This is a genomic window from Nocardia spumae, assembly GCF_020733635.1.
Taxonomy (GTDB): Bacteria; Actinomycetota; Actinomycetes; order Mycobacteriales; family Mycobacteriaceae; genus Nocardia; species Nocardia spumae.
In genome coordinates this window covers 5,053,460-5,284,145 of record NZ_JAJFZL010000001.1, presented here as the reverse complement: position 1 = coordinate 5,284,145, position 230,686 = coordinate 5,053,460, and the positions used below count along the sequence as shown (strand labels likewise).

205 protein-coding genes, 2 tRNA genes and 3 pseudogenes (2 of these 210 cut by a window edge) are annotated in these 230,686 nt (G+C 67.6%); 120 read left to right on the top strand and 90 right to left on the bottom strand.

What is annotated here, in order from left to right; translation table 11 throughout:
• Positions 1 to 589: pseudogene (locus LKD76_RS23660) on the bottom strand (NAD(P)H-dependent amine dehydrogenase family protein) (it extends 436 nt beyond the left edge of the window).
• An 80-nt stretch (positions 590 to 669) separates the two neighbouring features.
• Complete coding sequence (locus LKD76_RS23655; protein ID WP_227983604.1) at positions 670 to 1,497, bottom strand: SDR family oxidoreductase; 828 nt, start codon at positions 1,495 to 1,497, stop codon at positions 670 to 672.
• 103 nt (positions 1,498 to 1,600) lie between these two features.
• Here LKD76_RS23655 and LKD76_RS23650 point away from each other — a divergent pair, with 103 nt between their 5' ends.
• Entirely contained in the window at positions 1,601 to 2,185 is a 585-nt protein-coding gene (locus LKD76_RS23650; RefSeq protein ID WP_227983603.1) for a TetR/AcrR family transcriptional regulator, read from the top strand.
• Positions 2,186 to 2,296: 111 nt separating this feature from the next.
• A complete protein-coding gene (locus tag LKD76_RS23645; protein WP_227983602.1) occupies positions 2,297 to 2,998 on the top strand; it encodes a DsbA family protein in 702 nt (233 codons plus the stop codon).
• 108 nt (positions 2,999 to 3,106) lie between these two features.
• Here the strand turns inward: LKD76_RS23645 and LKD76_RS23640 are convergent, their stop codons facing one another.
• Positions 3,107 to 3,340: a hypothetical protein gene (locus LKD76_RS23640; RefSeq protein WP_227983601.1), complete on the bottom strand. Its 234-nt coding sequence runs from the start codon at positions 3,338 to 3,340 to the stop codon at positions 3,107 to 3,109.
• A 54-nt stretch (positions 3,341 to 3,394) separates the two neighbouring features.
• Positions 3,395 to 4,867, bottom strand: coding sequence for a DUF222 domain-containing protein (locus LKD76_RS23635; protein WP_227983600.1), 1,473 nt, complete (start codon positions 4,865 to 4,867; stop codon positions 3,395 to 3,397).
• Positions 4,868 to 5,017: 150 nt separating this feature from the next.
• On the opposite strand from LKD76_RS23635, the gene LKD76_RS23630 reads away from it, so the two are divergent.
• A tRNA-Ala gene (locus LKD76_RS23630) sits at positions 5,018 to 5,090 on the top strand.
• Between the two features lie 235 nt (positions 5,091 to 5,325).
• Here LKD76_RS23630 and LKD76_RS23625 read toward each other — a convergent pair.
• Together LKD76_RS23625 and LKD76_RS23620 are read right to left on the bottom strand one after the other, a co-directional pair.
• Positions 5,326 to 6,810: an alpha/beta fold hydrolase gene (locus LKD76_RS23625; protein WP_227983599.1), complete on the bottom strand. Its 1,485-nt coding sequence runs from the start codon at positions 6,808 to 6,810 to the stop codon at positions 5,326 to 5,328.
• A gap of 451 nt (positions 6,811 to 7,261) precedes the next feature.
• A complete protein-coding gene (locus LKD76_RS23620) occupies positions 7,262 to 8,083 on the bottom strand; it encodes an MBL fold metallo-hydrolase (protein ID WP_227983598.1) in 822 nt (273 codons plus the stop codon).
• A 112-nt stretch (positions 8,084 to 8,195) separates the two neighbouring features.
• Here LKD76_RS23620 and LKD76_RS23615 point away from each other — a divergent pair, with 112 nt between their 5' ends.
• The 7 genes from LKD76_RS23615 to xylB all read left to right on the top strand — a co-directional run bounded on the left by LKD76_RS23615 (position 8,196) and on the right by xylB (position 16,381).
• Positions 8,196 to 8,798 (top strand): helix-turn-helix domain-containing protein, encoded by a 603-nt coding sequence (locus LKD76_RS23615; RefSeq protein ID WP_227983597.1) that lies wholly within the window; start codon positions 8,196 to 8,198, stop codon positions 8,796 to 8,798.
• Between the two features lie 264 nt (positions 8,799 to 9,062).
• Positions 9,063 to 9,989, top strand: a complete 927-nt coding sequence (locus tag LKD76_RS23610) for a family 43 glycosylhydrolase (RefSeq protein ID WP_227983596.1) — start codon at positions 9,063 to 9,065, stop codon at positions 9,987 to 9,989.
• Between the two features lie 122 nt (positions 9,990 to 10,111).
• Positions 10,112 to 11,524, top strand: a complete 1,413-nt coding sequence (locus tag LKD76_RS23605) for an L-fucose/L-arabinose isomerase family protein (protein WP_227983595.1) — start codon at positions 10,112 to 10,114, stop codon at positions 11,522 to 11,524.
• 2 nt (positions 11,525 to 11,526) lie between these two features.
• Positions 11,527 to 13,005, top strand: coding sequence for an FGGY-family carbohydrate kinase (locus tag LKD76_RS23600; protein ID WP_255661988.1), 1,479 nt, complete (start codon positions 11,527 to 11,529; stop codon positions 13,003 to 13,005).
• Positions 12,998 to 14,005: a glycoside hydrolase family 172 protein gene (locus LKD76_RS23595; protein ID WP_227983593.1), complete on the top strand. Its 1,008-nt coding sequence runs from the start codon at positions 12,998 to 13,000 to the stop codon at positions 14,003 to 14,005. Before LKD76_RS23600 ends, LKD76_RS23595 begins: the two co-directional genes overlap by 8 nt.
• Entirely contained in the window at positions 14,006 to 14,986 is a 981-nt protein-coding gene (locus LKD76_RS23590) for a zinc-dependent alcohol dehydrogenase family protein (protein WP_227983592.1), read from the top strand.
• Entirely contained in the window at positions 14,987 to 16,381 is a 1,395-nt protein-coding gene (gene xylB, locus LKD76_RS23585) for a xylulokinase (RefSeq protein ID WP_227983591.1), read from the top strand.
• 131 nt (positions 16,382 to 16,512) lie between these two features.
• On the opposite strand, the gene LKD76_RS23580 is transcribed toward xylB, so the two are convergent.
• Together LKD76_RS23580 and LKD76_RS23575 are read right to left on the bottom strand one after the other, a co-directional pair.
• On the bottom strand, positions 16,513 to 17,199 hold the full coding sequence (locus tag LKD76_RS23580) for an MBL fold metallo-hydrolase (protein ID WP_227985373.1): 687 nt from the start codon (positions 17,197 to 17,199) through the stop codon (positions 16,513 to 16,515).
• A gap of 573 nt (positions 17,200 to 17,772) precedes the next feature.
• Entirely contained in the window at positions 17,773 to 18,357 is a 585-nt protein-coding gene (locus LKD76_RS23575) for a TetR/AcrR family transcriptional regulator (RefSeq protein WP_227983590.1), read from the bottom strand.
• 93 nt (positions 18,358 to 18,450) lie between these two features.
• Between LKD76_RS23575 and LKD76_RS23570 the strand changes: the two genes are divergently transcribed.
• Entirely contained in the window at positions 18,451 to 18,861 is a 411-nt protein-coding gene (locus tag LKD76_RS23570; RefSeq protein WP_227983589.1) for a nuclear transport factor 2 family protein, read from the top strand.
• A gap of 449 nt (positions 18,862 to 19,310) precedes the next feature.
• The gene (locus LKD76_RS23565) at positions 19,311 to 20,087 is read left to right on the top strand and encodes a hypothetical protein (protein ID WP_227983588.1); all 777 of its coding nucleotides are present in this window, start codon (positions 19,311 to 19,313) and stop codon (positions 20,085 to 20,087) included.
• A 210-nt stretch (positions 20,088 to 20,297) separates the two neighbouring features.
• On the opposite strand, the gene LKD76_RS23560 is transcribed toward LKD76_RS23565, so the two are convergent.
• The 5 genes from LKD76_RS23560 to LKD76_RS23540 all read right to left on the bottom strand — a co-directional run bounded on the left by LKD76_RS23560 (position 20,298) and on the right by LKD76_RS23540 (position 25,584).
• Positions 20,298 to 20,699, bottom strand: a complete 402-nt coding sequence (locus tag LKD76_RS23560) for a MarR family winged helix-turn-helix transcriptional regulator (protein ID WP_308188572.1) — start codon at positions 20,697 to 20,699, stop codon at positions 20,298 to 20,300.
• 464 nt (positions 20,700 to 21,163) lie between these two features.
• Positions 21,164 to 21,712 carry a hypothetical protein gene (locus LKD76_RS23555; RefSeq protein ID WP_227983586.1) on the bottom strand — a complete coding sequence of 183 codons (549 nt, stop codon included), beginning with the start codon at positions 21,710 to 21,712 and terminating at the stop codon, positions 21,164 to 21,166.
• A 502-nt stretch (positions 21,713 to 22,214) separates the two neighbouring features.
• On the bottom strand, positions 22,215 to 23,732 hold the full coding sequence (locus LKD76_RS23550) for a DHA2 family efflux MFS transporter permease subunit (RefSeq protein ID WP_227983585.1): 1,518 nt from the start codon (positions 23,730 to 23,732) through the stop codon (positions 22,215 to 22,217).
• A 367-nt stretch (positions 23,733 to 24,099) separates the two neighbouring features.
• Complete coding sequence (locus LKD76_RS23545) at positions 24,100 to 24,510, bottom strand: hypothetical protein (RefSeq protein ID WP_227983584.1); 411 nt, start codon at positions 24,508 to 24,510, stop codon at positions 24,100 to 24,102.
• Between the two features lie 186 nt (positions 24,511 to 24,696).
• On the bottom strand, positions 24,697 to 25,584 hold the full coding sequence (locus LKD76_RS23540; protein WP_227983583.1) for an alpha/beta fold hydrolase: 888 nt from the start codon (positions 25,582 to 25,584) through the stop codon (positions 24,697 to 24,699).
• Positions 25,585 to 25,813: 229 nt separating this feature from the next.
• Between LKD76_RS23540 and arfB the strand changes: the two genes are divergently transcribed.
• Complete coding sequence (arfB, locus tag LKD76_RS23535; RefSeq protein ID WP_227983582.1) at positions 25,814 to 26,242, top strand: alternative ribosome rescue aminoacyl-tRNA hydrolase ArfB; 429 nt, start codon at positions 25,814 to 25,816, stop codon at positions 26,240 to 26,242.
• 258 nt (positions 26,243 to 26,500) lie between these two features.
• On the opposite strand, the gene dhaL is transcribed toward arfB, so the two are convergent.
• Complete coding sequence (dhaL, locus tag LKD76_RS23530; RefSeq protein WP_227983581.1) at positions 26,501 to 27,172, bottom strand: dihydroxyacetone kinase subunit DhaL; 672 nt, start codon at positions 27,170 to 27,172, stop codon at positions 26,501 to 26,503.
• A complete protein-coding gene (locus LKD76_RS23525) occupies positions 27,169 to 28,173 on the bottom strand; it encodes a dihydroxyacetone kinase subunit DhaK (RefSeq protein ID WP_227983580.1) in 1,005 nt (334 codons plus the stop codon). The genes dhaL and LKD76_RS23525 overlap by 4 nt, the downstream gene beginning before the upstream one ends.
• A 110-nt stretch (positions 28,174 to 28,283) precedes the next feature.
• Here LKD76_RS23525 and LKD76_RS23520 point away from each other — a divergent pair, with 110 nt between their 5' ends.
• The gene (locus LKD76_RS23520; protein ID WP_227983579.1) at positions 28,284 to 29,048 is read left to right on the top strand and encodes a group II truncated hemoglobin; all 765 of its coding nucleotides are present in this window, start codon (positions 28,284 to 28,286) and stop codon (positions 29,046 to 29,048) included.
• Positions 29,049 to 29,127: 79 nt separating this feature from the next.
• On the opposite strand, the gene LKD76_RS23515 is transcribed toward LKD76_RS23520, so the two are convergent.
• From LKD76_RS23515 to LKD76_RS23490, 6 genes are all read right to left on the bottom strand, one after another.
• Positions 29,128 to 29,307, bottom strand: coding sequence for a hypothetical protein (locus LKD76_RS23515; protein WP_227983578.1), 180 nt, complete (start codon positions 29,305 to 29,307; stop codon positions 29,128 to 29,130).
• Positions 29,308 to 29,406: 99 nt separating this feature from the next.
• Positions 29,407 to 30,036, bottom strand: coding sequence for a hypothetical protein (locus tag LKD76_RS23510; RefSeq protein ID WP_227983577.1), 630 nt, complete (start codon positions 30,034 to 30,036; stop codon positions 29,407 to 29,409).
• Positions 30,037 to 30,204: 168 nt separating this feature from the next.
• Positions 30,205 to 30,447: a hypothetical protein gene (locus tag LKD76_RS23505; protein WP_227983576.1), complete on the bottom strand. Its 243-nt coding sequence runs from the start codon at positions 30,445 to 30,447 to the stop codon at positions 30,205 to 30,207.
• Positions 30,448 to 30,574: 127 nt separating this feature from the next.
• Positions 30,575 to 31,426 (bottom strand): carbohydrate ABC transporter permease, encoded by an 852-nt coding sequence (locus LKD76_RS23500; RefSeq protein ID WP_227983575.1) that lies wholly within the window; start codon positions 31,424 to 31,426, stop codon positions 30,575 to 30,577.
• Positions 31,427 to 32,335, bottom strand: coding sequence for a carbohydrate ABC transporter permease (locus LKD76_RS23495; RefSeq protein ID WP_227983574.1), 909 nt, complete (start codon positions 32,333 to 32,335; stop codon positions 31,427 to 31,429). It abuts the gene before it with no gap.
• 67 nt (positions 32,336 to 32,402) lie between these two features.
• Positions 32,403 to 33,725 carry an ABC transporter substrate-binding protein gene (locus LKD76_RS23490; protein WP_227983573.1) on the bottom strand — a complete coding sequence of 441 codons (1,323 nt, stop codon included), beginning with the start codon at positions 33,723 to 33,725 and terminating at the stop codon, positions 32,403 to 32,405.
• Positions 33,726 to 34,181: 456 nt separating this feature from the next.
• Here LKD76_RS23490 and LKD76_RS23485 point away from each other — a divergent pair, with 456 nt between their 5' ends.
• The 3 genes from LKD76_RS23485 to LKD76_RS23475 are packed head-to-tail and all read left to right on the top strand — an operon-like array spanning position 34,182 to position 62,317.
• Positions 34,182 to 35,588 carry a hypothetical protein gene (locus tag LKD76_RS23485; protein WP_227983572.1) on the top strand — a complete coding sequence of 469 codons (1,407 nt, stop codon included), beginning with the start codon at positions 34,182 to 34,184 and terminating at the stop codon, positions 35,586 to 35,588.
• A complete protein-coding gene (locus LKD76_RS23480) occupies positions 35,585 to 37,123 on the top strand; it encodes a hypothetical protein (protein WP_227983571.1) in 1,539 nt (512 codons plus the stop codon). Before LKD76_RS23485 ends, LKD76_RS23480 begins: the two co-directional genes overlap by 4 nt.
• Positions 37,124 to 37,132: 9 nt before the next feature.
• Positions 37,133 to 62,317: an alpha/beta hydrolase gene (locus LKD76_RS23475; protein ID WP_227983570.1), complete on the top strand. Its 25,185-nt coding sequence runs from the start codon at positions 37,133 to 37,135 to the stop codon at positions 62,315 to 62,317.
• A 40-nt stretch (positions 62,318 to 62,357) separates the two neighbouring features.
• Here the strand turns inward: LKD76_RS23475 and LKD76_RS23470 are convergent, their stop codons facing one another.
• Complete coding sequence (locus LKD76_RS23470; RefSeq protein ID WP_227983569.1) at positions 62,358 to 63,473, bottom strand: alpha/beta hydrolase family protein; 1,116 nt, start codon at positions 63,471 to 63,473, stop codon at positions 62,358 to 62,360.
• Between the two features lie 176 nt (positions 63,474 to 63,649).
• Complete coding sequence (locus LKD76_RS23465; RefSeq protein WP_227983568.1) at positions 63,650 to 63,904, bottom strand: hypothetical protein; 255 nt, start codon at positions 63,902 to 63,904, stop codon at positions 63,650 to 63,652.
• 586 nt (positions 63,905 to 64,490) lie between these two features.
• Here LKD76_RS23465 and LKD76_RS23460 point away from each other — a divergent pair.
• The 13 genes from LKD76_RS23460 (at position 64,491) to LKD76_RS23400 (ending at position 77,062) form a co-directional block, all read left to right on the top strand.
• Complete coding sequence (locus LKD76_RS23460) at positions 64,491 to 64,715, top strand: hypothetical protein (protein WP_227983567.1); 225 nt, start codon at positions 64,491 to 64,493, stop codon at positions 64,713 to 64,715.
• A 2-nt stretch (positions 64,716 to 64,717) separates the two neighbouring features.
• A complete protein-coding gene (locus LKD76_RS23455) occupies positions 64,718 to 64,906 on the top strand; it encodes a hypothetical protein (protein ID WP_227983566.1) in 189 nt (62 codons plus the stop codon).
• 407 nt (positions 64,907 to 65,313) lie between these two features.
• A complete protein-coding gene (locus tag LKD76_RS23450) occupies positions 65,314 to 66,075 on the top strand; it encodes an MlaE family ABC transporter permease (RefSeq protein ID WP_227985372.1) in 762 nt (253 codons plus the stop codon).
• Position 66,076: 1 nt separating this feature from the next.
• Positions 66,077 to 66,940 carry an ABC transporter permease gene (locus LKD76_RS23445; RefSeq protein WP_227983565.1) on the top strand — a complete coding sequence of 288 codons (864 nt, stop codon included), beginning with the start codon at positions 66,077 to 66,079 and terminating at the stop codon, positions 66,938 to 66,940.
• Positions 66,941 to 66,949: 9 nt separating this feature from the next.
• Positions 66,950 to 68,389 carry an MCE family protein gene (locus tag LKD76_RS23440; RefSeq protein WP_227983564.1) on the top strand — a complete coding sequence of 480 codons (1,440 nt, stop codon included), beginning with the start codon at positions 66,950 to 66,952 and terminating at the stop codon, positions 68,387 to 68,389.
• Positions 68,386 to 69,408 carry an MlaD family protein gene (locus tag LKD76_RS23435; protein WP_227983563.1) on the top strand — a complete coding sequence of 341 codons (1,023 nt, stop codon included), beginning with the start codon at positions 68,386 to 68,388 and terminating at the stop codon, positions 69,406 to 69,408. Before LKD76_RS23440 ends, LKD76_RS23435 begins: the two co-directional genes overlap by 4 nt.
• A complete protein-coding gene (locus tag LKD76_RS23430; protein WP_227983562.1) occupies positions 69,405 to 70,439 on the top strand; it encodes an MCE family protein in 1,035 nt (344 codons plus the stop codon). The genes LKD76_RS23435 and LKD76_RS23430 overlap by 4 nt, the downstream gene beginning before the upstream one ends.
• Positions 70,439 to 71,533 (top strand): MCE family protein, encoded by a 1,095-nt coding sequence (locus tag LKD76_RS23425; protein ID WP_227983561.1) that lies wholly within the window; start codon positions 70,439 to 70,441, stop codon positions 71,531 to 71,533. The genes LKD76_RS23430 and LKD76_RS23425 overlap by 1 nt, the downstream gene beginning before the upstream one ends.
• Positions 71,530 to 72,723, top strand: coding sequence for an MCE family protein (locus LKD76_RS23420; RefSeq protein ID WP_227983560.1), 1,194 nt, complete (start codon positions 71,530 to 71,532; stop codon positions 72,721 to 72,723). Before LKD76_RS23425 ends, LKD76_RS23420 begins: the two co-directional genes overlap by 4 nt.
• Positions 72,720 to 73,913: an MCE family protein gene (locus LKD76_RS23415; RefSeq protein WP_227983559.1), complete on the top strand. Its 1,194-nt coding sequence runs from the start codon at positions 72,720 to 72,722 to the stop codon at positions 73,911 to 73,913. Before LKD76_RS23420 ends, LKD76_RS23415 begins: the two co-directional genes overlap by 4 nt.
• 13 nt (positions 73,914 to 73,926) lie before the next feature.
• On the top strand, positions 73,927 to 74,619 hold the full coding sequence (locus LKD76_RS23410) for an Rv1363c family protein (RefSeq protein ID WP_227983558.1): 693 nt from the start codon (positions 73,927 to 73,929) through the stop codon (positions 74,617 to 74,619).
• A gap of 8 nt (positions 74,620 to 74,627) precedes the next feature.
• On the top strand, positions 74,628 to 75,884 hold the full coding sequence (locus tag LKD76_RS23405) for a TetR/AcrR family transcriptional regulator (protein WP_227983557.1): 1,257 nt from the start codon (positions 74,628 to 74,630) through the stop codon (positions 75,882 to 75,884).
• A gap of 173 nt (positions 75,885 to 76,057) precedes the next feature.
• Entirely contained in the window at positions 76,058 to 77,062 is a 1,005-nt protein-coding gene (locus LKD76_RS23400; protein WP_227983556.1) for an oxygenase MpaB family protein, read from the top strand.
• A 115-nt stretch (positions 77,063 to 77,177) separates the two neighbouring features.
• On the opposite strand, the gene LKD76_RS23395 is transcribed toward LKD76_RS23400, so the two are convergent.
• Together LKD76_RS23395 and LKD76_RS23390 are read right to left on the bottom strand one after the other, a co-directional pair.
• Entirely contained in the window at positions 77,178 to 77,609 is a 432-nt protein-coding gene (locus tag LKD76_RS23395) for a hypothetical protein (RefSeq protein ID WP_227983555.1), read from the bottom strand.
• Between the two features lie 98 nt (positions 77,610 to 77,707).
• Positions 77,708 to 78,847 (bottom strand): acyl-CoA dehydrogenase family protein, encoded by a 1,140-nt coding sequence (locus LKD76_RS23390; protein WP_227983554.1) that lies wholly within the window; start codon positions 78,845 to 78,847, stop codon positions 77,708 to 77,710.
• Positions 78,848 to 78,954: 107 nt separating this feature from the next.
• Here LKD76_RS23390 and LKD76_RS23385 point away from each other — a divergent pair, with 107 nt between their 5' ends.
• From LKD76_RS23385 to LKD76_RS23365, 5 genes are all read left to right on the top strand, one after another.
• Entirely contained in the window at positions 78,955 to 79,539 is a 585-nt protein-coding gene (locus LKD76_RS23385) for a TetR/AcrR family transcriptional regulator (RefSeq protein WP_227983553.1), read from the top strand.
• Between the two features lie 82 nt (positions 79,540 to 79,621).
• The gene (locus tag LKD76_RS23380) at positions 79,622 to 80,092 is read left to right on the top strand and encodes a MarR family winged helix-turn-helix transcriptional regulator (protein WP_227983552.1); all 471 of its coding nucleotides are present in this window, start codon (positions 79,622 to 79,624) and stop codon (positions 80,090 to 80,092) included.
• Positions 80,085 to 80,462 carry a DUF5313 family protein gene (locus LKD76_RS23375; RefSeq protein ID WP_227983551.1) on the top strand — a complete coding sequence of 126 codons (378 nt, stop codon included), beginning with the start codon at positions 80,085 to 80,087 and terminating at the stop codon, positions 80,460 to 80,462. Before LKD76_RS23380 ends, LKD76_RS23375 begins: the two co-directional genes overlap by 8 nt.
• A 108-nt stretch (positions 80,463 to 80,570) precedes the next feature.
• Positions 80,571 to 80,837, top strand: coding sequence for a hypothetical protein (locus tag LKD76_RS23370; protein WP_227983550.1), 267 nt, complete (start codon positions 80,571 to 80,573; stop codon positions 80,835 to 80,837).
• A gap of 315 nt (positions 80,838 to 81,152) precedes the next feature.
• Positions 81,153 to 82,559, top strand: a complete 1,407-nt coding sequence (locus LKD76_RS23365; protein WP_227983549.1) for a hypothetical protein — start codon at positions 81,153 to 81,155, stop codon at positions 82,557 to 82,559.
• On the opposite strand, the gene LKD76_RS23360 is transcribed toward LKD76_RS23365, so the two are convergent.
• Positions 82,545 to 83,627: a substrate-binding domain-containing protein gene (locus tag LKD76_RS23360; protein WP_227983548.1), complete on the bottom strand. Its 1,083-nt coding sequence runs from the start codon at positions 83,625 to 83,627 to the stop codon at positions 82,545 to 82,547. The genes LKD76_RS23365 and LKD76_RS23360 overlap by 15 nt on opposite strands.
• A 170-nt stretch (positions 83,628 to 83,797) precedes the next feature.
• Here LKD76_RS23360 and LKD76_RS23355 point away from each other — a divergent pair, with 170 nt between their 5' ends.
• On the top strand, positions 83,798 to 86,158 hold the full coding sequence (locus LKD76_RS23355) for a heavy metal translocating P-type ATPase (RefSeq protein ID WP_372465920.1): 2,361 nt from the start codon (positions 83,798 to 83,800) through the stop codon (positions 86,156 to 86,158).
• An 18-nt stretch (positions 86,159 to 86,176) separates the two neighbouring features.
• Here the strand turns inward: LKD76_RS23355 and LKD76_RS23350 are convergent, their stop codons facing one another.
• Positions 86,177 to 87,424 (bottom strand): serine hydrolase domain-containing protein, encoded by a 1,248-nt coding sequence (locus LKD76_RS23350; protein WP_227983546.1) that lies wholly within the window; start codon positions 87,422 to 87,424, stop codon positions 86,177 to 86,179.
• 112 nt (positions 87,425 to 87,536) lie between these two features.
• A complete protein-coding gene (locus LKD76_RS23345) occupies positions 87,537 to 88,247 on the bottom strand; it encodes an MgtC/SapB family protein (protein WP_227983545.1) in 711 nt (236 codons plus the stop codon).
• A gap of 335 nt (positions 88,248 to 88,582) precedes the next feature.
• On the opposite strand from LKD76_RS23345, the gene LKD76_RS23340 reads away from it, so the two are divergent.
• Positions 88,583 to 88,903: a hypothetical protein gene (locus LKD76_RS23340; protein WP_227983544.1), complete on the top strand. Its 321-nt coding sequence runs from the start codon at positions 88,583 to 88,585 to the stop codon at positions 88,901 to 88,903.
• A 31-nt stretch (positions 88,904 to 88,934) separates the two neighbouring features.
• A complete protein-coding gene (locus tag LKD76_RS23335; RefSeq protein ID WP_227983543.1) occupies positions 88,935 to 90,464 on the top strand; it encodes a catalase in 1,530 nt (509 codons plus the stop codon).
• Between the two features lie 84 nt (positions 90,465 to 90,548).
• On the opposite strand, the gene LKD76_RS23330 is transcribed toward LKD76_RS23335, so the two are convergent.
• Positions 90,549 to 91,316 carry an IclR family transcriptional regulator gene (locus LKD76_RS23330; RefSeq protein WP_227983542.1) on the bottom strand — a complete coding sequence of 256 codons (768 nt, stop codon included), beginning with the start codon at positions 91,314 to 91,316 and terminating at the stop codon, positions 90,549 to 90,551.
• Positions 91,317 to 91,434: 118 nt separating this feature from the next.
• Here LKD76_RS23330 and LKD76_RS23325 point away from each other — a divergent pair, with 118 nt between their 5' ends.
• From LKD76_RS23325 to dmpG, 3 genes are read left to right on the top strand one after another with little or no spacing between them, the layout of a single operon-like run.
• A complete protein-coding gene (locus LKD76_RS23325) occupies positions 91,435 to 92,259 on the top strand; it encodes a 2-keto-4-pentenoate hydratase (RefSeq protein ID WP_227983541.1) in 825 nt (274 codons plus the stop codon).
• Positions 92,256 to 93,227 (top strand): acetaldehyde dehydrogenase (acetylating), encoded by a 972-nt coding sequence (locus LKD76_RS23320; RefSeq protein WP_227983540.1) that lies wholly within the window; start codon positions 92,256 to 92,258, stop codon positions 93,225 to 93,227. The genes LKD76_RS23325 and LKD76_RS23320 overlap by 4 nt, the downstream gene beginning before the upstream one ends.
• The gene (gene dmpG / locus LKD76_RS23315) at positions 93,224 to 94,243 is read left to right on the top strand and encodes a 4-hydroxy-2-oxovalerate aldolase (RefSeq protein ID WP_227983539.1); all 1,020 of its coding nucleotides are present in this window, start codon (positions 93,224 to 93,226) and stop codon (positions 94,241 to 94,243) included. Before LKD76_RS23320 ends, dmpG begins: the two co-directional genes overlap by 4 nt.
• A gap of 5 nt (positions 94,244 to 94,248) precedes the next feature.
• On the opposite strand, the gene LKD76_RS23310 is transcribed toward dmpG, so the two are convergent.
• The 6 genes from LKD76_RS23310 to LKD76_RS23285 form a co-directional block, all read right to left on the bottom strand.
• Positions 94,249 to 95,949, bottom strand: coding sequence for an FAD-dependent oxidoreductase (locus tag LKD76_RS23310; protein ID WP_227983538.1), 1,701 nt, complete (start codon positions 95,947 to 95,949; stop codon positions 94,249 to 94,251).
• Positions 95,950 to 96,033: 84 nt separating this feature from the next.
• On the bottom strand, positions 96,034 to 97,089 hold the full coding sequence (locus LKD76_RS23305) for an AraC family transcriptional regulator (RefSeq protein ID WP_227983537.1): 1,056 nt from the start codon (positions 97,087 to 97,089) through the stop codon (positions 96,034 to 96,036).
• A gap of 70 nt (positions 97,090 to 97,159) precedes the next feature.
• Positions 97,160 to 97,972: an RNA polymerase sigma factor SigF gene (locus tag LKD76_RS23300; RefSeq protein ID WP_227983536.1), complete on the bottom strand. Its 813-nt coding sequence runs from the start codon at positions 97,970 to 97,972 to the stop codon at positions 97,160 to 97,162.
• A 147-nt stretch (positions 97,973 to 98,119) separates the two neighbouring features.
• A complete protein-coding gene (locus tag LKD76_RS23295; protein ID WP_227983535.1) occupies positions 98,120 to 98,953 on the bottom strand; it encodes an SDR family oxidoreductase in 834 nt (277 codons plus the stop codon).
• Positions 98,950 to 100,305, bottom strand: coding sequence for a lanosterol 14-alpha demethylase (cyp51, locus tag LKD76_RS23290; protein ID WP_227983534.1), 1,356 nt, complete (start codon positions 100,303 to 100,305; stop codon positions 98,950 to 98,952). Before cyp51 ends, LKD76_RS23295 begins: the two co-directional genes overlap by 4 nt.
• Before the next feature lie 187 nt (positions 100,306 to 100,492).
• A complete protein-coding gene (locus LKD76_RS23285) occupies positions 100,493 to 101,155 on the bottom strand; it encodes a TetR/AcrR family transcriptional regulator (protein WP_227983533.1) in 663 nt (220 codons plus the stop codon).
• Between the two features lie 118 nt (positions 101,156 to 101,273).
• On the opposite strand from LKD76_RS23285, the gene LKD76_RS23280 reads away from it, so the two are divergent.
• The 5 genes from LKD76_RS23280 to LKD76_RS23260 all read left to right on the top strand — a co-directional run bounded on the left by LKD76_RS23280 (position 101,274) and on the right by LKD76_RS23260 (position 106,415).
• Complete coding sequence (locus LKD76_RS23280; protein WP_227983532.1) at positions 101,274 to 102,149, top strand: metal-dependent hydrolase; 876 nt, start codon at positions 101,274 to 101,276, stop codon at positions 102,147 to 102,149.
• A complete protein-coding gene (locus LKD76_RS23275) occupies positions 102,146 to 103,192 on the top strand; it encodes a PDR/VanB family oxidoreductase (RefSeq protein WP_227983531.1) in 1,047 nt (348 codons plus the stop codon). The genes LKD76_RS23280 and LKD76_RS23275 overlap by 4 nt, the downstream gene beginning before the upstream one ends.
• A gap of 128 nt (positions 103,193 to 103,320) precedes the next feature.
• The gene (locus tag LKD76_RS23270) at positions 103,321 to 103,710 is read left to right on the top strand and encodes a hypothetical protein (RefSeq protein WP_227983530.1); all 390 of its coding nucleotides are present in this window, start codon (positions 103,321 to 103,323) and stop codon (positions 103,708 to 103,710) included.
• 256 nt (positions 103,711 to 103,966) lie between these two features.
• A complete protein-coding gene (locus LKD76_RS23265; RefSeq protein ID WP_227983528.1) occupies positions 103,967 to 105,166 on the top strand; it encodes an FUSC family protein in 1,200 nt (399 codons plus the stop codon).
• 205 nt (positions 105,167 to 105,371) lie between these two features.
• Entirely contained in the window at positions 105,372 to 106,415 is a 1,044-nt protein-coding gene (locus tag LKD76_RS23260) for an MCE family protein (RefSeq protein ID WP_227983527.1), read from the top strand.
• 42 nt (positions 106,416 to 106,457) lie between these two features.
• Here the strand turns inward: LKD76_RS23260 and LKD76_RS23255 are convergent, their stop codons facing one another.
• Complete coding sequence (locus LKD76_RS23255; RefSeq protein WP_227983526.1) at positions 106,458 to 106,721, bottom strand: GlsB/YeaQ/YmgE family stress response membrane protein; 264 nt, start codon at positions 106,719 to 106,721, stop codon at positions 106,458 to 106,460.
• A 205-nt stretch (positions 106,722 to 106,926) separates the two neighbouring features.
• Positions 106,927 to 107,517 carry an HdeD family acid-resistance protein gene (locus tag LKD76_RS23250; RefSeq protein WP_227983525.1) on the bottom strand — a complete coding sequence of 197 codons (591 nt, stop codon included), beginning with the start codon at positions 107,515 to 107,517 and terminating at the stop codon, positions 106,927 to 106,929.
• Positions 107,518 to 107,896: 379 nt separating this feature from the next.
• Here LKD76_RS23250 and LKD76_RS23245 point away from each other — a divergent pair, with 379 nt between their 5' ends.
• Positions 107,897 to 108,760 (top strand): LLM class F420-dependent oxidoreductase, encoded by an 864-nt coding sequence (locus tag LKD76_RS23245; protein ID WP_227983524.1) that lies wholly within the window; start codon positions 107,897 to 107,899, stop codon positions 108,758 to 108,760.
• Here the strand turns inward: LKD76_RS23245 and LKD76_RS23240 are convergent.
• Complete coding sequence (locus LKD76_RS23240; protein ID WP_227983522.1) at positions 108,752 to 109,384, bottom strand: TetR/AcrR family transcriptional regulator; 633 nt, start codon at positions 109,382 to 109,384, stop codon at positions 108,752 to 108,754. The genes LKD76_RS23245 and LKD76_RS23240 overlap by 9 nt on opposite strands.
• Before the next feature lie 205 nt (positions 109,385 to 109,589).
• On the opposite strand from LKD76_RS23240, the gene LKD76_RS23235 reads away from it, so the two are divergent.
• Positions 109,590 to 110,519, top strand: a complete 930-nt coding sequence (locus LKD76_RS23235; protein ID WP_227983521.1) for a quinone oxidoreductase family protein — start codon at positions 109,590 to 109,592, stop codon at positions 110,517 to 110,519.
• A gap of 12 nt (positions 110,520 to 110,531) precedes the next feature.
• Here the strand turns inward: LKD76_RS23235 and LKD76_RS23230 are convergent, their stop codons facing one another.
• The 12 genes from LKD76_RS23230 to LKD76_RS23175 form a co-directional block, all read right to left on the bottom strand.
• Positions 110,532 to 110,933 (bottom strand): PaaI family thioesterase, encoded by a 402-nt coding sequence (locus LKD76_RS23230; RefSeq protein ID WP_227983520.1) that lies wholly within the window; start codon positions 110,931 to 110,933, stop codon positions 110,532 to 110,534.
• Positions 110,930 to 113,077, bottom strand: coding sequence for an MMPL family transporter (locus LKD76_RS23225; RefSeq protein WP_227983519.1), 2,148 nt, complete (start codon positions 113,075 to 113,077; stop codon positions 110,930 to 110,932). The genes LKD76_RS23230 and LKD76_RS23225 overlap by 4 nt, the downstream gene beginning before the upstream one ends.
• Positions 113,074 to 114,267 (bottom strand): peptide synthetase, encoded by a 1,194-nt coding sequence (locus LKD76_RS23220; protein WP_227983518.1) that lies wholly within the window; start codon positions 114,265 to 114,267, stop codon positions 113,074 to 113,076. Before LKD76_RS23220 ends, LKD76_RS23225 begins: the two co-directional genes overlap by 4 nt.
• A 22-nt stretch (positions 114,268 to 114,289) precedes the next feature.
• A complete protein-coding gene (locus LKD76_RS23215; RefSeq protein WP_227983516.1) occupies positions 114,290 to 115,330 on the bottom strand; it encodes an NAD-dependent epimerase/dehydratase family protein in 1,041 nt (346 codons plus the stop codon).
• Positions 115,327 to 115,629 (bottom strand): hypothetical protein, encoded by a 303-nt coding sequence (locus LKD76_RS23210; protein ID WP_227983515.1) that lies wholly within the window; start codon positions 115,627 to 115,629, stop codon positions 115,327 to 115,329. The genes LKD76_RS23215 and LKD76_RS23210 overlap by 4 nt, the downstream gene beginning before the upstream one ends.
• Positions 115,626 to 117,296, bottom strand: a complete 1,671-nt coding sequence (locus LKD76_RS23205; protein WP_227983514.1) for a fatty acid CoA ligase family protein — start codon at positions 117,294 to 117,296, stop codon at positions 115,626 to 115,628. The genes LKD76_RS23210 and LKD76_RS23205 overlap by 4 nt, the downstream gene beginning before the upstream one ends.
• Positions 117,293 to 118,201, bottom strand: a complete 909-nt coding sequence (locus tag LKD76_RS23200) for a beta-ketoacyl-[acyl-carrier-protein] synthase family protein (protein ID WP_227983513.1) — start codon at positions 118,199 to 118,201, stop codon at positions 117,293 to 117,295. Before LKD76_RS23200 ends, LKD76_RS23205 begins: the two co-directional genes overlap by 4 nt.
• A 10-nt stretch (positions 118,202 to 118,211) precedes the next feature.
• Positions 118,212 to 119,261: a 3-oxoacyl-ACP synthase III family protein gene (locus tag LKD76_RS23195; protein WP_227983512.1), complete on the bottom strand. Its 1,050-nt coding sequence runs from the start codon at positions 119,259 to 119,261 to the stop codon at positions 118,212 to 118,214.
• Between the two features lie 361 nt (positions 119,262 to 119,622).
• Entirely contained in the window at positions 119,623 to 120,372 is a 750-nt protein-coding gene (locus LKD76_RS23190) for an SDR family oxidoreductase (protein WP_227983511.1), read from the bottom strand.
• Positions 120,373 to 120,404: 32 nt separating this feature from the next.
• Entirely contained in the window at positions 120,405 to 121,514 is a 1,110-nt protein-coding gene (gene galK, locus LKD76_RS23185; RefSeq protein WP_227983510.1) for a galactokinase, read from the bottom strand.
• Positions 121,511 to 122,572 carry a galactose-1-phosphate uridylyltransferase gene (gene galT, locus LKD76_RS23180; RefSeq protein WP_227985371.1) on the bottom strand — a complete coding sequence of 354 codons (1,062 nt, stop codon included), beginning with the start codon at positions 122,570 to 122,572 and terminating at the stop codon, positions 121,511 to 121,513. Before galT ends, galK begins: the two co-directional genes overlap by 4 nt.
• 141 nt (positions 122,573 to 122,713) lie before the next feature.
• Complete coding sequence (locus LKD76_RS23175; RefSeq protein ID WP_227983509.1) at positions 122,714 to 123,118, bottom strand: Rv1352/Rv1906c domain-containing protein; 405 nt, start codon at positions 123,116 to 123,118, stop codon at positions 122,714 to 122,716.
• Positions 123,119 to 123,833: 715 nt separating this feature from the next.
• Between LKD76_RS23175 and LKD76_RS23170 the strand changes: the two genes are divergently transcribed.
• On the top strand, positions 123,834 to 125,282 hold the full coding sequence (locus tag LKD76_RS23170) for an N-acetylmuramoyl-L-alanine amidase (RefSeq protein ID WP_372465919.1): 1,449 nt from the start codon (positions 123,834 to 123,836) through the stop codon (positions 125,280 to 125,282).
• Between the two features lie 74 nt (positions 125,283 to 125,356).
• Positions 125,357 to 126,406 carry a CobW family GTP-binding protein gene (locus LKD76_RS23165; protein WP_227983508.1) on the top strand — a complete coding sequence of 350 codons (1,050 nt, stop codon included), beginning with the start codon at positions 125,357 to 125,359 and terminating at the stop codon, positions 126,404 to 126,406.
• Here the strand turns inward: LKD76_RS23165 and LKD76_RS23160 are convergent.
• Positions 126,394 to 127,305 carry an LLM class F420-dependent oxidoreductase gene (locus LKD76_RS23160; RefSeq protein ID WP_227983507.1) on the bottom strand — a complete coding sequence of 304 codons (912 nt, stop codon included), beginning with the start codon at positions 127,303 to 127,305 and terminating at the stop codon, positions 126,394 to 126,396. The genes LKD76_RS23165 and LKD76_RS23160 overlap by 13 nt on opposite strands.
• 86 nt (positions 127,306 to 127,391) lie before the next feature.
• On the opposite strand from LKD76_RS23160, the gene LKD76_RS23155 reads away from it, so the two are divergent.
• On the top strand, positions 127,392 to 127,829 hold the full coding sequence (locus LKD76_RS23155; protein WP_227983506.1) for a MarR family winged helix-turn-helix transcriptional regulator: 438 nt from the start codon (positions 127,392 to 127,394) through the stop codon (positions 127,827 to 127,829).
• A gap of 15 nt (positions 127,830 to 127,844) precedes the next feature.
• Here the strand turns inward: LKD76_RS23155 and LKD76_RS23150 are convergent, their stop codons facing one another.
• The 3 genes from LKD76_RS23150 to LKD76_RS23140 are packed head-to-tail and all read right to left on the bottom strand — an operon-like array spanning position 127,845 to position 130,589.
• The gene (locus LKD76_RS23150; RefSeq protein WP_227983505.1) at positions 127,845 to 128,270 is read right to left on the bottom strand and encodes a molybdenum cofactor biosynthesis protein MoaE; all 426 of its coding nucleotides are present in this window, start codon (positions 128,268 to 128,270) and stop codon (positions 127,845 to 127,847) included.
• Positions 128,263 to 129,324: a bifunctional molybdenum cofactor biosynthesis protein MoaC/MoaB gene (gene moaCB / locus LKD76_RS23145; protein ID WP_372466007.1), complete on the bottom strand. Its 1,062-nt coding sequence runs from the start codon at positions 129,322 to 129,324 to the stop codon at positions 128,263 to 128,265. The genes LKD76_RS23150 and moaCB overlap by 8 nt, the downstream gene beginning before the upstream one ends.
• Before the next feature lie 59 nt (positions 129,325 to 129,383).
• Entirely contained in the window at positions 129,384 to 130,589 is a 1,206-nt protein-coding gene (locus LKD76_RS23140; protein WP_227983503.1) for a molybdopterin molybdotransferase MoeA, read from the bottom strand.
• Positions 130,590 to 130,943: 354 nt separating this feature from the next.
• On the opposite strand from LKD76_RS23140, the gene moaA reads away from it, so the two are divergent.
• Together moaA and LKD76_RS23130 are read left to right on the top strand one after the other, a co-directional pair.
• Positions 130,944 to 132,002 carry a GTP 3',8-cyclase MoaA gene (gene moaA, locus LKD76_RS23135; RefSeq protein WP_227983502.1) on the top strand — a complete coding sequence of 353 codons (1,059 nt, stop codon included), beginning with the start codon at positions 130,944 to 130,946 and terminating at the stop codon, positions 132,000 to 132,002.
• A complete protein-coding gene (locus tag LKD76_RS23130; protein ID WP_227983501.1) occupies positions 131,995 to 132,237 on the top strand; it encodes a MoaD/ThiS family protein in 243 nt (80 codons plus the stop codon). The genes moaA and LKD76_RS23130 overlap by 8 nt, the downstream gene beginning before the upstream one ends.
• 3 nt (positions 132,238 to 132,240) lie before the next feature.
• Here LKD76_RS23130 and nadE read toward each other — a convergent pair whose 3' ends face one another.
• Together nadE and LKD76_RS23120 are read right to left on the bottom strand one after the other, a co-directional pair.
• Entirely contained in the window at positions 132,241 to 133,086 is an 846-nt protein-coding gene (gene nadE, locus LKD76_RS23125; RefSeq protein WP_227983500.1) for an NAD(+) synthase, read from the bottom strand.
• A 9-nt stretch (positions 133,087 to 133,095) separates the two neighbouring features.
• Positions 133,096 to 133,713, bottom strand: coding sequence for a TetR/AcrR family transcriptional regulator (locus tag LKD76_RS23120; RefSeq protein ID WP_227985370.1), 618 nt, complete (start codon positions 133,711 to 133,713; stop codon positions 133,096 to 133,098).
• Between the two features lie 215 nt (positions 133,714 to 133,928).
• On the opposite strand from LKD76_RS23120, the gene LKD76_RS23115 reads away from it, so the two are divergent.
• The 8 genes from LKD76_RS23115 (at position 133,929) to nrdF (ending at position 142,680) form a co-directional block, all read left to right on the top strand.
• A complete protein-coding gene (locus LKD76_RS23115; RefSeq protein ID WP_227983499.1) occupies positions 133,929 to 134,495 on the top strand; it encodes an NAD(P)H-dependent oxidoreductase in 567 nt (188 codons plus the stop codon).
• 189 nt (positions 134,496 to 134,684) lie between these two features.
• On the top strand, positions 134,685 to 134,807 hold the full coding sequence (gene ykgO, locus LKD76_RS23110) for a type B 50S ribosomal protein L36 (RefSeq protein WP_227983498.1): 123 nt from the start codon (positions 134,685 to 134,687) through the stop codon (positions 134,805 to 134,807).
• 469 nt (positions 134,808 to 135,276) lie between these two features.
• Entirely contained in the window at positions 135,277 to 135,510 is a 234-nt protein-coding gene (locus tag LKD76_RS23105) for a redoxin NrdH (protein ID WP_025348248.1), read from the top strand.
• 48 nt (positions 135,511 to 135,558) lie between these two features.
• Complete coding sequence (gene nrdI, locus LKD76_RS23100; RefSeq protein ID WP_227983497.1) at positions 135,559 to 136,062, top strand: class Ib ribonucleoside-diphosphate reductase assembly flavoprotein NrdI; 504 nt, start codon at positions 135,559 to 135,561, stop codon at positions 136,060 to 136,062.
• A 59-nt stretch (positions 136,063 to 136,121) separates the two neighbouring features.
• Positions 136,122 to 138,203, top strand: coding sequence for a class 1b ribonucleoside-diphosphate reductase subunit alpha (nrdE, locus tag LKD76_RS23095; RefSeq protein WP_255661971.1), 2,082 nt, complete (start codon positions 136,122 to 136,124; stop codon positions 138,201 to 138,203).
• A gap of 361 nt (positions 138,204 to 138,564) precedes the next feature.
• Positions 138,565 to 140,112, top strand: coding sequence for a magnesium transporter (gene mgtE, locus LKD76_RS23090; protein WP_227983495.1), 1,548 nt, complete (start codon positions 138,565 to 138,567; stop codon positions 140,110 to 140,112).
• 343 nt (positions 140,113 to 140,455) lie between these two features.
• Positions 140,456 to 141,382: a quinone oxidoreductase family protein gene (locus LKD76_RS23085; RefSeq protein WP_227983494.1), complete on the top strand. Its 927-nt coding sequence runs from the start codon at positions 140,456 to 140,458 to the stop codon at positions 141,380 to 141,382.
• Positions 141,383 to 141,717: 335 nt separating this feature from the next.
• Entirely contained in the window at positions 141,718 to 142,680 is a 963-nt protein-coding gene (nrdF, locus tag LKD76_RS23080; protein ID WP_227983493.1) for a class 1b ribonucleoside-diphosphate reductase subunit beta, read from the top strand.
• Between the two features lie 169 nt (positions 142,681 to 142,849).
• Here nrdF and LKD76_RS23075 read toward each other — a convergent pair whose 3' ends face one another.
• Complete coding sequence (locus LKD76_RS23075; protein ID WP_227983492.1) at positions 142,850 to 143,383, bottom strand: P-loop nucleotide/nucleoside kinase family protein; 534 nt, start codon at positions 143,381 to 143,383, stop codon at positions 142,850 to 142,852.
• 111 nt (positions 143,384 to 143,494) lie between these two features.
• Between LKD76_RS23075 and LKD76_RS23070 the strand changes: the two genes are divergently transcribed.
• Complete coding sequence (locus LKD76_RS23070; RefSeq protein ID WP_227983491.1) at positions 143,495 to 143,944, top strand: hypothetical protein; 450 nt, start codon at positions 143,495 to 143,497, stop codon at positions 143,942 to 143,944.
• 6 nt (positions 143,945 to 143,950) lie between these two features.
• Here the strand turns inward: LKD76_RS23070 and LKD76_RS23065 are convergent, their stop codons facing one another.
• Positions 143,951 to 145,027 carry an ABC transporter substrate-binding protein gene (locus LKD76_RS23065; RefSeq protein WP_227983490.1) on the bottom strand — a complete coding sequence of 359 codons (1,077 nt, stop codon included), beginning with the start codon at positions 145,025 to 145,027 and terminating at the stop codon, positions 143,951 to 143,953.
• A gap of 223 nt (positions 145,028 to 145,250) precedes the next feature.
• Between LKD76_RS23065 and ctaD the strand changes: the two genes are divergently transcribed.
• The 8 genes from ctaD (at position 145,251) to LKD76_RS23025 (ending at position 154,323) form a co-directional block, all read left to right on the top strand.
• Positions 145,251 to 146,987 carry an aa3-type cytochrome oxidase subunit I gene (gene ctaD, locus LKD76_RS23060; protein ID WP_227983489.1) on the top strand — a complete coding sequence of 579 codons (1,737 nt, stop codon included), beginning with the start codon at positions 145,251 to 145,253 and terminating at the stop codon, positions 146,985 to 146,987.
• Positions 146,988 to 147,177: 190 nt separating this feature from the next.
• Positions 147,178 to 148,479 (top strand): phosphoserine phosphatase SerB, encoded by a 1,302-nt coding sequence (gene serB / locus LKD76_RS23055; protein ID WP_227983488.1) that lies wholly within the window; start codon positions 147,178 to 147,180, stop codon positions 148,477 to 148,479.
• Between the two features lie 2 nt (positions 148,480 to 148,481).
• Positions 148,482 to 149,348 carry an aminoacyl-tRNA hydrolase gene (locus LKD76_RS23050; protein ID WP_227983487.1) on the top strand — a complete coding sequence of 289 codons (867 nt, stop codon included), beginning with the start codon at positions 148,482 to 148,484 and terminating at the stop codon, positions 149,346 to 149,348.
• 173 nt (positions 149,349 to 149,521) lie between these two features.
• Positions 149,522 to 150,352, top strand: coding sequence for an ABC transporter ATP-binding protein (locus tag LKD76_RS23045; protein ID WP_227983486.1), 831 nt, complete (start codon positions 149,522 to 149,524; stop codon positions 150,350 to 150,352).
• 73 nt (positions 150,353 to 150,425) lie between these two features.
• Positions 150,426 to 151,259, top strand: a complete 834-nt coding sequence (locus LKD76_RS23040) for an NUDIX hydrolase (RefSeq protein WP_227983485.1) — start codon at positions 150,426 to 150,428, stop codon at positions 151,257 to 151,259.
• Between the two features lie 27 nt (positions 151,260 to 151,286).
• On the top strand, positions 151,287 to 152,051 hold the full coding sequence (locus tag LKD76_RS23035) for an enoyl-CoA hydratase-related protein (protein WP_227983484.1): 765 nt from the start codon (positions 151,287 to 151,289) through the stop codon (positions 152,049 to 152,051).
• A 36-nt stretch (positions 152,052 to 152,087) separates the two neighbouring features.
• Positions 152,088 to 153,065 (top strand): class I SAM-dependent methyltransferase, encoded by a 978-nt coding sequence (locus LKD76_RS23030; protein ID WP_227983483.1) that lies wholly within the window; start codon positions 152,088 to 152,090, stop codon positions 153,063 to 153,065.
• Positions 153,066 to 153,081: 16 nt separating this feature from the next.
• Positions 153,082 to 154,323: a THUMP-like domain-containing protein gene (locus tag LKD76_RS23025; protein ID WP_227983482.1), complete on the top strand. Its 1,242-nt coding sequence runs from the start codon at positions 153,082 to 153,084 to the stop codon at positions 154,321 to 154,323.
• 1 nt (position 154,324) lies between these two features.
• Here LKD76_RS23025 and LKD76_RS23020 read toward each other — a convergent pair whose 3' ends face one another.
• The gene (locus LKD76_RS23020) at positions 154,325 to 155,734 is read right to left on the bottom strand and encodes an outer membrane protein assembly factor BamB family protein (RefSeq protein ID WP_227983481.1); all 1,410 of its coding nucleotides are present in this window, start codon (positions 155,732 to 155,734) and stop codon (positions 154,325 to 154,327) included.
• Between the two features lie 232 nt (positions 155,735 to 155,966).
• Between LKD76_RS23020 and LKD76_RS23015 the strand changes: the two genes are divergently transcribed.
• Both LKD76_RS23015 and LKD76_RS23010 read left to right on the top strand, forming a co-directional pair.
• Positions 155,967 to 156,722: an acyltransferase gene (locus LKD76_RS23015; RefSeq protein WP_227983480.1), complete on the top strand. Its 756-nt coding sequence runs from the start codon at positions 155,967 to 155,969 to the stop codon at positions 156,720 to 156,722.
• Between the two features lie 66 nt (positions 156,723 to 156,788).
• Positions 156,789 to 157,328 carry a DUF1697 domain-containing protein gene (locus tag LKD76_RS23010; protein ID WP_227983479.1) on the top strand — a complete coding sequence of 180 codons (540 nt, stop codon included), beginning with the start codon at positions 156,789 to 156,791 and terminating at the stop codon, positions 157,326 to 157,328.
• A 268-nt stretch (positions 157,329 to 157,596) separates the two neighbouring features.
• On the opposite strand, the gene LKD76_RS23005 is transcribed toward LKD76_RS23010, so the two are convergent.
• Positions 157,597 to 158,274 (bottom strand): TetR/AcrR family transcriptional regulator, encoded by a 678-nt coding sequence (locus tag LKD76_RS23005; RefSeq protein WP_227983478.1) that lies wholly within the window; start codon positions 158,272 to 158,274, stop codon positions 157,597 to 157,599.
• 99 nt (positions 158,275 to 158,373) lie between these two features.
• Here LKD76_RS23005 and LKD76_RS23000 point away from each other — a divergent pair, with 99 nt between their 5' ends.
• On the top strand, positions 158,374 to 159,078 hold the full coding sequence (locus LKD76_RS23000) for an SDR family NAD(P)-dependent oxidoreductase (protein ID WP_227983477.1): 705 nt from the start codon (positions 158,374 to 158,376) through the stop codon (positions 159,076 to 159,078).
• A gap of 102 nt (positions 159,079 to 159,180) precedes the next feature.
• On the opposite strand, the gene LKD76_RS22995 is transcribed toward LKD76_RS23000, so the two are convergent.
• A complete protein-coding gene (locus LKD76_RS22995; protein ID WP_227983476.1) occupies positions 159,181 to 160,473 on the bottom strand; it encodes an NAD(P)/FAD-dependent oxidoreductase in 1,293 nt (430 codons plus the stop codon).
• Positions 160,474 to 160,585: 112 nt separating this feature from the next.
• Between LKD76_RS22995 and LKD76_RS22990 the strand changes: the two genes are divergently transcribed.
• Both LKD76_RS22990 and LKD76_RS22985 read left to right on the top strand, forming a co-directional pair.
• A complete protein-coding gene (locus tag LKD76_RS22990) occupies positions 160,586 to 161,443 on the top strand; it encodes a LysR family transcriptional regulator (RefSeq protein WP_227983475.1) in 858 nt (285 codons plus the stop codon).
• A gap of 181 nt (positions 161,444 to 161,624) precedes the next feature.
• Complete coding sequence (locus LKD76_RS22985; RefSeq protein ID WP_255661962.1) at positions 161,625 to 162,521, top strand: alpha/beta hydrolase; 897 nt, start codon at positions 161,625 to 161,627, stop codon at positions 162,519 to 162,521.
• A gap of 79 nt (positions 162,522 to 162,600) precedes the next feature.
• Here LKD76_RS22985 and LKD76_RS22980 read toward each other — a convergent pair whose 3' ends face one another.
• From LKD76_RS22980 to LKD76_RS22960, 5 genes are all read right to left on the bottom strand, one after another.
• Complete coding sequence (locus LKD76_RS22980) at positions 162,601 to 163,248, bottom strand: GTP-binding protein (protein ID WP_227983473.1); 648 nt, start codon at positions 163,246 to 163,248, stop codon at positions 162,601 to 162,603.
• On the bottom strand, positions 163,223 to 163,573 hold the full coding sequence (locus tag LKD76_RS22975; protein WP_227983472.1) for a DUF742 domain-containing protein: 351 nt from the start codon (positions 163,571 to 163,573) through the stop codon (positions 163,223 to 163,225). The genes LKD76_RS22980 and LKD76_RS22975 overlap by 26 nt, the downstream gene beginning before the upstream one ends.
• A complete protein-coding gene (locus tag LKD76_RS22970; RefSeq protein WP_227983471.1) occupies positions 163,570 to 163,998 on the bottom strand; it encodes a roadblock/LC7 domain-containing protein in 429 nt (142 codons plus the stop codon). The genes LKD76_RS22975 and LKD76_RS22970 overlap by 4 nt, the downstream gene beginning before the upstream one ends.
• Positions 163,998 to 165,512, bottom strand: a complete 1,515-nt coding sequence (locus LKD76_RS22965) for an ATP-binding protein (protein ID WP_308188571.1) — start codon at positions 165,510 to 165,512, stop codon at positions 163,998 to 164,000. The genes LKD76_RS22970 and LKD76_RS22965 overlap by 1 nt, the downstream gene beginning before the upstream one ends.
• A 281-nt stretch (positions 165,513 to 165,793) precedes the next feature.
• The gene (locus LKD76_RS22960; RefSeq protein ID WP_227983469.1) at positions 165,794 to 166,834 is read right to left on the bottom strand and encodes an aminoglycoside phosphotransferase family protein; all 1,041 of its coding nucleotides are present in this window, start codon (positions 166,832 to 166,834) and stop codon (positions 165,794 to 165,796) included.
• Positions 166,835 to 166,951: 117 nt separating this feature from the next.
• Between LKD76_RS22960 and LKD76_RS22955 the strand changes: the two genes are divergently transcribed.
• Positions 166,952 to 167,377: a DUF1707 domain-containing protein gene (locus LKD76_RS22955; protein WP_227983468.1), complete on the top strand. Its 426-nt coding sequence runs from the start codon at positions 166,952 to 166,954 to the stop codon at positions 167,375 to 167,377.
• A 74-nt stretch (positions 167,378 to 167,451) separates the two neighbouring features.
• Here the strand turns inward: LKD76_RS22955 and LKD76_RS22950 are convergent, their stop codons facing one another.
• Positions 167,452 to 168,411, bottom strand: a complete 960-nt coding sequence (locus LKD76_RS22950) for an electron transfer flavoprotein subunit alpha/FixB family protein (RefSeq protein WP_227983467.1) — start codon at positions 168,409 to 168,411, stop codon at positions 167,452 to 167,454.
• Positions 168,412 to 168,453: 42 nt separating this feature from the next.
• Positions 168,454 to 169,239 carry an electron transfer flavoprotein subunit beta/FixA family protein gene (locus tag LKD76_RS22945; RefSeq protein WP_227983466.1) on the bottom strand — a complete coding sequence of 262 codons (786 nt, stop codon included), beginning with the start codon at positions 169,237 to 169,239 and terminating at the stop codon, positions 168,454 to 168,456.
• Positions 169,240 to 169,466: 227 nt separating this feature from the next.
• Between LKD76_RS22945 and LKD76_RS22940 the strand changes: the two genes are divergently transcribed.
• The 6 genes from LKD76_RS22940 to LKD76_RS22915 all read left to right on the top strand — a co-directional run bounded on the left by LKD76_RS22940 (position 169,467) and on the right by LKD76_RS22915 (position 175,538).
• Positions 169,467 to 170,300, top strand: coding sequence for a class I SAM-dependent methyltransferase (locus LKD76_RS22940; protein WP_227983465.1), 834 nt, complete (start codon positions 169,467 to 169,469; stop codon positions 170,298 to 170,300).
• The gene (locus tag LKD76_RS22935; RefSeq protein WP_227983464.1) at positions 170,297 to 171,868 is read left to right on the top strand and encodes a 1,4-alpha-glucan branching protein domain-containing protein; all 1,572 of its coding nucleotides are present in this window, start codon (positions 170,297 to 170,299) and stop codon (positions 171,866 to 171,868) included. Before LKD76_RS22940 ends, LKD76_RS22935 begins: the two co-directional genes overlap by 4 nt.
• A complete protein-coding gene (locus LKD76_RS22930) occupies positions 171,865 to 173,127 on the top strand; it encodes a glycosyltransferase family 4 protein (RefSeq protein ID WP_227983463.1) in 1,263 nt (420 codons plus the stop codon). Before LKD76_RS22935 ends, LKD76_RS22930 begins: the two co-directional genes overlap by 4 nt.
• Positions 173,128 to 173,163: 36 nt before the next feature.
• Positions 173,164 to 173,511 (top strand): ABC transporter permease, encoded by a 348-nt coding sequence (locus LKD76_RS22925; RefSeq protein ID WP_227983462.1) that lies wholly within the window; start codon positions 173,164 to 173,166, stop codon positions 173,509 to 173,511.
• Positions 173,512 to 173,691: 180 nt separating this feature from the next.
• The gene (locus LKD76_RS22920; RefSeq protein WP_227983461.1) at positions 173,692 to 174,567 is read left to right on the top strand and encodes a GNAT family N-acetyltransferase; all 876 of its coding nucleotides are present in this window, start codon (positions 173,692 to 173,694) and stop codon (positions 174,565 to 174,567) included.
• Positions 174,564 to 175,538: a lysophospholipid acyltransferase family protein gene (locus LKD76_RS22915; RefSeq protein WP_227983460.1), complete on the top strand. Its 975-nt coding sequence runs from the start codon at positions 174,564 to 174,566 to the stop codon at positions 175,536 to 175,538. Before LKD76_RS22920 ends, LKD76_RS22915 begins: the two co-directional genes overlap by 4 nt.
• 27 nt (positions 175,539 to 175,565) lie before the next feature.
• On the opposite strand, the gene LKD76_RS22910 is transcribed toward LKD76_RS22915, so the two are convergent.
• Positions 175,566 to 176,249 carry a PAS and ANTAR domain-containing protein gene (locus LKD76_RS22910; RefSeq protein ID WP_227983459.1) on the bottom strand — a complete coding sequence of 228 codons (684 nt, stop codon included), beginning with the start codon at positions 176,247 to 176,249 and terminating at the stop codon, positions 175,566 to 175,568.
• 246 nt (positions 176,250 to 176,495) lie between these two features.
• Here LKD76_RS22910 and LKD76_RS22905 point away from each other — a divergent pair, with 246 nt between their 5' ends.
• From LKD76_RS22905 to LKD76_RS22890, 4 genes are all read left to right on the top strand, one after another.
• Positions 176,496 to 176,717: a hypothetical protein gene (locus LKD76_RS22905; RefSeq protein WP_227983458.1), complete on the top strand. Its 222-nt coding sequence runs from the start codon at positions 176,496 to 176,498 to the stop codon at positions 176,715 to 176,717.
• A 210-nt stretch (positions 176,718 to 176,927) separates the two neighbouring features.
• Positions 176,928 to 178,301, top strand: a complete 1,374-nt coding sequence (locus LKD76_RS22900; RefSeq protein WP_227983457.1) for a PP2C family protein-serine/threonine phosphatase — start codon at positions 176,928 to 176,930, stop codon at positions 178,299 to 178,301.
• Positions 178,298 to 179,908 (top strand): sensor histidine kinase, encoded by a 1,611-nt coding sequence (locus tag LKD76_RS22895; protein ID WP_227983456.1) that lies wholly within the window; start codon positions 178,298 to 178,300, stop codon positions 179,906 to 179,908. Before LKD76_RS22900 ends, LKD76_RS22895 begins: the two co-directional genes overlap by 4 nt.
• Positions 179,905 to 180,351, top strand: coding sequence for a response regulator (locus LKD76_RS22890; protein ID WP_227983455.1), 447 nt, complete (start codon positions 179,905 to 179,907; stop codon positions 180,349 to 180,351). The genes LKD76_RS22895 and LKD76_RS22890 overlap by 4 nt, the downstream gene beginning before the upstream one ends.
• A gap of 21 nt (positions 180,352 to 180,372) precedes the next feature.
• On the opposite strand, the gene LKD76_RS22885 is transcribed toward LKD76_RS22890, so the two are convergent.
• On the bottom strand, positions 180,373 to 180,735 hold the full coding sequence (locus LKD76_RS22885) for an STAS domain-containing protein (RefSeq protein WP_227983454.1): 363 nt from the start codon (positions 180,733 to 180,735) through the stop codon (positions 180,373 to 180,375).
• Between the two features lie 227 nt (positions 180,736 to 180,962).
• Between LKD76_RS22885 and LKD76_RS22880 the strand changes: the two genes are divergently transcribed.
• The 8 genes from LKD76_RS22880 to LKD76_RS22845 all read left to right on the top strand — a co-directional run bounded on the left by LKD76_RS22880 (position 180,963) and on the right by LKD76_RS22845 (position 187,396).
• Positions 180,963 to 181,397: an ATP-binding protein gene (locus tag LKD76_RS22880; RefSeq protein WP_227983453.1), complete on the top strand. Its 435-nt coding sequence runs from the start codon at positions 180,963 to 180,965 to the stop codon at positions 181,395 to 181,397.
• Positions 181,387 to 182,217, top strand: a complete 831-nt coding sequence (locus LKD76_RS22875) for an RNA polymerase sigma factor SigF (RefSeq protein WP_227983452.1) — start codon at positions 181,387 to 181,389, stop codon at positions 182,215 to 182,217. Before LKD76_RS22880 ends, LKD76_RS22875 begins: the two co-directional genes overlap by 11 nt.
• A gap of 86 nt (positions 182,218 to 182,303) precedes the next feature.
• Positions 182,304 to 182,813, top strand: a complete 510-nt coding sequence (locus LKD76_RS22870; protein ID WP_227983451.1) for an ATP-binding protein — start codon at positions 182,304 to 182,306, stop codon at positions 182,811 to 182,813.
• A 115-nt stretch (positions 182,814 to 182,928) separates the two neighbouring features.
• A complete protein-coding gene (gene msrA / locus LKD76_RS22865) occupies positions 182,929 to 183,444 on the top strand; it encodes a peptide-methionine (S)-S-oxide reductase MsrA (protein ID WP_227983450.1) in 516 nt (171 codons plus the stop codon).
• A 9-nt stretch (positions 183,445 to 183,453) separates the two neighbouring features.
• Positions 183,454 to 183,957: a nitroreductase family deazaflavin-dependent oxidoreductase gene (locus LKD76_RS22860; RefSeq protein ID WP_227983449.1), complete on the top strand. Its 504-nt coding sequence runs from the start codon at positions 183,454 to 183,456 to the stop codon at positions 183,955 to 183,957.
• 157 nt (positions 183,958 to 184,114) lie between these two features.
• Positions 184,115 to 185,368 carry a helix-turn-helix domain-containing protein gene (locus LKD76_RS22855; protein WP_227983448.1) on the top strand — a complete coding sequence of 418 codons (1,254 nt, stop codon included), beginning with the start codon at positions 184,115 to 184,117 and terminating at the stop codon, positions 185,366 to 185,368.
• A gap of 118 nt (positions 185,369 to 185,486) precedes the next feature.
• Positions 185,487 to 187,004 carry an aldehyde dehydrogenase gene (gene adh / locus LKD76_RS22850; protein ID WP_227983447.1) on the top strand — a complete coding sequence of 506 codons (1,518 nt, stop codon included), beginning with the start codon at positions 185,487 to 185,489 and terminating at the stop codon, positions 187,002 to 187,004.
• Positions 187,004 to 187,396 (top strand): DUF779 domain-containing protein, encoded by a 393-nt coding sequence (locus LKD76_RS22845; protein WP_227983446.1) that lies wholly within the window; start codon positions 187,004 to 187,006, stop codon positions 187,394 to 187,396. Before adh ends, LKD76_RS22845 begins: the two co-directional genes overlap by 1 nt.
• Positions 187,397 to 187,417: 21 nt before the next feature.
• On the opposite strand, the gene LKD76_RS22840 is transcribed toward LKD76_RS22845, so the two are convergent.
• The gene (locus tag LKD76_RS22840) at positions 187,418 to 188,638 is read right to left on the bottom strand and encodes a 3-oxoacyl-ACP synthase III family protein (protein WP_227983445.1); all 1,221 of its coding nucleotides are present in this window, start codon (positions 188,636 to 188,638) and stop codon (positions 187,418 to 187,420) included.
• A gap of 171 nt (positions 188,639 to 188,809) precedes the next feature.
• On the opposite strand from LKD76_RS22840, the gene LKD76_RS22835 reads away from it, so the two are divergent.
• Positions 188,810 to 189,472, top strand: coding sequence for a nucleoside/nucleotide kinase family protein (locus LKD76_RS22835; RefSeq protein WP_227983444.1), 663 nt, complete (start codon positions 188,810 to 188,812; stop codon positions 189,470 to 189,472).
• Here the strand turns inward: LKD76_RS22835 and LKD76_RS22830 are convergent.
• Positions 189,453 to 190,325: a PfkB family carbohydrate kinase gene (locus LKD76_RS22830; protein WP_227983443.1), complete on the bottom strand. Its 873-nt coding sequence runs from the start codon at positions 190,323 to 190,325 to the stop codon at positions 189,453 to 189,455. The genes LKD76_RS22835 and LKD76_RS22830 overlap by 20 nt on opposite strands.
• Position 190,326: 1 nt before the next feature.
• A complete protein-coding gene (locus tag LKD76_RS22825; protein WP_227983442.1) occupies positions 190,327 to 190,944 on the bottom strand; it encodes a TetR/AcrR family transcriptional regulator in 618 nt (205 codons plus the stop codon).
• Positions 190,945 to 191,152: 208 nt separating this feature from the next.
• On the opposite strand from LKD76_RS22825, the gene LKD76_RS22820 reads away from it, so the two are divergent.
• The 4 genes from LKD76_RS22820 (at position 191,153) to LKD76_RS22805 (ending at position 195,362) form a co-directional block, all read left to right on the top strand.
• A complete protein-coding gene (locus tag LKD76_RS22820) occupies positions 191,153 to 192,382 on the top strand; it encodes a cytochrome P450 (RefSeq protein WP_227983441.1) in 1,230 nt (409 codons plus the stop codon).
• Between the two features lie 72 nt (positions 192,383 to 192,454).
• On the top strand, positions 192,455 to 192,874 hold the full coding sequence (locus LKD76_RS22815; RefSeq protein ID WP_227983440.1) for a pyridoxamine 5'-phosphate oxidase family protein: 420 nt from the start codon (positions 192,455 to 192,457) through the stop codon (positions 192,872 to 192,874).
• Positions 192,875 to 192,927: 53 nt separating this feature from the next.
• Positions 192,928 to 194,196, top strand: a complete 1,269-nt coding sequence (locus LKD76_RS22810; protein ID WP_227983439.1) for a cation:proton antiporter — start codon at positions 192,928 to 192,930, stop codon at positions 194,194 to 194,196.
• 125 nt (positions 194,197 to 194,321) lie between these two features.
• Positions 194,322 to 195,362, top strand: coding sequence for an NAD(P)-dependent alcohol dehydrogenase (locus LKD76_RS22805; protein ID WP_227983438.1), 1,041 nt, complete (start codon positions 194,322 to 194,324; stop codon positions 195,360 to 195,362).
• A gap of 21 nt (positions 195,363 to 195,383) precedes the next feature.
• Here the strand turns inward: LKD76_RS22805 and LKD76_RS22800 are convergent, their stop codons facing one another.
• Together LKD76_RS22800 and LKD76_RS22795 are read right to left on the bottom strand one after the other, a co-directional pair.
• Positions 195,384 to 196,379 carry a transglycosylase SLT domain-containing protein gene (locus LKD76_RS22800; protein ID WP_227983437.1) on the bottom strand — a complete coding sequence of 332 codons (996 nt, stop codon included), beginning with the start codon at positions 196,377 to 196,379 and terminating at the stop codon, positions 195,384 to 195,386.
• Between the two features lie 112 nt (positions 196,380 to 196,491).
• Positions 196,492 to 197,517: a DUF4189 domain-containing protein gene (locus LKD76_RS22795; protein ID WP_227983436.1), complete on the bottom strand. Its 1,026-nt coding sequence runs from the start codon at positions 197,515 to 197,517 to the stop codon at positions 196,492 to 196,494.
• 183 nt (positions 197,518 to 197,700) lie between these two features.
• Here LKD76_RS22795 and LKD76_RS22790 point away from each other — a divergent pair.
• Positions 197,701 to 198,155: pseudogene (locus LKD76_RS22790) on the top strand (cytochrome P450); the annotation flags it as partial.
• Positions 198,156 to 198,167: 12 nt separating this feature from the next.
• Here the strand turns inward: LKD76_RS22790 and LKD76_RS22785 are convergent.
• Together LKD76_RS22785 and LKD76_RS22780 are read right to left on the bottom strand one after the other, a co-directional pair.
• Positions 198,168 to 198,917, bottom strand: a complete 750-nt coding sequence (locus tag LKD76_RS22785) for an SDR family oxidoreductase (protein WP_227983435.1) — start codon at positions 198,915 to 198,917, stop codon at positions 198,168 to 198,170.
• Between the two features lie 45 nt (positions 198,918 to 198,962).
• Positions 198,963 to 200,435: an aldehyde dehydrogenase gene (locus tag LKD76_RS22780; protein ID WP_227983434.1), complete on the bottom strand. Its 1,473-nt coding sequence runs from the start codon at positions 200,433 to 200,435 to the stop codon at positions 198,963 to 198,965.
• Between the two features lie 111 nt (positions 200,436 to 200,546).
• On the opposite strand from LKD76_RS22780, the gene LKD76_RS22775 reads away from it, so the two are divergent.
• From LKD76_RS22775 to LKD76_RS22750, 6 genes are all read left to right on the top strand, one after another.
• Positions 200,547 to 201,428 (top strand): SDR family NAD(P)-dependent oxidoreductase, encoded by an 882-nt coding sequence (locus tag LKD76_RS22775; RefSeq protein WP_227983433.1) that lies wholly within the window; start codon positions 200,547 to 200,549, stop codon positions 201,426 to 201,428.
• Positions 201,429 to 201,557: 129 nt separating this feature from the next.
• The gene (locus LKD76_RS22770) at positions 201,558 to 202,763 is read left to right on the top strand and encodes a cytochrome P450 (RefSeq protein WP_227983432.1); all 1,206 of its coding nucleotides are present in this window, start codon (positions 201,558 to 201,560) and stop codon (positions 202,761 to 202,763) included.
• Positions 202,763 to 203,566, top strand: a complete 804-nt coding sequence (locus tag LKD76_RS22765) for an SDR family oxidoreductase (RefSeq protein ID WP_227983431.1) — start codon at positions 202,763 to 202,765, stop codon at positions 203,564 to 203,566. The genes LKD76_RS22770 and LKD76_RS22765 overlap by 1 nt, the downstream gene beginning before the upstream one ends.
• Complete coding sequence (locus tag LKD76_RS22760) at positions 203,566 to 203,766, top strand: ferredoxin (RefSeq protein WP_227983430.1); 201 nt, start codon at positions 203,566 to 203,568, stop codon at positions 203,764 to 203,766. The genes LKD76_RS22765 and LKD76_RS22760 overlap by 1 nt, the downstream gene beginning before the upstream one ends.
• An 82-nt stretch (positions 203,767 to 203,848) precedes the next feature.
• Positions 203,849 to 204,931 carry an NAD(P)H-dependent amine dehydrogenase family protein gene (locus tag LKD76_RS22755; protein ID WP_227983429.1) on the top strand — a complete coding sequence of 361 codons (1,083 nt, stop codon included), beginning with the start codon at positions 203,849 to 203,851 and terminating at the stop codon, positions 204,929 to 204,931.
• 275 nt (positions 204,932 to 205,206) lie between these two features.
• A complete protein-coding gene (locus LKD76_RS22750) occupies positions 205,207 to 206,430 on the top strand; it encodes a cytochrome P450 (protein ID WP_227983428.1) in 1,224 nt (407 codons plus the stop codon).
• Between the two features lie 125 nt (positions 206,431 to 206,555).
• On the opposite strand, the gene LKD76_RS22745 is transcribed toward LKD76_RS22750, so the two are convergent.
• Entirely contained in the window at positions 206,556 to 207,143 is a 588-nt protein-coding gene (locus LKD76_RS22745) for a TetR/AcrR family transcriptional regulator (RefSeq protein ID WP_227983427.1), read from the bottom strand.
• Between the two features lie 129 nt (positions 207,144 to 207,272).
• On the opposite strand from LKD76_RS22745, the gene LKD76_RS22740 reads away from it, so the two are divergent.
• On the top strand, positions 207,273 to 208,148 hold the full coding sequence (locus tag LKD76_RS22740) for an NmrA/HSCARG family protein (protein WP_227983426.1): 876 nt from the start codon (positions 207,273 to 207,275) through the stop codon (positions 208,146 to 208,148).
• A 152-nt stretch (positions 208,149 to 208,300) separates the two neighbouring features.
• Here LKD76_RS22740 and LKD76_RS22735 read toward each other — a convergent pair whose 3' ends face one another.
• From LKD76_RS22735 to LKD76_RS22725, 3 genes are all read right to left on the bottom strand, one after another.
• Positions 208,301 to 208,921, bottom strand: a complete 621-nt coding sequence (locus LKD76_RS22735; protein WP_227983425.1) for an MBL fold metallo-hydrolase — start codon at positions 208,919 to 208,921, stop codon at positions 208,301 to 208,303.
• A complete protein-coding gene (locus LKD76_RS22730) occupies positions 208,918 to 210,000 on the bottom strand; it encodes an S-(hydroxymethyl)mycothiol dehydrogenase (RefSeq protein ID WP_227983424.1) in 1,083 nt (360 codons plus the stop codon). The genes LKD76_RS22735 and LKD76_RS22730 overlap by 4 nt, the downstream gene beginning before the upstream one ends.
• Before the next feature lie 82 nt (positions 210,001 to 210,082).
• Positions 210,083 to 210,394, bottom strand: a complete 312-nt coding sequence (locus LKD76_RS22725; RefSeq protein ID WP_227983423.1) for a hypothetical protein — start codon at positions 210,392 to 210,394, stop codon at positions 210,083 to 210,085.
• Between the two features lie 258 nt (positions 210,395 to 210,652).
• Here LKD76_RS22725 and LKD76_RS22720 point away from each other — a divergent pair, with 258 nt between their 5' ends.
• The 3 genes from LKD76_RS22720 to LKD76_RS22710 all read left to right on the top strand — a co-directional run bounded on the left by LKD76_RS22720 (position 210,653) and on the right by LKD76_RS22710 (position 212,067).
• Positions 210,653 to 210,874, top strand: coding sequence for a hypothetical protein (locus tag LKD76_RS22720; RefSeq protein WP_227983422.1), 222 nt, complete (start codon positions 210,653 to 210,655; stop codon positions 210,872 to 210,874).
• Positions 210,875 to 210,988: 114 nt separating this feature from the next.
• Entirely contained in the window at positions 210,989 to 211,867 is an 879-nt protein-coding gene (locus LKD76_RS22715; RefSeq protein ID WP_227983421.1) for a helix-turn-helix domain-containing protein, read from the top strand.
• Complete coding sequence (locus tag LKD76_RS22710; RefSeq protein ID WP_227983420.1) at positions 211,864 to 212,067, top strand: DUF397 domain-containing protein; 204 nt, start codon at positions 211,864 to 211,866, stop codon at positions 212,065 to 212,067. The genes LKD76_RS22715 and LKD76_RS22710 overlap by 4 nt, the downstream gene beginning before the upstream one ends.
• 244 nt (positions 212,068 to 212,311) lie before the next feature.
• On the opposite strand, the gene LKD76_RS22705 is transcribed toward LKD76_RS22710, so the two are convergent.
• Positions 212,312 to 213,529, bottom strand: a complete 1,218-nt coding sequence (locus LKD76_RS22705; protein WP_227983419.1) for a DUF4241 domain-containing protein — start codon at positions 213,527 to 213,529, stop codon at positions 212,312 to 212,314.
• A 19-nt stretch (positions 213,530 to 213,548) separates the two neighbouring features.
• Complete coding sequence (locus tag LKD76_RS22700) at positions 213,549 to 213,836, bottom strand: hypothetical protein (protein WP_308188726.1); 288 nt, start codon at positions 213,834 to 213,836, stop codon at positions 213,549 to 213,551.
• Between the two features lie 296 nt (positions 213,837 to 214,132).
• On the opposite strand from LKD76_RS22700, the gene car reads away from it, so the two are divergent.
• Together car and LKD76_RS22690 are read left to right on the top strand one after the other, a co-directional pair.
• Positions 214,133 to 217,609: a carboxylic acid reductase gene (car, locus tag LKD76_RS22695; RefSeq protein WP_255661951.1), complete on the top strand. Its 3,477-nt coding sequence runs from the start codon at positions 214,133 to 214,135 to the stop codon at positions 217,607 to 217,609.
• 120 nt (positions 217,610 to 217,729) lie between these two features.
• Positions 217,730 to 217,924, top strand: coding sequence for a hypothetical protein (locus LKD76_RS22690; RefSeq protein ID WP_227983416.1), 195 nt, complete (start codon positions 217,730 to 217,732; stop codon positions 217,922 to 217,924).
• A 37-nt stretch (positions 217,925 to 217,961) separates the two neighbouring features.
• Here LKD76_RS22690 and LKD76_RS22685 read toward each other — a convergent pair whose 3' ends face one another.
• Entirely contained in the window at positions 217,962 to 218,714 is a 753-nt protein-coding gene (locus tag LKD76_RS22685) for an SDR family oxidoreductase (protein WP_227983415.1), read from the bottom strand.
• Positions 218,715 to 218,765: 51 nt separating this feature from the next.
• Here LKD76_RS22685 and LKD76_RS22680 point away from each other — a divergent pair, with 51 nt between their 5' ends.
• The 5 genes from LKD76_RS22680 to LKD76_RS22660 all read left to right on the top strand — a co-directional run bounded on the left by LKD76_RS22680 (position 218,766) and on the right by LKD76_RS22660 (position 223,602).
• Entirely contained in the window at positions 218,766 to 219,086 is a 321-nt protein-coding gene (locus LKD76_RS22680) for a winged helix-turn-helix transcriptional regulator (protein WP_227983414.1), read from the top strand.
• Positions 219,087 to 219,206: 120 nt separating this feature from the next.
• On the top strand, positions 219,207 to 219,662 hold the full coding sequence (locus LKD76_RS22675) for a hypothetical protein (RefSeq protein ID WP_227983413.1): 456 nt from the start codon (positions 219,207 to 219,209) through the stop codon (positions 219,660 to 219,662).
• Between the two features lie 126 nt (positions 219,663 to 219,788).
• Positions 219,789 to 220,691 (top strand): metal-dependent hydrolase, encoded by a 903-nt coding sequence (locus tag LKD76_RS22670; RefSeq protein WP_227983412.1) that lies wholly within the window; start codon positions 219,789 to 219,791, stop codon positions 220,689 to 220,691.
• Complete coding sequence (locus tag LKD76_RS22665) at positions 220,688 to 221,797, top strand: PDR/VanB family oxidoreductase (protein WP_227983411.1); 1,110 nt, start codon at positions 220,688 to 220,690, stop codon at positions 221,795 to 221,797. Before LKD76_RS22670 ends, LKD76_RS22665 begins: the two co-directional genes overlap by 4 nt.
• A gap of 41 nt (positions 221,798 to 221,838) precedes the next feature.
• Positions 221,839 to 223,602: an SDR family oxidoreductase gene (locus LKD76_RS22660; RefSeq protein WP_227983410.1), complete on the top strand. Its 1,764-nt coding sequence runs from the start codon at positions 221,839 to 221,841 to the stop codon at positions 223,600 to 223,602.
• A gap of 7 nt (positions 223,603 to 223,609) precedes the next feature.
• Here LKD76_RS22660 and LKD76_RS22655 read toward each other — a convergent pair whose 3' ends face one another.
• The 3 genes from LKD76_RS22655 to LKD76_RS22645 form a co-directional block, all read right to left on the bottom strand.
• On the bottom strand, positions 223,610 to 224,509 hold the full coding sequence (locus LKD76_RS22655) for a slipin family protein (RefSeq protein WP_227985369.1): 900 nt from the start codon (positions 224,507 to 224,509) through the stop codon (positions 223,610 to 223,612).
• 392 nt (positions 224,510 to 224,901) lie between these two features.
• Positions 224,902 to 225,921 (bottom strand): TerC/Alx family metal homeostasis membrane protein, encoded by a 1,020-nt coding sequence (locus tag LKD76_RS22650; RefSeq protein WP_227983409.1) that lies wholly within the window; start codon positions 225,919 to 225,921, stop codon positions 224,902 to 224,904.
• A gap of 168 nt (positions 225,922 to 226,089) precedes the next feature.
• Positions 226,090 to 226,518: a nitroreductase family deazaflavin-dependent oxidoreductase gene (locus LKD76_RS22645; RefSeq protein ID WP_227983408.1), complete on the bottom strand. Its 429-nt coding sequence runs from the start codon at positions 226,516 to 226,518 to the stop codon at positions 226,090 to 226,092.
• Positions 226,519 to 226,768: 250 nt separating this feature from the next.
• On the opposite strand from LKD76_RS22645, the gene LKD76_RS22640 reads away from it, so the two are divergent.
• A tRNA-Ile gene (locus tag LKD76_RS22640) sits at positions 226,769 to 226,842 on the top strand.
• A gap of 394 nt (positions 226,843 to 227,236) precedes the next feature.
• On the opposite strand, the gene LKD76_RS22635 is transcribed toward LKD76_RS22640, so the two are convergent.
• A complete protein-coding gene (locus LKD76_RS22635) occupies positions 227,237 to 228,655 on the bottom strand; it encodes an MFS transporter (RefSeq protein WP_227983407.1) in 1,419 nt (472 codons plus the stop codon).
• Between the two features lie 119 nt (positions 228,656 to 228,774).
• Here LKD76_RS22635 and gvpK point away from each other — a divergent pair.
• Positions 228,775 to 228,933, top strand: a pseudogene (gene gvpK, locus LKD76_RS22630) (gas vesicle protein GvpK); the annotation flags it as partial.
• A gap of 41 nt (positions 228,934 to 228,974) precedes the next feature.
• Here gvpK and LKD76_RS22625 read toward each other — a convergent pair.
• The gene (locus LKD76_RS22625; protein WP_227983406.1) at positions 228,975 to 229,454 is read right to left on the bottom strand and encodes an iron chaperone; all 480 of its coding nucleotides are present in this window, start codon (positions 229,452 to 229,454) and stop codon (positions 228,975 to 228,977) included.
• A 111-nt stretch (positions 229,455 to 229,565) separates the two neighbouring features.
• Positions 229,566 to 230,039 (bottom strand): nuclear transport factor 2 family protein, encoded by a 474-nt coding sequence (locus LKD76_RS22620; protein WP_227983405.1) that lies wholly within the window; start codon positions 230,037 to 230,039, stop codon positions 229,566 to 229,568.
• A 143-nt stretch (positions 230,040 to 230,182) separates the two neighbouring features.
• On the opposite strand from LKD76_RS22620, the gene LKD76_RS22615 reads away from it, so the two are divergent.
• Positions 230,183 to 230,686 carry the 5' portion of a LysR family transcriptional regulator gene (locus LKD76_RS22615; RefSeq protein WP_227983404.1) on the top strand. 402 nt of this gene lie beyond the right edge of the window, so only the first 504 of its 906 coding nucleotides appear in the window; its start codon is at positions 230,183 to 230,185; its stop codon lies beyond the right edge, outside the window.

The following is a 230,686-nucleotide window of genomic DNA, read 5'->3' as shown; positions in this document are numbered from 1 at the left end:
GTCGCGATCATCGGCACCGTCGCGCCCCATGCCATGACCAGCAGATCGGGAATCTCGAGCATGGCCTGGTATTCCGGCGGCCGGCCGATCCCCATCTCGACCTCGTAATCGCCCTCGTAGTCGGCATAGTCGAGCAGTTCCGAGGCGCGCACCGATTCCACCTCACCACACAGCCCCAGCAGTGTCATCGGGAACAGGTCGTTGGCGAAGCCCGGATCGATCCCGGTGGTGAAGCAGGAGGCGCCTCCTTCGGCGCAGGCCGCGGTGACCGGATCCCGCCAGTTGTCCGGCGTCTGAGTCATATTCGGCCACACCCACGGTGTCATCGCCGTGGAACACACATCGATACCGGCGCGCAGGAACGACCCGATCACCCGGATGTTCTCGTCGGCGAACTGCGCCGTCGGGCCGTAATGGACCACCGCATCCGGCCGCAGGGCGATCAGTTCGTCCACCGAATCCGTTGCCCGGATGCCGGTTTCGCTCGCACCGCACAACTGCCCGGCGTCGCGGCCACCTTCTCCGGATTGCTGACGCCGACGCCCACCAGCTCGAATCGAGGGTGGCGGATGATCTCGGCGAGGACCATGGAGCCGACTACGCCGGTGCCCCACAGTACGATTCGCTTCTTCTCGTTGGACACCGGAACTCCTTGCAGCCGTGGTGATATCAGTTGTGGTACTCGCCACAGTCGACGGTGAGGATCTGCCCGGTCACCGCGGAGGCGAGGTCGGTGGCCAGGAACAGGGCGGCGCGCGCCACCTCCTCGGGTGATGCCAGGCGCTTGAGATCGGTGGGCTCGGCTTTGCGGCGATAGATCTCCTCATGGGTGACCCCGTCCTGGGAGGCCAGCCAATCGAAATACGCCTTGTTGACGTCCTCGTAGATGTAGGAGGGCGCCACGCTGTTGACCCGGATGCCGCGCGGGCCGAGCTCGGTGGCCAGTGACGAAGCCAGGTGCGCGAGTGTGCCTTTCGACAGTTTGTAACCGGAGTAGATCGGTTCGGAGTCGAAACTCACGCAGGAGTTGAGCATGATGATCGATCCGCGCGAGGCCGCGAGCGCATCGGCGAACAGCGTCGAAAGTCGCAGCGGTGCGTAGACGTTCGTCTCGTTGGCGGTCCGCAGCGCCTCCAGGTCGATACCGGTGATGGGTTCCATCGGCGGAATGGCGAAGGCATTGTTGATCAGGCAGTCGACCCGGCCGAATTCGTCGAGGGCCCGCTGCACCAGTGCGGCGCGCTGCTGCTCGTCGGTGATGTCGGTCGGCGCTACCAACGCTTTGCGGCCGTAGGACCGGACCACGTCGGCCATCTTCTCCAGTCGCCGCTCGGTACGGCTCACCAGCACCAGGTCGGCACCCATCCGGGCGGCCTCGGTGCCCAACGCCCGGCCCAGCCCCGGGCCCACCCCCGACAGCACGACCACCTTGCCCTCGAGCAGGGGGAGTGGCCGATAGGTATCGGTGGCGGCGAGTGGCTGGTCGGTAGTGGACACGACATCTCCTCGGAATCAACAGCATCAGCAGTTACACTGTGTAACGACTCAGATGTGACAGACTGTAACGACTGATGCTCGTGCTGACAAGGACGGTTGTTTCGTGAACGCTCGTCATCGACTCGGGCCGCATCGCGATCCGGAGGTGGATCGGGCGGTGCTGGAGGCGGCTCGGAGTCTGCTCACGGAACGCGGTTACGCGGCCGCCTCGATCGATGCGATCGCCACCCGCGCCGGGGTGAGCCGTCCGTCCATCTACCGGCGCTGGCCCTCGAAGGCGCATCTGATCGCCCGGGCGGTGTTTCCCGATGTCGGCAGTGACGAGCGGGCCGGAGATCTGGTCGCGGAGATCCGCAAGGTGATACGCGGGACGATTCAATTGTTCGGCGCACGAGCGGCCCGCGAGGCGATGCCCGGACTGATGACCGAGATGCGGGCCGATTCCGGTCTGTACCAGAAACTGTCCGCCCGCCTGGATGCGCCCACTCGCCGGGAACTGGCCGAGTACTTGGATTCCGGCGCCACCCGTGGCGAGGTCGATTCGGATACGGTGCTCGACGTGATCGCCGGCGCGGCTTTGTTCGCCATGTGCATCCGCGATATCGACGATGTGGACGGTTTCGCCCGGTCCCTGGAGGAACTGGTGCTGTACGGCCTGGTGGGAGTGCCCGCCGAGGAGGATCGCTGACGGCGGTGCCACCGGTGGCCGCGGAATGTGGCTGCCGGATTCCGGTGACGGCCGCGTTTTGGCAGAGTGGACGCCGTGAATTCCTCCGGATCGAAATACACACCGCGGCCGATGTCCAATCGCACCACTTACGCGCTGGGCGCGGTGGCGCTGGTGGTCGTCGCGGTGATCGTGGTGCTCGTCGTGCGCTGGAACAGCGACCATGGCCTGACCGTGCAGGAAGACGGGTACGGCGCGGCGCACGATCCGGCGGTGCAGGCCCTCTTGGATTCCGACGGCGCGATCGTGCTCGGCAAGACGTCCGCGCCGAAGACGATCGATATCTTCGAGGATCCGATGTGCCCGTCCTGCGGCTCACTCGAGCACTATTACGGACAGCAGATCGCCAAGCAGATCGATGCGGGAAAATTCGCCGTCCGCTACCGGTTCGTGAACTTCCTGGATCCCAAGTCGAGCAGTAAGGACTATTCGACGCGGGCGGTCGCGGCGAGTGAATGTGTGGCCGATGCCGGTGACGGCCCGGTGTTCTCGAAGTTCCACATGGCGTTGTTCACCACCAAGCAGCCCAGTGAGGACGGCGGCAATCTGACCAATGAGGAACTGGCCTCGATCGCCAAGGATGCCGGGGCCTCGGCGGAGGTACAGCAATGTATCTCGCGGGGTGACCGAGTGGATTCGGCACGCAACCATGCGCAGGCCTCGCTCACTGCGCTGAAGGATGCTGTCGGCCAGGTGCAGACGCCCACTGTGCTCGATGGCGGCAAGAATGTCGATGTGGAGAACTCGGATTGGGTCACCACGGTCGCTGGATGAGCGGAATTGCTGCTGGGTGACGAGGTGGCCCCATCCGCTGTCTCAGTTGGTGTTCCGGCCCGGGCGGTATCCCCAACCGCCCGGGCCGGAGCTGTATATGGCCAGCGCTCAGCAGGTCTCGTCGTCGCCGAGCAGGACTTCGTAGATGCGATTGCGGGCATCCGCGATCGCGTTCACGGTGTCGCGTAGCTGCCCGGCCATAGCGGCGTATCCACTGCCGGCGGCTGTCCGGTCGAGTTCGGATTCGAGCCGCAGGCGCAGCTGCTCCAGGGCGGCGATCCGTTGTCGTTCCACGCCGGCATCGATCACGGTCGGGGCGGGTGGACGATCCTGACAAGTCATGGTGTTCGCGGTGTCCTCCGATCACTCGTTGTGCTGGTGCCGATCGAATAGCTTTCAGTAGCGGTAACTTTCACCGATCACGGTGCAGTCCTCGGGCGTGCCTTCCGCGAGCCGGCGATGGACCAGGGCGTGGCCGCCGATCGGATACCCCGCATCGAGGGCGGAAACCGGCACTGTCACAACGGAGGTCGGTCCCGGTGTCGGATCGATGACCGGCATCTCGGTATCCCGCTGTGGAAATAGATATTTCGCATCCTCGTCGGTGGTGGTGTGGATATCGCCCGTCGGGCTGGTCCATTGCACGTGACCGGCATCCAGCCACCGCAGCTGCCAGCGCGTCTTCCGTTGTGCGGTGAGCGATGCCAGTAATCGGTGGTGCGGGCACAGTGCGAGGCGCCGCACGGCAGCGGATTCGGACGCGGGCCCTCGATCGGCCGTACCGCTCATCTCGCTCCCCGAAGCGGTGCCGGGCATTGTGCAGCCCGGAAACCGGCACGTCCGATCCAGCAAACCGATCGACGCGAGTGCGGCGGCGTGCGACGACCGACGGTGGGTTCCGGCGGAACCCTGGGCGCCGGAGCGACGTTCGGCTGGGGTGTCACCGGATGTCTGCTCGGACGGTCGCGCGCCGCGGTCGGCCGCCGCGACGATATCGGCCCGCTCGGCGATCCGCCGTACCAGCTCCGCGTCGATAGGCCCGTATCCCATCAGATAGCCGGGTTCCTCCGTGGCACCGCTCAATGTGCGCGACGTGGCACCGATCTGGATGAGCGGCCGCCGGGCGGCCGGTCGAGAGGCGTCGAGCGAACTCGAATCCGGATCTGTTGCGGTGCAGCGGTTTCCGCGACCACAGGCGCAGTGGAGCCGGTCCGTCCCATCGGCGAGCGCGACGAGTGCGTCGGCCCGGCGCTGCGGCATGGTTCGCGGGTCGTCGGCGCAGACTCCGTGTGCCATCTCCCGCAGCCGCATCGCCACGGTCTGAGCGCCGTCGGCGGGCAGTAGGCCAGCGACGACCGCCGCGCCGTCTTGTACCGCCGTCAGTCGGATATCCCGGCAGTCCTCCCGCTGCTCACGCCGGCGTTGCTCGCCGGGACCGTCCAACCGGCTCAACCAGCGCCGGGCCGTCTGCCGCAGCCGAGCGGGAGTGGTGCGCACCGCGGCCTCGACCAGCGGACCTTCCAGATCGGCGAGCAGATCGCGCGACAGCCCCCGGGCGTTGTCGACGATCACTTGGACCCGGGTCAGATCCAGCCGGCCCGACCCGAACGCCTCCCGCGTCCGCGGCAGTCCGTCCAGCGCCAGCCCGATATCGATCAGCGCAGCCGCGAGCTGCTCGGAGATCTGTACCGCCATCGAGACCTCCGCGGCCGCGAACTCCCCGGCGCGCACCCCACCGGGCCCGGGTGCGGCATTGCCGGCTCGGTGCCGCCGATACAACTCCCGCACCGCGCGCACCTCTGCCGCCTGTGCGAATGCCGCCGCCCCGTGTGCCCGCCGCAGCGCGTCGACCAGCTCCCCGTCACTCATAGTCTGAAGCTCTCCGCCGTCGAACATGTGTTCGAGTCTATCGTTCGAACGCGTGTTCCACCAGCCCTTTATGCAGGCGATTTGGTACGCCGAGTCGAGGTGGTGTAACTTCTTTCAAGCACGCGGGGAACACCTCCGAGTGCGAAACCTGGGGCTATGGCGCAGCTGGTAGCGCACCACACTGGCAGTGTGGGGGTCAGGGGTTCGAGTCCCCTTAGCTCCACTCAGAATGCAGGTCAGGATCGAGATAGTGTCGGTCCTGGCCTGTTTTGTTTGGCCCGGCCCGACGGAAACCTCACAGCGTGGGTGTTGTCGTCTGTGCGGTTCATGAGCGCTTCTCGGCGGATACGTACGCGGCTGTCGCATGCGCTTCTCGGTGGTGCTCGTCCACACCGATACCGGAGGCCTTCACCTATTCGTGGCTGGCACGCCGTTCACAACCTCCCCAAGAACTACAGCTAGGGCGTGGATTGATCCGCGTAGCAGGTGATGTCGGTATCCGGCATGGTTCCTACGCTGAAGTACGTGTTGATCGTATGGTTTACGCAGCCGCTGAGTTCGGGCCGAAATGTCATGTGGATACGGACATCCCGCAGCGTCACCATCCGCGACTCGGACATGTCCTGATGCAATCGGACGCCGTGGACATAGGGGGTGCGGGGATCTCCCGTCGCCTGCAGGATGAGCGCTGGCACAGAATTCCGGACGACAGTCGGTGGCTCGACCGGGCGAGGCCAGAAGGCGCACGGCTGGATGTCGTTCGCCAGCGCGCCGAAAACCGGCTGCGTGGCACGCGTCTCTTCGATGTTGCGCCAGTACCAGGTCGGATCGATCGGTGCCCCGACATCGCCGCAGGCGATCTCCGCAAGCACCGAGTTCTCATTGTCGCGCAGCCCCTCCACGATGGCACGAAGCCGGGGTGTTCGCGATGTAGTGGGCGGACCGCCCGCGGCATCGGCGATCTCCCGCACAGTGGCGGCCATCGCTTCGTTCAGCCGGAAGTTCATCAGCAATCCGTGCAGGATGAACGGAAGCCAGTGATCGTCGATGGCGAACCCATCGATGACAATCGGTTGACGTGCGGCGATACGAACGAGCTCCTCGATCTTCGCTCGCACCTGCTGCGGAGTCGCACCGAGCCGGAACTCGTCATCCCGACCGGAAACCCAGCCGGCCCAGTCGTCCAGCGCGATCTCGTCCGGCGCACCCCAATCCTGAACCAAGCCCTCCCAATACCGGTCCGGGTCGATCGCACTGTCGAGCACGACGCGGTCACTCCTCTCGGGGAACATCTGCGTGAACACGGCCCCGAGATAGGTGCCGTAGGACACGCCGTAGAAGTTGACCTTCTCCTCGCCCAGGACGCCTCGCACAATGTCCATGTCACGCGCGGTGTTGCGAGTGGTGAACTGCCTCAGCTTGTTCGGATCGCGAATCAGGCAGGTCGCGGCCATCCCCGCGGACTGAACGGTGTCGTGCGCGAATCCCAGCGGATCCAGACCCGCCGACCGAATCATCTCGCCTACCGGCCACCCGCACCGCGGACTCCGGCCGGACTCGCCGACCCCGCGCGGATCCATGCCGATCAGGTCGTAACTCGCCAAGACCTCCGGCGACAGCACATCACCGAGCAGATCCAGACTGTCCAGACCCTCCGAACCGGGACCGCCTGGATTGGACAACAGAATTCCCCGCCGCCGCGCCGGATCGCCGGCTTTCACCCGCGAAATCGCCACGGTCATCGTGCGATCGTCGGGATTCCCGTAGTCGAGCGGCACGAGTACATCCGCGCACTCGCCACCGGCCTTGTCGACATTCTCGACGCCGCAAGGCTTCCACTCGAGCCGCTGGTCATAGAACCGGTCCAACCCGATCGGGTGCGTGTCGTCCACCGGGTCCGCCCGGCTGTACACCGGCACGGCCATCAGCAGGGACAGCGCCATTACAGCCATCGAACGCCAGAACAGGTTCACCGACAACAGACCTCGCCTCTGGATATGAGGGATCACGCAGGTTGGTGCGACGTGAACCGTAGCCGATACCGGGGCTCGGTCGTGGTAACCCACACCCGCTCAGGGTGAGTCGAGCACTTCGGCGCCTGTCGAGTCTGTCCAGCACGCGGTCCAACCGTGAGGCCGCCACCGCCGTCATTTGTCGAATCGGGGAACGCGTGACCGGGCCCGGGTGTGTCCGAGAGGGTCGCGATATGAAGGTCGGTGTCACACTTCCGCAGACGGCTCCGGCACCCTCATCGATGTACCGGCAGCCGCACAGCGGGACCGACCGATCGACGAAACCGACTCGGCCGCAATGTGATTCAGTATCGATCGGGCCGGGCGTGTTCAGGACGGGCTTGCTGTCCTCGGCCCCGCGGTCGCCCGGAACCGACGGGCTTCAGCCGCCGATCGGCGGTGCGAGATATTCCAGCCCGTAACCGTCGCCGGAGGAGGTGACGCGGGCGATGCCGGGTGAATCGAGGTGGGCGCCGGCCACGAAATGGTGTGGACGGGTCAGTCGTTCGAGGAGAGTGGCTCGCGCGGCGCGGGCCTGTGCCTGGTTGCCATCGAGCTCCCAGGACACGTTCGGCTGATCGAATTGGAGTGCCGGAACGTGCACGGTGTCACCCCAGACCAGCAGGTGGCCGGTGCCGCTGCTGATGTCGAAGACGGTGTGACCGGGTGTGTGGCCCGGTGTCGGGATCGCGGTGATCCAGTCGTTGATCGCGACCGCCTCCGGTACGAGGACGACCCGGTCGCGGATCGGCTCGAGCCGCCCCGTGAACACCGAGGCGTCGCCCGCGCCGATCCACACGCGCTCGAGTTCGGCGAACGCCTCGGACCCGTCCGGCGCGATCAGGCCGCTCACGTGGTCTTCGTGCTGGTGGGTGATGGCGACATCGGTGATATGCGCGCGGTCGATTCCCGCCTCGTCGAGCGCTGCATAGATCAACCCCATGGTGGGGTCGTGCCAGACGTTGGACGCGCCGGTGTCGATGAGAACCGACCGGGTGCCGTCGGTGACGAAGAAGGCGTTGACCGACAGCCGCACGTTGCCGTCGACCAGCGGCACGGTGGACGGCAACTCGTCGAGCGTGCACCCGTGCTCGTCGCGGAGCCGTGTCGGCGGCATGTCGATGTACCCGTCTCGCAACGAGATCACCTGCACATCGCCGAATTCGAACGTGGCATGGTGCCGGCCACTCGAGATCAAACGCATGGAACTTCCTTCGCCTCGGGACACCTTTGTACATCTTCAATAGGAGATGACTGTCTTCTATAGAAGAAACATACACTGTGGGCGGCGAGATACCCATCGATCGAGGAGCACGGTGGTCGAGCAACACGCACACGAACCACAGCACGGTGACGAGCTGGCCGGCGCCTTCGGCGCCAACGTGCGGCGACGCCGCGAGGAGGCGGGCCTGACACTCGAGCAGCTGTCCACCCAGTCGTCGGTCAGCCGGGCGATGCTGTCCAAGGTCGAACGCGGTGAGAAGAGCCCGACGATCGGCGTCGCGTCCAGGATCGCCCACGCGCTCGACGCGTCACTGTCGGACCTGATCGGCGGTCCGGCCGCTGCCACATCCGGCGTGGCCGTCGTCCTGCGCAAGAGCGATCGCCCGGTTTTCCGCGACCCGGAAACCGGCTTCGAACGGCACATGGTGTCCGCGGCCCCGGGCGCGGGAGGGGGCGAGATGATCGTCCACTACCTGCCCGCACAGGTCTCCACCGGCCTGCTGCCCGCGTATCCGCCGGGCACCGAGAAACAACTGGTCGTGCTCGACGGCACCCTCACCGTCGCGATCGGCGGGATCAGCGAAACCCTGCACCCGGGCGATTCCGTGTTCTTCCAGGCCGACGCGGACCACGGCTTCGCCAACCGAACGAATGCCCCCTGCGAATACATCATGGTCATCTCGCGCAGAACCTGATCGGCCGTAGCCGGCGGCCCCGAACCGTCGTATTCGCAGCGCCTCCACGATTTCCCGCGATCGCCCCGGGGCTGTGTCGGCGATTCCGCGGTTCGTCGCTACCCGCGCGGAATCGCCGCTGATGCCGGGGGTGTGTGTGGTTACATTTCTGTCGGCTGTGGGGAGCGCGTGACGACTCCCGCCCGGCGCACGGCATCGCTGGTTTCCGTCCCGGCAGATCGCCACAGACTACGGCGAACGCGACTACGAGGAGAGCGGTGCCAGATGACCGAGCCCGAGATCGAGTTTCGAGAAGCGCCCCTCACCGGCCGTGATCGATCGGAAGGCCGCGAGGTGAGCGTCCGGGCCGGGCGCTTCCACACGGTCTACGACCCGAGCGTCGGCGAGCCGCAGCCGTGGTACATCAACGACCACACCGTCATTCGCGACGAGTCGGGCCGCTGGCACCTGTTCGGCATAACCCATGCCGAACCGGCGGACCCGTTCGACGAGATCGAATTCGCGCACGCCAGCGCCGACGACCTGCACGGCCCGTGGACCAAACACCCTTCGGCGCTCGTGGTCGACCGCGACTACGGCGAGACGCATCTGTGGGCGCCGTACGTGATCCGGGCCGACGGGCGCTACCACTTGTTCTACGCGGGCGGCGGCGATGACCGCACCCAGGCGGCGATCTGCGTGGCCACCTCCGACGACCTGTTCGAGTGGATCCGCGAGCCGAACGGACCGGTGTTTCGCGACGGGTACGACGCCCGCGATCCCATGGTCGCGTGGATCGACGACCGCTGGGTGATGTACTACGCCGCAACGAGTTCACCGACTGGCGGCAACTACGTGGTCGCGTATCGCACGAGCACCGATCTGCGCACCTGGGGCGAGCGGCGGATCGCGTTCACCGACCCCACCTCGGGCACCGAGGCCGGCAATACCGAATCCCCGTTCGTGTTGTGCCACAACGGTTCCTGGTATCTGTTCATCGGTCCGCGGCCCGATTACGTCGGCACCGACGTGTTCCGCAGCGACAACCCCTACCATTTCCGGATCGACGACCGGGTCGGCCACATCGCCGCGCATGCCGCCGAGGTGATCGCCGCCGGCGACCTGTGGATCACCAGCTGTGGCTGGGGGCAGGGCGGAGTCTCGCTGGCAGCCCTCGAGATCGGGAGAACTCCACCGGAAACCGTGCCCTGAGTGATATCTCTAGTGGTGCGAGCGCGGCCCGGAGGCGGCAGCCTGCGTTACCACGGAGCACCGTGCGGACACCGCCATCGGGTACAGCAAGTCCGACCGTTCGTCTCTTGGAGGGATCCGGCGTGGCACGTATCGGTGTAATCAGCATTTCCGACGGACGCGACTATGTGCACGACGGCATAGCCGAGTTCATCCGTACCAACGAAGACCGGCTCGTCGCCGAACTTGCTTCCGCCGGACACGAGGTGGTGCGCGGCTCCGCACCGGTCAGTACCAACACTCTCGCCGTCTCGGTGGCCCGCGAAGTCGCCGCGGCCGGAGTCGATCTCACGGTGCTGCACTACGCGGTGTGGGCGTTCCCGCACTTCACGATGCTCGTCCAGGGAGCCACGCCGGGAGCGTTGCTGCTGTTGTCGAACATCGACCCGGTGCAGCCCGGAATGGTCGGGATGCTGGCGGCCGGGGGAGCGCTGGATCAGATCGGCCGCACCCACACCCGGCTGTGGGGCGACCCGGCCGATCCGGACCTGATCGAGAAGATCGGTGTGCGGGCGGTGGCGGCGTCGGCGGTGTCGCGCTTGCGTGGCTCGACGTTCGGCCGGTTCGGCGGCCGGCCGATGGGGATGAACACCGCCGTCGCGAATACCGATCAGTGGCAACGCATTTTCGGCGTCGACGTCGAGGAGATCGACCAGTGGGAGATCGTGCGCCGCGCCGAACTGGCCGACGCCGCTGAGGTATCGAAGGCCCGGGTATGGCTGGAGGAGACCACCGCGGGCGTGCACTACGACGGCGACAAACTCACTCCGGAGTTGCTGGAGCGCCAGATCCGCTCCTACCTCGCGGTGCGCGAGTTGATCGACGAATGGAACATCGACTTCTCCGGTATCAAGGGGCAGCCCGAACTCACCCAGTACTTCGCCACGATGGACGTCACCGAGGCGTTCCTCAACGACCCGTACGACTGGAACGGCCCGAAGCCGACCCATGTGTGCGCGACCGAGGCGGACATGGACGGCGCGCTGACCATGCAACTGCTCAAACAGATCTCGGGGACACCGGTGTTGTTCGCCGACGTCCGCCACTACCACGCCGACCGCGACATCTGGGATCTGTGCAACTCCGGCCAGCACGCCACCTGGTTCGCCGCCCGCAGCGACGATCCGGCGGAGAACCTGTCCCGGGTGCATCTGTTCCCCGAGGTGTTCTTCTTTCCCGCCGGCGGGGCGTCGGTCCATCATCTCGCGGCACCGGGGCAGATGACACTGGCCCGGCTGACCCGCGACGACGGAAACTACCGAATGCAGTTGATGCTCGGCGACTTCGAAACCTACGACGAGGCCACCAACGACGAGTTGATGCGCCAGTCGACCCGGGAATGGCCGCACGCGTTCGCGCGGCTGGACGCCCGTGCCGAGGATTTCCTGTCGCGGTTCGGCGCCAACCACATCCACGCCGTGCCCGGTGACCATCGCGGCACCGTGCGGGCCGCGTGCGATCTGCTGGGTGTCACCCTGGACGAATTCACTCGGTGACCATGTTCATCGGAATCGACATCGGCACTTCCGGTTCCAAGGGCGTGCTGACCGACGCCGACGGCAAGGTCTTCGCGCGTGCGGAGCGTCCGCACGAGGTGTCGATGCCGCGACCGGGCTGGGTCGAGCACGACGCGGAGTCCGTGTGGTGGGCGGACTTCGTCGCCATCGCCCGCGAACTGGTCGATGCCGCGACCGGAGCCCGGCTGGAGGGGCTCGGGATCAGCGGTATCGGCCCGTGTCTGCTGCCCGCCGACGCACAGGGAAACCCGCTGCGCCCGGCCATCCTGTACGGCGTCGACACCCGGGCGACCGTCGAAATCGCCGAACTGGCAGATGAATTGGGCGAGACGGCGGTGCTCGAGCGGGCCGGGTCGCCGCAGACCAGTCAGGCTGTCGGGCCGAAGCTGCGGTGGCTGGCGCGGCACGAGCCCGACGTGTACGCGCGCACCCGCATGCTGCTGATGGCGAGTTCCTTTCTCGTGTACCGGTTGACCGGGCGCTACGTACTCGACCATCAGTCGGCTAGCCAGTGCGTGCCCATGTACGACCTGCGCAAGCGCGAATGGGCCGATTGGGCCGAGCACTGCGCACCGGGTGTGCCGTTGCCCGAACTCGCGTGGCCCACCGAGGTAGTGGGCCGGGTGAACGCGGAAGGCGCTGCCGCAACCGGCCTTCCGGAAGGGCTGCCCGTTACGACCGGCACCGTCGACGCGTGGGCCGAAGCCGCCAGCGTCGGCGTGCGCGCTCCCGGCGATGCGATGGTCATGTACGGCACCACCATGTTCCTGGTCCAGATCCTCACCCAACCGCGTCCGCATCCCGGCCTGTGGGGCACCTGCGGCGCGTGGCCGGAAACCTATTCGCTGGCAGCGGGAATGGCCACCTCGGGCGCGGTCACCGATTGGCTGCGCCGCCTGGTCGGCGGAGAATTCGGCGACCTGATCGCGGAGGCGGGCACGGTCCCGGCAGGCAGCCGGGGCCTGTTGATGCTGCCGTATTTCGCCGGTGAACGAACACCCTTGTTCGATCCCGACGCGCGCGGCATCGTCGCCGGTCTCACCACCAGCCACGGCCGCGGTGAGCTGTATCGCGCCGCGCTGGAGGCAACCGGATACGGAGTGCGGCACAACCTGGAGGCGATGTCCGACGCCGGTGGTCGCGCGCGACGCCTGATCGCGGTCGGCGGTGGCACCAAAGGCGGCCTGTGGACCCAGATCGTGTCCGATGTGACCGGTCTGCCGCAGGAACTCCCGGCGGAGACCGTCGGAGCCTGCCTCGGCGACGCCCTACTCGCCGCCGAGGCCGCGGGCGTCGACACCTCCGGCTGGAATCCGGTGACCTCGATCATCGAGCCGGACGCCGAACGGCGGGCGATCTACGACCAGTACTACCCGCGCTACCGCGAACTCTACGAATCGACCGCGAGGATCGCGCATTTCCTCGCAGCGGAACAACATCGGGCGGCGAACCATGGCTGAGCTCTGGCGTCTCGACAACGCGCGCACCCGTTCGATCAGCCCGGAAAACCCGACGGGCGCGGCGGGCGCGGGCGGACGGGCGGAGACCGGGACCGGCGCGGGCGCGGCTCGTGACCTCGGTGTGGGCTGGAAGGTGTCCCCGTCGATCGACCTGGCCGCCGGATCCACCGCGACACTGGCCGACGTGTCCGGACCGGGAGTGATCCGGCACTTCTGGCTGACCACGGACCGCACGGTGCTGCGCCGGTTGATACTGAACTTCACCTGGGACGACGACTCGCAGCCGTCGATCGAGGTGCCGCTGGGCGACTTCTTCTGTAACGGCTGGGACGAACTCGCGCTGGTGAGTTCGGAAATGGTGGTGGTCGCACCCGCTGGTGGACTGAACAGTTACTGGCCCATGCCGTTTCGAGAACGCGCCCGCGTCACCCTGCGCAACCCGACCGAACAATCGGTGCCGGTCTACTACCAGCTCACCTACGACGAGACCGAGGTAGGGGAGGACGCCGGCTACCTGCATTGTCGACGGCGACAGAGCAATCCGCTGGGCACACCGGCCGTGCACACCATCATCGATGATGTCCGGGGTCGCGGCCGCTACGTCGGCACCTATCTGGCGATCGCACCGAAAGCGCCGGGATGGTGGGGCGAGGGCGAGGTCAAGTTCCATCTCGACGGAGACGACGAGTTCCCGACGATCTGCGGCACCGGCACCGAGGACTACTTCGGCGGCGCCTGGAACTTCGACCTCGACGGCGCCTACCGCGACTATTCCAGCCCCTACCTCGGCCTGCACCAAGTACTTCCGCACGACGAGATCTACACGCCACAACAACGATTCGGCATGTACCGCTGGCACGTGCGCGACCCCATCCGCTTCCACCGGGAGCTACGTGTGACGCTGCAAGCGCTGGGCTGGCAGGACGGCGGACGGTATCTGCCGTTGGCCGACGCCGATATCGCCACCACCGCATGGTGGTACCAGGAAAGGGGAAGGTAGATGCGCGCGTTGGTGATCGAGAAACCCGGCGAATACTCGGTGCAGACGATTCCCGACCCGACGCCCGGCCCCGGCGAAGTGGTCGTCGAGGTAGCCGCGGTAGGCATCTGCGGCACCGACATCCACATCGTCGAAGGCGAATTCCCGCCCACGCCGTACCCGATCGTGCCCGGCCACGAATTCTGCGGCCAGATCGTCGACGGCCCGAGGTCCGGCGAGAAGGTGGCCGTGGACCCGTCGCTGTTCTGCGGCGCCTGCCACTACTGCCGCATCGGCCGCGGCAACCTCTGCGACCGCTGGGGCGCGATCGGCGACACGGTGAACGGCGCCATGGCCGAATACGTGGCGGTCCCGGAGGCGAACTGCTTCTCGATACCCGACTATCTGCCCGCCTCGCACGGCGCACTGGTGGAACCACTGTCATGCGCCGTGCACGGATTCGACGGCCTGCCAAGAATATTGGGCTCGCACTACCTGATCTACGGAGCCGGAACAATGGGCCTGATGATGCTGCAACTCGCGGTCGCCGCGGGCGCGGCCTCGGTCTCGGTGGTCGACCTCAACACCGACCGGTTGCAGGTAGCCCGCACACTCGGCGCGGACGCGGTCGCCACCAACGCCGACGAGTTCGACCGCCCACACGGATGGGAAGTCGTGATCGACTGCACCGGCGCGATCCCGGCGATCGAAGACGGCCTCCCTCGCGTCCGCCGCGGCGGTACCTACCAGCAGTTCGGCGTCGCACCCGGCGACGCGACGGCCGCCATCTCACCCTTCCGCGTCTACAACGACGAGATCACCATCGTGGGATCGATGGCGGTGGTGCACAGCTTCGGCCGCGCCGTCGACCTGGTACGCAAGGGCGCGATCGACGCGGACACCATGGTCACCCACACCTTCGGACTCGACCAGTTCTCCGAAGCGCTGCAAGCGTTCCGCGACGGCATCGGCCGCAAGATCCAGATCGCGCCGCGCGGATAGATGGCCACCGTCGCCGGAGTCGACAGCTCCACCCAATCCTGCAAGGTCGTGGTGTGCGACGCCGACACCGGTGAGGTCCTGGCACGCGGACACGCACCGCACCCCGACGGCACCGAGGTCGCGCCCGAGGCGTGGTGGACCGCGTTGCAGCAGGCAGGGGAGGGGTTGCTCGACAACGTCGATGCGGTGTCGATCGCCGGCCAGCAGCACGGCTTGGTGGCACTCGATCGCTCGCACCGACCGGTACGAGATGCTCTGCTGTGGAACGACGTCCGTTCCGCCGAGGCAGCCGACGACCTCGTCGCGGAACTGGGCGGCCCGCAAGCGTGGCTGGACGCGGTCGGCAGCGTACCGGTCGCCGCCTTCACTGTCGCGAAGCTGCGCTGGATGGCCGACCACGAGCCCGAGCTCGCGGACCGGGTGACCCGGGTGATGCTGCCGCACGACTATCTCACCTGGCGGTTGCGCGGTGGTGGTGATGCTGCGCCGACGACCGATCGGAGCGACGCCTCGGGCACCGGGTACTGGTCCCCGGTCGCGGGCCGGTATCGAGAAGACCTGTTGGCCAGTGCTTTCCGCGGCCGGACTCCGGAGCTTCCGACGGTGCTGGAACCGTTGGAGAGTGCCGGACGCACCGCATCGGGCGCGGTCATAGCTGCCGGCGCGGGGGACAATGCGGCGGCGGCGTTCGGACTCGGAATCGGTGACGGCGACGTGGTGATCTCGCTGGGCACCAGCGGCACGGCATTCGCACGCACCGCGCGGCTTGATACCGATCCGTTCGTCAACGGATTCGCCGACGCGACCGGCCGATTCCTGCCGTTGGTGTGCACGCTCAACGCCGCCCGGGTGCTCGAGGCGATGGCCACCCTCCTGGGAATCGGCATCGACGAACTCGATGCACTGGCCCGGCAGGCGCCGCCGGGCGCGGACGGTCTCGTGCTGCTGCCGTATCTGTCCGGTGAGCGCACCCCGAACCTGCCGCACGCGACCGGCAGCCTCCACGGATTGCGTGTGGCGACAATGCGACCCGCCCACCTGGCTCGCGCCGCGGTCGAAGGGATGCTGTGCAACATGGCCGACGCTCTCGACCGGCTCCGTGCGGCCGGCGCGACCCCCCGGCGAGTGCTGTTGATCGGCGGCGCTTCGCGTTCGGCGTTCGTCGCCGAGACGGCCGCCCAGATCTTCGGTGCGATGGTGACGGTGCCGGAGCCGGAGGAGTACGTCGCGCTGGGCGCGGCGCGGCAGGCCGCGTGGACTTTGCGAGGCGGTGCCGAACCACCGCAGTGGCCGGCAGCCTCGACCGTCGGGATTCCAGCGCCCGGCGACCGTGCCGTGGGCACGGAGATCCGCAGCGCCTTTGGACGGGCGCGAGAAATCCTGTACGGCAGCTGACTCCGTAGCGCCGATCACCGAGCCCGGATTCGAGGGGCGGTGCGATCGATTCGCTTGCGGTGCATCGGGAGTGTCGGTTTATCGGCTCTGGTGCACTTGCCGGGTGGCAACGGGCCGTGGCGTGTTCCCTGTCAGCGCGCCGGCCGCCGAGCCCGCCACGCGCTCAGGGCCTCTGTCGTGAGCACATCACCATGGCCAACGCAGACGATGTCGGCGTCCAGTTCGGTCAACCGGTGGGCAGCCGCATCGACCGCGGCGCTGTCGAGATTGAACACACCGGGCATTGTGACAGCGCGAACGTTGGCCAACGTGTCACCGGTGAACAGCACATGGTGGCGCGGCAGATACAACGCCAGGCTGCCTTCGGTGTGGCCCGGGACAGCGAGTACCTCGGCACCGCCGCCGAAGTCGAGCACCTCGCCGTCGCGCAGCTCGCGGTGGACCGGTGCCGGGCGCGGAGGTGGGCCCAGTTCCAGGGCCTCGGCGATCGGGAGCTCCCAATCGCGCAGCACCGGAGCCGGCTGTGGACGCTCGCCTCGCACGATATCGGCATCGGCGTGATGCGCCCAGATCTCGGCTCCCCACTCGGCGAGGTCGGCTGCCGAGCCGACATGATCGGCATGGGCATGGGTGAGGATCACTCGCCGTACCTGGCCGCAGTCGAAACCCAGTGAGCGAAGCCCCTTTTCTATCTCCTCGGCGGCCCCCGGCAGGCCGCTGTCGATCAGCGTCACCTCCGCGCCGTCGTTCCACACGTAGATATTGAGGTCGTTCACCTCGGAAAACCGGAGTGCGCTCAGCTGCGGCAACACGGACATGATCTCCACACCCGCGAAACTACCGAAGACGAGATGGTCATCCCATTCGATCTGCTCTGGGCAGAGATGACACGCCAACAGTGGACACCGAACTCACATCGCTGGTAATGACCAACCCGTTGCAGAACGAAGATCTGCGGCACATTCCGGTGCCCGCTCGAATTGCCGCGCGTTCGGGACAAGTCGGGCGGCGCGCCGCAGCTCGGTTCGCGTTCGGATGCACACGGCCCTGGTTGGATTCAGTCTTCTGCCATACCTGTCCGGCGAACGCACCCCGACCCTGCCACACGCGCCAGGCAACCCAGTGCGTTGCCGAGTTGTCGGCGCAGTCGCCGGAGTAGCCGATCTGCTAGTTCTGAGCCGCCCTGTGCGGAAACGTGGCGCACGAAACGACCGCACTGTGTGGTCGGACGTCCGGGGCCGACTGAGGGGAGCTGATCGGTCGAACGCGTCGAGGTGCACTCGGCCGACGGCATCAAGTGGGACGTTCAGGGGTGGGGGAGCATCGTGGCCGAGCGAGGCGGGCGTGTGTTTGGGGAATGCCGTGGGGGCATGCCCCATCTTCGAGCGCGTTCAGTCCGCGGCGTCGTCGATGTCGGCCTTGGTGATCGAGCGGACGGCGGGGCGCAGAATCTCCACTACCCTGTCCGGGTCGGCCGCGGCGAGGTGATCGAGCTTGACGAGATGGCGGCACAGGACGATGCCGATCAGCGCGGCGCTGACCACTTCTGCGCGCAGATCGGCTTCCTCATCGGGGATGGCGTCGCTGATCTGATCCTTGTAGATGCGCGAAGAGGTGCGGATTTCCTCCGCGGCTTCGGGGTGGGTGAGCATCGACCGCAGCATGGCCAGCGAGGTAACCGGTTCCTCGATCAGTGAGCCGCGCAGTCTGTTGAGCAGCTGCTCGGCGACATCCGCGGCACTGCCCCCGGCGAGCAGTGCCGTTCCGGACCCGATGGCGCTCAGGAACAGCTTCTGTTTGCTGCCGAAATAGTGGATGACGAGTCCAGGATCCACGCCGGCCGCCGTGGCGACGGCGCGGATGGTGGTGCGATCGTAGCCGGATTCGGCGAACAACGTGCGGGCATGGGTGAGAATCCGCGCCTCGGTGTTGCGTCGCTGCTCGGCCCGCGAAGTGGGCGCTGGGGGGTTGCTCACGCGGGTCATTCTACGGGCGTTGACCGGCGCAAGATTTCATTCTACGCTCGTTGAATCGTTGATACAACAAGCGTTGAATGAAAGGTGATTGCCATGAGTCGGTCCGGTGTCGAGAGCCCGCTCCAGGTCTTGGAAGAGCGAAACAAGGCGATACTCGCCAACGACATGCACGCGTTCGTGGACCTGTTCGCGGAGGACGGCGTGATCGAGATGCCGTTCACCGCAGGCGAATTGCCTGACCGGTTGGTAGGCAAGGAGGCGATTCGGGCATACGCGATCGACGTCGACCGCGGTGGGGCCCGTCTCGACGAGCTGCTTGTGCGCCAGACCCACCAAACCGCCGATCCGGAGGTCGTAATCGTCGAACTGACCTCCGTCGGACGCGTCACGTCGACCGGCCAGTCATTCGAAGTGCCGTGTATTCAGGTCTTCCGGATCCGCGAAGGGAAGATCGTGTTGTTCCGTGACTATGTCGGCCACGCCTTCCTCCCGGACCTGAGCTGAGCCTCGGTCGCCTTCGTCGAGAGCGAGGGGAAGCGGTAGCGCCGGATGACTGCCTCAACGGCCGGAAGGCCTGTGGTGGCGCGATTTTCGCGATCTCGTTCGGTCAGATGCCCGGCGCTACCGGTATCTCATCGCGCTCGCGAGCAGCGTGACGGGTCACCTGTCCATGCAGCAGCCCCCTCCACTCCCGCGTCGATTGCCTCGGTGACGTGTTACGCCGCGTCGTGCCGGTGACGCAAATGCGGCGGCTGCAGCCCGTTGGCGGTCGCGGTCCCGCTGGTCGCGCGACGTATCGCCGGATCCGAGCAGTCAGCAGCGCATTGTCCCGTCATGCGCCGGAGCCGATACCGGCGACCCGGCCACGATCGGTGCCGACGGTGGCTCATCTTACGGTCGCGGCCCGTGGTGAAGTGGCCGGCGGTTGCGCAATCGACGGTGTAGTCGGATGAGTGGATGTTGTCGGCGTCCCGGGTGTGGTGGACGCCGTTGCCGAGTCGAACTTCTTCTTCGGGGTGGTGGTCGTCGAAGTACTCGGGCGGGACGTGGTAATCGGCGCTGTCGTGGTGAGTGGCGATGTCGAGGTCGCGGGCACGGAGGTGCGGGTGAGGGTTGTCGGATCGGCCGGCGAGGTCGATTCGCTCGGGTCGGCTGTCACCGTGACGATCGGCGGATCCGCCGGGGCCGGGGGCGTTGTGGAGGGTGCGGCCGGGAAGAACAAGCCGAGGCCGGGCACGCCGAGCTGGACCGAAAGACTCGCTGTCGCTGAGAAACTCGCGCCGAGCGACGCGCCGGGGGGTGCCGGGGCCGGGGGAGCCGCTGTCGTGGCCGGGATCGGTTGCGTCGTTGTCACCGTTGTGGAGTCTGTCGTTGTGACGGAGCCGGGATCGGCGGCCGATTGGGTGGAGTCGGCTTCGACCGTCGTGCTGACGCTGGAGACGTTGCCCGCGACCGGGTCCGTGCTCACCGCCTCCGGCGCGATCCGCGCGGTACCACCGGCGACAATCCGCACGGCGGGTTCACCGGCGAGTGCTTCCGAATCGTTCCCGTGTGCCGGGATCGAATCGGTCCGAGCGATGATCGTCAGGCCGATCGCCGTGGTCGCCATCGCGGCCACCACCCCCGTACGGGTGAGTTGCCGACGCCATCGGCAGGCCGATGAGCCCGCGGTCCGCCGCAGCGCTCGCGTCGGAGAAGTCTCGGCGATGCTGTCCGGCACTGCCGGGTGATCCGAATTGTTGTCGACAGGTTGCATCCAACTACTGCTTTCTCTTACTCGAAGACACGTCGAGACCACGCAGTGAAATCGGCAATTTCGCCGAACATCCGCGCACGCATGACAAGATCGCCGTGCCGAGCCGGTGTACGAGGACACTCATCCGGTCTCGAATGGTGTCAACTTCCGGCGGACATCTCGAAGCACACCGGATCTGTTGTGATTACGACATTTTCGGGATTTCAGGTTGCGAGTAGGGCGCCCGGTCTCGAAGCCGTTGCCAGTGGGCACGCTGCAGTTCGCCTACGCGGGTGAGGAAGTCGGCGATTGTTTCGAGTTGCGCCGAGTCGTACCAACTCAGCAACAACTTGTAGGTCTCGACGATCATGGGGACAACGGTTTCTCGTACGCGACGGTCCGCGACTTCGGTGGCCATCACGATGACGCGCCGACGGTCGGTGGGGTGCAGGGAGCGGACGATGTAGCCTTGCTTCTCCAGCCGATTGAGCATGATGGTGACGCCTGCAGAGGTCAGACCGAGCCGTTCGGCCAGCATTCCCGGCGTCGCGGATTTCTCCTCCTCGAGGAGGACGATTTCCAGTGCGCGTCGGTCGGTTTCGTTCACGCCCAGCACTCTGACCAGCTCGCGGATCATGTTCTCGGCGGTTTCGTGAAAGAACTCCAGGGCCTCCGCGAGTTCGACCGAGATTCGCGCCGGTTCAGTTGTTCTCGGGCACACAGACTTTCCCCTCGATCACGTGAATCGCCGAAACCGCTCGGCGAAAGTCGCCGTCGGGCACGCGGAGCTGCGGTGAGCATCCCCGCCGGGCGTTCGAAGCGGGCATGCGGGCTCCTGACGATCGATGGCCGACAGCCCGAGCGCGGCTGAACGACATCACGAAACGGGCATCGCCACGGCTGGCGAAGCGACCGTGGCAGTGCCGGACATGCACTGTACGACACAACCATCGGTGGTGCTGCCCACTCGGTCCCTCTCGGTGAACCTGGGCCGGACTGCCGGCGGCCCGGCCCAGGCTGTTCAGCACCGCCCGCTCACGCGGGCCTCGGCCGTCACACCTGCCATCGGCCTCAGCTGACCGACGTGGTGGTGAGGGTCGGGGACGGGTTCGGGAAGCACGCGGTCGCGACGTTGCCGACCAAGTTCACATTGGTCGTCATGGTCATGCCTGGGGCGGTGTAGCTGGTACCGGCGTACTTACTCGTGATCGGAGTCCCGGCGGTGCCGGCGGTGACGTTGATGGTCACCGCCGGCGGTGTGAAGGTCGTACCGCCCGCGATCGGGCCCGGAACCGTCAGAACGACATTCCCGCCCGATGTGGAGACGGTGCCGGCCACGGTGCCTCCGGAGGCGGTAGCCGATACCAGTGTCGAATTCGCCGGAGTCGGGAAGGTCATCTTCAGGTTGCTGATGTTGTTCACGGTGAAGCCGGAAGCCGAGCTGGGGACTGACGAGGGACCCGGCGTGAGGGTAATCGCCACCGCGGAGCCCGACGCCGCCGAGCTCGGTGCGGAGCCGGTGACGGTCGTGGCCATACTGGAGGTCTGGCCGATACCGAGAATGGTGCCCTTGCAGCTCCAGTTCACGTCGACGGGTGCGGCATTCGCCGGTGCCGCCATGGAAAATATGGTGGCGACGGCCACTGGGGCGAGAACGCCGGCACGCAGGAAAGACGTCATGGATCGCATGATTATCTCCAGGGAATGTAGAGCAATGGGGGAGGATCTAAAATATAGCCCGTCCTCATCATTTCCGGGCGGAAATCACGAAAGCAAAATATGGCATTGGAATATCATTAACTGCTATTAATTATTTACCATGGAAAGTTAATTCCCGGTGCAATCATATTTGCTCGAGAATGCACCATCCGCGCATCGCTCCAGGTCGGGGGAGGAATGGAAAGGCTCGCCAATTCGTTCGATTGCGGGAGTTGGCGTGAAATTGCATTCGTCCTTGCGGCTGTCGGCTCACGCGGTGACCGCTCTGTCGCCCAGGCGCCGGTTGTCGTCCGTCAGCCGAATCGTGGGCGAATTGTTCGACAACTTCGCCAGGTCTTGCTGCCCACCGCGGGAACAGGAAGCAGAAAGAGGGTGGTCAGTTCAATTCGCGCTCGGGATTCGATCAGATATCCGGCGCGACCGGCGTCTCATTCCGCTCCCCCGCAGCGTGCCGCGGCAGGAACATGGCCGGGATGATGATCACCGCGGTGAGGGCGAAAGCCACCCAGAACGCGAAGCCGAAGGAGTCGGCGAGCAGTGGCCCGATGATCGGCATGAGTTGGGGCGGGACGGAGCTGATCTGGCCGGAACCACCGCTGCCGGAAGGCATTCCGTGCTCGGTCAGCAGTGCGGAGAGGTGCTGCGTCAGTGCCGTCACCAGCAGGGCGCTGCCGAGCGAGGCGCCGACCTGCTGAATGGCCGAGAGGGTCGGGGCCGCGCGGTTCACCGCGTCTCCGCCCAGTCCGGTGTAGGCAGCCGAAATGGTCGGCATCATCACCGCACCGAGGCCCATACCGCGCACGAACAAGGCCACGCAGAGCCAGACATAGGAGGTGTCGGTGCCCACGTGCGTGAACGGGAGGGTGCCGATCAGGCCGAGCACGACGCCGACCGGAACCACGTAGCCGGCGCCGATACGGTCGGTGAGCCGGCCGCCGATCACCACCGCCACTATCGCGCCCAAACCCTGGGGTGCGAGCAGCAGGCCGGCGTCGAGCGGGCCTTGTCCGCGCACGGTTTGGTAGTACAACGGGAGTAACAGCATGCCGCCGAACAGTCCGATGGCGACGAGGAATACCGCGATCGTTCCGCTGGCGAACAGGCGGTTGGTGAGCAGACGGACGTCGACGATCGAGTCGGCTCCCTTGTGCAGGCTGTGCCAGGTGTAGAGGGCCAGGCCCGCGCCGCCGCCGATGAGCCAGCCGAGTACGCCCCACCCGGCGAATCCGCCGTGTGAGCTGGCCTGCGACAGCCCGTAGAGCAGGCAGACGAGGCTGCCGGAGAGCAGGATCAGGCCCCACAGGTCGAGTCGGCCGTGCTCGGGCAGGGTGTCACCGTGCGGGAGCTTCCAGATCGCGAGCGCGAGGGCGAGGGCGCCGACGGGGACGTTGACGAGGAAGATCCAGTGCCAGCTCGTGTACTGGACCAGCAGGCCGCCGATCACCGGGCCGAATACCGGTCCCAGCAGCATGGGGACACCGAGGATGGCCATGGCCCTCCCGAGGCGTTGCGGGCCCGCGGCACGGGTGATGATCGCCTGCCCGGCGGGCAGCAACATGCCGCCGCCGAGTCCCTGCAGGATGCGGAAGGCGATCAGGCTGTCGATGGACCAGGCGGCCGCGCACAGAGCCGAGCCCGCGACGAACAGGGTCACCGCGGTGACCCAGACCGGTTTGGACCCGAACCGATCCATCGCCCATCCGGTGACCGGGATGACCAGGGCCACCGCGAGCAGGTAACCGGTCACCACCCACTGCGTCGTGGACAGAGTGGCGCCGAGTTCGGTACTCAGCGAGTCCAGGGCGACGTTCACGATCGTGGTGTCGAGGACCACCATGATCATTCCGGACACGATGACGAGTCCGGTGACGATCACACCGCGGTCGAGCTTGCCCGACTGCTGCGCGGTGGAGGATTCCATATCAGCTCCCTCATTGAAGGTGCCAGGGCTCGACCGGGCGACAACACCCTCGGACTACCCGTCGTGAGGTCGATCATCGCGGTGCTGTCAATGCACAGGTTGCCACGGCTTCGTCGGCTGGGGGAGCTCGGACGAGTCGGGGGCGGGTGACTCCTCCGTATGCGCATCCCGACGTCGGAATACGAGCGGACGGTCCGCTGCCGCCAATCGGTCCAGTGGGCGGAGTTGTCCGGTTGACGATGAGCCGCGAGTGATCGGGCCGTGGCAGTGAGGGTGGCTGTGTCCGATCCGGTTCGGCTCATGAAAACAATCGCCGTCGCGGGCGCGAACGTGGTCGGTTCGAGCGTTCGGTGCCCGAATCGCGGCGTCAGATGTGATCGTGGCCGGAGAGGCGTTCGTGGTCGATCTCGGCGTCGCGTTCGCGGTCGCGCTCATGGTCGCTCTTGGCGTTCACGTTCCACGAGATCGGGTGCGCGCCGGGACCGCAGTCCTGGCTCAACTTGATTGTCGATTCGGGGCGAATCCGTACCTCCTGGACCAGCGGGCGGAGGTCGCTGCACATGACGAACACTCCGGCCGTTGCCGGGCCCACATCGGTATTCGTGCATTCGATATCGACACGGCTGTCGATCGGAACCGACGAGCAGAACGCTTCACGGGGCCGCAACGCCTGAGCAGATCCCGCGCCGACGGTTGTCGATACCGTCACGGCCGCGAGACCGGATATCGCCACGCCCACGATCGACAGTCGTCGGGCACTTCGCTTGGGGGTGGACACCGAGTTTCTCACTTTCGCTGCGCTGCAGAGCAATTCCCGAATCGTATGCGTACCGGAGTCTATTTCCCAATGGAAGGAATCCCCGACGGTAGTCGTTGTCGCCGCTCGGCCGTACTCGAGAAGTCTGGTCCGGACATACTTCGGTGTTCTGGAATGGCGTCCAGTCGATGCCCGCTTCCCCCTGACTCAGGACATCTCCCCGCTGAGCGGGTGCGGGGCGAGCATGGCGGCAGCGACCTGGCCGGCGGCAGCGTGGCGCACAGCGGTGCCCATGCCATCGAGAACGAGCAGGCGCGCACCGGGTATCTCGGCGGCGAGAGCCTCACCGTTGCCGACCGGGAAGAACGGGTCGGCGCGACCGTGCACGACGAGCGTGGGCATGTCGAGTTCACCGAGTCGGTCCCGCCAGCGCGGCGCGCAATCGATCCGTGAGAACACCATCCCGAGCTGATTCGCCTGGTGCACCGCGCGGTTGTTCGACGGCGTCCGTTCCCAGATCCGGGCTGCCGTCGCGCGCACTTCCTCCCGATCGTTGCCCATCGACTCGGCCCCCGCGGCGGCGAAGGCCGCGACGGAGTCCTGGTCGGTCCAGTCCGGCTGCGGGCGGGAGAACAGTGGGCCCATGACCGCGAAGTCGTGGTCGGGCAGGTCCTCGTCGACCGGGCCCGGCGCCACCGGCCGGGTGCCGACGAGGGTCAGTGCGGAGAACCGGTCCGGGTGGTCCAGGGCGGCGACCTGAGCAACCATCCCGCCGACGCCGACTCCACCGAGGTGGGCGGTGCCGGCGCCGAGCGCCTCGACCGAGGCAGCCGCGTCGGCGGCGAGATCCCGCAGGTCGTAGGCCGGATTCTCGGGGTCGAGGGTGGTCGACGCGCCGGAGTCGCGCAGGTCGTAGCGGACCACCCACCGTCCACCGGCCGCGAGCCGCTCGCACAGCGCGTCAGGCCAGGACAACATCGTGGTGCCGCCGACCAGCAGGACCAGCGGATCGTCCGCGCGGCCGAAGCTCTCGATACCGAGTTCCACGCCGTTCGCCCGTATCGAGGTCGTGCCCACGGGAAACGGTCTCGTCATGCCTGACTCCTGTCCATCGGTATACCCGGAGGTATCGACGACACATTCACCAGAAAGTCATCGGTGCACTCCCGGCAACCGTCCGAATGCGGCATTACCCTGCGGTTCAGCCAGATGTGCTTGTTTACGCGTCGACGAGGTCGTCGCTATCGTGAACGACAAGTTCGCAGTTCAGTCGCAACCTGACCGACGTGGCTTGATCGTTTCGAGGATCGGAAGGCGCGGTCTGATGGCAGAGGACCTGACCGTGACTCGGGGACTGGTGATACCGGGGTCCGAGTTGCGCGAGCGATTCTCGCGGTCGTCCGGTCCGGGCGGGCAACACGTCAACACCACCGACAGCCGGGTGGAGCTGTCGTTCGACCTCGCCAACTCGCCCTCGGTGCCGGAGTGGCTGCGCCCCCGGATGCTCGACCGCCTGACCGCCCGTCTGGTCAACGGGGTGCTGACGATCGCGGCATCGGAGCAACGCGCGCAGCTGCAGAACCGCGCTGTCGCCCGTGAACGCCTGGCCTCGCTACTGCGTGACGCCGCCGCGGCCCCGCCACCTGTTCGCCGCGCCACCAAGCCGTCGCGCGGAGCCAAGGAACGCCGCATCGCCGCGAAGAAGCGGCGCGGCGTCACCAAGCGCAATCGCAGAATCTCCCCCGACGACTAGCGCCGTCCGGAACGGTTGATGCCCTAACTCGGGGCGAGTTGATCACCGCCGGAGGCCGTGCCGGGATGTGCTCGTCCGGTCCGGTCCGGTCCGGTCCGGTCCGGCCCGTGACGGTGAACCAATCGTGCACACCTCGGCACTCTCGCTCCGCTGTGCACGAAAAGTTCGGGAGGTGACGGTCTTTCGGTCACTGCGCCGACGCGGGTGGTGTTCACGCGCGCCGCCCGATAGCCTCCGCGACTCGAAAACGCTTGCGCCTCAATCATTGCTCGATGTCGAGCCGGATACCGCATCGAGCAGACGCACGCGCTCCTTCTTCGAATTCTCCGTGCCGGATACCGGCTCCGCGAGTACACACAGCAGCAGCGCCACGCCTACCGCCCCCGGGTCGGGGTGGCCGACGGCGCGCTCGCCGACATAACTCGCGCGACCGCGACGTGCCCGCAGGTCCGCGGTCGACAGCGCGCCGTCCACTGCGGCGCTCACCATCGCGGCGACCTCGTCGTCACCGCCATGCAGCGCCTCGGCAGCGGGAGCGAGCGCGTCGACCATGGTGCGGTCGCCGACTGCCGCCTCGCCGACGCGTTGGATGGCGGCCAGACCATCGCCGATACCGGACCTGAGGGCGTCGATGTAGGAATCCGACCGCGCGGCCCGGGCGCCGAGTGATTGGAACAGCAGCCCGAACAGCGGGCCGCTCGTGCCTCCGACCTCGTCGAGGAAGACCGCTCGCACCGTATCCCATGGGGCGGGAGAGTCCGGTGCGGCGAGGCGGTCGGCGACCTCGGAGAAACCCTCGCGCAGGTTGACGCCGAAATCTCCGTCGCCGGTGATCTCGTCCAGCGTTGTGAGTGTGGGCTCGGCCGCGGAGAACACCTCCCGCAGTCGGGCGACGGTGCTGTCGAGCGTCGTCGTTGCCTCGCTGGTCATCGCGCGGCGTCCTTCCAGGCGGGTGCGCCGGTCGGGGCATGCCAGAGATCGAGCCAGCCGTCGGCGAGTTGGGTGAGGGTGATCGAGAAGCCGCTCATGTCCAGTGCGGCAACGAATGTGCCGACCTGGACCGCCGAGATCTCGTGGCCTCGGGCGGTGAGTGCGCGCGCCGCGAGTTCGAGTACCGTGCAGAGCTCGAGTTCTGTCGTCGCGCCGAGTCCATTGATCAACAGTAACAACGGATTTCGATCGCCTCCGGGCAGCGAGGTGAGGATGTCGGTGAGCATCCGGTCGACAAGCTCCGCGAGTGGTGGCCTGGTGATCGAGGTCGAGGCGCGCTCGCCGTGAATTCCCACGCCGTATTCGAGCTGATCCGGTTCGAGTTCGAAGGCGCGCGCCCCGGTATTCGGTGACGTGAGTGCCTCGGTGGCCACCGCGATACTGCGGCTGTGCTCGGCGACCTCGCGGCCGAGGGCGGCCAGCGAGGTGAGGGTGTCACCACGGTCCGCGGCGGCGCCGAGGATCTTTTCGACGACGATCGTCGCGGCTGTCCCGCGCCGTCCCGTCGCCGTCTCGTCGGATTCGGTGGCGACGTCGTCGTCGACGAGTACCCGGTCGACCTCGATGCCATCGGCGGCGAGCCGTTCTGCGGCGATACCGAAATTGATCTTGTCTCCGGTGTAGTTCTTGACGATGTGCAGCACCCCGCCGCCACGAGCGACGGCCTTGCTCGCCTCGTAGACCTGGCGATTGTGCGGCGAGGCGAAGATCTTCCCCGGTACGGCAGCGTCGAGCATTCCCATGCCGACGAATCCGACGTGCATCGGCTCGTGGCCGGAACCGCCGCCGGAGACGAGGGCGACCCGCCGAGTCGGCGCACCCCGATCGTGATGTACGAACAGTGGGTCGGTAGTGACCCGGACCCACGGGTTTCGGCGCACGAAACCCCGCAGTGACACCTCGGGGCCCTGGCCTGATTCGAGTAAGAACAGTGCGGGCACAGATATCCTCCTCGTCGATCGACGGCGTGATGCCCAGTATCGCGGAGCCGGGGTGCCGCCCCGGCGGAGAGCGGAATCCGCCACGATACTCGCCGATTACAGTGTTGCCCATGACAATCGAATATCTCCGATACCGGATTGCCGAGCATGACGCGGCCGAATTCGAGGCCGCCTACGGTCGTGCCGCACGGTCGCTGGCGGCGGCGCCGCAGTGTGTCGACTACGAGTTGTCGCGATGCGTCGACGAACCCGAGTGCTACATCCTGCGCATCTCCTGGACCTCCGCGCAGGACCACATGAAGGGCTTCCGCGGCGGTGAACATTTCGCGGCCTTCTTCGCCGAGATCGAACCGTATGTGCGGCGCATCGAGGAGATGCGCCACTACGAACGCACCGCTGTCCGAGGTGCCGGATCCTCGGTGCCGAGCATGTACGACTGGCTCGGTGGCACCGAGGCGCTGGAGCGACTCACGACGGTCTTCTACACCCATGTGCTGGCCGACGACCTGATCGGGCCGTTGTTCGCCGGGATGGACCCGGGCCATCCGCGCTATGTGGCGATGTGGCTCGCCGAAGTGTTCGGTGGCCCCTCCCGCTACACCAGCGAGCGCGGCGGTTACGACCACATGCTGGCTCACCATCTGGGGAAAGCCATCTCCGAGCCCCAGCGCCGGCGCTGGGTCTCGCTGCTGCTGGATGCCGCCGATGAGGCCGGCCTGCCCGACGACCCGGAGTTCCGGGCCGCGTTCATCGGCTACATCGAATGGGGCACCCGCATCGCACTGACCAACTCGCAGCCAGACTCCGATCCGCCGCGGCATCTCCCGGTACCGCACTGGGGTTGGGGGGTCGCCCCGCCTTACACCCCTGCCTGATCGAGACTTCGGGATGGGGGCGCAGTGGCTCGCGAATCGGTCCCGGCCCCCACACCCTCGACCGCGAAGCCCCGATCGGTCAGTAGTTTCCGCCGGGCGGGTATTCGGAGAAGAACTGTTGTAGCAGGGGAGTGGCGACATCCAGCCCCCACCGGGCAACGCCGAGCGCGGCATTGCCCAGATTGATGACCACGAATCCGATGACATCGCGATTCTGTTCAGCGAGTTGCTGGAGTGGCTCGATGATATTCGTGAACATGATGTGTCCTTCGCATCCGAGCGGATGGATAGGTTCCAGACTGCCACAGTGGATAAGGGGTGACCAGGTCCCTCATCGCCGTCCGCTGCGCCGTCGGAGTCAGGCCGGGCCGCCGTGCAGACGCGGCCAACGGTGGATGCCCGGCTTGGAATATCGGCGGGCTGCGGCGGAATCGGCCGGGCCGGGCGCATCGGTCACCGGGCGATTTTCCACGTTCTCGGCCGCCCGCTGTCCGAATGCGAGATCGCGGGCAGTGCGCACCGACAGCCGACCCAGCGTTGTCGCGGCGAAGAAGAGGATCACCGCGCCGAGCCCCGAGAAGAAGGTGAGTTGCACGAGGGCTTGTTTCCACTCGGATCCCGGCAGCGGCGTACCGATATCGCCGAGGCCGATGGGGCCTGCCAGCGCGGGTCCGACCACGAACCACGCACCGGCTGCCGCGGCCAGCCACGCGCCCATGAACGCGGTGGCGCGGTTACCGCTCACCAGCATGAGCAGTCCGCCGATCGCCGTGGCCACCCCCGGCAGTACCTGCAGCCAGCCACGCGCAGCCGACCACACCCACGGCTCGTCCGGCGTGTAGGCGAAATCGAAATACGGCCCGATGAACGGGATGAGCGCGCCCCAGATCCCGAGCACCAGAACGATGAGCCCGCCCAGCGCGCCACGGCTGCGTGGAATACGCAGTCGGCCGCCACGTGCTGTAGTCCTCTCGTCGACGTCTTCCATGACGCCTCCCATCGTCGACACTGATGTCGTTCTCGCAGTACCCGCGATCAGCGGTCCTACGCGGCCGAACTCGGACTCGGCGTGCTGCCGGGTGGCGGCCGTTCGCGATGTGGACCCCGACGCGCGCGTCCGATCGGGTAGGTCTGGCCGCGGGGCTCCCAGCGCCGCTCAGCCGTCGGTATGCCTGGCGTAGGCGTCGTCGAACAGATCCCAGCCGTCACGGCGGCCGTTCGTGCGCGCGTCGGCCATCCAGCCCGCCTCGTCGACCGCGTCGATGAACGCGCGGACCACACCGGGCATATTCAGGTTCAGCCGACGATCACCGACCCGGATGTCACCGGCCGCGGATGGGTAGCCGTCGGGCACATAACGCCCCTCGCCGGGGCGGAAGACCAGTGTCAAGCCTGCCACTGATCCCGATTGCCGCAGTCGCAGAATTTCCTCACAGCCGTCTTCGTGCCGGTGGTAGGTCTTCCACAGGTATTGCCGCCCACCCACCGTAAGCACTCGGCGGCGGTCTTCCCTTCCCGTCACGATTTCACCGCCCACCCATTCCCGACATCGCGATCCCGCGCACGAACGACTTCTGCGCGAACGCGTAGATCACCAGCATCGGCGCCACCATCAGGATGGAGGTCGCCATGAGCACCGGCCAGTTGGTCTCGTACTGGCCCTGCAGGCGCACCAATCCCAGTGTCAGCGTGGAGATCTCGTCGCGCTGGATCATCACCAGCGGCCACAGGAAGTCGTTCCACACCGTCACCCAGGTGAGCACCGCGAGCACCATCACCGCCGGTCGGGCATGTGGTAGCAGCACCCGCCAGTACGTCTGCCATACCGTGCAGCCGTCGAGGATGGCCGCTTCCTCCAATTCGACCGGCAGGGTGATGAAGAACTGCCGCATCAGATAGGTGCCGAACGCGCTGCCGAACAGGCCGGGCACGATCATGGCCAGCGGGCTGTCCACCCAGCCGAAGGTGCGCATGAGGATGAACTGGGGAATGACCGTCACGGTCGCCGGCACCATCAGGGTGGCCAGATAGGCGATGAACACGACGTCGCGTCCCTTGAACGGCAGGCGGGCGAAGGCATATCCGGCCAGCGAACAGAAGAAGACCTGGCCCGCGGTGACGCAACCGGCGTAGAGCACGGTGTTGAAGAAGATTCGCCCGAACGGCATCAGGTCGAAGATATCGCGGTAGTTCGACCACGCCGGGTGGGTCGGCACGATGCTGGTGTCGGAGATGTTGCCCTGCTTTTTCAGCGAACTCGACAGTGCCCACAGCAGTGGGAACAGTGCGCACCATGCCATCGCGACGAGCGCCAGGTACAGCAGTGTCCCGCGCACGGTGCGGCGGAGAACGGCACGATTCGCGGTCGCTGTCGCCACCTAGGCCTCGCTTTCGTAGGCGCTGCGGCGGGTGAATCGCAATTGCGGCAGCGTCAGCACCAGCAGGATCGCGAAGATCACCCAGGCGAGTGCGCAGGCGTAGCCGATGTCGTCGAAGGAGAAGGCGTTCTGGTACAGCATGATTCCGAGGACGTACGTGCCGGTCTCGGGACCACCCCGGCCGCCGGTGAGGACGTAGGCCTGATCGAACACCTGGAACGAGTTGATGACCGTGATGACGAAGGTGAACGCCAGCGCGGGCCGGATCAGCGGCACGGTGATCGAGCGGAATCGGCGCACCGCTCCGGCGCCGTCGATCCGGGCCGCCTCATAGACGTCGGCCGGAATGCCCTGCATCGCGGCGAGCAGGACGACGGTGGCGAAGGGGACGCTCTTCCACACACTGACCAGGCAGAGCGAGGCCATCGCCCATGCGGGTTCGGTGAGCCAGGGGACGGGTCCGAAACCGATCCAGCCCAGCGCGGTGTTGAGCACGCCGTAGTCGGTGCTGAAGGTGAGTCGCCACACCACCGCCATCGCCACGGTCGAGGCGACCAGCGGCATGAACATGATGCTGCGAAAAATGCCGATGGCCTTGAGTTTTCGGTTCAGCGCCGCCGCGACGGCGAGACTGATCGCGATGGTCGGGAGCAGGGTGCCGACGGTGAAGATCACCGTATTGCGCAATGCCACCCAGAACAGCGGGTCGTGGGCGAAGAGGCGGCGGAAGTTGTCGACGCCGATGAACGTCGGCGGACTGAACAGATCCCATCGGTGCAGACTCAGATACAGCGTGAAGACCAACGGGAACGCCATGAACACCGCGACCGCGATCAGGTTGGGCGCGATGAACATTCGGCCCGCGGCGGCCTTGCGCCGGCGCAGCGCGGAGCGTCGTGGAGCCGTCATGCGGCCTCCGGTGATGTGCGGGACACCCGCGCCCGGTCGGCACAGCGAGCCGCTGCGCGATTGTCGCTCACTGTGCCTCCAGGAGGTCGTTGATCTGGCCGGCGAGGCCCTGCTTGAACCAGTCCGCTGAGGCGGCGCCGCGGAACACGTGGTCGTAGCCCTGTTGGATGACCGCGTCGACGCGTGGCCACGCGGGCGTGACCGGCAGGTTGTTGGCGTGATCGCCGCCGTGGAACACCTCGAGGTTGTGCACCCTCGTGTGAGCCTGCGCGAACCCGTCGGAGGTGAGCGCCGACTTCAACGCGGGGACGAACAGTCCCGACTTCGCGATGATCGCCTGACCGACGGGTCCGGTGGCGAACTTGACGAATTCCCAGGCCTGGTCCTTGCGCGGGCTGTCTGCGGCGATGGACAGGCCGGTGGTGCCGATATCCGAGCGGGCGGCGGTACCGCGCGGACCGACCGGCAGCACCGTGACATCGAAGTCGAGATCTTCCCGGCCGGTGTAGGCGCTGTACATCCAGTGCCCGGACAGCGCCATCGCGGCCTTGCCCTGGGCGAACATATCCGATGACGAGATCGATTGCTGGAACTCGATTCTCGGCATCACTTCGTGTCGGGTGGAAAGGTCGGTGTAGAACTGGACGCCCTCGATGAAGGCGTCGTCGTCGATATTGGTGCGGGTCGGATCGATGGAGGGGGTGAACCATTCGACGCCGTTGTTCATGCCGAAGCAACTGGCGGAGTAGTAGACGGTCCAGGGATCCACGAATCCCCATTGGGTGACCTCGCCGGAGCTGTCGCGTGTGGTGAGCGCCCGTGCGGCGGCGAGGAATTCGTCGAAACTCCAGGCGTCCTCCCAGCGCGCGGGTGGGGGCGGCAATTTGGCCTCGGCGAAGAGCTTCTTGTTGTAGTACAGGAAGATTCCGGCCCACTGCTCGGGCAGGGCGTACTGCGTGTTCCGGTAGCGGAACGTGTTGTACAGGGCCGGTGAGCTGTCCTGCTTCAGCTCGGCCGCGTACGCCGGGTCCTTGTTCAGGATCGTGTCCAGGTCGGCGAAGATGCCGCGTTCGGCGAGGAACGAATACGACAGGTCCCACGACATCAGTACATCCGGGCACTTGCCGCCCGCGCAGTAGGTCAGGATCTGGGTCTGCGGATCGGGGCCCGACATCTGGGTCCGGATCTTGATGTCCGGGTGCAGTTTGCGGAACTCGTCGATGATCTTCAGCCGAACCTTCGCCTCATCGGGTTTGGCCTGGAAGAAGAAGGTGAGTGCCTCGTCGTCGTTGTCGCCGCAGCCGGTCATCGAGGACACGGCCGCTGCCGCCCCGACCGCCGCCGCACCCCGCAGGAGTGTGCGCCGGTCGAACCTCCGAGTCGATGCCACCCGCGCTCCGTTCGACCACAACAAGCGAACTGTTGCGAAAAACGTAATACCGCGGTGGCGGATTCGTCTGGAAAACACAGGAGACCGGTCGACCATCGCGGAGATCGGCGGCACGCTCGGGCGACGGTATCCGTTTGTGGTGCAACCGGATCGATGTGGCGTTCGAGCGTGGTGGCGAGTACCGATCGGGTCGCCGCGCGCCGCTGACAGGCTCGCGCACCCTGGACCATCGCAACCGCTGTGGAATTCACCTCGCGAGAGCGGCCGCGGTCACTCGCCACTGGTGGGAACAGACACTTGCGCCGCGCGAGATACGAAGCGATCGTCAACGTGACGACGTGTGTGCTGATGACGACCGATCGAGGGTATCCGGGGGATTGCTGATGAACTCTGCGTGGAGCGGGGGCGGTGCCGGCGGTCCGGCGCGTCGGACATCCACGTCCGCGGGAGGGTGGCGTGGCCGGGGGCACTGACGTCGATCCCGCGCAGCCGATCGCGGAGATCGCGCGCGGGATGGCCGAATTCGCCCCGGCCGGCTGGCGTCGGCTCGAAGCCTGGTTCGCCATGACAGCCGTTTGTGAGTCGGCGCTGCTGCTGGCCGAGGACGGCACGCGGACGGTCCGTTGCAGGGTGTCCGACACGGTGTGGGATGCGGTGCGCCGGCATCGCGCGGAGTCGGCCCGGTCCGGCGACGGACCGTGGTGGCGACTGTGTGTGCGGACGGGGCCGGATGGTGTCGAGGTCCTCCGTGACGACGGTCAGGAGCCCTTTCCGGGTGAGCAGATGTTCGCCCCCGAAGCCTATCGTGCCGATCTGGAAAGCCATCCCCGCGAACGACTTCCGGTGTGGCTGGCCGCCTACGTCGGGCGCGCCGAGGTGCCGTCGAGACCGCCGCAGCAGGCCGCGGAGCAGGCGCGCGCGGACCGCGCCGCCGGTGTGCGGGCGGTGCCGGTGGACGACGAATTGCCGGACCTCCCGGTTCTGTGGGCCCGGTGGGCGGTGCTGGCGGCGGCCTTCACGACGGTCGGATCGCGGCGAGGTCCGCGGATCGGGCCGTCGATGGGTGTGTTCGAGAGCGCGGGACGCAGCGGTTCGACGCTGACCTTGCTTCCCGGCGATCGTGCGGTGCTGTCGGGCGGAGTCTGGAATGCGCCCATCCTGGACGCGGTCTACAACGACGGCGCGGTCGCGCCGGGATTCTTCTCGGGCGCCCCGAAATGGGTCACCGATCCGGTGCTCAACCCGCGTGCGATGACCGGGCTGTTGTCCTTCTGCTACTGGTGGGAAGCGGGCCGGTGGTATCGGGGCGAGTCCGCCCCGATGTCGGAGTGCGCACCGGCCGTGCCCGCCGTGTGGACGGCCGGCACCGTCGCCGGTGTCGTCGAGAAGTTGCTGACCGAAGCGTCGGGCACGGCGCCGAAGGGCGCGCAGGAGTTGGTGATCGCCGCCCAATCGGGCTCGGTGACGCGCGCGACGCTCGCGCACGTCCTCGGTCACGACGCCCGCGCCGATATCGACGGCGCCTTCTTCCAATTCCTGGCCGCCGGTCTGGCGGCGGACGAGACGGACGAGATCACCGAGGACGACGCCGTCGCCCTCGTCCGTGATCACATACTCCGCCGCGACTACGACACCACCGGATACCCGTTGTCGGCTTTGCGCGCCGAACGTCTCGGCACCGGCTGGAGGGTGAGTTCGCCGGCTCCCGCCGGGGAGATCGCGCTGGATCGCACGGTCTTCCATGTCGCCGACGACGGTGTGGTGGAGCGTTCGACGTCGGCGCAGCGGGCGGAGTTCGTGGCCGGATTCGAGCGGAGGTTCCGGCTTCGCCGGGACGGCCGTGGCGTACCGGAGGAGTCGTGAGCGACGAGATCCGGGTCGATCCCGACACGCTGCGGCAGGACGGCGCACGCCTGGCCGAACTCGGCGACCGGGTCGGCCACACCTACGCCGAGTTGCGGCGCGGCTTGACCGTCGCGAACGGGTGCTGGGGTGACGACGATCTGGGCGAGGCCTTCGCCAAGGACTTCACGCCGCACACCGATGAATTGCTGGCCGGTCTACGGGCAATGGAGGAGAGCCTGCGCGCGGCGGCTCTGCAGGTCGCCAACGCCGCGCACGAATTCGAGTCCCAAGATCTCGGCGGCGCCGATCGAATCGCCCGACCCGCCGACGACGCACCGGGTCCGGACCCGTACAACCGAACCGGGGCGCAGCCGTCCCCGGACCCCACATCATCGCCGACTCCGGAGGCGGGGAAACCCGCTGCCGCAACGGTTTCCGCGCCACAAGGCGACAGGCCCGCCGCGCAATCGCCGTCGGGCCCCGGCGCCGCCGCGCAATCGACGCCCGGCGCGGCGCCGGGGGCGCCCGGACCGTCGTCGTCGCGGAGCGATCCGCAGTCGTCGAATCCTTCGACGCGGGCACCCGATCGGCAGGAGGACGCGAAACCCGGCGCGGATCCGGACCGCCGGTCCCGTCCGGCAGGAGTGACGCCGCCGCCCACCGGACGTGATGTGCCCCGTACTCCGGGTGCCGACCGGTCTGGGACGTCCGGGCGAAATTCCGGGTCCACCGGTGCCGGACGCGGCACGCCGTGGACCGGACCGGCGTCGCCCACGACCCGCGGACCCGCGGCAGCCGAGCCGAATTCGTCGAGCCCGCGATCCGGCGCTCCGTCACGTCCTCGCAAGGGCGACGAGCAGCGCAAACGTGATCGACGGCGCGAGCCGGAACGAGCGGACAGCCGTCCCGGTGGCTCACCGTTTCTCGCCTGGCTGGCGCGGGCACTGGCCGATCGGCACGGCGTCGCGGTGACCGGGTTCGATCTGCCCGGCCTGCAGGAGCCGCCCGTCCGTCAGTTCGCGGCGGCGATCGATCGGGTGCTCACCGACTATCCGATGATCGGTCTCGATGTCGTGGCGGTGGCGGAACCGGATGACGACGTCGACGGCGTGCTGTGGCGTCGCGAACGGCGTGACTGCGCGACCGTCCGGTCGATCACCCTCGACCGGCGAATCGCTTGCCCACCCGAGGCAGAGGCCGAAACACCGGAATCCGGAACCGATTTCGAAGCATCTGTGGTGTACACCGCGACCGTCCGCGAACTCGGCGTGGCGTTGAGCGATGCCGGGGGCGATGTCGCGCGCAGGACCGCCCAGCACACCCTGATCGCGGAGTACATGCGCGCGGCGGCGGGGCGTTATACGACCCTCGCCGAACTGCTGCGCGGGTATCGGCAGTGGCGTGCCGGGTTGTCCGGTGACAGCGCACGCTTCGACACGCGTCGAGCGGTGGGCGCCGCGTTCGCCGACGTCGTGCTGCACCGCGAGCGGGCCGGCGCTGCCGCCAAGGCCTTGCACGCGGCACTGGTCGACGCGGCCCCGCCACCGGATTAGGCGGCGCCGATGGAGGAAGTGCCGTCGCTGAATCCGGTGGTGCAGGTGCGGGAGATCTTCGAGAGCCTCCCCGTCATCGTGCGGCGTCCGATCGAAATGGTGGTGTTCGGCGGCGATCTGCCCCGAGCCGATATCTCCCGGATGCGAGATCTCGCCACCGACCTGCGGGCGCGGGCCGGAGCGTTGAACGAGCACGCGCGGGACGCGGGAAACCTGCTGGCACAGCAGGATTCGATAGGCGCGTTCGGTGACGGATTGCGTGAGATGTTGCGTTCGCACCAGGCCGGCGCGGGCACCCTGCACCACCGGGCCGTGACCCTGGCCGATCAGGTGGACGGCGCGGCCAACGACGCGGAGAAGACGCTGTGCGTGATGTTCGCGTTCGGTGTCGAATTGGGCTGGCGGATAATGAGAATGCTGACCGCCGCCTCCGCCGCCGGTCCCGCCGGCGAACTGGCCGCCGTCCCGGCCGTCGAGGCGACCTTGGTCGAAGGGCGGGCCGAGGTCCAGCTCATGCGAGCGGGATTGAAGGAGGCCTACAGCCGGCTCGCGGCGAACACGATGGCCAAACTGTCGGCGTTGGGTTCGGTCAGGTTCGCGATGACGGTGGGCCGGGCGGCCCTGTTGCCGGTGGCCGTGGACGGGGGCGTGCAACTCCTGCAGGCCGCGCAGGGATACCGGAATCTGTCGCCGATCGGCGACGATCGCGAGAACCCGACCGGCATCGATCTGACGTCGATCCTCGTCGCGGGCGTGGCGGGCGCCGGCGGCGCCGTGGGCGGCACACTCGCTGCCCGATTCGCGCCGGCGGTGATCCCCCGGATGCAGACCAGCCGGACGCTGGCCGGACTGGTGCACGGGATCGCGGGCGGTGCGGCCGGTCTGAGCGCCGCGGCCATGATCACCGGCTGGCCGGACGACTTCGATCACGTGCTGGCGCCCATGCTCAACGGCGCCTTCGCCGGAACCGTGCACGCGCAACCCGGCGCCCACTCCGGATCCCGATTCGGCGCGGAGCCGACGGTCGACGGCAGCGGGATGTTCACCCGGCCCGATCTGCCCGCGGCCGGATCGCCGGTGAAGATCTCCGCGGAATCGAGGCAAGCGTGGGAGACCGCGCGTAAGGCATGGAACACCGCGCCCGACAAGGCGACTCCCGGTAGCGACGCGCCCCCGGCCGATGCGGCGGGCGGCAACGTGCCGATGGCGACTGACCGGGCGAGGCCGGGTTCGGTGCTCCCCGAGGGCTCGGGGGCGCCCGCCGCACCGCGGCAGCACGGGGCGACCCCGGTCCGCGCGGGCGAGACGCTATCGCCGACGGCCGGCGGGGAGAAGCCCGCGCGGACCGAGACCGCCGTGGACCCCGCCGGGCCGCGTTCCCCGGGCGGTGGCGAGCCCGGCCGTGGCGCACCCCAGACCCCGCCCCGGGTGACAGCCGGCGCGGAAACCGCTGCGCCGGCGAAGATTCCACCGGCATCCGGCGATCACCGATCCGGCACACTCGTCTCGGCCGCGCCGCATCCCGGCGCGGCCGAGGGTACGGCGGCGAACGACGGCGCGGCGGTGGGGCAGCCCCGCGGCGGCGAGGGGGACGGCTCCACGGCAGAGCGCGGCACGCAGGGGGAGCCCCATCCGGGCGGCGAGCAGGAAGGCGCTGTCGCGGACGACGGTGCGGCGGCGGAGCAGCCTCGGACCGGTGCCGACCGCGACGCCACGGGAGAGGACGGTACGCCGGACGCCGAGACCGGGGACCGTACCGCGGATTCCGGCCCGGAGGCATCGACGGACCGGAGTCCGGCCCCGGCGCCCGGCAACCAGGACGAGACGCCGACGCCGGCCCCTCGCGATCGAGCCGACGAGGTGCTGGCCGATTTCCACGAACGGTCGGGGAAGCAGGTCCCCGACGCGCTGAAATTGTCGAATCTGCCGGAGGAGGTGTTGCAGGCCGGACTGTTCCATCCCGACGCGAACGAATCGTTGATCGCCGGAATGGAAATCATCCGGAGGGAGACGGCCGAGGCGGCGCCGGGCGGGATGGTGCTGCGAGGGCCGCAGTTGGAAGGCGGGTTCGAGATGGCCCGGCGGCCGGTGCAGATGCTGCCGGGCCAGGGCAAGACGCTGATGTTCATGTCGTACTCGCTCCAGCAGGCGGTCCGCCACGGTTCGGTGCTGCTGGTGACGACCGCCGACGGCCTGGCATATCGGGAGTTCACCGAGTACAAGCGAGTGTTGAGCCGCTACGGGATCGACGTGTTGCGGGCCGATCAGCGAACCGGCTTCGGGACGGTGACGCGGGGGCGGCCGGCGATCGTGGTGGCCACCGGTGAGACGGTCGGGCACCTGTGCAACGCCGGTCACACGCCGCCCCGGCGAGCGGTGATCGACGAGATGGACGCGATCGTCGACCGCGGTGAGAAGACGTTCATCCGCTCCGAGATGGCGGCCGGCGCCGCGCCCGCGTCGACGGCGCGTGAGGTGTTCGCCGCTCACGACTTCCTCGCCGACGCCCTCGCGAAAGGCCGGCTGTCGCATGAGGATTTCGGCCTGAAGCAGCTCGCCGAAGAAGTCGACGTGCAACTGCCCGACGGAACCTTCGAGGTGGGGACGGAGTACTGGTACGACGGTCAGGCGGCGCTGACACCGGCGGGCCGGGCGAAGGTCGAGGCGCTGCCGGGCGGACAGCAATGGCTGGACCGGATGGGGTCCTCGCGGCTCGAGATGGCCGCGGCGGCGGAGTTCAGCACCCGCAACAAGACCCACTATGTGATGGATCAGGGCAAGATCGTCATCGTCGATCAGGGCGAGCACGGCCTGCAACGCAATCCGAAGACCTCGAGCGAATCCCGCTGGAGCGCCGAGCCGGGCAAAGCGAGTCTGGCCCAAGCAGTCGAAGCGAAGGAGATCCGGGCCGCCGAGGCCATCGGGATGAGCCGCGAGCAGCACGGGATCGTGGTGCGCGCGGACACCGACTCCGCCAGGAGCATCACCGCGGCCGAAATCTACGGCAGCGACCGTTTCTTCGATCACATCACCGGCGCCTCGGGCACGCTGACCGACCTGGGCCACGTGCTGAAGACGGTGTACGGGCTGGAGACGCCGCAGGCGATCGATCCGTTCAACGCGTCGCGGCTGATTGAGGGTCAGCCCGATGTGCACGAGAACACCAGGGCCAAGCTGAACGCGCTGGCCGGATACGCGCACCAGATGCGGGAGGGCGGCCAGGGGCGTTTCCAGGAAATCCTGTGCCACCGTAACGATCTGGTGGACAAGCAGGTCCGGGCGCTGCTGCGGGCGGGAGTGCCGCGGGAGGCGATCGAGGCGGTCGACGCCGATCGGATCGCCAAGTGGGGGGCGAACTGGGAAACCCAGCTGCAGAAGGTCTTCGACGCCGCCGGTGAACAGGGCAAGATCCTGGTCATCAACCGGCAGGGCCAGCGCGGTGTGGATATCGGGGTCTCGGATGCGGTGCTGGCCAAGGGGGGCATGCACGTCTGGATGACCGAGGTCCCCGAACAGTCCTACATCTACGAACAGGCCAAGAACCGCACCGCCCGCAACGGCAAACCCGGTACGGCACAAGCGTTGATGTCGCCGCAGGACGAACTGATTCGCAAGGCCATGCATCTGCGCGGGGTCCGCGAGGCGGTGGTCCAGTACGAGGACGCGGTCGCCGAGCATCGAGCCGATCCGACTCCCGCCACGCACGACAAACTCGTCGAGGCCGGCGACAATCTCGGGTCGCTGGTGCCCGCACTCCAGCAGCGTGCCCACCACCACGCGACATCCGGATTCATCCTGCGCTACGCACCCGTCACCGACCCGTCCGCTCTCATCACGGCGATGACACCCTGGCATCCAGGCGATCTCGGGCAGCCGGACCAGCCGGCGGACCGGTCCACGCGACTCGCCGACCTGCTGGGGATTCCCTCCCCGACCGCGACCGCCCTGGTGACAGCGCTCGACCGGGACGGCATGCTCGACCCGGACGAACCGCGCGGCGACAACGAGGCCGACCCCGTGGCCGGTGCGCTGCGGCGGGCCGGCCTTCCGTCTTCGGTCGTGGAGACGTTGCGTCAGCACCTCGACGCGACCGCGCCCGGAATGGCCGTGCAGTACGCGCTGCTCACCGACGAGCAGGCCCTCGACGACCTCACCCCGCGGCGCGACCGGCTGGCCGCGACGATCGGCTGGGATCTCGCGGATATCGAAGGCGCGGAAGGGCTGCGTCATGTCGGCGCCGCGGTGACCGCGGCCCAGCACGATCTGGCCCGCGCCCTGGGTGTTCCGGTCGCCGACGTCACCGCCGCCGCGGCCCGGGATGTGCTGGGCGAAGCCATGACTCGGGAGCTGACCGAGGACGACGCCCGGCCGCTCGGCACGGATGCCGCCCCGGTGGCTCGGCCGGACGCCGAATCGGCCGACGACGCCGCGACCCGAGATGCCGTGGCCGAGAACGTCGTCGCCGCGGCATCGCTGTACCTGGCCACCGCCGCCCTGCTCGATCTGGTGTCCGAGATACATCGGCGCAGTCCGAACAGCTGCGTCAACAACGGCGTGACGGCCATGCGCGTGCTGTGCCCGGAGAACGCGGATCGGTTCACCATGCCCTCCGGTGGAATACCGCTGCGGGGCCACAACTGGGACACCGTCAAATCATCCTTCCGGCACGGCTCACCCAGAGCATCGAGGTCGCTGGATCAGGCCGTCGAATCGCTGAAACGACAGCCGGGCGGGGTACAGGTCCTGGTCTACAAATGGAAGAACACCGAAGCACAGGGCAGCGGCGACGCCGACAATCACCTGGTGCTGTTGGTCAACGACAGCGAACCCGGTGATCCGCCGAACCTGGTCGTGGTCGATCTGTCCGCCTCCCGGGACGGCAGGCGCGACAACGACTTCGGCCCGAAAGATCTGACGGACCGCCGGGCACTGTTGAACAAGGCCGTCGCGTTCGACGCGTGGCAACGCGAACAGCAGCCGTTCATCGACCAACTGCCCGAGGCCGAGCGTGCTTTCTGGACCATCGATTTCGACAGGTCCGGGGACCTCGTCACCGCCCCGGCTCGCCGCGACGTACCTCCCGCCGAGATCATGGACCAGCCGGTCCCGGTGGACGAGGAGCTCGAGCGCGATGTCGATGAGGTGTTCTCGGACTGGCGGGGCGACGAGCATCGGACCCCCGAGCGGGCGTCGAGACCGGCAGCCGAACCCGTCAACACCGGCAGCCGCCCGCCGGGCGCCCCGGATCCCCGCGCTTCCGGCCGCGACAGCCCAAACATGTCGGGCCCAGGCTCGCCGATGCGAAAGGAGTTGCGCGAAGCCCTCGGCTATGTGGAGCCCGTCGACGGTGATCCCGCCGTGCTGCGCGACGCGCGTGCCTTCGTCATCGAGTGCTTTCTGGAGTACCAGCGGCGAGGACAGGGGGAATCGGCCGCGGCGGTCAATGCTCGCAGGCTCATCGTCAACATCCGGCGACGCGCCAAAGCGGATAAGGCCCTCCTTCCCGACCGTCTCGCCGACCTGTATCGGACGGGAGCGACCGCGGCGACGTGGAAAGAGGTCTGGACACGCACCCGGCGAGCCGCGCCTGCCGGTCCGGATCCCGTGCACGCCACCCGAGAAGAGCTCGCCCGCTGGGCAACTCGGCTGTCGGATCAGGATCTGCGCACTCGTCTCGCCGACGGACAAGCCGACATCTCGGCTCATCTCGCGGCCGTGCGCGCCGGACGGCCACCGGCGATCGCGGTGGCTGTCGCGACGGCACGGGAACAGACCGCACTGGCCGCCGAACAATGGCGCCGGATCGCCGGCATCGGGTCCGAGTCGCCGATCGCCACCGCGGAGGCCGCCGCCGGCGTATTCGAGATCATCGGAGCGCTGCGCGGCGCCGGGATGCGGCCCGCGCCCGAGGGCGACGATCTCGACGTATTGGCCCGATTCCCGGAGCGAGTGGTCGCCGCCACGGAAATCGGCACCGAACGGATCATCGATGCGGCCGAGTGGGCGAGACTCGCCGACGACCACCTGATCTCGGCCCGCGACGGCGACTGGGATCCGGAATTGATGCGATCGCTGCGCTCACTGCCGTCGCTCGCGGCCGAGTTCGCCGCGGCCCGCACTGCCTCGGACCGGGCCTTCGGCGCGGCGGCGCGGCGGTATATCCCGGATGCCTACCGGGCGGCGCTCTATTTCCTGACCCATACTCGCGATGCCGAGCGGGCGACACATCTGCTCCGCGATCTGGACCACGCGGTGGCGGCATCGGTCGACCGGCTCGGATCCGCCCCGCCGGTCACGACGGTGGGGCTGTCGCTGTTCCAGCTGCGCACGGACATTCACCAGGCGATCGCGGACGCCGGAGCTGCCACCGCCTCCGCGATGCGGGCCGGTACTCGGCAGGCTCTCGCGGACAATCCTGCCCTGCCGGGGATGATCGAGCGGATCGTGGGCGATCTCGATGCCCTGGCCCGGCACGGTGCCGAGGCGCCGCGACGGATGCGGCCGTCCTACACCGCTCACCGCAGCGCGTACGACGATCTGTTCGACGACGGCGGTGGCCGATACCCCACGGTCCGTGTGCGAGCCGTCGGTGTGAACGCCGGGAATTTCGTCGCGCCGAGCGGCTCCGCGTTGGAACCGCTGCGAACCGGAACGCACGGAATCTCCTTCGTGATGGATCGGTGGGGACGAATGCTCGCCGGGAACGACCACGAGGCCCTGCTCCACCTGATGTCGGCGATGGGGGACGAGCTGGCCGGTTGGGGCACGCTGGCCACCGACGACACCGGGCGTCCGGACGGGCAGGTACATCCGTACCGGGTGGACGAGATCTCCGATCCGATGGGCACCGCCCAATTGCGGGATGTGCTGGCGCGCGGCGGACTTCACCTGGACGACACCACCTTCGACAACGAGAGCCAAGGCCTGCTGTGGCAGGGCCATCCGCCGCCGGTGTCGAGTGTGTTCGGCATGGACGCGGTCGGCTTCCGCGACAGTGTCGAGGCGATATTCGCAGGTTATCTCGGGCAATTCTGGGTCAAGCCGGTTCGCGACGAGATCACGGTGCGCCCCGATGAGGTTCGGGTGCCGCTCACCCTCGCCCCGATCCGCCGCGCACCCGGACATGTCGAGGTGGTCGCGCGTCGCGAGGGCGATCGCACGATCGTCCGGTATCGCAACCCCGACCCCGGGGCCGAACCCGAGCAGGTCGCCCGCGTCTTCGCCGAACTGCATCGGCGGATGGACCGATGGGTGGCCGAATCGGACGGTGTCGACTGGCATCCGGACACCGCGGAGGTGGTCCGCGCATTCGAGCGGCATCTCGATGGATCGGAGCAGGCCCAGCCCGGCGGAAGCATCGGCAGCCGTCCATCGGATTCCGTTCCCGAGCCGGGTGATCCGGTCCGAGGGGCGGCGGCGGTTCCGGACCCGGCCGAGGTCGAGCCGTTCGGCCGATGGCTGCGAGCCGCTCGCACATCCCTGGGCATGTCGCGGGGAGACCTGGCCGCCCGCATGGGTGTGCCCGGTTCGGCCACCTATATCGGTTCGTTCGAGCGCGGTGTCACGCCCACCCGCGACATGATCGTTCGGATCCTCGAGGCTTTGGAGGTCGCCGACGATGTGGCCGAGGCGGTGCTGCGGGAGGCGGCGAACGCGGAGATCGACGCGCTGCCCGATCCGGCGGAGCCCAGATTCACCTCTCCCAACGCCTGGATCGTGGCCGCACGCCAGCGCAGGAAGATGCCGCAAAAGGATCTGGCCGCCCGCGTCGGCCTGAGCGTCTCCCAGTGGGCGCCGAGAGAACGTGCCACGAACCCTCGAACCAAGGCGTTTCAGATCACTCGGGAGCAGGCACAGCGCGCACTCGACGCGTTGGAGGCCACCGACGAGGTCGTCGGCAGGTTCATGGGGAAGTTCTATCCGGATGCCGCCACCGACACAGCCTCGCCGGACAGTCAACCCAATCCGTCCGGTCTCATCGGCAGTCGTCCATCGGACGGCGAATCTCCGTTGCCGGCTTGGCACGGTGTCGATCCGGTCCTGGTCGCCGCCGAATTGTCCGCCACCTGGCCGCGTTTGGAGCGGGTCGTCGGATTCGACCACCCGGGTGCCGATCCCGAAGCGCTGCGGGAGATCGCGCGCGCCATCGACGACCTCTACACCCGGTACCCGCACATCAACATCCGCGAGGTCCGGGTGGTCGATCCGAGCGAGTTGCCGAACGAGGAGGCCGGCGCGCACACCGATCCGACGACCTATCGGGACGGCGAGCCGGGCAGCATCATCAAGGTCAACCTTCGCCGGGTCGTCGACGCCCGCGGATACCGCGATATGCGCGAAGGATTCGTTTCCTCCGGTCTGCACCGCCGCGGTTCCGAGGTCAGACCGTTCTACCGCCTGATCCAGCACGAAGGCGGCCATGCCCTCCAGGAGGTCCGGCCGTACACCCACCTGATCATGGCCGACCTGCTCCGCACCTACCTCGACCACACCGACCGCCGGCTCCCTTTCGTCGTGTGGCTCGACACGGGCCCGGAGAAACTGACGGGATACAGCTACATCTCCAACGCCCGGGGGCGCCGGAATGTGCGCCCGTCCGAAGCCGGCCCGGAAGCGTTCTGGGCCGGCGAGGCCGAACCACTGCATCCGCACAGTCCGCTCGGGACCGTCTATCAGCTGGCCAGCGGCCGGAAACCGATCGACTACCGGCCGCTCGAGTTCGCGCGCAACATGACGCGGACCTACTGGCCGGCCCCCGAGCCCGGCGTCTCCGTCGAGGAGATGTTCGTCGACGTCGGTTCGAACCGATTCCGGGTGGTCGCGGAGCAGCTCACCCCGGGCGCCGGATGGCGCATCGCCTCGGCGAACGGCGTCTTCCCCGAACACGACGTGCTGGCGAACGCCTTCTCCCATCTGCGAGCCGGCTCCCCCGCGGAACTGAACGCCGAGATCGCCCGGGCGCTGAGCGGCGACCCCGCGGCACCGCGGGACGAGGACGGACCGCGCGATCGGCAGTCCGAGCAGTCCGACCATCCCTTTCGGGTCCTCGACGACCCCGGGATGTCCGGTGATCGTGAGGTCGAGCCCGGCTATTGGGGACATTACGGGGCGGCCGGCGTGCTGGTCCGGCACGTGAACTCCGACGGCGACGAGATGTTCCTGATCTGCAAGTCGAAAAGAGGTTTCTCCCAGGGGAATTGGCAGCTTCCCGGGGGAGCGCTGTGTGCCCGGGAAACCCCGGCCCAGGGTGCGGCCCGCGAGCTGAGCGAGGAACTCGGCGCCGACGCGGAGTACCTGGCCGGCCTGAGGCATCGGGGCACACAGGTGATCAGCGGGCCGCGCGGGTGGAAATACCACGTCCTCGTCGCAGACGCGCCGCGGCTGCTCGACCCGGTGGTGGACGACGAGGAAACCGGGGAAGCCCGGTGGGTGAGCCGCGAGGAGCTGGCCGGGATGGCCGGCCGCGGCGAGCTGCATTCGGCACTGACCAGGAATTTGCCTCGCGTACTGGGCCTGTTCGAGCCGGATGCGGCCGAACCGGTCGTGCCGCCGGTCTCCGGCTCGGCAGCGGTCGTGGCCGATCGGCCGGAGGGCTTCCGGCCGAAAGCGGCGTTCCGCACCCTGGATCCGACGATGTTCGACGAGTACACGGCGCTGTTCGAATTCGGGCAGGCCACTTTCGGTGATCCGACTCGCACGGCCGAGGTGGCGCGGCGCAACGAGGAATTCTTCGCCCGCTACCCGCAGGCTCGCGAGTCGGCCGTAGCAGGCCAGCTGCTGCAATACCGAGCCGTGGTCGGTGAGATCGAGAAGCTGGCGCACGCCCTCGGTACGCCCAGCGCCGAACTCCGCGCACAGCTGCAGCGCGAACTCGTCGGCCTGGTCGAGGGCAAGCCGCTGGCGGTCCGGATGAGACAGGAGGCCCTGTTCGGCCTGCTCGCCGACGGCCGGTTCAAAACACAGTTCGAGGGGACGCTGGGCGGTGGCCACCGCGGTGATGTGGCACGGCTGGAGGACCGGTGGTTCGGCAACGCCGAGAACATGGACCCGCGGCTGCGGCCGGTCTACGCCCATGTGCTCATCGGCGGTGAACGCCAGGCCGGGCTGTCGGATGCCACCGTCTCGGCGGGGTCGTCCGATATCAAGCGCACGCTGTACACCGAGAAACTGGCGATGTACGGCCGGATCGAGGTGGTACTGAAAGACGATGTCCGGCAACGGGCCACGGTCTGCGTCGGCGATTCGCTCGTCTACTCCGGCGCGGTGTTCGGCGGCAAGCAGGCACGGACCATCCCCTCACCGCTGCTCGACCCGCAGCCGGAATCCTTCGGCGTCGGCCCGGTGTCCGAGAAAGCCTCCGAGGAAGATCGCGCTCTGGGCGGGACGAACCGGGATTACCTCGGCCAGCGTTTCCGTCAGCACCAGTTCGTCGAATGCCATATCCACGGCGGTCTCACCCTCGCCGACATCGACCACGTCAACCTTCCGGAACCACCCGATCCCGAGCTGCGCGCCGCACTCGATCGCGCGGGCGTACCGTGGCGCGTCCTCGACAGTCACACCATTGCCCGCAGTGGTGACGCCGAAGCCGTTGCGCGAGAACGCCGGCGACTCGAAGAGGACCTCGCCGTGGTCGAGGCCAGGGTCGCCGAGATCCGCCGGGAACTCGAGATCATCGAGCGCGGCGACGCCCCGCGCCGGCGGGCGTGGTCCGAACGCAGCCGAGTCGAACTGCGCAACGCCGAAGCGATGCGCGACCGGATCCTGGAAATGCTCGCCCCGCTCGACACCGGACCGTCGGGGCGTATCGGCAGCAGGCCGTCGGACGGCACGGCCGACCGCGCTCGCCGCGCCGGGTACCCCGCGGGCATTCCGGACGGTCTGTCGCTCACATCCGCCGAGACCGAGATATTCACCCAGGCCCGGAATGGCGCGACGCACGACGACATCGCGACCGCGCTCGGGATCTCCGAACGTGATGTGCGGGCGAGACTGGCCGCTGTCCGCCGCAAGCTCGCCGATCAGCGAGCGAGACTGGTGACGGCGAGCCCTCTCGGCGGCCCGGCCACCACCTCCGAATCCGACCGTTTCCGAGCCGCCATGTACGCCGCCCTGGTAGGCGCCGGGCAGCCGGATCCACGGCAACTGATCGCGGAGGCCAGTACAGAGCAGCTGGAACGCACTGTGCGAGGTTCGGATCGTCGGCGCCTGCCGGGCCCTGCCCGCGGCGGAACGCGCGGACTCGTGATCCGCAACATGACGCTGCTCGCCGCCGCGCGATCGGTGAGCACGCTTGCGGCCGAACACAACCGGGCGCAAGCGATGCTGGCCACCGCGCTGGCCGAGGCGAGTCCGGCCGAGCTGCAGGCGGTACTGGACGAACTCGGCGCCGCCGAACGCCGGATTCTGGCCGACCGGTTCGGGCCGGCGCCGTCGGCTGCCACGTTCGAGCCTCCGGACTCCGTGCGCAGCATGCGCGCCGTCGATATCGTCCGGCACGTCGCCGCCGAGCTGGCGGCCCGCGCGGCAACGCCCGCCGCCGACGACCGCGACGACCTGCTCGCGGCGGTGGGGCACACGAATCAGCTTGCCGCCCAGACATATACCGCCAACGAATGCCTGGACGCGGTCATGGAGTGGCTGGACCGGCAGGAGCCGGCGCACGCGGATGCGACCACGCCGTCCGGTGGGCGCTCGCTGCCCGTGGACCACGGTTTCGACGACGAACAGCAGCGGGTGGCCGGCGAGGCGCTCCGCACGGGCGGCTTCGACAACGCGGATGCGTTGCAGCGCTGGGGAAATCGACTACGGGCGACCTCCGCACGACGCCGTGCGACGGAGAACGCCGAATGGTGGGACTCGCTGAGCGACCCCGCGGAACCCGGCGGGCTGAGCGCCACCCAGCGGGCCCTCATCCAGGTCCATCCGCACCGGATCGGTAACGCCGACGGCCTGCCTGCCGTCATCCGCGACCACGCCAACCGGCTGGCGATCCGCCGTGACCTGGACGAGTTCATCGCCCGGAAGCCGACCGGGGCGGGAATGCTCGACTGGGTCCGGACCGGACTCACCACCGCCGAGCGAAAGCAACTCAGCAACCTGGTCCACATCCGAAATCACCTGCGACAGCTGGACCGGCAGGCCGCCGGGATATCGGGCAACCCTCCGGTGCACCTGCTGTCCTTCGACTCGACCGCCTTCGACGGCAAGGGAAAGGTCGTCGCCGCGCTCGGCAACGTGGACACCGCACACACGGTGAATTGGCATGTGCCCGGCACGAATACGACGGCGGCATCGCTGGCCTACCAGTTCAAGCCACTGCGCAATCTGTACGAGGAGACGCGGCGGGTCGATCCGTCGCTCGAACTGGCCTCGATCATCTGGATCGGATACGACGCGCCGACCGGGCCCGTGAACACCGGTTTCGTGAAAGCCGCCTTCCGGCGCCGCGCCCGGGTCGGCGGCGACCGGTTGCTGTGTGACATCGCGGCCCTGCACGCCACCCGGCGTCGCGCCGGAACCGGCGACCCCGGTCGGCTCGTCAACCGGCTCTACGGCCACAGCTACGGTTCGGTCACCGTGTCGTACGCGGGCCGCGACGGCAGGCTCGGCGGTCTGATCAGCTCGGTCATCCTCGCGGGGTCGCCGGGAGCGGGTCCGCTCCGCGACGCCGCGGCGTTCGGCATCGGCGCGCACAACGTCTATGTTTTCGCGTCGTGGCGCGATCCGGTCACCATGTTCGGAGCCGACCGGCCCGGTGCCGGAAGCCGGGTCCATCACCGCGTCGGCCACGGCATCGATCCCGCCACCGAGGCATTCGGCGGACAACGAGTCGGCGCCGAGTATCCCGACTCACCGGATTTCGCCGGGGCCGAGGCCGTGCATCAGGGCTATCTACTCCGCGACGAGGAGACCGGGGAGCCCAACGAAGCGCTGGCCAACGCCGCGCAGATCACCGCCGGACGCGGCGACACCCTTGCTCGGGTGGAGCCTCGCCGAGCCGGTAACAGAGCGCTCGCGCGACCCGCCGATCCAGAACGCGGGCGCTACGCCGAGCGGGCCGGCGATACCGAGCCGGTCGCCGCGGAGTTCGGCGACGCCGCCCCGCCGGACGGGCTCATCGGCAACAGGCCCGACGACGATCGACGGAATCAGCGGCGAGCGCCGTGGAGTCAACGGCGGGCGGGAACCGATCCGAGTGTCCGGCTGGCGATCGCTCACGGCGCCGCCGAACGCCGCGCGCGGCTGCTCGCCGAATTGTCCGGCCTGCTCGCGCCGTACGGTGTCGATCCCGCGGAACTGCTGCGGACCGGTTCGCCCACCTGGGAGACGTGGTTCGCGCGATACCGGGAGGTGCGTCGCGACCTGGTCGGCATGCTCGAGATCGACCGCGGCGCGGCGGTGGATGACGAATGGATCCGCCATGTGCTCGCCGACTGGCACGAAAAAGGCTGTGCTACAGAGGAAATAAGCGCTCTCGGGCGCGAATTCGACGAAAAGCTACCTATCGCGAGGCTTGTCGACGACATCCAGCGTCTGGACGCGTGGGCGCGCACGGTCGAGGCGGTGGAAGCGGAACTGGCGCGTCGCGCGGCGGAGTTGCCGGGACTGATCGGCCGGGTACAGGGCCTGATCCGGGCGGCCGCCGACTTCCGGCCGCTCGGGGAATTCGTCCGGGTACCGAGCGCGGCACTCGAGACGGCGAACCGGCGGGCCGCGGCGCGGCAACTCCTGGAGGAACAGGCGCTCGATCTGTTCGCCCTGGGGACAACCGTCGCGGAGGACGCGCGGGCGTCGTTCGAGCCGTCGAATCAGCGGCTCCTCGCGGCGGCCCGGCGCTACCGCCTGTCGTCGCTGGATTCGCGGCACGGCATGGCATTGCTGAGCGCTCGGTTGCGATACCTCGTCGAGGCGGTCCAGGACCCCGAGAACGAGATGCCGGTGCCGGCCGATATCGAGGAACTGCGTCGGTTGGCGGTGGAGGCGAACGCGGCGGTCGAGCGCTACGACACGACCCACCTGCTGACTACCGACCTGGCCGTGACACTCGACCATCTGAATCGGACGCTCACCGGTGTACCCGCCGCGGCGAGCGGGACCTCGTGGCGGCTGTCCCAGGCCCCCGATTCGGCGCTGTTCCCCGAGCGCCTGGCCGCCGTGCGTGACGATGTCGCGAATCGGCGGAATCGCATGATCACTGCCCTGCTGGACGGTGCGACCGGCGAATTCGACTACGACATCGCGGCGCACGACGACGTCGACGCCGGCGTCTATTACCGGATGTGGCTGGCCGACCTGCTGTCGGAGGAGACCGACCCGCCGGAGTCCGGCGAACGCTCCGATCGGATCGACACCGCCATTCGGCTCATCGGCGAAACATCCCGGGCACGTGGTCGACTCGGTCGAATCGATACGGTGCTGGCCGCGCTCGACGAGGCCGGACATCGGATGACACTGGGCCGGCGGATGCTCGTCCGCCTGATGTCGGAGCACCTGCGGAAGTATCCGCTGGACCGGCGGATGGGCCGGGGAGAACTCGAGCCCGATCTGATGACGATCCTCTCGGCGGTCCGCCGCTGCGAGGCCGCACTGCCCGGTGACGGATGGGCGGAGTCGACCCCCGCGCAGGTGCGCGGGCGCGTGGACGAATGGCGGCGCGCCGGCGGTTCGCCGCACGTGGCGCACGAGGCCGAGCGCTACCTCGGGCTGCGGCAATTGGTCGAGGCATTCGACGCCGAAACCTTCTGGAGCGATTGGTATTACAGCCTGAGTGCGCACGGAGCCGCTCTCGAGCGCCTGATCCGCGGCCGGCACGCGGCCGAGCAGGCCGGTGACGAGACCGCCGGAATCGACAGATTCGACGCGGATCTGGACAACTGGCTGGATGCCGCGATGAACACCGTGGGGCGGGCGGGCGGACCGGAGATCGGACCCGAGGACCCGACCGGCTCCATCGGCGCCCGGCCCTCGGATGCCGTGACGGCGATCGCCGGCTTGCCGGAACGAGCCGGCGCCGGTGATCCCGACCTGGTGCTGGACTTCGCCCCGGAGGATCGCGACGGCGCGGAGGCGGCGGTGGCCGCGCTCGCCGATCTGCTGCGCGCACAGGGCTGGCGCGATCCGGCGCAGGCGGCCACGGCACCCGAACTGGTGCGCCGCGCGGTAGCGGAAGGGCGCAACTACCTGGCCGCCTATCGAGCGGATCTGTTGCGGCAGTTGGCCTCCGTTCCCGAGGACCGGCGTGAACAGGCTCTGCGCGGTCTCGGGATGCGGCTCACGGCCCGCCTGTCGACGGCCGCCGACGGCGCGCGGTCGCTGCGGGTATCCGTCGAATGCTCCCAGTACCGGCCGCCGTACCGGCCCTACGAGCCGCACGGAACGGAATGGCCGGCGCGGCTGCACAGCGCCCGCACCGTGGGACCGGCGGTGCGCGAGCTGTTGCCGGCGGCGACACGCGCCGGGATCGAGCAGTGGGGCGAGGTGTGGGCCGACTTCGACGAACCGCCCACCGGAGCACCCGCGACCCTGCCGCCCCCGCCCGCCACCGCCTACGAGGCGAAGGCGCGCATGGTGCGCGCGCTGTACGACGACCATCACGTGCGGTTCACCGGCTGGGAGGACGACGACGTACCACCGGAGGCGCTGGAATCCGTCATCCGGCACGCCCGCGCCCGGTTCGCCGAGTTCGGCAGGCTGCACCTGCGCGAGATCCGCATCGCGGACACCGACGAGGACACCGGCGCGACACTCGGTCGCGCTGCCGGGCATATCCGGTCACGCGGTTCCGGTGATCCGTTCGGCATGAACCATTACGTCACCCTCACGATCAACAGGGCGCGTGTCATCGACCCGGCTCGGCATCGGCAAGCCACGGCGCTCGACATCGCCGCGCACCACATGGCGCCGATGGCCGATGCGCTGGGCGGGGTATTCGATCACGAGTGGCGGCACGTGGTGGACTCTTTCACCGGATACCGGTTGTCGCGTATCTCGGAGCCGCTACTGGCATTCGTCCACTCGCACTATCTGCGGCGCGGTCTGCTCCCGCCCGCGCTGACGTTCCAGCAGTGGCGCAATCAGATTCCGAGCTACGGCTTCACGGAGGGCCCGGACGGCGGATACAGCTGGTACGCGCTCGAAGGGTTTGCCGAAGGCAGCCGCGCGGCCACGGCGGATTCGTCGCTGGGGCCGACACATCCTGCCCATGTACTGGACTGGTTGGCCCGCCGCTACCTCGACGGCACGCCGCCGGAGCACGTGCTGGCGGACTGGCTGGCCGATCACCCGGCGGTCGTTCCCGATTTCCCCGACACTCCACACAGTGACGCGCTCGGGCTGTACCGCAATTACCGCTTGGCCCGGGACGGGGGCGATAGCGCCCTGGCCGAGGCCTGGTGGAACAGAATCCTGCAGAGTATTCCGACGCCGGAAGGCCGAACCTATATCCAGCGGTGGATGGACAACGGCCGCGTGCTGTCGGAAGTCACGATGCGACGCGGCGGCCCGCTGCGGGCGGAGCTGGACCGGGCGCTGATCGAGGACCTGCGCCGGGCCTTCGACGGTGAGATCGTCGCCCACGTCACGGCGGACACGCTGTGGCACGTGCTGGCCGACGGCCGGTTCCCGAACGGATTCGAGCACACTCAGCGTCCGGGAGGTCCGCGCCTCTCGCTTGCCGAGCTGGCCCAGCTGGAGTACGCGCTGTTCGGCCACCCGACGAGCCTCGGGCCGGAGCGCCGTCCCACCTATTGCGAGATACGAACCGGCGCAGCCCATTCCGTGTCGCGATCGGACACGTCGTTCGGACCCGCCGACATCCAGGTCGTGCTGGGCGCGCACGTGGCCGCCCGGACCACCGCATGCGTCGGGGACGTGCGGCAGGCGCCGGTATTCCCCAGCCGGCTGAGCGACCCGCGGCCGGAGTCGTTCACGCCGGACCAGAATCTGGTCCAGGCGCAGGTCCACGGTGAGCTGACCCTGACCGACGTCGACCACCTGGTGTTCCTGCGTCGCGCTCCGGGCCGCGCGCTGCGAAACGCGCTGGCGCAAGCCGGAATACCGTGGCGAACGGCTGCGGGCATCCGGCCTTCCCGCAGTCGAGAGGGACTACCTCCGGCCGAACGGACGCTGCCCGCACCCGAACGGGCCCGAGCTCGAGCGCGATTCGACGCGGTGGCTGAACGCGACGCGTTGCTGCGCACCGTGGTCCCCGGAATCCGCGGGCCCGCGGCCGATCGGCCGGCGGCAACCGGCGGCGCCCCGACCGCCGGGCCGTCGGGCCTGGTGGGCGCCAGGCCGTCGGCGCGGGAAGTGGCCACGGCGATCGAACACGTGCCGCAACAACCCGGTGCGACCGATCCGGATCTGGCCTTGGAGTTCGTCCCCGGAGACGAGGAGCAGGTGGAGGCGGCCGCGAGCGCACTCGCCGACCTGTTGCGCGCGCACGGCTGGCGGGAACCGGCGCACGCGGCCGCGGTCTCCGACCTGGTGCGGCGAGCGGGCCACGAGGCGCTGGACTTCCTGGATCGGTCGTTCCGGACCTTGCGGCGCGAGCTGGGCATCCCTGATCAGCTCGAGATCAGCCCCGACCATGCGGCGCGGCTCACCGTACGACTGTCGACCGCACCCGATGGTGCTCGCTCGCTCCACGTTTCGGTCGAATGTGATCAGACCCGGCCGGTGTACGCGCCCTATCTGGACACCACGCCCTGGCCCTCCCCGCTGCACAACGACCGGGAGGTCGGTCCCGGGACTCGCACTGTCCTGTCCGCGGCGACCCGGTCCGGGGTCGAGCCGTGGGGCGAGGTGTGGGCGGATTTCACCGAGCCGCCGACCGATTCGCCACCGCGGGAACTGCCGCCACCCGCTACGCCGCGGGAAGCCAAGGCGCGGATCGTGCGCGCGTTGTACGAAGACCTGCACCTGCGATTCGGTGGCTGGGAGGATCCCGAGATCCCGCCCGAGGCCGTGGCGGTTCTCGCCGACCGCGCGCGTGTTCTGATCGGCGAGTTCGGTCGGCGGCGACTACGCGAGATCAGAATCGAGCACAACACATCGAACGGCGTGACCTTCAGCGAAGGTTCGGTCGACCCGGCCGGGCTGAACCACCACACGACGATCGTCCTGGACACGCGGTATCTGCTGCAGATGCTCATCCTCCACGAGATGCCGGTACTGCGCGCCCAGTTCGAAGAGCACGAAGCCAACGGCTTCTGGGGCCGGTCGGACGATCTGCTGGGCGGCACCCTCGATCACGAGTTCCGGCACATGCTGGACGCGGCCACCGGATTCCGCCTGTCCGCGCGGTCGGAGCCGTTACTCCGGCTGGTCCACGCCGATCTCGTCGCTCGGGGGCTGCTGCCCGGGGAATTCACCTTCCAGCGCTGGTTCGACCAGCTGCCCGGTTACGGGCGCACCGCCCGACCGGTGGACGGGGTTTCGATGCGCGCGGTGGAAAACTTCGCCGAGGGTGGCCGCGCCGCCTCCGCCGACCCGGCGCTGCACGCGACCCACCCGGCGCGCGTGCTGGACTGGCTGGCCCGCCGCTATCTCGATGACGCCGTGCCGGATTCGGCCGAGACGGCACTGCGCGATTGGCGGGCCGATCACCACGACCTCACCGCCTACGTGCCGGGCACGGATACCCCCCGTGACTCCGCACTCGAACATCCCTCCGTCCGCTTGGCCCGCGACGCCGTGCCGCCGGCCGAACCCGGATTGTCCCGACTCGTGCGGGGCACCCGCAACGCCGCCGAGCGGGTGCTCGAAATGCTCGGTGAGACAGGCGATCCGGACCGCCGTCGCGCGATCCGCGAGGCGCTGGAGGAGTTCGAGGCGGCGGTGGCCACCCTGCGGGAGGAACGGAGCCTGCGCGCCGAGGCCGCCGCCGAGTACGACCGGGCCGACGCGGGCAACGCTCTCACCGACGAACTGGCGACACGGCGGGACCACTACACAGCCCGGGTGGCCCGGCAGGAGTACCGGATGCAGTCCGCCGCGGCGGAACTGGCGGTGATCGTCGACTACCACGACTCCGGCGGTTCCGAGGAGATCCCCGGGACCGACGGCCCCGTGGGTTCCATCGGACACCGTCCTTCGGAACGCGCGGCCACATTGTCACCGGATATGTCCGCGGCGGACATTCGGGCGGCGGTGGCCGCAATGCTGCGCGGCGCCGAGGATCTACCGGCGGTACCTCCGTCGCAGCTGGCGGAGGCGGTCACGCTGGCGGCGAACCACGGTCTTCGCGCCGCCGGTGGAGACGGAGTCGGATTGTCGTCGAGGACGACCCGGACGGCCACCGGATACGCGATCCGCGGGACGGTCGCGGGGGTCGCGGTTCCGCATCCGAGGGGTGTGCTGGCGGACTCCTGGGGTGGTGAGGTGTTCGGCGAGTGGGAGTGGGCCGACCGGGGAGACGGTGCGGATCCGTCGTGGTCGGTGCGGTTGTGGGGTGGGCGCAAGACCTTCCGGCGACTGGCGGGCGAACTGCCTGCCCAGCTCGCCGAACTGGTATCGAACTTCGATGTGCGGCACGCGGATTCGCTGTTGACCGAGGCGGTGCAGGTCGCGGCGAGCCGTAAGGGCGTGGGACGCGGTGGGATGCTGGTCGTCGAAGGCGAAGACGGCCGGCTGCGTGTGCGGGTCCGGGAGGGCGTCATCCCCACCGTGGGTATGCCCGACAAGTACGCGCGGACACTGCCCCCGGCCGGTCGGCCCGATTCCATCGGCAGCAGGCCGCACGACGAGGGCACCGCACTCCGCATCGCGCCGTTCGACCCCACCCGGCCCGAGGGGCGTATCGGTTCCAGCCCGACCGGCGGGTACGGTGCGACACCGGATGTGGTGCGGATTCAGCCGATGACGGGACACCCCGGGGTCTGGCGCGAGCTGATCACCTACCGGGACGGGGTGCGCGTCATCCGGGAGACCTACGACCACGCCGAACGGGCCATCACGGAATGGACCAACACGCTGATCGGCCGGACCATCGGCGCACCGATTGGTGAGGTGCGGCTGGACGCGCCCGAATACCATGTCCTGTACCGGGATTACGAACCCGACAGATGGGGTAGCGGCGATCCCCGTGCGGCCGACATGCTGGGCATCTACGAAGCCGTCATCGGCAAGGAAAGTCCCTTCTCCGACGTTTTCGTCCGCACCGTCGGCGGTCGTCGGGTCTGGCGCGATCATCACGTCCGCCGGCGAGACATCGCGGACATCGGTGCTCAGGTCGATTACCTGGGGGACCTCCTGTCGCAGATAGCGTTTCCCGATTGGGCCGTGCTGACGATGTTCGACGCACGGAGTACGGCGATGCGCGCGCTGCGTGAGATGGCCCAGCACGCCGAGCATCCGCTGCGCGTGGCCGGGCTCGACGAGGAGACACAGGCCAAGACCCGGCTGGTCGAGGAATTCAAGCTCAGACACCCCTATATCGAGGTCGCCGGGTTCGAAAGTCCCTGCACCGCGAAAGCGGCGGTCGAGGAAATCCTCGGAAGGCTCGACGGTCTGCTCGACAAGTACCGATACACCCCCGGTTTCCGGAAACTCATGACCAACATCCGCGGGCTGCGGATCGATTTCCTGTTGTGGGCGCGTGCTGTGGCGAGCCCCAGGTACGACGAAGCCGCGGATGCCATCGTCGGTACGGACTTGACGTTCAACCTGCGCTTCGCGGCCGACCGGGACATGGCTGTCGCCGATAGCGGCCGGCGTGCCGCGCGCGGATCGCATCCGAGCTCCGGGCGGCCGCACGAGGACGACGCGTTACACGAGTTCGTGCACGCGATCGACCACGCCACCAAACGGGAACTGAGCTGGAATCTTCCCGCCGTGTTACGCGAGGCCCACGCGAAGCTGACGCGGCTCGGCCTCGTGGAGAACTACGAGGAGTGGCTTCGCCACCTGTCCTGGCACGCGTTCACCACTTCGGCGAAGGACGTACTCCAGCCCGCGGAAGCCCTGGCCGTCGGGTTCTGCGACGCGGAGATCAGCGGTCTCGTCGTCGGGACCCCGCAATGGGTGATCCACGAATACGTCACGAATCTGCGACCGCCGCGGATGGAGCCGGGCATCCGGATCGGCGCCCGGCTCACCGAGCCCACCGGATCCATCGGCGGCAGGCCCTCGGATCCGGCGCCGACCTCTCGGGCCCCTCGTGTCGGGGACGATACCGGTGGCGGGGCCGCCCGCCGGATGGCCGGGCCCGCGGACCCGTACGACGCGTCCGCCGACTCACAGGCGCCTCCGGGGGAGAGGTTCGCGGCGCTCATCGGCATCGGTCTCGTCGCCGGGGTGAGGCGCGTCGATCCGCTGCCGGGGCCGGCCGGAGTCCGGCTGGAACTGGTGACCTTCGACAACGGCTACCAGGCCGTCAGGGAGAGCTACGACGACATCGACAGCGCCATGGGGGAATGGCTGAACTCGATGATCGGTGCGGCCATGGGCGCCCCGGTGGCCGACACCTGTCCGCAGCCCGGCGATTACACGGTCCTGTATCGCGAACTGGTACCCGGCAAACCGGCGAACACGGTCCTGCCGCAGTCCACTGCCCGAGCCTATGACCTCGGACTGGTCGACGAGGACCTCAACCCGCAGCAATGGGAACTGGCCGCCGTATTCGGCCCCGTGGATCGGCGCCATCTCGACTCCGCCGCGGCCGATCTGCTCGGGCTGTTCGATGCCGCGACCGGCACGCGCCGCGGCACCGGGCAGTGGAACATCGACCCGGACGGCGCAGTGTGGGCCGGCCGGGGCGCCCGGGCCGGCGAGGACACCGGGCCGAGCCCCTTCGCCGCGAAGTTCGTGCGGCGGGTCGACGGAAGCACGGTGTGGCGAGACCACCCCCTGCCACGGCAGGACATCACCGCCCTCCGGGAGCAGGTGTCCTACGTCGGGGAACTGGTGGAGCACCGGCTGGCCGACCTTCCGAAGGCGCATCGAAAGACGTTGCACGCCGAGCACGGCCGGGTGCTGGCGGCGCTGGCCCGGGCGGAGCAGCACGCCGTCCACACTCCCGACGAGACCGCGCACGTCAGTGGGCTGAGTGTGGACGCGCAGGCCAAAGCCCGGCTGGTGGAGGAGTTCACCCTCGCCCATCCGTACTTCGCGATCGCCGGTTTCGACCATCCCCTGCTGCCGGTCGACGCCGCGCGGGAAATCCTCGAGACACTGGACGAACTGCTCACGAAATACCGCTACACGCCCGGGTTCCGCAGGCTCATGACCAATATTCGCGGGCTGCGGATCGACTTCCAGGATCATCCGGACGTCAACGCCGAGACCGTGTTCGACGGCGACTATAGGACCACCTGGATGACGTTCAACCTGCGACGGGCCGCCGATCGCGCCGCGGCCCTCGAGGCCGACCGCGAAGACGGCACGACCGGGTTTCATCCGTCCAGCGGACGCCCCTACCACGACGATGTCGTCCACGAATTCGGGCACGCGATCGACCACGCCAGTGGGAACAGACTCAGTGAGGCCATCGACACCGTGCTGCACGACGCGTGGGAAGCGCTGCGCCGGCACGGCCTGCTCGACGAACCGTACGACGAATGGCTTCGGCGCCTTCCGGAGGCGGCCTTCACCAGCATGGCGAAGGACACGCTCAACCCGGCCGAAACGGTGGCGGTCGGATTCATCGACGCGGAGATCAACGGCATCGTCGCCGGGACGCCACAGTGGGTCATCCATCATTACCTCACCACGTCGCGGCCACCGGATATCGCGCCGCCGACCGGACTGATCGGCAGCAGGCCGCCGGCTCCGGATGATGCCGGTCAACCGTCCCGATGGGAGATGAGCGCGGCCGAGCGGTCTCTGCGGAGTCGAGGGCCGGGTGTCGAAGAACGTATCCACGCCGGGGCGAACGAGAGCTTCGTGGTGAACTTCGGCGCGGCGGGGATCGGTGTGTATCGCCCCGGCTCCGGGGAGTACCACCGCATGATCGAAGACGGCTACGAGCAGATATTTCTCGTTCCGCCTTCGGGTTTGGCGGTCCGGATCGTCGCCACGGCGCGCCTCGACGAGAAGATGGCGGAGCTCGCGTCCGCGTTCGACCCGGAGCTCGGAGCGGGCCAGGTTCCGATCGCGACGCTGTGGTCGGGCAGCCGGGGGCCGGGCGCACTGATCATGGGCGCACCGGACCTCGAAACACCGCCGCCGTTCGCCGAATTGGACCAGGTCCGGCGCGATCTCGCCATCGTTCGCGGGTACATCCTGGGGGAGTGCGATCCGGAGGATGGACACTATGTCACCGCGGGCGCCGGAAACGCTGTTCTGATGGTCAAGGACGGCAATTGCCTGCCCGACGGCCCCCATTCCTTCTCGATGGCGGAACGCCTTCTTCCCGACGGGAGCTTCACGCTCTATCCGCAGAACGTTCCGGAGTTTCTCGGGCATGCCGTCGAGCGGGCCGACCCTCGGCTTCACCCCGTGGCCCTGGCTGTCGTCGAGGGATTGCGGCCGGAGTGGCTCGACGACGTGCTGACGACACTCGGCATCGAGCGGTCCGCGATCGACGCAGCGCTGGCACGTCTTCGCGAAATCGCGGACAACGGCCGGGTTCTCGGGGATCACTGGCCGTATTCGACGGAGTTGGTGAACGACTTCGAGATGCCTCCCGAATACCTGGTCCGGGATGCGTCGATCGACAGCGAGCTGCGGCGGGCCGAACGGTTGGTACCGACTCGGGATTCCTACGACATGGTGCCGTTGGACACGGATGCTCGTGACACGGTACACATCCCCCGGGGATCGGAGAGTTCGCTCCTGCTGAAGGTGGTGGACGGCAGATTCGTCGGCCCCGACGGCAAGCCGTACACCTCACCGTTTCTGGAGCAGGTCGGTGTCCGGGATGTCATCAGCCTGGTGATGGGACCGGAGATCGGTGACGCCTATCGCGCCGGTCGCAATCATCTGGATCTGTACGACAGATTCCCCCGGTCCGAACTGGGCGTACCGGGTTATGGGGTCTGCTCGTTCGTCGCCGGGCAACCGGAGGACATCGAACCCTTCGCCAATGCCTTCGGCCATTCCGCGGACGAACACGCGGGAGGCCGGCGCACGTTCGATACGCGGAAGATGATGCAGGCCGCGACACAGCTCAGATACGACTTCCGGACGCGCGGTGTCGATCTGTCCGGCGACCGCTTCCGGGACGAGATCCGAGGGACGCTGTGGCGCTCACCGACGACCGGCCCGACCGTCGGTGAGCTGATCGATCGAGGCGCCGAGGCCGCCCGGGAACTGCTCCCCGGATTCGGTGCCGACGACTTCTGGGTGGCGATCGAAAGACTCGAATCCGAACCCGATCGCTTGGTCACCACCTTGTCGCTGAATCCGGTCCTTTTCGAATCCGGCGAGGTCGATCTGGAGTGGCGTCGCGTCGAAGGGGAGACGACAGCGCGCGTCACCCGGGTGGACCTGGGACAGGATCCGGTGCGGGTCGCCGAGGCGCTGTGCGAACTGGACGCGATGGTGCGGCAGTGGCTGGCGCCCTCGGGTGTCCGGTTCATCGGGGGCGCCGCCGGTCCGGCCGAGCTGACGGTGCGTGAGCCGCACTCCGGCGGTCGCCCGATGTCCGCTGAACAGGTGGGTACCTGGACGGCCGAGCGCCTGCGGGCGTTCGGATGGCACGCCGACGGAATCGATGCCGTCGCCGGCGCCCTCTCGGAACTGGCCACCCGCGCGCCCGGTCTCGGTCACTTCCGCATCGAACTGCGGACCTTCGGGGAGCCCGGCAACCGGACCCTTCTCGCCCGGACGATCGAAATCGATGTCGCGCAACCGGATTCGACGGGTCCGTCCACCGCGTCGGCACTCCCGCGCGCGCTTGCCGGCATTCCGCACACCGTCGGTGTCTCCGAACTGGCAGCGGGCCGTTCGGTCTGGTTCACGGTGGAGGAGCGCGCCGGATCGGCCTCGACCCGCGCGGCTTCGCCCGGGGCGACCGCGATCGTCCCGGGTGAGGAGGATCAACGACACTCTCGCCGCGGCCGAACGCCCTGGAGCGCGGAGCGTACCGGCACCGATCCGCGGCCGGGGCACAGTGACACCGAGACCGGCGAAGGCACCTCGAATCCCGAGGGCCGCATCGGGAGCCGGCCGGAGGCGGGGTCGCGGCGGACAGCCACGCCGTGGTCGTCGGTGGCGCCCGCCGACGCCGCCGGCGGCGGCCCCCGGCAATGATCGCGGGCGGGTGTGTGGCCGGCGGTGGGCATCCGAGCGGTCATTCGCCCTGCTGCCACACCACTTCGGGATAGTCCGGTCGCGGCCGATCGTGCCCGAGCAGGTGCCGTTCGAGCCATCCGACGACCACCCCGCGGCTCACCACCGCCGCGCGCGCGGCGTTCATCGTGCCGCACAATCTCGGTCCGGCACCGAACGCGCACAGATCGGTGGCGGAATAGTGCGCCGCCGATCCGATCGCGGCCCGCGCGAAATGGGGGTCGTGGAACCGGGTCCACGACGGATGGGGCGGGGTATCGCCGGCCGCGAGCAGCAGTACCGGCCGGTCCAGCGCGGGCGCGTCGGCGACCCGGTTCCAGCCGGCCGAGCCGTCGAGCACCACCGCGGCCCGGACCCGCGGATCCGCGGCGGCCGTCTGCACCGCGGTCAGACCGCCGTAGGAATGTCCGAGCATCGCGATCCGGTCGAGGTCGATGAGTGGTCCGACGACGGGCAGCGTCGTCAGCCGGTCGAGCGTGAGCCGGCTGTCGTCGAGCCGGACAGCCAGCCGCGCGCGCATGTACCGGTAGTCGTCGGGGCGCACCGCGCCGCCGAAAACGATTCGCCCGCTGGGGAATTCCACGGCCGGAACCTCGCCGGTGTGATCCATCGCGACCACAGCGTAGCCGCGCGATGCGATCTCCTCGGCGAGTCCGGACAGGATCCAGCGCGGTGTGCCGAGCCCCGGGGAGACGACGACGACCGGAAGGCGGCCCAGCGTGCGGTCGACGGGCGCGGCTTGGGCGGCGGCGACGGTGGCTCCGACCATCGCGATCGCGGCCGCGGGCGTGTGCAGCCAGAACGCGGACGCGATCGCGATACTCGAGGCGGCGATCGGATCACCCGCCGGAACATAGGTGGCCGGGATGCCGGGGCGCGACGCCGGATACCAGACCGACGCCATGATCGTGCGTGAGCCGTCGGCGGCGGTGAGCGTGGTGTCGACACGGCCGACCGGATGGGCGCCGGCGGGACCGGTGACGGGGGAGGGGAGCCAGCCGACGGCCGGGCATCCCGATCCGCTGGAGCACAGCAGATCGTCGGCGTGAACCCAGCCGGTACCGGTGCACAGCAGGGTGACTGCGGCCACCGAGACGGCGAACTGGCGAGCTGTCATCCGAGCACCTCGTTCTGCGGTCGAGACAGGTCACGAGATAGTTCGAGTCGAACGCACACAGACCGCGGGGCGGCCTTCCTCAGCTTGGCCGACCGAGCGTGTTTCGCCGAACACCGTTGATCAGCGCGTCGCGGCGAGATGTCCGGAGCGCCTCCTGCGCGGTGTCACCCCCCGGCTCACGGCCACGGCATCGTGGGCATCGTCATGATGGTCGGCTCGACGGTTCCCGACCAGCCGCACGGCAGCGCGCACGTGGCGATCACCGCATCGGTGACGGCGCCGTCGCTGAACGCGGTCGTGCGCAGAACGGCAGTCGCCGGATATCCGCAGGCCCGGCATTTGCCGAAATAGTTGAGGATCTCGCGCGAACGACCGGTGGTCACGTTGCGGAGTCCGGATGCGCCGTCCGGTCGTGTGCTGTCGCTGTACACGCTGTCCTCCGTCGAGTGGACATCGCCGCCGCGCCGGTTGTCCGAGGTCCTGTGTGGGTCCGCCGAGGAGAGGCGCGGTGTGCGTGTGTGCCCGGCTATCGAACGGCGGGGTGGGTCACCGGCGGATTCGGTGCCGGGCCCGGCGATCCCCCTGCGGTACCGCCGGGCCCGGCAACGGTCGTGTCGAGACCTCGCGGTGTGGATGCGAGCGCGGTGGGTGGCATGTCCGCGCGCGCCTGCCCTGCGCGGCGGGGCCACTCCTCGCATCCGAAGGCCGATGACGGTCGTCGACACGTCGCCATCTTAGGCCTTCAGTCATCATTCGGTCGAGGAATTGCCCATAACTTGTGTGAGGTGCACTCGTGCGGCTCGTGTTGTGGTTCATCACTATGAGCACGGGACATTCAGAATTCGGCCGGTGTCGGAGTTCTACTTCACAAAACGTGAATTATGAGTAACATACGGGGCTGCGGGCGATCGGTGGATCGCCGGCGCCGTGATCAACAGGCAAGGGTGCCTGCGTCCGGTACGTGCGGGATCGGCGTGCGTGGATGCGCGGCTGATGGGTGAAAGGACTTGTGCCGCAGTGTTGAAGCGACTGGATCGGCTACTGAGCTACGAGATGAAGGTGTCCGAATTTCTGGGCACCCTGATCATCCTCGCCGTGCCCTACGGGACCGTCGGGGTGATCTGGACCCTGACGCATACTTCGCATCTGAACCGGATGCACGGCATCGACGTGATCATCTCGTTTCTGGGGTCGATCGTGTGCTGGCCGGTGCTCACCTTCTCCGACGTCTGCATGACCTAGTCATGATGGCGCTGGTATGGCTCATCGACGTCTTGGTGATCGGAGTCAAGATTCTCGGTGGGCGAATCGAGGTCAATCCGGTTCTCCGATATGGATTGTGGTTCGCGGTGCTGTGTGCGGTGGGGGCCGGTGTCGCGCTGGCCGGGGCGCTGCTGCTGTCGCTGCAGCATTATCTGGAAAATCTCCCCTGATTCCCGCGCTTCACCCTCGGTAGTAAGAATTTCCGACAACTTACCGAGTCGGCGCGGATACCGACCGTCCCGAGCCGCGCCTGGGAATCTTAGACGCACGAGAAGATCTCGCCGACGAGTGGCCGGGTGGAGGCTTCGCGGGCGAATCAGCTCATTTCGCAGATATAAGAACCAACAGTAACTTACTATCGTGTGTCGCACCCCCGGCCCGCCACGTCGCACGCTCGACGCCCGGTGGCGCGATTCGGCCGCCCGCCCGGCGGAGTGAGAAAGGAACGACCGCTGTGACGTCGACCCGAGCTTCCGAGCAGCCGCCGGGACCGCCCTGGCGCGCGACCGAGGAGGGTGAGCTCGCGCGCCTCGTCGATGCGGCGGGTGGCCTCTGGCGCCGGCATCCGCAGCGGTCGCTGGAAACTCTCGGCCGGCAGGTGGCCCTGGGGCGTGAGGCGTTGATCCAGCTGTTCGCGGCGATCTTCACCCGGAGATTTCCGTTCCAGGAGTTCATCAAGCAGTGCGCCTTCATGGCCAATGTGTCCGCGGCGCCCACCGTCTTCGTGGCCATCCCGATCGCGGTCGTGGTCTCCATCGAGGTCGGCGCGCTGGTGAACCAGGTCGGCGCTACGACGTTCATCGGTTCGGTTGCCGCACTGGGCATCATCCGCCAGGGCGCGCCGCTGGTCTCCGCGCTGATGATCGCCGGTGCGGTGGGATCGGCGATCTGCGCCGATCTCGGTTCCCGGACCATCCGGGAGGAAATCGACGCCATGATGGTGATGGGTGTCGATCCGGTGCGGCGGCTGGTGGCGCCGCGCCTGGCAGCGGCGGTGCTGGTGAGCGTATTGCTGTGCGGCTTCATCGTTTTCGTCGGCTTCGCGACCGCGTACATGTTCAACGTGTACGCGCAAGCCGGTACCCCGGGTTCCTTCATCGGATCCTTCGCCTCGTTCGCGGTAGCCGGTGATCTGGTGATCGCGTTGATGAAGGCCGCGATCTTCGGAGTGCTGACCGCGATCATCGCCTGCGATGTCGGCCTGCACACCAGCGGTGGTCCGGCGGGCGTGGCCAATTCGGTCAACTCCGCCGTGGTCAGCTCCGCACTGATGCTCTTCGCGACCAACATCATCCTGACCCAGCTGGCGAATACGCTGCTTCCCACGAAGGTCGTGTGAGATGGCGAGCACCTACACTCCGCCCGCGGCCCGGCCGCTGCGCGCCGCCGGCCATGCCGCCCTGATCCCCGTGCACGCCAATCAGCGGCTCGGGCATCAGACGATCACCTTCTTCCGAGCGCTGGCCGCCGTTCCGTTCGTGCTGAAGCACTACCGGAAGGAGGTCGCCCGGCTGGTGGCCGATGTGAGCTGGGGCAACGGCTCGCTGATCGTGGGCGGCGGCACCATCGGCGTGGTGTTCATCCTCTGTTCCTTCGGCGGCATCATCGTCGGGATGGAGTCGTTCACGGCGCTGAACCTGCTCACCATGAGCCCGCTGACCGGCGCCATCGCCGGCTTCGCGACCACTCGCGAACTGGCGCCCATCCTGGCGACGCTGGCCTTCGCGATCCAATCGGGCTGCCGTTTCACCGCACAGCTGGGCTCGATGCGGATCTCCGAGGAGATCGATGCCCTGGAATCGTGTGCCATCCGCCCACTGCCGTACTTGGTCAGCACCCGGATGATCGCGGCGACGGTGACGATCGTCCCGCTCTACAGTGTCGGCCTCGCCGCCGCGTATCTGACCACGAAACTGACGGTGCTTTTTCTCGGCGGCACCACGTCGGGCACCTACGACCACTACTTCTTCCAGTTCCTGATCGGCTCCGACGTCTTCTACTCACTGCTGAAGGTGGTGCTCTTCACGCTGCTGGCGACGTTCATTCAGTGCTATTACGGCTACGTCGCCAGCGGCGGACCCGAAGGCGTCGGGGTGGCGGCGGGGCGGGCGATCAAGATGGTGATCGTCGTGATGGTGTTCGCCAATCTCTTTCTCACACTGGCCATTTGGGGTATCGACCCCGGATTCCGGATCTCAGGATAGGTGTCGTTCGTGATTCTCGATCCCAGTGGCCGCGGCGCGACCGGACGTCAGCTCACGCTGGCCGGCCTCGCGATGCTGCTCGTGGTGGCCGCGCTGCTGTATCTGCTGGCCTTGCGCTACACCGGCCGTTTCACCGAGAAGGTTCCCATCGCGGCCGTCCTCACGAGTACCGGCGACGGCCTGCCCACACACGCCGACGTGAAGTTCCGCGGCTTGGTCGTGGGCGCGGTCGATTCGGTCGACGTGGTGGCCAAGGGTGAACAGCAGCGTGCCCGGATCGCGCTGAAACCGCGTATCGCGGAGACCATTCCGGCCAATGTCACCGCTCGCGTCATCCCGAACAACCTGTTCGGCGTGACCGCCATCGAGTTGGTCGACAACGGGCCCGATACCGCGACGTTGCACTCCGGCTCGACGATCGCCGAGGACGCCGGTGCGGCGACGATTCAACTGCAGACCACGTTGAATGTGCTGCGCAATGTGCTGAGCAATATCGCGCCGGAGAAGCTGGGCCGGGTGCTGGCGACGCTGTCGGCAGCGTTGGAACCCTCTGCCCGAGTGCCGGGCTCGACCGTGGAGCGCCTCGACAACTGGCTCACCCAGGTGCACGAGATCCCCGACATCGGTGATCTGCTGGGCAATCTGGGCCGCGCCGCGACCGCGCTGAGCCGGTCCGCGCCGGAATTGGTGGGGGTGCTGTCGGATTCGGTCACGACCGCCCGCACCCTGACCGAGCGCCGCTCGAATCTTGTTGCGCTGCTCACGAATGCGGGCGGCGCCGTCGACTCCGTGAACGGCCTGTTCGCGCGCAATCCCGATTCGGGCAAATTCCTCGTGACCGGTCTGGACGATCTGTTCGGCGGCCTGGCCAGGGATCCCGACGCGATCCCGTTCACCGCCGCCAATCTCAATACCGCGCTGCAGCGGTTGAAGACGACCTTCCATTGGGGGCCGAAGCAGCAGATGGTGTGGGCCATGGACGCCTCTCTCACCCCTTTTCAGCAGTACACGGCCGCGGATTGCCCGCACTACGGTGAGGAGTACGGTCCGCGCTGCGGCGGGGCGACGGTGCCGAACGAGGCTCCGCCCCAGGTGTATCCGCCGCCGCAGCTGCCGGGGTGGCTGCCCGCCGCGGGGCCCCGCCCTACCCCCATGCCCGTGGCGCCGGCGCAGCAGCCGCTGATTCCCGGTCTGCCCGCCCTTCCCGGACTTCCGGCCCTGCCGGGCCTGCCGGGCCTGCCCCGGATTCCCGGCATCACGGCGCCGGCCGACGGTGCGGCGCCGGCCGGTCCGGCCGCCGTCCACCCGGCGGCGCTGCGCGGTCCCGCCGCGGTGGCAGCGGTCGTGGGCGGCGTCCCGAATCTGGCGCAACTGCTACTGCTGGGTCCGGTGCTCGCGGGTGGCTATCTGACGGTTCGGTCCACGCCGGAAGGTGTTGTGGCACAATGAAATCGACGAAAGCGCTGATCGGATTCGGCTTCTTCGCCGTCGTCGCGATCGCGCTGACCTCCACGATCTACGGGACGCTGCAACGCTCGGTCCCCGGATCCGCCGATCGATATTCGGCGGTGTTCTCCGATGTGCTCGGACTGCGGGTCGGTGACGACGTGCGCATGGCCGGGGTCCGGGTCGGCCGCGTCGACAAGATCGACTTCGCCGACGAGTACAAGGCCGGAGTCGAGTTCAGCATTCGCAGCAATCAGCATCTGACAACGACCACCAAGGCAATGGTGCGGTACCAGAATCTGATCGGCCAGCGGTATATCGCGCTGGCCCCGGGGCCGGAGCCGGGACGGCCGCTGCCGGCCGGCGGGCGGATCCCACTCGAGCACACCGAGCCGTCGTTCGATGTCTCGGCATTGCTGTCCGGCTTCGAGCCGCTGTTCTCGGTCCTGCAGCCGGATCAGGTGAATTCGTTGTCCGAGACGCTCGTTCAAGCGCTGCAGGGCAACCAGGTCTCGCTGAGCACCCTGATCACCCAGGCCGCACAGCTGGCCGGAACCTTCGGGCAGCGAGACAAGATTCTCGGCGATGTGGTGTCGAATCTGAGCAGTGTGATGTCCGGCCTGGCCCATCGCAGCAATGAGCTGGAGACCCTGATCACCCAGACCCGATCGCTGATGGACGGTCTCTACGCACAGGGCGAGGCACTGAAGTCGTCGGTAGATCGGGTGGCCACCTCGACCGACTCGCTGGTCGGTTTGGTCGCCCAGGTCAAACCGGGCATCGCGGCGGCGCAGAGCAAGGCGACCACCGGTGTGGCGCTGCTGCTGCTCAACGGCGCGGCGCTGGACCGGGCGGCAGTGCAGTTGCCGAACGTGCTCAACCGGGTCGCCCAGTTCTCCGGTAACGGCGCGTACGGCAACGCGTACTTCTGTGGCCTCGATGTGTCGCTGTGGGGGGTACTGCTGCCCCCGGGCCTGTTCTCCCAGATCGGTGGTAACGCGCATTCGGAGGTGTGCCGATGAGGGCGAGAATTCCCCGGCCGCGGGTCCCGAAGATGTTCGGATTCCTGCGCAACCGGTACCTGCGCCTGGGCCTGATCGCCTCGGCGACCGTGCTCGTTCTGCTCCTCGGATCCAGTGCCCTCACCCAGGCGCGGCTGGGGGACAAGACGATTCACGCCGAATTCGCCCAGGCCGCCGGGTTGCGCCCCGGTGCGACCGTGGACGTCTCCGGGATCGAGGTCGGTGCGGTGCGGTCCGTGCGGCTCGACGGCGCCAAGGTGGTCGTGGATCTGAAGGTGCGCCGCGACCTGCGGCTGGGGCCCGACGCCCGTGCCGCGGTCAAGATGTCGACCATCCTGGGCCGGCTGCACATCGACCTGGTCCCGGGTAATGGGAAGGGTCTGCCGGACAACCGGATCCGGCTCGACCACACCAGCGTTCCCTACAACCTGAGCAAGGTGATCCAGGACCCGCAGTACAAGGCGTCGTTCGAAAGGATCGAGCGGATCGACCCGCGGAAGTTGCGGCAGGCGCTGGACACGATGGATCAGCAGATGGGTGATTCGCCGCAGCTGGCGGTGCAGGCGCTCGACAGCATCGGTTCGCTGGCCAAGGTCGTCAACGATCGTCGCGACGAAGTCGACGCCTTGCTGAAAGGGATGGACCAGGTCTCGCAGCTGGTAGCCGACAACCAGAACAGTGTCCTGATGTTGCTCACCCGCGGTGAGGCCATCGGCCAGGCCGTGCAGCGGCGTCAGCAACTGCTGAAGAATCTGCTCGACAACGTCGCCGCGCTGTCGAAGTTGTTGCAGGACATGGGGTTGGAGAACAACAACCAGTTCGGCCCGATGATCCGGGATCTGAACACCATGTCGGAGGGACTGGAGAAGAACAAGACCAACCTCGACCGGCTGTACGAGATCATGCCGGTCACCTTGCGACAGTTCAACAACGTCCTCGGCAACGGCCCCTACGGCGATGTGTACGTGCCGTGGGGTCTGTTCCCGGACAACTGGATCTGCTTCGCGCAGGTCGTACAGGGGTGTAAGTGATGAAACTGCGCGCACTGGCCGTGGCCTGCCTGGTCGCCGCCGCGGGCTCGGGGTGCTCGGTATTGCCGGGCTCGCTCGGCAGCGCCGCGAATCAGGTGCTCGGCGACAATATGCGCATCAGCGCCGATTTCGACAATGTGGCCGGACTCTATGCCGGAAACGAGGTCGATGTGCTGGGTGTCCCGGTCGGCACGGTCGAATCGGTGGCGGCCAAGGGCACCTATGTCCAGGTGGTCATGAAGGTCGACAAGGCGGTGAAGCTTCCCGCGAATGCCATGGCCGCCCTGGTGAATCCGCAGCTGATCACCAATCGCCACATCGAATTGGCGCCCGCCTACGACGGTTCCGGACCCACCATGGCCGACGGTGCCCATATTCCGCTGCCGCGCACCAGGACTCCGGTGGAGTTGGACCGGATCATGGAGACCTTCGACCAGATCGGAGCGACGCTGAAGGGCGACAGCGAAAACGGACCGATGGCCAGCCGGGTGCTGTTCCCGTTGCTCGACGGCAATGGCGACAAACTGCGGGAGACCCTGGACGCGTTGTCGGGGGCGTTCGAGACCACCTTCGCCAACAAGGACCAGATCTCCAACACCATCGTCGAACTCAACGACGTCACCCAGGTCATCGCTCAGAACGACCGCACCGTACGGGATTTCAGCGGGCGCATCACCGAGCTGATCACGTTGCTCGCCGATCAGGCGCCCGGTTTGCAGGCCGTACTCACCCAGCTCGACGATTTCGTCGCCAACACCGCGACGGTGGTGGGGCAGAACAAGGATCAGCTCGCCGGCGCGCTGACCCGTTTCGTCGCGATCAGTAACCAGATGCGCGCCAACGCTCGCAATCTCACCGAGATCGTCGACGTGGCACCGCTGATGTTCCAGAACCTGGCCAATGCCACCAGCTACGAACATCAGGCGTTGCGTCTGCACGGCCTGCTCGACAAATCCGTACTGGACGGAGAGGCATTGTCCACCTTCTGTGAGCGGGTGATGATGCGCCTGGACGGCTGCCGGACCGGCAGGATCGCCGATCTGGGGCCCGATTTCGGACTCACCGCCGCACTTCTGGGGATCAGCGGAAAATGACACAGTCCCATCGCAGAACAGCGCGCCGCGGTACCGCTCTCGCGGCCGTCGCGACCGTCACCGTGTTCGGTGTCGGCGGTTGCGGGATGACGCTGGAGAATGTCCCGATGCCCAAGCCGGGCATCGGAGGCCCCGGCTATACCGTGCACGCGGCATTCACCGATGTGCTCAATCTGCCCGACCACGCGCACGTGCGGATCGGCGGTACGGATATCGGCACCGTGACCGGGATCGAGACCACCGATTTCCTCGCCGATGTGCGGATGCAGATCCGGTCCGACATCACGCTGCCGCGCGGGACCACCGCGGAATTGCGCCAGGCGACGCCCCTGGGCGACATGTCGGTGGCGATGACACTGCCGTCCGCGCGGGAGGCGGGGCCACCACTGCGGGAGGGTGACACCATCGGCGTCGACCACACCGGCACCGCCGCCTCGGTGGAGCAGTTGATGATGTCGGTGGCCATGCTGGTCAACGGCGGCGGCATCAATCAGGCCGCGCAGATCACGACCCAGATGAATTCCATGTTCGCCGGGCGGGGGCCGCAATTGGCGCATCTGCTCGACGAGATGACGAGTGTGATCACCGCGCTCGATCAGCGCACCGGCGATATCGACGCCACCCTGCAGGGACTGAACACCCTGACCGGTGAATTGGCCCGGCGCAAAACGGAACTCGGTGCGGCGGCGGACACCTTCCCGGCGCTGCTGGGACTGGTCAACGAGAACAATCAGCGCATCGTGGATCTGACCACCAAGGTCTCGACCACCATGGCCGCGCTGGGCGACTTCACCGATACGACCGGCCCGCAGTTCCTGAGCCTGTTCGACAGCATCCAGAAACTCATGTCGGGATTCACCGAGATGGGCGGCAACCTCACCGAAGCGCTCAACGGGCTCAACGACATCTATCCGCCGCTGATGGCCAGCCTGCGTGGATCCGGCTTGGCCGTGATGCCGGTGGTGTCGTATCTGAGTATCGGCGCCCTGAGCGATCCACACGGCTCCCGGCTGCCCGAAATCGGTGATGTACCCGCCTTCATCGGCAGCCTGACACAGGTTTTCGAGAAGGTGTTCGGCCGGCTCGTCAGCCCGCCACGCCCGGTGCCGGGTGCGGCACCGCCGACCGTGGAGCAGCCCGGGTCTCCGGGTACGCCGACCGAACCCGCGCAGCAGGGCGGTGATCGATGAATACTCCCTTGTGGAATTGGGTGGTGCGCCGTCGGGTCGCCCTGGCCAACCTCAGCCTGATCGTCGTGCTGGTGATCGGCTCGGGCTATCTGGCTCGTTATGTGTTGCGGTTCAATCCGATTCCGCACACCTTCTCCGTCACCGTGCAGCTGGCCACCTCGGGCGGAATCCTGCCGGGTAACGACGTGACCTTCCGCGGGACCCGGGTGGGCCAGGTCGCCGACGTGCGCGTGTCCGGCGACGGCATCGACGCGATCGCCGAAATCGAGGACACCGCGCGGATTCCGGTCGGCGGTACGGTTCATATCGGCCGGCTGTCCGCGGCCGGCGAGCAATATCTCGACTTCCGCCCCGACGCCGACACCGGGCCCTACCTGTCCGACGGGGCCGTCGTCGAACGGGCGCGCACGAGTGTGCCGATTCCGGTCCAGAATCTGCTGACCGATCTGAGTGGCTTCGTCGGCGGGATGAATCCGGACCGGTTGACGGCGATCATCGACGAACTGGACAAGGCGCTGGCCGGTGGCCCGGACCGTTTGCGCAATATGGTCTCCGGGATCAGCCGGGCGATGGCGGGGCTGAACGATCTGCTGCCGCAGACGCGGCAGCTGATCGAGAACCTTCAGGTGATCGGGGAGACCACCTCGCATGCGCAACCCGACCTCGGCACCCTGACGACGGCCGGCAGCGCCCTGTTCCAGCAGGCCACCGCGGCCGATGCCGAGATCCGCAGATTCCTGGATCAGGGGCCCGGGCAGCTGGCGACGCTCGGTGCGGTGGTCGCGCGGAATCAGGATCCGCTGACCGATCTGGTCACTAATTTCGTCGCCATCACCAAGGCCGCGAAACTGCGTCAGCCGGCGATCGAGGCGCTGTTTCCCGCGCTGCGCCAGGGTATTCAGGCCCTCGGCGTACCCGCCCACGACGGCGCCTATCACACGCTGGCCGACTTCTGGCCACGCCCCACCTGTGACTACGACACGATCCCGGTCTCGCCTACCACGATCATGACCGACACCCGGGTGCGTCTCTACAACTACTGCCTGACCGCCGATCCGGCACTGCAGGTTCGTGGTTCGGCCAACGCGCCGCGTCCGAATGCCCCGGACAACGGGTCCGGCCCGCCGCCGGGGGTCTCCGGCAACGAACTGTCACGGCCCGTTCCGTCCGGCCCGATACCCGACAACTAGGAGGCGAAAACACATGAGCGATAAGGAAATCGACGATTCCGTGGATGGCGTCGCGGAGACCGGAGCGGGTGCGGAGGACGTCGCGCCGACCGAGCCCGATCCGGCGGCGACCTCCGGTGGCGAGTCGGAGGCGTCCTCCGAAAGCCCTGATGCGCCGAAGGTTTCGCTGATCGCGCGGTGGCGGCCGGCCTTCGGCGGACGTGGGAGCACCATCGCGCTGCGCGCGGCCGCGGCGGTGGTCCTCGGCGCCGCGGTCGGCACCAGCATCTTCTTCTATTTGCAGGACAAGGGCCACCGGGATGTCCTGGCCGCGCAGGAGCAGGCCCGCCAGGCCGCCTGCGCCTACGGGCCGGTGGTGTCCACCTATGATTCCGAACATCTCGACCGGTACGTGCGCGATGTGCTGGCGGGTGCCAGCGGAGACTGGAAGAAGCAGTTCGAATCGAACAGCAAGGACCTCAGCGATGTGCTCGCCAAGGGCGAGGTGGTCGCGAAGTCGACGGATGTGCAGTGCGCGATCCGCTCCGGGGACGAGAATTCGGCGGAGGCGATCGTCGTGATCGGCCAGACGATCACGAGTCTGGGCACCCAGGGCAAACCGGAGCCTGGGCAATTGTCGACGGTGATGCGGCTGCAGAAGCAGGGCGACCGCTGGCTGGTCGACAAGATCAGTACCCCGCTCGCGCCGCTGCCGCCGCGGTCGTAGCAACAACTGTGAGCCGCGCACAGGACGGTCGGGCGAAGGCCGCGGGGCCGTCGACGACACATGACGCGCAGCGCGTGATCCGTCGTCGGCCCAAGAACCGCCGTGCGCAGATCGCCTCCGAATCGGCCGCCGCCTTCGGATCGCTGGGCTATCACGGCGTGAGCATGGAGGAGATCGCGGCGCGGCTCGGCATCTCCTCGGCCGCGCTGTACCGGCACTATCCGAGTAAGTACGCGCTGTTCCGGGAGGAGTTGCTGCGGCTGGCGGCGGCCGCGGTGACCGCGGTGACGTTGCCCGCGCGCGCCGCCGAGCGCCCGGCCGAGGAGCAGCTGGGCATGGTCATCGACGCGATCGTCGCCGAGACGATCGGCAATCGCCCGACAGCGGCGTTGGCACGGTGGGAGGCCCGATATCTGAATCCGGACGACCGAGTGCTCTTCGACGAGCGGTTCAGCAGCGCCATCTCCACGTTGCGCGCCCTGATCGGCGGTGTCCGGCCGGAGCTGTCCCGGCGGGACCGGCTGGTGCGCGCCGTCGCCGTGTTCAGTGTGGTCAGCAGCATCGGTGATCATCATGCCCAGCTGCCGGCGAAAGCGCTGGCGGTGGTGCTGAGCGAGGCCGCGTGGTCGGTGGTGCGGGCGGATCTGCCGAGTGCCGATGTCGCCGTGCCGGAGCCGCCACCGGCGGCCGAGATTCCCCAACTGTTCAAACATCAGGTCCTGATCGACAAGGCCGTCGAGTTGTTCCATGAACGCGGCTATCCCAATGTGAGCGTGGAGGATATCGCGGCGGCAGCGGACCTGTCGGCGGCCTCGGCGGTGTATCGCTACTACCGGAGCAAGGACGCTCTGCTGGCGGCGGCGTTCCGGCGGGTCGCCGATCGGATGGCGGCCGTGATCGCACCGGCGGTGGAATCGTCGCCATCCTCGTCGGAGGCGTTGGACACGCTGATCGGTCTCTATGTCGACGGCTCGTTCGCCGAACGGGAACTGACCTTCGTGTACTACGCGGAGTTCGGCAATGTGAGCACCTACGAACGCACGGTGCTGCGCAATATCCAGCGGCTGGTCGTGGCCGAATGGGTGGAGCTACTGGTGGATTCCCGGCCGCGGTTGCCCCGGGCGCAGGCGCGCATCCTGGTGCACGCCGGATTCGGGCTGGTGGTCGGGCTGGGGCGACTGTTCGGCAACGATCAGCGGATCTGCCCGCGCGAGCACGTGGTCGGATTGATGGCGACGACGCTGTTCGGTCACCCCGCTCCGTAGCGGACTCCGCACTCAGTGGCGAGAATATCGAGAAACTTAAATGTCGAAGTGGTCAATTAATGCTCACCTATTGCCATTGATCGGATCAGAATTGTGAGTAACATAGTGGCTGTGGTTCCCGCAGCCGGAGGGGTGTGCGTCGGACCGGCGAAACGTACGGAGAGAGGACTGGCATGACAACGGCAACGCAGCCTTGGGAGCCGAATTACACCGACCCGCACAGTGATTCGTATGTCGTGGAGGAGTCGGTGCCGGTGTCGCGGGCGGCGGAAGCCGATCGCGTACCGGACTCTGCCGGCACGCGACTGCCGCCGTTGCCCCTGGCGCGGACCCGCATTCACATTCCGGACTTCTACCGGTCGCCGCGCAAGCGGCCGGCGCAGTTGCCCGACTCGCTCGACTTCTGGATGTTCGCCGGCGCCGCCGCCAATGTCGCGATGCAGTTCGCCCATCCCGCGGTGGCCGCCGGTGTCATGGAGAGCACCGTGGAATCCGGTGCGCTGATGGTGCATCCGTGGAAGCGGCTGCGAACCACGGCCTCCTATCTCGCGGTGGCCATTCTCGGCACGCCCGAGGAGAAGAAGGAATTCCGGGAGGCTGTCAACGTCGCGCACCGCCAGGTGCGTTCCAAGCCCGGATCCAAGGTCAAGTACAACGCCTTCGACCGGCATCTGCAGCTGTATGTGGCGGCGTGTATCTACATCGGCTTCGAGGATTCTCACCAACTCATCAACGGCAAGATGTCACCCGAGGAACTCGAGGCGTTCTATCAGGGGGCGGATACGTTCGGCACCACCTTGCAGGTACATCCCGATATGTGGCCGAAGACGCGGGCCGAATTCGACGAGTACTGGGTCGAGGCGTGCCGGCAGGTGATCGTCGACGACGCTTTCCGCGCGTATATCGGTGATCTGCTGCATCTTCGGATGATCCACTGGTACCTGCGGATCCTGTTCGGTGGTCTGCTGCGCTTTCTGACCGCTGGATTCCTGCCCCCGCATTTCCGCGAGCAGATGGGCGTGGAGTGGAGTGCGGCCGATCAACGCCGGTTCGAGCATCTGTTCCAGTTCGTCGGTTTCGTCAATCGCTTCATTCCCAAGTTCATCCGGTTCTCCGGAACCAAGATGATGATGCGGGACGTGCAACGCCGAATTCGCAAACAGACCGTGCTGGTATGAGCGTTCGGCGCGAGCGGAGCCGCTGACGGTGGTGTGCGGGGTGGATGCCGAGGGGTCCACCCCGCACACCCGGGTCCGGCCGGATGTCCGGCCGGAGGCTCGGTGCGCGAAGGGATCAGGCCTGTGGCTGGGCGCTACCCGACAGCCCGGTTCCGCGGCGGGTGAACGGATTGCGCAAGCGCGGCTTCGTTTTCGTGGCTGTCGGCCGCGCGGTCTCCGGAACCGCCGGGCGCTCCGCCGTCGTCTTCGCGAGATCCCTGCGCGTGGCGTTCATTTCACGGCGCGAGTGGCGCAGTTCGCGCCGGATCTCCGCGTGTCGGCGTGAAGCCGAGAACGCGCCGAGCAGGGCGATGCCCAGGCCGAGCATCCCGACTGCGCCGACCGCGGCGCCCGCGGTGAACAGTTCGTTCTGAGTGGGGGTGAAATGGGCTCCGAAAACGGTGAATTCAGTCGCGAGCACGTGGGTGTCGCCGGAATTGGCTATGGCGGCGGCCACTCCGACGACCAGTGCGGCGAAAAGAATGATCAACCCGATGAATACGATCATGGCTATTACCGATTCTCAACCTCGATGGACTCTTGTAGTCCCGATATAGCCGCCCTCGGGATCGTCAAACAGATCGGATCCGCACGCCCGGTGACGGCTCAGCCGGCCAGTGAGCGGGCGATCACCAGACGCTGAATCTGGTTGGTGCCCTCGAAGATCTGGGTGATCTTGGCCTCGCGCATATACCGTTCGACCCGGAAATCGCGGGTGTAGCCGTATCCGCCCAATACCTGGACGGCATCGGTGGTGACCTTCATGGCGGCGTCGGTGGCGACCAGTTTGGCGACCGAGGCATTGCGCGAGTACGGCTGTCCCGCATCGCGACGGCGAGCGGCGTCGAGGTAGGTGGCGCGGGCGGAATCCACCGCGGCCGCCATATCGGCGAGCAGGAATCCCAGTCCCTGATGGTCGATGATCTTGCGGCCGAACGCGGTTCGCTGCTGGGCGTAAGCGACCGCCTCGTCCAGCGCCGCCTGTGCCAGGCCGGTCGCGACCGCGGCGATGCCGAGCCGTCCCGAATCCAGTGCGCTGAAGGCGATCTGGAGCCCCTGGCCCTCCGCGCCGATCCGGCGCTCCGCCGCCACGAGGGCATTGTCGTAATGCGCCGAGGTGGTCGGAACCGCGGTCAGTCCCATCTTGTCCTCGGGCTTGCCGAAGCTGAGCCCTTCGGTGCCGGCGGGGATCAGGAAACAGGAGATGCCGCGCGATCCCTCACCGGTGCGGGCGAATACGTTGTAGAAGTCGGCGATGCCGCCGTGGGTGATCCACGCCTTGGTGCCGTTGACACGGTAGCCGTCGGTGGTCGCGGTGGCCTTGCAGGCGAGTGCGGCCGCATCGGATCCGGCCTGCGGTTCCGACAGGCTGTAGGCGCCGATCGTGCTGCCGCCCAGCATCTCCGGAAGCCAGCGCCGCTGCTGTTCCTCGGTGCCGAATGCGAACAACGGATGGCAGGCCAGCGAATGGACGCTCACGGCCACCGCGATCGCCGCCCAGCGGGCCGCGATCTCCTCCAGTACCTGCAGATACACCTCGTAGGGCTGACCGCCGCCACCCCATTCGACCGGATACGGCAGGCTCAGCAGCCCGGCCTCGCCCAGAGTCGCGAACACGCCCTCGGGATAGGTCTCGGACTTCTCGTGTTCGTCCACGATGGGCAGCAGTGTCTTGTCCGCGATATCGCGGGTGAGCCGGATCAGATCGTGCGCTTCGGTGGTGGGTAGCAGGCGGTCGACGGGCACGGCGACTCCTCTGGGATGCGAGACAGCGGCGAAAACAGTACTGAATTACTGGGCAGAGTACTGATTGTGAACAGTACTGCAAAGCCCCGCCCAGTACTATCGCGGGTATGGACCAGCTCACCCGGCCCGAGTTCGCCACCCGGCGGCGCAGTGAACTCTTCGATGCCCTGGTCGATTTGTTCCTCGCCGAGGGGTTCGCCCACCTGACTCTCGACGACATCGCCGCCCGGCTGCGGTGCTCGAAATCGACCCTGTACGCACTGGCGGGAAGTAAGGAGCAGTTGGTCCGGGTGGCCACCGTGCACTTCTTCCGGCGCGCCACCGATGCGGTGGAGTCCGAGGTGGCGCGACTGTCCGGTGCGGCCGACCGCATCACCGGCTACCTGTCCGCGGTGGGGGTCGCGCTCTCGGCGGCCTCCGAGCGCTTCATGAGCGACCTCGATGCCTTCGCGCCGGCCCGGGAGGTCTACGAGATCAACACCCGGATCGCCGCCGATCGGGTTCGCGAACTCGTCACCGAGGGGGTGGAGGCGGGCGAATTCCGCGATGTCCACGCGGCATTCGCGGCCGATCTCGCGGCGGCGATGATGGTGCGTATCCAGCAGGGCGGCGTGCGCGCGGCGACCGGACTCGACGACGCTATGGCCTACCGGGAGCTGGCCGGCTTGCTGACGGCCGGTATCAGCCGCTGAGCCGGGTGTGTGTTGGCGCACTAATAGTTTGTGTATTAACTATTAGTGCGATAGCTTTATGTCCGACCCGAGGAGGTGGGATATGAAGACCGAGGTCGAGGACCCGTTGCGGCTGGACCGGCAGGTGTGTTTCGCCCTGGCCGTCGCGAATCGATCGGTGCTGACGGTCTACCGCCCGCTGCTGGAACCGATGGGGCTCACCCATCCGCAGTATCTGGTGATGCTGGCACTGTGGGGCGAGGCGCCGATGTCGGTGAAGGCCATCGCCGAGGCGATCCAGCTCGATTCCGCGACGTTGTCCCCGCTGCTCAAGCGACTCGAGGCCGCCGATCTCATCACCCGCCGCCGCGACCGCCGCGACGAACGCGCGCTGCTGATCGATCTGACCGACGCCGGCCGCGCGCTGCGCGCCCGGGCCGAGCGCATACCACCGGCCGTCGTCGAGCGGTTGGGGGTGAGCCTCGCCGATCTCGAGGAATTGCGCGAGGTGCTGACCCGCGTCAACTCCGCCGCCCGGCGGGCCGCCGAAATTCAGGGAGCCGGCGATGAGTGAGCTCGAGCCCAATCCGATTCAGCGAGTGCGTTATATCTGCGGTGCGACACTGCCGCCGTCGATGCGCGAGTGGGTGCTGCGGGATCTGACCGGGCCCGGCGCCGCACGCCGCTACCTGGTGCGATTCCTGGTGCCGGTCATCCCGGTGCTGTGCCTGTTCCTACTGATCCCCGGCCCGCTGTGGATCGGTCTGTCGATGATGGCGCTGCTGTACATACCGCTGATCTACTTCACCGTCGCGCTGATGTACGTGTACCGGCGCCACCGGCTGCTGCGGCACGGACTCGACCCCGAACTCGCCGATATCGGCGAACGCCGCCGCGCGGCCGAGGAACGCGAGCGCTACGAACTACGGCACGGGCGCGGCTGAACACGCCCGCGGTCGCGTAAACCACCGCCGCCGAACCGATTCCGTGACGCGCCGTCGAGCCGGTTCGCGGCGGCCGCCGCTGATTCGGGGTGTACTGTCATTGTGTCGGTGATCGATCGAGTACCGCCGGGCGCCGAGGCGTACGGCCGATTCGTCGGCCGGACGAAAGCGTCGAAGGCGGGTCCGGGTCACCGTTCGCAGGAAAGGGCATCCGATATGAGCGAGCAGCCGAATCTATTCAGCCACGGTCCGGTACCGATCGAAACGCCGGCGCCGGCCGGTGGGGTAGCGCACCGGCCCCTGTTCCGCAGCGCCGGTTCGTCGGCCGCCGGACCCGACGGCACGGAGACGCCGGTCGACGACGGCGTCCGCTGATCCCGGTTCCCGATGCCGATCTGTTCGTCTGCTCGGACACGATTCGGCAACGGGCGTGTGCTCCCGAGGGGCGGTCGTTTTCGTCGCCACCTGCGGTGAGCCACAGTTGTTACCGAAAGTGATGCGAAAGCTATATCACTCGGGTCCGGACCGTTAGCAAACCCTCATCTGATGGTGGAAATAGCCGACTATCGGTTAATTCTTGGGGCCTGGCGGGTTTTCGTGCTCCGGTAGTGTCGATTCGGCAATCATTTGGCTATCGAATCGGCGGGGTTTTCACGTCCAGGTGTCACCTGCCCGGGAACGGAGCCCGGCGTGAGTGCTGTGACTTTCGGTCTCCCGGATATCCGGGAGTACGCACATCGGCTGTCGGCCGGCATCACCGATACGCCCTCGCTGCGGGTGGCCGCCGAGACCGCGGCGGCCTGCGTAGCCGCGGGGATGGCCGGACTGGCGATGATGCTGCCCATCAGCCGATCCTGGCTGTCACCCGGCTCGGCCCTGCAGGTCGACCTGCTGATCTTCAATATGCCGCTGGCCCTGACCGCCGGCGCGTTGATCGCGGTGATCGCGGTGTCGGTGTCGGCCGCGATCGGTAGCAGCCGCCTGGCCTGGTGCGCGGTGTTCTGTGCGACCGCGGCGATGCTCGTGAATCACGTGCTGCTCGTCCGGTTGGAGACCCGGACGTTGTCGACGCTGAACTACGTCGACTCGATGCTCGCCGGGGTCATCCTCGGCTGTCTGGCGGCGGCCGTCTGGGATCGGCGTGCCCCGGCCGGGGGTTATCTGTTCGGTGCGCTCGGCTCGATCCTGGTCGCCGATCTCACCCAGGCGCCCGATTTCGCGTCGACCGCGCCGGGGGACGACCTGCTGCGCGGTGCGCCGCCGGTCTGGCTGATCCTGGTTGCCATCGTGCTGATGCTGATCACGGCCGTGTTGTTCCGGCAGGGCCGCCGGTCCGAGCCCGAAACCCTGTCCGTCGTGCCGCTGAAACCGGTGGTCTCCGGTGTGGTGATCGTCTCCGCGATCCTGGCCACCTCGGTGTGGCTGGCACGCAGCGGCGCCGTGGTGACGATCGTGGCAGCCGGTGCGGTCCTGCTCCTCGCGACCGCGGCCGCGGCACTGCTGCTGCCGGAGCGAGACGGGATGCTGGTGGTGGTGATGGTCGCCTTCGCCTCGGCCGGATCCACCGTGCTGACCGTGCCCCGGCCCGGCTGGTCGACGATTCTGATCGTGCTGACGGCCGGCGCGGGCATGTACGTGGGGTGGCGGCGCCGCAAGCCGTTCGCGGCGGTGGCGGCGTCGGTGGTGCTGGCGGTGGCGGCCGCGGTGACCGCGGTGGTGGTCGACACGACGACCGCGGCGGTGACCGTCCCCGGCTCTCTCGTCCTCGCCGCGGTCGCCGGGTACGCGGTGGGCAGTGCCGTCGGCCCGCGCGCGACCAGCGCCGTCATCGGGATCACGATCCTGTTCGTCCCGTCGGCCGGCGTGGCCCTGCAGGGCCGGGATATCGGCCGGCTCGCCTACTCGCAGACGTGGTATCGCAGCGCGGATGCCGGGCATACGGCGCTGCCCGGGATCGCGGCGGCGGGCCTCGGAATCGGCTGTGCCGCGATAGTCCTGCTGATCGATCGGCTCCGGCCGGACCGCGGCGGGGCCCCGGAAGTCCCGGCGTCGCGCGAGGCCGCCATCTCGGGCGAATACGCCTCAGGCTCGGCGTAATTCGCTGACCACCTGAAAATCGACGCCGTCGGCCCCAGCGAGGAACACCGGCTGGGTGGTGTGGGCGCCGCGGACCTTCACCTCACCGCGCGGGCCGCCGTACCGGACCCGGCCCGCATGCCGTTCGATCTCGCGCACATCGAGGCTGCGCGCCGCTTCGGCCAGGGAGGCGAACAACAGCAGACCCTCGTAACAGGATTCGCCGATATTGTTCAGCGCGGGCGCGAAGGTGCCGTAGCGCGCGGTGTAGCGGCTGCCGAAGTCCATGGCCGCCGGCGATATGACGCTCTCGAAATAGCCTGAGGCGGTGAACAATCCGTGGGTGCTGTCGGGGCCGCCCGCGTACAGCACATCCTCGCCGATCATCATGCTCAATCGCAGCCGGTGCTCGTCGAGTCCCGCGTCGGCGAAGGCGCGATTGAACGCCGCGCAGTCGGCGCCGACCATGAACAGCAGGACGCCCTGTGCCGACGAGGTCCGGATGAGGTCGAGCGCGGGCCCGAACGCCCGGCCGCCCAGCGGCACGTACGCCTCGCCGACGATCTCGATATCGCACAGTGCCGCCGATTCGCGGGTGACCCGGGCCGTCTCGCGCGGCCAGACGTAGTCGTTGCCGATGATGCACCAGCGCCGGATGCCCTTCTCCGCCCGCAACCAGCGCAGGGCGGGAAACAGTTGGTGTTCCGGGGTCTCTCCGACCATGTACACCCCGTCGGAATTCTCCCCGCCCTCGTAGAAGGTGGTGTAGATGTAGGGCACCCGGCCGGCGGTGCGGGGTGTGAGCACCCGGCGGGCATTGGACAGATGCCAGCCGACCACCCCGTCGATGGCGCCGGTGCCGATCATCCGGTCGATGCGCTGAGCCAGCAGCGGCAACGGCGCGCCCGCGTCGACCGTGTGCAGTCGCACCGGTCGTCCCAGAATTCCACCCGCGCGGTTCACATCCTCGACCGCCAGCGCGGCACATGCCTCACACGACGGGCCGAACAGACCCGCCGGCCCGCTACCGGGCACCACCAGCGCGATATCGACGGTCTCGCGCCCGCCGCGGGAGTTCGACATCGTCATCGAAACCTCCGCCGCCGGAATCATCGTTGTTGTCGAATAGTCGCTCCCCGGGCTGCCCATGTTAACGACAGTCCACGGCGGCGCCGAGTCCGGACCTCTCCGCAGTGGTGGGAGGCCATCTCTTGCAAGATACCCCCATAGGGTATATGTTCGGGTGGTTGCCGGAGCCGATGAGAGGAGCCGTTGCCGTGGACGACACCGAATACGGAACCGTGGTGCTGGATGTGCGCGGGCTGGCATGGGCGAGCAGTCAGGACACCGCGGCTCGCGTACTGCGGCGCCGCCCCGGGGTGGTCGCGGCGGCGATCAACCCCGTGGCCCAGACCGCCACCGTCACCTTCGACCCGGCCCGCACCTCGGTGCGCGACCTGCGTGGCTGGCTGCGCGATTGCGGATTGCACTGCAGCGGGCAATCCGTGCCCCGGCATCTGTGCGATCCTCTGGCCGAACCGTCCCACGCCGACGGCGTGTCCCCGCACGCCGGACACGAGGCGGGATCCGACGGTGACCGCGACGCCGGGATGCACGGGACCCACGCCCACCACGACATGTCGATGGCGGATATGGCCGCCGATATGCGCAATCGGTTCCTGGTCGCGCTGGTGTTCTCGGTGCTGGTCATGCTCTGGTCGCCGATGGCGACGGATATGTTCGGCATCGACCTGCCGGTACCGTTCGGGCTGCGGCAGGACGTGTGGGCGCTGATCCTGAGCCTGCCGGTGATCGGGTACTCCTCGACGATCTTCTTCACCGGGGCACTGCGGGCACTGCGGGCTCGCACTCTCGACATGATGGTGCTGGTCGCGGTGGCGATCGGGGCCGGCTGGCTGTATTCGCTGGCGATCACGATCAGCGGCGGCGGCGAGGTCTTCTACGAGGCGTCGACCATGCTGGCCACCTTCGTCCTGCTCGGGCACTGGTTCGAGATGCGGGCGCGCGGCGGCGCCACCGATGCCATCCGCACCCTGCTGGATCTGGCCCCGCCGCGCGCGGTGGTGCTGCGCGACGGCCGGGAGGTCGAGATTCCGACCGCCGAGGTCGTCGTCGGAGATCTGCTGCTGGTGCGGCCCGGCGCGAAGATCCCGGTGGACGGCGTCGTGACCGAGGGCGACAGCGAGGTCGACGAGTCGATGGTCACCGGCGAGAGTCTGCCGGTGCACAAAGAGCCCGGATCCGCGGTGATCGGCGCGAGTATCAACGTGGACGGCACCCTGCGGGTGCGCGCGGACAAGGTCGGATCCGACACCGCGCTCGCGCAGATCGTGCAACTCGTGCAGCAGGCGCAGAATTCGAAGGCTCCCGGGCAGAAGCTGGCGGATCGGGCCGCGTTCTGGCTGGTCCTGGTGGCGCTGATCGGTGGTGCCGCGACCCTGCTGGGCTGGTTGCTCGCCGGGGCGACCTTCGCCACCGCGATGCTGTTCGCGATCACCGTCGTCGTCATCACCTGCCCGGACGCACTCGGGCTGGCGACGCCGACGGCGATCATGGTCGGCACCGGGCTGGGCGCCCGGCGCGGCGTGCTGTTCAAGAACGCGCTGGCACTGGAGACGTCGGCCCGCGTCGACGTGGTCGTGATGGACAAGACCGGCACCTTGACCAAGGGGGAACCCGAGGTCACCGAGTTCGTGACCAAGGAGACCGAGCCGTCGCCGGAACTACTCGCGGCGGTAGCGGCGGTGGAGCGGGAGTCCGAACATCCGCTCGCGCAGGCGATCGTGCGCTATGCCGACGCCCACGGCGCCGTCCGGCGGCGTGCCGAGGGTTTCGAGAACGTGGCCGGGCACGGCGCGATCGCTACCGTCGAGGGACATCGAGTGGTCGTCGGCAACCGGCGGCTGCTCGAACGCGAAGGGATCGAACTCGGCGACTGGGCCGGTCCCCGTGCCGATATCGCGGAAGGCGGACGCACCGCGGTCCTCGTGGCGATCGACGACAAGCCGGTCGCGGTCGTCGGGATCGCCGACGCGCCTCGCGACACCGCCGCGGACGCGGTCCGCGAACTGCACGGGCTGGGGGCCGAGGTCGTGATGCTCACCGGTGACAATCGGGCCACCGCCGACCGGATCGCCGGGGAACTGGGGATCGATACCGTGATCGCGGAGGTCCTGCCCGGCGACAAGGCCGCCACCATCGCCGAATTGCAGTCCGCAGGAAGAAAAGTCGCGATGGTCGGCGACGGCGTGAACGACGCCCCCGCACTGGCGCAGGCCGATCTCGGCATCGCGATCGGCGCCGGCACCGATGTGGCCATCGATACCGCGGACGTGGTGCTGATGCGTTCGGATCCGCTCGATGTGCCCACCGCGCTGCGGATCGGGCGGGGCACCCTGCGCAAGATGCGTCAGAACCTGGCGTGGGCGGTCGGATACAACACCGTCGCGTTGCCGATCGCCGCGGGGGTGTTCGAGCCGGCCTTCGGATTCACGCTGCGCCCCGAGATCGCCGCCCTGACCATGTCCGGATCCAGCATCATCGTCGCGCTGAACGCGGTGTCGCTCAAAGGGCTTCGGCTCCCGCAGCGCTCCGCCTGACCGCCGCGGCACACAAGATCAGTCGAGTGCCGACAGTCCGGGCGCCGCGGCATCGCGGGGGACCAGGGCCGAGATCTGTGCGCACAGCTGCCACGGGCGCTCGGTATCTGTGGTGGCCTTGCCGCTGGTCAGGATGGCTCCCGCAAGTCCGCGGCGGAGATCGGCCCAGCCGTACTGGGTGGTCAATCCGCTCCGGCCGAAGTGGGATTCGGTGTGCGGGCCGAATTTCGACCGCCTCCCGCCCAGTTCGAATCCGGCCCGGCTGACCCGCCCGGCGATACCGGGGATCCGCGGCGCTGGCCGGATCGCGTTCCGCAATATCTCGGGGGACAGAACGCGCACGCCGTCGAGTTCGCCTCCACGGCTGAGTATTTCGTAGAAGCGCGACAGTTCCGCGGCGGTCGTGACGAGATTGCCCGAGGGCAGTTCCGCGGTGAGGAAGTCGCGGATCGCCGACTCCGGCATGGACGAGCTCATACCACCGCCGAGGGCCTTCCCGGCCACCACCGACCACGCCCGTGACGGCCGCGGCCCGGTGCGCACACTCGGCACCACCCGGCCCACGTCCTCGGGCCGCACACCGAAGTTGGTCCAGCGGAAACCCAGCGGATCCAGCACCTGCTCGGCCAGATGGTCGCGCATCCGCTTCCCGGTCGCGCGCTGCACCAGCAGGCGCAGGATCAGTCCGCTGGTCAGCGCGTGGTAGACGCGGAAACGCCCGGGCGGCCAGCTGGGCCGCAGCTCGACGAGGGCCCGCACCGCGACCTCCTCGTCCACGACGGCGTCGAATCCCCGATAACCCGCCGGCATGAACGGCACCCCGGCCGCGTGGCCGAGCACATCGGCGATGGTGATTCGGCCCTTGCCGTGCGCCGCGAATTCCGGAATGTAGTCGCACACACGGTCTTCCGCGGCGAACACGCCCTGCTCCATCAGCATCGACATCACCGTCGCGGCCACGCCCTTGGCGGTGGAGAAGCCGCAGAACGGGGTGTCGACGGTGATCGGTTCGCGGTCGGCGTCCGGGCCGTCGGCGGGAGCGTTACCCCGGCCGTGACCGATCGCCCGGTTCAGCGCGATCGAGCCGCGGCGCCGCAGACAGATCTGGATGGCCGGAGTGGTGCCGAGCCGGTACCACGCGCGCACCGACTCCCAGATGGCCTCGACGTCGGCGCGGGTCAGCCCCGCCGCCGCGGGATCGTCCTCGGGGCCGACCGCGGTGACGGCGTCCAGGTCGGCGGGAATGCAAACCATCGGGGTGCTCACGGCGCCAGCATAGTGAGCCGGACGATCGGCGCAGGTCGAGCGCTCAGCGGTGCGTATCGCGGGCGCTCACGGCCTTGCCCGGCGCCCGCACCGCGTAGGCCGGCTCGCGACGCTACAGCGGCGGCCCGACCGGCTCGGCGGTATGCCATCCCACGCTGGTCACCGACGGCTCCAGGCTCAACCGGCTGACCGCCGATTCCATCTGCCGATCGTCGCGCTGATCGCCGACCAGATTCGCGCGCACCTGCACGCGGCCGGCGTCCGCGGCATTCGCGCTGGCGACGGCGACGAGCCGGAAATCGGTCCGAGACAACGCCTGTACCAGCAAGGCCCGTACATGCGCCTCGTGCGCGTCGTCGGTGACCGCGGTGAACGCGTAGTGCGCCGGCTGTTCGTCACCGGACTCCGGCTGGCGGTCCACCGCGCGGCCGGCCGCGCGTAACGCGATGTTGACGATGACGACCGCCACCGTTCCCGCCGCCGCCGTGCCGTACATCCCCGCCCCGGACAGCGCGCCGACCGCGGCGGCGCACCAGAGGGTGGCCGCGGTGTTGAGTCCGCGCACGTTCAGGCCGTCGCGGATGATCACACCCGCGCCGAGAAAACCGATACCGGAAACGATCTGAGCCGCGACCCGGGTGGGATCGGCCGCGCCCCCGTGGAATCCGTGGGCCGACAGCAGTACGAACAACGCCGCTCCGGCCGAGACCAGCGCGTTGGTCCGCAGCCCGGCCATCCGGGCCCGGTACTGGCGTTCGAACCCGATCACCGCGCCGAGGCCGACGCCGGTCGCGAGGCGCAGCAGCATTTCCCAAGTCGACATGTGAACACCCTTCGATGGAGGGCGAGGGACTCGCGCGCAGGCTACCGCGACGGATACGCGCGGCGCGGGACACGGGAGTGGCCGCCCGGTGAATTGTTGGCACAGTGACGTCTGTGACTGTCGTCCGGCATTGCGACCACCTCCTTTCCATGCGCGCCGGAAGGTAGTAAACACCGGTCACACCCCGTCGGCAACCCGTATTCCAGGGGTGGCGCGGTGCGTATCCGGCGGCGGGCGCCACCGCGTGATTCGAACGGCTCGGTCCGGGTAGTACGTCCCTGAGCAGGGGGCGACCGTGCCCTGTATGGCCGAAACCGGGAAACGGAGGTGCCATCATGACCGGACCACAACCGGCCCGCACCAGTACGTCGGAGCCCACTCGGGAACGACGACGGTGGAAGCCGACAACCCGTCGGCATGCCGGTGAGGGGATCGAGGACACCGGAAACATTCCGGGCATCGTGCTGTGTGCCCTGGGGGCCGTGGCGCTGGCCCTCGCCCTGACCGCGGCCGGATACGGATTCGCCGGCTGGGCGATCGTGGCCGGAGTCGTCTGCGCGATCTGCCTGATCGGCGGCATCACCTGGCTCGTGGTCGAGAGCCGGCGGACCAGTCGCCGTGACCAGTGGGAACCCATGCAGCGGCAGGGGCACTGAACCGAGATCACCGATAGCGAAGAGGAGAGCCATGGTCGACACGACTCGAGCCGGTGGCTTCACCACCGACGACGCCGGAATTCCGGTTGCCAGTGATGTGGACTCGCTGACCGTCGGTCCCGACGGTCCGATCCTGCTCAACGACGCGTATCTGATCGAGAAGATGGCCGCGTTCAATCGCGAACGGGTACCCGAGCGCCAGCCGCACGCCAAAGGCGGCGGCGCGTTCGGCATCTTCGAGGTGACGCAGGATATGAGTGCCTATACCTGCGCGAAGGTATTCCAGCCGCGGCAGAAGACACCGATGCTGGCCCGATTCTCCACGGTCGCCGGAGAACGCGGCAGCCCGGACACCTGGCGGGATCCGCGCGGATTCGCCCTGAAGTTCTATACCGAAGACGGCAACTTCGATCTGGTCGGCAACAACACGCCGATCTTCTTCATGCGTGATCCGATGAAGTTCCAGGACTTCATTCGCTCCCAGAAACGCCGCGCGGACAACAACTTACGCGATCACGATATGCAGTGGGATTTCTGGACGCTGTCACCGGAGTCCGCGCACCAGGTCACCTGGCTGATGGGGGATCGCGGGATTCCCCGCACCTGGCGCCATATGAACGGCTACTCCAGCCACACCTATCTGTGGGTCAACGCCGAGGGTGAGAAGTACTGGGTGAAATATCATTTCCTCACCGATCAGGGCGTCGAGTTCTTCACCCAGGACGAGGGCGACCAGATGGCGTCGATGGATACCGACTACCACACCCGGGATCTGTGGGAGGCGATCGACCGCGGCGATCATCCGAGCTGGACGCTGAAGATGCAGATCATGCCGTTCGAGGAGGCCAAGACCTATCGCTTCAACCCGTTCGATCTGACCAAGGTCTGGCCGCACGGAGACTATCCGCTGCACGAGGTCGGCCGGATGACGTTGAACCGTAACCCTTCCGACTATCACACCCAGATCGAACAGGCCGCGTTCGAGCCGAGCAACGCGGTGCCGGGCACCGGACCGAGTCCGGACAAGATGCTGCTCGGGCGCTGGTTCTCCTATCCGGACGCGCATCGTCACCGGATCGGCGCCAATTACAAGGAGCTACCGGTCAACGCGCCCACCTCGCCGCTGCACTCCTACAGCAAGGACGGGGCGATGCGACACCACAATCCCGGTGATCCGGTCTACGTCCCGAATTCGAAGGGCGGTCCGCACGCCGAGCCCGAGCGCGCCGGTCCCACTGCCGGCTGGTACGCCGACGGTGAGATGGTCCGGGCCGCCTATACCCGGCGCCGAGACGACGACGATTGGGGGCAGGCCGGCACCATGGTGCGCGACGTGCTCGACGACGCGGCCCGGGATCGGCTGGTGGACAATATCGTCGGCCATCTGCTCAACGGTGTCAGCGCCCCGGTGCTGACCCGCGCGTTCGAATACTGGCGCAATGTCGACAAGGACCTGGGCGACCGGGTGGAGGCCGGGGTGGCCGCGAAGCGGGACGAGAAGGATCCGAAAGCGGCCGGACAACACAATCCGGCCCGCTCCTCGGCGCAGCGCAAGGCCTGAGCCCGCGGAGCGCAGCGCCGGTAGCGGATCGGTTCCGCCCGGCGCTGCTTTCGAGTGACTCCGCTGCCCGGGTGGGAAGCGGCGCTACGGCGCCGCGCCGGCGCGGCGGGCCAGAATCGACGAGATGCCGGCCGCCGCGGCCCGCACCGAGGTGGCGTGCTGATCCGGCCGGAACTGGGCGACCGGGCCGGTGACCGAAATAGCCGCCAGCGGGCGATCGTCGGTCCCGAGCACCGGTGCCGCGACACACACGATGCCGCGGGCGGACTCCTCGTATTCGTAGGCCACGCCCTGTTCGACGATCTGATCCAGCTGGCGGCGCAGCAGCCCGGGCGCGATGATCGTGCGCGGGGTCCGGCGTGGGAGCGGACCCGCCAGGATCCGGTCGATGGTCGGGCGATCGCTGTGGGCGAGGAGCGCCTTGCCTATTCCGGTGCAGTACAGCGGCATTCGACCGCCGAGCCGAGACGGCGACCGGGCCTGGCGGTGTCCGCCGATCTTGCTGATGTAGACGACCTCATCACCTTCGAGTACGCCCAGATGGACCGTTTCGCGGGTCCGGCCGAACAGATCCTGCAGAAACGGCACCGCGATCTCGAGCAGGGTGCGCTCCGGTGCGGCTCGCATGCCCAGTTCGAACAATCCCCGGCCCAGGCGATAGCCGCTCGGTGTGGCGGACAGCAACCGGGCCGTCACGAGATCCTTCGCGATGCGGTGCACGGTGGGTTTCGGCAGCCCCGTGCGCCTGGCGAGCTCCGACAGCCCCACCGTCTGATCCTCGACTCCGAAGGCCTCGAGGATCAGCATCGTGCGACCCAGCACCGAGGTGTCCGGCAGCCCCGATTCCGCCATATCGCTCCTCGATGACAAGTTCACGGCCCGTTCGGTCCATTCAGTGGACCATTTTACTGTTCCAGGGCCAGCGCCTCGGGTGCACTGTGGGGTGTCCGACGAAAGGAAAGGAGCGGTTGTGTCCACTGCAACCGACCACGCGGGTGAGCGCGTCGACGAGGCGGTCGTCGTCTCGGCGGCGCGTCGACTCGCCGAAGCCGCCGCCACCCGGCGGCCGTGCGCACCCATCCGCGATCTGATCGGCCCCGACGACATCGCGACCGCCTACCGGGTGCAGGAGCATTTCAACGCCGCCCGCACCGGTGTGGTGGGCCGCAAGATCGGCGCGACCTCGAAGGCCGTGCAGGATCAGCTCGGCGTGGATCAGCCCGACTTCGGTGTGCTGTTCGCCGATATGGACTATCGCGACGGCGCCGAGATCCCGATGGGACGGTTGCTGCAGCCGCGGGCCGAGGCCGAGGTCGCCTTCGTCCTGGCGCGCGATCTGGCCGACGGTGAGCTGGATGTCGAGCAGTGCCGGGCCGCGGTGGACTATGCCGTCGCCGCACTCGAGATCGTCGACAGCCGGATCACCGACTGGGACATCTCCTTCGCCGACACCGTCGCCGACAACGCGTCCGCCGGTGTGTACGTTCTGGGCGAGCACCGTCGCGCGCTGCGCGAATTCGAGCCCGTCGACGTGACCATGACGATGCGGATCGACGGTGAACCGGTGTCGACCGGAACGGGCGCCGACTGTCTCGGCGACCCGCTGAACGCACTGTCGTGGCTGGCCCGCCGCGCCCGCGAGTTCGGTGACCCGCTGCGGGCCGGACAGGTGATCCTCTCCGGCGCTCTCGGCCCGATGCGCCCCCTGCATCCGGGGGCGACGGTCACCGCCACGGTCTCCGGACTCGGCAGTGTCACCGCGTCTTTCGGTGCGGATCGGGAGGCGGGCCGATGAGCGCGAGCAGCGGCCGCACCAAGGTCGCCATCATCGGCTCGGGCAATATCGGCACCGATCTGATGATCAAGGTCCTGCGACATTCGCAGTACCTGGACATGGCCGCGATGGTGGGTATCGATCCGGAATCCGACGGTCTCGCTCGCGCCGCCGGCATGAACGTGGCCACCACCCACGAGGGTGTCGAGGGTCTGGTGGCGCTGCCCGGCTTCGACGAGATCGAGATCGTGTTCGACGCGACCTCGGCCAAGGCGCACGAGGTCAACAACGCCCGGCTCGCACCGCTGGGCAAACGGCTGATCGATCTGACACCGGCCGCGATCGGTCCGTTCGTGGTGCCCGCGGTCAATGCCGACGAACATCTCGGCGCCCCCAACGTGAACATGGTGACCTGCGGCGGACAGGCGACCATTCCGATCGTCGCGGCCGTGTCGGCGGTCGTGCCGGTCGCCTACGCCGAGATCGTCGCCTCGATCGCCGCCAAATCGGCGGGGCCGGGAACCCGCGCCAATATCGACGAGTTCACCGAGACGACCTCGCATGCGATCGAGGCCGTCGGCGGGGCCGCGCGCGGTAAAGCGGTGATCATCCTGAATCCGGCCGAGCCGCCGCTGATCATGCGCGACACCGTTTTCTGCCTCGTCGACGCCCCGGAACCGGACACCCACGAGCTGATCCGCGCCTCGGTCGAGAAGATGGTCGGTGAGGTGTCGGCCTATGTGCCGGGCTATCGGCTCAAGCAGCAGGTGCAGATCGACGAAATCCCGGCCGACCAGCCGGTGCACACCCTGCTGGCCGACGGCAGCGTCGCGGCGCCGACCCACCGGGTGTCGGTGTTCCTCGAGGTCGAGGGCGCCGCACACTATCTGCCGGCCTACGCCGGAAATCTCGACATCATGACCTCTGCGGCGCTGCGGATCGCCGAGCGGATCGCGCAGAGCAGCCGGCCCGAGGAGGACCTCCGATGAGTCCGAACCTGTACGTCCAGGACGTCACGCTGCGCGACGGTATGCACGCGGTCCGGCATCGGATCAGCCCGCAGGATGTGGGCCGCATCGTCGCCGCACTCGACGCCGCCGGTGTGGACGCGATCGAGGTCGCCCACGGTGACGGGCTCGCGGGCGGCTCGGTCAACTACGGGCCGGGTTCGCACAGCGACTGGGCCTGGATCGAGTCGGCGGCGGCGAATCTGTCGCGGGCCCGGCTCACCACGTTGCTGCTGCCCGGTGTGGGCACGGCCGCGGATCTGCGGCGCGCCTACGATCTCGGGGTCCGTTCGGTCCGGGTGGCGACCCACTGCACCGAGGCCGATGTGTCCGCACAGCACATCGCGACCGCCCGCGAGATGGGTATGGATGTGGCGGGCTTCCTCATGATGAGCCATATGATCCCGGCCGCGCATCTGGCCGCGCAGGCCAAGCTGATGGAAAGTTATGGGGCGCACTGTGTCTACGTCACCGACTCCGGTGGCAGGCTGACCATGCACGGCGTGGGCGAGCGGATCCGCGCCTATCGCGACATCCTCGACGCCGGAACCGAGATCGGTATCCACGCCCACGAGAATCTGTCGCTGTCGGTCGCCAACTCGGTGACCGCGGTCGAGCACGGCGCTGTGCGCGTGGACGCCTCGCTGGCCGGTCACGGCGCGGGAGCGGGCAACACCCCGATCGAGGCGTTCATCGCGGTGGCCGATCTGCTGGAGTGGCGGCACGGCTGCGATGTGTTCGCGCTGCAGGACGCCGCCGACGACCTGGTCCGCCCGCTGCAGGATCGCCCGGTTCGGGTCGACCGGGAAACCCTGACACTGGGCTACGCGGGGGTCTACTCCAGCTTCCTGCGGCATGCCGAGGCCGCGAGCCGGCGCTACGGGATCGATGCCCGCACCCTGCTGATGGAGGCCGGCCGGCGCCGTCTCGTCGGCGGGCAGGAGGACATGATCATGGATATCGCGCTGACCCTGCTCGCCGAGCGGCAGCCGGTGTAGTCCGATCAGGTGATGTCGACGATCGGCAGCCGGAGTCCGGCTGGTGCACCGGCCGGGACCACCGGCATCAGGGGTGCGACCGGGGCGATCCTGCGGTAGGGCGCGCCGAGCGCCGGCCGCGGATCGGATTCGCCCTTGTTGGGCCACAGCGACAGGGCTCGTTCGGCTTGCGCGGTGATGGTCAGTGACGGATTGACACCGAGATTCGCCGAGATGGCCGAGCCGTCGACGATATGCAGTCCCGGATGCCCGTACATTCGCTGGTAGGGGTCCACGACACCGGTGTCCGGCGAATCCCCGATCACGCAGCCGCCGATGAAGTGACCGGTCATCGGAATGCCGAACAGGCTGCTGATACCGCCGGTGGGGATGCCGTCGATCTTGTCGGCCACCCGGTGCGCCACCTCGTGACCGGCCGGGATGGAGGTCGGATTCGGTTCGCCCTCACCCTGTCTGGTGGTCATCCGGCGTCCGAACAGGCCGCGTTCGGTGAAGGTGGTCAGGGAGTTGTCCACCGACTGCATCACCAGCAGGCCGATCATCCGCTCCGACCAGTGCCGGGGGTTGTGCACCCGGTGCAGATCGCGCCGGCGGCGCCAGTTCTCGCGCGCCCACAGCCGGCCGCGCCCGGTGCGGCCGTCCTCGTCGTACATGACGGTGGTCATCAGCGACAGCACATTGCTGCCCTTGCCGTATCGCACCGGTTCGATATGGGTGTCGGCGTCGGGATGGATGGAGGAGGTGATGGCGACACCCCTGGTGAAGTCGGTGTCCGCCCGCCGGCTCCGAATCGACAGCAGCTCTTCGGAATTGGTGCGCGACAGATAGCCGAGGCGCCCGGACACCGCCGGTAGCGATCCCCGGTCGCGCAACCGGTGCAGCAGTCGCTGGGTGCCCAGCGCCGCGGCGGCGAAGATCACCTGTTCGGCGGTGAAACCGCGGCGTGCCTTGCGTACCCAGCGCCCGGTACGGACGGTGTCGATCCGGTATCCGCCCGAGGCCAGCGGCACCACATCCACCACCGTGGTATTCGGATGCACTGTGGCCCCGGCTTTTTCGGCGAGATAAAGGTAGTTCTTCACCAGGGTGTTCTTGGCGTTGTGCCGGCAGCCGGTCATACATTCACCGCAATGGGTGCAGGTGCGACGGGCCGGGCCCACCCCGCCGAAGTACGGGTCGGGCACCTCCTGGCCGGGCCGGGTTCCCTTACCGCCGAACAGGACTCCCACCGGAGTGGACCGGAATGTCGAGCCCACGCCCAATTCCTCGGCCACCTCCCGCAGGATGCGGTCCGATGCCGTGGTCGCCGGATTCGTGGCTACCCCGAGCATGCGTTTGGCCTGGTCGTAATGCGGTGCGAGTTCGGCGCCCCAGTCGGTGATGTGTGCCCACTGCGAATCGTCGAAGAATGTGGCGGGCGGTTCGTAGAGGGTGTTGGCGTACACCAGTGAGCCGCCGCCGACGCCCGCGCCGCTCATGATGAAAGTGTCCTTCAGCAGGGTCAGGCGCTGGATGCCGAAGCAGCCCAGTCGCGGCGCCCACAGGAACTGCCGGGCGCGCCAGGAGTTCTTCGCGAATTCGTCGTCGGCGAAGCGCCGGCCGGCTTCGAGCACTCCGACCCGGTAGCCCTTCTCGGTCAGGCGCAGCGCGCTCACGCTGCCACCGAATCCCGACCCGATGACTACCACGTCGTAGTCGAATCCCATCGCCGGCGCCTTTCCTCGTCTCGATCGTCTCCTCGTACCGTAGGCGCGGAGCGGAGTCGTCCGAAGAGATCGGCGGCCAACTAATCAATAGTTCCGGTCACGCCGATAGGCGGCCGGGGTGGTGCCGGTCCAGCGTTTGAAGGCGTGGATGAACGGCGTGGCCTCGGCGTAGCCCAGCCGGATGGCGATGTCGTCGATGGTCAGCGGCGTGCCGGAGAGCATCTCCTGGGCGAGCGCCCGGCGTACCTCGTCGAGCAGTGCCCGATAGCTGGTTCCGGCATCGGTCAGGCGTCGCCGCAGCGTGCGCACGCTCATGTTGAGCTCACGGGCCACGGTCTCGATCGGCGGTGGTGTGGTGATACCGGTCGCGCCGCTGCCGGGCAGCAGCCGCTCGCGCACCTCGGCCGCGATACCCGTGCGCGCGCTGCGACGCTGCACCAGATCCCGGCACTGCGCGATGCACACCGCCCAGGTCTGCTGATTGGCCTGCGGTAGCGGCTGGGCCAGGATCTCCGGTGCGACGGTGAACATGGTGTGCGGCCGCCCGAATCGCGCCCGCGCTCCCAGCACCGCCTCGAGCCGGTCCGCGTGCGGCGGTTCGTCGTAGCCGAATTCGATACGGGCGAGGGCGAAGTCGTGGCCGAGGAGATCGCTCATCACCCGGTGCATCGCGACGATATCGCGCTCCACCAGGAACTGCTGCACATCGGGCGGGATGAGCTCGTGGTGGATCCAGGCGATCACATCGTCGCGCCGGTACTCGACAATCGGTGTGCAGAAGGCGAACCCGAGCCGGTAATATCGCATCGCCAGCGAAATCGCCTCGCGCAGTGTGGGACTGGTGACGCAGGCGAAGCCGAAGATGCCGAAGGTGCTCAACCGGTACCGTCGCCCGATCTCGACGCCCAGGGCCGGAACGTGCCCGAGCTCGGCGACCAGATTGCGTACCACCGTCAGTTCGGACTCGGCCGGAATCTGGACGCCGGGATCGGTGAGGGCGGCCGGGCCGATGCCCGATCCGGTGAGCAGCCGGTCGGCCGGCACGCCGTATGCGGCTGCGAATTCCGTCATCACCGCGACGCTGGCGATCCCGCGGGGGAAGTTCCAGGTGCGGACCTCGGGCGTCTCGACGGTGTGCATAGAACCATTATGGCCGGAACTATTGATCTCGGGCCGCGATCGGGCCCTGCCCGTGTCGAATCCCCGGGGATCAGGACGGGAGTGAGTCGCAGAGCGCCTGCCGCCGAATGCCGGCCAGGGTGCGAGTCAGGATCCGCGAGACGTGCATCTGCGAGATGTCCAGCTTCTTCGCGATCTGGCTCTGAGTCTTGGATTCGAAGAAGCGCATGACGAGGATGCGGCGTTCCCGGGTGGGCAGCGCATCGATCAGCGGCCGCACCGCCATCGCGTCCTCGGTCAGCCGGTAACACCGCTCCTCGGCGCCCAGTTTCTCCAGAATCGCGCCGTCGTCGGGGTCGACCACGGCGTCGATCGAATTGGGCTGATAGGCGTTACCGGCGATCATCGCCTGCACGATCTCGCGATCATCCACGCCCAGGGCCTCGGACAGTTCCCCGGCCGTCGGCATCCGACCGTGTTCGTGGGCGAATTGTTCGGTCATCGGACCGATGCGCAGCCACAATTCCTTCGTCGCCCGCGGCACCCGGGTGGACCAGGTGTAGTCGCGGAAATGGCGGCGCACCTCACCCATCACGGTGGGGACGGCGAAGGACAGGAAAGAATTTCCCCGCGCCGGGTCGAAACGATCGACGGCCAGGACCAGGCCGAGCCTCGCCACCTGATGCAGATCGTCGAACAATTCGCCGCGCCCGGAAAATCTGCGGGCGATATGTTCGGCCAGCGGCAGGCATAGTTCGATGATTTCCGCGCGCACCGATTCGCGGTGCGGATCAGCAGCGTCCAGGGCGGCCAACTTATCGAACCACGGCTCGATATCGTCGTAGCTGTTGGCGCCGTGGCGCGCGGCGGTCTCCGCATTCCGGGCGATCGGTTCATCTGTCATCCGAGATACCTCGCTTCCAACCGAAGCCGACCAGAATGGGGTACCCGTCAGCGCGATTCTCAAAAGGAGGGATGTGCGCGTGCGCCCCGGCGATCGCCTATTTCTGGGCGATGACCAGGGCGCACATGAATTCGAACCGATCCGCGATCACTCGTTGTCCGCGGTGCCCACCCGGCGGTTGTAGCCGGCGCGCGCGGCGTGGTCGACCTCATCGGTGAAAATGCGATGCACGCCCATCCGGCGCGCGGTGAATTCCCCGAATGCGCGCGGTGTGAGCTTGTTGAATGCCATCGCCACTCCGGCCAGCCGGGTGACCGTGATCCGCCGCCGCGGCCGCTCGATCAATCGCGCCACCGCCCGCGCCACATCCTCGGGTTCGGCGAGCAGTCCCATCGGGGCCTTCGTTCCGGCGATCAGCTCGGTGCGGGTGAAGGTCGGCAGGACCGTCGAGAAATGCACGCCGCTGCCGCGATATTCCAATCGCATCGCCTCGGTGAATCCGATGACCGCCTGTTTACTCGCGCAATAGGTCGCCATACCCGGCGTCGGATTCTCACCGGCGAGCGAGGCGATATTCACGATATGTCCGTGTTTACGTGAAAGCATCTGCGGCAATGCGGCCTTGGTGCCGTTCATCACGCCGAGCACATTGACCTCGAGGATCCGGCGGGTAATGGTGTCGGATTCGGCGGTGAACCGGCCGACCGGCATGATGCCGGCGTTGTTGATCAGTACGTCCACCGGACCGGCCTGTTCGGCGACCTCCGACAGGAAGGTGGTGAACGATCGCGGATCGGTGACATCGAGCGGGAGCGCGGCCGCGGCGCCGAGCCGGGAACCGGCCTCTCGCACCGCGGCGGCGTCGATGTCACCGAGGGCGACCCGGGCTCCGCCGCGCTGCAACTGCTCCGCGATCGAATAGCCGATGCCGCGGGCGCCGCCGGTGATGGCGACGACCGTGCCCGGCAGGCGCGCGCTCACGCCTGCTGCCGGCGCCGGTAGCGGACGGTGCACGGCTGCCGCAGCTGCACCACCATCTTGGAGTGGTCGTTGCGGTAGCTCTCCGACGGCTGGGTCATCTCGAACTCCCAGTCCCGCAGCAGAATCGAGAAGATGGCCTTGAGCTGCATGAGGGCGAAGGCCGCGCCCACGCAGCGGTGCCGCCCGGCGCCGAACGGGATCCAGGTCCAGCGATTGATCAGGTCGGCCTGGTTGGGATCGATGTAGCGGCTCGGGTCGAAACGATCGGGCTCCGGGAAGTCCTCGGGAATCCGGTTGGAGATGGCCGGGGTGGCCGCGACCATATCGCCCGGTTCGATCTTGTTACCGCACACCTCGAATTCATCGCGCGCGATCCGCATGAGGATGATCAGCGGCGGATGCAGCCGCAGCGTCTCCTTCAGCGTCGCCTCCAGCTGCGGAATCTGGCGCAGCGCGTGGAAACTCACGTCCTGGCCGTCGGCGTAGAGCTCGTCGAGCTCACCGACGACCCCGGCCAGCAGATCCGGATTGCGCAGCAGTTCGATGACCGTCCAGGCCGCGGTACCGGAGGTGGTGTGGTGCCCGGCGAACATCATCGAGATGAAGATGCCGGTGATCTCGCTCGCCGAGAACCGCAGCTCGCCCTGCTCGTCGCGAATCGAGACGAGGACGTCGAGCATGTCGCGATCCTCTTTGCCCTGCGGCGGATTCGCGATGCGGCCGTCCATGATGCCCTGCACCAGTTCGACCAGCTGTGCGCGCGCCTCGTCGCGGCGGCGGAAGCTCTCGATCGGTGCGTAGGGGTCGACGTAGCACAGCGCGTCGGTGCCCTGCTCGAGCTCGTGGTAGAGGTGTGCGAAGCGATCGTCGAGTTCCTCGCGGAACTTCTTGCCGATCAGGCAGGCCGATGAGGTGTAGATGGTCAGCTCGGCGAAGAACTCGAGCAGGTCCATCTCGCCTTCGTCGTCCCAGCGCTCGACGATTCGATAGACCTCGCGCGCGATGGTTTCCGCGTGCCCGCGCATGTGCTCACCACGCAGCGCCTGATTGTGCAGCATTTCCTTGCGCCGCTCGGGGCTGGCGTCGAAGACCACGCCGTCACCGAAGATCGGCTTCATGAACGGGTAGGCGGCGCCCTGGTCGAGGTCCTCGTCCGCGGCCCGGAAGAAGAATTCGTTCGCCTCGGATCCCGAGAGCAGGATGACATCCTTGTCGGCCAGCCGGAACGAACCGACGTCGCCGCACTCCGTGCGTACCCGCCGCATCAGCGCGATCGGATCGGTGCGGAACTCTTCGAGGTGGCCGTGCTCGTGTTCGCCCCCGGACACCTGCCGCGGCTTGACCAACGTCATGAGAAATCCTTCCGCAATCCCTGATCCACCCGTGATGGACACGTGTCTGGACGCTACTACGGAAGGGTGGGTGAGGCAAGGTCCGGCACCGGTTGCGCGCGGTGGGAACAGTGTGGATCGCGCGGATGAGCGGCATCGGTCCCGAGCGCGGGCGGCGCCGCTTCGGTGGACGGGAGTGAGTTCGGATTCAGCGCAGCACCGGCGCCGAGCGCACCGTGCTCAGCTGCCGGATGATGGCGGCGGCGTGGTTGTCGAACCGCTCGCGGTCGATCGCGATCTCGCCGATCAGGTAGGGGCGGTAGCAATAGGCGAGGGCGCCGAAGATCGCCATCGCGTTGAGGCTCGCATCGGTCTCGTCCGGGGTCGGGTTCTCGGTGTCGTCGGCGGCGATGACGGCCGCGATCGGCCCGGTGATCAACTCCACCAGTTCGTTACCGCGCCGGGTGAGCGCCGGAGTCGCCAGCGACTCCACGAACAGGATGCGTCCGCGCCGGGGATCCTCGAGCAGGAAATCGGTGAATGCCCGCACGACGTGACCGAACAGCAGATCCCGGTCCGAAGGCGCGTCGGCCAGCGCCTCGAGCAGGCGATCTCGGCACTGCTGCACGGTCTTCTCGAGGACGGTGGTCATCAGATCGTCGAGATTGGCGAAACTCTCGTAGAAATAACGTTCGGTGAGCCCGGCCTGTCGGCATACTCCGCGCATCGAGGTGTCGGCCGCGCCGGAGCCCGCCATGAGTTCGAAACAGGCCTCCATGAGCCGCTCCCGACGGGCGGCGATGCGATCGGCCGGCTCGCGTCCGCGCCACGGTCGGCTGCCCGTCTTCGGGGTGTGCGGCGAATCGACCATGGTCGTGATGCTACCGGGGCTCGCGTTTACCACGGGTTTCGACATCACGCGTTGTTGACATCTCGTGATGTCAACAATAGGGTCGGGGCACCGCTTCGAGCAGATGCAAGGACGCACCATGAAGACAGTGGTCTACGAGGACCAAGCCCACGCGATCAAGGCTCGCGATGTGCGATTCGATTTCGAGTCCGTCCCCATGCATTACATTCCCGGCGAGGTGATGGCGACCCACATCATCAACGTCATGCACCTGGTGCTCCCGGAGGGTGAGCGGGCGATGGCCGCCGCGCTGGCCGAGGCCCTGCCCTATATCGACGACGAGCGATTGCGCGAAGAGGTGCAGGGCTTCATCGGGCAGGAGAATCAGCACGCGAACTCGCACGCGCAGGCCCGCCGCCATCTGGAAACTCTCGGGCTCGACGTGGCGCCGATGGTCGAGACGGTCGGCTGGCTGGTCGACCGGGTGCTCGGCGATCACGGCCTGAGCGGTCGCGCGAAACGCGAGTGGCTGGCCGAACGGCTGGGATTGTTCGCCGGTATGGAGCACTACACCGCGGTGATCGGCGAGTGGCTGCTCACCAACAACGTCCTCGAGGCCAAGGACATGCATCCGGCGATGCTGGACCTGATCCGCTGGCACGGGGCCGAAGAGGTCGAACATCGCAGCGTCGTCTACGACGCCTACATGCACGTGGACGGTGGATATCTGCGCAAGGCCCGCACCGCCGTGGTCGCCAGTTCATCGCTGCTGGTGTTGTTCGTGATCGCCGGCGGATATCTGTTCGAGAAGGATCCCGAACCCGCCAAGGGCAAGTTCTGGCCGTGGCAACTGCTCAGCGCCTCGGCCCGCGGCGTGGTGCCGCGGATGTCGACATTCTTCACCGAGATTCCGCGCTACCTGCGGCCCGGCTTCCACCCCTCCCAGCTCGGGAGCATGGACAACGCCCTGCGCTACCTGGCTCAGTCGCCGGCGGCGCGGGCAGGGGAGCGGTGACGGGGTATCGGCCATCGCTGCCGCTGCGGGCTGTCGGGGCGGTCTTCGATCTGTATCGGCGCTCCACCACCGCCGGACTGCTGTCACGACCGAATCCGGTGCGCCACAGCGGTTTCGAACGGGAACTGATCGTCGCTCGGCGTGAGGTCCAGGCCGGCGACGTGGTCGTGCTGACCCTGATCGCGCCCTACCGGCGGCCGTTGCCGCGCTGGATTCCGGGTGCCCACATCGATCTGATCCTGCCGTCGGGACGGCAACGGCAGTACTCGCTCAACGGTGATCCCGCCGACCGGGAGAGCTATCGCATCGCCGTGCGGCACCTGCCCGACGGCGGGGGCGGCTCCGACGAGATCCATCGCACCGCGGCGGTGGGGGATCGGCTGTGGGTGCGCGGGCCGCGCAATGCCTTCCCCTATATCGACGCTCCCCGCTATGTCTTCCTCGCCGGGGGAATCGGAATCACCCCGCTGCTGCCGATGGTCGCCGACGCCGAACGCCGAAGGGCCGACTGGCGACTGGTCTATCTGGGCCGCAGCCGCGATACGATGCCGTTTCTGGACGAGCTGGCGGCCCGGCGGGGCGGCAGGCTCGAGATCCTGCCCGACGACGAGTGCGGGGTGGCCGATATCGACCGGGTCCTCACCGGCGTCCCGCGCGGGGCCGCCGTCTACGTCTGCGGGCCACCGCCGCTGATGGCCGCCGCCTTGGACGCGCCGGCCGCCCAGGATCCGACCGTCTCGGTGCACACCGAACGCTTCTCGCCGCCACCCGTCCGGCACGGACGTCCGTTCCGTATCGAGTTGCGTCGCAGCGGCCACAGTGTCGACGTCGCGGCCGACGAGTCGGCGCTCACCGCCATCGGCCGGGTGCTGCCCGATGTGGCCTATTCGTGTCGTCAGGGCTTCTGCGGTACCTGCGCGGTGACCGTGCGCGCCGGGGCCGTCGACCATCGGGATCGGCGGCTGAGCCCCGCCGAACGCGAGACGACGATGCTCCCCTGTGTGTCGCGCGCGGCGGGCGACACCGTCGAACTGGAGCTGTAGCCGGCAGTCGGCGGAGGTGGCGCCGCCCCGGTGCCGATCGCACCGGGTAGCGGGTGTCCTCGGATCGGATTCGAATCTGAGGAAAATCATAGGAACGACACAGATTGCCGTCAGGCCCGATAGGCACCATGGATCCCGAGGACGAACTCGGCGAGATGAGGTGTGCGATGGTCGATATCGAGATCACGGGTACGACGGTCACCGTTCATGTACGGGGCACCCACCGGCTGCTCTCGCTGTGTGAGCGAGTGCGCTTCGATCTGTCGGACATCGTCGCCGTCGCGCCCGCGGAGGTGGATCTGCGGCCGCCGTGGATGCGCGCACCGGGCACGTTCTTCCCCGGCGTCATCGCGGCCGGGATCTTCCGCGGCAAGGGCCGTAAGGAGTTCTGGGATACCCGTTTCGACGGGCGTGGAGTACGGATCGAGCTGCGGGGCACCGAATTCACCCGGGTGGTGGTCGATGTCGACGACCCCGACGATATTCGCCGCATGCTCACCGTCGCCGCGGCGGCCTGATCCGAGAGTCCGGATGTGTCCCGTCTCCGGCGAGGCGTGATCGGCCGGAATCGGCCGGAATCGGCCGAAATTCGCTGCCTCGCAGACCCATTGCGACACGCCGATACGGCGTGGCGCGGGCGACACGCCGAATAACTCTCGCATTGCTGCAAATCCATAGTTTCGCGGATGGCCGTTCATCGACTATGAATGGCATGTGCCGTTCCCACTTCGTGAACACTTGCCGGCCACCGTATCTGATCGGGCGGTGGTCTAGTTGACCGTCGAACACCCCGGGGAAGATGAGGTCAGGCAGCTCGCGCGACGGGTCGAGAAGGCCCGCGGGCGGCTTGCGTACCAATTCGATCCGGCGTTGACCGAGGCCCTCTCGGAGGGCGAGCTCCACGCCGAGCGCGAGCTCGCGGAGAAGATCCGTGAGCAGGAACGCGAACAGCGCTGGAAGAATGTACAGGCGGCGGCGTCGACGTCCGACCGCGCCAGGCAGACCTCCGAAGCGATCGCGAAGGCCGATATGCGAGATCTGTTGATGGCCCGCAAGGCAATTGCGGCGCAGCGACGGGAATCCAGCCCGCATGCCAAGCTGGCATCGCTGTATCGCCACCGGGCCTGGTCGATGCGCGCCCTCGCGGGCGTGGTCATCGCGGGCATGCTGTGGTCGGCGGTCAACGTGCAGCACAATATCGCGCCCGGCGGCGCGAGCGATCCGCTGTACTGGTTCAGCTACCTGCTCGAAGCCATGATCAGCGTGTGTCTGGTCATCATCATGATCGGCACCAACAAGGTCTCCGAATGGGGCATCCTGCACAGTCGCCGGCAGGTCGCGGTCGCCGAATTGGCCCTGCTGGCGCTGACGGTCGGCCTCAACACCTACCCCTACCTGCGCAGCGGTGACTGGTACAACGTCGGCGTCCACGCGGTCGCGCCGGTGATGATCGGTGTCGCCCTGCTGGTGCACGACGCGGCCAGTCAGCGGTACGGCCAGGCGATCACCCAGGCCACCGATACGGTGCGCGATCTGCCCGATCCGGCCGAGCAGATCCGCCGCAGCATGCCGACCTTCGTCAGCTTCATCCGGCAGTCGGCACCGGATACCCGGCCCACTCCCATGGCCGCGCTGCCCGGCGCTTCGGACGCCACGTCCACCGAATCGGATCACCGGGAAACGGCCCGCACCGTCGAAACCGTGGACCCGGTGGTCGAACCCGATATCTGGACGCCGAAGAAGTCGAGTGTTCGCTCCGATACCGCCGCGGCGGATTCGGTTGCCGACGGCAAGCCCGGCAAGTCGTCGAAGTCCGATGCGGCCGATGTCGACTCGGATCCGCTGAGTGCCTACGACACCGGCCAGTTCCGCATCGCGGACTCGCTCGAACAGGAGCTCGCCGATATCCGGGCCGAGCGCAAGCGCGCTCGTGCCGCCAAGCAGCGCGCAGCCAACGGGTCGATCGTGGACTGATCCGCCCCACACCTCTCGAATCGTCCGAAACGACAGCCCGGCGCCCCAAGCGCCGGGTTGTTGTCGTCTCCGACCGGCGTGGCACTGATCACAACCCGCGACGGCCGATTACAGTGCCTGCGGTCAACGCAATCATTGCCGGTGTTCGGGTTTCGGATGGAATTTCGAGGAGGCGTGGTTTGCTCGTTCGTGGTTTCGGGTGCCCATGAGCATCCGTAAGCAGGCGATCGGCTTCGGCGCGTTCGCCATCGTCTCGATCCTGGTCACGGTCGTGATCTGGAATACGCTGGCGCGCACGGTGAGTGGTCCGGTCAACGGCTATTCGGCGGTCTTCAGCGATGTGCTCGGGCTGCGGCCCAACGACGATGTGCGCATCGCGGGGGTGCGGGTCGGCAAGATCACCGCGATCGGACTCGAGTACGACCCCAAGACCAACAAGCCCTCGGCCAAGGTGAGTTTCGATGTGCAGCGCGATCAGCACCTGTACTCCGACACCAAGGCGATGGTGCGCTACCAGAACCTGATCGGCCAGCGGTATCTCGCACTGGCGCCCGGAACCGCGCCCGATTCACAGGTGCTCTCCGCCGGTGCCCGGATACCGCTCGAGCGCACCGAACCCTCCTTCGACATCTCGGCATTCCTCAACGGCTTTCAGCCGCTGTTCGAGAATCTGCTGCCCGAGCAGGTCAACGATCTGTCCACGACCTTGATCCAGGCCCTCCAGGGGGATGGGGTGTCGTTGTCCACCTTCATCGTCCAGGCCGCCGGGCTGGCGTCGGACTTCCAGCGTCGCGACGCGATTCTGGGTGACATCATCACCAATCTGTCGGGCGTCATGTCGGGGCTGGCCAAGCGCAGCAATGAACTGGAAACCCTCATCACACAGACGCGCGCGCTGATCGGCGGACTCTACGAGCAGGGCCAGTCGCTGCTGGCGTCGACGACCCAGATCGCCCATGCCACCGACAGTTTGGTCGCGATGGTCGGCCAGGTGCAGCCGAAGCTGGCTCCGGTGCAGAACTCCACCCGCGACGCGCTGACCCTGCTGTTGGACAACGGGGCGAAACTGGACCAGGCCGCGATCGATCTGCCGGGGATCCTGTCCGATGTGGGGAAGTTCTCCCAGGACGGCGCCTACGCCAACGCCTACGTGTGCTCGCTGGACATCTCGCTCTACGGCATCCTGTTTCCGCGCGGGATCTGGTCGCAGATCGGCGGTCATGCGCATTCGGCGGTGTGCCGCCCCTGACCCCGCCGCAGGCGCGGGCGGGGCCGGGGCGGGCCCGCGGGCTCAGGCCCGGCTGCGAATCGCCTTGTAGATGAACAGGATGATCACCGCGCCGACGATCGCGCCGAGGAAGGTGTGTTGCACCGGCGGATGCACGCTGAACTTGTGCGGTGCGAAGACCAGACTGCCCAGGGTGCCACCGACGTAGCCGCCGACGATTCCCAGGACGATCGTCAGGATCCAGCCGAAGTTCTCCTTGCCGGGGACCAGCAGGCGAGCGATGGCGCCGGCGATCAGGCCGATGATGATCATCGTGATGATACCCATGGTGAAATCTCCTTGCGGGCAACCGGTACTGGGGGATCCGACGGTAACAAGGGACGGCCCTGATTCGCAGGCGCATGTGCCGATGTTCACCGGACCGGCGCTATGTCGTGTGAATAGCGTTCTTGCGGGTATTACCGGAGGTCTGTGTGCGGATACGACTCCGCCCCGGGCGATTCGGGCCCGGGGCGGAGGAGCGGCCGGGGCGCTATATGTCGGCGGGGGTCTTCTTGGCGACGTGGCGGACCTCGAAGGCGTAGACGATCTCCATGGCCCCCATGAAGATCAGCCACCAGCCCACCACCAGCGCCAGCACCGTGATCGAGTGGATGGGCCAGACCACCAGGGCGATACCGCCGATCAGCAGCAGGATCCCGAAGAAGATCGACCAGCCGCGGCCCGGGACCCCGTGCGGCGCTTCGGCCCCGGCGACCATGGCCGCGATGCCGCGGAACAGCCAGCTGATGCCGATCCACAGTCCCAGCAGGACCAGGGAGTTGCCGATGCTGCGGAAGGCGAAGAAGGCCAGGATGAACGACAGGATGCCGCTGATCAGGCTCAGCACCCGATAGCCGGTTCCGACGTGCGGTCCGAATGCGGCGATCAGCTGCAGGATTCCGGAAATCAGCAGGTAGATGCCGAAGAGAATGCCGGCTACTGCGAGCGTCGGACCGGGCCAGACGAGCACAATGATGCCGACGATCACCGACAGCAGGCCGATGACCAGCAATGATTGCCATGCGCCGCGGGCCAGTTGGTGCAATGGCCCTACGTAAACTCCCTCTTTGCTGGTTGTCATGTGGGCAGGATAAGTCCAGCGGGTCAAGTAGCGGACGATTAACCAGTATCGAACCAGTCACGGTGTGCCGGGCGCGGCGCCGACCGCGGCCTCGAGGCGTGCTGACAATCGTTCGTTTCGGGCGCCGCGGTGCCGGAAATCCGCGTCCCGACCGCCCGAAACAGGGGATTTCCGCTCCGGCCGCCCGCCCGCTCGCCGAATTCGCCCACCGACCGCCCGCTGATCCGGTCCGCTCGCCGCGGGCGAGCCGGTGCGTGCCCGACTCGCCGCCCCCGCGGGCGCCGGCGCATCGGGCCGCTTTCGGCCGAGCCCGGTATCGGGGCGGGATAGGCTGAGCGCGGAGACCGCCCTGTCCGCCGCTGCGCAGAATCGAGGCGTCATGGATCTGAGCCTGCACTACTGGAACTTCTCCACTCCCGCCGATCCGGCGCGTACGGCCGGATCCATCGCGGAGAGCGCCCGCATCGCCGAGGAGGCGGGCTTCGCGGAGTTCACCGTGATGGACCACTACTTCCAGATGGAGCTTCGCGGGACGGCCGAGGAGCCGATGCTGGAGGCGTACACCACCCTCGGTTACGTGGCCGCGCTGACCGAGCGGATGCGGTTGTCGGTCCTGGTGACCGGGGTGATGTACCGGTATCCGGGCCTGCTGGCCAAGATCGTCACCACGCTCGACGTCCTGTCGGGCGGTCGCGCACAGCTCGGTATCGGCGCCTCCTGGTACGAGCGGGAGCAGCGGGGGCTGGGCGTGCCGCTGGTGCCGATGGGGGAGCGGTTCGAGCGGCTCGAGGAGACGCTGCAGATCTGCCTGCAGATGTGGAGTGACGACAACGGGCCCTATGCGGGCACGTACTACCAGCTGGCCGAAACGCTGTGCGTCCCCGCGCCGTTGACCCGCCCGCGCCCGCCGATTCTGATCGGTGGTGGCGGCGAGAAGAAGACGCTGCTGTTCGTCGCCCGCTATGCCGATGCCTGCAATCTGTTCGCCTCGACGACCGAGGATGTGACGCACAAGCTCGAGGTGCTGCGGGCGCACTGCGAGGCGGAGGGCCGCGACTACGACGCCATCCGCAAGACCGCCACCTATCTCGGCCCGGTCACCGACGATCCCGACGCTTTCGTCGCGGACGCGGAACGCTATGCGGCCCTGGGCATCACACAGCTCGATATCATGCCGGACGGGGATCCGGTGGCATATACCGAACGCGCGGCGGCGCTGGTGCCGCGGTTGCGTTCATTCTGATTCGCCGCGCACACCGTAGTCGCCGAGAGCGGGTTCCAGCAGATCGAAGATTCGCTCGGCCTCGGCGGTGACGGCGGTGGCGATGCGCCGGCGTGTGGCGCCGGACAGCTGTCGTTCCTGGATGCGCTCGAACAGCAGCCGGTAGGCGGCGGCGAACTGCGCGGCCGCCGCCCGGCGCAACAGGTCGTCGCCCGGCAGAACTGTTGCCAGCGCCTGTTCGCGCAGATCGTGTAGTTCGCGCAACCGGGCGGTGAGCGTCGGGCTCTCGGCGAGCATCCGGCTGAAATCGGGGCCCGAGAAGCCGACGTCCGCGGAATGCGCCTGTGCGGCGGCGCGGAATCGGCGCCGCAGGGCGGCGAGGGCCGATTCGCCGTCGTCGCGGGACTCGACGGTCTCGGCGAGGACGGCGACGAAGCGCTCGTGATGATCGAGCGCCAGATCCTCCTTGCGCGGGAAGTAGTTGGTGACGGTCTTCTTCGCGACCCGGGCTGCCTCGGCGATCTCCGCGATCGTGGTCGGTTCGAATCCGCGCTCGATGAACAGGCGGGTGGCGGTATCGGAGATCTCCTGGCGGGTCTGCTGTTTCTTCGTTTCCCGGAGCCCCGGCGCGGTGGCGGTGGTCACGGGCAAATGTTACCACCGTTGTAAAAATCGCCTTGACGTATTTCATCGGATGGACATAATCTTACGTCCGTCGTAAAAATGAGGAGGTTGCCATGTTGCCCCGTAACAGCTGCTGATCATCCGGTGTGGCCGGTGCTCGCCGGCCACACCGATTCCGCTCCGACAGTTCGCGGCCGTGTGCCGCTCGGTTCGAAAGGCACTGCCAATGCAAGCAATTCAGTTCTCGGCCCGAGCCGATCATCTCCCCGGGGCCCGGATCACCGAGGTGCCGCGACCGGAGCCGGGGCCGGGACAACTGCTGGTCCGCACCGAATTGACCGGTGTCGGTGTCGGGTTGGTGCGTATGCTGCGTGCCGATGCCGCGGCGAATCCCGGCGGTGAGATGGTCGGATCGGTCGTCGCGGTCGGTGCCGGTGTCGACGAGGGGTGGGTCGGCACCCGGGTCGGTGGCGTGGTGTTCGAATCGCTGTACGCCGAATATGTGTGCGCCACACCGGCGTTGGTCGCCGCGATTCCGGATGATGTGGCGGCGGACGCGGCGCTGGCGCTGGTGCGTGGCGGCCTCGTCGCCATGGGGGCCGTGCGCGCGGCCGGAGCGGTGACCGGGAAGTCGGTGCTGATCACCGGGGCCGCCAGCGGATGTGGCCACCTGGCACTGCAACTCGCCCGGGTGGCGGGCGCGTTCCGGGTGGTCGCCGCGGTCTCCTCGGCCGCCAAGTTCGAGTTCGTCGGCAGGTGCGGGGCCGACGCGGCGCTGACCTACGAGCAGCCGTGGCCGGACGGCATCGATATCGTCCTGGACGGCGTCGGCGGTGAACTCGTCCAGCGCGGTGTGGACATTCTCGCCCCCCACGGCACCGTGGTCGTCTTCAGTGCCGGCGGCGGCGCGGTCGATACCTCCACGCTGCTGGGTGGATTGAAAACCGTCACCGGATTCTCGATGGGGCTACCGGCCCGAACCCGGCCGCAGGTCATCGATGGCGACCGGGCGACGCTGTGGAAACTGCTGCGCGAGAACATGATCCGGCCACAGGTGGAGGTACGCGGCTGGGTGGAGATGGACGCGGTCGTGGACTCGATCGCCACCCGCCGCAACCTCGGCCGGGTGGCGCTCAGCGCGGAGGGCGCCCGGTGAGCGCGACCGCGCTCACAGCACCGCCTGCGTCTGGGTGACCTTGCCGACGAGCTTCCCGGCGTCGTCGTGGATTTCGGTCTCCACGACGATGAAGCTGCGGCCGGCGTGCAACGGAGTCGAGGTCGCCACCGCATGGCCGGACCGCACGGCCCGCAGGAAGTTCGTCTTCGATTCCACGGTCGTGGTGCCCTGTTTGCCTTCCGGCAGATTCAGGTAGGCGCAGACCGCGCCGGTGGCGTCGGCCAGCGACATCAGCACCCCGCCGTGCAGGGCGCCGCCCAGCGTGCACAGGCTCTCGTCCCAGGCGAGGCGGCTGCGCACGAGTTTCGGCCCGTGCTCGAGCACCTCGACCCCGAGTTTCTCGGTGAACGGCATCGTGCTGTGGAACAGCTGGGTTCCCTCGGTATCGATCATGAGGTCGAGCTTGCCCGTGCCGATGTGCGCAGTCCATTACCTACCGGGTAACCATCGCGGCGGCCGGGCCGCATGGGCCACCAGTTCGCCGGTCCCATGAGCGTCACCAGCGCCGGGACCAGCAGCATCCGGACCAGCGTGGCGTCGATGATCAGTGCCAGGATCATGCCCAGGCCGAGAAAGCGCATCGGAGTGAGCGGCGACAGTGTGAAGGCGCCGGTAATGATCACCAGAAGCGTTGCGGCGGCGGTGATCACGCGAGCGGTCCGGACGGTGCCGGTGCGAACGGCCGCGACGGTGCCGGCCCCGGAGTTTCGGGCCTCCACCATGCGGGACAGCAGAAACACCTCGTAGTCGGTCGACAACCCGAAGACGACGGCGATGATCAGCACCATCATGCCCGCCGACAGCGGGCCGACACTCACCCGCAGCGCCTCCGCGAGGTGGCCTCGGCAGAAGATCCAGGTCAGGATGCCGAAGGTCGCGGCCAGGCTGAGCGATGCGAGCAGCACCGCCTTCAGCGGCAGCACCGCCGATCGGAACGCCGCACCCAGCAGGACCAGCGTCGCGAGCACCATGACCGCGATCATCGCCGGCATCCGGGAGGTGATGGCCGCGACGCTGTCGACGGTGGCCGCCGTATCTCCGCCCACCCGCATATCGATATCGGCCGGAACGGCGAGATCCCGGATACGAGAGACGGTTTCGATCGCCGCGGGGGAGCGGTCGGGATCGTCGAGCGCGACGTGCACGACCACCGCGTCGTCGACCGTGGCCAATCGCTGGACGTCGTGGACACCGGGGACCGCGCCGATCCCCCGGATCGCGGCCGCGGTCGGGGCGGAATCGGGCGGTGCGCCCTCACCGCGCAGCAGTACCGTGGCGCCGCTGCCCGCGGCGGGGAACCGCGCGGCGAGTTCGTCCACCCCCGCGCGCACCGAATTACCCGCGGGCAGCGCCGTGTGGTCCACATCGCCCAGCCGTACGCCGAGTACCGGGGTCGCCAGCGCCAGCAGTAACCCGCCGACCGTGACCGCGACGATCCCCGGGCGGCGTACGACCACGTCGACCACCCGGCCCCACCAGCGCTCGGCCCGGCGCCGGCCGCGGTCGAAGGCGTCGCGCCGCCAGCTCCAGGCGCCGATTCGCGGTCCGAGCAGCGCCAAGGACGCGGGCAGTACGGTCAGCGACAGCCCGGCCGCCAGCAGGACCGCCGCGATGGCACCGAAGCCCAGCGAGCGCAACACGGCTTGCGGGAAGACGAACGTCCCGGCGAAGGCGCAGGCCAGCAGCAGGGCCGAGAATCCGACGGTGCGACCGGCGGTGGCCAGCGTGCGGGCGACCGCGGCGGGCGGGGGAGCCCCCGCGGCGAGCTCCTCGCGGAATCGGGTCACCACGAACAGTCCGTAGTCGATGGCCAGTCCGAGCCCCAGCAGCGAGGCCACGTTCACGGCGAACACACTCACCTCGGTGAGGTGTGCGATCAGGCCGACCGCACCGAGCGACCCCACGACCGCGAGAATGCCGACCAGCAGCGGCAGTCCCGCCGCGACCACGCCGCCGAAGACCAGGACCAGGATCGCGAGGGTGATCGGCAGCGACAGGGATTCGGCGAGTACGAGATCGTGCCGGGACTGGGTGTCGATCTCGTCGGCCAGGGCGCTGTAGCCGGTGAATCGGACCGCGACGCCGGGAATCCGCAGCGCCGCCGCGATGTCGTGATAAGCCGCGATGCGCTGATCGTCGTCGCCGGACGCGAACACGACGGCCAGCCCCTGTCGTCCGTCCGCCGACCGCAGCACGGCCTGCCGCGGCGGGCTGTTGTTCCAATAGGTCTGCACCGGCTGGGCCAGCAGGGCAGGATCGATGCGGCCGACGGCGTCGCGCACCCGCGGGGTGAGCGCGCCGAGATCCTGTCCGGCGGGTGCGGTGTAGATCGCGATCACGTCGGGATTCTGTCGGCCCAGATGCGCGGTGACCACCTGATCGACCAGGGCGGATTCACTACCGGGATCGGCGAATCCGGCCGCGCTCACCCGCTGCTGCACATCGGCGCCGAACAGTCCGAACAGCACCGCGATACCGATCGCGGCGCCGAGGATCAGTGTCGGGCGGGTGGTCACCAATCGTGCCCAGCGGCTCATGCCGGGGCCGAATCGGTTTGTGGCAGTTCGGCTTCCAGGGTCTCGGCGATGCGATCGAGCAGGGCTTCGAGCCGCTGTTCGATGCCACGGCCGTTGCGGGCCGATACCGACAGTTCGGTGCGCCCACCGCATTCCACCATCGCGAACAGCAGCGGCATCGCCACGCTGTGTTGCGGCAGTACGAACACCGTGGTGGGAGTCCAGCCGGGGACGGCGAGCTCGTCGAGATCGAAACGGCCCATATGCGATACCGTCGCCGAGGCCAGGTTGCGGCCGAAGCGGGCTCCGAGGGCATTGGTGGCGCGCAGGATGGCGCGACCGACCGCATGCGGCGCGTTGCCGATCGCACTCGACGCCATCTGATCGAGTTCGGTGCGGTCACGCAGGCCGGCACGCATCCGATCCCGGACCTGAGGCCACTGCTCGCCCGGGCGAATATCGAGGAACAGCGGCAGCGCCAGATTCGCCGTCGATCGCAGCCGCGGATCGTGGCGGCGCAGGTCGACCGGCACCATGATGCGGGCGGTGGCGCCCGCGTGGTCGGCCAGCAGCGCCGACACCCGCGCGACGGCGCCGGGTCCGGCGGCGGCGATGGTGCGGCGCCGCAACAGATGTCGCGCCGCCCCCGGATCCTGGCGCCCGTGGCCGACCGCCGCGCGGTACCGGGGGACCATCGCGGCGGGACGACCGGAGGTGCCGATACGGCGCACCAATTCCCGGTCGGCGATCGGATCGCCGAGCGGTTCGGGCCGTTCGCCGCGCAAGGCGGCCAGCACGGTGCGTGCCCACAGCACCATGCCCATACCGTCCATGACCCCGTGGAACACCCGGAAGATCATCGTGACCGGATCTCCGGTCAGCAGAAGTACCTCGCAGGTGGTCCCCGGTGTCGGGCCGATCGCGGAACCCAGCACGGAGTCCGCTTCCAGATGTTCGAGATCCAGTGTGTGACCGCTTATTTCACGTACCGCGGGCGGGACTCCGGTATCGACCCAGTAGCGACCTTCACGGCGCAGCCGGGCGCCGGGGCAGACCGCCGCGGCGGTGGCGACAGCACGCCGCACTCGCTCCGCGTCGAGGCCGCCCGTTCCGGAAATGGCCAATTGCATCAGGAACGGCGGCGCCATATCGCGCATGGGAAAGTACATGCGCTCGGTGGGCGAGATTCGCCGCCGGAAGACGGTGCTCATGATCATCGGCTCCTACTGTGCGTTACCGCAACTCGCGGGTGAGGTGCTCGATACCGCCTTGGGATCCGAGCCAGGACAGGAACTGCTCGAGCCCGCGGTCGCGGTCGACGATCGGCGCGTATCCGAAATCGCGTGCGGCCGCGCCGGTGTCGTAGGTGGCGGTTCGGGTCATCAACGCCACGACGTAGCGCGACAGCGGAGGTGACCAGCGCCGGGCGACCGCCGGTATGCGCCACAGGGTTTCGATCACCGCCACCGCGGCGGCGAGCACCCGGGGATCGGGCCGGCGGCTGGGTGGCGGGTAACCGAGCCGGGCGGCGACCTCCGCCAGAAATGCCCACACATCGGTCTTCTCGGCGTCGGCGACGAAATAGGCCCGGCCACCCACCCGGTCGGAGGCGGCGGCCCCCAGACAGGCGTGCACGATATTTTCCACATGGCACAGCGATGCCTGAACCGATCGACCGAAGGACAGATCGGGCAGCCGTCCCTGTGCCGTGCGCCCGAGCAGACGCACGATCGGGCCGGATCGGTCACCGGCGCCCCAGATCGCGCGCGGGCGCAGGGCACAGGTGGTGAAATCGGCAGTGTCGGCGGCCAATACGGCACGTTCGGCGGCGGCCTTGGTTTCGGCGTACGGATTCAGGTACCGGCTCGGATACGGCACCGATTCGTCGATATCGATCTGGTCGCCGCCGTCACGGTCCATCAACGCGCTGGGGCTGGAGATGAAGACGAAGCGGGTGGCACCGGCCGTCCGCGCGGCGCGGAGCAGATATTCGGTGCCGCGCACATTCTCGTTGTGGAACTGTTCGCGGGTGCCGCGCTCGTCGACCCGGGCGGCGCTGTGGAACACCACGTCGACACCGGTGCAGGCGCGCCGCAGTGAAGCCTCGTCGGTGAGATCGCCGTAGACGACGTGCACGCCGTCGAGATCGCGCAGTTCGCCCAGGTTGCTGGTGCGGCGCGCGAGCACCGTGACCTCGTGTCCGCCCTCGGCGGCCAGACGGCGCGCCAACGCGCCACCCAGGAATCCGGATGCCCCGGTGACCAATGCTCTCACCGCGTTCTCCGATCGAAAGTATCGGTGCCGCACGAGGTTCGCGCAGGGCGGGTACGCCACCAGGTGAGGCCGAAGATCTGGGTCATGACAGCGGTGTGCAGCCGCGACCGTCCGCTGTGCTCGGCGGCGCGCAGTGCGGCGGGAATCTGCGCGGCGTGCACCCCGACGCTGAGTACCGCGTCGATCCACCACAGCGTGCGCAGCCACCGGCGTCCGGAGGTGGCGATCACCGGACCGGCCAGCAGAAACAGCCAACCGGCGATCGGAACGAGCCGCAGCGCGACTACTCGCGTCGTCATCGCGGTCCCCTCATCGATTGCCCGCTCGCCCAGACCGCGAGCTGCTCGCGCCCGATCTTCGCGTTGTGCCGGATATCCACCGGGAACTCCGGATGGAACAAGAACTCCGAGATCTTCGCGGTGAGTTCGAATTCGGCGCCGCGGGCCCGCAGTGCGGCCTCGATCCCGGTGCGATCGGCGCCGGGCAGCGTTTGCACACACAGCACGGGCCGCTGGGCGCCCGCGGCGCCCACTCCGACCAGTGCCGTGCGAGCCACGCCCTCCACCGCGTTGAAGATCTGCTCGATCTGGACGGTGAACAGCGGTCCGTCGGCGGTGCGCACGCGCTGAGATTTACGTCCGCAGAACCAGATTCGCCGCTCGTCGTCGATCCAGGCCAGATCGCCGGTGCGGTGCCAGACCGTCTCGCCGTCGATGATCTTGCCCGTCACGTTGGCGTCCGGCGGCCAGTAGTAGCGAGTGCTCACATTCGGTCCCGCGACCACGAGTTCCCCGATGCCGCGGGTGCTGTCGAGTTCCGATGCCCGGTCCTGCGCGTGTGCCCAGGTGGGCAGCGGATCGTCGGTGATCGCGACGATCCGGGCCCGCACCCGGTCGGCGGTCCGGCCGATGCAGGTGCCCGCACCCGTACGCGCGCGGTCTGCCGGGCCCGCCAGCAGCTCCCGCGATTCGATCATCGACATCGGCAGTGCCTCGGTGGAGCCGTACCCGGCGTAGATGCGGACATCCTCGTCGAGGACCGCCCGCAGACCCGCGATACACCAGTCCGGGACCGGCGCTCCGCCGGAATACACGCTGCGCAGTGTCGGCAGCGCGGCGCCGCTGCGTTCGAGGTGACGCAGCAGCGGAATCAGCACCGCCGGGGAGGCGAAGAGGGTACGTACGCCGAACCGGTCGATCGCGGCGGCCACCTGCGCCGGATCGGTGGATCCCACTTTGCTGGGGATCAGCGGCGGCAGCACACACTGCGAGCCGAGCAGCAGGTCGAGGATCCCGACCAGCGGCAGAGTGATCAGCGAGCTTTCCGGCGGCACCCCGTCGCGCGCGGCGTGGACCTGCTCGACCATGGCCGAGAGATTGCCGTGGGTCATTTCCACGGCCTTGGCCGGCCCCGTGCTGCCGGTGGTGAACGCGATCAGCAGGAGATCGTCATCGGGGGCCGGGGTCCTGGCCGGCAGGGCACCGGTGGGCCGGCGTCCCCACGCCCGCAGTCGTGCCCCGCCCCAGAACCACCGTGGCCCGACCGTCACCGCGACGCGCACGCCGCGGAAGTAGCGGCGAAACACCACCCGCGCGGCGTGCGCCCGCGGTATTCCGATGAACGCCTGGGCCTCGGCCGCCCGCAGACAGCGCAGCATCCGGCGCAGCCCCATCCCGGGGTCGATGACGACCGGCACCGCGCCGATCTTCAACAGCCCCAGCATGATCGCGTACAGCTCGGGGCTGGGCAGGACCAGCACGATGGTGCGGGTGCCGCTGCCCACCCCGGCGGCGATGAGGCGTTCGGCGATGGTGTCCGACCACCGGTCGAGGTCGGCGTAGCTGAGCCGGCGATACTGCGGCATCCCCGCACCGCCGGGCTCCGCGGAGTAGACCGCCGCGCGGTCGGGTTGCGCCGCGACGACGGCGCGGAACCGATCGATCGCGCGCCAGTAGGTTCCGTTCACGCCGCCACACCGGTAGCGACGGGCAGCCGGTACACCGCGGCCGCCGCGGACGGTCCGGCACCGGCGGCCACGAACAGCACTGTCGTGAATCCCGACAGTGAACCCTGCTCCACCGCACGGTGATAGGCCAGAGGCAGGGCGGCGGTGTGCGGATCGCCGTCGGTGAGGTCGGGGATCCGCACCGCCCCGATGCCGAGCGTATCGGCCAGCAGCTGCGGGAACTTCGGGCTCGGAGTGGAGGCGATGAGGACGGTGGCGGCGGGATCGATCCCGTCCGGGTCGTCCAGCGCTCGCCGCCCGGCCTCGGCCGCGAGCTCGAGCAGCCGGTCTTCGAATCCGGGCTCGCGTTCCACGGTCATCAGTCCGCGTCCCGCCGTACCCATGGTGGTGACGTCCACATATGACTCGACGCCCGGCCCGCCGGCTCCCGAGACGGTGTGCACCCGGCCGAAACCCACTGCCTCGGTGGTGTGTTCGAGCAGCAGCGCCGCGCCCGCGGTCGCGTACGGGAACTCGTCGTCGGCCACCGATCGGGTGAGCGAGGGATGCGTGTCGCCGGAGACGATCAGCACATGTCCCGCGCCCGCGGTCTCCAGAATCGACTGGGCGACCTGCACCGCGTTGAGGACGCCGGTGGCGCCGTTCATCAGGTCGAAGGAGAACGAGCGCGGATCACCGAAGCGATAGTCCAATCCGATGCCCGCCTCCTTCTGGATCAGCGCGGAGATGGCGGGTTCCACGGTGTTGGAGTCGCGGAAGATGCCGGCATTGATGAGCACCCCGACCTGATCGGGAGCCACCCCGGCGCGTTCGAGACTGCGCCGCGCTGCCCGGCCGCTGTGTTCGACGATGCTGAAAGTGCCCTCGGCACGGCTGATTCCGGTGGATGTGATGCGAACGCCCATGACCAGTACCTCAGACCTTCAGTGACGAAATCGTGGTGGACAGGAAGCCGCCGACGACGCCGGAAGCGGCGGGCACCATCAGCAGCTTCGAGCCGGCCGGGATCTCGTTACGGCTCAACTGGTCGTGCAACACGATGAAATGTGAAGTGCTGGAGGTATTTCCGTATTCGCTGATGACGTTGAGGTCCGGTGGCATCGGCGCACCGAACTCCCGCTCGGCGATGGCGTTCATGAACGGAATCGCGGCCGCGCCGAACTGGTGGTGGATGATGAAGTCGAAGTTCTCCTCGGCGAAGGTGGTGCCGCGCTTGTCGTAGAACATCCGCTGCGAGTCGGTCCACAGCACGAACCGGTCCTCGTTGTGCATCTTGCGGTTGTCGGTGTAGAGCGCCACGCCCGGGGACTTGTCACTGGGCATGCCCAGGCACAGGTGCGAGAACTCCGAGGCGGTCACCAGTTCGATGTAGTCGATCCGGTCGGCCTCGTCGACGGACCGGTCGAGGACCACGGCCGCCGCGGAGTCCCCGACGGTCAGCGAAGCGAATTGTAGATCGTATTTGTCGGATATTTCCCGGACCGCGGTATCGGCGATAGGAGTAATGGCCTCACCGCTGACGACGATGCCGTTACGCACCATTCCGGAGCGAATCATGCGATCGAGAATGTAGGTTCCGCTCAACATTCCGGCACACGCGTTGGAAAGGTCGAAAGTAATCGCGTTCTCTGCCCCTATTCGCTGTGCCAGGGCAGAGGCGAATGACGGCTCCATATACATTCTTGTGGCGTTCTTGCTGCGGGTGATGGAGGTGGAGATGACCACCTCTATCTCCGAGCCCGCATACTGTGAACTGCTCAGACAGTCGTCCAGCGCCTTGCATGCCAGGGTGAAGGAGTCTTCGTAGGACTCCGGCCGGGTGTCGTGGACGCGGCGTTCGCGTACTCCTGTGATCTTTTCGAGATCGAAGGCGGGCGGCACTGCGAGCCGGGCGATCAATTCCTCCGTTGTCACCCGCTTTTCGGGTAGATATGCGCCGATGGATTCGAAACGAGAATGCGGCATGCCGCCTCCTGGAATGGCATGACAAAAGCTTACGGAATTCGTACGAGCGTTGATGCTACCCGAGAGTAACTAGCGCGCGGCGCGGCCGCATCTCGGCGCATCCGGCGTTCGATCGCCGGCGAAGAGTGTTTGTGACCCCCGGTATCAGAAATCAGTAATTGATCAGCAATCGATGGTGTCAGGCAACTACCACCGCACAGCTGACGAGGCTTCGCCTGTTTCGGAGTTCGGCTAACCCGCAGAGTGAGTGATTAGTGGTGAACCTTCACAGCGGACAGCGGTCCCGATTGTGAGTGACTTCACCGTTCGCGCGTGGACTCGACAACCGCGCGCGGTAGCGGGAAGCGATGTCGCGCGGCGCTCAGCCCAACCGTGCCATGACCGATCGCGGCAGCCGGGGCAGGACGAGGTTCAGTGCGCGCCAAGGCCATTGCGGCACACACGCGCGAACCGGTTCGGCCTCGATCGCGGCGACCATCGCGGCAACGCCTCGCTCGAGCGGAACGACCAGGCGAGCGTCGTCGGCGCGAGCCGACATCTCGGTCGCGATGAATCCGGGTTGCACCGTGGTCACCGCGATCGGACTGCGGCGCAGCTCGATGGCCAAACCCTCACCCAACGTGGACAATCCGGCTTTACTGGCGGAGTACGCGGCCTTCTTGCCGGGCAGGCCGCGCACCGCGCTCATTGACGAGATCAGGACCAGATGGCCGGCGTTCTGGCCGCGGAAGATCTCCAGCGCCGCCTCGGCCTGGGCGAGGGCACTCACGAAATTCGTTGTTGCCGTGGCGATATTCGCGCGCGCCCGGCCGGACCCCACGGGGGCTCCCTTGCCCAGGCCCGCATTGACGATCACCCGGTCCAGTCCGTCGAACTCCGTGCGGAATTCGCCGAAGACGCGTTCGACCGCGGCATGGTCGTCGACATCGAGCGCCCGTACCGAGATCCGGATATCGGGATGGGCCCCGGCCAGCTCATCGCGCAGGGCGTGCAGATTGTCCGTGCGGCGGGCGCACAGCGCCAGATCGCGTCCGCGGGCGGCGAACTGCCGGGCCATCTCGGCCCCCAGACCCGCACTCGCCCCGGTGATGAGAATTCTGCGCCTGGTCATGGCCCAACCCTAGTGTGGGCGCGGACGGGGGTTCAGGAAATCCGGCGAGCCCCCGCGGCGGGTACGGCGACGAAGAACCGCGGCGGTGTGAAACCGTCGTGCCGGAACCGCCGCCGGATGGCGGCGGCCACGGAGTCGGTGCGCTCGAGATCGGTGAGCGCGATGACGCTCCCGCCGAATCCGCCGCCGACCATCCGCGCACCGTGTGCGCCGGCCTCGACCGCGGTCTCGGCCGCCGCGTCCAATTGCGCGGTGGAAACCTCGAAATCGTCGCGCAGCGAGTGATGGCCACTGGTCAACAGCGGCCCGATCGCGCGCGGATCACGCCCGTCCCGCAACAGTTCCACCACCGTCAGCACGCGTGCGTTCTCGGTGACCACATGGCGAGCCCGGCGGCGCAGCACCGGATCCGCCAGTCGCCGGATCTCGCCGGGATCGGTGATCGCGCGGAGCGAATGGACACCGAGCTCGCGGGCCGCGGTCTCACATTCGCGGCGTCGCCGGCCGTAGTCGCCGTCGGCCAGCCGATGCGGGGTATCGGTGTCGGCGACCAGCAGCTGCAGTCCGGCGGAGGCGAGATCGAAGGGCACCTGTGCGGATTCGCCGGTGGCGAAGTCCAGGAACAGGGCGTGGCCCGCGGTGCACAGCAGCGCGGCGGACTGATCCAGCGTCCCGGTGGCGGCGCCGACGTAGGAATTCTCCGCTGCCTGCCCGATAGCGATCAGCTCCGCGAGCTCCACGTCGAGGGCGAACAGATCCCGGATCGCCAGGGCGACAGCACATTCCACGGCCGCCGATGACGACAGTCCCGCTCCGACCGGCACCGCGCCGTCGAGGCCCAGGACCACGCCGGGCAGGTCGTAGCCGCGGCGCTCGAATTCGTACACCACGCCCAGCGGGTAGCGCGCCCAGCCGGTGACCGCGGCATCGGCCAATCCGTCGATCGGTTCGACGACCGGCCGCCCGGGGTGCTGGACGGAGCTCACCCGCACGGTCGCGTCGGTGGTCGCCTCCGCGGTGCAGGTCACGACCTGGGGCAGCGCGATCGGCAGGGCGTAGCCGTCGTTGTAATCGGTGTGCTCGCCGATGATGTTGACGCGCCCGGGCGCGACCCAGACCCCGCGGCCGGGCTGTGGTGTCACCGCACCTCCCGCAGTTCCGCGGCGACCGTCTCGGGCGTGGTGTCACTGATGAAGACGTTCATACCCGATTCCGACCCGGCCAGATACTTGAGCTTGTGCGCGGTGCGCCGGATCGAGAACAGTTGCAGGTGCAGCCACCAGTCCTCGCGGGGTGCAACCGATCTCGGCGCTTGATTCCAGGCCGCGACGTAGGGCATCGGCGTCTCGAACAGGCGGGCGAAGCGTTGCAGCACATCCAGATACAGATGTGCGAACCCGTCGCGCTGGGCATCGTCGAGATCCGGGATATCGGCGACCCGGCGATGAGGGTACAGCTGAATCTCGTAGGGCCATCGCGCGAACGGCGGCACGAAGGCGGTCCATTCCTCGTTGCCGGCGACCACCCGCAGCCCGGCCGCGCGTTCGGCGCCGAGCAGATCACCGAACAGATTGCTCCCGTGCGCTCGTCGATGCCGCGCCACATTCGCCGCCATTGTCACCGCGCGCGGCGTGGGGAAGGGATAGGCATAGATCTGCCCGTGCGGATGGGACAGGGTGACACCGATCTCCTCCCCGTGATTCTCGAAGCAGTACACCTGTGCCACCCCGTCGATCGCGCCGAGTTCGGCGCTGCGCTGTGCCCACACGTCCACCACCAGCCGGGCTCGGTCCGGATCCAGGCGGGCGAACGAGCTGTCGTGGTCGCTGGTGAAACAGACCACCTCGCAGCGTCCGAAACCGTTGCGCAGCAGTGTCTCCGGCGATCCCTCGACATGATCGGGCAGATCGGCGCGTCCGGCCGACAGCGAGGGGAAGCGGTTCTCGAAGACGACCACTCCGTAATCGGATTCGGGTATCTCGGAGGGATGCCCTGGCCGGGACGGGCACAGCGGGCACAGATCCGCCGGCGGGAGGAAGGTCCGGGTCTGCCGATGGGAGGCGATCACGACCCATTCGCCGAGCAGTGGATCGAACCGGACCTGGGAATGGGTGTCGGTCGGTGGCAGATCGCGGGTGTCGGTGGCGGTACGAGCGACGGGATCGCTGTCGAAATAGATGATCTCGCGTCCGTCGGCCAGCGACCGGCGACTCAGGACCGGACTCGACCGCGCCATCACATCCCTCCGCTCGATCCCCGGATCTCAGCGGACAGTAACACCGCCCACGGCCGGATCCGGCGCGGCACACCAGGTCGGCGTGCCACGCCGGAGCGGCTGGGATCAGTACTCGCCGCCGAACGATCCGCCCGGCCCGTAGGAGCCGGTCGGCGGTGGCGCCGGCATCATCACCCAGCCGCCGCAGTTGCTCGCGTGGAATGCGACGTCGTTCGGTTTGATCAGCACCCGCACCGGATTGGTCCGGGTGTCGTCGCTGGCGACGATGTACTTGTTCGGGTCGGCGGTATCGCCGGGCGGGGCGATCTCCCACAACCGCTGCCAGGAGCAGGCGTGCGCGGGATCCGCCGGCCCTGCGGACTGATAGATCCCGGGTGCGATATCGACACCTACCCGGTAGAGCCCGTCACCGGGAATGCTCGTGGCCGGATCGGCGGCAGCGGCGCCCGATCCGAGCATTGTCACCGTGGACGCGACGGCCCCGGCGATCACAAACGTGCGTCCACGCACGGCGGTCCTCCTCGACATCGCACAACGACCGCTGATCGACTATCGCGGCCGGAGAAGATCCCCGCATCTTCCGGGGCCTTGGTTTATCAGAATTCGGGGGACCCCGGACCGGATCGGTGAAATATCTGGAGATTCGACAAATGGTCGCCGGATTTCGAAATGTCCCCGCGGGATCCCCTCGGGCCCACGGGGACGGCGCCTCACACGATGCATCCGTCCGAGGTGCGAGATGGGAAGGTACTGCAGCGTCGACGACACGTGCAACATGGCTTATGTTTCAGATTTCAATTAGTATTGCGAATGATCTACGGCGGGCATTCCGGCTGTTTTCGGCTACGTCGCTGGACAGCAATGCAATATGTCGATCTCACGGCTGTCAGCGACATTCGGGCAATGACGATCGCGCCGTCCGACTTTCGGAAGAATGTGCTCAGTGACACAAACCTTCCGGTTGTTCTGTCCATCTCGGCTCCGGCTGTGCCGGCGTGTCCGGTGAGATTGCTCTGAAATGGCCAGTTGACTCGATGGTGTCCGCAGTGTCGTGCGTCTATCGTCGTGTCCAGGTCGAATTGGCGGCGATCGCAGACAGACTGGGGGTAACGGTTCGGTAACTGGGGTTGCGTATGTGTACCACCGTTGCCACAGTGAACCACTGGGTTTGATGTTACTAGTGGGAAGGGAGGGGCGTGCCCATCTCCGGGTGCGCCGTCCGAACATGAACCATCCACGCATCATCAAGACCGGACTCGGGCTCGCCGTCGCCACGGTCACCACGGCCGGTCTGCTCGTGCCCACCGCTGCCTTCGCCGCACCGGCTGCGCCTGCGCCCGCAGATCCCGATATGTCGACCAGATTGGCCGGTAAGACGGTCTTCCTGGACCCGGGCCATCAGGGCGCCGGTGATCCGGGCGATCTCAACCGACAGGTGGACAACGGCCGCGGCGGTACCAAGGAATGCCAGACCACCGGCATGATCAGCCGCAACGGCGTCCCCGAACACACCATCAACTGGAATGTCGCCCAGCTGGTCCGGCAGTCGCTCGAGGCCTTGGGCGCGCAGGTCGTGCTGAGCCGTCAGGACGACACCGGCTGGGGCGGATGCGTCGACGAACGCGCGGCCGCGGCCAATCGCTCGGGCGCCGCCGTGGCGGTCAGTATTCACGCCGACGGGGCGCCCGAACAGGACCACGGCTTCCATCTGATCGTGCCCCAGCTGCCGATTCCCGACGCCGCGGCGAATCAGGCGCAGTCCGGCCCCGGACAGGTGGCCACCAAGGCCGTGCGTGACGCCTACGTTCAGGCGGGATTCACACCGGCGAACTATGCCGGTGCGGTCGACGGACTGCAGACCCGTTCCGATATCGCGGGCCCGGCGCTTACCCAGGTGCCCGACGTCTTCATCGAGATGGGCAACGGCGCCAATGTCGACGACGCGAAAATGCTGGAGTCGCCCGACGGGCAACTCGAGCATGCGATCGCCATCACGACCGGTCTGGTCAGCTATCTGATCGGAGCGGCGCCCGGTGCGCCGTCGCCGGCGCCGGTACCGTCCGACAGTCCCGCGAATGTGCCGCAGTCGGCTCCGGCCGAGCAGAGTCCCGCCGCACCGGGTGCGACCGCGCCGAATGCGACCTGGCCCGGCGCGACAGCACCGACCGCGGTGCCCGGGAATCCGGCGCCGCCGGGGGCCGCTCAGCAGAATTCGACAGCACCCCAACAGAATTCGGCCACCGACGCCTTGCGAGGTGCGCCGCGTGCGGTACCCGCCGAACCCGCTCCGGGCGCGACCCAGGCGGCTCCGGGCACCTCGGCCGCGCCCGGTGCGGCGCAACCGGGGATCGCGGGTTCGAATCCGGCGAGTTCGCCGCCCGGGACCTACCAGACCGCGCCGGGCACCTATTCGACCACCGATCCCGGCACTTCCGGTGCGGCACCGCAGCAACCGGCGAACCCCGGAACCAGTGCGCAGGCCCTGCCCGGGCAGGCCGGGACGCAGCAGAGCAAACCCGGGTCGGGCTCGGCCGCCAACGGTCTGACCGGCACGGCGATGCGGTTCCTGCTTCCGCTGGCGAAATCGCTCGGTATGGACGACAGCGCGCTCGATTCCGAATTGATCAATCTCGCCTACACCCTGGTCTCCACCCTCATGGGGTCGAGTAAGTAATTCGTCCCGCCGTGCCCGCCCCCCCGCACGAGGGGCGGGCACGGCTGTGTCCGGGACTGGGTAAGCTCGCCGGAATGGATCGGCGCATACCTGTTCTGGTGGTGGCGGGATTTCTGGGGGCCGGTAAGACCACATTGCTGAACCGGCTGCTGCGACGGCGTGAGGCCCGGATCGGTGTGGTGGTCAACGATTTCGGCGCGGTCAACATCGACGCCATGCTGGTCGCGGGACAGGTCGACGCGATGGTTTCGCTCGGCAACGGCTGCGTGTGCTGCGCGGTGGATGTGAGCGAGCTCGACGAGCTGTTCGCCCGCTTGGCCGAACCGCGGCAGCGTATCGACGTGATCGTGGTGGAGGCCAGCGGCTTGGCCGAACCCCGGAATCTGATCCGCATGGTGATCGGCAGCGACAATCCGCGTCTGCGCTACGGCGGACTGATCGAGGTGGTGGACGCCGAACACTTCGACGACAGCCGCGCCCGGCATCCCGAGCTCGCCGCCCACCTGCGGCTCGCGGATCTGATCGTGCTCAACAAGGCCGATCGGGTGCCGGCCGCGCGGAGGGAGGAGCTCCGGGCGCAGCTCGCGCGGATCGCCGGGCCGGTACCGGTCCATTCGACCGCACACGGACGTATCGATCCGGCGCTGCTGTTCGACGTGCCCGAGCGGGCGACGCCGCGAGTGGCGCAACAGCTGTCGTTCGACGAACTGCTCGACGACCACGATCACGACGATCCGGATCACCACCATCTGCACGACGGGTACGACAGCGTATCCTTCACCAGCGCCACCGATCTCGACCCGCGAGGTCTGGTCGGATTCCTGGAGGATCCGCCCGCCGGCCTGTTCCGGGCCAAGGGCGCCGCCGCGTTCGGGGTGCGTGGCGAGAATCGAAAGTTCCTGCTGCACATGGTCGGCCGTCATGTGGTGTTCGAACCGGCGCCGTGGTCGCGCGGTGAGAGTCGCGAGACCCGGCTGGTGCTCATCGGCTCCGGCCTCGACGCCGACGCCGCCGTCACCCGCCTGCACGCCACCACCCACACCGGCCCGGAACCGCTGGACGAAGAGGCATTACTGCCGGTCTGGCGGTACGTGCCGCGCGATATCGACGATCAGAGTGCGTGAATATCGGGCAGCAGCTCGATGATCCGATCGAGGCGGCGCGCCGTCCACGGCCCCCTCGGCCCGAGCAGGACGTGATCGATGCCGATGTCGGCCAGTCGCTTCAGGTGATCGAGGACGTCGGTTCGGCCCGCGTCGATATCGAGCGCGGTGGTGACGGTGGTCTCGATCTCGGTATGGTCACGTCCGATATCGCGGCAGTGCCGGCGCAGTACCTCGAGCTTGTGCGTCAGGTTGTCGGCGTAGCCGGTGCCGGGCAGGTCGAACAGGTTGCAGGCGTCGCCGTACCGGGCCACCAGGCGCAGCGTCTTGCGTTCACCGCTGCCCCCGATCAGGATCGGGGGATGTGGACGCTGGACGGAGTTCGGTGAATTGAGCGGCCGTGTCAGCTTGTAATGTGTTCCGTGATAGGGCGTTTCGTCCTCGCTCCACATGCGGTGTGCGATCTGCAGCAATTCCTCGAGCTGCTCGAACCGCCGGGCCAGCCGCGGGAACGGAATACCCAGGCCCTCGGCCTCGAATGAGGTGCGCGGGCCCATCGGCTCGGGATCGAACGGCGCGCCCGCGCCGACGCCGAAGATCAGCCGGCCGCCACTGAGGACATCGATGGTGGTCGCGGATTTGAGCAGCACTCCCGGATGGCGGTAGGGGGCCGCCGTGACCAGCGTGCCGAGCCGGATGCGGGTGGTGATTCCCGCGAGAAAGCCGAGCGCCGCGTAGGCCTCGAGCATGGGTGATTCCGGCGGATGTCCGGAGATGCCGATCTGGAAGAAGTGATCCATCACCCACAGGCTGTCGACTCCGGCGACGTCGGCTGTGCGTGCGACTTCCCCTACGGCAGTGCCGATGTCGCCCCCCGGGATGGGCCAGGAGAAGTCGGTGATGGCGATGCCGAGTTTCACGAGGTGTTCCCTTCGGATTTGTTAGCCGGGTAACGACCATAACGTGAGTCGGCTAATGAATACAAGGCATCTACGCTGAACCCACCATGACCGACGACGACTTCCAGACGGCCTTCTGGTCCACCAAACACGCGCTCGCCGCGGCGGCGGCCACTGCCTACGCCCGGCACGGCGTGTACGAGGGGCAGCAGTTCATTCTGCGGCAACTGTGGCAGGAGGATGGGCTCACGCCCGGTCAGGTGGCCAAACGGCTGGGACTGGCGACCCCGACCGTCACCCGCGCGACGACGCGCATGGAGGCGGCCGGACTGGTCCGGCGAGAACCGCACCCCACCGACCGCCGGCTGGTTCGCCTGCATCTGACCGAGCGCGGACGCGAACTGGAGCGTGAGATCGAGGCCGAAAGCGCCGGACTGACCGAACGGGCGCTGATCGGCTTCAGCGCGGCCGAACGTTCCGGGCTGGTGCGGACGCTACGACGGATCGAAGCGAATCTGACCGACGGCGGCGCGCAGCCGCGCTGATCGGTACGGCCGGCGTCAACCGCAGGCGTTGACCCACTCGGACATACCGTCGGCGAAGAGCTGGCGTTTCCAGATCGGCACCTCGTGTTTGATCCGGTCCACCAGCTCGGCGCAGGTCTCGAAGGCTTCCCGGCGATGCGGCGCCGCGACCGCGACCGTGATCGCCGCGTCGCCGATGGTGAGCGCGCCGACGCGGTGAGCGGCCGCGACCGGCAGGCCCGAGGCCGCCGACACCTGCGCGCACACCCGGGCCAGGAACTTCTCCGCCTCCGGGTGTGCCGAATACTCCAATGCCGAAACCGCCTGTCCGCCATCGTGATTGCGCACCTTACCGGTGAAGACGACCACCGCGCCGTGCTCCGGGCCGGTGACCGCTCGCTCGACCTCGTCGGGATTCAGCGGCTGATCACTGATCCGGGTGAGCGGCGTGTGCTCACTCATGGCGCCCTCCTCCGGCGACCTGGGCCAGCAGATGGTCCAGCAATGGTTCCAGAACCGCGATCCCGTCGCGGACCCCACCCGGCGAACCGGGCAGGTTCACGATCACCGTACTGCCGGACAGCCCGGCCACGCCACGACTCAACGCCGCCAAGGGAAAAGCGGCGGTCCCACGCTGACGGATCGACTCGGCCACCCCCGGCAATTCCCGGTCCAGGACGGCCGATGTCGCCTCCGGGGTGGCGTCGCTCGGCGCGGCGCCGGTGCCGCCGGTGGTGATCACCAGCCCGGGCGCACCGTCGAGCGCATCCCGCAGACCGGACGCGATCTCGGCATCGGCGACGATCAGTGGTCCACGCACCGAAAAGCCCAGTCCGGTCAGCCAATCCGCCAGCACCGGTCCGGTCCGGTCGACCCGGGTCCCGGCCGCGGCGCCGGTGGAGGCCACCACCACCACGGCGGAACGGGAACCCGCGTCCGAGTGCGGGAAGCCGGGCGCCGACGGTTCGTCGCCGCGATGCGGGCGCGCCGAGTGTTCGTGCTCGACGACCGGCGCTGCCCCGCGCGGCGCTCCGTCGCTCACCGCGGATTCCGGGATCTCTTGGGCCGCAACGGATTCGGCGGCGATATCGGAGCGCTTCCAATGGCCGCGCTTGCCGCCCTCCTTCGTCAGCAACCGAACCCCGTCGAGCACCGCCGCCGGATCCACCGCCTTGACCATGTCGTGCAGTGTGAGACCGGCGATCGCGACCGCCGTCAGGGCCTCCATCTCGACACCGGTGGGCCCCTTGGTCTTCGCCCGCGCCTCGATCGTGATGGCATCCTCGGTGAAACCGAACCGCACATCCACCGACGACAACGCCAGCTGATGGCACAGCGGAATCAGTTCGGAGGTCTTCTTCGCTCCCGCGATACCGGCGATCCGCGCCGTGGACAGCACATCGGCCTTCGGCATCTCGTCGGCGCGCACCAGGGCCACCACATGCGGCGTCGTGCGCAGCTCACCGGCCGCCACCGCTACTCGTGACGTCTCCGCCTTGGCGCTCACATCGACCATGCGGGCCCGGCCTTCGGCATCCACATGCGACAGGCCCTCGCCGCCGTGCGATATATCGCTCACAGTTCGCGCACCTTCACCAGCGAACCGGCCGCCACCGCGGTGACCTCGGCCGGAATATCGATCAGAACATCGGCCTGCGCCATCGCGGCCACCAGATGTGATCCGGGACCCGATACCGACCGCACGCCCGCACCCTCGCGGCGGCCCCGCAGGAACTGGCGCCGACCGGCTGGGGACCGTACCGAATCCAGCAGCGGCACTTCGCTGTTCGGCACTTCGGGCAAGCCGGTCAATCGCCGGAGGATCGGCCGGGCGAAGACTTCGAACGACACCATGGTGCTCACCGGATTTCCCGGGAAACTCAGAATCGGAACCCCGTCGACCACACTGACACCCTGCGGGCCGCCCGGCTGCACCGCCACCGCGCCGAACTCCCCGCCGACCTCGGTGAGCACATCCCTGACGACCTCGAAATCGCCCTGCGATACTCCGCCCGAGGTGAACACCACATCCGCCGCGCCCGTCGCGACCGCCAGCTTGCGGCGGAACTCGGCCGGATCGTCGCGACTGTGCGACACATCCACCACATCGATCCCGTTGGCGCCCAGCGCCGCCGCCAAGGCGATCCCGTTCGAGTTGTAGATCTGGCCCGGTCGCAACGCCATCCCCGCGGCCACCAGCTCGTCACCGGTGGTCAGCACCGCCGCCCGCACCGGCCGTGCCACCGGCACCGAACCGAAACCCACCGCCGCCAGCGCCGCGATCCGATGCGCCGACAGCAACGCCCCCGCCGCGACCAGCAACTCGCCGCGGCGAATATCGGTCCCCGCCTCACGCACGAAATCGCCCGCGCTGCGGCCACGTTCGATCAGTACCCGATCCGCCTCGGCCCGGGTGTCCTCCACCGGCACCACACAGTCGGCGCCGGGCGGAATCGGCGCACCCGTCATCACCTTCACCGCGGTCCCCACGGCCAGCCCGTCCGGACCGCCCTGCCCTGCCGCGACCACGCCCGCGACCGGCAACGTCACCGGCGTCACCGCGACCGACTCCGCCCGCACCGCGTACCCGTCCATACCGGAATTACGGAACACCGGAAGATCCAGCGGCGACCGCACATCCTCCGCGAGCATCCGCCCCCGCGCGGCGGACAGAGCCACCCGCTCGGCCTCGCGCCCCGCCAGCGGGCGCAACAGCTGTTCGATCCGCTCACGATGGTCCTCGACGGACCGAGCCGAAGTCGCGGCAGGCCGGGTACTCATAGAGGTGATTATCGGCCTCCGCCCCGCGGGCTGTGTCGTCGGCCTCCGCTTCGCCGGGGCGGGTCCGATGGTGGCGCTGCCGAGGGCCGGCGGGTTCGACGGCGGCCGGGGGCGTGTCGCCGTCCGACGCGCCCGGGCTCGATTTTCATTGTGCGCGGTGTTTCGCCGCGCCGGCGTCCCGCGGGCGGTGCGCCGGTTCCTCGCTCGGTTGCTGGTCTTTCACACCGAATCGGTTCCGGGGGTTCCGCGATCGCGGCGTAGGAGACGGCGGGGCGGCCTGTGATGTGGAATCGGTTGAGCTCACAGTCGGTGACTCCACGGACGTGAGGTGGGGGTGGCGGCCATAATGGGGGAGTGACCGTCGTTCTCATGGGGATTCCCGCCGTCCGGGGCGGGCGGCCCTCGCTGGACGGACGACCCGACACCGACCTGCTCATCGACAAATTCGGGCGCACCGCACGGGATCTGCGCGTATCGATCACCGAGAAATGTTCGCTGCGCTGTACCTACTGCATGCCGGAAGAGGGTCTGCCCGCCATTCCCGCCGACGAGTTGCTCTCGGCCGAGGAGATCGTGCGGCTGGTCGAGCTGTCGGTGCGGCGGCTGGGTGTGCGGGAGGTGCGATTCACCGGGGGTGAGCCGCTGATGCGGCGCGATCTCGAACGGATCGTCGCCGGTTGCCACGCGGCGGTGCCGGAAACGCCGCTGGCGATGACCACCAACGGCGTCGGACTGCAATACCGCGCCGCCGCGCTCGCCGCCGCGGGCCTGGGCCGGGTCAATGTCTCTCTCGATACCGTCGACCGCGCCGGATTCGCCCGGCTGACCCGGCGCGACCGGCTCGGCTCGGTGCTGTCGGGGATTCGCGCGGCCCACGCCGCCGGCCTGGCGCCGGTCAAGGTCAATGCCGTGCTGATGCGCGAAACCCTCTCCGGCGCAGCCGATCTGCTGCGATGGTGTCTGGACGAGGGCTGTGAGCTGCGGTTCATCGAGGAGATGCCGCTCGACGCCGATCACGAATGGGCGCGGGCGAATATGGTCACCGCGGACGAACTGCTCGACGTTCTCGGCGTCGGTTTCACCCTCACCGCGGCCGGGCGCACCGATCCGTCCGCGCCGGCCGAAACCTGGCTGGTCGACGGCGGGCCCGCCACGGTCGGCATCATCGCCTCGGTAACCCGGCGATTCTGTGGTGACTGCGATCGCACCCGCCTGACCGCGGACGGCATGATCCGCTCCTGCCTGTTCAGCGATCAGGAGTACGACCTGCGGTCACTGTTGCGGGCCGGCGCCACCGACGAGGAGCTCGCACAGCGCTGGCGTGGCGCGATGTGGAACAAGTGGGCAGGACACGGCATCGACGCCGCCGACTTCGTGCCCCCGGAACGCACGATGGGAGCCATCGGTGGTTGAGGTCCGATATTTCGCCGCGATCGCCGACGTCGTCGGCAAATCCAGCGAACAACTCGACCTGCCCGACGCGGCGACGATCGCCGACCTGCGCGCCGCGTTGCGCGCCGCCTACGGTGCGGATCTCGATCCGATGCTCAAGGTCTGCGCCTACCTGGTCGGCGAAGAACTCACCCGCGACGACACCGTCCACCTGACCGCGCGGGTCGACGTCCTGCCACCGTTCGCGGGTGGTTGAGCGTCAGCCCTCTTTCCACCAGGTGTCCAGCGGTGTCACGGGGACCGCACGCTTGTGGCGGGTGTTACGGAAGATCGTCTCCAGGCGCTCGGCGACCTCGGGTGTGACGTCCTTGCCCTCGAGGTAGTCGTCGATCTCGGCATACCTCAGGCCGAGTGCCACCTCGTCGGGTAGCGCCGGGCGGTCGTCCTCGAGGTCGGCGGTGGGCACCTTCTCCCAGATACTCGGCGGGGCGCCCAATTCCTGCAGCAACGCCGCGCCCTGCCGCTTGGTGAGACCGGTCAGCGGTGTGATGTCGACACCGCCGTCGCCGTACTTGGTGAAGAAACCCGTCACCGCCTCGGCGGCGTGATCGGTACCCACCACGACCAGATTCAGCTGACCGGCGATCGCGTACTGGATCACCATGCGTTCGCGGGCCTTGATATTGCCGCGTACGAAATCGCGCAGCTGTACATCGTCACCGAGCAGTTCGCGCACACCCTCCGCCGTCGCGGCGGCCACGGCATCGGCGCCCGGTTTGACGTTGACCTCGACCGTGCGGTCGGGGCCGATGAAATCCAGCGCCCGCTGCGCGTCCTCGGCATCGGCCTGAGTGCCGTACGGCAGCCGGACCGCGACGAATGTCGCGTCGCGACCACGCGAGCGCGACTCCTCGACGGCGAGCTGGCACAGCCTGCCGGTGAGGCTGCTGTCCTGGCCGCCGCTGATACCGAGCACGAAACCCGATGCCGGGGTGGAACTCAGATACTCGACCAGGAATTCGACCCGGCGCCGCACCTCGACCTTCGGCTCGATATCGGCCACGACACCCAATTCGGCGATGATCTGTTCGCGCAGCTGCCCCATGCGCTCACTCTACTGGGCGGGTGTCACCAGTGCGCGCACCACGTTTTCCCAGTGGTCGGCGATCTGCTCGGGGCGATAACCGACGACCCGTATCTGATGCAGCACCAGTGCGGCGTCCAGATTGGCCAGCAGGGTATCGGCCAGCAGGGTGATGTCGCCGGTGACGCCGATCTGCCGAAGCAACAGCGACACATGGGTTTTGGAGATGTTGTACGGGGCGCTGGCGTAGCGGCCGGATTCGTCTGCCGCCCGGCGCATTTCGCCCTCCACCTCGATCCCGGCCAGCCGCGCGCGGCCGAACGCGATCAGCCGCTGCATCGGCGGTGCGCCCGGGCCCAGCGGCGGCGGCCCGAACATGAACGCGGCCTGCAACTTCTGCTCGGACTGGTCGAGCAGGGCCAGCATCAGACCGGCCCGGTTCCCGAACCGCCGGAATACGGTGCCCTTGCCGACCCCGGCGCGTTTGGCGACCGCGTCCATGGTCACCCCGTCGGCCCCGAACTCCCGGACCAGTGCCTCGGCGGCATCGAGCAGCAGCTGCCGATTCCGGGCGGCATCGCTGCGTTCGGCGTGTTCGGCCACCGGCAGGGCGGTGACGACCGCGTGGGCGGGTATCTCCACCTCGATGGCCTCGAGTGGCAGCGCGCCGGGACGTGGCTCGGCGGCGAGTGGCAGATCCGATGCGTTCGGATCGGACGAGCGGAATGAATTCGACGGTGTCGAACTCGGAGTGTCGCAGTTCACGGTTCGGCTACCCCAGGGCCCGGGAATGAAAACGGACTGTAGTCCGGTTATCGTCTCGTGAAAGCGGACGCCATCGCCTCACCGCACAAGGAGTGATCATGTCACAGACTCGCATTCTGGCTCTCGTCGGCAGCTTGCGTGCCGGTTCCATCAACCGGCAGCTGGCCGAGGCCGCCGCCCATACCGCACCGGAGGGTGTCCAGGTCGATATCTTCGACGGCCTCGGAGATATTCCTTTCTACAACGAGGACATCGACGTTCCGGGTCAGGTTCCGGCGACCGCGCAGGTTCTGCGCGACGCGGTGGGCGCCGCCGACGCTCTGTTGCTGTTCGTGCCGGAGTACAACGGCACCATTCCCGCCGCGCTCAAGAATGCGATCGACTGGGCTTCCCGCCCCTATGGCGCCGGCTCGATCAAGGGCAAGCCGATCGCCGTGGTCAGTGCCTCGATCAGCCAGAACGCCGCCAAGTGGGCGCACGGTGACACCGTCAAGGCCGCCGGGGTGGCCGGTGGCACGGTCGTGGAGAGCGCGCATCTGCACTTCGCCACGATCGGTCAGCGGTTCGCCGAGTCGCACCCGCGCGATGATGCCGAGGCGCTGACCCAGCTCGCCGCCGTGGTGACCGAGCTGGTGGCCGCCGCGCGTCAGTCGGTCGACGCCTGACGGCGGAGATCGCGCGCTGCACGCCGTTTCGAGGGGCCGTACCCGGTGGTGCGGCCCCTCGGCGTCGCCGCGGCGGGTCTCGTCGGTCCGCCGCCGATCCGAGGGCGCGGTCGGGCGTGATCCGCGTCCTAGGGGACCGACGCCCCGTCCTATAGGATATGAAAACCATTTCCAATAGGAGGAATGATCATGAAGGTGCGGAACTCGTTGCGCTCACTCAAGGACAAGCCGGGCGCGCAGGTCGTGCGCCGCCGGGGCAAGACCTACGTGATCAACAAGAAGGATCCGCGGTTCAAGGCCCGTCAGGGCTGAGTCGCGGTCCGGCGTTCGACGGCCGAATGCCGCTTGCGCTCCCAGGGGGCGGAAGTGGCGTTCGGCCGTTTCTCGTGTGCTGGGTGTAGTTTGCCGGGGTGGTTGTGGCCGATGTTGCCAGAGGTGGCATTGGGTTTGCTGAGAGAGAGCTACGACACAAAATCGTGATCTGTGCCACTGTCGTGTCGGGTTGCGAATCGACTGTCCAGGTACTTACCGGCGGCGAATTTCATCTTTGTGGTTCGCAACATGTCGTGTTGTATGAATCTGTCGGCCACTAGGTGTAGTGTCTACGGCACTGGAAGGGGAGACGAATTCCGAGCCGATCACCGCAGGGTGATCACCGGTGGCGCCCCTACTTCCAGGGGTTTGCGCAGTACCGCACGGATCGTTGCTCAGCACGGAACTCACCGCAGATGGCATATCGATTCAAGGCTGCATCGGATAAGGCAAGGAGAGAGGGTCCCCCATGAGTATCACGGTCTACACCAAGCCCGCTTGTGTCCAGTGCAATGCCACCTACCGCGCTCTCGACAAGGCCGGTGTGGAGTACGAGGTCGTCGATATCTCCGAGAACCCCGAGGCCCGCGACTACGTGATGGCGCTGGGTTACCTGCAGGCCCCCGTGGTCGTCGCGGGTGACGACCACTGGTCCGGCTTCCGTCCGGACCGCATCAAGTCCCTGGTGACCGCCGCGGCCTGATCCGCCCCCGGTCGCCGTTCGTCCGATAGCAGAGTAAGGGGGAGTGGGATGGCTGGGTTGTCTGGGGAAGAAACCCGATCGACGCCCGCTCTGGTCTACTTCTCGAGCGCCTCGGAGAACACGCACCGCTTCGTCGAGCGGCTGGGTTTGCCCGCCGTTCGCATTCCGCTCCACACCGCCGATTCGCTGCGCGTCGATGCGCCCTACGTGTTGATCTGTCCCACCTACGGTGGCGGCCGGCATGTTTTCGACGCGCAGCGCGGCGCAGGAGCATCCGGCCGGTCGGATAAGGAATTCGTGCCACGGCAAGTGGCGAAGTTCCTCAACGATCCGCATAATCGTGCGCTGTTGCGCGGGGTGATCGCGGCCGGCAACACGAACTTCGGCGATACGTATTGCTATGCGGGAGAGGTGATCTCGCGCAAATGCGGAGTGCCTTACCTGTATCGCTTCGAACTGATGGGAACCGCCGAGGACGTCGAGCGCGTCCGAGAGGGATTGGGATTGTTTTGGCAACGACAACAGCACCGGCCGGAAAGACGGCCCGCCTAGAGCGCCCGGTCAGTAACGAGACCTCGACCGAGGGGCTGGACTACCACGCGCTCAACGCGATGCTGAATCTGTACGGTCCGAACGGCGAGATCCAGTTCGACAAGGATGTCGCCGCCGCCCGTCAGTACTTCTTGCAGCACGTCAACCAGAACACCGTCTTCTTCCACAATCTCGACGAGAAGCTCGACTATCTCGTGGAGGAGAACTACTACGAGTCCGAGGTGCTGGACCAGTACAGCCGGGCGTTCGTGAAGAAGCTGTTCCAGCAGGCCTACGCCAAGAAGTTCCGGTTCCCGACCTTCCTCGGCGCGTTCAAGTACTACACCTCGTACACGCTCAAGACCTTCGACGGTAAGCGCTATCTGGAGCGGTTCGAGGATCGCGTCTGCATGGTCGCGCTGACGCTGGCCGCCGGTGACGAGATCCTGGCGCAGCAGCTGGTCGAGGAGATCATCGACGGTCGCTTCCAGCCGGCCACGCCGACCTTCTTGAATTCCGGGAAGAAACAGCGTGGTGAGCCAGTTAGCTGCTTTCTTTTACGCATAGAAGATAATATGGAATCCATCGGGCGTTCCATCAACTCCGCGTTGCAGCTGTCCAAGCGCGGCGGCGGTGTCGCCCTGCTGCTCAGCAACATTCGCGAGCACGGCGCGCCGATCAAGAAGATCGAGAACCAGTCCTCGGGCGTCATCCCGATCATGAAGCTGCTCGAGGATTCGTTCTCCTACGCCAATCAGCTCGGTGCGCGTCAGGGCGCGGGCGCGGTGTATCTGCACGCCCATCACCCCGATATCTACCGCTTCCTCGATACCAAGCGGGAGAACGCGGACGAGAAGATCCGCATCAAGACGCTGTCGCTGGGTGTGGTGATCCCCGACATCACCTTCGAGCTGGCGAAGAAGAACGAGGACATGTACCTGTTCTCGCCCTACGACGTGGAGCGCATCTACGGGGTGCCGTTCGCCGATATCGACGTCACCGAGAAGTACTACGAGATGGTCGACGACAAGCGCATTCGCAAGTCGAAGATCAACGCGCGCGAGTTCTTCCAGACCATCGCCGAGCTGCAGTTCGAGTCCGGCTACCCGTACATCATGTACGAGGACACGGTGAACCGGGCCAACCCGATCGCGGGCAAGATCACCCACTCGAACCTGTGCTCGGAGATCCTGCAGGTCTCCACGCCGTCGGTGTTCAACGACGATCTGTCCTATGCCACCGTCGGCAAGGACATCTCGTGCAATCTGGGCTCGCTCAACATCGCCAAGGCCATGGACTCACCGGATTTCGGGCAGACCATCGAGACGTCGATCCGGGCGCTGACCGCGGTCTCGGATCAGACCCACATCTACTCGGTGCCCTCGATCGAGCAGGGCAACAACCAGTCCCACGCCATCGGCCTGGGCCAGATGAACCTGCACGGGTATCTGGCGCGTGAGCGGGTCCACTACGGATCCGAAGAGGGTGTGGACTTCACGAACATCTACTTCTACACCGTCGCGTTCCACGCGGTGCGGGCCTCCAACAAGCTCGCCATCGAGCGTGGTACCGCCTTCGGCGGCTTCCCGGATTCCAAGTACGCCAACGGTGAGTATTTCGACAAGTACACCGAGCAGGTGTGGGAGCCGAAAACCGAACGGGTGCGCGAGATCTTCGCCGAGGCGGGCGTGCACATCCCGACTCAGGACGACTGGCGCGAGCTGAAGGCCTCGGTCATGGCGCACGGTATCTACAACCAGAACCTGCAGGCCGTGCCGCCGACCGGATCCATTTCCTACATCAATCACTCCACCAGTTCGATCCACCCGGTGGCTTCCAAGATCGAGATCCGCAAGGAAGGCAAGATCGGCCGCGTCTACTACCCGGCCCCCTACCTGACCAACGACAATCTCGACTATTTCGCCGACGCCTACGACATCGGCTACGAGAAGATCATCGACACCTATGCCGCGGCCACCCAGCACGTGGATCAGGGCCTGTCGCTGACCCTGTTCTTCAAGGACAGCGCCACCACCCGCGACGTCAACCGCGCTCAGATCTACGCCTGGCGCCAAGGCATCAAGACGCTGTACTACATCCGCATCCGTCAGATGGCTTTGGAGGGGACCGAGGTGGAGGGCTGCGTCAGCTGCATGTTGTAGTCGCGCGGCGAGTGCGGCGGGCGTCCCGGTTCCGGCTGGGGCGCCCGCTCGTATGTTGTCGGGTTCGTGGTTCGGCGTGGCGGCGGTTGGAGGTGTAGCCTGCATTCGGGCGTTGTATGTCCGCGCGATGACCAGGCGACGGTGCAGGTTATCGGTGGATGCCGAGAGGGCATCCGAAATTCTCTGACGGTGAAGTGCTGGCGATGAGGAGGTGGGTAGCTGTGCGTAGCGAACCCCCGAGTCGAAGGCCGCGCGGCGCCGTCCTCCTGTTCTGCCGGTAGAGCTTTCGGTGGCGAGGTCGGTGCCTCGCGGTGTGAATCCGTGATTCCCGTACCCACTCGCTGTATGCCGAGGTTCTGTCATGTCGCCGACCGATCTGTACTTCGCCGCGCCCGCACGTTCGCGTGTCCTGGGTGACGATCACTCGTCCGCCGGGCCCGAAAACCATGCCGCCGACACTGTGGTGGAAGCGAGTCCCGCCGCCGTGCACGGACCGTGCCGGGCAGCCGCCGAAACGCGCGCCGCCGAACTCGGGGCCGCTGCGGAGGCCGCGGAAACGATTGCCGCCGAACAGCATCCGGACCGCGCGTCGCTGTGGGAACTCCTCGACGCGCGCCGCGTCGATGCCGCGCTCACCTGGCTGGACGAGCACGCGCCGCATCGGATCGCCGATGAACTCGCTCGCATGGACGCCGTCCAGGCCGGAATCGCGTTCCGGCTGCTGGACAAGGACCGCGCGCTGGCGGTGTTCGAGGAGCTCGAACCCGTCGATCAGCAGCAGATCCTGTCCGGGATGCGGGATCAGAGCTTCCGCGAACTGATCGAGGGCATGGACCCCGACGACCGCGCTCGCATGCTGCGCGAGGCGCCGGCCACGGTCGCCAAGAAGGTGCTGGCCGGGCTCAGCCCGCGCGAACGGCGGATGACCGCCGCCCTGCTCGGCTATCCCGAGGGATCGGCCGGTCGATACATGACGCCGGAAGTCGTTGCGCTGCACCGGGATCTCACGGTGGCCGAGGCGCTGGGCGTGGTCCGGGCCAAGGGCGCGCACGCCGAGACCGTGTACACCCTGCCCGTGGTCGACGGTGGCCGCCGGCTGATCGGGGTGGTCGAGATGCGAGAGCTGGTGCTCAGCGATCCCGCCACCATGCTGACCGAACTCGTCGTCACCGAACCGGTTTTCGCGCGGGCGACCGATGCCGCGGAGAAGGCGGCGCGGCTCATGCGTGAGACGAATCTGATGAATCTGCCGGTGGTCGACAGCGAGGATCGACTGGTCGGATTGTTGACCATCGACGATGCGGTGGAGGTGATCGAGGCCGCCGACAGCGAGGACGTCGCGCTGCAGGCCGGCACCAGCCCGTGGACCGGTCACTACATGGCGGCCGGCGTCTTCCAGCTGGCCCGCTACCGCGCGATGTGGTTGCTGTTGCTGCTGGTGGCGGCCACTTTGACGGTCTCTGTCACCGACGCGTTCGAGGCGACACTGGCGCAGGCCGCGAATCTGGCGCTGTTCATTCCGCTGCTCATCGGCGCGGGCGGCAACGCCGGGGCACAAGCGGCCACCTCCTGTGTGCGGGCACTCGCGGTGGGCGAGGTGCGAGTGTCGGACCTGCTGAAGGTCATCTGGCGCGAATGCCGGGTGGGCCTGGTGCTCGGTTCGATGCTGGCGGTGGTCGGCATGGTCATCGGCGCGACCTTCGTCGGCGCGCAGATCGCGCTGGTCGTGGGCATCACCCTGGTGATCATCTGCGGGTGGGCGGCCACCATCGGCGGCACGATGCCGCTGCTGGCCAAGAAACTGCGCATCGATCCGGCGGTCATCTCGGCGCCCATGGTGACCACACTGGTCGACGCGACCGGTTTGATCATCTACTTCACCACCGCGAAGCTGGTGCTCGGCATCTGAGTCTCGCTCGACCGCACCGCATGGTTGGCGGCCAACAGGTCTCAGGTGGCTCTCTGTCGGTAGCAAGCCACGCCCCTGGCCGGTGACACTGTCTCCATGCCGATGGTCTTCGAGGCGGCGTGCCTCGACACCGCGGTTCGAGAGTGGGAAAAACCCATAATACCGCTCAGCGAGTGACCCGGAACGCGCCACCGCGCGTGACCGGTGAATGCCCTGCATCGGGCCGGGAATCCCTGGGGCCGCGGCGTAGTTGAGCCTGGAGTTGTCTCGGTTCGAAGGTGGAGGTCAGGGTATGCACGGCGTGCGTTTCGAGGAGTTCGGTGGCCCTGAGGTGCTACAGCACGTGGATTTGCCTCTGCCGCAACCCGGGCCGGGGCAGGTGGCGATCGACGTCGAGTATGTGGGGGTCAATTTCGCCGATCTGCAGGCCCGCACGATCGGTTATCGGGTTCCCGGGCTGCCGTTCGTGCCGGGACTGGAACTGTCCGGGCGCGTGCGGTCGCTGGGGGAGGGTGTGCAGGGGCTGGTTGTGGGGCAACCGGTCGCGGCGATCACCGACGGCGGCGCCTATGCGGAAGTCGCCGTGGTCGATGCGGCGACCACTTTCCCGGTTCCCGAGGGTATCGATCTGCGCACTGCCGCAACGCTTCCCACTGTTTTGCCCACTGCGTTCGCGTTGATCCACACGATCGGGCGGGCGCAGCCGGGGGAGACGGTTCTCGTACAAGGTGCGGCCGGCGGAGTGGGAAGCGTGGCCGGGCAGATCGCCAAGCTGGCCGGAGCCGGTGCGGTATACGGAGTGGTGTCCGGTCCGGCCAAGGCCGAGTACGCCCGCGAGGTGGGCTACGACGATGCCTTTCTCAGCGAGACCTTCGACGAGGATATCCGTCGCGTCACCGCCGGACGCGGTGTGGACCTGGTGCTGGACTCGGTCGGTGGACAGACCTTGAGCCGCGGACTGAGCGCGCTGGCACGATTCGGTCGTCTGATCTCGTACGGCAACGCCGGTGGGGAGCCCGCCTGGCGCGTCGGTCAGCCGGAGCTCTACCCCAGGGGTATTTCGGTATCGGGATTCTCGATCCTCGGCCTGAGCATCGACGCACCTGAGGTCCTGCGTGATATCGCCACACGTGCATTCGAATTGGTCACGGGCGGAGACGTGAGTCTCCCGATCACCGCCGAGTTCCCGTTGGCCGGCGCGGCGGATGCGCACAGGCTGATGGAGAGCCGCAGCTCCACCGGGAAGTTGATCCTGGCTGTCGCCGGCTGAGTGGGTGGAGGCTGTCTACTCGTCCCGGTCGGGCCGGAGATGTCCAGCCGACATTGCCCCAACCATCCCCCGGGACAGTCCGCCGACGGGAGCTTCGCGGCAAACCCTCGGCGTTGTTGCTGTGATCCGATGTGGCGATAGTGGCCTGTGCGTCGCGCGCGATGGTCATGCGCCGGCGACTGCGGTGTGGAACCTCCCACCCCGCAGGGTATTTTCCCAGGAACCATCGAGACACAAGGTGTTGTGTTCTTCGTTCTTGTCGGCCCCAAGTAGTAGTGTTCAAGTTGACATAGAACGACGTGATCCGGCGAGGTCGAAAGGGTGAGTGAGCGGGCGTGAAGCTGATCGATCGAGTGTCTGCGATCAACTGGAATCGGGTGCCCGACGAGAAGGATGCCGAGGTCTGGGATCGCCTTGTCGGCAACTTCTGGTTGCCGGAGAAGGTTCCGGTGTCCAATGACATTCCCTCGTGGAACACGCTGAATGCGCAGGAAAAGCAACTGACCATGCGGGTGTTCACGGGCTTGACCCTGCTGGACACCATTCAGGGCACGGTCGGCGCGGTGAGCCTGATCCCGGATGCGCGCACCCCGCACGAGGAAGCGGTGTACACCAACATCGCGTTCATGGAGTCGGTGCACGCCAAGAGCTACAGCTCCATCTTCTCCACGCTGTGCTCCACCCGCGAGATCGACGATGCCTTCCGCTGGTCGGAGGAGAATCCGAATCTGCAGCGCAAGGCCGAGATCGTCCTCGACTACTACCGGGGCGACGAACCGCTCAAGCGGAAGGTGGCCTCCACGCTGCTGGAGAGCTTCCTGTTCTACTCCGGCTTCTACCTGCCGATGTACTGGTCCTCGCGCGCCAAGCTCACCAACACCGCCGACCTGATCCGCTTGATCATCCGCGACGAAGCCGTGCACGGCTACTACATCGGCTACAAGTATCAGAAGGGCCTCGAGGATCTCACCCAGCCCGAACAGGAAGAACTGAAGAACTACACCTTCGAGTTGCTGTTCGAGCTGTACGAGAACGAGGTCGAATACACCCAGGACCTCTACGACGAGGTCGGTCTCACCGAGGACGTCAAGAAGTTCCTGCGCTACAACGCCAACAAGGCGCTGATGAACCTGGGCTACGAAGGCCTGTTCCCGCGCGACGAGACCGACGTCAACCCGGCCATCCTGTCGGCGCTGTCGCCCAACGCCGACGAGAACCACGACTTCTTCTCGGGTTCGGGGTCCAGCTACGTCATCGGTAAGGCGGTCAACACCGAGGACGAGGACTGGGACTTCTGAGCCGCAGTCGTCGATGAGCGGACTCGGGCGTATCTCGCGGCGTGCGCCCGGGTTTCGTGTCGTGCGCGATGCTCCGCCGCTTACTCTCGAAATCACGTGGCTCGCGGCCGCCCTGCACGCGCAGCACGCCTAACCGCGCTTCGCTGATCGAGCAACGTCGGTCGTGGATCTATCGGGTCCCTTGCACGGCAGCGAGTTCGATCCGGTCGGCGAGGGTGACGTAGTCCACCGGGCTTGTGGTGTCGACGGTGACCACCGGTGTCAATCCGAGGGGTGCGGCCGCTCGTGCCCAGATATCCCAGTGTGTGACCAGGCGCTGGGCATCGCCGTAGTAACTCGGGCGGTGCCTGCTCGCGTAGCGGGCTCTCGCCACGGGTTCCGTTGCGTCGCACCAGACTTCGACGGTGCGGTCGGCGGCGGCCCGGGCGATGCCGCGCCGGGCGTGCTCCCGGTCGCGCGGTGCGAACCACCACGAATCGACGACGACCGCCGAGTTGGTCGCCCGGGCCAGGGCCCAGATCGCGTCCATAGCGATACCGCCCAGCTCCGGTAGGTCGGCGGCATCGTCGACGCAGTTCGCCAAGGCGTCTTTGACCGTGTCTTTCGATAGGAACCGCGCATCCAATGTGCGGGCCAGCGCCCGTCCGGTGGTCGATTTGCCGGCGCCCGGAAGGCCGTTGACCAGCACCAGTAGTTTGCCCACCCGGACATCATGACGTCTGCTGTGGTGGTGGCGCCCGGGTGCTGGAGCGCGACACGGCCGGGACCGGCGGGGCGGGTGTCGGTCGGGCCGACCGATCGGTATCATTCGAATATGTGTTCGAGTTCCGGTCGGGATGTGCCCGCGGCGGGTGACGGGGAGCCCGCTGCCTCCGCCCGGCCGCGGCGGCTTCCGGCCGATATCCCGCGGACCGAGGGAACCGAGCCGCAGTTGCAATATCCGAACGAAACGGGCTACTACTACCGCGTCCTGGTGCAACCGCCCAAACCGGTGTGGGTGCGGTTGGACGCGATTCTGATCCGGGATCCCGGCGCGCCCACGCACGTCAACGGGGCCGGACTGGATATGACAGGGGAGCGGCCCGGAACGCTCACCCACTGGGTGCCCTCGTTCAGTGGTGAGTGGCTGGGCCGGGTCAATTTCTCGGTCTGCTACGCCGACGGCCGGGCGCCGCTACACCTGACCGATCAACTCGTGCCCGCCTACGCCCTGCGTCCTCGGGCCGCGGGTGACGATCCGCGCCGCCCGCCGAACGGGCGGTGACCCCGCTCAGTCGGTGACGTACCCGTTGAGGGTCTTGCGCAGATCGTCGAGGATCGCGCGTGCGGCGGTGACACCCGAACCGTGCCAGATATCGTCCTCGACCACGAAATCTCGCTTGTCGCTCACGGCGCTGAGCTTCTTCCAGTCGTCGCCCTTCATGACCGACTCCGCGTAGCTCTTGCCGTCCGGACCGTCGAGCATCAGATAGATGATGTCGCCCTCGATCTTGTTGCGATCGTTCTTCGTGGACAGGCTGTCCACCGGGAAGGAGCCGTCGCGCTGGGCGCCCGGGCGCTGGACCCCGGCATCGGCGAGTACCTGCCCGGCGAAGGTGTCGTCGCCCTGGACCTGAATGTCCTTGTCGGAGAAGCGGATAACCGATGCCTGGGAGAAGTTCGCGGCGATCGAGGCGCCGGTCTCCCGCGCGTCCGTGCGGTAGTCGGCGAGCGCCTTCGCCCCGGCCGAACCGCGGCCCAGCGCAGCGGCGTAGCCGGTGAAGTCGTCGGCCCAGCCCTTGCGCTCGACCAGGACCGTCGGGGCCACGCCGCGCAGCGCGCCGAGGTCGCCGTCACCGGCGCTGCCGAGGATCAGATCCGGCTGCAGTTCGGAGATTTTCGCCATGTCGACCGCGCCGGTGCCGCCGACGCTCGGAATCTTCAGCACGCCGGTGCCCAGATAGCCGGGCTGCGGCGCCGGCCCGGGCAGTGTGGTGGTTCCCACGACCCGCTCCCACAACCCGACGGCGCACACCGCGTCGAGAGCGGCGGTATCCAGTACGACAATGCGTTTCGGATCGGCGGGCACCTGCGCACCGGCCACCGTGTGCGTACCCGACGCCTGATCCGGGGCACTCGGCAGCGCGCAGGCGCGGGTGGTGTCGCGCTCGATCCCGACCACGCTCGCACCCGCGATATTGGTGGTGGTCCGGACGATAGTGCTGGACGCGTCGTCGCCACCGGTACCGCAGCCGGAGACCAGGGCGACCGCGGCGCCGATCGCCGCCGCGCCGAGTGATAGCCGACGCGCACTGGTGCGCTTGCGGGTCTTGGGGTTTCGGGTGGAGACGCGTTCGCTCACCGGCATGCAGCGTAGGGTACATGCGCCTGCCCGCCGCGACCCCTCGCCCTGGGCCGATCAGGGAATCGCGATCCTTCCGGCGGGCAATTACGACACAGAGTAGGACCCGTTCGGTCGCCTGTGGCGCCACGGTTTACGATGCCTTTAGCGCAAGCCACCGTCGTTTCGTCATGCACCGGAACGCACGAGCGTGCGAAACGAGCAGAAGGCCACACCTTCAGGAGGATCAGTGACTGCTGTAGAGCCCCAGCCAGTCCCCAAGTTGGAAGCGACACGGCCGTATCCGGCACGGCTGGGCCCGAAGGGTTCGTTCATCTACAAGGCCGTCACAACGACCGACCCGAAGGTCCTCGGCGTGATGTACCTGGTGACCGCGATGTCGTTCTTCATGATCGGCGGCCTGATGGCGCTGCTGATGCGTGGTGAGCTCGCCCGCCCGGGTCTGCAGTTCCTGTCGCCGGAACAGTTCAACCAGCTGTTCACCATGCACGGCACGATCATGCTGCTGTTCTATGCGACCGCGATCGTGTTCGGCTTCGCCAACATCGTGCTGCCGCTGCAGATCGGCGCGCCCGACGTCGCCTTCCCGCGCCTGAACGCGTTCAGCTACTGGCTGTACCTGTTCGGCGCGACCATGGCGACCGCGGGCTTCATCACCCCCGGTGGCGCCGCCGACTTCGGCTGGACCGCCTACACCCCGCTGTCGGACATCGTGCACTCCCCGGGTGTCGGCGCCGACCTGTGGATCCTGGGTCTGGCCGTCTCCGGTCTGGGCACCATCCTGGGTGGTGTCAACATGCTGACCACCGTCGTCTGCCTGCGTTGCCCGGGTATGACCCTGTTCCGGATGCCGATCTTCACCTGGAACATCGCCGTCACCAGCGTCCTGGTCCTGCTGGCCTTCCCGCTGCTGACCGCCGCGCTGATGGCACTGGCCTACGACCGCCACCTGGGTGGTCACATCTACGACCCGGCCACCGGCGGTTCGCTGCTCTACCAGCACTTGTTCTGGTACTTCGGCCACCCCGAGGTGTACATCATCGCGCTGCCGTTCTTCGGCATCGTGTCCGAGATCTTCCCGGTCTTCAGCCGTAAGCCGATCTTCGGTTACACCACGCTGGTCTACGCCACCCTGGGTATCGCCGCGCTGTCGATCGCGGTCTGGGCGCACCACATGTACGCCACCGGCGCGGTGCTGCTGCCGTACTTCTCGTTCATGACCTTCCTGATCGCGGTCCCGACCGGTGTGAAGTTCTTCAACTGGATCGGCACCATGTGGAAGGGGCAGTTGACCTTCGAATCACCGATGTTGTTCTCGGTCGGCTTCCTGGTCACCTTCCTCTTCGGTGGTCTGTCCGGTGTCATCCTGGCCAGCCCGCCGCTGGACTTCCATGTGTCCGACACCTACTTCGTCGTGGCGCACTTCCACTACGTGCTCTTCGGCACCATCGTGTTCGCGACCTTCGCCGGTATCTACTTCTGGTTCCCGAAGATGACCGGCCGCATGATGGACGAGCGCCTGGGCAAATGGCACTTCTGGGCGACCATGGTCGGCTTCCACACCACCTTCCTGGTCCAGCACTGGCTGGGCGCCGAGGGTATGCCGCGTCGCTACGCCGACTACCTGCCGACCGACGGTTTCACCGCGCTGAACACCGTGTCCACGATCGGCGCCTTCATTCTCGGCGCCTCGACGCTGCCGTTCATCTGGAACGTCTTCAAGAGCTACCGCTACGGCGAGGTCGTGACCGTGGACGATCCGTGGGGTTACGGCAACTCGCTGGAGTGGGCCACCACCTGCCCGCCGCCGCGGCACAACTTCTACGAGCTGCCGCGGATCCGGTCCGAGCGTCCGGCGTTCGAACTGCACTACCCGCACATGGTGGAGCGCATGCGGGCCGAGGCCCACGTGGGCTGGGGCTCGAAGTCCCACCATGTGGCCGAGCTCGAGAAGGTGTCGAGCTAGTAGCTACAGCAGTCCAGGCGCGGCGGCCGTCCAGTGCGACGGCCGCCGCGTTCGGCGTTTCGGGGTGGTGTCCCGGCCGGAGGCGGCGCGCTCGCGGGGCGCGGGATTCGACCTGAGAGAATGTCCCCTGGCCGCCGGCTGACGCCGATCACCGGTGTGTGTGGAGCTGTGACGAGAGATGGAGTTGCGCGTGGGCACGTCCGAGTCCGACAGTGGCAATGCCACGGAGACGACGGTGCTGATCACGGTCACCGGACCCGATAAACCGGGCGTGACCTCCGTACTGCTGGCGGCGCTGTCGCGGCACGGGGTGAGTCTGCTGGATGTGGAGCAGGTCGTGATCCGCGGCCGGTTGACCCTCGGGGTGCTGGTGACCAGCCCGGGTGATCCGGAAGAACTGCAGGATCAGCTCGAGGACGCCATGGCGACGGTCGGTATGGAGGTCGACGTCGAGATCGGGGCCAATTCGGTATCGGGCGCACCGTTGTCGACCCATGCCGTGGTCGTTCTCGGCAGTCCGGTCACCGCGCGAGCGTTCAGCACCATCGCCCGCACCCTCGCCGCACAGGGGGTCAATATCGACTCCATCCGCGGGGTCGCCGACTATCCGGTCACCGGCCTCGAACTGATGGTCACCGCACCGGCGGTCGCGGCCGACGCGGCGTCGGCTGCGACGCAGGCCGCCGCCTCCGGCTCCGACCGGAGCATCGCGGAGACCCGCCTGCGCACGGCACTGGCCGAGGTCGCCGGTAAGGAGAACATCGATGTCGCCGTCGAGCGCGCCGGCCTGGCGCGGCGGGCCAAGCGGCTGATCGTGTTCGACGTCGACTCCACCCTCATCCAGGGAGAGGTGATCGAGATGCTGGCGGCGCACGCCGGTGTCGAGGACGAGGTCCGCAAGGTCACCGAGGCCGCCATGCGCGGTGAGATCGACTTCGCCGAATCGCTGCGGCAGCGGGTCGACACCCTGGCAGGACTGGACGAGACGGTGATCGATGAGGTCGCCGAGCGCATCGAACTGACTCCCGGCGCGCGCACCACCATTCGCACGCTGCGCCGGCTCGGCTTCCGCTGCGGTGTCGTATCGGGTGGTTTCCGCCAGGTCATCGAACCGCTGGCACATGAACTGGAACTGGATTTCGTCCACGCCAACACCCTCGAGGTGGTCGACGGCAAACTGACCGGCCGGGTGATCGGCGAAATCGTCGACCGTCCCGGAAAGGCCGTGGCGCTGCGGCGTTTCGCCGCCGAGGCCGGGGTGCCCATGGAACAGACCGTCGCGGTCGGTGACGGCGCCAACGACATCGACATGCTCAACGCCGCGGGGCTGGGTATCGCGTTCCAGGCCAAACCCGCATTGCGGGAGGTCGCCGATACCGCGTTGTCGCATCCGTTCCTGGACGCGGTGCTGTTCATCCTCGGTGTCACCCGTGACGAGGTCGAGGCGGCCGATGCCCGGGACGGCCTGTTGCGGCGCGTACCGCTGAGCTGACGATGACCCAGCGTGAGGTCGGCGCACCGGATATGACCGGTGATCCCGATAGTCCGATGAGCGTGGATCCGTCGAGCGAACCGTCCCAGGTCTCGGGCGCCGCGGACGGTCCGCCGCCCCTGCGGCTCGACGCCGGTTTCCGCGCGCGCCATGCGGAATTGGCGCTCGGTTACGGTGGCGGCGGCGATCCGGACGATCCGGCCCAGGTGCAGGCGATGCAGATGGTGCTGCACATTCCGAAGGCGGACCCGCCCTCGCGCAGTGCGGTGCTGGAGGCGGCGGCCGCGGCGGCCGTCGCCCTCTGCCTGGATCCGCGCGTCGGTCCGGGTGGGGAATGGGAGGACCGCTACCTGGCGTGGAAGCGCTCGCGGATCCGCAAGGTGGCGAGGCGGGCCCGCGGAGCGCAGTGGGTCGCCTCCGGTGCGGTGGACGGCGTCACGATCGAGCTCGACGGCGCTCAGGCGCGGGCCCTGGTGCCCGGCCCGGTCGGCGCGATCGATCCGCGTATCCGCAAACTCCAGATCGGCGGCACCGATCTCGAACACGACGAGCCCGGACCGCCGGATCCGCAATCACCGGTCCTGTGGGTGAATTCGGCATTGGGTATGACGGTCGGGAAGGCCGCGGCACAGGTCGGCCACGCGAGCATGTTGCTGGCCGGCGCGCTCACGGTCGAGGAGGCGTTCATCTGGGCCGGGCGCGGATTCCGGTGCGCGGTGCGCGACGCCGACCCCGCACAGTGGGCCCGGCTGTGCGCGCTCGTGTCCCGGGGGGACGGCGCATCGACCGTGGCCGCGGTGCGCGACGCCGGATTCACCGAAGTCGCACCGGGATCGATGACGGTGATCGCTGTCGCGCCGCACGGGTGATCGGCAGGTCCCGGTGCCACGGCTGTCGGCGTGTCGGTCTGCGGATTCAGCCGAAACGTGCGGAATCTCACTGTGGCAATGGCTGATTCGGATCGTGATCGCGCGGGCAGCCGACTATGACAGATAGCGTGCACACCGACCAAGTTGGCAACCGATCGCGCGCGTCGGCAAAGATGGAGCTCGTGCCGCAACCGGATCCCGATCTGCTCATCGACTTCGACAAGGTGACCGTCCGGCGTTCGGGCCACACACTGGTAGGTCCCATCACCTGGCAGGTGGAGCTCGACGAACGCTGGGTCGTCCTCGGTCCCAATGGCGCCGGTAAGACGTCGCTGCTGCGCATGGCCGCCGCGGAGCTGTATCCGACCTCGGGTTCGGCCACGTTGCTGGGCGAAGTGCTCGGCAAGACCGATATCAGTGAGCTGCGCCCGCGGATCGGCCTGTCGTCCGCGGCGGTGGCGAGCCGGATTCCGACCGACGAGAAGGTGTCGGATCTGGTGGTGTCGGCCGGATACGCCGTGATGGGCCGTTGGCGCGAACGCTACGACGAGGTCGACACCGATCGCGCCGTCGACATTCTGGAAAGTCTGGGCGCGGAACATCTTTCCGACCGCTCCTACGGCACACTGTCGGAAGGGGAGCGCAAGCGGGTGCTGATCGCGCGGGCGCTGATGACCGATCCCGAGCTGCTGCTGCTCGACGAACCGGCCGCGGGCCTGGATCTGGGCGGGCGTGAGGAACTGGTCGAGCAGTTGGGCGATCTGGCCGCCGACCCCGACGCTCCGGCGACCGTGCTGGTCACCCATCACGTGGAGGAGATTCCGCCCGGATTCACCCATGCGCTGCTGCTCAACGAGGGCGATGTGATCGCGCAGGGCCTGCTGTCGGATGTGCTGACCGCCGACAACCTCAGTGAGGCGTTCCGGCAGTCGATCGCGTTGGACCGGATCGACGGGCGGTATTTCGCGCGCCGCTCCCAGCGGTTCGGCCGGCATCGCGCCTGAGCCGGCGAGCGGCGGCGCGGCCTTCGCGGACGCCTCTTATCGGTGGTTACCAAGTGAGCGTTAGGGTGCGGATGTGAGTGAAATCGTTGCGGACGCCGATATCGAGCCCGTGCCGCCGAAGGACGCCTCCACCGTTCTGCTCGTGCGTGACGGCGCATCCGGGCCCGAGGTGTTCCTGCAACGGCGGGTCAAGGCGATGGCCTTCGCCGCCGGGATGACCGTCTTTCCGGGGGGAGGCGTCGACTCCTCCGACGCCGCCGCCGAAATCGCCTGGGCGGGGCCGGACCCGACCTGGTGGGGGCAGCGTTTCGGCGTCGATCGGGCCCGCGCGCAGGCGCTGGTCTGCGCGGCGGTGCGGGAGACCTTCGAGGAGTGCGGGGTCCTGCTGGCCGGGCCCACCGCCGATTCGGTGGTATCGGATACCGCCGCCTACCGCAGTGCCCGGGAGGGCCTGGAGCGGCGCGAGCTGTCGCTCGGCGAGTTCCTGGCGAAGGAGAAGCTGGTGCTGCGCGCGGATCTGCTGCGGCCGTGGGACAACTGGATCACGCCGGTGGTGGAACCGCGACGCTACGACACCTACTTCTTCGCCGCGGTGCTGCCGCAGGGCCAGCGGGCCGATGGCGCGACCTCCGAGGCGCACGAGGTCGCCTGGCGCACTCCGGCGCAAGCCCTGGACCGCTGGCGGGCCGGTGACGATGTGCTGCTGCCGCCGACCTGGACGCAGTTGACCACGCTCGCCGAATACGGTTCCACCGCCGAGATTCTCGCGGCCGAGCGCGCGATCTCGCCGATCATGCCGATCTTCGAACCGGTCGACGGGCAGCCGATGCTGCAGTTCCCGCACAACACCCGCTATTTCGCCGATATGCCGGATGCGTCCCGGCTGCAGGGCTCCCGGCGGGATTGAGTCCGGGTGCACAGTAGGCTCGCCGCCGTGGCCGAATTCGTGACCGTGGATCGTGTCGAGGCGGGTATCGCCGTATTGCGCTTCGCCCGTCCGCCGCTGAATCTGATCGATCTGCAATTGGCGTCCGAACTGGCGTCGGCCGCCGGGGCGCTGGCCGCCGACCCGGACGTCCGGGCGGTGATCGTCTACGGCGACGAGCGGATCTTCAGCGCCGGTGACGAGCTGGCCGAACTGTCCCGCTGGACCCGTGCGCAGGCCGATGCCATCGCCGGTGATCTGCAGCGCGCGCTGGGATGCCTCGCGCGGATCCCGCAGCCCACGGTCGCCGCGATCACCGGCTACGCGGTGGGCGCGGGCCTGGAACTGGCCCTCGGCGCGGACCGGCGCGTGATCGGCGACAACGTCAAGATGGGCTTGCCGCAGATCCGGGCGGGGCTGATCCCGGTGGCGGGAATTCGGCGACTGAGCCTGATCATCGGCCCCGGACCGGCCAAGGATCTGGTGTACACCGGCCGATTCGTCGAGGCCGAGGAGGCCGCCGCGCTCGGCCTGGCCGACGAGGTGGTCCCGCCCGACGATGTCTTCGCCGCGGCGCTGCGGTGGGCGCGGCAGTTCACCGCCGGACCGGCGCGGGCGCTGGCCGCCGCCAAACAGGTTTTCGAGGCCGGTCCGCACGGTCTCGACCGGGCCCGCACCGAGTGGTCGGACCTGTTCGGGACCGAAGATCGCAGCATAGGAACACGTTCCTATTTCGCGGCCGGCCCGGGCGCCGCGGAATTCGTGGGGCGCTGACCGGCGGCCGGTGATCACTCGATACCCTTTTCCACCATGACCGCACGTCCTGACGACCCCGCGCCGAACCCGCACGCCACCGAGGCGGAGGTCCAGGCCGCGCTCGCCGACAACAAGCTCGCGCAGGTCCTCTACCACGACTGGGAGGCCGAGACCTACGACGAGAAATGGTCCATCTCCTACGACGAGCGCTGCATCGAGTACGCGCGCGGCCGCTTCGACGCCGTTGCCCCGAACGCGCCCCTGCCGTACGAGCGGGCTCTGGAACTCGGCTGCGGCACCGGCTTCTTCCTGTTGAACCTGATGCAGGCCGGGGTGGCGAAATCCGGCTCGGTGACCGATCTGTCGCCCGGCATGGTGAAGGTCGCCACCCGCAACGGCCGGAACCTGGGCTTGGACGTGGACGGCCGCGTCGCCGACGCCGAGACCATTCCCTACGACGACGACACCTTCGACCTGGTCGTGGGTCACGCTGTGCTGCACCACATTCCGGATGTCGAATTGGCGCTGAAGGAATGTCTGCGCGTACTCAAGCCGGGCGGCCGTTTCGTCTTCGCGGGTGAGCCGACCACCATCGGCAACCTCTACGCCCGCAAGCTGGGGCAGATCACCTGGAAGGTGACCACCGAGGTGACCAAGCTGCCCTTCCTGTCGCAGTGGCGGCGACCGCAGGCGGAGCTGGACGAGTCCTCGCGGGCCGCGGCGCTCGAAGCCGTGGTCGATCTGCACACCTTCGATCCCTCCGACCTCGAGCACATCGCCCGCCGCGCGGGCGCGGTGCAGGTCCACGCCGAGACCGAGGAATTCGCGGCCGCGCTGTGGGGCTGGCCGGTACGCACCTTCGAGGCCGCCGTGCCGGACGAGAAGCTCACCTGGCGCTACCGGATGGCGCAGTACCGGGCCTGGCTGGGCCTGAGCAAGCTCGACGAGAAGGTGCTGCGCCACGTGGTGCCGCGCCAGTTCTTCTACAACGCCATGATCACCGGCGTGAAGCCGGGCGCCGCCGGAAAGTAGCAGGCGAGCGCCGGTAGTGGGCTACCACTTCACCCGCGCGGATGTCGATTATCTGCGCGGTAGTGCGGGACAGGCCGCGCTGACCGCGGTGCGGGAGCGCCCGCTGAGCGCGGCCAGCCTGCTGGGCGACCTCGAGGCCGTACGACGCGAGTACGGCGAGTACACGGCCGCGCTGGTGGAGACCGTCCGGCTGAGCCGGCGGGCGGCGGCCAAACTGGATGACGCGGCCGATTGGCTGCTCACCGACGATGCGCTGCAGCAGGCGACCCCGAGTGTCGTGGCCCGGCATCGGGCCCGGCGGCTGGCCGGTCGCGCGGTCCACGACATCACCTGTTCGGTCGGTGCGGAACTGGTTGCCCTGCAACAGGTGTGTCCCGCGGTGATCGGCAGCGACCTGGACCGAGTACGCCTGGCGATGGCGGCGCACAACGTGGCCGCCACACCGAATGTCGCACTGGTGCGGGCGGACGCGTTGTGGCCGTGCACGACCGAGACGGTGGTGATCGCCGATCCGGCCCGCCGCGCCGACGGCCGCCGCACCCACGATCCGGCCAAGCTGCAGCCACCGCTGCCGGATCTCCTGGAGGTCTACCGGGGCCGCGACCTGGTCGTGAAATGCGCTCCCGGGCTGGATTTCGACCGCTTCGCCGGTGGCGGACCGAGCACCGCGACGCCGCCGCGCTCCGCTCGGGCCGCCGGCGATTATGCCGGACTGTCGTGGGACGGTGAGGTCGAGGTGGTGTCCCTCGACGGTACGGTGCGCGAGGCTTGCCTGTGGTCACGTGGGCTCGCCGAATCCGGTGTCAGTCGGCGGGCGACGGTCCTGCACGGCGACGGCGCGGGCTGGACGCTCACCGATGCCGACACCGACGATATTCCCGAACGGGCGCCGGGCGCCTGGATCGTCGATCCGGACGGGGCGGTGGTGCGGGCCGGCCTGGTCCGCCACTACGCCGCGAAATACGGCCTGTGGCAGCTGGACCCGCGGATCGCCTATCTGACCGGTGACAGTGTGCCGCCGGGGGTGCGCGGCTTCCGGGTCCTCGACCGGTTCGAATACCGGGAGAAGGCGTTACGCGCCGAACTGCATCGGCGCGATTGCGGGCCGCTGGAAATCCTCACCCGCGGTGTCGATGTCGACCCCGACGCGTTGCGGCGCCGGATCAAACCCCGCGGCGGCGTCGCGCATACCGTGGTGCTCACGCGGATCGGTCGTACCGCAACGGCGTTCGTCTGCGAGACTCCGCCGGTGCGCTGAACTACCGATCCGGGGTGAACGCGAACAGTTCGCCGATGCGGGCCGCGACCACGACCTCGCCTTCGGGGCCGATCGCGGTGGCCACCGTCGAGCCCTGCGCGCCCGGCAGCGGTGCCGAGGCGACCGTCTTGCCGGTCGTGGTCTCGAAGGTCAGCAGATTGAGCGCATCGCCCATCGGCACCACCACGTAGCCGGTGTCGCCACCGGTCTGCACCGGACGCCCGCGCAGCGTGAGATCCTTGCGTTCCCAGGCGATGTCGACACCGTTGCCGTTGTCGCGCAGCGCCATCAGGTGGCCGTCGTCGCCGCTGGGGATCAGCAACTTGTCGTGCACCGAGATCCCACCGCGCGGGGTGAAGCCGAGCTGCTGGGTCCACTCGGTGTGGCCGTCGGCGGTATCGACGGCGAGCAGCCGGCCACTGTTGTCACCGACGTACAGCGTCTTGCCGTCGGCCGACAGCGCCGGACTGGTGGCACTGCCGTCGGCGAGGATGTCCACGCTCCAGTCCTGGGTGACCTTCTTGTCGGCGTAGTGCAGCGCCACCAGCGACGCCGCCGGTGCGCCCGGCCGCCACGCGGTCAGATAGAACCGGCCCGAATCCCGGTCGAGCGCCGAGACATTCGCCACCGGACATTGTGGCCCGCCGACCGCGCAGTCGCCGATGCCCTGTCCGTCGGGCGGGCGCGCCACATCGGGATGTGCGAGGAAGTCCGGATCGCCCAGCACCTGATAGGTCGAGACCTCACGGTCGCCGGTCTGGCGGTTCAGGATGTCGACCTGACCGGACTGCGATACCGACAGCACGGTGCTCTCGGCGGTGAACTGCACCGAGACCGGAACCCCGGCAACGGGTGTGCGCCAGCGCGGCTGCCCCAGTGCGTTGAACGAGAACACCGCGCCGTCGTCGCCGACGTAGACATTGCTCAGGCCGTCGACCGCCGATGCCGCGGCGATGGCGTCCGGTCCGAGCGCGTTGCAGAAGCGTTTGCGTCCGGTCGGCATTTGGAAGGAGAAGATCGTCCCGGTGGTACCCGGTTTGCCCACACAGTCGGTTTCGGTGCGGGTGGTGACGAACATCTGGCCGTCCGGGCCGATCGTGGTGGCGGCGGCCAGTGGTCCGCCGATGGGGCGCGACCAGCTCAGAGTCAGGTGGCGGGACCCTTCGATCGGGCTCGCGCCGCTGTTGCGGGCGTCGCGGAACGCCGACTGCCAGCCCTTGTCCGGGCCGACGGCGATATCGTCGATGGTGGTGCTGCCGCACCCGGTGAGCGCCAGCATGCCGAGCGCGCCGAGTGCCGCGAGGGTTCGCAGCGGTGCGGACTTCCGAATTGCCGAGTGTCGCAATGCTGTCGGGTGGTGTCCGGCGCGGTCGTGCTCGCTGCGCTCCGGTCGCCGGCTGCCGCTTCGCACCTGCTGGACTCCCATCTGTTCGTCACGGGCCTGCACGAGACTAGAACATCCATCGCCGCCGCAGCGTGCTGGGTGAGAATGACGGGCGCCGGAGCGGGCCGGGGCGGGTGCGCCCGGCGTCCGCGCCCGGAACTTCCGGGGCGGAATCCGAGGCCTGCGATCCGAAAGTACCCTGGTACCTCGATCGGGCATCCGCTGTGGTAACCGACGCCGGAGGAAAGGGAGCAGACCCGTGACGAGCATGTGGGGCGCACCGTTGCGTTCGCGTTGGCGGGGTTCGCGCCGCCGGGATCCGGAGCAGGCGCGTTTCCTGACCGTGGCGTCGCTGCGCTGGGTGCTCGCCAACCGGGCCTACACCCCGTGGTACCTGGTGCGGTACTACCGGCTGTTCAAGTTCCGGATGGCCAATCCTCATATCGTGTTGCGCGGCATGGTCTTTCTGGGCCGCCGGGTGGAGATCCACGCCACTCCCGAGCTCGGCCGCATGGAGATCGGCAAATGGGTGCACATCGGTGACGGCAATGCCCTGCGCTGTCACGAGGGTTCGCTGCGCATCGGCGACAAGGTCGTCTTCGGCAAGGACAACGTGGTCAACACCTATCTCGATATCGAGATCGGGGAGTCGACCCTGGTGGCCGACTGGTGCTACATCTGCGACTTCGACCACCGCATGGACGATGTGAACATGCCGATCAAGGATCAGGGCATCGTCAAGAGCCCGGTCCGGATCGGCCCCGACACCTGGATCGCGGCGAAGGTGACCGTCCTGCGCGAGACGACGGTGGGCCGCGGTTGTGTGCTCGGTGCGCACGCCGTGGTCAAGGGCGATATCCCGGACTACAGCATCGCGGTCGGCGCTCCGGCCCGGGTGGTCAAGAACCGCAAGAAGGCGTGGGACGAGGCCGCCGACGAGCGGGCCCGGCATGCGGCCGCCCTGGCCGATATCGAACGTAAGAAGGCCGGCGTCGGTGCCGGATCGGCGGACTGAGAGCGGTATCGCGTCGAACGACCGTTCGACGCGATACCGTCGGTGCCGCCGGGTAACGTTCCTGCCATGAACCGGTATGCGGCGTGGTTGCGGGGGATCATGCCCAGTAACCCCAATATGCGCAACGAGAAGCTGCGCGCGGTCTTCGAAGGTCTGGGTTTCGAGGCGGTCGGCTCGGTGCTGGCCAGTGGGAATATCGTCTTCGGCAGCACCGAAACGGATACGGCGGCAATGGAATCGCGCATCCAGGACGCCTTGCGGTCGGAACTGGGCATCGCCGGCGGCACCATCATCCGCAGCCGGGAAGAGTTGCGGGCGCTGGTCGACTCGGATCCGTTCCCCGGGCTCACCCATGCGCGCGGCACCTATCTCACCGCGACCTTCCTCAAGGACCGGAAGGGTGCGGCCCCGCCGGAATTGCCCGGCACCTTGGAACCGGCGGTGCGGATCGTCGGCTACGACCGGACCGCCGCGGCGGTGCTGGCGGTCATCGACAACACCGCCTCCAGCACGCCCAATCACATGTCCTGGCTCGAGTCGGTGTACGGCAAGGACATCACCACGCGCACCTGGCTCACGGTCCACAAGGTGCTCGCCAAGCTGTAGCCCTAGCAGCGGAAATAGTGCAGATCCATCGGTTGCGAGGTATTGACTCCGGCTGGATCCGGAGGAGACTTATAGGTACACCGGAGCACCGGAAAGGGTCGAGTAGCCGATCGAGACGTCGATCGGCCGACGAGATGTTTTCCAGGATCTGGCCAGGCCCCCGGCAAGTCAATCGGGTATCGGATCCATCAGCGACGACTGAGGTTCGAAACGTCGATGAAGACTACCGGGGACTGCTGTGTTCGGGGGGTTGTCGATCCGGAGTCCGTCAGTCGAGCGTCATCGCCGCGCGGACCAGTTCGGGATCGAGGGGGCTGCCGGGAAGTGGATGGGCGGCGTCGGCGCGCAGGCCGTCGAGCAAGGCCGCCAGATGGCGCTGCCAAGCATCGGGGGCGAGATCGCGTACCCCGTCCGTGGCGCGAACCACCGACCACACGAGCAGGCCGATATCGGTCTCGGTGACATCGGGGCGCAACTGCCCGGATTCCCGTGCTCGGGCGACCACCTGCCGGAACAGTTCGTGGCCGCGATGCTTCGCGATCTCGATCGGGCTGTCCGCGGGAAGCGAATAGACGCAGATGTCAGTGAAGCCGCGGTCCTGCGCCTGCCACCGCGCGATGGTCGTCAGATGAGCCACCAGGCCGGTCCACGGATCATCGGCGCGCAGCGCGTCCTCGGCGCTGCGCCCGGATTCCTCCACGCTGTCGAGTAACGCGTCGTTGATCAGTGCCTCCCGGGTGGGGAAGTGGTTGTAGAGGGTCCCGATGCTGACTCCGGCGTCGCGCGCGATCCGGTTCAGTGAGGTGTCCAGACCTTCGGCGGTGAATCTCGCTCGCGCGGCGGCCGCGATCTTGGCGCGATTGTCGCGGGCGTCGCGGCGGCGAGGTCGTGCGGATGCGACGTCGTCGTGCCCCGTCTCACCACTCTCGGCGACGCGTTCAGCCATGAATTCACTCTAACAACTTGAAAACCCTCTCGACTTCGCTCTAAATTGAGAGGGCACTCAAATTGAGTAGTATCTCAACTTATTTCTGGAGGTTCGGTCATGGCTCATCTCGCGGTGTTCGGTGCTGGTCCCGCGCTCGGATTGTCCACGGCATCGCGGTTCGGCCGCGCCGGCTATTCGGTCACTCTCGTCGGGCGCACTGCCGAGACGCTCGAACGGTTGCGGGCCCGGCTGGCGGGGGAGGGAACGGCAGTGGACGTCCTGCGCGCCGATCTGACCGATGAATCCGATGTCGACGATGTGCTCGCGGAACTGCGAGCCGCGCACGGTATTCCGGATGTGGTCGTCTACAGTCCCGGTGACGTCGGCCGGCTTCCGGTCGACGCGCTGTCGCTGGACGCCGACGCCCTGCGCAGTTGGCTGCCGATCAACCTGACCACTCCGGTGCACCTCATGCATGCCCTGCTGCCCGCGATGACGGCGCGCGGCTCCGGCGCCGTCCTCATCGCCCAGGGCGGATCGGTCCGGCAACCGCAGGCGGCGCTGGCCAGTTCGAGCGTCCCCCAATCGGCCATGCTCAACTACCTGCACTCGATCGATCAGCAGGTCCGGCCGCACGGTGTCCGCGTGGGCGCACTGCTCATCGGCCGCCTCATCGAGAACAGCGCGGCCCAAGAACTTTTCGACTCCGGCCACTTCGCCACGGTGGAACCGAACGAGGTGCAGCGTGTTCATCCGGACGAACTGGCCGAAGAGCTGTACCTCATGGCGACGACGGACGCGGAGGTGGAACGGGCGGCCTGAGGGCCGGGCGGTACACCTCGCCGGGTGCCCGGCGGACGCCGCCGCCCGTCGAAGCCCGCCGGTGTCGTGACCGGCGGGCCGGGTATTCGTCTGTCCGCGTTGCTAAGCGGCTTGCCGCTGCTCGGGAACCGGTGTCGCCGCGGGCTTGTCGCTCTCGTCGAAGCCCGGGCGTCCGGTGCCGATGAAGGCGACCAGCCAGGACAGGACGGCGACGAAGCGGTTGCGGAAGCCGACCAGGTAGAACAGGTGCACCGCCAGCCAGGTGGCCCAGGCGATGGTTCCGGTGAACTTGATGCGGTCGTTGAGCTTGGTGACCGCGCTGAACCGGCTGATCACCGCCATCGAACCCTTGTCCCAGTAGACGAACGGGGTGCCGGGCTGCTTCGCGCGGCGGATGATGTCGGCGACGTGGCGACCTTCCTGCATGGCCGTCGGCGACTGGCCCGGGTAGCCGTTGAGCGAGGTCATATCGCCGATGGCGTAGATGTCGGCGTGACCACCCACGGTGCAGTCGGGGTTGATGAGCAGCCGTCCGGCGCGGTCGGTCTCGCAACCGGTCGCCTCGGCCAGTAGCGCGGCGAAACCGCCGGCCGCGACACCCGCCGACCACACCACGGTCTCGGCGCCGATACCGCGCTCGACGCCGTCCTTGGTCTTCACCGTCACCTTGCCGGCCTCGATATCGGTGACGAAGGTGTCCAGCAGTACCTCGACACCGTTGCGGGTCAACGACTCGCGCGCGTATTCCGACAGGCTCCCGCCGAACGGCGGCAGGACCGCGCCCGCGCCTTCCACCAGGGTCACCGAGATCTCCTGGTGGTAATATCGTTTCGCGAGTTCCTTGAGCTGGCCCGCGACCTCGACCCCGGTGGGCCCGGCGCCGACGACGACGAAGCTCAGCAGCCGTTCACGGGTTTCGCGGTCGGCCGCGGCGGCCTCGGCGAAGACGCGCTCGATCTGCGCGCGCAGCAGTTTCGCGTCCTCGATGGTCTTGAGCGAGAACGTCTTCTCCGCGAAATCGTCACGGCCGAAATAGGACTGGGTGGCGCCGGTGGCCGCGATCAGCGAGCCGTAGCGAATCCGGCGCGGACCCTGCTCGGTCTCGTAGGTGAGTATCGCGGCGTCGGCATCGATGTCGACGACCTTCCCCAGTCGCACATCCCCGCCCTTGTGCCGGCGCAGGATCTGCGCGATCGGCGGAGCGATATCGGTCGACGGGAGCACACCTGTCGCTACCTGATAGAGCAGCGGTTGGAACAAGTGTTCCGGCGTCGCCGAGATGAGTACATAGTCGGTCCCCGATTTGCTGAGCTGCTTCGCGGCGGCGAGCCCGCCGAATCCCGAACCCACGATGACCACACTCGCGGTTTCGATTCCCGCATCCACGTGTTGCATGACAGCCTCCTTCTGTCATTACTAACCGCGATTCGTTGCGTAGATGTTCCAGGGGTCAGGGCGCATAATATTGATGACTCTTATCTGGATCGATCATGAATGGGAGATCTCGATGGAACTGCGTCAGCTCACCTACTTCGTCGCGGTATGCGATGAATTGAGCTTCAGCAGAGCGGCTACTCGCTGCTTCATATCGCAATCGGCTATCAGTCATCAAATCGCTCGGCTTGAACATGATCTTGGTGTGCAGCTCTTCGAGCGCTCGACGCGCTCGGTGGTTCCGACTGAGGCAACTATTCGGCTACTTCCTCTTGCGAAACAAATGCTGAGCCTGGAATCCGCTATTCGCGCTGCTGTGCGGGACTCCGGGCCCCGTATTCGCTTGGCAGCGAACATGTCCTTCGCAACAAGATCGCTCTCGGCGATAGCCGGAGCACGCGAAGCGCATCCGGGTGCCGAAATCGAGTTCGTCATCAAGCCTTTCCGGCAGCGCATCGCCGCCGTCGCCGATGGCGATTGTGATCTTGCTCTCATCCGTGGCAGTGTCGAGCAGCCCGGTCTGACGGTCGAGCAACTATGGGTGGAGGACCTGGTGATCGCCGCCTCCACCGCCCACCCACTGGCCGGCCGGACGGATGTGACACTCACCGAATTGGGGAAATATCCACTGCTACTGCCCCCGGAGACGGAACAGGTGCTGTTGCACAACGTGGTCCGGCACGCCTTCGCCGAACTGCCGACCCGCCCGAGCTACGGCCCGTCCATCCCGCCCGACCACACCGCGACGATGGAATTGATCAACCGGCCCGATGCCTGGACCATCCTGTACGCCGACAGCGCGACCGAGGGGATCGCGACGTTGAGGCTCGCGGGCCGGCCGCTGCGCATCCCGGTCTCGGCCGTGCTGCGCGGCGACATCCGTCGCTCACCCATCCTGGTGACCCTGCTCGCCGCATTGCACAGCTCCTGACCCGCGCGGCGGGGACGCGAACGCGGATACCCCCAGTGATGAGGATCGGCCTGTCGGCCCACTTCGATAGTCTGCTGCGAACACACGAGGGGAAGCGTGAGGTGGCGGGGTGCGAACGGTAACGCGATCGGCTGGACACGGGTGGTTACGCCGGATCGGCGTCGTCGCCGCGGTCGTGCTGATGGCGGCGGCCGGCGCGGCCCACGCGGTGGCCACCCCCGTGATGCGCACGCGCGCGGGCGGTTTCGACGAGATAGTCGTGCCGTCGGGCATGGGCCCGATCACGGTGCAGGTGCAATGGGCGGCCCGGGGTGGTGGTGCGGCGCTCTACGTCCTCGACGGTCTGCGCGCACCGGACGATCACAGTCAGTGGACCACCGACACCGACGCACTGCGCCGATTCGCCGGTGACAACGTCACCTTGGTGTTCCCCGTCGGTGGCCGATCGAGCTTCTACACCGATTGGTACCGGCCGAGCGGCACCAATCGTCAAGTGACGACCTATAAGTGGGAGACCTTCCTCACCCGGGAACTTCCGAACTTCCTGGCCCGCTACGGCGTCTCACGGACCGACAACGCCGTCGTCGGCGCGTCCATGGGCGGTAACGCGGCACTGGTGCTCGCCGCACATCATCGGAATCAGTTCCGATTCGCCGGATCGTTCTCCGGCTTCGTCCATCCCACCTATCCGCTGTGGGATCAGGCGATGCGCGCGGCGATGTGGGATGAGGGCAACTTCGACGTCGACGCCATGTGGGGTCCGGCGGGTGATCCGGCCTGGCGCCGCAACGACGCCACCGACCAGGTCGAGCTGCTGCGGGGGCTGCCGGTGTACGTCTGGTCGGGCAACGGATTGCCCGGCCCGCTCGATCTGCCCAACGGGATCGGCAATACGGCCAATGCCATGGGCTTGGAAGCGATGGCGAGCGCCGCTGCCGGCATGTTCGGTGAACGGGCGGCGGCAGCCGGTATCGGTGCCCGGGTCGAGATCGGCAACGGAACGCACACCTGGCCGTACTGGCAGCGTGCTCTCGCCACCGCACGGCCGATGATCCTCGACGCACTCGGTGCGCGCTGACCACGGTCCCCCGGAATGCGACATCGCCGTACCGGAGCGGTACGGCGATGTCAGCGATATTCGATTGTGTGGTGCGAGTTCAGGATCGGGATTCGATCCGTTGGAACAGGAACTCGACCAGGGTGATCAGCGACCGCAGGCAGGTCCCGCGGTCACGGGCGTCCAGTGCGGTCAACGGTGTGCCGGGTTCGAGATCCAGCGCATCGCGGATCTCGGACAGCGGGAAACGTTGCGCGCCGTCGAACTCGTTGATCGCGACCGAATACGGCACGCCGCGTTCTTCGAGTATCGACAGCACCTCGTCGGCCTTGTCGATGCGTCGGGTGTCCACGAGGACGAGGGCACCCAGTGCTCCGTTGGCCAGTTCCTCCCACAGCGGCAGGAAGCGCCGCTGCCCGGGCGTGCCGAACAGATACAGCGCCAACTGCGGATTGAGCGTGATACGCCCGAAATCCATGGCCACCGTGGTGGTTTCCTTACCGGGGAGACCGGCCATATCGTCGACGCCGACACTGGCCTCGGTGATGGTCTCCTCGGTGCGCAGTGGCCGGATCTCCGACACACTGCTGACGAACGTGGTCTTACCGACGCCGAAATTACCTGCTACCAACAGCTTTACCGACCGCGTGACCGTTTCCGGCACATAGTCGACCGTACGGTCGTTCACGGCGGTGGGACGTTCGGACAGGGCAGTCGGGCGCTCAGACGGCGAGAGCGCGGAGCCCATTGAGTACCTCCTCGAGCAGGGCGACCTCCGGCACTTGGTCCACCGGGGTCGGGTTGACCAGATGGCCGCTGTCGAGAAGGTCGGATACCACGATCTTCACTACCGACGGCGGCAGGTCGAGATATGCGGCCACCTCGGCGAGCGACAGTGCAGCATGCCGACTGCACACGCTCAGGACCCGGCGCGCGTCCGGAGTGGCACCAGGCATGGGATCCTGAGCTGCCACAACGAGTGTCACCAGGTTGACCGAGCGGGAAGCACGGGTGCGCCCGCCCGTGCGCACATAGGCACGGACCAGGTCGGGATCGCGCCGGTGCTTGCTCATGCCCGGTCGCTACCGGGCCTGTGGCGGGGCAGACTACCCAGTTCCCGGCCGACTCTGACGGCGAGCTCGTTCATCCGGTGGGCGACCATGCTGACGTCGACATCGGCCGTGGTGGAGACGCCGATCAGGGCGCCCTCACCGGCGGCGGTGATGAAGATCATGCCTTCGTCGTATTCGGTCATGTTCTGGCGCACCGTATTCGCGCCGCCACAGAACTCGGTGAGCGCCTTACCCAGTGATCTGAGTCCCGAGGCGGCGGCGGCGAAGCGTTCGGCGTCGTCGAGGGAGATGGCGCCGACGTGGGCGATACGCAGCCCGTCCTCGGACAGCAGTACGGCGAACCGCACGCCCGGAACGGTGAGGTCCTCGAGCAGCCACGACAGCTTGTTGTCGCTGTCGGTCACGGTGGTGCCGGGTGTGGCCATCAGGATGTCATCCCTTCGGAGTTGTCATGTGCGGCTGCACGTCCGCTGGTGGAACCGGTCTGCCAGGCCTCGGCGATATCGACGCGGGGCAGGGCGGTATCGGTTCGGGGTCCGGAAAGTCCGGTATCGGTGCGGGGCCCGCGTGCCGACGCGGGTGCGGCCACGCTGCGACGGCGCCGGCGCGGCAGACCGCCGGGCGTGATCTCGTGCACCGTGGACGATTGGCCGGTCGGATTCGGGTCGGCGGTGGAGGACGACACCGGCTCGGGCACCGCGGCGACCGGAGCCGGCGCCGGGGAGATGCTCACCGCGGCCGGAATATCGATACTGCTCGGGACCGCGACAGGTGCCGGTGCCGGCACCGCGACCGGAGCCGGTGCTGCTGCCGGAGTCTCGACCGGGGTGGAAATCGGTGGCGCGGTGACGGATTCGGCCGCGTTGTCCGGCCGGGCCGCCAGCAGGCCCTCGGGTACGTAGACCATCGCGCGCATACCGCCGTAGATATTGGGTCCATCGATGTACACGGTGAAGCCGTAGCGACGAGCGAGTGCTGCGATACCCGGGAAGCCGACGCGCGGGGTCGGGCCGAGCTGGTGGATATCGACGGTGCGCTCACCGGCGAGGACCTGGCGGGCCTCCTCCATCTGCTCGGGGTTCATGCGAACACCGGCGTCGTCGATGATGACGGTCAGGCCGTGGTGGCCTTCCTGGAAGGTGACGTCCACGAACGACGTCGGCGGCGAATAGCGCAGCGCGTTGTCGAGCAAGGTCGCCAGCGTGTGCACCAGCGGTTCCACGGCGCGGCTGATCACGACCCGATCCAGCTGCTGCGGCCGGACCCGGGTGAAGTCGCGGACGCGGCCGACCGCACCGCCGACGATGTCGGTCAGTGCCTGCTGCGGCCAGCGGCGACCGGGCAGACCACCACAGACGATCACGTACGACTGTGCCTGGCGGATCATCTGCTGCACACTGTGGTCGATCCGGATCAGCGTCTCGTAGACGTCGTCACCCCGGTGCTCGCGCAGCGCGGCGCTCACCACCTGGCTGACGTCGGCGCCGAGGCTGACCACGGAGGTGCCGAAGGCGCGCACGGCCGCGCTGGTCGCCTCGCGAGAGGCGTTCTCGACCTTCTCGCGGGTGCTGGTCTCGGTGGCGGAAATCGCCTGCTGCTTCTCGTAATCGAGTTCGTGGCTGGTGCGCTCGTGGGTTTCCGCGGCGACCCGGTGCAGGTCATCGGCGTAGCGCTCGGTCAGCCGCTGGAGCAGCTGAGCGAAGCGGGATCCGCCGCGGTCGATCGCGGGCAGTTCGACCGTGGATTCGGCGCGGCGCACCGAGTCGGCCACCAAACCCATTGTGGTGCTCGTGAAATGCTCGAGCTCATCCTCGTGGGCTCGCAACTCGGCTTCCGCGCTGCGAGCGCGGGTACGCTGTTGCGACGCGTAATAGGCGGCGTACAGGGCTCCCGCGATTGTCAGTATCAGAATGGCGGCGAGGATCCACGAAAGCGTCACGGCGGTAGCTTGATTCATCAGTTCCCTCGGTGCCGGATGTCCGGCCGTTGTGTCCTTCCCTACTCGACGACCGCGAGCTGCACGGCCTTATGACACTTGGGTCGGACGGCGGGAACGCGGCAGGCAGGATGATACTGCAACCTAACCTGAATGGGACCTCGAAGCGCTTACCGGACAGGCGAATTCACCATCGACCCGCCGGTGGAGGATCCCGATCGGCCCCAGCACCCGACGACAGCCAAGATAGCAGCAATTCCGGGTGGCAGCGACCGATTCGTTATCTACGGTTCGGTAGGAAAATGTTCATCGTGGGCGTTTCGGAATCGTATCGTCCGGGAATGTTTCGCGGAGGTGACCGGAACTGACGGAACAGCCGCGAGCGCGGTGGCCACCGCGAGATGTAACCGCAGGTCATCGGCTGCGTGATCGGCCACGGCCCAGGAGATTTCCTCCATTGTCCGCAAATATGCCCACGCATGAGAACGGGTGGCGTCGACCGCGGTCGCGGCCGCGGTGGAGGAGACCATTCGTTCCGCTCGCGCGGCCGTCGGAAACCGCTGCACTCGAATCATGATCAGAAACCCGATATCGAATGCCGCCTCACCCAGATACGGTTTCGGATCGATCAGCAGCCACGGCTCGCGTTCGGCGGCAACGATATTGCCCAGGTGGGTATCTCGATTGACGATCACGGCCGGGCCCTGCGGGGTCGAGAGCTCGGCGCAGTACCCCACCGCGAGGTCCAGCAGGGCGTGCGGCACGATCCGGGCCAATTCGGGTGCCGGCGAACCGAACCGGTCCGACCAGTCGGTGAGCAGGGCCGCGACGGTGGGAAAGGCCGGAAAGCCCGAGGGCAGCGGGCCGGGTTCGCGGCGCAGCCGCCGGTACAGCGCGCAGGCCGTCTTCACCTTGGGCGCATGGTCGGGCAGGCCCTCCAGGCTCGGGAAACCCGGCTGTTCCAGCAGCGGTGTACCCGGCCGCGCCCACTCCAGCAGCAGTGCGCCACTGCCGGGGTCGTAGTCGTGCAGCCGGACCGCCCCGTCACCGTCGTAGCAGAACAGGCCCGCGGCCTCGGCGACGTTCTCCTCGTCCACGATCGGAACCTTCAGCACGGCCACCGAGCCGTCCTCGCGGCGGACCGGGGCGGCATAGGAGTGGGTGCCGCCACCGAACGCGGCGCCGACGGTTTCGAGCCGCCAGTGTGCGCACAGCGCCTCGACGCGTTCGGGAAGGTCGGCCAGCCAGGCGCGCCCGCGGGCGCCGAAGACCGCGGAAACGGTGTCGACGACTTCGGGCGGCAGTGCGATCGGTGGCATCGGCATGCGCCCAGCCTGCGGTAGTCCCGGGCGCGCCCGCAAGCGGATTACCCTTGCCGCGTTCGGGTTCCGGGTCGGCCGAGTTCTCCGGCGCGGCCAGGTCCCGCGTTCTAGGGTGGGCTCGTGGGAAACGAGAACGTGCGGGCCTCGGACGCGGACCGGGAGAAGATCGTCGAACGGCTGCGCTCGGCCATGAACGAGGGCCGGTTGAACCTCGCCGAGTTCGACGATCGCGTCCAGCAGGTCTACGCCGCGCGTACCTATGGTGAGCTGTCGCCGATCCTGTCGGATCTACCGGCCGTGCGCGAGCAGGGCACGGCATCGCGCCCGCACCGGGTGCCGCCGTGGGTGCTGATCATGTGGACGCCGTGGGTGTTCGTCAACGTGCTCTGCCTGCTGATCTGGCTGGCGACCGGAGCCGGTTACTTCTGGCCGTTCTGGGTGGCGGTGCCGTGGGGCCTGGCGCTGTGTATCCCGACCGTCATCGGAATCACCGTCGGCCGGTCGCCGGGTGAGCGCCACCCGCGCCACGACGATCCGCGGTCCTGATCGGAGCGCCGACGCAGACGGCTCGCCGGATCGATCCCGATCCGGCGAGCCGTACTCCCTGCAGGGGTCTGGAATCAGCCCTTGTGAGCCTTGACCGCCTCGGTCAGCTGCGGGGCGACGTTGAACAGGTCGCCCACGATGCCGTAGTCGCTGATCTCGAAGATCGGCGCCTCTTCGTCCTTGTTGACCGCGACGATGGTCTTCGAGGTCTGCATACCGGCCCGGTGCTGGATGGCGCCGGAGATGCCCAGGGCGACGTACAGCTGCGGGGAGACCGTCTTACCGGTCTGACCGACCTGGAACTGGCCCGGGTAGTAGCCCGAGTCGACGGCGGCACGCGAGGCGCCGACCGCGGCACCCAGGGCGTCGGCCAGCGGCTCGACGACCTTGTGGAAGTTGTCCTCGCTGCCGACGCCGCGACCACCGGAGACCACGATGGTGGCCTCGGTGAGCTCCGGACGGTCGCCACCGACGACGGGCTCACGGGAGGTCACCTTGGTGACGCCCTCTTCCTGAGCCGGAACCTCGACGGTCACCTTCTCGCCGGCGGCGGCCTGCGGAGCGGCCTCGATCGCACCCGGGCGCACCGAGATCACCGGCACGTCACCGGTGGCCTTGGCGTCGACGGTGAACGCGCCACCGAAGATGGAGTGGGTGGCGGTGCCGTCGGCCTTGACGTCGATGACATCGATCAGCAGGCCGGAGCCGATGCGGGCGGCCAGGCGACCCGACACCTCCTTGCCCTCGGCGGAGGCGGCGACCAGCACGGCGGCCGGGGAAGCCGACTCGGCCAGACCGGCCAGGACGTCGACCTTCGGGGTCACCAGGAAGCCGTCGACATCGTCGGACTCGGCGACGTAGATCTTCTCGGCACCGGCGGCGGCCAGCGCGTCGGCGATCTTGTCAGCCGAGCCGGGCGCGCCCAGCACGACCGCGGCCGGCGAGCCCAGCGAGCGTGCGGCGGTGAGGAGTTCGGTGGTCACCTTCTTGGGTGCGCCTTCGGCGTGCTCGACGAGCACAAGTACTTCTGCCATGGGTATCTCTCCTGAAGTCTGTGGTGAATGCGCTCGGCGGGATCAGATGATCTTCTGGCCGACGAGGTACTGCGCGACCTGGTTGCCGCCCTCGCCTTCGTCGACCGTCTTCTCGCCCGCGGTACGCGGCGGCTTCGGCGTTACAGCAGTCACAGCAGTTCCCGCATTCGACACACCGACGGTCGACGGGTCGATGCCCAGGTCGGCCAGGGTGAACGTCTGCACTTCCTTCTTCTTCGCGGCCATGATGCCCTTGAAGGAGGGGAAGCGGGGCTCGTTGATCTTCTCGGTGACCGAGACGATGGCGGGCAGGTTCGCCTCGAGCTTGAACACACCCTCGTCGGTCTCGCGCTCGCCGGAGATCTTCTCGCCGTCCACGGTCAGCTTGCGCAGGTGCGTGAGCTGCGGGATGCCGAGGTACTCGGCGATGATGGCCGGCACGGCACCCGCGCGGCCGTCGGTGGCCTCGTTACCGGCGATGACGAGCTCTATGCCTTCGATCTGGCCCAGCGCACCGGCGAGCACCCACGCGGTCTGCACGGCGTCGGAGCCGTGGATGGCGTCGTCCTTGACGTGGATGGCCTTGTCGGCACCCATCGACAGCGCCTTGCGGATGGCTTCGGTGGCACGCTCGGGGCCCATGGCGAGAACGGTGACCTCGCCGCCCTGGGCTTCCTTGATCAGCAGGGCCTCTTCGACGGCACGCTCGTTGATCTCGTCCAGGATCGCGTCGGCGGCCTCCCGGTCGAGGGTGTAGTCACCATCGGTCAGCTTGCGCTCGGACCAGGTGTCGGGAACCTGCTTGATCAGTACGACGATGTTCGGCATTGGTCTTCGTCGACCTCCTGTTCTGGTGGCACGTGAGGTGGGGTCGCACGATCGGCTGGCCGTACGTCCACGGAAAAGGCTCTGTCAGTTCGAAAACTCTGTCACTTCGAAAGCTCCGATCGGGAGATTACCCTACATTAAGTTACTCGCGGGTAACTTAGGGTGTGATGTTCTCCATCGCCGGTCCGGACGCGGGTGTGATACGCGCAACCGCTAACGTCGACTGAATGAGTGAGGCTGTCGTCTCCCCTGTGAGCGGGGAGTCTGCCGAGGTGGAGCCGCTGCCGCTGACCGGCGAGCGGACCGTTCCGGGTATCGCGGAGGAGAACTACTGGTTCCGCCGGCACGAGATCGTCTACGCGCGCCTGCTCGAACGGTGCACCGGTGCAACGGTTCTGGAGGCGGGATCCGGTGAGGGCTACGGCGCGAACATGATCGCCGATGTAGCCACCGCGGTGATCGGCCTGGACTACGACACCAGCGCCGTGGCACATGTGCGGGCGGTCTACCCGCGGGTGGAAATGATCCAGGGCAATCTGGCCGAGCTGCCGCTCGAGGACGCCACGGTCGATGTGGTGGTGAATTTCCAGGTCGTCGAACATCTCTGGGACCAGGCACAGTTCCTACGCGAATGCCTGCGGGTATTGCGCCCCGGCGGTGAGTTGCTGATCAGCACGCCCAATCGGATCACCTTCTCACCTGGACGCGATACGCCGCTCAATCCCTTCCACACTCGGGAATTGAACGCGACCGAACTCGCGGAACTGCTGGAGCAGGCCGGTTTCCGGGTCGATGTGATGGCCGGTGTCCATCACGGTCCGGCGCTGCGGGCTCTCGACGAGCGATGGGGTGGTTCGTTCATCGACGCTCAGATCGAACGGGCGCTGGCGGGGGAGCCCTGGCCCGCCGAGCTCACCGCGGCGGTGGCCGGTGTTCGCACCGACGATTTCGACCTGCGTCCCACGCCGGCGGGCCGGGGCACCGCCGTTGCGGCGGGCGGCGCCTGGGATCCGGATATCGACGCCAGCCTCGATCTGGTTGCCATCGCGGTGAAACCGTGAGCGATTCGCAGGCGGTGCCGGGTCAGTTCACCCTGGTCCTGCATTCCCATCTGCCGTGGCTGGTGCACCACGGGCGCTGGCCGGTCGGTGAGGAATGGTTGTATCAGTCGTGGGCAGCGTCCTATCTGCCGGTGGCGCGGGTGCTGAGAACACTTGCCGCGGAGGGGCGTTCGCATCTGCTCAGCTTCGGCATCACGCCGGTGCTGGCCGCGCAGCTCGACGATCCGCATGCGCTGTCGGCCATGCATCACTGGCTGGGCAACTGGCAGCTGCGGGCCGATGAGGCGTCCATGGCCGGCAAGGGTGAGCTGGGCCGGTACGAACACGCTCTGGCCGCCGAGGCGCTGGCCGATTTCGAGCTGCGGTGGCGGCACGGCGGCTCTCCGGTGTGGCGGGAGCTGATCGACGCCGAAGCGATCGAACTGCTCGGCGGCCCGCTCGCGCATCCGTTCCAGCCGCTGCTGGATCCGCGGCTGCGCGAGTTCCAATTGCGGGAGGGGCTGGGCGACGCGCGCCATCGCTGGGGCCACACGCCCGCTGGGATCTGGGCGCCGGAATGCGGTTTCACCCCCGGGATGGAACAGGGGTACGCGGCCGCCGGTGTGACGCATTTCATGGTCGACGGTCCGGCGCTGCGCGGTGACACCACTGTCGGCCGCCCGGTGTGGGATACCGATGTGGTCGCGTTCGGCCGTGATCTGCAGGTCAGCTATCGGGTCTGGTCGCCGAAATCGGGTTATCCCGGCCAGAGCCACTATCGCGACTTCCACCACTACGACCACGACACCGGTCTCAAACCGGCGCGGGTCACCGGTAAGCAGGTGGCCGGGCCGGACAAGGCGCCCTACGATCCCGCGGCCGCCGCGGCCGCGGTCGAGCGAGATGTCGCCGATTTCGTCGAGACCGTGCGGCAGCGCCTGATCACCGAATCCGAGCGCGCCGGGCGCCCGGCACTGGTGGTGGCCGCCTTCGACACCGAACTGTTCGGGCACTGGTGGCACGAGGGACCGCAGTGGCTGGAGCAGGTGCTGCGCGCCCTGCCCGAGGCCGGCGTCACCGTCGGCACCCTCGCCGATGCCCGCGCCGCCGGATTCGTCGGCGCCCCGGTGGAACTCGCCGACTCCTCGTGGGGATCGGGGAAGGACTGGCGGGTCTGGGCCGGTGATCAGGTCCGCGACCTGGTCGACCTGAACGCCGAGATCGTGCGTGCCGCGCTGGACACCGTGGACAAGATGGCCGCGCAGGCCGACGGACTGCGCGATCCGGTCGCCGATCAGCTGCTGCGCGAGGCTGTTCTCACCGTGTCGAGCGACTGGGCGTTCATGGTGAGCAAGGACTCCGCGGCCGGGTACGCCCGCGACCGCGCGCACGAGCACGCCCATGCCGTCCGGGAGATCGCGGCGGCGGTGACCACGGGCCAACTCGCCAAAGCGCGGCAGTTGGCGGCAGGATGGTATGCGGCCGACGGATTCTTTCCCGCTCTCGACGCGCGGCGACTGGGCGCACGGGGGACCGATATCCCCGCAGTCGGTCACCGCTCGGCGGGAGCAACAGAAGGACCGGCATGAAGATCTTGATGGTGTCGTGGGAGTACCCACCGGTAGTCGTCGGCGGGCTGGGGCGGCACGTCCATCATCTGGCCGTCGAACTGGCGGCGGCCGGCCACGAGGTCGTCGTACTGGCCCGCCGCCCGATGGGTACCGATGCCAGCACCCATCCCACCCACACCTTCATCGAGGACCGGGTGCTCGTGGTCGCGGTCGCGGAGGATCCGCCCGCCTTCGATTTCGGCGAGGACATGCTGGCCTGGACGCTGGCCATGGGGCATGCCATGGTCCGTGCCGGGATCGCGCTGAGCAAACCGGGAATCGCCGAGGGCTGGACTCCCGATGTCGTGCACGCCCACGACTGGCTGGTCGCGCATTCGTCGATCGCGCTCGCCGAATACTACGACGTGCCGCTGGTATCGACGATCCACGCCACCGAGGCCGGCCGGCACAGTGGCTGGGTCTCGGGCCGGGTGAACAAGCAGGTTCATTCGGTGGAGTGGTGGCTGGCCCGCGAATCCGACGCGCTGATCACCTGTTCGGCCTCGATGCAGGACGAGGTGGACAAGCTCTATCGTCCCGACCCGGTGCCGGTGACCGTGATCCGCAACGGAATCGACGTGGGGGCGTGGACATTTCGTGATCGCGCACCGCGCTCGGGCCCGCCCCGGCTGCTGTATGTGGGCCGGCTCGAATACGAGAAGGGCGTCCAGGACGCGATCGCAGCGCTGCCGCGGATCCGGCGCGCGCACCCCGGTGCGACCCTGACCATCGCCGGGGTCGGCACCCAGTTCGAATGGCTGCGCGAGCGTGCCCGGGTCCATCGGGTGGCGCGCGCGGTGAATTTCGCCGGGCGCCTGGATCACGCGGAGCTGCTGGGCTGGTTGCACGGCGCCGACGCGATCGTGCTGCCGAGCCGCTACGAGCCGTTCGGCATCGTGGCCCTCGAGGCCGCCGCGGCCGGCACACCCCTGGTGACCTCGACCGCGGGCGGACTGGGCGAACTCGTCGTCGACGGTGTCACCGGGGCCTCGTTCGAACCGGCGGATGTCACCGGACTGGTCGAGGCGGTCACCGCGGTCCTCGACGATCCGGTCGCCGCGCAGCAGCGGGCCTATGCCGCCCACGCCCGGCTGACCGCCGACTTCGCGTGGGACGTGGTGGCGGCCGAGACGATTCAGGTCTACCAGGCCGCCAAGCGCCGGGTTCGCAATCCGCTGGGCCGCCCGGTGATCACCGAACGCCCGCTGCCGGAACGGGATCCGAACAGCCCCCTGTGAACCACCCGGGTCGTTGTCCGCGTCGCCTCGGCGGCGGTGCTGCTGATCTCGGTGATGGCGGCCGGGCCGGCGTCGGGCTCCTACGCGCTGGCGCTGTGGGGGCGCTCGGAGGACACGCTGGCCTCGGTGCTCAAGGTGCTCAACAGTGTCTCGGTTCCGTTGATGCTGCTGTCGGGCATCCCGCTGCCGATGAGCCTGGCGCCGCGCTGGCTGCGGATCATCGCCGACCTCAACCCGTTCCAGCACACGGTGGAGGCGGCCCGAGCGTTGTTCCGCGGTGACTTCGCGGTGTCCCAGGTCTACCTGGGTACCGGGTTGACCGTGGCGGTGGCCCTGGTGCTGATGGTGATCGGCGCGCGCAGCTTCGCTCGCGAGAACGCCTGATCGGTGGCCGTCGCGCACCGCCGTACCGGGCTTCCGGTGCGGCGGTGCGGCACTCGCGGCGAACCGGAGGAGACGGGGTGGTGAACGTTCGGTGTGACGGGGATCTCGTTCACCGGACTGGCATCGGCACGACACTCGAACGTCGCCCCGTCGCCGAATCGGCCTGGCTTCATCGACACCATGACGCCAACGTCCGTGCTGACACCGACCCGCACGACAGGCCCAGGGGTGACGTCGCCACAGTACTCCCTGGTTGTGTCTTCCGATCGCGACCACCGCCGGGCCGCCCAGGCACTGCGCTACGGGGTGTTCGCCAATGAACCCGGCTTCGACATCCCGGTCGACGCCGACGGCCTGGATGCCGACCGCTTCGACGAGCACTGCGACCATCTGCTGGTTCGCGACGATCTGACCGATCGGTTCGTGGGCTGCTACCGGATGCTGCCGCCGGACAAGGTCCGCGCGGCCGGCGGCTACTACACCGCCACCGAATTCGACTTGAGCGCAATGGATCCCGAGGGGCGGCGGATCGTGGAGATGGGGCGCGCGTGCGTCGTCCCCGATCACCGCAACGGTTCGGTGCTGACCCTCATGTGGGCGGGCATCCTGCACTACATCCAGCTCACCGGCTACGACTGGGTGATGGGCTGCGTCTCGGTCCCGATGCGCGACACCCCCGCCGATCCGCCCGGCGCGAACGTCGCGGCGGTACGAGATCTGTTGCTGAGCAAGCACGCCGGTGATCCCGCCCGCCGGGTCCGTCCCTACCGGCCGGTGGTCGTCGACGGCCACGGCCTCGACGAACTCGAGGCTCCCGCCCGGCCGAAACTGCCGCCGCTGCTGCGCGGATATCTGCGCCTGGGCGCCGAGATCTGCGGTGAACCGGCCCACGATCCCGACTTCGGGGTCGCCGACTTCGTCGCCCTGCTGGGCCTGGAAACCATCAACACCCGTTACCTGGAACGTCTGCAGAGCGCGGCGGGCGCGATGGACGCCCGATCCGCGGCACCGGCCGCCACGGCGGCACAGGATCTCGATACCGGCGGAGGCGCATGATGTCCTCGACAACGAAAACAGCCGCGGAGACCGGTATTCCGGTCGGCGCCGATCCGGCTCCGGCTCGCGGTGGGCCGGCCTGTCCGCCGACCGCCCCGCTGCACGCGTGGATGCCGGCCAGTCCGTGCGGCGCCCGCTGTGTGGAGACACCCGACAGCGCGGGTGTGCTGCGGGTGACCGCGCGCGCGGCCGGGGTGGCGGGACTGCTGGTGGCGTTCCCGCTGGTCAACCTGGTGACGCCGGCCGCCCGGCGCAACGGTCTGCACCGGCGCTACGCCCGGACCGTATTGCGTTGCTGCGGAATCGGACTGCGGGTCGTCGACGAGCGCACCGCGCCGCCGCCGGACACCGGGACGCTCGTCGTGGCCGGACATGTCGGGTGGACCGATGTCCTGGCCTTGGCCGCCGTCTCGCCGATGGGTTTCGTCGCGCGCGGTGACCTCGTCTCCTGGCCGCTGCTGGGCCGGCTGGCCCGTCAGATGCGGGTGATACCGATCGACCGGGAACGGTTGCGGCAATTGCCGGAAGTGATCGAGACGATGTCGGCGCGGCTCGCGGCCGGGGAGCGGGTCGCGATGTTCCCCGAGGGCACCACCTGGTGTGGCCGGGCGCACGGACGAATGCGTCCGGCGCTGTTCCAGGCCGCCGTGGACAGCGCCACCCCGGTCCAGCCGATTCGCCTGCGCTACGTCGATCCGGACGGCGGCGTCTCGACCGTTCCCGGCTTCGTCGGGGTGGACACCTTCCTCGATTCGGCCCGGCGGGTGCTGCGCTCGCGGGGTGTTGTCGCCGAACTGGTCCTGCTGCCGGTCGAGGAGCCCGGCACGGACCGCCACGATCTGGCCGGTCGCTGCGAGCGTGCGATCAGAGGCCGCACCGAAGTGCGCATCGACGCGCATGCCACCGCGGTGGGCACCGGGCCCACTCGCGACATCGTCATCGCCGAGCCCGCGGTCGCGCACTCGGCCTGACCCGCACAACCGCCGGCGCCGGACCGGTCAGTCGCGCGGCACCAACCGATGCGCGGTGAGCACGATGTGATCGACGCGGGTGCGCGTGGCCGTGTTCTGTCCCTTCAATCGGCGGAACTCGTCGACCAGCTGCACCGCGAGATCACGCAGTTTGGTGTTGGTCTCCTGCGAGCGCCAGCTCAGCACGCGGAACGCCTGTTCGGGGCTGATGCCGTAGGCGAGGACCAGCGCCCCCTTGGCCTGCTCGATGACCGCGCGGGCCTCGATCAGTTCGGGCAGCACCTCCGAGAGGGCCTCGTTGCGTTCATCGGCGATCGTCTCGGTGATGTCGACGAAGAAACCGCAGGTGCCGATGGTCGCCCCGTCCTCGTCGGTGAGGTGGTCGCCGACCACGATGATGTCGCGCGCCTGACCTTCGCTGTCGAGAATGCGGTGCTGTCCGCAGATCGGCTCGCCGGTCTCGAGGGCGGTGGCGATACTGGCCGCCATTCCGTCCCGGTCGTCCGGGTGTTTGTGTGACAACAGCAGGTCGGTGGAAGGTTCGGTGTCGGCGGCGGAGTAGCCGTACATCCTCGCTACCTCCTCCGACCACTCCCAGCGCTGGTCGGCGAACCAGAACCGGAACCAGCCGACACCGCCGCACGGCTCCGCGCCGAGCACAGTTGTCACGAGATCGAGCTCTGCGGCATTCGGCCGCTGTTCCGTACCCACCGTTCCAGTATCCGCCGGATGCCGATCGCCCCGCATACCAGGTAGGACTGATCGGCATCGCACGCCCGGGCGGCGTCACGCGCACCAACTTTCGGTTTGGTACCCGATTTCGGGGGCATTTCGAAAGACGCGAGCGTGGCGTCGCACCGAATCGGTGCTCGATGCCGGCGCTCGCGGTCCGAGACGTGACGGCCGGTGCCGGCGCCCGGACCTGGACCGTTCGACATCGAGAGGACCGGATCGTTCGTGGTTGCGCTGCTTGTGGGGATCGGCTCTGTTTCGCTGATCGTCATTTCGATGTATGCGGCAGTGGTCGCGGTGTGGTCGGCGAAACTGCGCGCCCGGTACGCGTCCGGAAACTCCGGCCCGGTGCGCCGCACCGAATCGAGCGGCCTGCGACTGGCCGCGAAAAGTGTTGTGGGCCAGCCCTTCGGCGCCGAGCGCGCGCCCGCGGACGCGCTGCGCTGATCCGCGTGCCGGGGCCCTGGATGCCCGCGTGGGTACATCGGGCGCTGCCGAGCGGCGTCGGCTAAGATCAGCTCGCCTCACGGTCGAGCAACTGGCCGCTGAGCAAGTAGGCGTGCGCTCGGGCCGTCGCTTCTTCGATCGGAGGCAGCATTGTCGAAACGTGCCGCTCCTGGCACGATCGCTCACCCCTCGTCCACGGTCACCAGGTCGATGTCCGGCACCGATGCGCCGGCTTCGCTGATGGACCGAGTCGTGCTGCGGGAACAGAACCCGCAGGTCCGCGATATCTCCGGCCGCGCTGTGCTGCGCGCGTCCGAGGGGGCGCGGCCGGGATCGGCCCGCAGGGCGAACCGCCCCTCCGAGCTCTCGGCGTCGGCGACTGTGCCGTCGCTCGGGCCGGGGGTGCCGACCGGGCACACGATCCTGCTCGTGGAGGACGACCCCGGCGATGCCCTGCTGGTCGAAGAGCTCGTGGCCGACGGTGCGCCCGGCGCTCGGCTCGAACACGTCCGGTCACTGTCCGAGGCGGGTGCGTGGCTGGCCGCGGGACTGCCCGATTGTGTCCTGCTGGATCTGAACCTGCCCGATTCCCAGGGACTGGACGCGCTCGCCCAGCTGCGCGAATACACCGACCAGGTCGCGGTCGTGGTCATGACCGGACTCGACGAGGAGCAGACGGGGCTGGCCGCCATGGCGGCCGGTGCCGAGGACTACCTGGTCAAGGGTCGGGTCGAACCCGAGTGGTTCGGCCGTGCCGTGCGCTACGCGATTCAGCGCAAGCAGGCCGAACGTACTGCCACCGCGCTGCGCGCGACCACCATGCGGGCACAGGAGAACGCCCGGCTGGAACGCGGCCTGCTGCCCAAACCGCTGCTGCGCGGCGAGCCGGTGATCGATGTGGTGTCGCGATACCGGCCCGGCCGGGCCTATTCGCTGCTGGGCGGCGACTTCTACGACGTGGTCCAGGAAGCCGACGGCACCGTGCACGCGCTGATCGGCGATGTGGCCGGTCACGGACCGGACGAGGCGGCGATCGGCGTCGGACTGCGGCTGGCCTGGCGCACCCTGGTATTCAGCGGCGTGACCGGGCCGAGGCAATTGGAACTGCTCGAGCAGGTGCTCGTCGCCGAGCGGACCGGCCCGCAGACCTTCGCCACCCTCACCACGCTGTACGCGCCGTCCGGGCGTGAGCAGGTGCAGGTCATCCGCGCCGGACATCCGGGCATGCTGGTACACCGGCCCGCCGGCACCGAATGGCTCGAGGTCCCCGGCGGCCCGGCGCTCGGCTTCGTGCCGGGCCGTGCGGACTGGCCGGTGCGCCACGTCGACGTGCCCGCGGGCGCCGGCCTGGTGCTGTTCACCGACGGCCTGTTCGAGGCGCGGATCAGCACCGACGGCGGACGCCTCGGGGAGGACGGCCTGCTCTCGATGGCCTCCGCGGTGTCGGTCGATCAGCCCGCGCGCTACCTGGACGAACTGCTGGGCCGGGTCGAAGACGCCGCCGCGCCGGCGGGCGGACTCGACGACGATGTAGCCGTCGTGTATCTGCGCTGGCGCGAACGCGGACAGGAAGGCGACCGGTGACGGCGAAGCGGCGCCACGGTGGAATCGTCGGACGCTTCACCGTGCAGACGTGGTTTCAGATCGTGCTGGGGCTGATGATCGTGATGATCGTCATCGGAGCCGTCGTGGCCGGGCAGGTGATCGCCCGGACCAATGCGGTGACCGATCGGCTGCTCGACCGCACCCAGCCCACCGCCACGGAGTCCTATCGCCTGCAGTCGGCGCTGGTCAACCAGGAAACCGGCCTGCGTGGGTTCGCGATCGCCGGCGACCCGCAGTTTCTCGAGCCCTACAACCAGGGTTTGCGCGACGAGGTCGCCGCGGTGGCTCGTCTGCGTGAGCTGGCGGGTGAGCGGCCGAGGCTGCTCGCCGACCTCGACCGCGTCGAGTCGGCGGCACGGCGCTGGCGCACCGAATACGCTGATCCGCTGATCGCCGCGGGCGGCAACGCCCGCGCCGCCGAGACGACGGCATTGGTCAGCCGTGGCAAGACACTCTTCGACGGGTTGCGGGTGGCCTTCGCCACGCAGAACGCCGACACCAACGCCGCGATCATCGCCGACCGGCACGAACTGGCCAATGCGCGCACCTTGCGCGATCGGGTGCTGATCGCGGTGGTGGTCGTGGTGCTGCTCACCGGTCTCGCGCTGGTCGTACTGATCCGACGGCTGGTGGCGCGCCCGCTCGATGTGCTGACCGCGTCGTCGCTGCGGGTGGCGGGCGGCGAGTTCGATCACCACATCACCGCGCGTGGGCCCGCGGATCTGGCGACCGTCGCCGAGGCGGTGGAGCAGATGCGGGTGCGGATCGTCACCGAACTGTCGGCCTCGCGCGACCAGCAGGATCAGCTCGCTCGCCAGGCCGAGGATCTGGACCGGCAGACGGTGCAACTGCGCCGATCCAACGCCGAACTGGAGCAGTTCGCCTACGTCGCCTCGCACGATCTGCAGGAGCCGCTGCGCAAGGTGGCGGCATTCTGTCAGCTGCTCGAGAAGCGGTACCACGAACAGCTCGACGACCGGGGCAAACAGTACATCGACTATGCCGTGGACGGCGCCAAGCGGATGCAGCGGTTGATCAACGATCTGCTGACCTTCTCGCGCGTGGGCCGGGTGATCGACGGCACCGAACCGGTCGATCTCGATGCGACACTGGATTCGGCGCTGGACAACCTGTCCGATGTGATCGAGGACTCCGGCACGGTGATCGAAAGACCGGAGCAGCTGCCCGAGATCACCGGTGATCACACCCTGCTGACGATGCTGTGGCAGAACCTGATCGGTAACGCGGTCAAATTCAGGGCGCCCGACACCGCCCCCCGGGTGCGGATCGAGTGCGAGCCGGCCGACGACCCCGCCGAATGGCAGTTCTCGGTGTCGGACAACGGGATCGGTATCGCGCCCCAGTTCGCCGAGAAGGTGTTCGTGATCTTCCAGCGCCTGCACAGCCGGGAGGAGTACAGCGGCACCGGCATCGGCCTGGCGCTGTGCAAGAAGATCGTCGAGTACCACGGCGGCACGCTGTGGATCGACACCACCTACACCGGCGGTACCCGTTTCCGCTTCACCCTCGCGGTGCGCATCGCGCCCGCCCTCATCGAACCCGTAGTCGAAGGAGTCGACGCATGACCGAACCACTGGGCCAGCCCATCGACATCCTGCTCGTGGAGGACGATCCCGGCGACGAGCTGATGACGCGGGAGGCATTCGAGGACAACAAGATCGGCAACACGCTGCACGTCGCTCACGACGGACAGGAAGCGCTCGATTTCCTGTACCGGGAGGGTGAATTCACCGAGGCGCCGCGGCCGGATCTGATTCTGCTGGATCTGAATCTCCCGAAATACGACGGCCGGCAGATTCTGGAAAAGATCAAATCCGATCCGGATCTGAGCCATATTCCGGTGGTCGTGCTGACCACGTCGGCCGCGGAGGAAGACATTCTGCGCAGTTATCGGCTGCACGCCAACGCATATGTGACCAAACCGGTCGACCTGGACCAATTCATCGCCGCGATCAAGCACATCGACGAATTCTTCGTCCAGGTCGTCCGTTTGCCCAGGCAGCTGTGAGGTCGCCGGATACGGTCCGGTTCAGTTCGCCGGTGAGCCGTCCGGCGCCAGCGCGGCCTCGACGGTCGGGAACAGTTCGAGCAGCTTGTCCAGCGCCGTCACCTCGATCGGACGGCGCACCGCGGGCGAGGTCACCACACGCAGCGCGGTGGTTCCGGCCTGGGAGACGGCGAGCAGCACGCTCAGGCCCGCCGAACCGAGAAATCCGACACCGGTCATATCCAGCACGACGGCGGCGGGCTCGCCCCGCAGCGCCTCGTCGAGAGCCGATTGCAGTTGCGGTGCGGAATTCATGTCCACTTCACCGTGCACCGTCACAATGGCGACGGAACCCTCTGTGCGCTGTTCGGTGCGCAGCACCGGTGAGACGCGTTCGCCGGTCATCGGGCAACCTCCGGCGCGAGGTGGTGCGTACCGCATGTGGTCACTTCGATACCTCCGACATATCGCGATCTATGCCGCTTGGAGCGGCGCGGCGATTGGTCGCCGGTGAACAACATACCCGCTTCGCCGGGATCGGAACGGGCGCCTTCGAAGGGATCCGCCGATACCGCGCGACCGCTCGCGTACGCTGGGAAACCGTTTCGCGGCACGATAATTGGGAGCAAGAAATGGGCATGGTGGAGAAGGTGTCTCCCGACGCGGGGACCACTGCGGTCGGATTCCAGGTGCCGGCCACCGCGGAACAATTGATCATGGTCCGCGCCCTGACCGAGACCGTGGCGCTGGTGGCCGATTTCGGCATCGACGAGGCGACCGATATCCGGCTGGCCGTCGACGAGGTGGTCAGCGCCCTGATCGTGGGCGCCGCCACCACCTCGGTGATCGATTGCTCGTTCACCGCGAGTGATGCGGCCATGGACGTGCGGGTGGCCGCGGTCACGACGAGCGCCGACTGCCCGGATACCAGCGGTTTCGGCTGGCATATCGTCTCGACGCTGACGCAGTGGGTGCGCACCTCGAGCGCCGATTACGACGAATCCGCGGGCGGCTACCCGACCGTCGTCGAATTCCGCTGGGCTCGTGGCGGAACCGATGTCGCCTGACGACAGCGCGGGCTCCGCGCCGGAAAAGCAGTCGGCGCACACCGGCTCCACCCGGGCCCATGCCGACGGATACGACGATGTCGCGCCCCTGTTCACCGAGCTCGATGCCCTGCCCGCGGACGATCCGCGCCGGGCGCAGCTCCGCGAGCAGGTGATCAATCGCTGCCTGCCGCTGGCCGAACACATCGCCCGCAAATTCAGCGGCCGGGGTGAGAACTTCGAGGATCTGCTGCAGATCGCGCGGGTCGGACTGGTCGCTGCCGTTGACCGCTTCGATCCCTCGCAGGGCGCGCCGTTCCTGGCCTTCGCGGTGCCGACCGTGATGGGTGAGGTGCGCCGCCACTTCCGCGACCACACCTGGGCGCTGCGGGTTCCCCGGCGGATCAAGGAGATCCAGACCTCGCTGGGACCGACGGTGGAGGACCTCTCGCAGCGGTTGGGCCGTATGCCGCGCGCGCGAGAGATCGCCGAGGCCATGGGCGCCGATCTGGGCGAGGTGACCCAGGCGCTGATCGCGCGCAACGCGTATCAGACCCAGTCGCTGGATGTGCAGCCCACCGACGACGACAGCAGTTCGCGATCGATCCTGGACACGCTCGGCGACGAGGACCCGACCTACGGGTCGATCGACAACACCCTCACCGTCAAGCCGCTGATCGATGCCCTGCCCGAGCGGGAGCGATACGTGCTGACGATGCGGTTCTTCGCCGGGATGACCCAGGAGCAGATCGCGCGCAATCTCAATTGCTCGCAGATGCAGGTATCACGCATCCTGTCCCGGACGCTCAAACAGCTCCGGGAAAAGGCGCTCCGTGATTGATCGGTGACGCTCGCCGCCGCATGGTGTGCGCGAAAGCGGGTATCGCGGTGGCGAACGGGTCATCGGCTGTGATCGGAGTGAGAACTATGAGCGTGTTTCGGAATCCGCTGGACGACCACGTCCGGGGGGCCGGGATACGCGACGTCGCCCCGGACGGGATCGAGCCTTTCCAGTCGGAGTTCCTGTCCGAGGCCACGCGCCTCACCGAGGTGCGCCATCGGCTGCGGGAGTGGCTGGAACGCGGCGGGATCGGCTCGGATCAGATCTACGACGTGTTGCTGGCGGTGGACGAGGCCTGCACCAACGCGGTGGAGCACGGGTATCGCCACGGTCCGGGCATCGTCCGCCTGCGCGGGGCGATCAGTGGATCCGACCTGTACCTGTCGATCGTCGACCGGGGCAGCTGGGAACCCGCCGGTGAACCGGCGAATCCGCTGCGTGGTCGCGGGCTGATGATGATGCGTGCCCTGGTCACCGATGTCGACATCAGCAGCGGCCCGGAGGGCACGCGGGTCGATCTGCGCGCCGAAATACGGTCCGCGCATCAGGATTCGGCCGCGTGCGGCGACGGTGACCGCGGCGCGGATCGGTGGTGAGTCGTGATTCACAGCGGCCGCGGCGTCGCGTACGGCCGGACGGGACTTTTCCCACCCCCGTTCGGGTTGTATCGGTGCAAGATCCGGGTGGGGACTCGACGCTGAAGGAGGAAGCGTGACCGACACACGCAAGGCGATTCTGGCAGGCGGATGTTTCTGGGGCGTGCAGGAGCTGATTCGCCGCCAGCCGGGTGTGATTTCCACTCGCGTCGGATACACCGGCGGCAGCAACGATCACCCCACCTATCGCAATCATCCCGGCCATGCGGAGGCCGTGGAGATCGTCTACGACCCGGCGGCCACCGACTACCGGGCGCTGCTGGAATTCTTCTTCCAGATCCACGATCCCTCGACGAAGGATCGTCAGGGCAACGATGTCGGGTCGAGTTATCGATCTGCCATCTTCTACCTCGATGATGAGCAGAAGGCGATCGCGCTGGACACCATCGCCGATGTGGACGCCTCCGGACTGTGGCCCGGCAAGGTCGTCACCGAGGTGACCCCGGCCACCGACTTCTGGGATGCCGAGCCCGAGCACCAGGATTACCTGCAGCGCTTCCCGGACGGCTACACTTGTCATTTCCCCAGGCCCGGATGGAAGCTGCCCAAGCGCACCGCCGGCTCGCACTGATCGGGCGCCATGGCACAGCGCAGACGGTTCCCGGCATTCGCCAATCCGCTTCCGGCACTGGGCCGGTCGATCGCGCGCCGGCCGTGGGTGATGCGCGCCGGTCCGCTGGTGGTCCTGCTGGAGCGGCTGGTGCGACTGCTGACCCGCGGCCGCCACGGCGTCCTGGATCTGGCCGGTCTGCCGTCGATGGAACTGACGGTGCTGGGGCGCCGGTCGGGGGTGCCGCGGACGGTGTCGCTGCTGTACGTGCCCGACGGTCCGCAGCGCTATCTGCTGGTCGGCTCCAATTGGGGCCGGCCCGAACATCCGTCGTGGTCGGCCAATCTCGCCGCGGCCTCCGACGCGGAGGTCCACAGCGGTGGTCAGCGGGTCAAGGTCCGGGTGTGCCGGCTGACCGGGGCCGAGCGCGAGGCCGCCTGGGCGCGCGCGGTCGACTACTGGCCCGGGTACACCATGGAGCAGCGGCTGGCCGGGCCGCGCCAATTCCGGCTCTTCGAATTGACCGCGATCTGAGCGGTGCGCAGCCGCCGGTTTCGCCCCCGCGACCGGCCGTTCTGCTGGACAATGACGCTGAGCCGACTATCGTGCGGTCCGACTCTCGCGGCACACCCGAGCCAGCGCCGAATCGCCGGTGGCGGCGAACCGGCGACTGGTGACGGGTGAGATGCGGATGCGAGCAGGACACGACAGCGCTCTGCGACAGCGGCGAGCCGCTCTGGAGCGGCAGTGGGCCCGCTGGGTTCCCGAGACCGACTCCGCTGCCTCCTCGTCCGCCGAGGACACCCGGGCCGTATCCGGCGCCGCGCCGGCCCAGCCCCGTGCCGAGGTCGCCCAGTCCTGGCTGCGGTCGCGCGCCGTCGTCGACCCGGCCACCGACTGTGCCCCGGCCGTCGGTGACGACATCGCCTCGAGCTGGGCGGAGTCGCCACTGCGCGGTCCGGTCGGCGAACTGTCCGACCAGTTGCACAGCATCACCCACGATGCCGGATTCGTCGCCGCCGTCACCGACGAGGCGGGCACCATCCTGTGGTCGGACGGCGGTCACGTGATGCGTCGGCGCGCCGAACGGGTCGGCTTCACTCCGGGCGGGCGTTGGGACGAGGACCACATGGGCACCAACGCGCTGTCGCTGGCCTTGCACACCGGCCGTCCCAGCAGCGTGTTCTCCGCCGAACACCTGGTCGAGGCGCTGCACAGCTGGGTCTGCTACTGCGCGCCGATCCGCGCCGCCGACGGCCGCCAGCTCGGTGTGCTCGATCTGTCCACGACGTGGGATCGCTCGCATCCGTTGGCGATGTCCACGGTGCTGTCGCTGGCGGCCGCGGTGGAGGCGAAACTCCAGGGTTCGGCCGGGGTGGAATCCGGTGTGCGGCTGCGATGTCTGGGCGCGGCCGTCCTCAGCCGGGGCGGGCGGGCGATCCGGCTGCGCCGGCGCCAGCTCGAGATTCTCACCCTGCTGGCGCTCGAACCCGAGGGGTTCACCCCAGAGCGCCTGCACCTGGCCGTCTACGGCGACCGCGTCAGCGGTTCCAGCACACTCAAGGCCGATGTCTCCCACCTGCGCCGCGCGACCGGCGGCGAGATCAGCAACCGGGTGTACCGGCTGACCACACCGGTGGACTGCGATGCCACCGATCTACTCGCCGCGCTGGCGGCCGGTGACGCGGCCACCGCGGTGCGGTTGTACGGGGGACCGCTGCTACCGGGCTCGCAGACGCCGGGCATCGTCGAATGGCGGGAGCATCTCGAGGTGGGCGTGCGCACCGCGGTGCTGTCGTGCCCCGATGCCGCGCTGGCACTCGAGTACGGTGCGAAGGCGTTGGGCGACATCGCGGTTCACGAACACGCGCTGCGCCTGCTGCCCGCGGCCGACGCCCGTCGCGCGGTGGCGGCGGCCCGGCTGCACACCGCGCTGCGCGACTGAGCCGGACACGCTCGCCGAGGGTCAACCTTGTGCCAACCCGAGCGGCCCATAGTGGTCTACATCACGATGACTCCGTCGTGATGCCGACACGTTCGTGACTCAGCGAGGAGCACCCGACATGATCTACGCCAAGCCCGGCGCCGAGGGCAGCATCGTCGATTACGCCGACCGCTACGACAACTTCATCGGTGGCGAGTGGAAGGCCCCGGTCGAAGGCCGATACTTCGAGAACCCGTCCCCGGTCGACGGCGAGACGTTCTGTGAGGTGGCGCGATCGTCGGCGGCCGACGTGGAGCTGGCGCTCGATGCCGCGCACGGCGCCGCCGACGCGTGGGGCGCCACCTCGGCCGCCGAACGCGCCAACATCCTGAACAAGATCGCCGATCGGATCGAGGCGAATCTGGATCAGCTCGCGGTCGCCGAGACCTGGGACAACGGCAAGCCCGTGCGCGAAACCCTCGCCGCCGACCTGCCGTTGGCCGTCGATCACTTCCGCTATTTCGCCGGCGCGATCCGCGCGCAGGAGGGCGGGGTCAGCGAAATCGATTCCGACACCATCGCTTACCACTTCCACGAGCCGCTGGGTGTGGTCGGGCAGATCATTCCGTGGAACTTCCCGATCCTGATGGCGACCTGGAAGCTGGCGCCGGCGCTGGCCGCGGGCAATGCCGTGGTGCTCAAGCCCGCCGAGCAGACTCCGGCCTCCATCATGAAGGTGGTCGAGCTGATCGCCGATCTGCTGCCGCCCGGAGTTGTCAACGTGGTCAACGGTTTCGGTGTGGAGACCGGTAAGCCGCTGGCGTCCAGTTCGCGGGTGGCCAAGGTCGCGTTCACCGGCGAGACCACCACCGGCCGGCTGATCATGCAGTACGCCAGCGAGAACATCATCCCGGTCACCTTGGAACTGGGCGGTAAGAGTCCCAACATCTTCCTGCCGGATGTGATGGCCGCCGACGACGAGTTCCTGGACAAGGCCGTCGAGGGCTTCGTGATGTTCGCGCTGAACCAGGGAGAGGTGTGCACCTGCCCGTCGCGCGCGCTGATCCACTCCTCGATCTACGACGAGTTCATGGCGCGTTGTCTCGAGCGCACCAAGGCGATCGTGAGCGGTAGCCCGCTCGACAGCGAGACCATGATCGGCGCCCAGGCCAGTAACGATCAGTACGAGAAGATCCTGTCCTACCTCGACATCGGGCGTCAGGAGGGCGCGCAGGTGCTGACCGGCGGCAGTCCCCGCAAGGTCGACGGCCTGCCAGGCGGTTTCTACGTCGAGCCCACCATCCTGGCCGGCCGCAACGATATGCGGGTGTTCCAGGAGGAGATCTTCGGACCGGTCGTCGCGGTGACCACGTTCGATTCGACCGAGCAGGCGCTCGCGCTCGCCAACGACACCCTGTACGGACTCGGTGCCGGTGTGTGGACCCGGGACGGCAATACCGCCTACCGGCTGGGCCGCGGCATCAAGGCGGGCCGGGTGTGGACCAACTGCTATCACGCCTATCCCGCGCACGCGGCCTTCGGTGGCTACAAGAAGTCCGGTATCGGGCGCGAGAACCATCGCATGATGCTCGATCATTATCAGCAGACGAAGAACCTGCTGGTCAGCTACTCGCCGAATAAACTGGGCTTCTTCTGATGGGTGCGCGCGTCGACCTGACCGAAGCCGCGCAGTCGTTACTGGACGACCTGGTCCGCCGGCACGGCCCGGTCATGTTCCATCAGTCCGGCGGTTGCTGTGACGGCAGTGCGCCGATGTGCTTCCCGCGCGGGGAATTCCGCGTCGGGGCCTCGGATGTGCTGCTCGGCCGGGTCGGCGCCGATACCCCGTTCTGGATGAGCGCCGACCAGTACGAGTACTGGAAACACACCCACCTGACCGTCGACGTGGTCCGCGGCCGCGGCAGCGGATTCTCGCTCGAGGCGCCGGAGGGGGTGCGATTCCTCATCCGGTCCCGCCTGCTCACCGACGACGAGGTCGCCGAATTCGCCGACGAGCGACCGCTCACCGGCGCCGACCAGGGGGACTGATAGGGCGATCGCCCCTGGTTCTCAGAGCCGGATCAGGTGTGCGCCGTACTGCAGATTCGCCCCGACCGCCGCGAGGACGACCGGCGCACCGGAACCCAACGAGACGACACCGTGGCGGAGGTCTTCGGCGAGCAGGATCAGCACGCTGGCGCCGGAGGTGTTGCCGTAGCGATCGACATTGATCGCGGTCCGCTCCTCCGGCAGGCCCAGGGCCTCGCGCAGCGGCTCGATGAGCCGTCGGTTGGCCTGATGTGGATACAGCCGCGCGAGATCGGCGGCTTCCAGTTCCGCGTCCGTGAGCACCGCGTCGATCGACTTCTTCATCACCGGCACGTACGCGTCGGCTACCCGTTTGCCGATGATGTGCACCGCGAGGTCCGCGAGGGAGGTCGTCGGAAGTCCGGCCGGACGAAGATTTCCACCACCGGGTTGCACCGCGATCTCGAAATGTTCATTGGTGGTCGATACGGCGATCATCGCTGAGTCGCTGTCGTCGTCGGTGGCCTCGAGAACAATGGCGCCGGCACCGTCGCCGAACAGCAGTGCGCTCAGAAAGGCCTCCGTGTCCTTGCCGGCGTATTCGATACTTCCGCCGTAGGTCGCCGGATTGAGCAATGATGATACGACTTGAACCATCACCACCGCGACGCGCTTGCGAGCACCGCTGAGGATCATCTCCTTGGCCCATTGCAGGCAGAAAATGGCGCCGGCGCAGCCGATGTTGGTTTGCAGAATGATCGCATCCGGGCGCATACCGAGCCGGTGATGAAGGTGCTGTGCGTCGTCTCCGAAATGTAGTCGATCCGGAGTGCTGCCGCCGACGATCAATGCGTCGAGAGCGTCCGCGTCGATATCGGCGGCCGCAAGCGCTTCTCGCAGTGCCTGTTCGGCGAGCAAACCGGCCGGACCAGGTGGTTCCCCGTAGCCCTCCGGAAACACCGGGCGACCGGTCGCATCGTCGTAATCGAAACTGAACCGCCGCTCGCGGATACCTGTCTTTTCTTCGAGTTCGGGCGCGGTCCACGGCATCCTGCGCGGTCCGGGAAACATGCTCAATAATCGAACGTTGGTCATGACCACCGGTGGAACCGATGCGCCCGCACCGGAAATTTTCACTTGCACTTCTGTTCCGATCCTGATAACTGTTCCGACATATCGATATATTCTTGATAGGCGCCGGCTATCGTCAGTGCCGGAAGAGTTGTTTCCGCGTTCATCGGAACGGAACGGGCGCCGGATCAATAGCCGAACAATACCCTTGAGTTTTTTCCTCTGCCTAGATCGGAGGAATTCCCGACGGTGGGAAATCTGTTACGGGCGAGCCCGATCGTCGCTCGCTCGGGTGGTCGCGCCGAGCGGAATGCGGAGAGGATGCCAGGATCGTGAGTGGACCCGACACGGTGAGGAGCGTCGATGGCATCGACCGTGGCGTCGCTCGCGGCGCGGATCGCCGCTGACGCCGACGTGGCCTACGGCGGCCACCGGTATCTGCTCGGTGTCACCGGCCCGCCCGGTGCGGGAAAGTCCACGCTGGCCGCGCGGTTGGCGCGGGAACTGACGGCGTCCGGACTGCCGGCGCAGATCGCGGGAATGGACGGATTCCATCTGACCTCGGCGGAGCTGCGGGCGGCCGGTGCTCTCACCCGCAAGGGGCAGCCCGACACCTTCGATGTGGCCGGCTTCGTGGCGCGGCTGTCGGCACTGCGGGACACCGAGATCCCGGTGCCCTGGCCGGTCTACGATCGTGTCCGCCACGATCCGGTACCGGATGGCGTTGTCTTCGCCGCGGAGCGCATCGCGATCGTCGAGGGCAACTATCTGCTACTGGACCGGCCCGGATGGGCGAAAGTGCGAGAGAGGCTGGACGCGGTCTGGTATCTCGATGCCGGGGAATCGGCGCTCCAGCATCGGCTGTTGCGGCGGCATCTGCGTGGCGGGAAGTCGCCGGAACGGGCGCGCGCCATGGTGTTCGACAGCGATCTGCCGAACGCCCGGCTCATCGCCGAGGGTCGTGAACACGCCGATCTGGTACTGGCGGCCACGTCCGGCGGCTATCTCATCCGGGCAGCTCGCTGACCGCGTCGCACCAACCCCGGGTTCCGAAGTGGCGGCACGAGAGAGTGGCGACCGCACTCGCACGGGTCAGCGCGTCGACGAAATCGCGGCGTCGTGAGTAGTAGGCGCAGAAGGCGCCGTGCAGGATGTCCCCGGCTCCCAGCGTATCCCCGCCGCCGATCTCCCGTACCGCGATCTCGCCACGAATACCGTTGTCGGAGTATTGGATCGGGTCGGGTCCGTTCGTGCGCGCCACCCGGCGCGGTCCGATCCGGTGCAGATATCCGAACAGGTCCTCGGCGTCGGGCGGTGCGAACGATGCCGAACAGATGGCGATATCGACCAATGGCAGCAGCGCCGCATGTTCGGGCCGCCAGCGGCCGGCGTCGAGGACCACCGGGATGTCGCTGTCGGATGCCACCCGCGCGGCACCGAGCGCCAACTCGTGATGGTGTCCGTCGATCAGCACCAGCGACGAGTTCCGGACCGGCTCGGCGAACTCGGCCGCGAAATCGACGTCCATACCCGAACCATCCAGGGAGACGATGGTTCTGGTACCGCTGCCGATCGCGACGACGATCGAGGACACCGGTGGTGGATCCGTCCGGTGCGGCGTCGCGTCGATCAGTTCGACGCCGTGCCCCAGCAGGTCCTCGCGGACGAGCTCGGTCAGCGGATGCCGCCCGACGGCGGTGAGCAGCCGCGCCTGCCCGATCAGCACCGCGCAGGTCACCGCGGCGTTGGCGGCCGGTCCGCCCGCGCCCAGAAACTGTTCCCGTGCACGGGTTTTGGTGTCCTCTGCCGGATAGGCGTCGACGGAATAGGCGAGGTCGACGGTGGTGAGTCCGGTGAACAGCGGTGTCGGCGTGCTCATGTCACACCTTCCGTGGCGGTGCCCCCGCCGGCCGGGCGACCGCGGGACCGACGAATCGCTCCACCATCCGGCGTTCGGCGGCGGCGTCCGGTAGCGGCCAGGCGAGCAGAGACAGCACCACCCGCACGATCCATTGGGCGGCATCGTCGTCGCCGGTGATCCCGGTGAGCGCGGTGGCGATCCCCCGGAGTTCGGGAGTGGCCACCACATGATCGCCGGTGGCGCCGGCACCGGCGAGGAAGGCGGACAGGGCCGGTTCGGAGCGGACCGCGGCCACCGAGGTGAGCACGGCCTCGACGACCCGCCGTGATCCGCGCAGGGGAGCCACCGTCGCGGCTACTCGGTCGGCGACATCGCGCGCCGCGGAACTCATGACGATGCGGACCAGCTCGGGTTTGCCACCGACGTGGCGGTACACCGTGGCCCGGGAGCAACCGGCCCGTGCGGCGACATCGTCGATGCTCACCCGGTCGATCCCGCGTTCGCGAAACAGTTCGGTGGCGGCGGTTTCGATCCGGGAGCGGGCGACCGTTCGCCGCACTCCGCCCGCCAGCCAGTCCACATCGGTGGTGCGCAGGGCAGACGGCCTCCCTTCACGATGTCGTCCGAGACGTCTCACAATGCGACAATTTTGACCTATCGTCTCACCACTCGATCAGGTTGTACAGAGGCTGTGGGCTGCATCGACTGTGCTGACGGGCAGCCATCACCACATACCGGCAGCCGTCATCGGGTCGACCGCGATTCTCACTCTGCGACCGTGATTGACAGTTGTATCCAGGGCGCGCACGGTGGGCCGCACCTCGTTCCACGATGGGAGTCCTTCGATGACCACGACACTGCCGGGCGCATCGCAGCTGTTCGCCTCCGCGCACCTCGACGATCCGTACCCGCTCTACGACCGCCTGCGGCGCGACGCCCCGGTATACCGGGTGCCGGGCACCGACTTCCATCTGGTGTCGTCGTGGGAGCTGGTCGCCGAGGCGGCCGGCCGTACCGGCGACTTCTCCTCACATCTGACCGCGGTGCTGTTGCAACATCCGGGCGCGGCACCCACCGGATTCGAGATGGACGGCGGCGGCCGGGTGACGCATGTCCTGGCCACCGCGGACGATCCCGTCCACCGCGGGCACCGCAAACTCGTGTCGAGCGTGCTCGCCGGTCGTCTTCGCGCGCTCGGTCCCACGGTCGGCGATCTGGTGGACCGATTGTGGTCGGCTCACGCCCGCGACGGCCGCATCGACTGGGCCGCCGATATGGCCGATCGCCTGCCGCTGGCATTGATCGCCACCCTGATCGGACTGCCGGGCGAGGATGTGCCGCGACTGCTCGGCTGGGCCTACGACAGCACCGAGATGCTCGGTGGTGTGGTGGCGGCGGATCGTCTGCCGCAGTTGGTGAATTCGGCCGCGGCGCTGACCGGATATCTGTACGAGCGGTTCCAGCGGGCGGTGCGGATCGCGGCGCCGGACGGCCCGCCCCGGGATCTGCTCGACGCCCTCGCCCGGGCCTGCCGCCGCGGTCAGCTGAGCGACGAGGTGGCGGTGCTGATGCTGGCGCAACTGGTCGGAGCGGGTGGTGAATCCACCGCGGGACTGATCGCCGCCGCGGGCCGAATTCTGGCCACCCACAGGGATATTCAGGATCTGCTGCGGGAAAGGCCGCAGTTGATTCCCGCCTTCCTGGACGAGGTATTGCGCATCGAGTCGCCGTTTCGCGGGCACTACCGCCATGTCGTCGCCGATACCCGGCTGGGCGCGGTCGAGCTGCCGGCGGGCAGTCATCTGCTGCTGCTCTGGGGCGCGGCCAACCGTGATCCGTCGATCTTCTCCGAGCCGGACACCGTCGACCTGCATCGCCCGAACGGCAAGTCCCACCTCGCATTCGGGCGCGGCGTCCATTTCTGTGTCGGATCGGCACTGGCCAGACTCGAAGCCCGCACGGCGATCACGGCACTGCTCGAACGCAGCACCGACATCGGCCTGGACGCCGAGCCGCGGTGGGTGCCGAGTGTATTCGTGCGCCGCCACCGCACCCTGCCCCTGCGACTGCGTTGATCCCACCCGGAAATAGGCTGGGCCCCGCGCGGGTTGTCGCGAACGAGCACCCGACACCGAAAGGATCATCCGATGCCGACCATGACCAGTTCCGAGCGTGAGACGTTCCTGGCCGAGTTGCATGTGGGAGTTATCGCGGTCGAGCGTGCGGGCCGGGCACCGCTGGCGGTACCGATCTGGTACGGCTACGAACCCGGCGGGGAGGTCCTGCTGTGGACCGACGCCGGCACCGTGAAGGACAAGCTCATCCGGGCTGCCGGGCGCTTCTCCATCACCGCCCAGGTGGAACAGCCCCCGTACCGCTACGTCACCGCGGAGGGGCCGGTCACCGATGTCGCACCGGCGACCCCGGAGATCGTGCGGTCGATCGCGACCCGCTATCTGGGCCCCGACGCCGGTGCCGAATTCGTCGAGCAGAATCTGGGCCCGAATTCGATCGTGATCCGCATGCGTCCCGAACGGTGGCTGAGCACCGACTACTCGAAGGAGTAGCCGCACCGGCGTTTGCGCCGCAATCGCCGGACTCGCTGTGTGACGATGAGCCGATGGTGCTGCTTGCCGAGGCGTCATCGGAATCCGGTCCATCGGCGATCGTTTCGTTGTTCTGGATCGCGCTGGCCGCGATGGCGGCGCCGTTGATCGCGCGGTTGCTGCGCGGATATGTCCCCGATGTGGTGGTACTGCTGCTGTGCGGTATGGCCATCGGGCCGTTCGGACTGCACTGGGCCGATTCGGCGGGTGGTGTGGATCTGCTCGCCGAACTGGGCCTGGGCATGCTGTTCCTGCTGGCCGGCTACGAACTGGATCCGGCACTGCTGCGCGGGCGATCCGGGCGGCTGGCCTGGTCGACCTGGGTGTGCTGCCTGTTGTTCGCGCTGGCGCTGGTGGCGCTGTCGGCGCCGGAGGCCGATTTCACCGCCCATATCGCGGTGGCCATCGCGATGACCTCGACCGCGCTGGGCACGTTGCTGCCGATCGTCAAGCAGGCCGGGGAGCTGGACCGCCCGCTCGGGCGGGCCGTGCTCGCCCACGGCGCGGTGGGGGAGCTGGCGCCCGTGGTCGCGATGTCGCTGCTGCTGACCAGTCGCAGCGTGGGTGCGGCGGCCGTGATCCTGGTGCTGTTTCTGATGGCGGCCGGGCTGGTGGGACTGCTGCCGCGGCGCATGCTCGACCGGGTGCCGGGATTCGGCCGGGTGCTGACCGAATTGAGCGGTGGTACCGCGCAATTGCCGGTGCGTGCGGTATTCCTGCTGCTGATGATTCTGATGGCCGTCGCCGAGGTCTTCGATCTGGATGTCGTGCTGGGCGCCTTCGCGGCCGGTGTGATCCTGCGCCGGCTCATCGCCGCGGGACATCCCGAAGTCGGTCCGTCCCTCGAGACTGTCGGATACGGCGTGCTCATCCCGATCTTCTTCGTCGACTCCGGTATGGGGATCGATATCGGCGCCGTGATCGGCGAACCGGTGCTGTGGCTGGCCTTCGTGGCGTCGATCGGGGTTGCCCGAGGTATGCCGGTGTGGCTGAGCGAACGGTTCGTGGCGCACGGAGCGAATCTGGCCTCGGGACGGGAACGGGCGCGACTGGCGTTGTACGCGGCCACCGGGCTCCCGATCATCGTGGCTGTCACCCAGGTGGCGACCGGTGCCGGACTGATGGGGCAGAAACTGGCATCGACCCTGGTAGCAGCCGGGGCGACCACAGTATTGCTGTTCCCTCTGATCGCCCGCGTGATCGGTGGCACCGGTGCTTCCGGCCAGCGATCCGGCAATGCGGCGCAGCCCGCAGATCCCGGCGACGGGCCACATTCGCCATAAGTGCGCCGGGCGTCGTTTTCCATCCCGCGAAAGGGCTCCGGGCGTGGTGGGCGCGAACTAGCCTGAACACCGACGCCGGTGCGATCGCGCGCCACCGAAGCCGCTCGACCGAAAGGAATGGCGCTATGAAGGCACTGCAGTACGTCACCGTGGGGTCCGAACCGGAGGTACGCGAAATCCCTACGCCCGAACCGGGTCCCGGCGAGGTTCTGCTGAAGGTGACCGCGGCCGGAGTCTGCCATTCCGATGATTTCGTGATGTCGATGCCGATCGAGGCGTTCGGTTTCGATCTGCCGCTGACCCTGGGGCATGAGGGCGCGGGCACGGTCGCCGCGGTCGGCGACGGGGTGCGGGGGCTGGACCTGGGAACCAACGTCGTCGTCTACGGCCCCTGGGGCTGCGGCACCTGCTGGTTCTGCGCCCAGGGCCTGGAGAACTACTGTTCACGCGCCGCGGAATTGGGCATCTTCCCGCCCGGACTGGGCGCGCCCGGAGCCATCGCCGAATACCTCATCGTCGACTCGCCGCGCCACCTCGTGCCGATCGGCGATCTCGATCCGGTGGCTACGGTGCCGCTCACCGATGCGGGGCTCACCCCCTATCACGCGATCAAAAGGTCGCTGGGCAAACTGCGCCCCGGTTCCTGGGCCGTGGTGATCGGCAGCGGCGGACTCGGCCACGTGGCCATCCAGTTGCTACGGCACCTGTCCTCGGCGCGTGTCATCGCCCTCGATGTCAGCGAGGACAAACTGGCGTTCGCGAAATCGGTCGGTGCGCACGAGGCCGTGCTGTCCGATGCCGAGGCCGCCGACAACGTCCGTAAGATCACCGGGGCCGCGGGAGCGAGCCTCGTGCTGGACTTCGTCGGCTATCAGCCGACCGTCGACACGGCCATGGCGGTAGCGGGCGTCGATTCGGATGTGACGATCGTCGGCCTCGGTGACGGAAAGGCCGCGGCGCGAGTCGGATTCGGCATCAGCCCCTACGAGGCATCGGTGAACTCGCCGTACTGGGGTTCGCGTAGCGAGCTCATCGAACTCATCGATCTCGCGCACGACGGCGTGCTCGATATCGCCGTCGAACGCTTCACCCTCGACGACGGACCGGAGGCGTATCGCCGGCTCGCGGCGGGAACGTTGCGCGGGCGCGCGGTGATCGTGCCCTGAGTCGTCGGCGTATCGCGGTGCTCAGTAGCCCTTCGCGGGGCGGCCGGCATCGGCCTGCTGAACGTTCGCGGTCAGATTGGAGCCGTCCCGCGACACGTGGTAGCGGTCCATCACATAGTTCATACTCGCGGCGATATTCGCCTCCGGATCGGTGATATTCGAGGATGTCCCGGCGACGTGGTATGCCTCGAACGTGCTGGGGATGGTCTGGGTCAGACCTTGCGACGGATGCCCGGCGTCGGCGTTGGAATCCTCGAGGTTGATCGAGCCGGTGTTCCCGCTCGATTCGCGCTTGATGAGCGTCAGGTATCCCTCGGTCCACCTCGCGCGGGCGGCCGGGTCCGTGATGCCGAGTCGGTCCAGCGCCTTTCCGATGTAGTACTCGAGTTGCTGATCGTTGAGGTGCTGACCGGGGCCGCCGCCGGTCGAGCTCACCGGCTGGGTGTATTGGCGGTCGTAGCTTCCACTGCTGTTCGGGGGCACGTAGGTGGACGGCACGGGACCGTAATCACCCGAACCGCCACCCGTGGACAGCGAGGGAATCTTCGACGAATTCTCGTCGTGGAGCTTGTGCGCCTGGGAGACGACGATATCGGCCTGTTCCACTGCCTTGTCGATCTTGTCGATGAGGCTCAACTGCAGCGCCACACTCGGATGCGGGGCGATATCGCTCAGAATTGCCTTGATATCGGTGACGAGCTGCGTGATCGCGGCCCGGGTCTCCTTGGAGACCCCAGCGGAATTCTCCGCGATATCGGACATGTAGGTGTCCAGCGAGTTCCATTCCTCGTTGTATTGCTTGATCTTCCTCTGCCGGTCCTCGTAGTCCGTGACCATGGCGCCGGTGATTTCCTCGGTCGGCTTCTTGCTGTCGGCGAGGGCCGCCATCACCATCTTCTGTGCGCTACCGTCACCGAGGCCGTTCAGCAGGCCCTGGAGCACGGTCTCCAGGCGGGCGACGGCCGAATTCAACAGTGGCGCCTCGGCAACCCGAGGCAAACTCACCGACTCGGCCATGACCCACCTTCCGCCACACCATTTCGGTGTCGACCGGCGGCACCTGCCGGAAGCATAGAGCCCACGCGTCGTCCGGTTGCTCCCGTGATTGGGAAGCGGATGCCGGTGGTCGCTACTCCGACGCGCACTTGGACCAGGTATTGAACGGCCCGGAGACCCCGTAGTTGTTCTGCGCGCTCGTGATTGCCTTGGATTCGGCCTCTTCGGCGGTATTGCCCCAGGTGGAGGCCCAGCCGTTGCCCTGGCCGACGACGACCGCCACACAGGCGTTACGAGCCCATGCCGCCGGCTGTGCGCAACCGGGACAACGGTTTTGGACCTGGGCGGTGGCATCGTCGGAGCTGACGGTGCTGCGTGCCCACGTCACCTTGCCGGTGTCGACGTCGTAGCCCGCCGCGACCCAGACGTCGGCCGGTGCGGGCGGAGGCGGCGGCGGAACGTTGGGCGTGGTCTCCCTGGTGGTGGTCTCGGGATAGGCCGAGGTGGTGGTCGACTCGGAGGTGGTGCCGTCGGCGCTGGTCTGCGGGTCGTTCCGATCGTGGTTTCGATACACCACGACCGCGATGATCGCGCCCACGAGGAGTACGGGCACCAGGATCGCCGCGATGATGGCGACCACCTTGCCGCTCGAATTCGACGGTGGCGGGGGCGGATACCCGGGATACGGCTGCCCGCCCGGATAGTGCTGATCCTGCTGATACGGCGGCGGATACTGCGGTGCGCCCGGATAGCCACCGGCCGGTGGATAGCCCTGGCCGGCGCCGTAGATCTCGGTCGGCGCGGCCTGGTTCGGATCGGCCGGATACGGTTCAGCGCCCGGATAGCCCGGTGCCGGACGCACGGTGGGGTCGTCGGAGCCGCCGAACTGCTGTCCGGGTTGCGGATAGGGCTGCCCGGCCGGATAGGCCTGGGTCGGCGGAGCCTGCCCGGCGGGGTAGGGCTGGTTCGGTGGCACCGGCTGATACGCCTGGGTGGGCGGTACCGGCTGACCCGGCTGGTAGGCCTGCGTCGGGGGAGTCGCGGAGGCGTCGGGTGACGGCAGGCCGCCGGGATAGGCGCGGGTGGGTGGCGCCTGCTCGGGGCCCGGATCGCCGGAGGGGGACTGCTGCGGGGAGTCGGATCGATCGTCGCCGGCCATCGTCTACCCCAGCCGACCCGTGGTGGAAATGCGCTGTGCCGTGGCCGATATGGACATCGAGCCTGCCCCCGTCCGTGCTGTGAACCGTATCGGCGAGCAACTGTAGCGCATCACCACGACACCATCCGGGCGTCGATCCGGTCCGGAAGTCCGAGTATGTCCGAAACTCCATTCTCCATTATCGGCGACGGCCGGACCATCGCCGCCGATTGCGAATACGCCGGAACCCGGTTCGAGGAGGGGGAGCGACGGTGGTTGTCGTGGGCCATGGCCCATCGCGATCCGGCGCTGTTCCCCGAGCCGAATACCGTCGACCTGGACCGGAAGGGTAACCGGCACTTCAGTTTCGGCCTCGGTATTCACCGCTGCATCGGATCCGATGTCGCCCGCACGGTCTTCAAGCGCATGCTGATCGCGGTGCTCGACCGGATGCCCGACTTAGGGTGTGATCCCGATGGCGTCGTGCATTACGACACCATCGGCATCATCCAGGGCATGCGACATCTGCCCGCCACGTTCACTCCCGGCCCGCGGCTGGGGCCGGGGCTCGATGAGACCTGCCGAACCTGCAGCGGATCTGTGACGAGCAGCGCTTGGCCGAGCCGGTCACCGTCCGCCGCGATCGGGCCGAGATCTGAGCCGTGCCGCTGCTAGCGGATGATCTGCCCGCCGTCCACGTTGAGGATGTGCCCGGTCACCCACGCCGCGTCGTCGGACAGCAGATACAGGCATGCCCCCACGAGGTCCTGCGGCGTACCGATGCGCTTGAGCGGCAGCCTGCTGACCATATCGTCGACAATGGTTCCCGGCGTGACGGTCTGGGTGGCCTCGGTGTTGATCGGGCCCGGCGCGATGGCGTTGATGCGGATCCGGGACCCGCCCAGCTCCACCGCCAGCTGCTGGGTGAGGCTGTTCACGCCCGCCTTCGCCAGACCGTAGAAGTTCGAGTACACCCATGCCGCGGTGGAGGACTGGTTCACGATGGAACCGCCGCCGCTCTTCGACATGTGCTGCCAGACCGCGCGAGTCATGTTCAGCGCACCGTCGAGGTTCACGCTCATGAACTTCTTGTAGTAGTCCCACGGCACGGTGAGCAGCAGGTCCAGCTTCATCCCGCCGTAGATGGCCGCGTTGTTGACCAGGTGGTGGATCGCGCCGAACTCGTTGTTGGTGAAGTCGGCGAGGACGGTCGCCGACTCGGGGTCGGAGACGTCGACGGGATGGAATACCGCGTTGCCGCCGCTGCTGGTGATCTCCTCGGCGACCTGCTTGCCCTTGTCCTCGTTGAGGTCCGCGACCACGACGGTGGCGGCCTCGGCCGCGAGGGCCTTCGCGTACTCGGCGCCGATGCCCTGTGCCGCGCCGGTGACGATCGCGACGCGATCGGTGAAACGAGCCATGAGTTGTTCTCTCCTACGGTCGGTTTCGCGAGGGTTCGCGTATGTCTACTTCTGGGCGGTGGCGATCAGCTTGGTTTCGAGGTACTCCTCGAATCCCGCCACACCGAGTTCCCGGCCGATGCCGGACTGCTTGTAGCCGCCGAACGGGGCGTCGGCGCTGTACCAGATGCCGCCGTTGACGCCGAGGGTTCCGGTCCGAACTCCGTTGACCACGTGGTCGATTCGCGCCGGGTCGGTGCCCCAGACCTCCCCCGACAGGCCGTAGGGTGATTCGTTGGCCAGCCGGATGGCGTCGTCGTCGCCGTCGTGCGCGATCACCACCAGTACCGGGCCGAAGATCTCCTCCTGCGCGGCGGTCGAGGTGTTGGACAGCCCGCTGATCAGTGTGGGTTCGATGAAGAACCCCTGATCGCGATCGGGCCGCCCGCCGCCGGTGACGATGGTGCCGCCCTCGGATTTCGCGATATCGATGTAGCGCTGCACCCGGTCGCGTTGGCGTGCCGAGATCACCGGCCCGCACACGGTTCCCGGCTCGTTCGGATCGCCGGGAGCGATACCGCTCATCGACTTCGCCGCCGCCTGCACCGCCGCGTCGTAGTGCTCGCGCGGGACCAGCAGGCGGGTGGTCAGCGCGCAGCCCTGTCCGGCGTGGACGCAGACGGTGAAGCCGGCATAGCTCGCCGCCGCCGCCACATCGGTGTCGTCGAGCACGATGAACGCCGACTTGCCGCCGAGCTCGAGGAAGACCTTCTTCAGGCTCTGGGCGGCATCGGCCATGATCGACCGGCCGGTCTGCGTCGATCCGGTGAACGAGATCATGTCCACCCGTGGATCGGTGACCAGCTGGGCGCCCAGCTGATGGTCGTCGCAGGTGACGATATTGATCACGCCCGCCGGAATGTCGGTCCGCTCGGCGATGACGGTGCCGACCAGCGCCGCGACCCACGGGGTGTCGGGGGCCGGTTTGAGCACCACGGTGCACCCGGCTGCCAGTGCCGGCCCGATCTTGGCGAAGTTGATCTGATGCGGGAAGTTCCACGGTGTGATCGCGCCGACCACACCGATCGCCTCCCGGCGCAGCGTGCGGGCGGTGGGGATCCCCATCGGCTTCGCCACTCCGAGATCGCTTGTCCACTCGTAGCTTTCGGCCAGGGCGGCGAAGTATCCGAGATCGCCGATCGGACCCTCCAGCTGGGGGCCGCTGGTGAGCATGCGCGGTGCGCCCACCTCGGCGATGGTGATCTCGCGCAGTTCCTCGATGTTGTCGCGTAGCGCGTCGCGCAGTTGCCGCAGGCAGCGCGCGCGGAACGCGTGATCGCGCGACCAGTCGGTGTTGTCGAAAGCCGCGCGCGCCGCGGCGATGGCCGCGTCCATATCGGCGGCGTCGGCGTTGGCGGCCTGACCGATGACTTCCTCGGTCGCCGGGTTGATCGTCGCGAACACACCCGCGCCGCCGGCGACCAGTTTGCCGTCGATCAGAAGCCGGGAGCCCTCGTCCTGGGGTAGCAGTTTTGTCATCGACCTCTCCGATAGGGCTGTCTGGACACCTGTACGGAATATAGTTTGGACTGGGCTGTGAATACAAGAACGTGTTCCAGGCAAGTCCGATCGGGAGAGGTGGTGCCGGCGATGACCGGAGATGCGGCGCTGGCCGGTAAGGCGGCGATCGTGGTGGGTGGCGGCAGCGGTATCGGCCGCGTCGTCGCCGTCGAATTGGCGCGCCGGGGCGCCGGGGTGGTGGTCAATTCCCGCACCGAGGCCGCGGTGGACGCGGTCGTGGGCCGGATCGGCGCCGGCGGCGGTCGTGCGGTCGGTGTCGCGGGCTCGGCGGCCGAGGAATCGGTCGCCGCGCGGCTGGTGGATCGGTGTGTGGCGGACTTCGGCGCGGTCGACGTCCTGGTCAATTGCGCCGGAATCGCGGAACCGCGGCACTCCTCGATTCTCGACATCACCACCGAGGATTGGCGCACACTGCTGGATTCGCATCTGACCACGGTGTTCAACAGCTGCCGGGCGGTGGCGCCGCTGATGGTGACACGCGGCGCCGGCTCGATCGTGAACACCGGTTCGTTCGCCTATCTCGGCGACTACGGCGGCACCGGCTATCCGGCCGGAAAGGGGGCTGTGGCCAGCCTGACCCTGTCGATGGCGGCCGAGCTGAAGGAGTACGGCGTCCGGGTGAACGCGGTCTGCCCGGGTGCGCGCACCCGGCTGTCCACCGGACCCGATTACGAGGCGAAGATCGCCGAACTGCGCGAACGCGGTCTGCTGGACGAGTTCACCGCGCAATCGTCGCTGGACGCGCCGCCGCCGGACTACGCGGCCTCGGTGTATCTGTATCTGGCCGACGATCGGTCGGAGGCGGTGACCGGCGAGATCTTCATCGCCGCGGGCGGATTCGTCGGCCGGTTCGCGCGGCCCGCGATGGAGGCCATCGGCTTCCGTGATCACGCGCGGACCCCGCCGTGGTCGGTCGGGGAGGTCGACGCGCTCATGCGAGACCGGCAGTGACCGCCTGCGCCCATTGTCGGTTCTCCGCTCCGGTGGTAGCGTCCAGACACATGTCCAGTCCTGTGTCTCGGTTGGCGGTGTGCAGATGAGGTTCGATGTGAACGCGTTCTATTCGGAGAGGTGGGTGTGATGACCGCGGCATCGCTGCATCCGGTCGTATTCGATCCCTACGACTACGGGTTCCACGAAGACCCCTACCCGGTGTACCGGAGGCTGCGTGCGGAAGCGCCGCTCTATCACAATCCGGATCTGGACTTCTGGGCATTGTCGCGGCACGCCGATGTGACCGCCGCCTTCCGTGACGCCACCCGGTTGTCGAGCGCCAACGGCGTATCCCTGGACCCGGCGGCCTGGGGGCCGCACGCGCACAAGACCATGTCCTTCCTGGCGATGGACGATCCTCGTCACCTGCGGATGCGTCAGCTGGTCAACAAGGGGTTCACCCCGCGCCGGATCGCTGCCATGGGCGACCGGATCCGGGAACTGACGCTGCAACACCTGGAACCGGCGCTCGAGAGCGGCACCTTCGACTGGATCGAGGACTTCGCGGGCAAGCTGCCCATGGACGTCATCTCCGACATGATGGGCGTGCCCGAGGCCGATCGTGCCGAGATCCGTCGCATGGCCGATCTGGTGGTGCATCGCGAGGAGGGCGTGCTCGACGTGCCCGAGGCGGCGATCGAGGCCTCGCTGAATCTGGTCGTGTACTACTCCGACATGGTCACCCAGCGTCGGCGCAGCCGCACCGAGGATCTCACCTCGGCGCTGCTCGACGCGGAGATCGATGGTGACAAGCTCACCGACGACGAGATCATCGGCTTCATGTTCCTCATGGTCGTGGCCGGGAACGAGACCACCACCAAGCTCCTGGGTAACGCGCTGTACTGGGCCGGGCGCAATCCCGAGCAGTTCGCGAAGGTGGTCGCCGACGCGGACCTGGTCCCGGACTGGGTCGAGGAGACGCTGCGCTACGACAACTCGAGCCAGATGGTCGCCCGGTCGGCGCTGGTGGACGTGCCGTTCGAGCACGGGGTGATTCCCGCCGGTTCGAAGGTGGTGCTGCTGATCGGATCGGCCAATCGCGACGACGCGGTCTTCACCGACGGCGATCGCTACGACATCGAGCGCACCGACAAGAGCGCGCTGGCCAGCTTCGGCGGCGGCGTGCACTTCTGCCTGGGCGCGCACCTGGCCCGGCTGGAAACCGTGGTCGCGTTGCGTGCGTTCGCCTCTCGGGTCCGGGAATACACGATCGACGAGCCCGGTATCGAGCGGGTGCATTCGACCAATGTCCGAGGGTTCGCCAAACTCCCTGTCACCGTGGAGGTTTCGTAATGCCACGTTTCGATCCGCATCCGGAGGTGCGGCCGGTCCTGATCGCGGGCGCCTCATCGGGCATCGGCACCGCCACCGCGATCCTGCTGGCCGAGGCCGGATTCCCGGTCGCGCTGGGCGCGCGCCGGGTGCAGACCTGCCGAGAATTGGCCGGCAAGATCACCGCCAACGGCGGTAAGGCCTTCGCCGGCGCGCTCGACGTCACCGACGACGCCTCGGTCGACGAGTTCGTCACCGCGGCCGAGAACGCGCTGGGGCCCATCGAAGTGGTGGTGTCGGGCGCGGGCAATATCGAATTCGGCGTGGCCCACGAGATGTCGCCGGAGGTGTTCCTGCAGCAGGTGAATGTGCATCTGGTCGGGGCGCACCGGCTGGCGCACCGGGTGATTCCGGGGATGATCGAGCGCCGTCGCGGTGATTTCGTGGTCATCGGCTCCGACTGCGCCGATCAGGTGCGGCCCCGCAACGGCGCCTACAACGCGGCCAAGACGGGCCTCGAGGCGATGGCCCGGCAGATGCGAATGGAGCTGGAGGGCACCGGAGTCCGGGCCTCGATCGTGCGGCCGGGGGCGACCCAGACCGGTATGGGTATGGACGCCGCACCGGAACAGGTCGGCCCGCTGCTCGACGACTGGGTGAAATGGGGCTTCGCCCGGCACCCCTACTTCCTTCGGGCCTCCGATATCGCGGCCGCGGTGTCCGCGGTCGTGAACACCCCGCGCGGCGCCCATCTGGTGCTGGCCGAGGTGCAGCCGGAAGCGCCGCTACGGGAACAGGATCGCGCGCCGGAGGGCACGAGCTGATGCGCGTCGAGGTGGATCTGGACCTGTGTCAGGGCCACGCGATGTGCCTGGGCGAGGCGCCGGATTACTTCGCGGTGCCCAAACACGGCAAGGTCGAGATCCTGCGTCCCGAGGTGGACGAGGCCGACCGCGCCGATGTCGAGAACGCGGTTCGGTACTGCCCGACCATGGCCCTGTCGCTCGTGGAGGACGGGTCGTGACCGCGGTCGTGCGGGCCGCTGCCACGGACCGGAGACCGCCTCATCGGAACCGCCGCGGGGCCGGAACACGGACAGGAGCACGATGACCGTCAGGGTGATCCAGTGGGCGACCGGCGGAGTCGGGCGGGCGGCGATCGAGGGCATCCTCGATCACCCGGACCTCGAACTGGTCGGTGCCTGGGTGCACAGTGCGGACAAGGACGGCGCCGACCTCGGCGCCCTGGTCGGGCGTGATCCGATCGGGGTCACCGCCACCACCGACGCCGATGCCCTGCTGGCGCTCGATGCCGACTGCGTCGTCTACAGCCCGATCTTCGCCGACACCTCGGTACTGCGGTCGATCCTGCGGTCCGGGAAGAACGTGGTCACCCCGCTGGGCTGGTTCTATCCACGGCAACGTGACCGGGAGAAGTTCGACGCGGTCTGCGCCGAAGGCGGAGTAACCCTGCACGGCACCGGAATTCACCCCGGCGGCCTGACCGAGCGGCTGCCGCTGGTGGCCTCGGCGCTGTCGGGTTCGGTGACCGGGGTCCGAGCCGAGGAATTCTCCGATATCCGCACCTACGGCGCCCCGGATGTGGTGCGGCACTGGATGATGTTCGGCGCCGATCCGGAGAAGGCGGCGGGTAGTTCGGTCGCGTCGATGCTCGCCGGTGGCTACAGCCAGTCGGTGTGGATGATCGCCGATGAACTCGGATTCGATCTGGATCCCGATATCCGCACCACGCACGACATCGCGGTCGCCACCGCGCCGATCGAGTCGCCGATCGGCGTCATCGAGCCGGGACAGGTTGCGGCCCAGCACTTCCGCTGGGAGGGCACCGTCGACGGCGAACCGGTGATCACCGCGGCGGTCAACTGGTTCATGGGGGAGGAGAATTTCGATCCGGCGTGGAGCTTCGGCCCGAACGGGCAGCGATTCGAGGTCGAGGTACGCGGCGATCCCGGCTGTGTGCTGACTCTGTCCGGACTGCACGCGCACGACCTCGACGAGGGCGCGCGCCGCAATCCCTCGATCGTCGCCACCGCCCTGAACTGCGTGAACGCCATCCCGTACGTGGTCGCGGCCGACCCGGGCGTGCGTACCTATCTCGATCTGCCGCTGCCGGCCGGTCGTGCCGCGGCGCGACTGCATCGTGATCGCGGAACCGGGGTGATTCGATGACAATTTCCCGCTGACGGTCCGGCCGCCCGAATATCGGGTCCGAAACTGGGCAATACAGACGAATAATAAGCGGCCACGGTGGCGCGAACGAGCGGAAAATACCGTTCGATCGGGCCCTTTCGGCATGTCGTGAAATCGATTGTCTCGAGTTGTGTTTTTCCGAGATGCGAACGGATGCAGCCCTTTTCCGGCGCGCCTGCAACATGTTCTAATTGATGGAGAACAGGTTTCGTAACAATCCATGATTCGCAGTGCAGCGGACACGAGGAGGAACTGTGGCTCCGTCGATACCGGCCGGATTCGATTTCACCGACCCGGGACTTTGGGCCGACAGAAGTCCGGTCGAAGAATTCGCGGAATTGCGGCGCACCGCGCCGGTCTGGTGGAACGCCCAGAACGCGGAGCAGGCCTATCCCTTCGAGGATTCCGGCTACTGGGTGGTCAGCCGGCACGAGGACATCAAGGAGGTCTCGCGTCGCTCGGATATCTTCTCCTCGGAGAAGAAGGGATCCATTATCCGACTGCCCGGCTTCGCCACTCCCGAGCAGCTCTCGGTCACCAATGCCCTGCTCGTGAACATGGACGCGCCCAAGCACACCAAGATCCGCCGGATCATCTCCAAGGGCTTCACTCCTCGCGCGGTCGAGAGCCTGCGTGTGACGCTGACCGAACGGGCCGGCCGCATCGTGCGTGCGGCGAAGGAGTCCGGTGGCGGCGACTTCGTCGAACAGGTGGCATGTGAACTGCCGCTGCAGGCGATCGCCGAATTGCTGGGCGTGCCGCAGGACGATCGGCACAAACTGTTCGGCTGGTCCAATCAGATGCTGAACTACGATGACCCGGAATACGGAGACTCGGCGGTCGCCTCCGCCGAAATCCTCGGCTATGCCTGGAATATGGCCGAGGCGCGCCGGAGCGAACCGACCGACGATATCGTCAGCCAATTGGTGAATGCCGATATCGACGGCGAGGCACTGGGTTCCGACGAATTCGGATTCTTTGTCATCCTGCTGGCGGTCGCCGGAAACGAAACCACCCGCAATGCCATCACGCACGGTATGAAGGCATTCGTCGATCACCCCGAGCAGTGGGAGCTCTTCCGTGAGCAGCGGCCGCGCACGGCGGTCGACGAAATCGTGCGCTGGGCGACTCCGGTCACCGCGTTCCAGCGGACCGCGACCGAGGATGTGGAGCTGGGCGGGCAGCTGATCAGGGCCGGTGATCGCGTCGGATTGTTCTACAGCTCCGCCAATTTCGACGAGGCGGCCTTCGGCAACCCCTTCGAATTCGATATCCTGCGCGACCCGAACCCTCACCTCGCCTTCGGCGGCACCGGCGCGCACTTCTGCGTCGGCGCCAATCTGGCTCGCCTGGAGATCGATCTGATGTTCAACGCCATCGCCGAGGTATTGCCGGATCTGCGCCAGCTCGCCGACCCGCAGCGGCTGCGTTCGGGCTGGATCAACGGCATCAAGCACTGGGATGTGACCTACTCGTAGTCCCCGGCACGACCGAGGGCCGCACGATCACTCGTGCGGCCCTCGGACTGTGTGGAACTCGCACCGCGATCCGACTTCGATCGGATCAGCCGCTGTCACCCGTTCCCACTCGGCGAATCACCTGGTCATCGATGGTGCTGGGCGCGAAGCCCATCGAGCACGACCCTGACCAGGTGGTTCGGTATGCCCCGCGATCGGGCGCGGCGTTCGGCTTCCGCCGCGCCGATCAACAGATCGAGTACGTCGGCGACAGCGACGTCGGATCGTACAACTCCCGCCCTTTTCGCTTGTGCGAGCAGGCTTTCGAATGACCGGACGAAATCGCGCCGGAGCTGGTCCGGGATGTCGATGGTGGCGGCGCTGCCGTCGTCGAGCGCCTCACACAGGGCCTGGTTGAGGGCGACCTCGCCGACGAGGTGAGCGAAGTATCCGAGGAACGGGTCCTCCGGTGCGGCATCGGCCGCCAGCGTGCGTGCTCGTTCGGTGAATTCCGCTACGCGATCGACAACGACCGCCTCGAACAGCGCGTTACGGGTGGGGAAGTGCCGATAGACGGTGCCGACACCGACGCCGGCCCGGCGCGCGATCTCGTCGAAGGACGCCGACGAGCCGTCCACCGACAGCATCTCCCGGGCGACGGCCAGCACCTGTTCGCGGTTGCGGCGCGCGTCCGCGCGCAGTGGCTTGGCGACCTGCCCGGTGTCGTCACTCATCGCTCGATCGTAGCTTTCACTGTTGCGAAACGGAGAACACTCTCCGTATAGTCGCTTAAACGGAGATCGCCCTCCGTTTATCGCGGATTGTCAGCGCGGTGAACCCGAAGACCCATCACGGGAGGACGCATGGACCAGGTTGTTTTCGTTGCCGGCGCAACCGGGCAGCAGGGTGGGGCGGTCGCGGACCGCCTGCTCGCCGACGGATGGCAAGTGCGAGTGTCGACCCGATTTCCGGACAGCGACCGGGCACGGGCCCTGGCGAACGCCGGTGCGCAACTGATCGCGGGCTCACTGGAGGATCTCGCGACGATCGACCGCTGCGTCGACGGCGTATACGGGGTGTTCAGTGTGCACCCCGGGCCGCTGGCCCCCGAGCAGGACGAGGTGAAGGCCGGTCGGGCCGTTACCGACGCGGCGGTGAAATACGGTGTGGCACACCTGGTCTACAGCTCGGGCCTGGGGGCCGACCGCGGCGGGCAGCCGACCAAATGGGAGATCGAGCAGTACATCGCCGCATCGGGTGTCTCGGCCACCGTGCTGCGGCCGAGTTCGTTCATGGAGAATCTGATCACGCAGTCCGCGACGGTCGGGATTCGAGACGGCGCCCTGCGCACCGCCGCCGCCGCGCACGTGCGTCAGCAGTTCATCGCACTCGACGATATCGGCGCGTTCGCCGCACTCGCGTTGCGGAACCCGGATGACTACCGAGGGCGGACGCTGGAGCTGGTCGGTGACGCGCTGACACCACCGGAGGTCGCCGCGGAGGTCGGTGTCGCCGTCGGACGGCAGGTCCCCTACGTGCAACGTCCGATGGAGGAACTGCGCCGTATCAACGAACGATTCGCTCGCGGCTACGAATTGCTCAACAGTGGTGACGGCAGCGTCCCCGACGTCGATATCGACGAACTGCGGGCACTGCACCCCGGGTTGATGACGTTTCGTGACTGGCTCGGTCGAAAAGGAGCGGAACTGATCCGCCCCCTGCTGGATTCGCGGCCCTGATCGCTGTCGAACCGACGGAGTCGAGCCGATGCCACCTTCACGCATGGATCGCGGTGCCATGGTGACGACGGCCGGTACCGCGGTTCGGCCGAAGGCCGCACGAGCACACTCGCGCGGCCTTCTTCGCGTAACTATCTGTATCGCAGCGGCTTTCAGTGGCCGCGTTTGATCCACTCCGGCAGGTGTGGCGCCTCCGCGCCGATCGTGGTCGAATCACCGTGTCCGGTCAGCACCGTGGTGTCCCCGGGCAGGGTCAGCAGCCGGGTGCGAATGGATTCGATGATCGTGGGGAAGCTCGAGAACGATCGTCCGGTCGCGCCGGGACCGCCCTGGAACAGGGTGTCGCCGGTGAATACCGTCTTCTCCCCGGCCAGGTACAGACTGACCGCGCCGGGGGAGTGACCGGGCGTGTGGAGTACCTCGATCTCACCGCCCGCCAACGGGATTCGCTCGCGATCGGTCAGCGGTTCGTAGCGGGTATCGGGGTAGAGCGCGCTCCACAGCACCTCGTCGGCCGGATGCAGCCGGATCGGCGCGTGCAGCGCCTCGGCCAGTGCGGTGGCCACATTGATGTGGTCGTTGTGCGCGTGCGTGCAGACGATGGCGCGCACGGTACGCCCGGCGACGGCGGCGACGATCGGCTCGGCCTGGTGGGCGGCGTCGATCACGATCACCTCGTCGTCGTCGCCCACCACCCAGACGTTGTTGTCGACATCCCAGCTGCCGCCGTCCAATTCGAACTTTCCGGAGGTGACTACCCGATCGATCCTCACAGTGTCACCACCGATCGCAGCACATCTCCGTGGTGCATGGTGGTGAAGGCCTGCTCGACCTGATCGAGTGCGACGCGCTCGCTGACGAACCGCTCGAGCGGCAACCGCCCCTGGCGGTAGAGATCCAGCAGCATCGGGAAATCGCGTTCGGGCAGGCAGTCGCCGTACCAGGAGGATTTCAGCGAACCGCCGTGGGAGAAGAAGTCGATCAGCGGCATCTCCAGCGTCATATCCGGCGTCGGCACGCCGACCAGGACCACGGTGCCGGCCAGATCGCGGGAGTAGAAGGCCTGCTTCCAGGTCTCCGGGCGACCGACGGCGTCGATCACCACATCGGCGCCGAAGCCGCCGGTCAATTCCTGTACCCGCTCGACGATGTCGTCCCCGGCCTCGAGCGTATGGGTGGCGCCGAGTTCTGTGGCCCACTCCAGTTTTCGCGGATCCCGGTCGACGGCGATGATGGTGGTGGCTCCCGCCAGCCGGGCCCCCGCGATCGCCGCGTCACCGACGCCGCCGCAGCCGATCACCGCGACCGAATCGCCGTAGCTCACCCCGCCGGTGTTGATCGCGGCGCCCAATCCGGCCATCACGCCGCAGCCGAGCAGTCCGGCCACCGCGGGATCGGTCTCGGGGTCGATCACGGTGCACTGTCCCTCGTGGACCAGCGTCTTGTCGGCGAAGGCGCCGATGCCCAGCGCCGGTGTCAGCTCGGTGCCGTCGGCCAACGTCATGGGACGGCTGGCGTTGTGGGTGTCGAAGCAGTACCAGGGCTTGCCGCGTTTGCAGGCGCGGCACCGGCCGCAGACCGCGCGCCAGTTCAGCACCACATGGTCGCCGGGCTGCACGTGGGTGACGGCGTCGCCGACGGTTTCCACCACACCGGCGGCCTCGTGGCCGAGCAGGAACGGGAACTCGTCGTTGATACCGCCCTCGCGGTAGGTCAGATCGGTATGGCACACCCCGCAGGCCTGCACCCGCACCACCACATCGTGCGGGCCCGGGTCCGGGATCACGATCTCGACGATCTCGACCGGTGCGCCCACACTGCGGGCGATGACGCCGCGAACCTTCTCGGACATGAAATCTCCTTCACACGTCGTGGTGCCGGTTGTGCCGGGCTCAGTCTATGCCTGCCCGAACTCTGTCAGACACGTGTCCAGGCTATAGTTCGGTTGCGGCGGCCGAGTTGGTGACGGCCTGGTGAAAACCGTTTTCACGAGCCTGATGCCGGCTCGGCGCGCGGCCCTCGCGGGACTGCGCGGAGAACCGACGGCGGTACTGCTCGCTGACCGCGCACCACAGCGCGTGGTACTCCGGCGCCAGGAAATGAGCAACGGCCAGGATCGGCGCCGCCGCGAACGCCACGCCGTCACAGGAGTAGCGCGCGGGCCGGTGATTCGCGAAACGTGCGGTGTCTATGGGCTTTTCGCGATCGGTGAGGTGGGTGATCTCGATCCGCTCGCCGTCGGCCACGCGCCACCACGCCGAGTGCGATCCGACCTCGGTGCGGAAATGGTGACTATTCGCGGTACCGGTCACGGTATTTCACCTTTCGTGCTCGGTCCTCCCGGTCGATGCGATCCAGAATGGACCGCACAGAATTGCGCGACTCGTTCCGGTAAACCCGCTCCGGCCAGAACACGGCGAGCAGGATCACCGCCAGCGGAATGCTGATGACAAATGTGAGCTCCCAGAACATGCCCCTCACCCCCGGCTACTGTCCGGCACACAGTGTTTCGCCTCGATGAGCCTTTGTTTCGCCTGTTGTTTCACCGGGCAAACGCACAATGCGCAGTCGATGTGCAGTTGCATGATGACGTGGGCGTAATCGACCGTCATTATCGGCATTCGATCGTGATTGAGCAGTCCCATGGTGGATACTTTCCCTGCGATGTGAAAGTGGTTGTCGGCGTTGAGGTTGCACCGAACCGGCCACGAGTTGAAGCCGAATGACGGCGATTTCGGGCACGAGCCACCGTGCCGATTGTGTGAACTCGTCCGTGAGCAACCTGTCCAGAGGGGACCTGTCCAGAAAACCGGGACACGATAGATAGGGGAGCTAACGATATGGGGTCAGGGAGCACGCTCGCCCAGCGAGCCTTGGGCCGTGAACTGCGCCGACTGCGGAATGCCGAGGGAGTAGGGCAGTCTCAGGCCGCGCGCATCGCGGAAACCTCCCACCAGACCATCGGCAGGATCGAGGAGGGGCAAACGACGCGGATCACCATGCTCCAAGTGAATGCGCTGTGCGACGGGTACGGGGCAACCGAGGAGGAGCGACGGATCTGCCTGGATCTGGTGAAGGAGATCCGCGCTTCGCGGGAGGGGAAGGTGACGGCGAGCTGGTGGAGAGCGTATGCGGACGCGCAAGATACGGGCTTCAATCATTATCTGGCGCTCGAGAATGCGGCGAGCCATCTGACGATCTGGAAGACGACCATTGTCCCTGGCCTGCTCCAGACCCCTGCGTATCGCCGGACGATGGGGTGGGCGGAACGACCTGACATGCCGAGCGAACAACTGGAACGACGGATCGAGTGGCAGTCGCACCGGCAAGAGCGGCTGAAGGATCCGAACCTGCGTGTGACGGCCCTCGTGTACGAGGCGGTACTGCACGAACAGGTTGGCGGACCAGCGGTGATCGCGGAACAGATGGGCCAGTTGGTGGTGCTGTCCGAGCTCCCCAATGTGTCGATCCGGGTAGTTCCGTTCGATGCACCGAGCCATCTCGGCGCCTACGTGGGCTCTTTCACGCTACTGGAGTTCCCGGATTTGGTCTCCGGGCTTGCGCAGCCACCGATTGTCTATGTGGAGGGTTGGGCCGGAGATCTGTACTTGGAACGTGAGGTCGAGCTGCAGAAATATATGCGGGCTCTTCGCGAGATCGTTCGTGTAGCGTTGACCGAAGCTGAATCGGTAGACCTGATCAAGGAGCGTGTGCAGTGAGCAACGACCTGTCCGGGGCGCGATGGTTCAAGTCGAGCTTCTCGGGTGCGAGCAAAGACTGTGTTGAAATTGCCTATCTCGATGCTGGTGTCGGCGTACGTGATTCGAAGAACCCGACCGGCCCGGCCCTGGTCTTCACACCTTCCGAGTGGTCGACCTTCACCGCTGACGTGACACAGGGCAACTTCGATCAGGCATGACCCCCCGATAACTCCAGAACCGATAACTCCAGAACCGATAACTCCAGAACCGAGAACCTCCGGGACCCTTCGCCTCCGGGGGTTCTCCCACATCCACCACGCCCTACTCGGCCTCGCCAGCTCGGGCTGGGTAGGGCGTGGTGCGTTACGTCAGTCGACCCCGCAACGGCACATTCTCGCAATGACGGTGGATCCGTACATCGGCCCCAGGATCTCGTCGCTGCCTGACGTGCTCATCGTCGTATTACTCTTCTTGCTCTTCGACCTTCAGGCGGAAGTCGATGACCGCACAACACACGTGCCCATCATCCGCGCGACCGATCCAGAGGGGGTATGCGCCGTCGCCCCAGCCCGCGTAGAAAGCGATGAGGTTGGGCTCGGAATCCGACTCCGCCACTTCCACAACGACATCACCCTCGAGCCCGCCGTACAGTATCTGTTCGTCGAAGGTATCGGCACCCTCCTCGTCGACGAGAGGTCCGCGGGTCGCATCGAAGAAGGCGGCCACGCCCGTGTCCACGCCGACGCCGTAGAACTCGTCCTTGCCGAGCAGATCCGGGTCTTCTGCTGCTCTCAGGGCCATTTCCCACCTGGCGACCGGCGCGTCCGTCACGGTCATCTTGGCGCCACCTACTCGCGCCCCCGAGTCGTCGAATCGCATGAGCGCCAACGTGACCGGATATTCTCCCGCAGGCACGGTGACCACTCGCCGCTCGTCGATGTTGTCTTCGATCCAGCCGGGGTCTGCTGCAGCCAGCTGTCCGGAGGGGACACGCAGCACTCCAACATCCCGCAACGCGATCACCGCGGAGCCGTCGATAGTTGTGTGTGTCGCACCCGGAGTGAACAGTTCCTCGATCCCGACGGCACGCAGCGGCTGCCAATCGCCTTCCGGCTCGTCCGGTACGAAGCTCAGCGTTGATGCGAGTTCGTGGCCTTGCGAAGTGAGCAGGCCCGCGATTGATTTCCACTCACCGAATTCCGGTGTGGGTATTCCCAGCACGATCGAAGTGTGGCCATGTGTATTCTCGGTGGGAAGAGTTGCGGACACGGGCCGTGTGTCGTCCTCGGGCCAAGAGATCGGGTAGTTGCCGATCGAAAAACGCTGTGTGACCCCGATTTCCGACTCCGTGAACGGTCCGCGTCCGGGCCACATTCGTTCAGCTAGTGGCAACCAGGTGCTCCAGTCGGATGCCGTTTCGATCTCGATCTGTCCGTCCGGCGAGATGCTGATGATTTTCTGGGAGGCCCATTCGTCCGAGTGAGTCTCCGTGCCGGCATACTCCCACCGGGAATCGCGGTACACGCGCATCATCGATCCCGACCAGGGTTCCAGGTCGATCATCTGCACGTGAAAACCCATGTCATCGTAAAGGTATACGCGCCAGTCCTTGTGAGCCGGCCAGTATTCGCCCCGCGCCAGTGGGCGCTCCTGCGCGGACAGCAATACCGTATAGCTCACTCCGGCCGCGTGTCTTCGCTCAGCCAGCGACGCGGGGATCGGGGTGGGATGAGTTGGGCCGTGGTGTCGACCCCACTGATCCCCATACGACACTCGAATTGTGTCGACGATCATGACGCTGCATTCCTCTCTCCGCAGTGCTGCTGACGAGTGTTCTACCAGTCGGGTACGACACCGGAAGATCGGTGATATCACCAGCTCCGGGTGGTTGACGACCGTGGCGATCAATCGACGAGGCGTCCGCCGACTGTCCGATCGGCGTCACCGCAACCGGGTCTCCGCCGGACGACGCGATGTTGTCGCGCACCCACCCGAGTGCGGCGATCTGATCGAGCACGCCTCTGTTGCAGGTGCGTCCTCGACCCAGCCGAACGCCTCGTACCCCACCCGGTAGTTCACCGTGACCAGGACGATCCCCGCGGCGGCGAGGGCCGCGCCGTCGAAATCGTGGTGGCGGCGGTGCCGCCCATGCGCGCGCCGGGCTGCGGGGAAAATCGCGCGAGGTCTTGACGCAGGGGTGCTTAGCGGAGCTAAGTTAACGGTGATGCGCGCCATCTGGGCGCCGGGGCGGCTATCCGCCCGCCGGAGACGACCGAGGGAGACCTGCCCGTGGCTGAGGTGGACCGGAAGGCGGAGCGTAAACAGCGACTCGCGGCAGCGAAGGATGACGCCGAAGTGCGCGCCGCCTGGCCGAGCATCGAGGTGGGCGAGGCGATCGCGCGGCCGGGCTTGGGATTGCGCGAACTGGTCGACACGATCATGACAGCCTATGCAGACCGCGCGGCGGTGGGGCAGCGGGCCGCTGAAATCGTCACCGCGGCCGACGGCCGTCGGACCCGGCGTTTGCTGCCGCGGTTCGAGACGCTGACCTACGGGCAGCTGTGGTCGCGCGCGGCGGCGCTGGCGAATGTCTGGTACGCGGCGGGCGTGCGCGCCGGAGACTTCGTGTGCACGGTCGGATTCGTCAGCAGCGACTATGTGACGGTTGACCTGGCGGGCGTGCGGCTGGGGACCGTCGCGGTGCCCTTGCAGGCCACCGCCGGTGTGACGCAATGGAATTCGATCATCGCCGAAACCGCTGCCCGCGTTGTGGCCTGCAGCGCGGAACTGGTGACCTCCGCCGTCGAGGCCGCGCTGGCGAGCGAGACGGTCGCCCACGTGGTCGTCTTCGACGCCACCGGCGATGACGACGAACGCGTGGCCCTGGCTGCCGCGCGCGAGCGGCTCGCCGGATCCGGCCGGACTCTCGCCACCATCACCGACCTGATCGCACAGGACGCGGCGCAGGCACCGGTCCCCGCTCCGGCGGACGATCCGCTGGCGCTGCTGATCTACACCTCCGGCAGCACCGGAACGCCCAAGGGCGCCATGTACACCGACCGCCTGGCGGCGTCCATGTGGCTGTACACCGCCAAGGCCCCGGTGCCCGCGATCACCCTGAACTATCTGCCGCTCAGTCACGTGGCCGGGCGGCTGCAACTCGGCGGCACGCTCGCCCGCGGCGGCACCGCCTACTTCACCGCGCGCAGCGATATGTCGACGCTGTTCGAGGATCTGGAGCTCGTGCGGCCCACCGAACTGGTCTTCGTGCCCCGGGTGTGTGAGATGTTGCTGCAGCACCATCAGGGGGAGGTCGAGGCACGGGTGGCCGCCGGCGGTGATCGCGCGGTCATCGAGGACGAGGTGAAAACCGATCTGCGCCGACGAGTTCTGGGCGGGCGCTTCCTCGGCGCCATGTGTGCCAGTGCGCCGCTGGCGCCGGAGATGCGCGCGTTCATGGAGAGCGTCCTGGGCATCGGGCTGCACGACGGATACGGGTCGACCGAGGCCGGCGGCAGTGTCATCGTCGACAACAAGGTCCGGCGCCCGCCGGTACTGGACTACAAACTCGTCGATGTCCCCGAACTCGGCTACTTCGGCACCGACCAACCACATCCGCGCGGTGAACTGCTGCTCAAGACCGCCACCATGTTTCCCGGCTACTTCGAGCGGCCCGAGATCACCGCGCGGATGTTCGACGAGGACGGCTTCTACCGCACTGGTGACGTGGTCGCCGAGCTCGGTCCCGATCATCTGGTCTATGTCGATCGCCGCAACAACGTTCTCAAGCTGTCGCAGGGTGAGTTCGTGACCGTGGCGAAGCTGGAATCGGTCTTCTCCACCAGCGCGCTGATTCGGCAGATCTTCGTCTACGGCAGCAGTGAGCGCGCGTACCTGCTGGCGGTGATCGTGCCGTCCGACGAGGCGTTGGCGCTGCCCGATCCACGGGCGGCGCTCGGCGAATCGCTACAGCTGCTGGCCCGCGAGGCGGGGCTCAACTCCTATGAGATCCCCCGGGACTTCCTGCTCGAGACCGCCCCCTTCACCCAGGACAACGGACTGCTCTCGGGTATCGGGAAGTTGTTGCGGCCCAAGCTGAAAGAGCGCTACGGCAAGGAACTCGAACAGCTCTACGCCGAACTGTCCCGGGAACAGGCCGACGAGCTGGCCGCCCTGCGCCACGACGCGGAGCAGCGGCCCGTCCTGGAGACGGTCGGGCGGGCGACCCGGGCGCTGCTGGGATGTGCGAGCACCGATATTCGGCCCGAGGCGCATTTCACCGATCTCGGCGGCGATTCCCTGTCGGCGCTGTCGCTGTCGAATCTGCTGACCGAACTGCTGGGGGTCGAGGTGCCGGTCGGCACGATCACCCATCCGGCGAATACGTTGCGACGCCTGGCCGAATACATCGAGGCCGAACGCGGAGGGGGAGCGCGCCGCCCGACCGCGGCCACCGTGCACGCCGACGGCACCAGGGTGCGGGCCGCCGAGCTGACCCTGGACAAGTTCATCGATCCCGAAACCCTCGTCGCCGCAACGGATCTGCCGAAACCCCCGGCATCGCCGCCGCGCACCGTGCTGCTGACCGGAGCGAACGGATACCTGGGCCGGTTCCTGTGCCTGGAATGGCTGCGACGGCTCGACGACTGCGACGGCCGCCTGATCTGCCTGGTGCGCGGCGCCGATGCCGAGGCCGCTCGCGCGCGCCTGGACGAGGTCTTCGACAGCGGCGATCCCGCACTGCTGCGGCGGTATCGGGAGTCGGCCGATCGCCGGCTGACCGTCGTGGCCGGCGATATCGGTGAGCCGAATCTCGGCCTGAGCGGCGAACTGTGGCACGAGCTGGCCGCCACTGTCGATCTGGTGGTGCATCCGGCCGCGCTGGTCAATCACGTCCTGCCCTACGACCAGTTGTTCGGCCCGAATGTGGCGGGCACGGCAGAGGTTATCCGATTCGCGCTGACCACCCGCCGTAAGCCGGTGACCTACTTGTCCACGGTGGCCGTCGGCGATCGGATCGACCCCGCGTCGTTCGTCGAAGACGGTGACATCCGCCAGGTCAGCCCCGAGCGGGTCGTCGATTCCGGATACGCCAACGGGTACGGCAACAGCAAATGGGCGGGAGAGGTGCTGTTGCGGGAGGCGCACGAGCTGTGCGGACTGCCGGTCGTGGTCTTCCGCTCCGATATGATCCTCGCGCACAGTGAGTTCGCGGGGCAGTTCAATCTGCCGGATATGTTCACCCGGCTGCTGCTCAGTGTCCTGGCCACCGGACTGGCGCCCGCGTCGTTCTACCGCACCGAGGCCGACGGCACTCGTCGCCGGGCCCACTACGACGGACTTCCGGCCGATTTCACCGCGGCGGCGATCACCGCGCTGGGCATCGACGCCACCGCCGGATTCGTAAGTTTCGACGTACTCAATCCGCACGACGACGGCATCGGCCTGGACACCTTCGTCGACTGGCTCATAGATTCCGGTCGGCGCATCACCCGGATCGACGACTACGCCGAATGGCTCACCCGCTTCGAAACCGCGCTGCGCACCCTCCCCGAACGGCAGCGCCGCCATTCGCTGCTGCCGCTACTGCACGCCTTCAACAGGCCCGCGCCCGCGGTCGCCGGATCGGCGCTGCCCACCGACGGGTTCCGGGCCGCGGTGCGAGCGGTCGGGGTCGGGCCCGACCGCGACATCCCGCACCTGACACGGGAACTGATCGAGAAATATGCCGATGATCTGACCGCGGCCGGACTGCTGTGAAGATTGCCGAATCCGCTCCGAACCGTGCGCCTTCCGGCGTACCGTCTTGCCCCACAGCGTTGGTCGGCACAGGCGTCGCCTCTGGTGCGCCCGCCGCGTGCGACAAGGAGGTCGATTCCGGTGCACCGTCTCGGAAAGTCCGCGCTGTGGCGCGGTGTGCTGAACGGATTGTCCGCGCTGGGAGCGGGATTCGGCGCGATGGTCCCGGTCTACCTGAACGAATGCCAGGTCGACGACTATCGTGATGCCGAGGCGGCCGAGGCCGAATGGGATTGGTCGATCCCGTACGCGTGGTTCGACCACGCGCGCGGCTGACCCGCCACCGACTGACGGCCGGCGCCGTGTCCGGCGGTCACACGGTCGGATCTGCCGCGGCGGCCAGATAGTCGGCGCCGCCGACGTAGACGGTATGCCCGGGCCGGGTGTCCGCCGTGGTGGCATCGGCGATCGCGGTCGCGAACTCGTCGATCGTGGGTAGTGCGCCGTACTCGGTCCGCGCCGCGACCGCGTCCGGATCGCGGCGTTCGAGGAGGCGCACGATGATGGTTCCCTCGATCATATCGCCCGAAACGACCGTGAAACCGATACCGCGCGAGTCGAATTCGCCGATCATGGCCCGTAGCGCGTCCTCACCCGCCCGCTTGCTCAGCGCGATGGGTTCGTAGTCCGGCGGGGCGGGTTTGCGGCCGTGGAAATGCGCCTGATGGCTGGTGACGAAGACGATGCGGGAGTCCGGCGCGAGCAGCGGTAGCGCCAGCCGCGCCAGCCGTACCTGGGCGTCCCGGTTGATCGCCATCGCGTAGCCCGGCGCCGCGCCGTGTTCGAGACCGCCGGAGGCGTTGAGGATCAGCACGTCCAGCCGGCCGAACCGGGCGCCGATCCGCTCGATCATGGTCGCGACCGCATCGGGATCGGACAGGTCGGCGCCCATCGGTGTCGCCACGCCGCCTTCGGTAGCGATCGAATCGGCGAGTTCGGTTGCGCGCCTGCGCTTCTCGCGATAGTTCAGCACCACATGATCACCGCGTCCCGCGAGAATTCGGGCCGTCCGCGCCCCGATGCCGCGGGAGGCGCCGGTGATCAACACGACGCGTTGTGAATCCATCCTGCACTCCCACTCGTTGCTTCTATTTCAGAATCACTATGGTGGTTCGAAATGAGAAGTGCAACAGGGCGTGCGGACGGTCCACGGGCGGCGATGGAGCTGCTGGGGCAGCGCTGGATGCTGCGTATCGTGTGGGAACTGGAGCCCGGACCACTCGGCTTCCTCGAATTGCGACGGCGGATGGACAACTGCTCGTCGAGCATGCTGTCGGTGCGGCTGCAGGCCCTGCAGGGCGTGGATGTCATCGTCAAACGCGCCGATAAGGCCTACGAATTGACCGATGCCGGAATCGAGCTCGGCCGCGCCCTGGCGCCGCTGTGGGGCTGGGCGGCGGGACACCTCGATTCCGGTACGGGCTCGACCGATCGGTAGTCGACGGCCGGTGCGGCCGGTGTCGATGGTGGGCCCGTCCCGTTCGCGATGACCATCCACTAGGTTGGGGGCACTCGCCCGGGGAGGCGGGTGGAGTCGGACGATGATTCGGGGACTGAGATGAACGGTGACATCATTCGGCGGGGCGGTCCGTTCGCGGCGGTCGCGACCGCCGCGGTACTGGTATTCGCAGGTTGCGGGTCCACCGATTCCGGAAACGCCACCCCGGCCGGTACGCCCGCGGCACGGGCGAACAGTGTGGGTCAGAACCCGGAAGTTATCGACTGTTCATTCGACAAACCGGCGGTTCGGCCGCAGCATCTGATCCTCGCGTGCGCCGATCTCGGCGCCCAGGTCGAACAGATCGTGTGGCAGAGCTGGGGGCCGGATCAGGCGCAAGGTGACGGTGTCGAGCGGGACAACACCTGCCATCCGAACTGCGCGGCCGGCAAGTATGTGACCCGGAGAGTGCATGTGACCCTCACCGACCTGGTCCGGCCGGGCAATGTCTTCACCAAGGTGACCACCGCGGATGCCGAGGGGCACAGTCGGAGCTGGCCGATGACGCCGCGCTGAGCGGACGCCGTCGACAATCTATGTGGTACTCAGGGTGTCGCATACCGCCGAATAATTGCTACGCTGACGTAGCAACGGGTCCGGCACGGCCGGTCCCCATGGCCGAGATGACGACCAGGAGTACCGATGAAGTTACTTCCCCTGCGGAACGGCGATGTAGGCGATCCCGGTGAGGTAGCTCTGCACGCTCGCAATGTGCAGTTCGACTGGCGGTCCACACCGCTGCAGTGGCTGGCGGCCGAACCCATCGCCGCACACGTGTTCAACTCGCTCAACCTGCTGCTGCCCGAGGGCGAGCGCATGTTCATCCAGACCTTCTCCGAGGCACTGCCCCTGATCAAGGACGAAAAGCTGCGCGAACAGGTCATCGGCTTCATGGGGCAGGAGGCCATGCACGCCGAGACACACAACGATTCACTGCAGCAGGTCTTCAAGGCCCACGGCGTGGACGTGGACAACTACACCCGGCAGATGGAATACGTCTTCCGCAAGGCGCTGGGACCGCGGGAGGGCCAGGACGCCCGGGCGGAATTCCAGACGCTGGTCGAAAGGCTGGGTTTCATCGCCACCCTGGAGCACTTCTTCGCATTCCTGGGCGACTGGATCATCAACGCCGATCTGGAACGCTTCGGCGCCGCGCCCAATATGCTCGATCTGTATCGCTGGCACGGGGCCGAAGAGGTCGAGCACCGGTTCGTCGCCCACGACGTCGCCGAATACTTCGAGGTCGGATATGTGCGGCGCTGTGCGCTGATGGCGATCGTATTCCCGGTGTTCGTGGCCCTGCTGTTGCGCGGCACCAAATATCTGGTGCACCAGGATCCGGACCTGCCGAACATGCGCTACCCGCGCATCGTGGGCAAGGCGCTGGGCGCCATGTGGCGAGGCTCGCTGCCCGGCATGCCGTCGCTGCTCTGGTCGGCGCTGTCGGTGGCCAAGCCGGGCTACACTCCGGCCTCGGTCGGCTCGACCGCGCAGGCCGTGGCGTATCTGGCGAAATCGCCTGCGGCACAGGCGCTCGCATCGTGACCACTCGTCGTGCGGTGCCGGCCGAACTGCCGCCCGACCTCTACCGCAAGACCGGGCGCGATCGCCCGACCCAGCTGATCAGCCTGCTGGCCGGTGCGCGCCTGCGGTGGTCGGCGGCCGTCAACCGCCAGGCCACGACGCCGGCCGTCGACGACCGGCGGCTGCGGCTGACCGTGGTCGAACGCCGGGTGGAGGCGCGCGACACCGATGTGATCAGCCTGCTGCTGGCCGCTCCGGACGGGCGTGTGTTGCCGTCGTGGCGGCCCGGTGCGCACCTGGATCTGGAACTACCGTCGGGCCGGCTGCGCCAGTACTCGCTGTGCGGCGATCCGGCCGATCGGTATCACTACCGCGTCGCCGTGCGCCGGATTCCCACCGGACTCGGTGGTTCGGTGGAGGTGCACGACACCGTGCGGGAGGGCCGCGAACTCACCGTGCGCGGGCCACGCAACGCCTTTCCGTTCGTCGCGCCGGGATTCGGATCAGGTGCCGCGCGTGTGCATTTCGTCGCCGGCGGTATCGGTGTCACCCCCATCCTGCCGATGGTGCGGATGGCGCATCGGCTCGGCGTGGAGTGGTCGCTGGTCTATACCGGCCGCAACCGCGAGGCCCTGCCGTTCCTCCCCGAACTCGAGTACTTCGGCGGCCGGGTCACGGTGCGCACCGACGACGAATCCGGACTCCCCACCGCGGCGGATCTGCTTCCCGGGGTCGGACGCGACACCGCCGTCTACTGCTGCGGGCCGGTGCCGATGACCGCCGCGATCGCCGCCGCGGTGCGCGAGATGCGCGGTGTGGAACTGTATTCCGAGCGGTTCTCGGCCGCCCCGGTGGTGGACGGCACCCCGTTTCGGGTCGAACTCGCGCGCACCGGTGAGGTGCTCGACATCCCCGCCGATCGCTCCGTGCTCGACGAAGTACTGCGCGTGCGGCCCGATATCGCCTACTCCTGCCGCCAGGGCTTCTGCCGTACCTGCAAGGTTCGGATCCTGGACGGGCAGCCCGATCATCGCGACACCGTACTGACCTCCGACGAACGCGCCGACGGCGAGCTACTGATCTGTGTATCTCGTTGCGCCGGTGAGCGTTTGGTAATCGATCTCTGACCTTCATTTCCCGTCCGCCCGGGCCCGCCGAGGAGATACTCGTGACCGACACCCGTCTTGCACCGGCAACCGAACACTTCGTCCGCAACGGCGAATTCGATATCGCCGTCTACGAATACGGCGATTCCGCCGCGCCCACCGTGCTGCTCGTCCACGGCTGGCCCGACGACCATCACCTGTGGGATCGGGTGATTCCGTTGCTGGCGCGGCGTTTTCACGTCGTCGCCTACGACACCCGCGGTCACGGCCGCTCCACCCGTACCGCGCGCACCGAGGACTATGTGCTCGATCGCTTCGCCTCCGACTTCTTCGCCGTGGCCGATGCGGTGAGCCCGGACCGGCCGGTGCACGTACTCGCGCACGACTGGGGTTCGGTGCAGGTCTGGGAGGCGGTGTGCGAACCGCGGGCCGCCGCGCGGGTGGCCTCGTTCACGTCGGTATCCGGGCCGAATCTCGATCACCTGGCGAAATGGACCCGCAACCGGATGGGGCGCGGCGCGCTCTGGGGCCCGGCGACCCAGCTGCTGTCGTCGGCCTACACCTTCCTGTTCATGACCCCGGGCCTGAACAAGGTGGTGATGCGGCCGCTGTCGTCGGAGAAGGTCTGGAAGCGGTTCATCGGCGTGATGAACGAAACCTCCCCGGACAACGTGAAACTCGGCCCGGCGTTCCGGCAGGATTTCTTCGACGGTATGCGGATCTACCGCGCCAACATCCTGCCGCGTATGCTCGGCCCGCGCGAGCGGCATACCGAGGTTCCGGTACAGCTGATCATCGCGCGCCGCGATATCGCCGTGCGCCCGGCGGGCTACGACGACGAAGCCACCTGGACCGACCGGCTGTGGCGGCGAGAGATCGCCGGCGGCCACTGGCTGCCGTTCTCCCATCCGGAACTACTCGCCACCTCCGCGACCGAACTCGTCGACGCCGTCGAAACCGGCGACCACCCGCGCACACTGCGCCGGGCCGAGGTCGGGGCGCAGACCGGGCCGTTCGGCGACCGCCTGGTGGTGATCACCGGTGGCGGCAGCGGAATCGGCCGCGAGACGGCGCTGGCCTTCGCCCGGCGCGGCGCCGAGATCGTGTTGTCGGACCTCGACGCGGAGGCGGCCAAGCAGACCGCCGAACTGATCGCGGCCGCGGGGGGTACCGCGCACGCGTATGTCGTCGACGTCTCCGACGAGGCCGCGATGGCCACGCACGCGGAAACCGTGATCGCCGCCCACGGTGTGCCCGACATCCTGATCAACAACGCCGGAATCGGTCAGGCCGGGGACTTCTTCGAGACCTCCGCCGCCGAATTCGACCGGGTCCTGCGGGTCAATCTCGGCGGGGTGATCAACGGCTGCCGGACCTTCGGCGCCGCGATGGCGCAGCGCGGACTCGGCGGCCATATCGTCAACCTGTCCAGCATGGCCGCCTACAGCCCGCAGCAGGGTTTCAGCGCCTACTCGACGAGCAAGTCGGCGGTCTTCATGTTCTCCGACTGCCTGCGTGCCGAACTGTCCGGCAAGGGGATCGAGGTGCACACCGTCTGCCCTGGCATCGTGCACACGAACATCGTTGCCACCACCAAGTTCTCGGGGTTGTCCGGGAATGCGGAAGCCGCGAAGCAGGCGAAATACGATGCGCTGTACCGCAAGCGCGGCTACGGACCGGAGAAGGTGGCCGACCGGATCGTGCGTGCGGTCGAACAGCATCGCGATATCGTGCCGGTCACCCCGGAAGCCCACCTGCAATACCACTTCAGCCGCCTCGCCCCGGCGCTGAACCGTTTCTTCGCGGCGCGGGTCAAGCTGACGTAGAACGGGCTCAGCTCGCGGGATGCCCGGCAGCGTCGCCGTTGCCGGGCGGATCGACGGGCAGCGTCGTGCGGGCCGCGTCGTCGGCGCTGTCCTCGGTGTTCGCGGCCGGCGCTGCGGCCGTCGGCTGGTTCCCGGCCGCCGCGGTGTCTGCCGGGGTCGATCGTTCGAGGAAGCGCAGCAACTCGACCGGGAACGGCAGTACCAGCGTCGAATTCTTCTCCGCCGCCACCTCGACGACGGTCTGCAACAGCCGCAGTTGCAGGGCGGCCGGGGCCGCCGCCATCCGATCGCCGGCCTCGGCGAGCCGGTGCGAGGCCTGCAGCTCGCCCTCGGCGGTGATGACCCGGGCGCGGCGTTCGCGCTCGGCCTCCGCCTGGCGCGACATCGACCGCTTCAGTGATTCCGGTAACGCCACATCCTTGATCTCCACCCGATCGATGTGCACACCCCAGGCGATCGCCGGACTGTCGATCATCAATTCCAGGCCGCGGTTGAGCTGTTCCCGATTGGAGAGCAGATCGTCGAGTTCGCTCTTGCCGATGATCGATCGCAGCGAGGTCTGTGCCACCTGTTCGACGGCGAACAGATAATCCTGCACCTCGACCACCGCCTGCACCGGATCGATCACCCGGAAGTACACCACCGCGTCCACCCGCACCGTCACGTTGTCGCGAGTGATGCCTTCCTGTCCGGGCACCGGCATCGTGACGATCTGCAGCGGTACCTTGCGCATCTTGTCCGCGAGCGGGACGAGCAGCCGCAGCCCGGGATCGCGCGCGGCCCGGACCCGGCCGAACCGGAACACCAGCCCGCGTTCGTACTGCTGCACCACCCGCAGGCCGGTGCCGACAGCGAATGCGGTGACCACCGCCGCGGCCCCCACCGCGAGAGAGACAACCGTCGCCATGTCCATAGCGCCACCACCAAGTGAAACGCCCGGCACGCCCGCGACCGGGCTCCTGCCATCGATCATGGCACCGATGCCGCGGATCGGCCATGTGGTGACCGCCGGACAGTCCACGTCTCGCCACCGAATCTTCGGTTGAACGGTGGGAAGCGTGGCTAGGGTCCGGACGTGCGACGGGACATTGTCGCCATTATCGTCGTCGCCCTCGTCTGGATAGGTGCATCGGTTCGCGGGAACAACCCCTCGTCGAGGCGGGGCGATCGGTGGAGTGCCGAAGATTCCGGTGGGCGACGGTGGAAGTTGTTGCAGCGCAAGCGGTTGTAGCGGTAGCGGGTGCGGTGCCGGCGGTTGTGGCGGGGGCGCGGCCGCCGTGCCCGCCGCTGCGCGAGCAGCTACCGGGCGGCGGAATCGGTTGCGGGGGAGTCGGTGTCCGCGTCACCGCGGGTGGCCAGCAGGCTGGTCACGGTGACGACGCCGAGCACCACCACGATCACCACCAGGGAGGCGGCGGTCGGGATCTCCGGCAGCTGGTCCCAGTAGCCGTGCGCCCAGTGCAGCACCAGCTTGACCCCGATGAATCCCAGGATCACCGCCAGCCCGTAGGCCAGATGCACCAGCCGGGCCAGCACCGCCTGCAGTACGAAATACAGCGCGCGCAGGCCGAGCAACGCGAAGGCGTTGGTGGCGAACACCAGATACGGGTCGCCGGTGACGCCGTACACCGCCGGCACCGAGTCGATCGCGAACACCAGATCGGTGGCCATCACCGCGGTAACGACCAGCGCCAGCGGCGTCAGCGCCCGGCGCCCGGCTTCGCGGACCGTCATCCGGGTGCCGCGATAGTCGTCGGTGACCGGCATCAGTCTGCGCATCACCCGCACTGACCGCATTCGGGAAATATCGACCTCCTGCTCGTGCCCGGTGACCGCATCGCGGATCAGTTTGAGCGCTGTCAGCAGCAGCACCGCGCCGAACAGCAGAAATGCCCAATCCAGCGATGCCAGCGCGGCGGCGCCCACGGCGATGAAGATACCGCGCAGCACCAGCGCGCCGACGATGCCGAACAGCAGCACCCGTTGTGCGAGTACCGCGGGCACCGCGAAGGCGGCCAGCAGCAGCATGAAGACGAACAGGTTGTCCACCGACAGCGACTTCTCGAGTAGATAGCCGGTGATGAATTCGGTGGCCGGGGTGGAGCCGTAACCGGCCCACAGGATGCCGAAGAAGCCCACCGGTAAGGCCAGGTAGAACACCGTCCAGCCGATGGCCTCCCGCATCGATACCTCGTGCGGTTTGCGGGTGACGACGAAATCCAGCGCGAGCAACACCAGCACTCCGGCGATGGTGGCGGCCCACAACCACGGGCTGCCGATGGTGTGCAGCTGCTCAGCTGCCAGAACGGTCGAGTTCACAGGTCTCCTCGGGTATGCGTAAGCACCCGAGGTCTCCTTCGCCCGATATCCGGGCGGTCACCCGGGGATTCCGACGGCGGAACCCGTACTGACCGGTATGACGCTTGGGAAGTACTCCCCTCGGAAGTGAGGATAGCGAAATCTTTGCCTGAAAACCAACCGCAGGGTCTACCGAGGGCTGAGGACGACGACCGCGATCGGCCGATCGGTCTTCTTCTGATACTCCGTGTAGCGACCCTTGTTGACCTCGTCGACCAGTGCCCACCGGCGTGCGTAGTCGGCGTCGGCGGGATAGGTCGCCCGCGCGATCACCGGAATCCGCCGATGCCCGACCTGTATCTCGCACTCCGGCGCGGCCTTCACATTCGCCAGCCATCCCGGCGGTCGCGGCGACCCGCCGTTGGACGCCGTCACCAGAAAGTCCGCCCCGTCCTGCGCGTAGGTCAGCGCGCTGGTCCGCGGCTGTCCGGTCTTGCGCCCCACGGTCCGCAGGAGCAGTGTCGGATTCCCGAACAGCAGCCGATGCCCCACGTACCCATCGGATTTCTCGTACACCCACTGATGCACCCGCAACGCGTTCGCGAACAGTCCGGCCATCGGCGCTCCTTCTGTCGGCAACCCCGACCCAACCCTATCCGTCGCCTCGTGGTTCGGCCGCCACGGAGAACGCGGACGCACCCCGCGTCGGAAACCGGCGCCTGTGAACTGCGATTCCGGCGCGCCCTGCGCCCGCGAATACCTCCGTCCGCCAGCCGCTTTCGAAGCCGCACGGGCCGAGTCCGATCCCAACTAGGCTTACTCCCGTCCGACCCGGTAGCATCCCCCACGCCCGCACTTATCGCGGTCGGGGGCGGTAGCTCAGTCGGTTAGAGCCGCGGACTCATAATCCGCTGGTCGTGGGTTCGAGCCCCACCCGCCCCACACATCCCTTCTACCAGCGGAAACGCTGGGCCGTTCAGCCGAGTTGATCCAGAACAGCGCTTGTTCAGCTCTAAACTTTGCGGGTACCTTTCGAAGGTGTGACAACGTCGGATCTGGACCACATCCGAGAGCTGGCGGAGGACTTCGCCACCAAGCTTCGACGGAAGAACCGTAGCCAGCGGGCCATCGACGGGTCTCTCCAGCACATCCGGTACTTCGCAGACTATCTCGAAGCGCACGACCTTCCGACGGCCGGTCCAGCGATTACACGCGACCACCTCGGTGGTTACATCGAGTGGTTGCTCACCCGGGAGAACCGACGGACCGGCGGACGACTGTCCCCGGAGTATGCCCGTCGCCAATATCGAAGTCTCCAACAGCTTTTCAAGTACTGTCAGTTCTGGAGGGGTTCACCGGGTTCCGGTGTGGGCCGGGTAAGGACCAGCGTGGCAGCCGACAGTGCCAGGCACACCGCGGCGATAACGTATTGCGTGATCTCCCAGGACCAGCTGAATGCGGCGGCTTGCTCGCTGAAGTGGGCGGGGTTCAGGTGGCCGGCGGCGGTGGTGACGGCATCGACAGTACCCAGTTTGGCGGCGAGTATCGACAAAAGGAGTGCGGAGAAGGCCGCGATCACCAGTGCTTCGGCGGCTCCCCTGATCATATTGAGGAATCCGGCGGCCATCCCGGTCTGTTGTTCGGCGATCAGGCGCATGGCTTGACCGTCGCTGATGCCGAAGGTGACGCCCATTCCGGCGCCGATGCACAACAAGGGGCCGGCCAAAGTGGCGGCGGAGACGTGGACCGGCAGCGTGCTCAACCAGAGGTTGCCGAGACCGACGGCACCGAGAGCGAGTGCCAGCAGCAGTCGCGGTGCCACGCCGGAGTTGACCAGCGCGGCGGCGAGGACGGGCAGGATCAGCACCGGCCCGGTGAGTAGCAGCATTGTCAGCCCGGCGGCGGCGGTGCTCATATCTGCGACGCTCTGCAGGTATGTCGGCAAGTAGACCAGCACACCGAGGAACCCCACGGATGTGGTCAGAGTAGCGAGGACCCAGCCGACGAATCGGCGGTTTCGCATCAGCGCCGGATCGAGCAACGGCGCCTCGACTCGCGTCTGTGACAGGGCGAACGCGATCAGAACGACAGCGCCGATGGTTGCGGCTGTGATGACGATCGGATCGGCCCAGCCACGCTCGGGGCCTTCGAGTACCGCGACCATGACAGCCGACAAGCCCACGACGAATGTCGCGATCCCGATGCGGTCGATGCGATGCGGTCCGGGGGCGTGGGATTCGGCGAGGCCGCGGGCGCCGACGAACAGGACCGCTCCGACCGCGGTATAGACGCCGAAACTGCCCCGCCAGCCCAGCGATTCGATCAGCACGCCGGAAAGTGTCGGGCCGACCGCGATCCCGATTCCGGCCATCGTGCCCATCAACGCGAAGGCACGCGTGAGCGCCGGTCCACTGTAGGTGTGAGCAAGAATGGCTCCACCGGCTGCCATGACACCGGCGCCGCCTATACCGCTGATGATCCGGCCCAGGTCGACCACGCCGATACTCGGCCCTGCCGAGCAACCGAGCGAGCCCAGAGCGAATGCCGCTGCACACCAGGAGAACACACGTCGCCGACCCACGATATCGGCGAGCGATCCGCAGACCAGAGTGCAGACCGCGAAAGCGAGATTGTAGCCGGCGACAACCCAGTTCAAGGCCGATCCCGCAGTGTGTAGATCGGCGCCGATGCTTGGCAGCGCCACAGCGGTGCCGGAGATGGCCATCGCGACGAGCAAGACTCCGAGCAGGACCACTGGCAATGTAAACCTCTGCCCGCCAGTGCTTCTCGGAGGCCTGGCGATGTCCGAGCCCGGCAGCGGCATGTGTGAATCAACCATGGATCGAATGGAAATACCCCAACAGTGGTTGATGTCAAGCCGGTAGGTGCGGCACGGAGGCAGGCTCGACCTCAACTCTGGAACAACGCATGACCGAACTGCGCGACCATTTCGGACTCGGTCCGGAAGATCTCAACATCGACCTCGGCCCTTTGGGGCCGCTGCTGCCTCCCGCCGATCGCCCGCTCGAGTGACCGACTTCCGGCCGGAGCCGGAAGTGTCGGCGCACAACGGTTCAGGAGTTCTGGGCGCTGTCGCCGGCGGCCTTCCGCACGAGTTCGCCGATGCGCGCCTCGTGCGCGGCAGTCATGCTCGTGATGGCGAACGAGGTCGGCCACATGGTGCCGTCGTCGAGTTCCGCCTTGTCCTCGAAGCCCAGCGTCGCGTAGCGCGACTTGAATTTCTCCGCGCTTCGGAAGAAGCACACGACTTTGCCGTCCTTGGCGTAGGCCGGCATGCCGTACCAGAGTTTCGGAGACAGCGTCGGCGCCTCGGCGGTGATGACGGCATGGACCCGTTCGGCGAGGGCGCGATCGGAGTCGGCCATCTCGGCGATTTTGGCCAGGACGTCCTGCTCGCCGTCGGCCTTGGTGGCACGGGAGCCGCGGCGGGCAGCCGTTTTCAGCTCTCGGGCATGCTCTTTCATCGCGGCGCGTTCGTCCGCGCTGAAGCCCGGCGCGGATGTGTTCTTACCGGTGGTGGTACGGGCGGTCATCGCTGGATCTCCTTGTGTCGGGGCGGAAGCGGTTCATCGAATTCTGTCCTTTCGAGGCCGCGGATCGGTGCGCCCGAATCCGGGGACCCGTGTGGACGATGCGGAATCGGCTTACGGGGTGCGCGGCCGCCTGGGGCGGATAACCGGTGCGCGGCAATAGATTTCGGTGGGATCGCCGCTGTGGTGGACCGTTTCGAATTCGCTGCGACGCAGCGCCCATCGAGTATCCGCGGGGACCACCTCGGCGATGCACCGGTAGACGAGATGTGCCTCGACGCTGTGGTCCGCGATCAGCCGATGTCGGATGTCGACCAGCGCTCGCAGCCGCGCGCGACCGCCGTCGAAGGTCACCGAGGATTCGGTGATGGCATGGGTGGTGTCCACCCGGCCGCGGACGATCCCCAGCAGGATGTCGGCGATGGTGTCGCGGCCGATCAGGCGCGGACCGTGTGCCGACCAGGCCGCTGCGGACCGGCGGGGGTCCAGTTCGGCGTCCGCGGTGAGCGCCGATGCGAGTAGTTCGCGGTCCCACGACGCGGTGCCGCGGCAGAGCCGGTGCAGCGCATCGGTCACGTGCGTGTCCATGTCGGCCCTCCTCCGGCTGATCGTGGCCGGCATGGTGCTTCGGAACCCGTTGCCGGTGCGATTCAGAGTGCCGGTATCGGAAAGCGGCATCAAGCAGGCATTATGGAACCTTCGTTTAGCAGGATTCATAGATCGGTGTGCTGATGCTCGAACGGTTCGAACTGGAGGCGTTCCTGACGCTGTCCGAGGAACTGCATTTCAGCCGGACCGCCGCCCGGCTGCGAGTCACCCCGGGCCGGATCAGCCAGACCATCAAGAAGCTGGAACGTCAGGTCGGCAGTCCGCTGTTCGAACGCACCAGTCGCCACGTCGCGCTGACGGACCTGGGACAGCGATTACGTGACGATCTCCTGCCGGGCTACCGGCAGATAGAACTGGCGGTCGAGACCGCCACCGCTCTCGGGCGCGGTATCCACGGGGTGCTGCGGGTCGGGTTCACCGCGGCGTGGAGCGGTAATTTGATCCTGCGCGCGACGGACCGGTTCCGGGCCCGGCATCCCGGCTGCACCGTCGAGCTCCGTGAGGTGACCTATCGCGCGTTCCGGGAATCCCTGCTGTGCGGTGAGATCGATCTGACGTTGGCGGAAACCGGTCTGGTCGAGGACGATCCCGGATTCGTCATCGGCCCGACCGTGTTCTCCCGGCCG

Coding starts and splice junctions, on each gene's coding strand:
- LKD76_RS23645 (WP_227983602.1), top strand. CDS start 2,297: ATGTCCAATCGCACCACTTACGCGCTGGGCGCGGTGGCGCTGGTGGTC.
- LKD76_RS23640 (WP_227983601.1), bottom strand. CDS start 3,340: ATGACTTGTCAGGATCGTCCACCCGCCCCGACCGTGATCGATGCCGGC.
- LKD76_RS23635 (WP_227983600.1), bottom strand. CDS start 4,867: ATGAGTGACGGGGAGCTGGTCGACGCGCTGCGGCGGGCACACGGGGCG.
- LKD76_RS23625 (WP_227983599.1), bottom strand. CDS start 6,810: ATGGCGCTGTCCCTGCTGATGGCCGTGCCGGTGTACAGCCGGGCGGAC.
- LKD76_RS23620 (WP_227983598.1), bottom strand. CDS start 8,083: ATGCGTTTGATCTCGAGTGGCCGGCACCATGCCACGTTCGAATTCGGC.
- LKD76_RS23610 (WP_227983596.1), top strand. CDS start 9,063: ATGACCGAGCCCGAGATCGAGTTTCGAGAAGCGCCCCTCACCGGCCGT.
- LKD76_RS23600 (WP_255661988.1), top strand. CDS start 11,527: ATGTTCATCGGAATCGACATCGGCACTTCCGGTTCCAAGGGCGTGCTG.
- LKD76_RS23595 (WP_227983593.1), top strand. CDS start 12,998: ATGGCTGAGCTCTGGCGTCTCGACAACGCGCGCACCCGTTCGATCAGC.
- LKD76_RS23590 (WP_227983592.1), top strand. CDS start 14,006: ATGCGCGCGTTGGTGATCGAGAAACCCGGCGAATACTCGGTGCAGACG.
- xylB (WP_227983591.1), top strand. CDS start 14,987: ATGGCCACCGTCGCCGGAGTCGACAGCTCCACCCAATCCTGCAAGGTC.
- LKD76_RS23580 (WP_227985373.1), bottom strand. CDS start 17,199: ATGTCCGTGTTGCCGCAGCTGAGCGCACTCCGGTTTTCCGAGGTGAAC.
- LKD76_RS23570 (WP_227983589.1), top strand. CDS start 18,451: ATGAGTCGGTCCGGTGTCGAGAGCCCGCTCCAGGTCTTGGAAGAGCGA.
- LKD76_RS23555 (WP_227983586.1), bottom strand. CDS start 21,712: ATGGCGGCACCGGCGAATGCCGCACCCGTCGACGTGAACTGGAGCTGC.
- LKD76_RS23550 (WP_227983585.1), bottom strand. CDS start 23,732: ATGGAATCCTCCACCGCGCAGCAGTCGGGCAAGCTCGACCGCGGTGTG.
- LKD76_RS23540 (WP_227983583.1), bottom strand. CDS start 25,584: ATGACGAGACCGTTTCCCGTGGGCACGACCTCGATACGGGCGAACGGC.
- arfB (WP_227983582.1), top strand. CDS start 25,814: ATGGCAGAGGACCTGACCGTGACTCGGGGACTGGTGATACCGGGGTCC.
- dhaL (WP_227983581.1), bottom strand. CDS start 27,172: ATGACCAGCGAGGCAACGACGACGCTCGACAGCACCGTCGCCCGACTG.
- LKD76_RS23520 (WP_227983579.1), top strand. CDS start 28,284: ATGACAATCGAATATCTCCGATACCGGATTGCCGAGCATGACGCGGCC.
- LKD76_RS23515 (WP_227983578.1), bottom strand. CDS start 29,307: ATGTTCACGAATATCATCGAGCCACTCCAGCAACTCGCTGAACAGAAT.
- LKD76_RS23510 (WP_227983577.1), bottom strand. CDS start 30,036: ATGGAAGACGTCGACGAGAGGACTACAGCACGTGGCGGCCGACTGCGT.
- LKD76_RS23495 (WP_227983574.1), bottom strand. CDS start 32,335: ATGACGGCTCCACGACGCTCCGCGCTGCGCCGGCGCAAGGCCGCCGCG.
- LKD76_RS23475 (WP_227983570.1), top strand. CDS start 37,133: ATGGAGGAAGTGCCGTCGCTGAATCCGGTGGTGCAGGTGCGGGAGATC.
- LKD76_RS23470 (WP_227983569.1), bottom strand. CDS start 63,473: ATGACAGCTCGCCAGTTCGCCGTCTCGGTGGCCGCAGTCACCCTGCTG.
- LKD76_RS23455 (WP_227983566.1), top strand. CDS start 64,718: ATGATGGCGCTGGTATGGCTCATCGACGTCTTGGTGATCGGAGTCAAG.
- LKD76_RS23445 (WP_227983565.1), top strand. CDS start 66,077: ATGGCGAGCACCTACACTCCGCCCGCGGCCCGGCCGCTGCGCGCCGCC.
- LKD76_RS23435 (WP_227983563.1), top strand. CDS start 68,386: ATGAAATCGACGAAAGCGCTGATCGGATTCGGCTTCTTCGCCGTCGTC.
- LKD76_RS23430 (WP_227983562.1), top strand. CDS start 69,405: ATGAGGGCGAGAATTCCCCGGCCGCGGGTCCCGAAGATGTTCGGATTC.
- LKD76_RS23425 (WP_227983561.1), top strand. CDS start 70,439: ATGAAACTGCGCGCACTGGCCGTGGCCTGCCTGGTCGCCGCCGCGGGC.
- LKD76_RS23420 (WP_227983560.1), top strand. CDS start 71,530: ATGACACAGTCCCATCGCAGAACAGCGCGCCGCGGTACCGCTCTCGCG.
- LKD76_RS23415 (WP_227983559.1), top strand. CDS start 72,720: ATGAATACTCCCTTGTGGAATTGGGTGGTGCGCCGTCGGGTCGCCCTG.
- LKD76_RS23410 (WP_227983558.1), top strand. CDS start 73,927: ATGAGCGATAAGGAAATCGACGATTCCGTGGATGGCGTCGCGGAGACC.
- LKD76_RS23400 (WP_227983556.1), top strand. CDS start 76,058: ATGACAACGGCAACGCAGCCTTGGGAGCCGAATTACACCGACCCGCAC.
- LKD76_RS23395 (WP_227983555.1), bottom strand. CDS start 77,609: ATGATCGTATTCATCGGGTTGATCATTCTTTTCGCCGCACTGGTCGTC.
- LKD76_RS23385 (WP_227983553.1), top strand. CDS start 78,955: ATGGACCAGCTCACCCGGCCCGAGTTCGCCACCCGGCGGCGCAGTGAA.
- LKD76_RS23380 (WP_227983552.1), top strand. CDS start 79,622: ATGAAGACCGAGGTCGAGGACCCGTTGCGGCTGGACCGGCAGGTGTGT.
- LKD76_RS23375 (WP_227983551.1), top strand. CDS start 80,085: ATGAGTGAGCTCGAGCCCAATCCGATTCAGCGAGTGCGTTATATCTGC.
- LKD76_RS23360 (WP_227983548.1), bottom strand. CDS start 83,627: ATGACGATGTCGAACTCCCGCGGCGGGCGCGAGACCGTCGATATCGCG.
- LKD76_RS23355 (WP_372465920.1), top strand. CDS start 83,798: ATGAGAGGAGCCGTTGCCGTGGACGACACCGAATACGGAACCGTGGTG.
- LKD76_RS23345 (WP_227983545.1), bottom strand. CDS start 88,247: ATGTCGACTTGGGAAATGCTGCTGCGCCTCGCGACCGGCGTCGGCCTC.
- LKD76_RS23340 (WP_227983544.1), top strand. CDS start 88,583: ATGACCGGACCACAACCGGCCCGCACCAGTACGTCGGAGCCCACTCGG.
- LKD76_RS23335 (WP_227983543.1), top strand. CDS start 88,935: ATGGTCGACACGACTCGAGCCGGTGGCTTCACCACCGACGACGCCGGA.
- LKD76_RS23330 (WP_227983542.1), bottom strand. CDS start 91,316: ATGGCGGAATCGGGGCTGCCGGACACCTCGGTGCTGGGTCGCACGATG.
- LKD76_RS23320 (WP_227983540.1), top strand. CDS start 92,256: ATGAGCGCGAGCAGCGGCCGCACCAAGGTCGCCATCATCGGCTCGGGC.
- dmpG (WP_227983539.1), top strand. CDS start 93,224: ATGAGTCCGAACCTGTACGTCCAGGACGTCACGCTGCGCGACGGTATG.
- LKD76_RS23310 (WP_227983538.1), bottom strand. CDS start 95,949: ATGGGATTCGACTACGACGTGGTAGTCATCGGGTCGGGATTCGGTGGC.
- LKD76_RS23305 (WP_227983537.1), bottom strand. CDS start 97,089: ATGCACACCGTCGAGACGCCCGAGGTCCGCACCTGGAACTTCCCCCGC.
- LKD76_RS23300 (WP_227983536.1), bottom strand. CDS start 97,972: ATGACAGATGAACCGATCGCCCGGAATGCGGAGACCGCCGCGCGCCAC.
- cyp51 (WP_227983534.1), bottom strand. CDS start 100,305: ATGACGTTGGTCAAGCCGCGGCAGGTGTCCGGGGGCGAACACGAGCAC.
- LKD76_RS23285 (WP_227983533.1), bottom strand. CDS start 101,155: ATGGTCGATTCGCCGCACACCCCGAAGACGGGCAGCCGACCGTGGCGC.
- LKD76_RS23280 (WP_227983532.1), top strand. CDS start 101,274: ATGAAGACAGTGGTCTACGAGGACCAAGCCCACGCGATCAAGGCTCGC.
- LKD76_RS23270 (WP_227983530.1), top strand. CDS start 103,321: ATGGATCCCGAGGACGAACTCGGCGAGATGAGGTGTGCGATGGTCGAT.
- LKD76_RS23260 (WP_227983527.1), top strand. CDS start 105,372: ATGAGCATCCGTAAGCAGGCGATCGGCTTCGGCGCGTTCGCCATCGTC.
- LKD76_RS23255 (WP_227983526.1), bottom strand. CDS start 106,721: ATGGGTATCATCACGATGATCATCATCGGCCTGATCGCCGGCGCCATC.
- LKD76_RS23250 (WP_227983525.1), bottom strand. CDS start 107,517: ATGACAACCAGCAAAGAGGGAGTTTACGTAGGGCCATTGCACCAACTG.
- LKD76_RS23245 (WP_227983524.1), top strand. CDS start 107,897: ATGGATCTGAGCCTGCACTACTGGAACTTCTCCACTCCCGCCGATCCG.
- LKD76_RS23235 (WP_227983521.1), top strand. CDS start 109,590: ATGCAAGCAATTCAGTTCTCGGCCCGAGCCGATCATCTCCCCGGGGCC.
- LKD76_RS23230 (WP_227983520.1), bottom strand. CDS start 110,933: ATGATCGATACCGAGGGAACCCAGCTGTTCCACAGCACGATGCCGTTC.
- LKD76_RS23225 (WP_227983519.1), bottom strand. CDS start 113,077: ATGAGCCGCTGGGCACGATTGGTGACCACCCGCCCGACACTGATCCTC.
- LKD76_RS23220 (WP_227983518.1), bottom strand. CDS start 114,267: ATGAGCACCGTCTTCCGGCGGCGAATCTCGCCCACCGAGCGCATGTAC.
- LKD76_RS23210 (WP_227983515.1), bottom strand. CDS start 115,629: ATGACGACGCGAGTAGTCGCGCTGCGGCTCGTTCCGATCGCCGGTTGG.
- LKD76_RS23200 (WP_227983513.1), bottom strand. CDS start 118,201: ATGGGCGTTCGCATCACATCCACCGGAATCAGCCGTGCCGAGGGCACT.
- LKD76_RS23195 (WP_227983512.1), bottom strand. CDS start 119,261: ATGCCGCATTCTCGTTTCGAATCCATCGGCGCATATCTACCCGAAAAG.
- LKD76_RS23190 (WP_227983511.1), bottom strand. CDS start 120,372: ATGACCAGGCGCAGAATTCTCATCACCGGGGCGAGTGCGGGTCTGGGG.
- LKD76_RS23170 (WP_372465919.1), top strand. CDS start 123,834: ATGAACCATCCACGCATCATCAAGACCGGACTCGGGCTCGCCGTCGCC.
- LKD76_RS23165 (WP_227983508.1), top strand. CDS start 125,357: ATGGATCGGCGCATACCTGTTCTGGTGGTGGCGGGATTTCTGGGGGCC.
- LKD76_RS23155 (WP_227983506.1), top strand. CDS start 127,392: ATGACCGACGACGACTTCCAGACGGCCTTCTGGTCCACCAAACACGCG.
- LKD76_RS23150 (WP_227983505.1), bottom strand. CDS start 128,270: ATGAGTGAGCACACGCCGCTCACCCGGATCAGTGATCAGCCGCTGAAT.
- moaCB (WP_372466007.1), bottom strand. CDS start 129,324: ATGGTCGATGTGAGCGCCAAGGCGGAGACGTCACGAGTAGCGGTGGCG.
- LKD76_RS23140 (WP_227983503.1), bottom strand. CDS start 130,589: ATGAGTACCCGGCCTGCCGCGACTTCGGCTCGGTCCGTCGAGGACCAT.
- nadE (WP_227983500.1), bottom strand. CDS start 133,086: ATGGGGCAGCTGCGCGAACAGATCATCGCCGAATTGGGTGTCGTGGCC.
- LKD76_RS23115 (WP_227983499.1), top strand. CDS start 133,929: ATGTCACAGACTCGCATTCTGGCTCTCGTCGGCAGCTTGCGTGCCGGT.
- ykgO (WP_227983498.1), top strand. CDS start 134,685: ATGAAGGTGCGGAACTCGTTGCGCTCACTCAAGGACAAGCCGGGCGCG.
- LKD76_RS23105 (WP_025348248.1), top strand. CDS start 135,277: ATGAGTATCACGGTCTACACCAAGCCCGCTTGTGTCCAGTGCAATGCC.
- nrdI (WP_227983497.1), top strand. CDS start 135,559: ATGGCTGGGTTGTCTGGGGAAGAAACCCGATCGACGCCCGCTCTGGTC.
- nrdE (WP_255661971.1), top strand. CDS start 136,122: ATGCTGAATCTGTACGGTCCGAACGGCGAGATCCAGTTCGACAAGGAT.
- mgtE (WP_227983495.1), top strand. CDS start 138,565: ATGTCGCCGACCGATCTGTACTTCGCCGCGCCCGCACGTTCGCGTGTC.
- LKD76_RS23070 (WP_227983491.1), top strand. CDS start 143,495: ATGTGTTCGAGTTCCGGTCGGGATGTGCCCGCGGCGGGTGACGGGGAG.
- LKD76_RS23065 (WP_227983490.1), bottom strand. CDS start 145,027: ATGCCGGTGAGCGAACGCGTCTCCACCCGAAACCCCAAGACCCGCAAG.
- LKD76_RS23050 (WP_227983487.1), top strand. CDS start 148,482: ATGACCCAGCGTGAGGTCGGCGCACCGGATATGACCGGTGATCCCGAT.
- LKD76_RS23045 (WP_227983486.1), top strand. CDS start 149,522: ATGGAGCTCGTGCCGCAACCGGATCCCGATCTGCTCATCGACTTCGAC.
- LKD76_RS23030 (WP_227983483.1), top strand. CDS start 152,088: ATGACCGCACGTCCTGACGACCCCGCGCCGAACCCGCACGCCACCGAG.
- LKD76_RS23010 (WP_227983479.1), top strand. CDS start 156,789: ATGAACCGGTATGCGGCGTGGTTGCGGGGGATCATGCCCAGTAACCCC.
- LKD76_RS23005 (WP_227983478.1), bottom strand. CDS start 158,274: ATGGCTGAACGCGTCGCCGAGAGTGGTGAGACGGGGCACGACGACGTC.
- LKD76_RS23000 (WP_227983477.1), top strand. CDS start 158,374: ATGGCTCATCTCGCGGTGTTCGGTGCTGGTCCCGCGCTCGGATTGTCC.
- LKD76_RS22995 (WP_227983476.1), bottom strand. CDS start 160,473: ATGCAACACGTGGATGCGGGAATCGAAACCGCGAGTGTGGTCATCGTG.
- LKD76_RS22990 (WP_227983475.1), top strand. CDS start 160,586: ATGGAACTGCGTCAGCTCACCTACTTCGTCGCGGTATGCGATGAATTG.
- LKD76_RS22985 (WP_255661962.1), top strand. CDS start 161,625: ATGGCGGCGGCCGGCGCGGCCCACGCGGTGGCCACCCCCGTGATGCGC.
- LKD76_RS22980 (WP_227983473.1), bottom strand. CDS start 163,248: ATGGGCTCCGCGCTCTCGCCGTCTGAGCGCCCGACTGCCCTGTCCGAA.
- LKD76_RS22975 (WP_227983472.1), bottom strand. CDS start 163,573: ATGAGCAAGCACCGGCGCGATCCCGACCTGGTCCGTGCCTATGTGCGC.
- LKD76_RS22970 (WP_227983471.1), bottom strand. CDS start 163,998: ATGGCCACACCCGGCACCACCGTGACCGACAGCGACAACAAGCTGTCG.
- LKD76_RS22960 (WP_227983469.1), bottom strand. CDS start 166,834: ATGCCGATGCCACCGATCGCACTGCCGCCCGAAGTCGTCGACACCGTT.
- LKD76_RS22950 (WP_227983467.1), bottom strand. CDS start 168,411: ATGGCAGAAGTACTTGTGCTCGTCGAGCACGCCGAAGGCGCACCCAAG.
- LKD76_RS22945 (WP_227983466.1), bottom strand. CDS start 169,239: ATGCCGAACATCGTCGTACTGATCAAGCAGGTTCCCGACACCTGGTCC.
- LKD76_RS22940 (WP_227983465.1), top strand. CDS start 169,467: ATGAGTGAGGCTGTCGTCTCCCCTGTGAGCGGGGAGTCTGCCGAGGTG.
- LKD76_RS22930 (WP_227983463.1), top strand. CDS start 171,865: ATGAAGATCTTGATGGTGTCGTGGGAGTACCCACCGGTAGTCGTCGGC.
- LKD76_RS22920 (WP_227983461.1), top strand. CDS start 173,692: ATGACGCCAACGTCCGTGCTGACACCGACCCGCACGACAGGCCCAGGG.
- LKD76_RS22915 (WP_227983460.1), top strand. CDS start 174,564: ATGATGTCCTCGACAACGAAAACAGCCGCGGAGACCGGTATTCCGGTC.
- LKD76_RS22900 (WP_227983457.1), top strand. CDS start 176,928: ATGTCCGGCACCGATGCGCCGGCTTCGCTGATGGACCGAGTCGTGCTG.
- LKD76_RS22890 (WP_227983455.1), top strand. CDS start 179,905: ATGACCGAACCACTGGGCCAGCCCATCGACATCCTGCTCGTGGAGGAC.
- LKD76_RS22885 (WP_227983454.1), bottom strand. CDS start 180,735: ATGACCGGCGAACGCGTCTCACCGGTGCTGCGCACCGAACAGCGCACA.
- LKD76_RS22880 (WP_227983453.1), top strand. CDS start 180,963: ATGGGCATGGTGGAGAAGGTGTCTCCCGACGCGGGGACCACTGCGGTC.
- LKD76_RS22875 (WP_227983452.1), top strand. CDS start 181,387: ATGTCGCCTGACGACAGCGCGGGCTCCGCGCCGGAAAAGCAGTCGGCG.
- LKD76_RS22870 (WP_227983451.1), top strand. CDS start 182,304: ATGAGCGTGTTTCGGAATCCGCTGGACGACCACGTCCGGGGGGCCGGG.
- LKD76_RS22860 (WP_227983449.1), top strand. CDS start 183,454: ATGGCACAGCGCAGACGGTTCCCGGCATTCGCCAATCCGCTTCCGGCA.
- LKD76_RS22855 (WP_227983448.1), top strand. CDS start 184,115: ATGCGAGCAGGACACGACAGCGCTCTGCGACAGCGGCGAGCCGCTCTG.
- adh (WP_227983447.1), top strand. CDS start 185,487: ATGATCTACGCCAAGCCCGGCGCCGAGGGCAGCATCGTCGATTACGCC.
- LKD76_RS22845 (WP_227983446.1), top strand. CDS start 187,004: ATGGGTGCGCGCGTCGACCTGACCGAAGCCGCGCAGTCGTTACTGGAC.
- LKD76_RS22835 (WP_227983444.1), top strand. CDS start 188,810: ATGGCATCGACCGTGGCGTCGCTCGCGGCGCGGATCGCCGCTGACGCC.
- LKD76_RS22830 (WP_227983443.1), bottom strand. CDS start 190,325: ATGAGCACGCCGACACCGCTGTTCACCGGACTCACCACCGTCGACCTC.
- LKD76_RS22820 (WP_227983441.1), top strand. CDS start 191,153: ATGACCACGACACTGCCGGGCGCATCGCAGCTGTTCGCCTCCGCGCAC.
- LKD76_RS22815 (WP_227983440.1), top strand. CDS start 192,455: ATGCCGACCATGACCAGTTCCGAGCGTGAGACGTTCCTGGCCGAGTTG.
- LKD76_RS22810 (WP_227983439.1), top strand. CDS start 192,928: ATGGTGCTGCTTGCCGAGGCGTCATCGGAATCCGGTCCATCGGCGATC.
- LKD76_RS22805 (WP_227983438.1), top strand. CDS start 194,322: ATGAAGGCACTGCAGTACGTCACCGTGGGGTCCGAACCGGAGGTACGC.
- LKD76_RS22800 (WP_227983437.1), bottom strand. CDS start 196,379: ATGGCCGAGTCGGTGAGTTTGCCTCGGGTTGCCGAGGCGCCACTGTTG.
- LKD76_RS22795 (WP_227983436.1), bottom strand. CDS start 197,517: ATGGCCGGCGACGATCGATCCGACTCCCCGCAGCAGTCCCCCTCCGGC.
- LKD76_RS22785 (WP_227983435.1), bottom strand. CDS start 198,917: ATGGCTCGTTTCACCGATCGCGTCGCGATCGTCACCGGCGCGGCACAG.
- LKD76_RS22780 (WP_227983434.1), bottom strand. CDS start 200,435: ATGACAAAACTGCTACCCCAGGACGAGGGCTCCCGGCTTCTGATCGAC.
- LKD76_RS22775 (WP_227983433.1), top strand. CDS start 200,547: ATGACCGGAGATGCGGCGCTGGCCGGTAAGGCGGCGATCGTGGTGGGT.
- LKD76_RS22770 (WP_227983432.1), top strand. CDS start 201,558: ATGACCGCGGCATCGCTGCATCCGGTCGTATTCGATCCCTACGACTAC.
- LKD76_RS22765 (WP_227983431.1), top strand. CDS start 202,763: ATGCCACGTTTCGATCCGCATCCGGAGGTGCGGCCGGTCCTGATCGCG.
- LKD76_RS22760 (WP_227983430.1), top strand. CDS start 203,566: ATGCGCGTCGAGGTGGATCTGGACCTGTGTCAGGGCCACGCGATGTGC.
- LKD76_RS22755 (WP_227983429.1), top strand. CDS start 203,849: ATGACCGTCAGGGTGATCCAGTGGGCGACCGGCGGAGTCGGGCGGGCG.
- LKD76_RS22745 (WP_227983427.1), bottom strand. CDS start 207,143: ATGAGTGACGACACCGGGCAGGTCGCCAAGCCACTGCGCGCGGACGCG.
- LKD76_RS22740 (WP_227983426.1), top strand. CDS start 207,273: ATGGACCAGGTTGTTTTCGTTGCCGGCGCAACCGGGCAGCAGGGTGGG.
- LKD76_RS22730 (WP_227983424.1), bottom strand. CDS start 210,000: ATGTCCGAGAAGGTTCGCGGCGTCATCGCCCGCAGTGTGGGCGCACCG.
- LKD76_RS22715 (WP_227983421.1), top strand. CDS start 210,989: ATGGGGTCAGGGAGCACGCTCGCCCAGCGAGCCTTGGGCCGTGAACTG.
- LKD76_RS22685 (WP_227983415.1), bottom strand. CDS start 218,714: ATGGATTCACAACGCGTCGTGTTGATCACCGGCGCCTCCCGCGGCATC.
- LKD76_RS22680 (WP_227983414.1), top strand. CDS start 218,766: ATGAGAAGTGCAACAGGGCGTGCGGACGGTCCACGGGCGGCGATGGAG.
- LKD76_RS22675 (WP_227983413.1), top strand. CDS start 219,207: ATGAACGGTGACATCATTCGGCGGGGCGGTCCGTTCGCGGCGGTCGCG.
- LKD76_RS22670 (WP_227983412.1), top strand. CDS start 219,789: ATGAAGTTACTTCCCCTGCGGAACGGCGATGTAGGCGATCCCGGTGAG.
- LKD76_RS22655 (WP_227985369.1), bottom strand. CDS start 224,509: ATGGCGACGGTTGTCTCTCTCGCGGTGGGGGCCGCGGCGGTGGTCACC.
- LKD76_RS22645 (WP_227983408.1), bottom strand. CDS start 226,518: ATGGCCGGACTGTTCGCGAACGCGTTGCGGGTGCATCAGTGGGTGTAC.
- LKD76_RS22625 (WP_227983406.1), bottom strand. CDS start 229,454: ATGACCGCCCGTACCACCACCGGTAAGAACACATCCGCGCCGGGCTTC.
- LKD76_RS22620 (WP_227983405.1), bottom strand. CDS start 230,039: ATGGACACGCACGTGACCGATGCGCTGCACCGGCTCTGCCGCGGCACC.